This is a genomic window from Pedobacter sp. AC190 (genome assembly GCF_979258025.1).
In genome coordinates this window covers 2998919-3229604 of record NZ_OZ409824.1, presented here as the reverse complement: position 1 = coordinate 3229604, position 230686 = coordinate 2998919, and the positions used below count along the sequence as shown (strand labels likewise).

Sequence of the window (230686 nt, the reverse complement as noted above, 5' to 3'; positions counted from 1 at the left end):
ATTCGGGCGAAAAAGCATTAAAAGCCCTTGATATATTTCCTCCAACAATCACCATATCTGATTTATATTTTTTAATTATCGGGATTAGAAATTGTGCTAAATTGTAACCAAACTCCATAAATACACGAGTTGCATTATGATCTGTTGCGGTTAATGCAGTTAATTCTTTTACACCAGCTACCTCATTACCACTTAACTGACTATATCGACCAACAAACCAGCGTGTAGAAAGATAATCTTCGGCTATACCGTTCATAAATTCAGAGTTCCATAAATCTGCATCTTTAGCCACACCACCAACGCAATAAGACGAGCCCAAACCAGTACCTAATGTTAAACCGAGTACATTTGCGTTTCCTCTCGCCGCTCCACCAAAAACTTCGCCTTGCAAAAAGCCAGCAGCATCATTTATAAAATGGATATTTTCGGTATCTACATTCAATCTTTTAGATAATTCTTCTTTAATATTTACACCATAAAGTGTGTTAAACTTGTCTTGATCCTTTATTAATGAAATGCCCTTTTCATAATCGAAAGGGCCTGGCATTGCAATACCTATTAATTTTGTTGTGCTGGTTGATTTTTTGAAAGCTTTATTTATTACTTCACACCATGCCGATAAAATAACTTCCTTACTTTCCCGAGAATCTACGGCACTTCGCTTTAATGTATCTTGAATAATTGTTCTTGTTTCCAAATCTATTAGTGCGGCCGTAATATGCGAACCACCTATATCTACACCTAATGCAACAGGTTTTTCCATTGTCTATATTCTATATCTATCTTAAATTAATACCTGTAGTTTTTATTTATCAACTGATAAACAAAGACATTTTTATTCTATTTGCTAAAGAAAATGATATATTTTCTTTTCTAATTTTAATAATCAACTTTTAATTAACCTGCTTAATAAAGCATAATTAATTCTAATTCTTTACTCCCCATTTATCGGCTAATAATTTAATAAAATAGCCTCCCACTACGCTTCTGGCTTGAAAACCAACTTTAAGGCCAGTTGTAGTTTCGTGCCAATCATTCAGCGGTACCCTGCTTTCTGTTTCTGTAGCAAACTTATAAACAGGCTTGATAAATCTCTTGAAATCTGCCTGATTATCGGCCAAAGTTGCTGTCCAAATTATCCAATCAGATTTTGTGTAGGTTTTGCGACTATCTAAAGGAAGACCAAAGGTATTTTGCTTGGTTAGGTAATAATCTATTTCCTTTTTATAAACTGCTTCAGGAAATAATTTCAACCCTAATAACTTATTCCAAATCAGGTTATATTTCTGGCTCCAGGTATTTTTATCGTTAAAAGTTAAAGCGTAATGGTCGCCATCATCGGCCATTTGCTGCCATTTTTTAGCCATATCCAAAGCAATTGTTCTGTACTTTTCCGCCTCTTGGGTTTTACCCAATTGCTGAGCCATTTGAGCATAAGCACCCAAAGCCACAATTGCTTTAACTGATAAGTTTGCATTACGGGCTAAATGACCGGCAAAATCATCGGTGCACAACTGATTCGCAGGATCGAAACCTTCTTTAGATAAGTAATCGGCCCATACCGATAGGGTAGCCCAATGTTTTTGAGCATATTTTGCGTTACCCTGTGCTTTAGCAATTGCAGCAGTTAAAATAACCATGTTACCTGCTTCTTCAACAGGCATATCTTCACCATAAGTTTGGCCGTTTGCAAACGGATAGGTTCCTAAATCGTGGGCTGGATAAGGTTTTTTCCATTTTCCACTTTCGGAATAATAAAAAATACCGTTTAGCATACCTGTAAGTAATTCAGGGTTATACAATAAATATTCTGGTGCCGATGGATAGGTTACATCAACCGTGTTGATAAAGCCACCGCTAAAATTTTCTTTCGACAGAAATAAAATATCGCCATTTGGTGCATATACAATTTTGTGTGCAGCAATACTTTGGCGATAAGCTAATTCGCAAAGTTTTGCATATTCTTTACCACCCGCCTTTTCTGCATCAGCATAAAGTTGCAGATTAAAATCATTGCATTTTGCCATTATTGTTTTGTAGTCCTGATCAGCAATTGCTAATTGGTCTTCAAAATGGCCACCTGGTTTTCTCCATATTGGCAAAAGTTGCTCTCCAAAGTACTCAACCGATTTAAGATCATTGTAGCCAATCATTAAATATTTTTCAACCTTGTTTTGGGTAATTGTTCCAAAAGGGATAATACTGCTTAAATTTAGTTCTTTTGCACGTGAAACTTCCTTTGAGGCAGGATATTTACCACTTAAAAAACTGTTTAAACTTTCGGCCTGTTTATTAATGTATTGCGTTGCCTTAAATTTTTCAGGAACGGCAACATACATATAGCCCCAATCTATTCTTAAATCATCGGCTTTCTTTTGTAAAACAGGTTGTTCTACGGTTCCCGCTTGCAGAATTGAAAGATTTTTAACCGTATTTTTTTTAGCCATTACCGCCTGATCTGGCGTGTTAACTGCTATATTGGTTGATGCACTAAAATACAAGTCGACTTTGTGTGTTTTTGTACTGCTAGATTTTACAGCATAGCTGATATAGCTAATTGGTCTTGCAGTTAAAGCGATATCATTTAATAAAAGTGGTGAAGTAAAAGTAACTTCCAGATTAACCCCACCGCAATCAAAATTATATTTAGTTGCGGTTGCTTCTACCCTTACATTTGTTTGTTTTGCTAAGGCGATAGTAGATTTTTGAGGGATTTCTTCAACAATTCCTGCATCAAGATATCTGCCACCAGCGTTATTTTTAACATGGATGGTTAATAAATTTTCACCTGTTTTTAAGGCGCCTTCTTCAATTGGGATATAAATAAATTCGTGTACCCAGCCTTCCTTTTGATAGAGCTTCTTTCCGTTTAATGATACATCAACATCATCGTCGTGGTTAAGCTTTAAATATTTTTTTCCCGCTGTTAATTTCGTGATAGAGAATTTTCTTCTGTAATATAAATCGTTTGTTGTCCATTTGGTTTTAGCCGATTTATCATCGCCAAAGGGAGCAGTTCCTTTTTGCCAGGAAGAATCATCAAATGCGATTTCATTCCATTTGTCGGCTTGCTTTAAAAATGAATACTTTGCCGGGTAATTTACTTCATCGGCAGCTGGTAGAATGGTTTTATATTCTTTTGATTCGGCGCCTAAAAAGCGGTAAAACTTGCCATCAACTTTTAGCACACCTGATAAGGATTGATTTTTGCCCGTCCAGTGCTTGGTAACAGATTGATTTAGTTCGTTACTAACAGACCAAATACTAAAATAAGTATCATGAGTAATTAAGGGATATGCCGGAGCTTTATCCTGAGCATTTAACTTTATAAAAGAAAACACGCAAAACACAGATAATAAAAAATATTTTCTCATAATATAGTATTTGACTGGTTAGTTTTTCAGGGAATTGGTAAAGCTATAAATCTGCTGTAGTTATACTTTAAAAAGCATTTATGTTTGTTTTTTCATCTAAATAACCTGCTTGAAAAAGCACGACTAGTAAAACGTTTTACTAAATTCAATATTAATAAAAAAACGACATTTTAGCATATTCACTAGTGTAATATGTGAGTTACAATAGATATACTTTTTGATAATTTGTTTAACAAAAAAAAAGGTGCTCTAACGAGCACCTTTAATATTGATTGCTAACTAGTAGCCTGGGTTTTGTTTAAGATTTTCGTTTAGTGTTCTTTGTACTAAAGGAATTGGAAAAGTATTCCTGAAAGCAGCGGATGGTGTATGATCCCACCAGGTTGCTGTAGTAAATTTACCAAAACGAATTAGATCATCACGTCTGAAACCTTCAAAAACAAATTCGCGTCCTCTTTCATTTAAAAGTTCATCCATTGTTAAAGTAGCAGGCGTGTATGCATTTGCAGCCCAGTCAGCAGTAGAGAAAGCACGCATTTTGCAATCGTTAATTAACTTAACAGCCTCGGCAGTTGCAACACCATTATTTTTACGCATGATGGCTTCTGCTTTAGCAAAATAAATCCAAGTTAAACGATACAAATTCCAATCGTTACAGTTATAGTTTAAATCTATTGCTACTGGCGAACCATTTACAATACCAGCTACATTGTTACCTAATTTGTATTTATTGAAACGAACACCACTATTCTCTTCACCTTCACTCATATTTGAGACAGTTGAATTTACTTTAGCACGACGAATTTCATCTACAAAGTTAATTTGTGAACCATCGTACTCATTACCCCCACTAGCAAGAGCAGGCTGACCATTATCAAAGCGAACCTGAGGTCCAAACGATAGCCATGTTGTTTTACGTAAATCGGAATTATTATATTTAGTATAGTTACCTGGAACCATAACTACACCATTGTTTCCATTTCTAGATCCGCCATAAATACGATCCTGTTGAAAGTGGAAAAATTCTCCTGTCCACGAAGGTTGCGAGTTCGCTATTCTAAATTCGTAAGCAATAGAGAAAATTACTTCCTTAGATAAATCATTAGTGGATTTAAACTGATCAGTAATGTTAACATCAAGAGCCATTGTACCATTCTGGCCGCCAGCTTCGCTATTAATCAATTTATTCGCCGCAGCAATACAATCGTCCCAGCGTGCGGTGCCGGTCCAAACTTCAGCATTTAAATATAATTCAACTAACATAGCGTAACCGCCAGCCTGAGACATACGACCGATCATATTTCTAGAAAGCTTAGGAGCCTTATCAATATTATCTTTGATTTCTTTCTCTATAAAAGCAAAAACTTCAGCACGAGGTTTTGTTTCAGGTTTAGCAGGTATACCCACTTGAGTTACAACTGGTATATTACCAAAAAGATCCATTAGTTTAAGATAGTGATACGCTCTTAAAAGTTTAAGTTCAGCAATATAACCATCCTTATCTACCTGTGTTATTCCCATTTGGGCTAGCGTACGTTTTTCTAAATTCTCGATAGGATCATTACAAAATCCAACACCACCAAACATTAATGACCAGGCGTTATTTAAAGGACCATCATCAACTAACCAGGTATGATAATGTAAACGTTTCCATTTACCACCATCCTCACCATGACGCCCTTTGGTAGGCCAGGCTAATTGATCACCCGAAAGTTCTGAGGGTCTCCACCAGCCATCTTGGCCAGAAGGTGTTGCCCATGCATTAGCGTGAGTATATGGTCTTAAAACTGCAGATAAAACCTCATTTTTATTGTTATAGTAGTTATCTGAAACTAATGAGCTATAGATATTTTCGTCTAACTTGGTACATCCATTAAATAAAATAGGTGATGTAATAAGTAATGACAATATAATTTTTTTTAAATTTTTCATCTCTCTTTAAATATTAAAATCCAAAATTAACACCGAAAACGAATTGTCTGGTAGTCGGGTAAGGGCTTCTTGTATCAATACCAAGACTACGTCCGTTAATTTCCTGCCCTAATCCAGTGTCCTGAACTAAATCTGGGTCATTTCCAGAATAACCTGTCAATAATGCAAGATTTTGTCCTACTGCATAAACACGTAAACTGCGGAAAGCTTTATCTTTAAATTTAAAAGTATAACCTAAAGTTACCTCATCAAGCTTCAAGAAACTCCCTTTTTCCAAATAGTAATCAGAATACATATATGTATCATTCACTTCTGAATATTTAGTAAAGGCACTATTTAATAAATTACCTTGTGTACCATACTTGTTTCCGTACGATAAGGCTACTGTGTTCAAAATGTCAAAATCTAGCTTACTTCTTAAGAAAATTCTTAAATCAAATTGCTTGTAAGTAAAAGAGTTACCTAGAGATAAATAATATTTTGGAATCGCATTTCCTAACAGCTGAAGATCTGTTTGATCGCGGAAAGGGGAAGTATTTATTTGAGCATTAGGAACTGCCTGACCCGCACGATTAGTAAATAACCACTTACCATCTGGTGTAAAACCAGCAAAACGCTTGCCCCAGAATTCACCAATATTGCGTCCTTCGTATGTACGATATGCGTTACCAAGAGCACCAGCTCCTCCGATGCTTCCAAATTCTTTCATATCTCGCTTGTACTCATCGTTCGAATAGGTATCCAGTTTGTTATCTATAGTACTGCCTGCAAAATCTATATTCCAGCTAAAATCTTTTCTTTTTATTGCTTCATAATTCAAAGTCAATTCTAAACCTTTTGCAGAGATTGTTCCAACATTTGTATAAATAGTACTTTGAACAAATGGCGGTTGTGGCGAAGTATAAGTATCAAGTAAATCAATAATATTACGTTTAAAGACATCGATTGAACCACTAAGTTTGTTGTTAAACATCGAAAAATCTAAACCTAAATTATATTCACGTTTGCGTTCCCATCTTAAGTTAGGATTCGGATTACGCGATGGACCATAAGTTTGCAACCACTCTCCATTAGGGAAAGGATAAAGATTTCCTGTGCCTAATGTTACTAATGAAGCATAATTAGCAAATCCAGAGTTACCCGTTTCACCATAACCTGCTCTAATTTTTAAGAAATTAAGCCATTTGGCACTTTCCATAAACTTCTCACGGGTAATTTCCCATGATCCTGAAATTGCGGGAAAACTTGCCCACTTGTTGTTAGCACCAAATCTTGAAGAGCCTTCTCTTCTTAGTACTGCCTCAAAGTTAACTTTACCATCAAACGTGTAGTGTACACGACCAAACAATGCAATTAGGGTATTATCGTTCTTGTTACTAGCTAAGCCAACTCTGTTAACAGTAATTGGCACACTTCCTAAATTGTTTTCTTCGAAAATATCATTAGTATAACCTCTATTGTTTGCGCTGAATTCCTCGTTAACTTCGTAGCGATAAGAATAACCTATCATACCTGTTAAACGGTGCTTTTCATTTATCGATTTTGAATATTCAATCGTTGGTTCAAAATTGAAATTCTCTTCTAATCTGGTTCCTTTATAAGCGTACCCGCCGTTTGGAGCATCGCCATTCTCTACAGAGTTCTGACTACCTAAAGAACGATATTGATTATCAACATACTGGTTTCTTTGGTATGCAACGAAAGTTGATGCTTTTAATCCCTTAAAAATATCGATATCGATCTTACCATCTACAGAATAAGTTTGTTGACTTCTCTTATTCGTCTCCTGTGCTAAACGAGCGACTTCGTTTGTGATATTTCTTGTAAATAAATAAGACCCATCTGGATTGTAATAAGATTCGGTAGGGTTTTTTGTTAAAACATTTTCCCAACCGCTACCACCTAAAAGATTAGCCTTGTTAATATTTGATGCTACGTTAAATGCTGCTGTTACACGATCTTTAAAACCTTTTTGCACCAAGCTCATTCTAAACTGATATTGTTCGCGGCTATTTTCCTTAGCAAAACCATCAAATTTATTATAGGTAAATGAACCACGATACGTAGAATTCTCACCCCCACCAGCAACCGATAAATTGTGGTAATTTGTTAGATTATCTTTATTGATGATGTCGTCGAAATAATTAAAATCGCCGCCATAATCCTTTGCCGTATATTGTCCACTGGCAAGTTTTTCTCTAAACTGCGTAGCGTTCATAAAATCAGGGCGCTCATACAAAGTTTCGTGCTTTACATAACCATTGTAATTAAATTGAGATGGGCCTTTACGTCCTTTTTTTGTTGTTACCAAAATAACACCTGCGTTAGCTCTTGTACCATAAATTGCAGCAGCCGAACCATCTTTAAGTACAGAGAATGATTCGATATCATCCTGCTGCAAAAGATCAAGATTACCACCAGGAATTCCATCGATAACAATCAGCGGAGTTGATGTTCCTGAAATTGAGGTTACACCACGAAGTTGAATGGCTACACCAGAGTTAGGATTCGAGCTATTTCTCGAAATCTGTAAACCCGCCACCTTACCTTGCAATAAGTCAAGTGCGTTTCTAGCACCACTTTGTCTGAATTGAGAGGTATCTACCTTAGTAATTGCAGATGTTAACTCTCGTTGGCTACGTGTTCCATAACCAACTACCACCACATCATTTAATTTAGTATCAGAAGATTCCTGCAATTTGATACTTAAAGAACTTTGATTACTAATTGTAATGTTTTGGGTCTGATAACCGATGTAAGTAATGCGAATAACATCAGCTGGGTTTGCTTCTATGCTAAATTTACCATCGGCATCGGTAATAGCAGATTTACCCGAATTTTGGTTTTTAATACCAACACCAGGTACAGGCTGATTTTTTTCATCTAGCACAGTTCCTGTAATAATTTTTTGCGTTTGAACTTGCTGCCATAGCTTGTTCGTATTCAAGAATCCGTTCGCTCCTTCCCACTCTGAATTCATTGAAAACGCAGGGCCATTCAGCAACATGATTGCAGCAGATAGCCCCGTAATTTTGAGTAAATTAATTTTCATTAGCGGTTTTGTTAAATTTTAAATTGATTAGTTATGTTGTATTCCTGTTATGTTATTCTTTCTTATCTGATGTCTGATTCATCATTAGAATTTGAGCATTTAATGGTATGCGTGCGTGTTCTAAACTTTATATGTTGGATTAAATATTTTGATATCAATAAAAAAGAGCAGGTAAATCTGCCACGGTAGAATATGTTATAGTTAACATAGAGCTAAGGCTCTTAGAAATTCTCATAAATACTATTGGTTACAGTAAATCGTTTTACTACGCCAATGATAAAGATTTTAAACGAGTAGTAAATCGATTTAGTTGTAAAAACTATGTTACAACCTTAAAAATTCATTAAATCTTAATTTCTGATAATAAGCTTGGCGGGAATAATTACCTCTTGGATAGGTAATTTAGTTTTAGAAGCCAATTGATTTAGAATCAATTTAATAACGGTCTCTGCTATTTCTTCTAAAGGCTGTTGAACGGTAGAAATTCCTGGAGTATGCAGCTCAAATGCTTCATGGTCATCGTATGCGATTACTGAAAAGTCATCCCCGATTTGTTTATTGATTTGTTTAAGCGCTTTTAGCCCACTAATGGCTAAATAATTTGTAGCGAACAATACTGCATCTACTTTTTTAGTGCTTAATAACTGTTTAATCTGGCTGATGGTTTCTGCTTCATCCTGATTGAAGTGAATTTTTAAAACGAAATCTTCATTATACGGTAAACCATAATCTAATAAAGCTTTTTTGTAGCCTTCATAACGCTCGGTAATTTGTAGTACATCGACATTTGTGGTTACCAATGCGATATTCTTTCTACCATTCTGCACAAAATTTTCTATAGATTGATAGGATGCACTGAAATGATTTGCCCCAACATAGTTAGCTACAACATCAGGTAAATTTCTATCAAACAGAATAACAGGTTTCTCGTCGTTTATTAAATCCTGAATATCGGTTTCCAAGCCTTTAACTGGGGAAATAATATATGCGTCAACTTTTCTAGACTTGAACATATTTATTAATTCCTGCGCTTTCGCTATATTATTTTCTGTACTCGAATAGATAATTTTGTAACCTCGTTTATAGGCTTTATCTTCTATAAGTCGTGCAATTTTCGAGAAAAAGGAGTTCGAAATATCTTCTACAATTAAACCAATAATATTGGTGTTACCAGTTCTTAAACTCCTGGCGATTTGGTTGGGTTTATAACCGCTTTCCTCTATAATTTTTTCTACCTTTTCTATAACGGCTTCGCTAATAGATTTTTCTTTCGCTTTTCCATTAATAATAAAAGAAACAGTAGTTATTGATACATTTGCTTTCTGTGCAATATCTTTTATAGAAAGGGCTTTCATGAATAAGATTGATTTTAGTTATCAACCAAAACTAATTAAAAAAAAGAAATTATCAGTATTCCTGATTTCTGTGCATTTTCAAAGAGATTAATCGACTTAAAACTTACTGCTTTGAGTATTTAACAATAAGCTTCGCCGTTTTTTCTGATGCTCCTGGTGTTCCCATCAAATCTATTAAACGATCATAATCGGATAACATTTTTTTTCTACCTTCTCCATTAACGATGAGATTGAGTTCTTCATTTATTTTGAGTGGATTACAGTCTTCCTGAATAAGCTCGGTTACTATTTTTTTATTTACGATTAAATTAACGAGCGATATAAATTTAATCTTCACCAACATTCTTGCAATTGCAATTGAAATTGTACCTCCTTTATAAACCACAACCTGCGGTACTTTAAATAAAGCGGTTTCTAAAGTAGCCGTTCCTGAAGCAACAATTGCTGCGTGCGCATTATGCAAAAGGTTGTAGGTATTATTAAATAAAAGTTTAACTTTTTTAGAACCCGTAAATTGTTGATAATAGCTTTCGGTAAAAGTTGGTGCCGCAGCAATTGCAAATTCGTAATCAGGATAGTTTTCTGTTACACTTAACATAACTGGTAACAACCGCTCTATCTCCTGTTTTCTGCTTCCAGGTAATAAGGCTATAATTTTTTTATCGCTTAACTGGTGCTTATTTCTAAAATTATCCTCAGGTTTAAATTGAGCAATTTCATCGAGGAGCGGATTGCCAACGTAATCTACTTTCATACCCCACTCTCTATAAAAATCTACTTCGAATGGTAAAATGCAAAACATATGATCTACATTTTTTTTAATTTTTAAAACCCGTTTTTGGTTCCAGGCCCAAACTTTTGGAGAAATATAATAGCAAACTTTTATTCCCTTGGCTTTTGCAAATTCTGCAATTTTTAAATTAAATCCAGGAAAATCAATTAAAACCAAAACATCTGGTTTCCAGGCAAGAATATCAGCCTTGCAGGCTTTAAGGTTTTTAAAAATGGTACGCAGGTTTAAAAGCACTTCGGTAAAACCCATAAAAGCCATCTCGGCATAATGTTTAACCAGTTCGCCACCTTCGTTCTGCATTTTATCGCCACCAAAATACCTAAAAACAGGATTATCATCCTCTCCCTTTATCGCCTTCATTAAATTGGCTCCGTGTAAATCTCCTGATGCCTCGCCAGCTACTAAGTAGTATTTCATATTAATGATGGATGATATTAGATATATGATGGACAAGGGATAAACAGCACGAAAAATGGAACTTGATTTTAGGTCTGAATTCAGGATTGTGCATTTTACATTTAACTTTTTCCAATTTAAAAAACCTTATAAGCAAAAAACACAAATGCACATATAAACGTTGCTGACAGTATTCCACGGCCTATATTTTCTTTGTTATGCTTGAAGAAGTATTGCATTAAATATGCGTTAACCGCTATTCCTCCAATATATAACAAATCGGCTTTCGATAAATAAGCAATATGATTTATAATATACCAAGCAACAGCGCAAAGTAAAGCTGGTATTAATAAACCTATGCCTAAACCTATCCAAACCGAGTTATTCAGCTTATTTAATTGATTATTCATTTTGATATTAACCAAGGTTTAAGCCATCTGGTGCTGAAACTTTACTGGGTTTAGCATCAGTTTTTGATTGCTTTGAGTCTTCAAAATTCCAGCTGTTTAAAGTTTGTATAGCATGATGAGCCGTTAAATCGAATTGAACTGGAACTATTGAAACATAGCCATGTTCTAAAGCCCAAACATCCGTATCTTCTCCATGATCGAAATTTTCGAATACACCTGTTAACCAATAATACGGGCGGTTGTACGGATCTTTTCTTTCATCAAATTCTTCCATCCATTTTGCATTGGCTTGTCGGCAAATTTTTATCCCCTTTAAATTATCTCCTTTCGGGAAATTAACATTTAACAGGGTGCCTTCTGGTAAACCGTTTGCTAAAACCTGTTCGCAAATATTTTTAATAAACTTTTTTGTATGACTGAAATCAGCATCTGCGGCAAAATCATCTAAAGAAAATCCGATTGAAGGAATTTTTTCAATTGCCCCTTCAACCGCAGCCGACATTGTACCCGAGTAAAGTACATTTATGGAATTATTTAATCCGTGATTTATTCCTGAAACACATAAATCTGGCTTTTTACCCTTAAATATTTTATTAACGGCGATTTTAACACAATCTACAGGTGTACCGCTACATTTGTACATTTCGACACCAGGGTATAAATCGACCTTATCAAAGCGAATCGGTTTGCCGATGGTTATGGCATGCCCCATTCCGCTTTGCGGACTATCTGGTGCTACCACAACTACATTACCAATTTCCTGCATAACTTCCATCAGGTTTTTAATTCCTGCAGCTGTTATACCATCATCATTTACAACTAAAATATTGGGTTTTGTACTTTGCTTTGTCATTCGGTAAAAATACAGAATATTAAATTTAAGGTGCAATAATCCTAAATTTTATATGCTGAAAAATCCTTCATCCCTATTTTTTTAGTTCTCAAATTAAAAAAGCATTTCATTCGATAGTAGAAACAATATATATTTGAATAATTAACTTATTTAACATTATTCAGTATCACATCCAAGTTCCTTTTAATACTGAATTACACCTATAAACCAAAATCAAATAAATGAAAATCAAACTATTAACTCTAGCTTGTTTTCTGCTTACAGGTTCGCTGGTTAAAGCGCAAACCTATAAATGGGAAACGGGTACTTCAGGTGGTTATACGTACAAATATGTAACCAACGATCCATCATCGACCCGTTTTTATACCCTTAAAAATGGATTGACAGTTATCCTATCTCCAAATAATAAGGAGCCAAATGTTCAATTCAGAATGAGCGTAAGGGCGGGTAGCAATACCGATCCGAAAAACGCGACTGGTTTAGCACATTATTTAGAACATCTTTTGTTTAAGGGCACTGATAAATTCGGAACCGCAGACTGGGCAAAAGAAAAACCTTATTTGGATAAAATTGATGCGCTTTACGAAAAGTATAACAAAACAACTGATGCCGCTCAACGTAAAGAAATTTATAAAGAAATTGATAAAACATCAGGAGAAGCTTCAAACTATTCCATCGCAAATGAATACGACAAAATGATGTCGGGCATTGGTGGTAATTCATCTAACGCACATACCTGGTACGAAGAAACCGTTTACAATGAAGATTTCCCATCGAATGCTGTAGATAAATTTCTAGCGATTCAGGGTGAGCGTTTCCGCAAGCCTATCTTCCGTATTTTTCATACTGAATTAGAAGCGGTTTACGAAGAAAAAAACCGTGGTTTAGATAGCGATCCTAACAAGTTGGATGAAGCCATGATGGAGTTGTTATTTCCAGTTCATAATTATGGTCAGCAAACAACTATTGGTACTATTGAGCATTTAAAAAATCCTTCTTTAGTCGAAATTAGAAACTACTATAACAAATACTACGTACCAAATAACATGGCTGCCGTTTTCACAGGTGATTTTAATCCTGATGAAATGATTAAAAAAGTGGATAAAACCTTTAGTTATATGGTTGCAAAACCTGTAACGCTTTACAACCCTGCTCCAGAAAAACCGTTAACTAAAATCCAAAAGGTTGAAGTTAATGGCCCAAGTGCAGAAATGGTAGAAATTTATTACCGTGGTTATGCCGAAAACACGCCAAACAGCACTATGCTTAATTTAATTAAAAGCATTTTATTTAATGGCAAGGCTGGTTTAATTGATATTAACTTAAATAAGCAACAAAAAACACAACGATCAAGCGCAAGCTACCAGCAAATGAAAGATTATGGTGTTTTTAATTTATCAGCACAACCACGTCAGGGACAAAGTTTAGAGCAAGCCTCTAAATTATTGTTAGAGCAGGTTGACCTTTTAAAAGCTGGTAAATTTGATGATGAATTGTTAAAAGCAATTGTTGCGAATTTAAAATTAAGTTTCTTACAAGCATTTGACAGCAATAACAACAGAGCTGAAAACTTATCGAATGAATTTATTTTAAATCGCGGGACAAAGTGGGATAAAAGTTTAAGTGAAATTAATGACGCTTCGAAAATTACAAAAGCGCAGGTTGTTGCATTTGCCAATACCTTTTTTAAAGATAATTATGTAATTGGCTTTAAGCACAAGGGTGAAGATAAAAACACAATTAAGGTTGAGAAACCAACCATTACACCAATAAATGCCAATGGCAACTTAGCATCTACTTTTGTAAAAAGTATTTTAGAGGCTCCTGTTAAACCAATGGAACCAAAGTTCTTAGATTATAAAAAGGATATTGTAATGGGCAAGGTTGGCATTGCTGAAGTATTGACAACTAAAAACAGCGATAACTCCATCTTCAGAATGAGCTACAGATTTAATCATGGTGCCAATAACTATAAATTATTGCCTTATGCAGCGAGTTATTTGCCATTTTTAAGTACAGATAAATATAGTGCTGAAGACATTAGTAAAGCTTTTTATAACATTGCTTGTACTTATAGTTTAAATGTTGGTACAGAAACGACAAGCATTAACATAAGTGGTTTACAAGAGAATTTCGATAAAGCTGTAAGTTTGGTAGAGCACATTTTTGCTAATGTAAAACCTAATGAAAAAGCTTTAGCAGATTTGAAAAATACCATTTTAAAAAGCAGAGAAAACAATAAACTAAATAAAGGCCAAATTATGGTTGGTTTAACTTCTTATGCACAGTATGGTAGTTTAAATCCTTACAATAATGTACTTTCTAACGATGATGTTAAGAACATGAAAGCTGAAGATTTAATCTATCTTTTGAAAAACTTAAGCAATTATGAACATGTAATTACTTATTATGGACCAAAAGATGTAAACGCTTTTACTGCTGACATTAAAAAAGAACATGCTTTAGCTAAAGAATTTACCCCAGCTGCTCCTGCAAAAGTTTACACTTACACTGTTCAGGATAGTAACCGTGTTTATTTCGCAAACTATGATATGGTTCAATCGGAAATTCGCTGGTTAAGAAATACTGGTTTATATAACAAAACCGACCGACCAAATATCGAAGTATTTAACAACTATTTTGGTGGTGGTATGGGTTCAATTGTTTTCCAAACCATTAGAGAGTCCAAAGCTTTAGCTTATTCAACTTACGCTACTTATCAATCGCCAGATAAAGCAGACAAACAATACAGTATGATTGCTTATGTTGGTAGCCAGGCCGATAAAATGACCGATGCGGTTAATGGAATGAATGAATTGCTAAATGTTTTGCCACAAAGTGATAAATCTTTTGATGGTGCAAAAGCTAATGTTTTAACTTATCTGGAATCAAACAGAGTAACCAAAGATGGTATTTTCAGCTATTATTTTGCAGATAAAAAATTGGGTTACGATTATGATTCGAGAGTTGACTTATACAAAGGTTTAAAGCCCATTACTTTCGATAATATTAAAGGATTTCACGATCAAAAGGTTGCGAACAAACCTTATTCTTATTTAATTGTGGCTTCTGATAAAAAAGTGAAATTAGAAGATATGCAGAAGTTTGGAAATGTTACAACTTTAACATTAGAGCAGATTTTCGGCTATTAGAATTTAATAAACCAAATTATAAAAAATGCGTTCCGGTAAATCGGGATGCATTTTTTATTTTAATATAAATAAGTTATTTATTTTGATAATCGATTACGATACCATTTGCAAGTAAATGATGATTTGCGTTTGTTATTTTGCTTTTAGCTGGTGTTTCGACAATTAAAACAGAGTTGTTATTGTTAACGGTTAATTTAATTGTAGCAGATACATTTTTAGCAATGAATTTTTGGGCAACAGCATCGTACAAATCAACCCGTTCGGTGCCTTTAATTTTATAATTAATGGTTTTATTCAAATTGTAAGGATTGTAAATCAGATAAGTTGGGTAAGCCTTATTTTTATAAAAGTCTGTTGCTAAAACATCTAATTTCAAAACACCTTCAATATTTGTTTTTTCTACAATGGCACCAAAAATACCTACGTGTCCACTACCATAAACACTAAACTGAGAAACATCTGGGTTTTTTCCAGGTACCCACTTTGGTCCATCACCCTGTGCTACGGGACCTTTTTTATCCATGTAAAGTGTATCAAACGTAGATGTTTTCGCAAAGCCTTCGTAGGCAATAACACCTTTTGTTACAGCAGCGAATTGCGGAATTGTTTGTCGGTTTGCTGGCATGTATTGCGGATAAAAAAAACGGGAGGCGTTAACCGCATTTAGCATCCATTTCCCTATTGCATTAGCGTAAGCAGGATCATATCTAACGGTAGGAACCAAAGGCCATGCCGCATCAAAGGTATTCATCAAAAATCCATATCCACCGTGATCTACCGTACTGCCAACCACCCCAGAAATGTCATATCCATTCCATTTACCAGTTAATACGCCCCATCCTTCCCGGCAAACAGCGGTGCCATCGAATGTCCAGCCTAAAAGTTTTTGAACATCAAAGTTGGTTCCTTGTTCTACATTCATTCTAGCTGCCAGATAAGCGCCAAAAGGCATCAGTAATTCGTAAGTTGGATTAATCTTATTACTTTCCAAGGCGGTCATTGCGTTAATTGCACCCTGCAAATAACGCTTATCGCCAAACTTTTTATAAGCGGCATACAAAACCCAGGCATGTCCAGCAGCAGCATCCTGTTGTGCACAAATCTGGTTTTTCATCGGCTTCATCTGTCCATAATCAAAGTAAGAATAATTGTAATTCCCGTTTAAAATAGAATCGGCTTTATAAAATTGCTCAGCAATGCTTTTTGCAATCCAATCGAAATCCTTTTCGTTAGGATATTGCTCACAAATTGCATAAAACAATACATTAGGGTACACATCATACCACCAATCTCTGCCATAACCACCACCTAAAAGTGCAACTTCTGGAGCCGTATTATTCATCATAATGTTCCATTTTGTATCACGGTTAAAATAGTTTTTCAGCATAGCTGGATAGTTCATTCCATTTTGTTTGCTTTTATCAATACCGATTAAGCTGGCGCCCATTACGGCACCCATGTTAGCCAGCGCTTCGTGAAACATTCCTTTATTATTTTTACCCTGTCTAACATCGCCAACAGCTGTATAAATACCCATTACCGGTTGATTAAAATTTTTATGGGTACTATCCATCCAAATCATTGGCCAATACTTGCCTTTAGCATTAAAATCGTAAATGGTTTTATCGAAATTTTGTGCCATCAATTTCCAATCGATGATTTTTAGGGGTTGAGGCAAATCGGCCATTTCATCTACCCTACTCAATCTGAGTTGTTTTATTTGCGCCTGAGCAATGCCAACGTTTAGTAATAATGTAAGTGCGAAAAGTATCTTAAATATAAATCTCATAAAATTTGGTTAAAGGTTTTTGTTCTATATTGTGGCCGACTATAAAGGTGCAATCACAACTGGCTCTTCATTACTTAAAATAGGCGCTTGCTCTGCATCTTCTAATTTACCTTGTTTTATAATGTCTTTTGCAACCCAATAAGAAGCTAGTTGCAAAATAGCCACTATAACAATGGCATAGCGCAATGCAATTTCAACCGAGAAGCAATAAGCTAAAATTAAAAAAGTACCCGCACCAGTTAAACGGCCAATATACAAACCTGCTTCATGATTTAAGATGTAAGCAAATTCGCTGCGTTTTTCTTTCTTGATTAAAATATCGATTACACTAAATTGGATAGGAAAGTAGGCCAAATCTAACAAAGGTTTGGCAAGTAATAAAAATAACATAAATAAGATTACACCAAAACTGCTGTATAAGATTCCGTTGATCACAGCGGCAATTGCAAAGAGCAATAAACCTGCACCAAAAACATACAATCTGTGTTTTGGAGATGTATTTCTGCCGATAATATACATAGCTATTGCAGCAATTATTGCCCCTATCGATTGAGCGGTACCTAATGCACCTTCTTTACCAACCAACAACATAATTAACATGGCTGGTGCGGTAACCAAAAACCCCTGAACAAGCCCTTTTAAAGTTGCCAACCTAAGTAGTTTATACCAATATGGATCGAACTTAAAATAAACGAATTTCTTTTCAGTTGGATTACCAAAGTTCCCTCTGAAACACATTATAGAGGCTAGAATGGTTACTACGAAAACTAAACCAGTTACAATTTTATAGGCCAAATGCGCATTTCCATCGGCCGCGTTAAATTCGATAAACCAGCCAATTAAAACTGGAATAACAACAGCAATAATTGTATAAAAGAATGTTTCCAATCCATAATAGTAATTGCGATTCTCATCGTTTGTTATTGCGAGTGCAAGAAAATCTCTGTTTGCCCAATAGAAACCGAACGACATGCCCATGATTAAACCAGCAATACCAATTCCAGTATTATCCAGTGTTGTTAACGACATCATAACCATCATCGAAACACCGCTTAACATCATCCCCAAAGAGTAAAGTGTTTTTATAGAAAACTTGCTAAGTAAATAGCCATTTAGGAAAAATGTAATGGGAATACCTGTGTAAATGGTAAGTTGATAAATAACAACTTTTGTTGGATCGTTAGAACTTCGCATTACATACGCGGCAACGAAAATATCGATAACTGGAAGTACAACGCTGTAAATTAAATTGGTTAGCGTTAATATTCTAAAATTATAGGATTGATTTTTGAAATGTGTAATTTCTGACTTTAGTTTATTCAGCATGGTTATATTTTAATTGAGATAAAATAGCTATGATAGAGAATTTTGCACCGCAAACAAATTCGTCTGCTGCTCCATAATAAATGGTTAGTTCATCGCCATTTATGATATGACCATTTGTAAAAACCACCTGACCAAAAAAGCCTGACAATTCATATTCGGCAACTGGTTTCATAATTGGTTCTTCCGTTTGCGCCAAAACTTTAGATGGATCATTCAAATCCATCAAAAATGCTCCTAAACAATATTGATGTTCTGCATTTGCGCCGTGATAAATTTCCAGCCAGCCTTTTTGTGTTTTTATAGGTGCAGCACCAGCTCCAACACGCTTGCTATCCCAATTATTTTTGCGGGTTTTAATGATGCATTTATGATTCCCCCAATGAATACCATCAGGTGATTCGGCCAACCAAATGTAATTACCGCCCAAATCGACACTGCTCGGGCGATGAAGCGTATAGAATTTCCCACTGATTTTTTCTTCGAAAACGGCACAATCCTTATTGTGTGGCGGAATAATCATTCCATGTTTTTCGAAAGTTTTCCAATCTTTGGTTGTTCGCATTCCTACGCCAACGCCATGCTCCGAAACAGCTGTAAAGGTTAGATAATAAGTATCTTCTATTAAAGCTACACGGCAATCCTCTATCCCAAAGGCCTCATCTGGTCCTTCGCCTTGCAGTAAAGGATAACCTTCAGGTTGATAAAAGTTAATTCCGTCATCGCTACAAACCAAACGTAAATGCGAGAGCGTGGTTAAATAATCGGCACCTTTATAATTGATTACCCGAGGATCGTCAGCTACCAAATCGGGATCATTTTCTTCGATTTCAATAATTTCAATTCCATCGCCTTTTAAAACTGGAAAGGAAATAATGCCTGTTTTTTGTTGAGGACGCTCGGCTACCCGAATAAGTAGCCAGGTTTTATTTTGAAAAGTAAAAACACCAGGATTTAGCAAACAGGCAATCTCCAAACCTGGTCTACTTGGAATTAAATCTTTTGGAGATAAAATTGGATTCTGAGAAAATCTTTTTGCGGTATCTGTCATAATATTAAGAAAATAGTTTTCCATTACCATTTAAAAAATGATTTGAAAAGTATGTATGAGAATATTTGCAGATAATCGTTGCTTGAGAATTAATCTTTACAAACAACGATTATCTAGCTATTAGTAACCTGGGTTTTGCTTTAAAGTTCCTGCAGATGCATCAACTTCACCTTGTGGAATAGGATACAAATAATGTTTATCCTGGAAGTTTTTCCCTTTAGCTGTCATTACTGATTTCGCCAATTTCCAACGTTTAAGATCAAGCATTCTTTGTGATTCAAAGCCTAATTCCACTCTTCGCTCGGAGATTAGCCAATCTTTAATCGTTGCTTTATCTGTTGATGATGCTCTATCGGCTAAAGTACCTGCTGGTGGTAAAGAACCAGTTGCACTTACACTGGTTCTGGCTCTTGCCCTAATTTGATTAATAATTGCAACGGCATCAGCGAATTGTCCCAACTCGTTTTGAGCCTCGGCTTTCCAAAGTAAAACATCAGCATATCTAATGTAGATTTTGTTATTTGCAGCATCATCGTTTCCTTTATTAGATCCATTTGTGCTACCTAATAACTTATTTACATTTTGATTTGGAACATCAACCGTGTACAATTTTCTGGGATCGTTTGCCTCAAAAGCATTTAAAAAATCTGTACTTGGTGCAAAGAAACCCCATCCTAATGGTGCACAAATTCCATTTCCTTTTAACGGATTCTGATTACTTTGATGATCGTAAACAAAAATATCTTCGTTTTCTGCAAATTCTTTAGCTTGGTTAAAGCTATCGAAGTAATTAGCGTTTAAGCTATAAAAACCTAAAGCTTGTAATTCATTTACATTTGTAACAACATCGGCCCATTTTTCTGTGTATAATGCTGCTTTAGCTAGTAGCGCAATAGCTGAACCTTTATTTGCTCTCCATTTTTCGGTAGCCGAACTATATTTGGCATTCGGTAATAAGCCTTTTGAAACGGTTAAATCAGCTTTAATTTTATCCCAAACTGCGTTTTTGTCTGCTTTCACAGCAACATCAAATGCTTCCTGATAAGTGCTTACAGGTTTAAGAATTAATGGAACATCTCCGAAATTGGTTACCAATGAAAAATAATAATAAGACCTTAGGAAATAAGCCTCGCCAAGAAGTTGATTTTTGCGAGCAGTTGTAATGCCTGTAATGGCTTCTATATCCGATTTAGTTAACAACTCAATAGCAATATTTAACCGCTTTATTCCTTCATAATCGTACTTCCATAAGCCATTTGGGCCACCATTAGTAGATGTAAAGGTGAAATTATTAACATCATCCATCCAGGGTTGGTCACCATCAGGATTCCATTTTTTCTCCATATCATCGGATGCAATATCCTGCATAACCAGGTCATTTTGAAAAACTAATCCTCCAGCCCAATCCCATTGTGCCAGAATATTTAAACGATTAGATAATAATTGATAACCCGAATTAACAGAGTTTTCTACTGTACCTAAAGTTGGTGTAGAATTGACCTGTTCTAGAGTTGTTAAACCTACAGCCTCTGTAGTAAGTTGCTTTTTGCAACCCGCCAACGTAATCAAAGAAAACATTAGGCATATAAATAATATTCTTTTCATAATACTTTTGCAAAAAAGATTTACAGATTAATTTTTAAACCAACGATAAAGGCTTTTGATTGTGGATAAGTCCCCTTATCTATTAAAGAAGTCGACTCTGGATCTAAACCTGTGTAGTTTGTTACCGTGAATAAGTTTTGACCAGATGCATATAACCTTACATTTTTTACACCAATTTTTTTCACATCGAACGTGTAGCCCACTTCAATATTTTTTAACCTTAAGTACGATGCATCTTCAACAAAAACACTCGATACATTACCGCCACCATTATTATTAAAGGTTAAACGAGGTAGCGTATTACTTGTTCCAGGGCCATTCCAGCTATCCAGAACAGAGGTCATCGAGTTAAACGGACGGCTATCGAAGTTGATAATCTGTTTTAAATCATTATATCGATCTACACCTTGTACTCCTTGAAGTAAGAACGAGAAATCGAATTTTTTAAATGATGACGAAAAAGCAAAACCGTAGGTTAATTTTGGGACTGGGTTACCAATAAAAGTTCTGTCATCCGCATTAATTTGTCCGTCACCGTTTAAATCTTTGAATTTAATATCACCAGGTAAAGCACCATTTGCATTTGAAAATAAATGACTGGTTACTTCGGCTGGAGTTTGGTAAATGCCATCGAACAACAAACCAAAATAGGAGTTTATAGGTTGGCCAACTGCTGTTCTGGTATGAGTCTGATCATCGTTTATGTTTTTAACAAACTCTTGTAGCTTATTAACCCGATTAGTTAAAGTAGCAATATTTGCATTAACATTGTATTTGAAGGCGTGATCTCGGTTTTGGAAGTTTAAACCAAATTCAAAGCCTTTATTGCTAACCTCGCCTGCATTAACATAGGTACGATCGATTACCCCAACCGAAACCGCTGGCAAACCAACAGTTAACAAGATATCATCTGTTTTTTTAATAAAATAATCGGCTGTAAATGAAAGTTTATTTTTTAGGATGCCTAAATCCAAGCCAAAGTTTGTTTGCGTTGTGGTTTCCCATTTAACATCAGGATTACCATATCTAACTACATTTACAATTCCTCCTGATTCTGAAACTAATGTTTGATAGGTGTTATTTGGAATTTCCTGATTACCTGCCTGGCCCCAGCTTCCTCTTAACTTTAGTTCAGAGATCCACTTAACGTCTTTCATAAAGCTTTCGTTAGAAACCATCCATCCTGCAGATGCAGATGGAAAATAACCCCATTTATTACTCGGGCCAAAACGAGAAGAACCATCGGCTCTTAATGTTGCCGTAGCAAAGTATTTGTTATCGAAATTGTAAGTACCACTTCCAAAAAACGAAACCAGTTTAAATTCGCTCGCCGAACCAGAATTGTAAATATTAGTTAAACTTCCATAATCTAAATACTGAAATCCTGAAGAGCTTTTATCAAAATTCTGTCGGCTACCACCAATTGCTGATGATTTACTTGAGATATTTTCTGCACCCAATAAGAAATTTACGTTATGCTTTTGAGCAAAAGTTTTTTGATAATTTAAGGTATTGGTAAAAGTAAAATTCATTACTTCACCCCTGTTTTCATCTAGGTTATTAGGTTTATTATTTCTACCTTTTCCTGGGTACAGTTCGTCGGGATTATTATCGTTATCATCGCCAAAATTCTGAGCGAAGTTTTTATTGTGAGAAAAACTGATATCTACACCAACACTTGATCTAAAAGTTAGTGATTTATCACTTAAAAAAGCATATTCGGCGTATATGTTACCAAAAGTTTGAAACGTTTTTCTCTTATCGTTGGTAAAATTAACAATAGCTATAGGGTTTGAACTGAATTCAAAGTTCTTATCCCAACCATTGTTATTACCCGTATAAAAAGGTAAATCGGTAAAAGGATTTGATGCAGAATAAGTAGGATCAGTTACGTTTTTATAAACTCCTAAAACTGGAGGACGGAGTAAAGCATGTCTAATTACACCAGGAACATCGCCACTTGATGACAGTTTATCTTGTTTGGCAAAGCTCAATTGAAGATTTGTTCCTACTTTAAAGCGATCGGTAACGTTTGCATTTACGTTCGATCTGAAATTGAAACGCTCATAACCATCGTGGTTTTGAACAACAATTCCATCTTGCTTATAATAACCTGTTGAAATAAGGTATTGAACATCATCAGATCCACCATTAACAGATGCCTGCAGATTTTTAGACTTGCCAGTTTCGAACAATTCATTCAACCAATCTGTATCGGCTAAATCAGTTCTACTTCTTGCTGCCTGATAAGGACTAATTGCACTGGCAGCATTCCCCAAGGTATTGTGCCAGGCTCTGTCTTTAACCGTTAAATATTGATCGGCGTTTAACATTTCGGGCAAATTTGTTGCCTGATGAAAACCAGCAAAATATTCTACATTAATATTAGCCTTGCCTTTTTTACCATTAACGGTGGTTATAATTACTACCCCGTTTGCCGCTCTTGAACCATAAATTGCACCTGCTGCTGCATCCTTTAAAACCGTCATCGATTTTACATCACTTTGATTTAAGAAGGAGATGTCGCGGGTTGGAACACCATCTACTACATAAAGAACATCATTGTTTCCCAATGTTCCCTCGCCTCTAATCCTAATTTTTATTCCATCACCTGGCGCACCTGTATTTGCAGCTACAAATACACCTGCAACCTGCCCTTGTAATGCTTGTGCAACATCAACAATTCTGGTTTTCTGTAAATCATTCATATCAACGGTAGCAACCGAGCCTGTAATAGATGCTTTCTTTTGAGAAGTATATCCTACTACCACAACATCATTTAAAGATTGCGACGAGGGCTTTAAAGAAATACTTAAACTTCCACCAGCTGGCGATAAGGTTGTGGCGTTATAGCCGATATAAGAAAATGTTAAAGTTTGAGCCGAACCTGGCTGAAGGGTTAATACATATACCCCACTTCCATCGGTAGAGGTTTTGTTTTGAGTATTGGTTTGCATTACTACTACTCCTGGCAAAGGCTGATTGGTTTCATCAGTAACTTTACCCGTAACCTTAGTTTGCGCATAACTTGTAAAACCCGTAACGGCTAGAAACAAGAAAACCAACGATGCGTAGATACGTCTGTTTTTTTTCATTTGATTTATATTTGATTAGTACTACAAATATAGACCTGGAAATGCGCAAGAAGAGTATACTATAATTACATTTTAGTTCACTATCATTACAAAAAGCAGTTTTGAGGTGGTTTTTAGTTAAATTATCTCAGTTGTTGCTGATGGCTCATGATACTTTTGCCGATACTCATTTGGCGCCAGATGATAGATTTTTTTAAACTCTCTAAAGAAATAAGATTTGTTGTTAAAACCAGTTAAATAGAAAATTTCGGAAACATTTAGTTTTGAGTTTTGCAGTAAAACCGCAGCATGTTTTAACCTTATTCTTTTTATAAATTCAGATGGAGTCATACCAGCTAAAGTTTTCAGTTTTCGGTACAATTGCATTTTACTAATGCACAAAATATCTTCTAATTTTGATGCATCTAAATCAGTTTCGGCTAAATTATCTTCCACCGCTTTTACTAAAGCATTTAAAAATTCTTTATCGCCTTGTTCTAAATCAACCTCAACAAATTGGTTATTAATATTCCGATCTTTAATTAAATGATTCATGCGGTTTCGGTAATCCAAAAGCTTACGCACCCTCATTTGTAAATAATTAATGTGGAAAGGTTTTGAAATATAAGCATCAGCACCTGTTTCGTAACCTTCGGTTTTATTTTCTTCTGTACCTTTTGCAGAAAGCATAATAAAAGGAATATGGCAGGTAGCAGGTGCTGTTTTAACATGTTTGCATAGCTCCAATCCATTCATATCAGGCATCATCACATCGCTTATGATGATATCTGGCGTATTATTTTTGAGGAATTTTAAAGCCGAAAGCCCATCTTCTGCTTCGTAAACATTGTATTGATCTTTTAAAATATTTTTGATCAGGAAACGTAAGGCAGCATCATCCTCTACGATAAGGATATTATATTCTGACTTTTTCTGCAAATCATCTATTAAGGCCGTTTTATTATTTTGTTCAGTAGATTCTGCAACTTCGTTTTGATATGGTTTTAAGATAGATTCGAATAAGTATGAAGGTGCAGAGGCGATCACCTCATTTTCTTTGCCCTCTATTACCTGTTTAAGTTTTAGTTTAAAGCTGAAAGTAATCCATTCTTTTTGTAGTGAAACATTAATAGCTCCATCCATTACCGAAATTAATTCTTTGGTAAAGGCTAAGCCAATGCCTGTACTAAACTTCTCAAACTGATTTTCTTCACCTACATGAAATTCGGTAAAGATATCTTCTAAATCCTGCTCTTTTAACTTGCAGCCCGAGTTAGTTACAATGGCTTCTAATATTTCAGTTTCTTGATTATAATTAACGGTTAAGATAATCTGCTGTGCTTTACCTGCATGTTTAAAAGCATTCGATAATAGGTTAAAAAGCACTTTCTCAAATTTATCCTTATCAATAAAACCAGCTATTCCATTTTGAATATTTCTAGTAAATTTCTGCCCTTGTTCTTCTGCCAGAGGTATAAATAACTGTGTTAAACTATTCAATAGCTTAGTAATGTCGAAATAATCGTCGTTTCGTTTTAAATAACCAGCCTCAGCTCTCCTAAACTCTAATAATTGTTGTACCAGGTAAGTTAATCTAGCCGTATGCTGATGTACAAGTGATAAAAAATAATTCTTATCGACAGGCTTATCCAGCATGTTACGCTTTTGCATAAAATGCTGTACCGAACCTAATATCAGGGTTAATGGGGTTTGAATTTCATGAGCAATATGAGTGAAAAAATTAATTCTCTGGCGATGTACCTCTTCGTCCTTTTGCCTAAATAAATATTCTCTTTCGAGTTTAAATTTCATCTCCAGTTTATTTTTTCTATAAAGGTGAAATGCGTAGCCACCGATAATTAATAAAAGTAGATAGAATGCATAAGCTGGATAAGTAAGCCAGAAATACTGTTTTACATGGAGTTTTAAAGCTGGGATATCTTTTGTCCAAACCCCTTCACCATTACTCCATCGAACCAGCAGGTCGTAATCGCCTGGCGGAATGTTATAATAAGCAATCTTGCCGTCAGTACCAGTATATCGCCAGTTTTGATCTAATCCTTTTAATTTATACGCAAACTCATTTTTTGCCGAATTGAAATAATTTAGTGCATTAAAAGAAAACTGAAAAAAGTTGCTTTTGCGTTCTAAATCGAAACTTTCTGCTTGTTGCTGCTTCGCTTTAATAATTAGATACTGATTGTTCTGAAATTCGCGACCACCTAATTGCAAATCAGAAATCAAAAGATTTGATTGCCTGCTATTTTCGGTAATATACTTAGGCATAAAATAATTAAAGCCATAAATACCTCCGAAAAGCAAGTAATTATTCTTCGTTTTAAAAACGGCTCCATCACTAAACTCATTACTTTGCAAACCATCGCTTTCCTGATAATTTGCAATCGTATTATTTGTTGGATTTAACTTGGCTAAACCTTTATTTGTACTTAACCAAATATTTCCCGAACCGTCTTCCTGAATGGCATGAATGGTATTATTTGGCAAGCCATTATCCATTGTTATTTTAATAAATTTTGGACTTTTCTTAAGCGATTCGGCATAATTTAAATAATTTAAGCCATAACTCGTACCAATCCATAAACGGTTTTGCTTATCGTAAAATAACGACAAAACATCACTATGTGATAAACTACCTTCATAGCCAAAAGCTTTGTATGTTTTAAATAATCCTGTTTTTTTGTTTAACACACTTAAACCACCATATCGGCAGGCAATCCACAACCGATCATCTTTCCCTTGAGCCAAAGCATAGATTATATCATTAACTGGTCCGTTTTTCTCAGTTGAAGACGAATAATATTGCTTAAAACTTTTTACAGAGATTGAAGCGTCGGTATTTCTTTGAAGCTTTAGGCGCACCAATCCAAAACCGCTTGTTCCCATCCAAACCGAGCTGTCTTTATCCTGAACAATAGTATAAACAGACTTAAAATCAGGGAGCTTTTCTGTTCCTTTAATATTTTTCCAATGTATGGTTTTAGCAGTTTTCTGATCGTAAACAGAAATTCCCTTTCCATCCGTACCAATATAAATGAGTTGGTCTTTTCCTCGCTCTATCGCAAATACTGAATTGTTTTCTAATCCAGTGCTTAAATCTATTTTCTTTGGTTTAGCGATTTCATTCTGCACTTTCCAAAAATTATCGAAAATTAATACGCCATTTCCTTTTGTGCCAACCCACAAATTGTTCCCTTCTTCGGCAAATGCCCGTATTGGCTTATTAATTACATTTCCATTGATCCGCGTTAGCAAGCCGAATAAATTTTCTTTCGGATAAATTTGAATCAAGCCATTACCATCGGTTCCCAGCCACAAAACCTGATCCCATCCTACCGTGAGTGCTGTAACTTTTAAATTTTCTAAAGGTTTAGTTTCTTTTTCAAGAAAAGAAGTTTGTTTAAAATCCTTATTGTAAACACTTATTCCTTGATTTTCCCACGCTACTATATAATTGGATTGATAGTAGGTAACTGTTTTAATTTTTTTTGACGCTATCGAAATTGGCTGGGTTTTAAAATCGGGGCCAATTTTATAATGAGTATCATTATTTGAGGTGTAAATAATCTGATTATTTGCAATAAAAAAATTATTTATTCCATGGCTTCCTTCGTAAATTTTAACAAAAGAAAGCTTATTAGAATTAGTTTTAGCGGCAATTAGTTGTCCTTTTTTGTTAAGGTACCAAAGAATATCTTCAGCAAAACACATTTTAACAATACGGTCTTCTGTTCTAAATCTCTGGTAGTATTCGAACGTATCTTTTTTAGTGTTATACTTACTTAACAGGCCTTCGGCAGAATAACAAAAAACATCTCCATTCGAATTTACAACGAGCTCGTATTCATTTTCTCTTACTTTTTGTGTTATCGTATTACGATAGAAGTAGCGATTGAATTTGCCCAGTCTTTTATTGTATCTAGAAATACCACCAACAGTATTTATCCAGATATTCCCATTATTATCCTCTTTTATCGATTGGATAACATTACTCCCAATGCTGTTCTCCGCTTTATCAATGTTATGATTGTAAACATTAAATTTAGATCCGTCGTAACGGTTTAATCCATCCCAGGTGCCAATCCAGAGTAATTGGTCTTTATCTTGAAGAATTGCATTTATTGAGCTATTAGATAAACCATTCTTATTATCGAGTTGGCGATAATAAAATGAGATACCTGGTTTAACATCTTCTACTCCTTTAGCTATAAAAGTGAAGAAACTAGTGTATAAAAACAGCAAGCTAAATGCCTTAATCATATCAAATTTAGGTTCAATTTCTCTATTTGGATAAAATAATTGAGGGATGTGCCTAAATCTAAATAAAATAATTGAGCTATAATTGGATAATTTACACCAAAACAAAACAGGCAACTATGATGTAGTTGCCTGTTTATAATTTAAAAATTTTCTATAATGAGTTAATCCATTTTACGAGCTCATCGCGACCTTTGCCAGTTTTCTGTTGAAGCTTGCCTAATAATTCATCATCCTTCCCTTCTTCGTGTTTTAAATCATCATCGGTTAAATCGCCGTAGGCTTGTTTTACTTTACCTTTTATTTCGTTCCATTTTCCTTTTAATTCTAACTTATCCATCTCTTTAATTATTTATATGTTTTGAATATTGATTTTGTATAATAGTAACAGCACAGCATGTTTATTGTTTAAATAATCGATAAAAAAGCATACTAACAGTAAAAACAACACGGCTATTGTTTATATTTTTGTTACATTAGGGTTATATTCAATTCAACCATTACTAACTAAAACCAACAATTTGATGAAAAAACTACTCTTGAGTTTCTTTTTATCCTTTTGCGTTATTGCATCTGTTTTTGCACAAGACAGAATAATTAGCGGAAAGGTAACTTCAGGCACTGGTGAGCCGCTCCCTGGAGTAAGTGTGTACGTGAAGGGTTCGCCCTCAACAGGTACACAAACAAATACAACTGGCGATTATAAATTAAGTGTTTCACAGAATGCCAAAGTATTGGTATTTACTTTTCTTGGTTTTAAAACTAATGAAATGCCAATTACAGGTTCATCTCTTAATGCAAATTTAGTCGAAGAAAACACAACATTATCTGATGTAGTTGTTGTAGGATTCGGAACGCAATCAAAGCGTGATTTAAAGGGTTCGCAGTCTTCCGTAAGCGCTAAAGATTTAGAAAACCTTCCGGTTACTTCATTCGAACAAGCTTTACAGGGAAAAGCAGCTGGTGTTAGTATTTCTGCACAAAACGGTAAACTTGGGCAAGGCATTACAGTACGCGTACGTGGTGCTGCGTCTGTAACGGCGGGTAGTGAGCCTCTTTATATTGTAGATGGAATTCCAATTACATCTGGAGATTTTTCAGGTACATCTGCGCCAACAAGCGCATTAGCAGATATTAATACTAATGATATTGAATCAATTGAAGTATTAAAAGATGCATCTGCATCAGCAATTTATGGTGCAAGGGCATCAAATGGTGTTGTTTTGATTACCACCAAACAAGGTAAGGTTGGGAAAAGTCAAATTAATTTCAGCGCATTAGGCGGCATAAGTACACCTTCTAATCATAGAGAATTTATGAATGCTGAACAGTATGTTCAAATTATTCGCAGAGCTGGTGAAGGTGCAGCTAATCAGGATTTTTTGAACGGAGATTATGCGACATTGGCCGATGCATTAGCAGATTATAAAACAATTGTTGAGAACAGATTAACCAGATACTCTGCTGGAAATACGGATTATCAAACTTACAAGGTTAATACCAATTGGGAAAGAGCTGGTTTTCAGGATAACCCGATAACACAGCAATATGATTTAAACGTAACTGGTGGCAACGAAAAAACCAAATTCTATATTGGAGGTCAGGCGTTAGATCAACAAGGTATAATTGTTGGAAATAGTTACAAACGTTATAGCGGAAGATTGAATCTAACGAACAAGGTAACCGATTTTCTGGAATTAGGTGTTAATTTAAACTTCTCAAACAGCATAAATAACAGATTATCAAACGATAACGCCTTTTCCAATCCAATTCAAGCCGTAGCTTTATCTCCAATAACTCCATTTATTGACCCGCGTTCGGGTCTAATTAGCGGAACTTTACCTGGAGCAGCATCGAATTATCCAGTTTACTATAATCCTTTTATTGGCATCGAAAATGCATCTTATCAGGCTACCGTTTACCGCACAATAGGTAAGGTTTTTGCAAATGTGAATATTGCCAAAGGATTGAAATTTACGTCGGAATTTTCAATTGATAACTTAAATCAAAATGAAGAAGCTTATTACGGTGCATTAACTTTTAGAAATACTGGGACCTCAAATGGAGATGGTGTTAATATCTCAACTTTTGTGATTAATGCCAACACCAACAATTTCTTTAGTTATAAAACTAATTTTGGTGAGAAAAGTTCTTTTGACGCCGTTTTAGGTACGAGTTATCAGAAATCTACCACTAAGTATAGTACTATTGAAGGACAGGATTTCCCAAGTGATTCTTATATAAAATTGGGAAGCGCAGCAACAAAGGTTACTGCCACAAGTAACGAAGGAGCATTCAGTTTCTTATCTTATTTCTTTAGAGCCAACTATAAATACAATAATAGATATTTAGTTGGGTTTAGCGTACGAGCAGATGGTTCGTCTCGTTTTGGAGCCAATCACAAATATGGTTACTTCCCAGCGGGTTCATTAGCATGGATTGCATCAGAAGAAGATTTCTTAAAAACCAACGAAACCATTAGCCTATTAAAAGTAAGAGCGAGTTACGGTTTAACAGGGAACGCTGAAATTGGAAATTATTCTGCCCGTGGTTTATTTAGTGGCACAGGTGCTTACGGTGGTTTAGCAGGCCAAACCCCATCGCAAATAGCCAATCCTGACTTAACCTGGGAAAAAACGACTCAGTTGGATTTAGGATTAGATTTTGGTATTCTAAAAAATAGAATTTCAGCAACATTTGATTATTACCAGAAAAAAACCACGGAATTACTACTAAATGTTCCAATTCCTCAAACTACAGGTTTTTCTACAAAAACTCAAAACTTAGGCAAGTTAACAAATACCGGCTATGAGTTAGGTATTAATACAGAAAACTTCGTTGGTGCATTTAAGTGGTCTACCGCTATAACAGCAGCAATTAATAACAACAAAATTACCGATTTAGGTGGGCAGGTTTTAAACACTAATGAAATAAATGCAGCTATTTCTGGCCAGCCAATTGGTGTTTTTTATCTACCAGAATACGCTGGCGTAAATCCTGCTAATGGAGATGCGATTTATTACAAAAATACTGTTCTTGAAGATGGCAATGTAGATAGAAGTACAACTAATGATATTAACGAAGCGCAGAGGATTTTTGCCGGCAATCCTAACCCGAAATACACATTTGGAATAAACAATTCATTCTCTTTCAAGAATTTTGACTTAGGAGTATTCTTACAAGGTGTTAGCGGAAATAAAATTTATAATTCAGGTGGTCCTTACATGAGCGCAAGTGCATCAAATGGTTATGACAACCAAACGGCTGATCAAATAGCTTACTGGAATAAACCAGGTGATATTACACAAGTTCCAGAACCTCGATTGGGTTACGGAAATGGCGTTGGAAACTCAACCCGATACCTGTCTGATGGCAAATACCTTCGCCTAAAAACGTTAACATTAGGCTACACATTTACACCAGAAGTGTTAAGCAAACTTAAATTGAGTAAATTAAGAATCTTTGCTACTGCACAGAATCTTGCCACAATTACAGGTTATAAAGGATGGGATCCTGAGGTTAATGCGGATTATCAATCAACAAACATCAATCAAGGTGTAGATTTTTACTCAGCTCCTCAACCAAGAGTAATATCTTTCGGTATAAATATTGGCTTGTAATTTAATAAAGAGAATAATTATGAAAAAGACATATATATACAAATTAATAATTGCTTCAACTTTATTGACTGCTGCATCATCATGCAAAAAAGCTTTAGAGATAAATCCAGTTGATACAATTGAACAAAGCAAAGCGCTTTTAACATCGAAAGATGTAGAAGTTGCCTTAGTGGGAACATATACTGCATTCGGCAGTAGAAATTTTTATGGTGGCCGTCCGTTTTTAATGGCTGACTTTTTAGCAAATACTGATGCAATACAATGGTTTGGAACTTATGAGGAACTAACTCAGGCCATAAACAAATCACTTTTAAAAACAAACTCTTATGTGAACAATGTTTGGGCTGCTGGTTATACCGCTATAAATGATGCAAATAATGTAATTGCCGCAATTAGTAAAGTAGATGCAGCAAAACAGAGCAGAGTTGAGGGTGAGGCGAAGTTTATTAGAGGCGCTTCTTATTTTGAACTGGTAAGATTATTTGGTAAGGCATACAATGATGGCAGCCCTACAACAAACCTTGGTGTGCCAATTGTTTTAACACCAACTACCGCAGTAACCGATGCTAGTTATATTACCAGAGCCACAGTTGCAGCAGTTTATACACAGGCTATAGCAGATTTAACTGATGCAGAAGCAAAATTACCAGCAACGAATGGCTTCTTTGCAACTAAATCTGCAGCTGCAGGTATGCTTGCAAGACTATATTTGCAAATGGGAAATTATGCAGCAGCAGCAGCAGCAGCCAACCGAGTAATTACTTCAAATAACTATTCTTTAAATGCGGCTTTTATAGATGCTTTTCCAGAAATGGGGTCTAGTCCTGGTGTTAATTCTTCTGAAGATATTTTTGCAACACAAGTTACTACTTTAACAGGTTTTAATGGATTTAACGAATTTTATGGTTCATCTACGTACGGAGGAAGAGGCGATGCCGTAATTTCACAAACCTGGATTAATAATACGTATGCAGCAAATGATGATCGAATTAATGCTTTTTATGACGATGGCGATCTCTTTACATCAAAGTATGCAAATGTTTACGGAAATGTACCTGTGATGAGATTATCTGAAATGTATTTAATACGAGCTGAATCAAATGTTCGGTTGGCACCTGCAGCACCAGTGGGCGGCAGAACTCCTTTACAAGATTTAGCCGTGGTAAGGAGCAGAGCAGGTTTAACCACTACAACGGCTACCTTAGCTAATATTTTAAACGAAAGAAAGTTAGAATTGGCTTTTGAAGGTTTCGCTCTTGATGATGCAAAGAGAACTCAAACAAATATTGGTTCTGTTGCCTGGAATGCAAACAATTTGATTTTTCCAATTCCTCAAAGAGAAATAGACGCAAACAAAAATTTAGTACAGAATGCTGGCTATAATTAGCCGAAGTATTCTAAAGACAAAAACGCCTCCCGAAAAAAGTTTCGGGAGGCGTTTTTTATTTGTGGAGAATTTTTATTTCAGTTTCTTAGCCGCCTCAATAATCTCTTCAACAACAGCTGGGTCTAACAAAGTAGAGGTATCGCCCAGGTTTGAAGTGTCACCCTCGGCAATTTTTCTTAAAATTCTACGCATAATTTTGCCTGAGCGTGTTTTAGGTAAACCTGTAACAAACAAAACTTTATCTGGCTTTGCTATAGCACCAATTACTCTTGTAACTGTTTGCAAAATGTCTTTTTTAGTCAAATCGACATCACCGTGCATTTCAGGGTATATTACAAAAGCATAAATACCTTGCCCCTTTACATCGTGCGGGTAACCTACAACCGCACTTTCTACCACTCCAGCATGCATGTTAATTGCGTTTTCAACTTCTGCCGTACCGATTCTATGTCCAGAAACATTTAATACGTCATCTACACGGCCTGTTATTCTGTAATATCCATCCTCATCACGTAAACAACCATCCCCAGTGAAATACATATTTTCGTAGGTTGCAAAATAAGTTTGCTTACAACGCTCATGATCACCATAAGTGGTACGCAACATACCTGGCCAAGGAAATTTGATACAAAGATTTCCACTTACCCCATTGCCAGTTATTTCATTACCATTTTCATCTACCAAAATCGGCTGAATGCCAGGTAAGGGCAAAGTAGCATAGCTTGGTTTAGTTGGCGTTACGGTTGCAATTGGCGAAATCATAATCCCACCAGTTTCCGTTTGCCACCAGGTATCTACAATAGGGGCTTTGCTGTGCCCAATCTTTTCATCGAACCAATGCCATGCTTCTTCATTAATAGGCTCCCCTACCGAACCCAAAACTCGAATTGAACTCAAATCTTTTCCTTTTAACGGATCTTCGCCAAAACTCATTAAAGAACGGATTGCTGTTGGCGCAGTGTACAAAGTATTAACTTTATGTTTTTCTACAATATCCCAAAAACGAGATGGACTTGGATAAGTTGGAACGCCTTCAAATAACACCGAAGTTGCTCCCTGCGAAAGTGGGCCATAAACGATATAAGAATGGCCAGTAATCCAACCAATATCTGCCGTACAGAAATAAACTTCACCTGGTTTGTAATTAAAAACATTAGAAAAAGTATAACCCGCATAAACCATGTAGCCACCGCAAGTGTGCACAACGCCTTTAGGTTTACCTGTAGAGCCAGAAGTATAAAGAATGAAAAGCATATCTTCTGCATCCATTTCTTCCGCCTCACAAATATCGTTAACGTGTTTTACTTCATCTTCCCACCAAACATCTCTTCCTTTTAACATAGAAACTGGCGTGCGAACGTGTGTTAAAACGATGCATTTTTCTACTGTCGGGCAGCCAATTAACGCGTCGTCAATTACATCTTTTAAAGGAATTTGTTTACTTCCACGGTATGCACCATCGGCGGTAATAACTAATTTACATTGCGAATCGTTAATTCTATCGGCAATAGATTTAGCAGAAAAACCACCAAAAATAACCGAATGAACTGCCCCAATCCTAGCACAAGCTAATACAGCAATAGCTAATTCTGGAACCATTGGCATGTAAATGCAAATACGATCGCCTTTTTTAGCACCATTCCTTTTCAACACGTTTGCAAAACGACAAACACGTTCGTGAAGCATTTTATAGGTATAGGTTACCGATTCTTCTTCTGGGTTATTCGGTTCCCAAATAATTGCGGGTTTATCGCCGTTTGTAGCTAAATGTCTGTCTAAACAATTTTCGGTGATATTTAATTTTGCACCTTCAAACCATTTAATATTGGGCTCTTCAAAATTCCAGGATAAGACTTTAAACCAAGGTTTACGCCACTGAAAATTTTGAGCTACCTCTCCCCAAAACTGCTCTGGGTTTTCTACACTTTTTTTATAATCTTCTTCGTATTGTTTAAAAGATGTAATTTGCATTGCTCGTTTATATATTTTGTTAGTATCGGCTAATTTAAGTAAATAATAATAAGCTGAAATGGTGAAATCGTATCAAAATCAATACTCCTCAACTATTTTAAAAATATCTAAAAATATTTAGCAACACGCTTGCTGTTTTCAATTATTATTCAGATATTTGCACACTCTTAAAAAAATTAAGCGGAAGATATTAACAACTATATTTACAAGTCATGTCAAGAGTTTGTGATTTAACAGGAAAAAAAGCAATGGTAGGTAATAACGTTTCTCACTCAAACGTTAAAACCAAACGCAAATTTTATCCTAACCTTCAACTTCAGAAATTTTACATTCCTGAGGAAAACCGTTGGATTACGTTGAAAGTTTCAACATCAGCGATTAAAACCATTAACAAAGTGGGTATTAGCGAAGCAATTAACCGTTTCGTAAAAAAAGGATTTTTGTAAAAAACATTAACTGTTGAGATTAACAGTTTACAATTTATATTAAAATGGCAAAAAAAGGTAACAGAGTTCAGGTTATTTTAGAATGTACTGAACATAAAGAAAGTGGCATGCCGGGTATGTCTAGATATATTTCTACCAAAAACCGTAAAAACACTACTGAGAGATTAGAATTAAAGAAATTCAATCCAGTGTTGAGAAAAGTAACCGTACATAAAGAGATAAAATAATTGAACGATAGTTTGATTGAATGAGTGAATTTTAAATTCTATCATTTCAACATTCTTTAACTCAATAATTAAAATTATAAGAACATGGCAAAGAAAGTAGTTGCAACCCTTAAAACAGGTACAGGTAAAGAATATTCGAAAGTAATTACAATGGTTAAATCACCAAAAACTGGTGCTTACTCATTCAAAGAACTTATCGTACACAACGACCACGTAAAAGATGCTATCGCATCTAAATAAGGTTAATATTTTTTAATATTGATAAAAATATTAAAGGCCGTTCCGTATTAACCGGAAGGGCTTTTTTTGTTATATAAAATTTTGATATGGGCTTATTCGATTTTTTCAAAAAGAAAGAAACTGCACCTGAGGCTCAGGAAGCTTTAGATAAAGGTTTAGAGAAAACTAAAGATGGTTTTTTTAGTAAAATAACCAAAGCTGTTGCAGGAAAATCTTCTGTTGATGATGAAGTTCTGGATAATTTGGAAGAAGTACTGGTAACTTCTGACGTTGGCGTTAGTACTACGCTTAAAATTATTAAACGAATTGAAGAACGTGTTTCGAAGGATAAATACCTGAATACATCAGAACTTAATTTTTTGCTTCGTGATGAGATTCAATTATTGCTATCAGAAAATAACAGTAACGATTTCCGCCAGTTCGAATATGGCGACCATAAACCTTATGTAATTATGGTGGTTGGTGTTAATGGTGTTGGTAAAACCACAACTATTGGCAAACTGGCCCATAAATTAAAAGAAGCAAATCTTAAAGTTGTTTTAGGTGCTGCCGATACATTTCGTGCCGCAGCTGTTGATCAGTTAAAACTTTGGGGTGAGCGTGTTGGTGTTCGGGTTGTAGCGCAGCCTATGGGTTCTGATCCAGCTTCTGTAGCATTCGATACTTTACAATCGGCAGTAGCTAATGGCGAAGATGTTGTAATTATAGATACAGCTGGTCGTTTACATAATAAAATAGGCTTGATGAACGAACTTGGTAAAATTAAACAGGTAATGCAAAAGGTTGTACCCAATGCTCCTCACGAAATTTTACTGGTTTTAGATGCATCTACAGGTCAGAATGCTTTTGAACAATGTAAACAATTTACCGAAGCGACAGATGTAAATGCTTTAGCCATTACCAAATTAGATGGAACAGCGAAAGGTGGTGTAGTTATCGGGATTTCAGATCAATTTAAAATACCAGTGAAATACATTGGCGTTGGAGAAAAAATAGGCGATTTACAGCTTTTTGACAAGAAAGAGTTTGTAAATAGTTTGTTTAAATAAAAGTAAGATTAAGTGTAAAAGATGAATACTAAAGTAGTAAGAAGTAAAACAGCTGTTAAACAACCTAAAATCAATGTAATTACATTAGGTTGCTCAAAAAATATTTACGATTCGGAAGTATTAATGGGCCAGTTACGTGGCAACAATCTAAATGTTGTTCACGAATCTGATAAAATGGGTAAAAACGATATTGTCGTGATTAATACCTGTGGTTTTATTGACAATGCGAAACAAGAATCTATCGATACCATACTTCAGTTTAGCGAGTTAAAAGAAGCTGGAAAAATTGGCAAGGTGGTTGTCACAGGCTGCTTATCTGAGCGCTACAAACCAGAATTAGAATCTGAAATTAAAAACGTTGATGCTTTTTTCGGCACCAATGACTTACAAAATATATTACATGAGTTGGGTGCAAATTATAAACATGAGCTTATTGGCGAGCGTTTACTAACTACACCATCTCACTTTGCTTATTTTAAAATTGCCGAAGGCTGCAACCGTCCTTGTTCTTTTTGTGCGATTCCGCTAATGCGTGGAAAACACTTGAGCAAACCAATGGAAGAATTGGTTAATGAAGCGAAGATTTTAGCTAAAAATGGCACAAAAGAACTTATTTTAATTGCCCAGGATTTAACTTATTACGGATTAGACCTTTATGGAGTTCGTAAATTAGATGAATTAATGCGTCGTTTATCTGATGTTCCAGGCATTGAATGGATTCGTTTACAGTACGCCTACCCTTCTGGTTTCCCGATGGAAATTTTAGATGCTATGAACGAACGCGACAACATTTGTAAATATCTGGATATGCCTTTACAGCACATTACAGATAATATGTTAAAATCGATGCGTCGTGGTACTACTAAACAAAAAACCATCGATTTGGTAAACCAGATTAGAGATAAAGTTCCAAATATTGCCATGCGTACAACGTTGATATGTGGTTACCCTGGCGAAACTGAACACGATTTCGAAGAAATGAAAGAATGGGTTGCAGAAACCAAATTCGACCGTTTAGGTTGCTTTACCTACTCGCACGAAGAAAAAACCCATGCACATACTTTAGTTGATGATATTGCTGATGAAGTAAAGCAACAACGTGTTGATGATATTATGGAAATTCAGCAAGGTATTTCATTTGATATTAACCAGGAAAAAGTTGGCAAAACTTTTAAGGTTTTAGTTGATAAGAAAGAAGGTGATTTCTTTGTTGGCAGAACCGAATTTGATTCGCCAGAAGTTGATAATGAAGTTTTAATTGATGCAACGACAGGTTATGCGGCTAATGGAAGTTTTGTTAATGTTAAAATAGACAGAGCTGAAGATTTCGATTTATACGGAATGATTGTATAGATCTTGAACATACAATATTAAATCCCATCAATTGTTTATTGGTGGGATTTTTTTTGCCCAAAAATCTTATATATTTATTAATTACAATCCCTAATTATAAATTAATGACCTCACCCGAAAAGAACAGCTATCGTTTTTACGAACTTGATACTGTAAGGTTTTTAGCCGCCCTAGCTGTATTATTTTACCACTATACATTTAGTACTGCTAGATTATTAGGAACTCCAGCATTCTCCATCGATAAAATATCAAGATATGGTTATCTTGGAGTGGATGCCTTTTTTATAATAAGTGGATATGTTGTGTTAATGTCTTCTATGCATAAGACTCCGAAATATTTTTTTATTTCCAGGTTGGTACGATTATACCCAGCCTATTTTATTTGTTGTATTACCACTTTTGTAATCCTATATTTTGGTAACATCTCGACACCAGAAATGCCTCAAGTAAGTGTAAAAATCTTAATTTACAATCTAACCATGCTTCAAGAGTTTTTAGGTAAAGTAAATTTAAATGGTATATTTTGGACGTTAACCTACGAACTAGGATTTTACGCTGTAATTTTAGTAATTGCAGCGCTTAAACTTTGGAAACATTTATTATTAGTAATTATCTTATGGCTTACTTACACCGCTATTATAAATTATGCTGAGGTCAATGCCTTTTCATTTTTTCTTATTCCAAAATATAGCTCATGTTTTATTGCGGGTATGTTATTCTATCTTTTAAGAATTAATTATGCAGAAAAGTGGAAGATTTATTTGTTAATCACCTTTTGTTTTTTGGTAAACACTAAAAATAATATTCAGATCACTAAGGAGATGAACAATTTTTATCATAATCCTGGCACAATGAGTAACATCATTGTATTATCTGTTTCCTTACTTTTTTACGTGTTCTTCTTATTATCAGCATCAAATAAACTGAACCAAAAGATTTTCAGATTTTTAGGAAAATTAGGTGTCTTAACCTATCCACTTTACTTAATGCATACATTTGGCGTGGGCATTTTTATGGGTTTAGCTGGTGTATTAAACAAATATATTTTACTACTGTTAGCAACATCAATTTCGATTGGTATTTCTTATTTAATATACAAATTTGTTGAGCAAAAATATAGTTATAGGTTTAAACTCTTATTGACCAAATTTTTGGGATAAAACAAAATCTTGTCAACAAACCTCCCTAACCAGGATTTCTGTTCGAAAAAATCTATTTCCTTATATTGTAGCGAATCAGTTAACCCACTCGTTTTAAGAAGATAACCAAAACTAAATTTATATGAAGAAATTTCTTGCTGCATTCCTTTTGATTTTTATCGTCAATTTAGGTTGCAAAAAAATGGATGTTGGAGGTGGTGGTCTATGCGCTTGTTCTATATTGCCTCAACCAATATTAAGCCTACTAATTAAGAACAGTGCTAATGCCGATTTGCTCAATTCAGCAACAACCGGGTATTTTGATAAAAGTAAAATTCAGTTCTATTACAAAGATGCCAACAATGTAATTAAACAACTTAATTTTGGAATTAGCCAACCTTTTACCTACGCCAGCGACTTAAAGGTTACCGATTATCAGTTGGTTTCTTACGAAATAGGAACGCTTGCTAAAAGCATCGACACTTTTTATTTAAAACTTGGTGATGGTATGGTTTATGAAGTTAAACTAAAAGTGAATAATACCATAATTGAAAAGTTGATGATCAACAATGTAGAATTATCTAAAGAATTTCCAGCCATTAACACATCACCAATTAACAGCATCTACACTTTTAAAATTTAAAAAAAACTATCACATAAAAAAAGTAGCCCGTATTGGGCTACTTTTTTTATGTGATACTAAACTTATTATTTCTTTTCAACTCGAGTTCTAATTTCGGTTGGTTTTAACCAAATTTTAGCTCCTTTTGAATTTACGTAATATTTTTCATTTTTAGCATTGATGTAAACATCCGAACCATCTGGAGCCATTTTACCTTTCCAGGTTTTATCGCCAACTTTAGATGTTCCTTTTACAGCAACTTCTGCAGTTTTATTACCTACAGATTTAGCCCCTTTATCAATCGCTTTTCCTGTATGTTGTAATGCTTTTCCAACTTCTGTTTTCTTTTTTTCTTGTGCGTTTACGCTTAGTGTTAAACCGCCAAATAATGCGAGTGTTAACATTCCTATTGCAAATTTATTTTTCATAACGGTTATATTTATTTAACGAATAACACACGTTAAAAGGTTTTGTTTTAACTATGAGCATTATCTGTTTTTTATAAACCTTATTGAAGCGGTATCTCCCGATTGAAGCATTTGTTTTTCCATTTCTATGGAGTGCTTAAGTATAGCACAGGCTTTTTTATCGGGAATAAAGCGAAAACAAGGACTGTTGCAACCGATGAAATACTGAAACTGATTTCCAAAAATTAATTTAACTTCTCGGCAAGCAATTTCATTTCGATTTGCGGCGAACGACCTTCGTACAAAATACGATGAACGGCCCTGCTAATCGGCATATCGACATCATAAGTTTGATTTTTAATATGCATACATTTTACAGCATAATAGCCCTCAGCAATCATATTCATTTCGAGTTGAGCAGATTTTACGGTATAGCCTTTGCCAATCATATTACCGAAAGTACGATTGCGGCTAAATTGAGAATATGCTGTTACAAGCAAATCGCCAAGATAGGCTGATTCTTTTATATCGCGGTTTATAGGGTGAACGGCATCTACAAATCGCTTAATTTCGCGAATGGCGTTACTAATTAAAACGGCCTGAAAGTTATCTCCGTAGCCAATACCATGACAAATACCACTTGCCACGGCATATATATTTTTTAAAACGGCTGCGTATTCGGTTCCAAAAATATCATCAGATACGTTGGTTTTGATATACCTTGTATTTAAAAAAGTCGCAAATGTTGATGCTGTATCGATATCAGTACAGGCAATTGTTAAATAGGAAAGTTTTTCTAAAGCAACTTCTTCTGCATGGCATGGTCCACTTAGCACTAAAATATCGTGGTAAGGAACCTGGTAAATTTCGTGCAGGAATTCGCCAATGATAAGATTGTCTTCAGGTACGATGCCTTTAATTGCAGAAATAATTTTTTTGCCTTTTAAATCACCAGGTTGAACACTTTCCAAAGTGTCTTTTAAAAAAGCCGCAGGAACGTTTAAAATGATATAATCTGCTGCATTTATAATGCAATTAATATCAGTTGATATATTATCTGGTTTTATTTTTAATTCTACAGAACTAAGATAGTTTGGATTATGTTTAAACTTTTTAATGTGTTCGATAGCTTCGCCATTACGCATCCACCAATAAATTTCTTTTTCTGTCAGATTATCTGATAGCATTTTTACAATGGCAGTAGCCCAGCTTCCGCCTCCAATCATTGCTATTTTTGGTACCATGTTTTATAAAAAATGTTAAAGGTAAAAGGTGCAAGATTTAGGTTTTAGCTACTGCCTTAAACCTAAATCTTACACCTTCACTAATGCAAGATACTATTTCTTGCGATTATTTATTAGCTACTTTTTAGCGTCTTTGCTAAACAATTGGTCTTTAGAGGTTTTTTCTACAATCATACCATCTTTAAGTTTATTTTGAATGGCAGAATACGGGCCAGTTACAATTTCTTGTCCAGCTTTAACACCTGATTTTACGATGATAAACTGATCGTTCTGAATACCAGTTGTAACCTCAACTTGCTTAACTTTTTTAGTAGCGCCATCAAAAACGTATACGAACTGTTTAACGGTTTTGTCTGCAAGTTTCGATTTTTGTTTGTCGTTATTCTCCTGATTATTTGCAGAAGCATCAGCAGGTTTATTTTTACTATCAGTAAATACCGATTGAATTGGAACTGATAAACCTTTTAATGATTCGCTTTCGATATCTACAGTTGCTGACATACCTGGGCGGAAAATAGATTGTTGTTTACCTGATAGTTCTTCTGTTATTCTAATTTTTACAGAGAAGTTAGTAACCTGATCTACCGAGGTAGAAGTTGTTGTACCAACAGCTGTAGAAGAACTTGCTATTTCCGTTACTTCGCCTCTGAATTTTTTATCAGAAAAAGCATCTACATCAATCGAAGCCTTATCGCCAACTTTAACTCGTGTTATATCGTTTTCATTAACATCGACATTAACCTCCATTGAAGATAAGTTTGAGATACGCATAATTTCTGTACCTGCCATTTGCGAGGTTCCTAAAATACGATCGCCTAATTCGATAGAAAGTTTCGAAACCACTCCATCTACTGGTGCATAAATTGTAGTTTTTGCAAGGTTTGCACCAGCTTCCTTTACGTTTGCACCTGTTTGCTCTAAAGTAAACTTAGCGCCTGTTACATTTTCTTTAGCGCTTGCTAATGTTGCTTTTGCAGTTAAATAAGCTGCTTTTGCTGCATCAAATTCTGATGCAGAGATTACTTTTTTGTTGAATAATTCTACATTACGTTTATAAGTAGCTTCTGAGTTTACAAAGTTTGCCTGGTTTTGAATTAACTGTTGCTGAGCAGCGGCAACACTTGCCTTTTGAGCATTAAATGAAGCAACGGTTCTTTCGTAACCCGATTGTAGCACATCTGGCCTAACCTTACAAAGTAACTGTCCAGCTTTTACAATATCGCCTTCTTTTACCTTAAGTTCTACCACCTCACCCGATACTTCAGAACTTAATTTTACTTCAGTTTCTGGTTGGATTTTACCACTCGCGGTAACCGTTTCTACAACAGTTCTATCCGATGCTTTTTCTACAGTAACTTTTTCGGTTTTATCGCCTCCGATAACACCTGCCAGTTTTAATCCGATAAGAACAACCAGGATAACACCAATGGTAATTAAAATGTGCTTCAGTTTCATAATATTTTATTGTATTTCGTTTGTTGGTTTATTAAAATGTAATCTGTTTACCCAAATAGTAGTCAATTACTTTTGCTCTAAATAATAAATCATATTTAGCCTGGATAAAATCTATTTCCGCTTTGTTTCTATTTGTTTGTGCTGTACTATAATCTAATGAGTTTACTAAACCTACATTATAACGCTGCTCTACTACATAAAAAGCATCTTTTTGAGCGTTAAATGCATTTTGAGTTGAGCCATAACGGCTTTCAGCTGCTTTTAAATCTGTGGTTGCCTGAAAAATAACTTTGTTCAAATTATTTTTTGCCAACTGCTCAGAAGTTAATGTATTCTGATAAGTAATTTTTGCTCTGCGAACACTCGATCGTGCCGTAAAACCATTAAAAATAGGAATCTGCAAACTCATTCCTATACTTTGCCCTAAACGTTGATCAATTTGATCTATAAAAGAAGATTGTGGATTTGCACCGTTATAATTAAACTGATAAGAATATGATGTATTTAAGCCCGCACCCAAGCTTAATGATGGAGCGTAAGCTCCCTTTGCAACATCAATAGCCTGTTTTGCTGCAAGAGAACGTAAAGTTGCCAGCTTAATATCTGGAAAAATGTTCAAAGCATTATTAAAAATTTCTTCGGGATTTGCTGCTGAAGTTGCTGCTTTAACATTATCAATTAAAGGTGCCTGAACAACAAATTTTTGATTTGGCTGCATTTCCATTAGCTGCCCTAATGTTAAGTAAGAAATAGATAAGGCATTTTGTGCATTTGTTAAGTTTAACTCAGCAGTTGCAACCTGAGATTTAGCTTGAGAAACATCTGCCAGTGTTTTATTCCCAGCATCTAGTAAAGCATTTTCTCTGACTAAAGTTTTATTAGCAATGTCTAATTGTTCTTTAGATGCTCTTTCTAAATCAGTATTATATAACACCTGTAGGTATGCTGTAACAACATTCAAAATTAAATCGTTTTTAACTTTGTCTACATTGCTTTTATCAGCTTCCAAAAGTGTTTTATTCTGTCTGATTCTATTTATTTTCGCAAAGCCCTGAAACAAATCCACATTGGTGCTTAAATTACCACTTGTATATAATGATGTTTGATTAGTAACCTGAAAAGTTGTTTGATCCAAACCACGGCCAAAGGTTAAATTCGGATTGATACTAGCGTTCAAATTTGGGTAAAGAGCATATTTAGACTGAGTTAAATTTTCATCGCTAATAGCTGCACTAAACTGGGCCTGTTTAATGGTAAGGTTATTTTTTAAGGTGTTATCAACGGCTTGCTGTATGGTTATTACTTCCTGAGCACTAACACTTTGACCTAAGCATAATGCTACTAATAATGCAGAACCAGTAAAAAACTTTGTTTGGGTAAACATCTTCATAATTTGTTTCAAATCTATATAAACAACTTTAATAATTTCAATCTATCCATGCAATTACTAACTTTGAGTAATGTACCTGGTCAAATCACCGCTTCTGCTTAAATGGTATTACCCATCATTATTATGGAATAAGCCTCGAAATGAAAAAGTTATTTATTTAACCTTTGACGACGGACCTATACCCAATGTTACAGATTTTGTATTAAAAACTTTAAAAGTCTTTAATGCTAAAGCGACTTTTTTTTGTATTGGTGATAATATTACTAAACATCCTGACGTTTTCGAACGTGTAAAAAACGGCGGTCATGCAATCGGAAACCACACTTTTAATCACCTTAAAGGATGGATAACCGATGATGAAACCTATATTCAAAATATCCTAAAGTGCCAGACTATTACACAAACAAATCTTTTTCGCCCACCATACGGAAGGATTAAAAAATCTCAAATTTCCAATCTCAAATCAAAAATATCAAATCTTGAAATTGTAATGTGGGATACGCTGAGCGGCGATTTTGATATCAATTTATCTCCAGAAAAATGTTATCAAAATGTGATCAAACATACCAGAAACGGTTCTATCATTGTTTTTCATGATAGTTTAAAAGCTTTTGACCGATTGGAATATTCATTACCACGTGTTTTAAAATATTTTTCTGAAAAAGGTTTCACTTTTTCAACATTATAGCGCTAAGCGATAGCTATGCCATTATGAATAATCATTGTTATTTATTTGCAAAGCGCAATTATTAAATGATTGACTACTAAAATGCGTTCATAACTGAACACAACTGTTCATTAATGAACAATATAAATCTATCAATCTTGCATAAAAAATTTATGCAAATAATAGATACCTGATATCTTTAAAGAACGATGAAAAACGGTAAAACTTTATCAATTTAGAACAATTCCAAATTACCTAATCGCCTAGCTAAATTATATTTAAAGGTTGTTTTTTGCTATTTTTGTTTTGGACAAAAAATTGATTTTTTTGTCCAAAAACCACAAATTAATGTGCTAAAACAGTATTTCTCTTGTGAAAAGCAGGTTTACATTTTGATGTACAACTTTTCACGGAAAACAAATAACCCAAGATGAGTATTTATAACGATTATATCCAGGAGATTGAAGACAGAAAAAATCAAGGTCTTCATCCTAAACCTATTGACGGAGCTGAATTATTAAGTGAAATTATAGCTCAAATCAAAAATGTAAATAATTTTAACAGAGAAGAAGCTGTTAATTTTTTCATATACAACACCTTACCTGGCACTACTGCTGCAGCGGGTGTAAAAGCACAGTTCTTAAAAGAAATTATATTAGGTGAAACTATTGTTGCAGAAATTACACCTGATTTTGCTTTTGAATTGTTATCACACATGAAGGGCGGACCTTCGATCAAAGTTTTATTAGACATCGCTTTAGCTGATAATGGCGACAAAGCTAAAAAAGCAGCAGATGTGCTAAAAACGCAAGTTTATTTGTACGATGCAGATACAGATCGTTTAAAAGATGCTTATAACAATGGCAATGCTATCGCTAAAGAAATATTAGAAAGCTATGCTAATGCAGAATTCTTCACCAAACTTCCTGAAGTAGCTGAAGAAATTAAAGTGGTAACTTTTATCGCTGGTATTGGCGATATTTCTACAGATTTATTGTCTCCAGGTAACCAGGCACACTCTCGTTCAGATCGTGAGTTGCATGGTAAATGTATGATTACGCCAGAGGCTCAAGAAGAAATACAGGCTTTGCAAGCACAACATCCTGATAAAAGCGTAATGTTAGTGGCTGAAAAAGGCACCATGGGTGTAGGTTCTTCGCGTATGTCGGGTGTAAATAACGTAGCACTTTGGACGGGTAAAAAATCAAGCACTTATATTCCATTTGTAAATATTGCTCCAATTGTTGGGGGTACTAATGGCATTTCTCCAATTTTCTTAACAACTGTTGATGTTACTGGCGGTATTGGTATCGACCTTAAAAATTGGGTTAAAAAAACTGATGAGAACGGTAACGTTATCCGTAACGAAAAAGATGAGCCAATTTTAGATCAGGTATATTCTATCGAAACGGGAACTGTTCTTACCATCAATACAAGAACCCAGAAATTGTATAACGGAGATCAAGAGCTAATTGACATTTCAAAAGCTTTGACACCACAAAAAATGGAATTTATCAAAGCTGGTGGTTCTTACGCTATCGTATTTGGTAAAAAAATACAAACTTTTGCGGCTAAAACTTTAGGTATCGAAGCACCGACGGTATTTGCACCAGCAAAAGAAGTATCTATCGAAGGCCAAGGTTTAACGGCTGCAGAAAAAATATTCAATAGAAATGCTGTTGGTTTAACAGCTGGTAAAGTTTTACATGCTGGTTCTGATGTTCGCGTTGAGGTAAACATCGTAGGTTCGCAAGATACTACTGGTTTAATGACAGCACAAGAATTAGAAGCAATGGCTGCTACAGTTATTTCTCCAATTGTTGATGGTGCTTATCAATCAGGCTGCCATACCGCATCGGTTTGGGATAAAAAAGCACAAGCAAACATTCCTAAATTGATGAAGTTTATGAATGACTTTGGCGTGATTACGGCTCGCGATCCTAAAGGTGAATATCATTCTATGACGGATGTTATTCATAAAGTATTGAATGATATTACAATTGATGAATGGGCAATCATCATCGGGGGTGACTCACACACGCGTATGTCTAAAGGTGTGGCTTTCGGTGCCGATTCGGGTACGGTAGCTTTAGCATTGGCAACTGGCGAGGCTTCTATGCCAATTCCTGAATCAGTAAAAGTTACGTTCAAAGGCGCAATGAAAGAACACATGGATTTCCGTGATGTTGTTCATGCTACACAATTGCAAATGCTGCAACAGTTCGATGGCGAAAACGTATTCCAAGGCCGCATTATCGAAGTGCATATCGGTACTTTATTAGCAGATCAAGCGTTTACTTTTACCGATTGGACGGCAGAGATGAAAGCAAAAGCTTCTATCTGTATTTCACAAGACGATACTTTGATCCAATCTTTAGAAATTGCTAAAAACCGTATTCAAATCATGATAGACAAAGGTATGGACAACCATAACCAAGTGCTTCAAGGATTGATTAACAAAGCAAATAAACGTATTGAGGAAATTAAAACGGGCATTAAGCCAGCTTTAATGCCAGATACAAATGCTAAATATTATGCAGAAGTAGTTATTGATTTGGATTTGATTGAAGAACCAATGATTGCAGACCCAGATGTGAATAATGCAGATGTTTCCAAACGTTACACTCACGATACCATCAGAGACTTGACTTTTTATGGTGGCGATAAAAAAGTAGATCTAGGCTTTGTAGGTTCTTGCATGGTACATAAAGATGACTTGAAAATCGTTGCTCAAATGCTGAAAAACGTAGAGGATAAAAACGGCACGGTAGAGTTTAAAGCACCTTTGGTTGTTGCCGCACCTACTTATAACATCATTGATGAATTAAAAGCAGAAGGCGATTGGGAATACTTACAAAAATACTCTGGATTTGAATTTAGTGATGCATTACCAAAAGCTGCAGCTCGTACAGAATATGAAAATATTATGTATTTGGAACGCCCAGGTTGCAACCTGTGTATGGGTAACCAGGAAAAGGCCGCCAAAGGAGATACTGTAATGGCTACTTCTACTCGTTTGTTCCAAGGACGTGTAGTAGAAGATAGAGATGGTAAAAAAGGAGAATCCTTATTAGCATCTACACCAGTGGTTGTTCTTTCTGCTATTTTAGGTCGTATTCCGAGCATCGAAGAATATAAAATCGCTGTAGAAGGCATTAACTTAACTAAGTTTACTCCTGTTTCTACAAAACTATAAAGAAACAAAAAAGCATTTATTTTGTTAATAAAGTACAAAGGTTATCCGATTCGGATAGCCTTTTTTATTTACACATAACTGAATAGAATGGTTTTAAATAACATAATTTGACAAATCTCAAAAACAAGTTTGTTTAAAATTGTTTAATTTAGTTAGTGTTGTTATTACAATAATTTTAAAATATAAAGTATGGCTTTTGATATAGACATGATTAAAAAGGTTTATGCAGACTTCGGCAGCCGCGTAGATGCAGCTCGTAAAATAGTAGGCAGACCTTTAACATTATCCGAAAAAATATTATACGCTCACCTTTGGGATGGTGATCCTAAAAAAGCGTTCTCTCGAGGAACAGATTATGTAGATTTCGCACCAGATCGCGTTGCAATGCAAGATGCAACTGCTCAGATGGCGCTTTTGCAGTTCATGCAAGCTGGCCGTCCGCAAGTGGCAGTGCCTTCAACAGTGCACTGCGATCACCTAATTACGGCTAAAGAAGGCGCTGCGATAGATTTACCACATGCCAGAACTGAAAGTGCCGAAGTTTTTGATTTCTTATCCTCAGTTTCAAACAAATATGGTATAGGTTTCTGGAAACCAGGTGCTGGTATTATTCACCAGGTAGTTTTAGAAAATTATGCATTCCCAGGCGGAATGATGATTGGAACCGACTCGCACACCGTAAATGCTGGTGGTTTAGGAATGGTTGCAATTGGTGTTGGAGGTGCCGATGCTTGCGATGTTATGGCTGGTTTACCTTGGGAACTTAAATTCCCTAAGCTAATTGGTGTAAAATTAACGGGCAAATTAAATGGCTGGACTGCCGCTAAAGACATTATTCTTAAAGTTGCAGGTATTTTGACTGTTAAAGGCGGTACTGGTGCCATTGTAGAATATTTTGGCGATGGCGCTGTTAATTTAAGTTGTACAGGAAAAGGTACCATTTGTAATATGGGAGCCGAAATTGGAGCAACGACATCTACTTTCGGTTACGATGAAAGTATGGAACGCTATTTACGTGCTACCGACAGAAACGAAGTTGCTGATGAAGCAAACAAAATTGCTTCTTATTTAACTGGTGATGATGAAGTTTACGCTAATCCTGAAACGTATTTTGATCAAGTAATCGAAATTAATCTTGATGAACTGGAACCCTATTTAAACGGCCCGTTTACGCCAGATTTAGCTACTCCTGTTTCGCAGATGAAAGTTGAAGCAGAGAAAAACGGCTGGCCTTTAAAAGTAGAATGGGGTTTAATTGGTTCATGTACCAATTCATCTTACGAAGATTTATCTAGAGCGGCTTCCATTGCAAATCAGGCAATTTCTAAAGGATTAAAAACAAAAGCAGATTTTGGTATCAACCCAGGATCGGAACAAGTTCGTTATACTGCAAATCGCGATGGTTATTTAAAAACTTTCGAAGATTTAAATGCAACAATCTTTACCAATGCTTGCGGGCCATGTATTGGCATGTGGGATAGAACAGGTGCAGAGAAAGCAGAAAAAAATACTATTGTACACTCATTCAACAGAAATTTTGCTAAACGTGCCGATGGTAATCCAAATACTTTTGCTTTCGTAGCATCGCCAGAAATGGTTGCAGCAATTGCAATTGCAGGAGATTTAGGTTTCAATCCATTAACCGATACATTAACTAACGATAAAGGCGAGCAGGTTAAATTAGATCCACCTACAGGGCATGAATTACCTCCGAAAGGTTATGCAGTTGAAGATGCAGGATTTCAAGCTCCAGCGGCAGATGGCTCTAATGTTCAGGTTTTGGTTTCACCAACTTCTCATCGCTTACAACTGTTAGATCCCTTTACACCTTGGGAAGGCACAGACTTAAAAGGCTTAAATCTTTTAATTAAAGCAAAAGGAAAATGCACAACAGATCATATTTCTATGGCTGGCCCGTGGTTAAAATTCCGTGGCCATTTAGATAATATTTCAAACAATATGTTAATCGGTGCAGTTAACTACTTTAACGATAAAACCGACAATGTTAAAAACGAATTAACTGGCGAATATGGTCCTGTTCCTGCAACGCAACGCGATTACAAAGCGGCAGGCATTGGATCGATTGTAGTTGGCGATGAAAACTATGGAGAAGGTTCATCTCGTGAACACGCAGCTATGGAACCCCGTCATTTGGGTGTTCGTGCGGTATTGGTAAAATCTTTCGCTCGTATTCACGAAACCAACCTTAAAAAACAAGGTATGCTAGGGTTAACATTCGCTAATAAAGATGATTACGATAAAATTCTTGAAGACGATAAAATCGATATCTTAGGCTTAACAGAATTTGCTCCAGATAAACCTTTAACATTGGTTTTACACCATGCAGATGGAACTAAAGAGCAATTTCCAGTTAACCACAGTTACAATGCTCAGCAAATTGAGTGGTTTGTTGCTGGTGGTGCATTAAATATTATTAGAAGAGATGCAGCTGCAAAAGCTGCTAGTTTATAGACAAAAAAAGGACTAAAAAAGATTCGCATAATTCATTATTCTAAACAAAAAATCCCATATCTGTATAAATTCAGAATGGGATTTTTTGTTAAAGAGAAATTGGTAAATTTAATTATGTACGAGTTCATAAACCCGTTGCATATAAGAAGCTTCTTCCATTTTTTCAAAAAACTCACGCCATTCTTCTCGAGTAAAAACCAAACTTATATCAGGAAAAGGTGTTGACAAGATTACAACTTCTTTGCCATCGGGCCTATTTTCTAAGTAGTTATCAAACTCAAGTCTTTCGGTCGCCTTGTAAAAAACATGAAACTGCTCGAAAGAAAAATTCATTAAAACACCCGATCTCCAAATGTTTAATATTTTACAATTAGTGCATTGTGCTATAGTTATATTTTCATTTTGAGCAAGAACAAGAGTTTTACACATAAATAAATTTTTTAATGTTATCTTAAATTGCGCCTGATTTACCCGCGTTCGTTTTACGCGGGCAAACAGGACTTACTAATCAACAAAAACTAACCAAAATATAATGTTGAGTGCTATTTCTAAACCACGATACAAATATACATTATTTAGATTAAGTCTAAATAAAAATATATAAATAATTTCAAAAAAAACAGTCTTATGTTTTATGCCTGCCTTTTTAAAACAGTGTTTTTTTTAATAGACAATTTTTGGTTTACCATTTTCACAGATTATAGATTTTGGAGCGATGATGATGCTACAAGCCGAAACTAAATTCCACTTTACATTAAAAGCTTTCTGTTTAGAGTTGTAATCAGTAACCTTCTGTAAAAATAATTTGGTATCAATATTTATTGAATAGAGCGCAAAACCAGTTGCACCACCGCATGATTTGGAGCCAATAGGAACGATTTTCCAATCTGTAGGATTATCACAACTTACCTGATCGGACATTGTTTGAATTTCTGCTCTAAGCATTTTCAGTTCTTGCTCGTCTTTTTCTTTCGAACTATAAAGATCTTCTTGCTTGCAAGCTGAGGTTAATAAAACTATGGATAAAAATAATGCGGAAAGGCTTTTTGTAAATAGTCTGGTTTTCATAATTATAAGATATAAATATAAAACGAGCCATAAAAAACAAACGCTACATTCTGTAATACTATATGTTCAGAAACTGCTGCCACCAATAACCCGAATCTTTAATGGTTCTCTGTTGGGTTTTAAAATCGTTGTAAACCAACCCAAAGCGGGCATTAAAACCTTCAGCCCACTCAAAATTATCCATTAAAGTCCAGGCCATATAACCAGTAACTGGCAAACCATCGTTTTTGGCTTTAAGTAACGCAGTTAAATATAATTGAAAGTAAGCTATACGTTCGGCATCATTCACTGTACCATCAATAATCTTATCATGATATGCAGCTCCATTTTCGGTTATAATAATATTTTTTACACCTGTGTAGGCCGCGAACTGCTTTATAATATTGTAAAAACTATCGGGATTAATTTCCCAACCCATTGCTGTATGCGGCTTTTTTCGACTTTTAGCTTTAACTTCCCAAGCCTGAATAACTGGGATAAAAGCATTGTATTTTACCGTTAGTGGAAAATAATTTTGCAGACCAATAAAATCAAAATCGAATTTATAACGATCGATATGTCGCCACGTTCCGTATTCTATTTGAAACTTCTCCAACAAATCCCAATCTGCAGTCGGAAAACCTAAGCCCAAAGTTGGTTCGATAAAAAGCCTGTTCATTAAACAATCTATCCTTTTTGCTGCAATAATATCGCTATCGCTTTGCGTGTTTGGCAGTATCTCAGAACAAGAGAATGTTGTACCAATATTTGCTTTACTAATTTCAGCACGTAAAATTTTACCGCCTTCAGCCTGGGCCAAAGCCGTATGATGAACGGCCGAAAAGAAATTGCTTAATCCTGTTCTGCCAGGTGCATGTACACCAAGCATATATCCTAAAGAAGTGAAACCAAAAGGTTCGTTAATGATAATCCAGTTTTTAACTTTATCACCAAACTCTAATGCACAAATACTTACAAAGGCATTAAACGCTGCGTTAATGCTAAAACTTGTCCAGCCGCCCTCATCTTCCAAAGCTTGTGGCAAATCCCAATGATATAAGGTAATATATGGTGTGATGCCATTTTCCAGGCATTCATCGATAACATTATGATAAAACCTAATGCCTTCTTGATTAATTTCTCCTTTTCCGTAAGGAAGAATTCTCGACCAGGCGATTGAAAATCTAAAAATTTTAAACCCCAAAACCTTAACCAAGGCAATATCTTCTCTATACCTATGGTAGAAATCGCAGGCAGCATTTATTTTATGGCCTTTTTTTATTTTTCCATTTTTGGCAGAAAACGTATCCCAGATGGATGGTCCTTTACCATACATATCGGATGTGCCTTCTATTTGGGCTGCTGCTGTTGCAACGCCCCACAAAAAATCTTCGCCAAAATCTGTAGATTTTATCATTCCATATTTTTAATTCTATAAATATGAGAAGTTAATGTTAACAGGTGATTAAATTCTAATTCACTAATCGAGGGTTAAACCAATCTCTTTTAATAATATTGCAGCATTAAAAGTTTCGCATGGGCCATTTTTCAGCTTGTAATCAAACATCATCTCTCCGTTATTAATTGTAATATCGAAATGATAGTTACGAAGTGTATTTTGATTCGTAAGCTTTAAATCAGCTAATTGCAAATCGTGCGTAGCAAAAAGTGCTGGTGTTTTTTCGGCAATAAGTTTTTCTACAAATACTTTCGAGCCTAAATACTTATCACGGCTATTTGTACCCCGAAGCATTTCATCTATTAAAACAAAAGTTTTTTTATCGTTTACTACATTGTCTAAAATCATTTTTAGTCGATTTAACTCCGCTTTAAAAGTAGATGTACTTTCGTTAAGCGAATCTTTTATCCGCATATAAGTATTTATAGAAAACACCGATAAACGCATCGCCTTAGCACAAACTGGGGCACCTGTATAAGCTAAAACCATGTTAATGCCCAAGGTGCGGAGAAAAGTACTTTTTCCCGCCATATTCGAACCCGTTACAATATCTACCGTTGGTAAATTTTCTACACTAAAATCGTTGGAGATTCTAATTTCTGGCGATATTAAAGGATGCCCAATTTGCGCTGCTTTTAAAGTAAAGGAATCTTCAACACTTGGAAAAACCCATTCCTGGTGATTATACGCAAGCGTTGCTAAAGAGATTAGTTCCTCGAAATCGCCCAAATGATTAAGGGCTGAAATTACATCTGTTGATGAAGATTGATGCCATTGATTTAAATTAACACAGCACCTTAAATCCCAAAGTAAAAGCGCATTTAAAACAACTCCAACTACAATGTTTAACCTGGAATCGAAATTTTGGATAATTTTAGACAGGCTTTTAATCTCTTTACTTACTGGCGTATTTGAGCCAATTAATGATAAAATATAACTATTCTTCCATTTGTGGTTTTCAGTCCAAAGTATGGCATCGGCATAGCCATTTAAAAGATTTGAACCTCCGCTAAAACTATAAAAAACCTTATTTATTTTTGAGCCTTGTAAAACATTCCATGCGATATTAATTAAACAATAAAGCGTAAGCACATTCCAAAAAATAGTATTTACAAACACCGCAGCAAGAATTATTAGGCAAGAAATGTAGGGCGTTAATGTTACATAAAATTTTAAAAACCTATTTCGAACAAAAGCTAGCTGGTTGCCAAGTTGCTGCTCCAATTGTATTTTAATCAATTCAATTTTCTCTACATCGTGCCCTTGTAGATTTGCTCTGAAATCGAAAGTATCGTCAATATTGCTTAAAATTTCTTTAACAGCCTCCTGTCGTTTTAAAATTGTTTCTGTCGATGCTTTTTCAGAAAGATTTTTTCCGAGCATCACTTTGCCGCTTTTGGTGTAACATCTGTTTATCAAAGAATATAAAGATGCATTGCCAAAAATATCTAAATCCGAACTATAAGGATGTGATTCTGATTCGAATTGAGTTCCATCATCATAACCGTTTTTAATATCATTCAATTGATTCCATTCATTTTGATAAACCCACAATAATTGCTTTTGATAATTAATCTCAAGATCTAACTTACTCTGCTTTTTAACTACAAATGCAAAAACAATAACTGGGATTATTAAGCCGATTTGAATCAGCATTCTCCAACCATCTTCAGCAGAATTTAAAAGTAAAACGAATAACAAAACCTCGGCAACGAACAAGCCAATACGCACTAAAGAAAGCTGATCAACCAGTTTTTTTCTTTTATTAATCTGGGCAGTAACTTCGTTAATTTTTATGCTGTAGGTAGATATTATTTGTGCTTGTGTTTTTAACATTATCTTTGAATTGAAAAATGATAAATATAGGTAAATATTAAATGAAGATTACCCTTATCGCCATTGGCAAAACAGAAGATAAATACTTAATTGAAGGCATTGATAAATATATTAACCGTCTAAAACACTATATAAACTTTAGTTTTTTGGCTATACCTGATGTTAAAAATGTTAAAAACTTATCAGAGGCACAACAGAAAGCAAAAGAGGCTGAGCTATTACACAAACAAATTAATAATGGCGATGTTGTTATTTTACTTGATGAAAAAGGGAAAAAGTATAGCTCAGTAGAATTCTCTAATTACCTTAACAAACAAATGGTTGGTAGTGTACAACATTTAATCTTTATCATCGGCGGACCATATGGTTTCGATGATACCATTTATAAAAGAGCAAATGGTTTGATATCTTTATCTGATATGACTTTTTCGCATCAAATGATTCGTTTGTTTTTTGTAGAGCAATTGTATCGCGGTTTCAGCATTTTAAAAGGCGAGCCCTATCATCATGCATAATATAGAAAATATAACGTTATCGGTTGATAAAATTAAATATCGTGTGGAATTGAATTAATAAAATCATCATTAAATAAAAAGCTATGATACTTGATAAATATAAACGACAATATAAATTTAAAAGCAGACAAAGCGGAGGCGACAAATATTTTTGGATTAGCATAATTGCATCTTCTCTAATTTGTGGCCTAATTTGGTACTTCTCTTAAATTTAAGCGCATAAAAAAACATCGAATAAATTCGATGTTTTTTTAACATTTTAAAGAAGCAATTAAACTCCTTTTTTACTTGTCATGCTTGCTTTTTTAGCAGGAGCAGATGTTTTAGTAGTTGCTTTCGCGTTTGAAGCTTTAGCACCTGTAGCTTTCTGTTTTTTATCTGCAGCAGCTTTTTCTTCAGATAATTTCACTTCAGCAGGTGTACCTTGTGTTTCTGGAGTATCTTCAGTAAACAATGGCAAATCTTTAATTAAGTTATACCAGCCAATAATTTTTTTCATGTCAGAAGCATAAACTTTGTCTTCATCATGTCCTGGCGCAACTTCATTAAAGTAAGCACGTAAAACCGAAGTATCAGCTTTAGTATCTGGAGTAGTTCCTTTAGCCGAAATTTTCGTAAAAACATCAACTAATTTAATTTCCTCATCTTCGCCGTAAACGGTAATATCTTCTAACGATGCAAGCTTAGTATTTGTGATGTTAGCCACAACTTTAAGTTTTTGTGCATCTAAACCTTCTAAAATATAACCTACTTTATTTTGTCCCACAAGTTTAAACAAACCTGGTCTGCCCGAAACGGCAACAATTCCTCTTAAATTCATATTTAATTTGTTAAGCGATTAGCGTTTAGGATAAAGCGTAAAAACGCCAGTCGCCTTACGCTCAACGCATTTTAATCTTCAATTATTTCGACAGTTAAAATTTTATCTCCCTGACGGATATCATCAACAAGATCAACATTTTCAACTGCTTTACCAAATACAGTGTGGTTACGATCTAAATGCGCAGTATTAGTTCTGCTGTGGCAAATAAAGAATTGCGAACCACCAGTATTACGACCTGCATGAGCCATTGATAACACACCACGATCGTGATATTGGTTTTCACCATCTAATTCACAATCGATTTTGTAACCAGGACCGCCAGTACCAGGCATACCAGAAGCACCATCTTTTGAATTAGGGCAACCTGTTTGAACCATAAAATTAGGAATTACACGGTGAAAAGTTACACCATCGTAAAAGCCTTCTTTTGCTAATTTTTTAAAGTTTGCAACTGCTTTCGGAGCATCTTGTTCAAAGAACTCAACAGTCATATCACCTTTTTCGGTTTTTATTATTGCTTTACTCATATCAATTTTTCTTTATTAAAAACATCCCAAAAATTTTAAAACTTTTATGGGAACCGCAAAAATAACAAAATTGTATAAATAGAACATCTTTAAAGATTTAAATATGTCATTATCTTCCTAAAAATATTAAGAAAACGAATGTTTGGGTAATTCTTCTTATTATTCAGCCCTGCCATTCGCTGTAGCCCTCGTAAAAAAAAACTCGGGGCTGCCGCTTTTGTCAGGTTTACGAACAAAGTTAAATGCACATAAAACATAAACTAGTCAAAAAAATAACAAAAAATTTATCCCTGCAAAATGTAGGTAATTCAAATCGATAACACGATTAAATTTTTGGAAACAGACTAAATGAAGTATTTTAGTGTTTTATGTAATTATGGCGACTAAAAAGAAGTATTACATTTTGATTTTCTGCTTGCTAACCAGCATTGGTGTAAAAGCATCATCCCTATTAATTTTTATGGATGAAGATCAAAAAAATCATTTAAAGGCCTACGGAATTGCATATTGGACAATAAGCAAACAAGTTGAAGTTGATTGGTTATTAAATTACCGAGGCGGAAGCTTTTTGATTAAATACAATAAAACCGTTGAAGACGAATGTAAAATAAGAGGTGTATCTTATGAAGTATTGGCCGATGGAAAAGTAACCAACTTACTAAACGAAATTAGTGATCCATCCGTTAATATGGAGATGGTGAAGCTCGAGAAAACGCCAAAAATTGCCGTTTATTCGCCTAAAAGCAAACTCCCCTGGGATGATGCCGTAACCTTGGTATTAACCTACGCAGAAATTCCTTATGATGTAATTTATGACGATGATATTTTACAAGATAAACTAAGCAAGTACGATTGGCTCCACTTACATCATGAAGACTTTACTGGTCAGTACGGGCGCTTTTGGTCATCTTTCAGGTATGCAACATGGTACCAGGAAGATGTTAAAAACCAGGAAGCCTTAGCCAAAAGAATGGGTTATAAAAAAGTTTCGCAAATGAAGCTGGATGTAGCCAAACACATAAAAGAGTATTGTGCTGGTGGTGGCTTTATGTTTGCCATGTGCTCTGGAACGGATAGTTTTGATATCGCCCTTGCAGCCGATGGCGTAGATATTTGCGCAGCCATGTTCGATGGTGATGCTGCTGATCCAAATGCACAATCGAAGCTTGATTACAGCAAATCGCTAGCTTTCCAAAATTTTAAACTCGACAACAACCCAATGAATTACGAATTTTCGGATATTGATGTAACCAATAACCGAGGTTTAAATGAATCGAACGACTATTTTACCTTATTCGATTTTTCTGCTAAATGGGATTTAGTTCCAACTATGCTTACGCAAAACCATGATAAAGTTATTAAAGGGTTTATGGGTCAAACAACTGCTTTTAAAAAAAGTCTGATTAAAACAAGCGTTACCGTATTAGGTGAAAACAAAGGCGCAGCAGAAGTTAGATACCTGCATGGAGAAATTGGTAAAGGTCAGTTTACTTTTTATGGCGGCCACGATCCAGAGGATTACCAACACGCTGTTGGCGACCCACCAACCGATTTAAATTTACATCCAAATTCTGCAGGTTATCGGCTAATCTTAAATAATGTTCTTTTTCCAGCAGCAAAAAAGAAACCCCAGAAAACTTAACCCCCATTTTTTATTTTTCAGCTAAAAGCTAAATAATTCCTGTTAACTATACAGAATTAAGGAATCAAAAGAAGCATTTATACCAAGAAAGAAACTTACTCAAAGAGCCGCAAAACATACTGTACATCAATAAATTAGCAATCGAAATGTAACACACTTGATACTTTGGCATAGCTTTTGGAATGAGAGGTTTAATTAATTCAGGATTTACCTGGAAATACTTAAACGAAAAATCTTTTACCTAAAAAGAAAATATTATGAAAAAGTTACTATTAAGTGCAGGAGTTTTATTGTTGGCAACAGGTGCATTCGCACAAACAACCATGAGTGGCAACTCTGCAAGATTCGGATTAAAAGCAGGTGTTAACCTTTCTAGTTACAGTGGTACTGGTGCTTTAGATCGTGATTACAAAAATAATGTTGGTTATAACGTTACTGCATTTGGCGATTTCGGAGTTGGAAATAACTTCTTCATTCAGCCGGGCGTTTCGTTACAAAACAAAGGTGCAAAATTAGAAAGCACAGGAACAGCAGCTGGAACAACTGTAACGGGAACATTTAAACAAGATGTTATGGCTATCGAAGTGCCAATTAATGCTGTAGTAAGAATCCCAACGGGCGATGCTGGTGCATTCCAAATTAGTGCAGGGCCATACGTTGGTTTCAATATTTCTGGTAAAAACAAATACACAGGAACCTATACAAATGGTGCTGTTGCAGGCTCATCGTTTACCGATAGAGATATAGAATTTGGTAGTACAACTAGCGATGATTTAAGCAGCATTGATTTTGGAGCTAACTTTGGATTGGCATACCGCTTAAATAGTGGAGTATCAATCGGAGCAAATTATGGTTTAGGTATATCTAATTTAGTACCTAAAGATTCGAGAACTAATGATGATAAATTAAGAAACCGTGTATTAGGTTTTACAATCGGTTATTCATTGTAGAAAAACGATTTAAATAACAAAAGCCTGTTTTGAATATTCAAAACAGGCTTTTTTATTAATCGTAAAAATTCCAGGTTACGCCAAATTTAAGTAAGGCGTCGGGCATCGGATATCGATTTACCGTATAATATCCCGTTGAGGATAAACCTTGATTCGCATAATCATATTTCACAAAAATATTTGCCCGTTTTAAGTTAGCTTTCAAGAATACATCAACTACTGGCGTAGATTTAAATACAGTTGCATCTCCTACAAAAAACTGCGATACAGCAGGCGAATAAGAATAGTTAGCATAAGATGTATTGTACCTTACATCAAAGCCAATATTAGTTTTTAAAACTTTAAAAATGTTTAAATCAACATAAAAACTATTACAGGTATAAAACTCAGGCGTTCTTAAAATACTTTCATTATCCGTTTTTTGGTAAGCTAAATAATTTTCAATTGTAAATTTACCCAGCTTCCATTTCTTAGAAACATCTAAACGAATTAAACTAATATCAGAGGTTTCCTGATATGGTTTTATATTATAATCCTTAATTAATGTACTACCTGTTCCAAAATATAGATAGTTGCTAGTTAGAAAATATTTAGCACCCGCCTGCAAACCCAGTTTATCATTTATATACTCAAAAGATAGGTTAGCAACCTTAGTGTTTTTTAAATCGGAATTAGTCCAGAAGAAATGGTTACCGTTGTAAAAACTAAAAATTTCTGAAGGAGATTGATTTTGAAGATAAGCCCCTAACTCTATTCTTCCAATATCTTTGCCTAGGGCAATTCTACTTTTAGCTTCATACAGGAAATCGCCAGCATTTCTACCCTGAAAAATCTGTTGAACATCCAAATTGAAGTCGATATTACTGGTAAAACGATAACCTAATGCGCCAATAATGCTTAAATTTTGGAAACCAAATTTGCTGTTTTCGTAAGTATTACCATTTTTCCTTCTCCCAATCGTAGTATAGTTATAATAATCATGTCGGATCCCGGCATCCAACTTCAATTCATTTTTAATTACTGATGAATTTTTAGCCCTTAAAAAAAAACTGTAAACAAACTCATTTTTAATATGCTGAACATGTGTTGAATCGTTGGTAAAGGTAGGATCCAAAGCCAAATCACTAGCATCAGTAGGCCTAAGCGTCATTTTTGTAGTTTTATCTAAGGCTGTTGGAATAACACTGTTATCATCTAACTGATCTTTAGTAAAATCGTAACTATCATTATTGTATTCAATAGTGTAGGTAACTTTATTTGTTGGTAAAACCGAACTGTTTGTTTTAGAACTATCTATCCTGCCAACATAATAAGTTTGCTTTAAAAAAACTGTATTTTTTCGATACAAATTTCTGGCATTTGATAACCGAATGGCTTCAGCATCCCTCTGAATTTTTGAGTAGCCAGTATTAAAAATACTATCCGCACGAACAGAGCCATTTTCGTAAGCACGCATGGTATTAAAAATAGCAGAAGCCCACATGTTATACCTTTTACTAGGCGATTGATACCAGCTAAACAGGGCAATATTTAAATTATCTCCTCTCTGGCGGCTATAAAACCCTCTCGAATCCATTCTATTAAAGTTAAAGCCAGCATTCCAGTTTTTCTTAATATTCTGACTATGGATCCCTTTAAAAAATTGCTCCTTTTGCCCTGCACTTACTAAGTACAAACTTGTAAAAGGCGCTCTAGCCTGATAATAAATAATATCTTCGGGTGTTAAAGCATAATAATCTAAAGAATGATAACCTGGATCGAAACCAATTCTTTTAGAAGGCTCATATAATAATGGCCTTGCAACCTGCCCCATACTTCCAGTTGTAATTGTTGGGTGTTTAGGTTGCATTAAAGGGCTATAATTTTGAATATTAAAAGTAGATGTATCTAAGGGAATAAGCACAATACTGTCTTTACTTAAAGCCATCTTCGTGAATTTAATGTATTTAGCATTGTAAACAATAGAATCCTTTTCCCCCTCTTCTTTCTTGCGTAAAGAATCCAGCTCTTTATTATTACCCACACTCGTTTTTAAATCTTGAGCAAAAACATCGCTTATTCCAACGAATAAAGAAATTAAAAAGCAGAACAGAACAACTCTACGCATTTTATAATTCGGCAATTAATCTGGTTAAAATTTCAGTCATTTTAGGTTCTGCTTTTGCTGCAGCTTCTAAAATCTCGTCTAAATTGAAAGGCTGTAAATCTTCAGGAAAACCCTCATCAGTTAAAACTGAGATTGCAAAAACGGGTAAACCTGCGTGGTTTGCAACTATTACTTCTGGTACAGTGCTCATACCAACCGCATCGGCACCAATTAAACGTAAGTATTTATACTCTGCCTTTGTTTCTAAATTCGGACCAGAAACAGCTACATAAATACCTTTATGGCATTTTACATCAACATCTTTTGCAATATCTAAAGCTTTGGCAATAATACTTTTTTTATAGGGCTGACTCATATCTGGAAAACGAGAGCCTAACGAGCTTTCAATTATGCCTCGTAATGGATTATCGGGCTGAAGATTAATATGATCTTCAATAATCATCAAATCACCTTTCTTAAACTCAGGATTTAAAGACCCTGCAGCATTCGAAACAATTAAATTTTCGATACCTAAACCTTTCATTACGCGAACAGGAAATGTAATTTGCTGCATACTGTAACCTTCATAATAGTGCAAACGACCTTGCATGGCTACGATTTTCTTTCCGTTTAAAGTTCCAAAAATTAATTTGCCGCTATGAAACTCTAATGTTGATATTGGAAAATTTGGAATATTAGAGTACATCAATTGATGCTCTACTTCAATATCTTTAACCAAACCACCCAAACCAGTTCCTAAAATTATTCCTATTTCTGGTTTAAAGTTTTCAGTTTTACGTTTTATGTACTCAACGGTTTCTTCTATTGCTCTTAACATAGTTTAAAATAAGTTCGTCAAAGTTAATCTTATCTTCTTCAAATAAATCAACCTCGATAGGTAAATAATATACGGGTAAATTTACCAGTAAATCTTCAAATCCAGTAGCTCTTAAACGCTTGCTGTCCTTTTCTGTTGTGATTATGATTTTATCTTTTTTTATACCAGCCTCAAAAGTCGATTTAAGTTTCTTAATATCAACTTCTTTGAATGCGTAATGATCAGGAAATTCTAGGTGTTTAATGGTTTTAGAATATTTTTCGAGCTCATTAACCAAAGGTTCGGGGTTGGCAATCCCTGTTAAAAGAAAAACTTCACAATCTTTTATCGAATCTAAAATACGGCTTTCTGCCTTATACAAATGTTGTAGAAGGCCATATTTTAAATATGAATGTAAAACTGGCTGATTTCGGTTTGGCTGTAATTCGTTAACAGAAGCTTGTTGTGCTACGTGCAATAATGGAACTGGCGATTTAGTAACCAGCAACACATCCGCTCTTTTTCGCGATGAAAAAACATCTCTTAAATTTCCCGCTGGGAGCAAGAATTGTAAAGTGCCGAGTTTTTGAAACTCAAAGAGTAGAATATTAAAACCAGCTTTTACTGCCCTATGCTGAAAGGCATCATCAAGAATAATTAAATCATGATTTTCCTTTAATTTTTCGATGCCAGCTACCCGATCTTCGCAAACAGCAACTGTTATATTTTCAAATTTCTGATGATATTGCAACGGTTCATCGCCAATGGTTTCGGCAGTTGCAATATCATCAGCCAATATAAAACCTTTTGTTTTTCGGCCGTAGCCCCTACTCAAAATTGCAATTTTATAATCGGCTAATAAACGCACTAAATATTCGGTTGTTGGTGTTTTGCCCGAACCGCCGACCGCTAAATTACCTACACAAATTACAGGCAAATCGAATTTAACCGAGCGTATAACGCCCCAATCGTACAGCTTTTTGCGAATAACAATTGCCACACCATAAATTAAGGAGAACGGAAGCAGTAAAAAACGCAGATATTTAAGTAGCATAATTCGTGTTTTCAAAATTACTCATTATTTAAACAAGAAAAGCATTACGTTAAGCAATGCTTATTAAAGCAATTTCGTTCTTAAAAGTTTTTTGAAAAGCCAAAACAGTAACACCGATTAATGCTCGTCGGGCTTTGCGCTAAATCTTTTATCGCGAACGTTAGCATTATTAGTTTATCGAACTGCTGCAATAAAAGGATATCGCTGCAATCCCGTTTATTAAAACAATACAATGCAAGTATGCAGAAAGTCTTAAATTACGGTTAATCTGAACCAGGTTTTGTATGAGAAACAACAATCTAATCGTTCCCTCTTCCAACAAAACCACGCATATCACTTCCACTTGGGCTTTGGAAAATCTCTAAATCAAAATAGGGAACCGCAGCAAGTAAATGGTCGAAAATATCGGCAGCAACCTCTTCAAATTTCCTTAAACCTTTCTCCTTTGAGAACACGTAAATTTCTATAGGCAAACCATTTTCTGTTGCCTGTAACTGGCGAACCATAAAAGTTAAATCGGTGTTGATAAAAGGGTTACTTTCCAAATATTTTTCTGCGTAAACTCTAAAAGTACCAATGTTAGTCATGTGTTTTCCGTTAACAAGATTATTGGGATTGACAGCATTTTCAGCATTAAACTTAGCAATTTGCAATTGGGTTTCCTTTAAATAATCTTTCAGAAAATCGATGTTTTGCAAACGGGAAATGAGTTCTTCATCGCAAAATTTTATGCTCGAAATTTTAATATTGATATGTCGCTTAATTCGTCTACCCTCACTTTCTTCCATAGCACGCCAGTTTTTAAACGATTCGCTTACAATGGCATAGCTTGGCACAATGGTTACGGTTTTATCCCAGTTTCTAACTTTAATAGTAGTTAAATTAATTTCTGTAACCTCTCCATCTGCACCGTATTTTTCAACCGTAATCCAATCACCAACACGAACTAAATCTATTGCACTCATTTGTACAGAGGCTACAAAACCTAAAATCGGATCGCGGAAAACCAAGATAAAAACCGCCGTCACAGCCCCGAAACCACCAAAAATATATAAAGGATCTTTATCTAAAATAATTGATAAAATCAATACAAAACCAAGAATATAGATAATGATTTTAGCAACTTGCTTATAACTTCTTATTGGTTTGTCGGCATATTTTCGCGATGATTCCATGATGGAAACAAGTGCGTTAAGAAAAGCATTGATAGCAAACATGGTTGCCAAAACCACATAAATTTTAGAAATTATTAATGCATAAAAAAGCCAGTTCGTAAAATCAATAAAAATAAAAGGAACAGCATTATAAATTATGTATGCACCGAATATTAATGCAAAAGCTCTAAAAACTCTAAATTCGAAAAGCGCACTTTGCCAATTTGGTTTTGTTTTAGCACTTTTTACAGCAAAAATGAATACTTGCCTGGTTAAAAATATAGTTATAAAAAGGAAGAATGTTACACCAATTAATCCAATAAAAAAGTACGAATAAATTAATTCTGTACCCGAAAGATCTTTTTCAACAAGCCATGTTCTTAACTCATTGAATATATATTGAAAAGTAGGAATATTCATTAAGGCAATTTAGGTTTTATTGATTAGAAAATGAATGAGGCAATCAATCGCTGTTACGTAAAGCTTGTCGAAACAAATTTATTAAGTTCTGCCAGCACCAGTAAAGTTTTGGAGCAGCTGTTATTACGATATCGATCTTTCATCAATTGAAGCAATTTATTCTTTCTCTACCCAATTACCATCACCTTTAATAATATCAATCAGTTCATCCAAAGCAAAAGCGGTAGTTACATTTTTCTTCACGACTTCTTGCCCTCTGTAAAGGGTAATTTTATCAGGACCAGTTCCTACGTAACCATAATCGGCATCGGCCATTTCGCCAGGACCGTTTACAATGCAGCCCATAATTCCAATTTTTAAGCCTTTTAAATGATCGGTGCGAGAACGAATTAATTGGGTAGTTTCCTGTAAATCGAAAAGGGTTCTACCACAACTTGGACAAGAAATATATTCCGTCTTGCTTATTCTTGTTCTTGTTGCCTGTAAAATGCCAAAGCTTGTAGAATTAAGCAAAGCTAAATCTGCATTCCGAGCATCAATCCAGATACCATCTCCAAAACCGTCAGTAAATAAAGCGCCAAAATCGGTTGAAGCATAAAGTTGCAGATGATCTGCATCATATTCTTGGTAAGTCCTTTTAATGATTACTGGGACCTGGATATTTTTCTCTTGAAGCGCAACAAAAAACGCTCTTTGTTCAGCCATTCCATGGTTTGCAGATGTCTTCAACACAAAAACCACATTAATCAGTTGATGTAAAGATAAATGATTGAAATGCGTTGCATCAATTTCTACGAAGTTTAAATGCTCGTCCTTAACTACTGACTCATTAAACTCATCTAAAGAAAATAATGGGTGGCAATTATTTTTATCCTTTAAACCTAACCAGGTTTGATAATTGTACACTTGTTTTAAGTTCCCTGGGAAAGAGAATGATGGTAAATTATCGCCTAAGAAAGCTAAATCACAAGCTTGATCAGCTAAGTTATATTTATCTAATCCTGCACTGTAATTGTATCCAATCGAACTTAAAAAATATGGGTCTTTTAAGTTTTCTTTGGAAACATCAATCATTACCATTGGATGATGATGCCCGCCAATGTGTTGAACACTTTCTGTTGTTCTACGGGAATATTGGTATGGACTGTAAGTTGGTGATTGTCCTTCGACAAGCTCAGGATGACATACGACAGTATTGCTTTCAACTTTCAACTTTTGACTTTCAACTCTATTCACATATCGGTCGGCCAAAGCTTTGGCAACTGGAGCCTCAAATTCTGGGTCTTCGGTTAACGAAACGCGAATAGTATCACCTAAGCCATCTTCTAATAAAGTTCCAATTCCAACAGCCGATTTAATACGACCATCTTCTCCATCACCAGCTTCAGTTACTCCGAGATGCAAAGGATAGTTCATACCTTCCTTTACCATTGTTTCTACCAGTAAACGGTAAGCCTGAACCATTACTTGCGTATTACTGGCTTTCATTGAAATAACCAGATTATAATAATTTTCGGCCTCGCACATACGGATAAACTCCATTGCCGATTCTACCATTCCTCGTGGTGTATCGCCGTAATGGCTCATAATACGATCCGAGAGGGAACCATGATTTGTACCAATACGCATCGCTGTACCGTATTCTTTACAAATTTTAATAAGCGGAATAAACTTTTTATTGATTCTTTCTAATTCGGCTGTATAGGCTTCTTGTGTATATTCTAAATTTTCGAATTTCTTTTTATCAGCATAATTACCTGGATTTACGCGAACCTTTTCTACAATTCTAGCTGCCATTTCTGCTGCATTCGGCGTAAAATGGATATCTGCGATTAGGGGAACATTATATCCGCGGTAGCGTAATTCTTTTTTAATATTGGCTAAATTTTCGGCTTCTTTAATACTAGGCGCAGTAATACGAACATATTCGCAGCCAGATTCTATCATTCGGATGGTTTGCTCAACCGTTCCAATGGTATCCATGGTATCGGTGGTGGTCATCGATTGGATTCGAATTGGATTATGACCGCCCAAAGCGATATCACCAATATTTACTTCGCGGGTTAAAAACCTCGAATATTGCGTTAAACTGTTGCAATATCCACCACCTAAATCATGCTTTGCCAAAATATTTTCCATGCGATTGCAAAGATATAGATAGAATTTCGAATGAGAGAATTTTGTATGATAGAATGACTGAATGTTTACTAGCAACTTCCAGTCAATGATCTAAATTTAACCAGTTTTAAATTAACCTATCTTTTATAACTAAAGTATCGGCGGCGATATCATGCCAGCATTGGTTTTTCTTATTCAAAAAACTATAGAAATAGCCAAAAAAAACAGGGATTACAGAAAATATTTTAGCAAAATTTCTTCCTAAAGATTTACCAAGAGAAATTGGACTTCCTTCTAAATCGGTAACTTTTATATTTACCAAACGTTTTCCGATGGTAGCTTGTTTTTTAGTCGATTCGGCGATGCTTCCGTAAATTAACTTAACGAGGAAAATGGATGGCAATGGAATCAGGAAAGCCATAATCCGTAGATCTTTTCCTTCGACAAAAATAAAACTAAAAAGAATGATTGCGCAGAACACTAGAAAAATCAAGAAATGATCAATAACCGAAGCCAGCAGTCTTAAATCGAAAGAAGCAAAATATTGTGGTGCAGTTTTTTGATAACTAAAACCCAAAAGCTCACGCAATTCTGGAATTGCATGAGCTTCTTTATAATCGTCCATTCCTGGTTTCCGTATAAACGTATTTGGTTTAATGTTTAAATCATTAAGCTCAGAAAGGCTATATGGCCCTTGAGGTTTTCCGTTTATAACTACTGTATACAGATTAGGATTCATTTGATTTTATGATTTTAAGATTAGGGTTTTACAAGCTTTGATGATATAAGCCTTAAACCTTCAGCCTTTAAACCTTAAACCTTTTTAATATCTATCAACCTCAAAGCTACTCAATCCACCATCTAAATTAATAAAGATTTTTTTTGTAGATGTTTTATAATTCGAAGTTTGGTAAACGCCATCGCTAATTTTATCAAATCCAGAGAAATCTTTTGCCGATAAACCTGTTTTTGTTTTAATTATACAACCAGAGCCTTCAGGAATTTTTATTTTAACTTCGGCGACTCCGGATTTTACTATTACATCAGTAATTGGCAACAAATTTCCAATCTTGATATCCATAGATGCAGCGCCTCCATCGAAACGGAAAGTGCGAACTTTATAGTCTGCAAAGTCAAAATCGGCCTCTCCAGCACCTAGCTTCATGTTGATTGTCCATTCTGGTAATTTATTCAACCTGAAATCAACATCGTTACCACCATCACCAAAATTCCACTTATTCTTTTTATCACCCATTTTAAAATTTAAAACAGTTGTGCTGTCGGTGGTTTGCTTAGTTAAAGAGAAATTACCATGCTTTTTCTTAATGTCAGCATTAATTAATTCAGCAGTTTCACCATCAAGGTTAAAAGAAACCCCACCTCCAGAAATATTAAGAATGGTTTTTTTCGCACTATCTATTGCTACCAACGGCTCAGATAATTTCAACTGATTGAAAGCAGTATCATTGCTATCATTATCGTTGTCGTCGTTATCATCTATATTGATATCAACATCCTTTTTAAAATTATGTCCCCACCACGAGTTACGATCAGGTTCTTGCTGCCCTCTAAAGAAAAGAAAAGACAAGGTTACAACTAAAACAGCTATCGAAATTATACTGCCCGTTTGCGAATTGTTTTTATTAAAAAGAATATTTACACCCGCAATAACTAAAAACACAGGCCAGAAATGCCATACGTTACGCCAGTAAAAATCGATTACGCCAAAATTTTCGAGTAAGAGTACACCGCCAATGAAAAGCAGTAAAATACCCCAGATTAATCTATCTAGTTTCATAATATTTATACTTGAGGGTTATTAGGTGTTGAATTATTTTCGTCTTTTGGTATATGAGTTTCCTCAACAACCACTGCATCCGTTACAGTTTCGGCTTTAGGCTCGTTACCAGTTTGCTGGTTTTGAAAGGCCGCCCATTCATTTTTTCTTTTCGATTTCGCAATTATGCTAATACCTAAAACGATAAAGATAACTGGCCAGAAGTTTCTGAATCTGAACCAATCTGGAATGAAGTCCAATTCACGCATTAAAAAGAAACATCCGATTACAAGTAAAACTAATCCTCCAATTGTACGGCCAGTATCGTTTGGTTTATTTAGTTTACCAAAATTCGCTTGTGTTTCGAATGGTGTTTTCTGCGCATCGCTAACAGGCTGAGTCCAGTTTGTATTACCCGAACCTACTGGCCCTGCAAAGGGATCAGCATTTCCAAATGGTGGGGTATTTGGGTTATTTTTATTAAAGTAATCATTAAATTTCGAGAATTTTGCTGCTGGGTCATTATTAACCGGCACAATAATCCACATAATTATATAGGCTACCAAGCCACCTCCAGCCATAAATATGGCAGATAATGCAAACAATAATCTAACTATGGTTACCTCTACCTGCATATAATCTGCAAGCCCCGAAGCCACACCCGCAATCATCTTATCGTGTTCGTTTCTAAAAAGCTTCTTTTCCATAACGCTGTTCATTTTGTGTTTAAAAATCCAGCGGAGTAATTAGCACTTCATCAACATTTACCCCTTTACTTAAGTTTAAAATGGTAAATAGAGTTTCTGCAATATCTTCGGGTTGTACAAATTTTTCATCAGGAATCGTTGTTCCCTCCCAGGATGATGTTTTGGTTGAACCCGGCAAAAAAGCAGTTACTTTTACATTGTGTGGAGCTAACTCTTGCCGCAATACATGATTAAGACTTAACATCGCTGCTTTTGTTACACTATAACTTCCACCATTTTTTACGGGCGCCTTACTAGCCACCGAACAAATGTTAAATATGTGTCCACGCTGTTGTGAACGCATTTTTTTTCCATAAAACTTACTGATATAATAACCGGCATTTACATTTATATTTTGCTGTTTCTCAAAGGTTTCATCATCCTCATCGAGCATACTACCTGGTAAAAAAGCGCCAACGTTATTTACTAAAACATCAACGAAACCAAATTCATTCTCCGCTGTATTTAAAAATTTATAGACTTCTTCTTTAATGCCATAATCTACCGCATAAATTAAAATTGTTCTCCCAGTAACAAATAGTTCATCACGAAGTTTCTCGAGTTCTGGCTGATTTCGAGCTGTAAGTAGCAAATCGTAACCATTTTCCCACAGCTTAATCGCTATCGCTCTACCAATTCCTTTTGTTGCTCCGGTTATTACAGCCTTCATATCTTTATGGTTTAATTTTTGTAAGCAAAAAACCATATTTATATTTAAAACCACGAATATTTTTGTAATTAACAAAGGCCTACAACTTTTTTATCGTTTCTTTGTAGTATAATATATATTGAACATTTAAATTAAGCAACACATACGGAATGAATTTTACCAATTTCGGCAGGTATATACTGCTACTCAAATCAGTATTCAGAAAGCCGGAAAAACTGAAGATATATCTTAAAGAAATTGCCAAACAGATGGATTATGTTGGCGTTGGCTCGTTAGGGTTAATCGCTATTATTTCAACTTTTATTGGTGCGGTAATGACCTTGCAAATTGCTTTCCAGTTGGTAAGTGACTTTATTCCAAAAACAATTATTGGCTCTGTAAACCGAGATTCGAGTATTCTGGAACTAAGTCCAACCATTAGTGCAATTGTACTCGCTGGTAAAATTGGCTCAGCCATTTCGTCGGAAATTGGTTCTATGCGAGTTACCGAGCAAATTGATGCCCTTGAAATTATGGGTATTAATGCGCCAGGTTATTTAATTCTTCCAAAAATCATTTCAGGCATCACAATGGTACCGATGTTGGTTATCATTTCAATGTTCTTAAGCATTTCAGGTGGTTATATTGGTGGCTCGATTTCTGGAGCGGTTACACCTGCAGAATACATTCAAGGAATTACAACTGATTTCAATCCATATACAATTGTAGTGGCATTGGTTAAAGCATTTGTTTTTGGCTTCATTATCACCTCAGTTCCAGCTTACGAAGGATTTTATGTTCGCGGTGGAGCATTAGAAGTTTCTCAGGCAAGTACAAGAGCAGTTGTAATTAGCTGTATCTCTATTCTTGTTTGCGATTATTTAGTTACTCAATTGTTATTATAATGATCGAAGTTAAAGATATATACAAATCATTTTCTGGAAACGATGTTTTAAAAGGTATTTCAGGAAAATTTGAAGAAGGCGTTACTAATTTAATTATTGGAGGTTCAGGATCTGGTAAAACGACCTTATTAAAATGTATGGTTGGCTTACATCAGCCAGATTCGGGCTCTGTTCTTTACGATGGACGAGACTTTACTCCCATGACCTATGAACAACGTATTGAGGTTCGTAAAGAAATTGGAATGCTTTTCCAAGGATCGGCTTTGTTTGATAGTATGACTGTTGAGGATAATATTATGTTTCCTTTAAATATGTTTACCGATCAAACACGAGCAGAAAAAATGGAGCGTGTAAATTTCTGTTTAGAAAGGGTTAATTTGGCAGGGAAAAACAAGTTATTTCCAGCAGAGCTTTCTGGAGGAATGAAAAAGCGTGTAGGTATAGCCCGTGCAATTTCGATGAATCCAAAATATTTATTTTGTGATGAACCAAACTCGGGTTTAGATCCAAAAACATCTATCGTAATTGATGAATTGATTCAGGAATTAACTGAAGAATTTAAAACCACTACCATTGTAGTTACTCACGATATGAACTCCGTTATGGGTATTGGGGATTATATTCTTTTCTTACACGAAGGAAAAAAATTCTGGGAAGGTAGTAACAAAGAAATCGCACATACAGATATTAAAGAACTTAACGACTTCGTATTTGCCAGCCGCTTTATGAAAGCTGCCAAAGATAAGTTTTAACTTTAATCGTCATCGCGAGGCACAAGCAATCTAATTGAAAATAAACCAATTAAGATTACTTCGGATCTCGTAATGATGACTACATAAATTAACACATGATACAATTACTTGCCCCAACCCATTGGAAAGATTACGAACTAATTGATTGCGGGGATTTTGAAAAATTAGAACGTTTTGGAAATGTTATTTTAATCAGACCAGAGCCACAGGCCGTTTGGAAAAAAACATTATCAGAACAAGAATGGAAAAAAACAGCCAACATCACTTTTCGTGGTCGCTCTGCTACTTCTGGCGAATGGGTTAAAAAAAATCCTGCAACACCAGATAGATGGCATGTTGAATATAAAAACAATGAAGTTGCCATTAAACTTCGTTTAGGTTTAACTTCTTTTAAACACGTTGGTGTTTTTCCAGAACAAGCGGTAAACTGGGATTTTATTTCTTCATCAATTAAAAAATTTAAAACTCCACAACCGAAAGTATTAAACCTTTTTGCTTACACTGGCGCTGCATCTTTAATTGCAAATGCAGCTGGCGCAGAAACTACTCACGTAGATTCGATTAAACAGGTAGTAACGTGGGCAAACGAAAACCAGGAACTTTCGGGCTTAAAAAATACACGTTGGATGGTGGAAGATGCTTTAAAGTTTGTTAAAAAAGAACTCAAAAGAGGTAAGAAATATAACGGAATTATTCTTGACCCACCTGCCTACGGTCATGGCCCAAATGGCGAAAAGTGGAAGCTTGAAGACCATATTCAGGAAATGATGCAAGATGTGGTTCAGTTATTAGATGAGAAAGAACATTTCTTAATATTAAACACTTATTCTCTTGGATTTTCTTCTGTTATTGTAGAGAACTTAATTCGCACATCATACCCTAATGTTAAAAATTTAGAAACGGGCGAATTATATCTTCAGGCTACTGCAGGCATTAAACTTCCGTTAGGTGTTTTTGGTAAATTCTGCAATGTGTAAATGTTGATTACTTTATTTTGAACTCTCAGTTTTCCATCCTACTTTCATGCATAAACAGATTCGGAAAACCTGTCTAAACATTAAAAACCTATAACATATCTATGAAATTTCCTCAATTAGCGGGTACCTTAGTACTTGGTTTTGCCGCAATCAGCTTATTTGCCAACTGCAATTCAGATGGCAAAAGTGGTGGCGTTGGCAAAATGTTCTCATCAGACAGTACAAAAAAGAAAACAGATTCTACAGTAAATGTAATGAAGCCTGTTGATCCTAAATTATATGATTCTTTAGTTCGTAAATTAGCAAACGGCGATACAACAGGCAGATGGCCTGTGAAAAATCAGCCAGTTCCTTTAGCTGGTGCTATTTTACCATTTAAACGTATTGTTGTTTATTATGGCAACCTGCATTCTAAAAAAATGGGTGCTTTAGGCGAATATGCTCCAAAAGAAATGTGGCAACGTTTAAATGCTGAAGTTAAACGTTGGGAAAAAGCAGATCCATCTACACCAGTACAACCAGGTTTACACTACATTGCAGCGGTAGCTAGCGGAACTCCTGGCAGAGATAATAAATACATTAATCGTATGGCTAATTCGCAAATTGACTCGGTTTTAAAAATCGCGAAAATGCAGCCTAATACAATTGTGTTTTTAGATTTACAAGTTGCATTAAGCACCATAAAAGCAGAATTACCGCACATCGAAAAATATCTACAATTACCATACGTACATTTAGGAATCGACCCAGAATTTTCAATGAAAGATGGTTCTCTTCCAGGAAAAAGAATCGGTACTTATGATGCAGCTGATATTAATTACGTTACTGGCTATTTAGCTGATATGGTTAAAAAATATAACTTGCCTCCAAAAGTATTCGTTCTGCACCGTTTTACTAAAAAAATGGTAACCAATGCATCGAACATTAAGCTTCGTCCAGAAGTTCAGGTTGTAATGCACATGGATGGATGGGGTGAACCAGATTTAAAAATAGGAACTTACCGTCACTTTATACAAGGTGAACCTGTTCAGTTTACAGGCTTCAAATTATTTTACAAAAATGATTTAAAGAAAGAACCTAAACGTTTAATGACCCCTGAAGAGTTATTAAAACTTACTCCAAAACCGATTTACATTCAGTATCAATAATATTAAAGCCCATGATTAAAATCATGGGCTTTTTATATCTATTTAACCCTCCAACATCTATGAAATCTATTTTCTTCCTAATCGTTATTTCATTTTTTTCATTACGTGGCTTTTCTCAAGAGCTAAAGTCTTCCAAATCATTAGCCTCTGCGTTATCTTCATCGGCTAAAACTCATAAACCTGTGTTATTGGTAATCTTGCCACCAGGTATGGTAAATCCACCAGTTAATAGTAAAGCAAATTTTAAATCGGGATTGGATGAAAAAGATGTTTCAGATCTGGTGAATGAAAATTTCATAGTATATAAAACGATTATGACCGATACCAGCGTAAGATCAATTATGCGAATTGGAAACATCAACCGTTATCCTGCTTATATTTTTCTAAGAGAAAACAGCGAGATATTTTATAGCGAATTTGGAAATTCAACCGATAAAAATAAATATTTATCAATGGTTCAAAATGCGTTGACAGCTTATAAAGAAAAATCTATCTCTGAACTGGAAAAAGATGTAGAGATGAATAAAGGAAGCATCTCTCAGCTAAAAAAATTGATTGATGCCCGTCAAAAAATTGGAATAACCAATAATGCAGATTTGATTGAGCAGTACGTGAGCAACCTTACAATAGGTGATTTTAACAAGTATGAAAATGTGCTGTACATTTTGCAAGCGGGTCCTTATGTTGATGGCACTGCCTACAAGCTTGCCTACACAAACAGAAAACTCATAGATAGTTTATATAGAAACGAGTCGGCACAAAAAAGAATAGCGATTAACAGAGCAATTATTTCGAATACGATGAAGGCCGCTGTAAAAGATAAAAATGTTAATAGAGCCATGGCGGCGGCAAATTTTGAACGCTCTACTTGGTCTAGAGATTACAGAGCAGGAGAGAAATCTTACAATAACCAAATGCTTTGGTACTATTATACCGTGAAAGATACGGCAAGTTACTTTAGAACTGCAATGTATTTTTACGACAATCACTACATGAATATTAGTGCCGATAGTATTAAAAGGATTGAAAAGAAAAATCTAGATCGGAACCTAAAAAATTCATTTCCAGAAGATTTAGGAAAAAAAATCGTTTCAAAGGAAAAAATGGACAGCTTATTAAAATTGTCTGGAATGAAAAGTGTGACCAAATCTGTTGTTGGGGTGAGCTCTCCTGTATCAAACTATGCAAATGAATTAAATAATGCTGCATGGAATTTTTACCAAACGGGTACTAAAAACCTTAATTACTTAACAAAAGCTATGCTTTGGAGCAGGCGTTCGATTGAATTAAATCCAATTGGAGGCTATTATGACACTTTAGCACACTTGCTGTATAGGCTAGGTTACTTCGAAGAGGCAATTAAAACTCAGGAAGATGCAATAGAGAAATCTAAATTGCAAGGAATGAATCCCATTAACTTGCAAGCTGAATTAAAAAAAATGAAAGCAAGACAAATTTAGTGGCCTGCGAAATTGCAAAAAAAGCGCCTTGATATAAAATCGAGGCGCTTTCATTTTGGCTATTAACAATTAAACCATGTTTTCCATCGGTAGATGAATATTTTTAGTTCTCATTCTTCTTTAACCACTCCAATCTTCTTTGATCTGGTAAGTGCTTAACTTTAAAACTTTCAAATTTAGCTTTAAAGCCATTTCCATCAGGGCTTGCAGCCATTAACCCAACCATTACGGGCCTGTTATCCTGAAGATTTGCATTTCGCAACATTAGATAGGTTTTATCATCATAAGAATAAAATACTTCTACAGCATCCAATCTTCTAACAGCTTTTATCCATAAAAACGGTGGTGTTTTATCTAAGGTTGTTACGCTCCAGTCACTCGTTTTGTGGGTTACAACTGTACTCAGGTTGTATTTGCCATCAACAAATTCAATTCCTGTTTTAATATAGTTTTCATGATCAATACGAAGCATTAAACCCATCTGATCAAAACGTACTTTATAATCGCCAGTTATTTTCACTTTAACCTCAAATTCGCCGCCATAAGTCGAGTAATAAAATGGTGCATCATCAACGGTAAAACCATAATGCGAAATTCTCCAGTAATCGCTTTGCGGAGTTACATACATATTTAAAGCATTATCCTTTATCTCCCATTTTTCGGGCTCGTTAAACCATTGCATTTTTTCGAGACTTTGCGCAAAAGCCATTTGCACCATTGCCATTGCAAGGACGCTTAAAATAATTTTCTTCATTTGTGCTTAGAGCTAATAACCATATTTATATTTACAGCAACAAAGGTAAAATACTGCAAGCAGGCGGTCAATACTGATAAATAACCATATAATATGAATATTGTAGATACACTGAATGAAAAACTGCTTACACAGGTTTTTAAGGAAGAGGACGATAAAACCATAAGTTTGGCGCATTACCAATATATGGCTTTTATGTATGCGCAAATCGAAAACTCAATTGCGGTGCTCAGTGATATGAAGGCGAATAAGAGTTTTATTTACAATGGAAATGTGGCCAAGGTATTCGGGCTTTCAGAGCAGGATAATTCTTCAGAAATAAATTCGATATGGGAAGAAGAAATTTTCAATAGGATTCATCCTGATGATTTACTGGATAAACATTTACTCGAACTACAATTTTTTAATATGATTAAAAATATACCAACGGCAGCGCGGGCGAATTATCATGTAAGTAGCAGAATACGGATACGCAATAAAAGCAACGAATATATTTTTATTAAACATCGAATGTTTTATATATCCAGTTTGCCCAATGGAAGTTTGTGGTTGGCGCTTTGTTTATATAATTTTCTCGATGATGAATTTAACATTGATAAACCAGAGCGGCTAATTGTAAATTCAGCTACTGGAGAAATTATAAAGCCCGACAATCAAAAATCAATTAATATCTTAACAACTCGCGAAAAAGAAATCTTACAGCTTATTAGAAAAGGAAAAATGAGTAAAGAAATTGCAGATTTATTTGCAATAAGTATAAACACCGTAAACCGTCATCGCCAAAATATATTAGAAAAATTAAGGGTAAACAACTCTCACGAAGCTTGCCGAATCGCTGAAATTATGCACCTAATTTAAAAACATTTAGCTTTCAAAAGTGAGCAAAGCATGTTGACTTGCCGTGTGAATATCTCTCCAAACACGATTGATTTCAGAATCTTTTCTCGCTGCCTCTAAACCACAGTAGGGAAAAAGTGTATCGGCCGATTTTCTACAAGCATGTGCCAGTTTTCGGCTTATTAAACTTACTTCTGCAAGCTGTTCATTGTTTATAATTTGATTTGATAATAACTGCATCCAAGACTCATCGAAAGTTTTATAAAATTCCTCTTTTAACTGTTCGATTTCATCTTTACATCTATTAAGTTCGAATGTAAAAAAATCGATTTGTGTTTCTGTGTATCTTTTCAGGCCAGAGCGGCTAAAAAATGCTTCCTCAACCAATCGGATAAAATGATTAGCCATACCTAAACTATTCACGGCTAAAGTAGTTTCTGCAAGTTGTAAAAACGGATAATCAAACCCTTCATCTGCAACTTTAATATCGTTATTAATTTTAAAGGTTCGGTTTAATGGAACTTCCAGATTTTTAACCTCGAAAGCGTGACTACCAGTTGCAACTAAACCAAAATAAGACCAGCCAGCTAAAATTTCTACTTCATCCTTTTTTAGGATAAACGACATTACTTTTGGATTTCCATCCTGATCTAAAATATCAGAACCATCATCAGATTTAAGCAGGCAGTTTGCAGTAAAAATTGTTGCGTGTAGTGCCCCACTTGCGTATTTCCAATGTCCGTTAATTAAATAACCATGATTAGTTTTAAAAGCAATGCCACCAACGGCCCCACTTCCCGCGAAACAGACTTTTTTATCTGAAAAAATTTCTTCGGCTAATTCGGGGTTTAAAAAGCCTGCAAACCAGGCAGCACCTGCACAAAGCGTAATCGTCCAGCCTAAACTCCCATCGGCTTCCGCCAGTTCTTCCTCCAAACGCAAAATTTCGGGGAGTTTTTTACCTGCTCCACCATAAACCTCAGGCACGAAAAGTTTAAACCAGTTTTCCTGATAAGCTTGTTCTAAAATTTCGGGATGTAGTTGTCCCATTTCTTCAGAAAGCTGAGCAAATTCACTTACTTTATCTTGCCAGGTTTGCGTTAGTATGTTTTGCATAAATGTATTTTTTTAACAGGTAATCATCGAATCACGAAACAACTCATTTGATTTCTTATGCCTACCAATTAGATGTTTAAACTGTTCTTAGATTTCGTTTTCCAATAATTTTCTTCCAATCTATAAAACCAAAAATGGCAACCACAAATAAGAAAGTAGTTAAGCAAGCCATTAATGGCAATTTTTTATGGAATAGCAACGGGATAGCAACAAGGTTTGAAATATTAAGAAAAATCCAATTTTCGATTTTACGTTTAGCTAAAAGCCACATACCAGCCCACGCAGTAGAAGAAACAAATGCATCGAGCAAAGGTACATCAGAGTCAGTATGATTTCTCAATGCAAAATAGAACACAAAAAACCCGATAACAGAAATCAGAACGGCAATAGTTAGCTCTCGATTTGTACTCCAGGAAACCTGATTTTCGCCATCGAGTTTGCGTTTCTTCCAAATTATCCAGCCATAAACACTCATTACTAAGTAGTAAATACTTAGAAGCATTTCTGCATAAAGTTTAACGTTTAGTAGTAGAAACATACTTAATAAAATGGATACAATACCCGTTGGATATAACCAGATATTATTTTTTTTAGCTAGTAAAACTTCAGATACACCAAAGCCCACAGCCAGCCATTCTATTACTGAAGTGTGCAAAATTTGCTCTCGAAAGAGCCCGAACCATTCTTGAAAATTCATTTACAATAATTTCTGCCTTTGGGCATAATAAAAACATTGAAAACTGCTTTCAGGGCGAAACAGTATTGTAAACTTAACCTCTTCCCTACGTCGGCATTATCCGAATCAGGTGCATATCTTTTAGAAGTTCCAATAATCAAATATCAATTTCCAAACGTTTGAATATTGAATGTATTGGTCATCTTTCAAGACAATGGGTGTAATCTCAGCCGATTATTGACAAAAGAAATTGTCAGGAATCAGCACCCCTTTGAGTAAGGCAAATATAGTTTTTATAATGGAAAAACTATATTATGAAGAAAAAGAATAAAAATCTGCTGCAATACTGGCAAGTTTCGATTCCAAAATTCGATGTTGCTTTTTTATTATTGATAATTGAAAAAATCATTAATTTTAAAACCATGAGCAGCAAAATAATAATTGGTGTTACCGATTGCAGTAAATTCGAAATTTATCGCGATTGGGTTTTATCCTACGATGAAAGCGTTGAAGTAATACAACTAGGCTACAAATTGGATAATTTTGAGGAGATTAATCGTTGCCATGGTATTGTGCTTACTGGCGGAGAAGATGTTCATCCTCGTTTTTATAATAAACCAGAATACCATACATACTGCTATGAAGATGATATTGATGAGCAACGAGATGAATTCGAGTTTAAAATATTATCCTATACAGAAGAAAATAGTATCCCAGTTTTAGGTATTTGTAGAGGAATACAAGTTGGCAATGTTTTTTTCGGCGGAACTTTAATTCCAGACATAGCCAGCTGGGGTAAATTTGACCATTCTAAAATGCCCGATAAAAGCGATAGATACCATGAAATAATTGTTAATCCATCCTCGTGGTTAAATAGAATTGTAAATACCGATAGAGGATTAGTTAATAGCAATCATCATCAAAGTACCGACAGAGTTGGTAAAGGTCTGGTAGTAAGCGCCATCTCTCCTGATGGAGTTGCAGAAGCAATTGAACGCACACAGCCCGAAGGAAAATCCTTTCTGCTATTTGTACAATGGCATCCTGAACGATTGAAAGATAAACAAAGTCCGTTTAGCAAAAACCTACATAATGCTTTTATAAATTCGATAAGCAACGGCGATAAGAATTATTAATATTCACCCATACGCTCTATAAAAAAAATAGAATTTTGAAACGGGTAAAAACTATTGTTAGCTAGAAAAAGAATGGAAAACATAAGAGACAATAACCTCATAGATGGAGAAATTGCAGATTATCTGTTAACTGATGAAGGAATACTAATTTCTTACAGCAAAAGTATTTTACGCACCGTTGAAAACATTTCTGCCAATGTAGCCCTTGTTAAAAAAATTACAAATGGCAAAAAAGTGCCTCTTCTTATTTACTTAAAAAACTCGCCCATTCCAGATCAGAAAACCCGTAAATTTTCGACTGAAAAACTTCCTGAAATTTACACCGCAATGGCGATGGTTTCTAAACCGGGCTTGGCCCAATTTATTATGAAGATACTTTTCAAATTCCAAAACCCGCCTATTCCAATGCAATCATTTACTGATGATAAAAAAGCCATGGAATGGTTAAGAAGATTTTTGTAATTTATATCTATCAGGGAGTAATTACTACTCAAACTCATCAACTCTAAATCTTTTTTAATAAATTGCCAATTAATACTTTTTCAGTTAAACCACAGTTACATATTTAATGAAAAGAATATTCGTGATGCTATCGTGCTGCATTTTTGCAGTTAATACATATGCTCAATCCATCGTTTCAGAAACAGAAATCGGAGAATCTGAAAGTGCCATTTCGAAAACACCAATAGCCATCATTCCCGAACCTGTTTCATTAATGAAAAAAGCAGGAACTTTTATCTTACCAGAAAATGTAAGTATTCTGGCAAGCAAAAGTGGCGAATTAAAACAATCAATTGAGTTTTTATCGCAAAGAATAACAACGGCAACAGGGAAATTTGTAAGTACTCCAGCAAATGCTGCACATCCTACCATAAAACTAATACTGAACACAAGTGAAGATGTTCAGCTTGGTTTAGAAGGCTACAAATTAAATGTAAATCCTACACAAATTGTAATTACAGCCAATAAGCCTGCTGGTATATTTTGGGGTGTTCAGTCTTTAATTCAACTTTTCCCTGCCGAAATAGAAAGTAAAGAATTAGTAAAAAACATAAAGTGGATAGCACCATGCGTTGATGTAATTGATTATCCAAAATTGGGATGGAGAGGTTTAATGTTCGATGTAGCCCGTCACTTTTTCACCAAGCAAGAAGTAAAGCAATTTATTGATGATATGGTTCGCTATAAATTCAATTTATTACACTTACATCTTGCCGATGATGAGGGATGGAGAATTGAAATTAAAGGCTTACCAAAATTAACCGAGGTTGGTGCATGGAGTGTTCAAAAAGTAGGCACCTTTGGCGATTTTATACCACCTACGGCTGATGAACCTCGAACTTACGGTGGCTTTTACACGCAAGAAGACATCAAAGAATTGGTACAATATGCACAAGAACGCTTTGTAAATATTTTACCAGAAATTGATGTACCAGGCCACAGTTTAGCCATTATTGCCTCATATCCTGAATTATCCTGCACACCTGATGCAGTAAATTATAAAGTACGTTCGGGCGAAAAAATTATGGACTGGAGTCGTGGAGCACCACCAATTGCGCTGGTAGATAACACACTTTGTCCTGCAAACGAAAAAGTTTATGGCTTTTTAGATACTGTACTAACTCAAATTGCCCAGCTTTTCCCTTTCGAGTACATCCATATGGGTGGCGATGAGGCCTCGCATAATTTCTGGGAAAAGAATGATCAAATAAAAGCATTAATGCAACGTGAAGGCTTGAAAACCATCCCGCAAGTTCAGGCTTATTTTGAAAAACGTGTAGAGCAAATTGTAATATCAAAAGGTAAAAAATTTATGGGATGGGATGAAATACTCGAAGGAGGTGTTTCGCCAACCGCCGCAGTAATGAGTTGGAGAGGTATGAAATATGGTATCCAGGCAGCTAACGATAAACATAATGTTGTAATGAGCCCAACAGATTTTGCTTATTTGGATTATATGCAGGCCGATGTTATTACGGAACCAAGAGTTTATGCTTCTTTACGTTTAAATAAAGCTTATCAGTTTAACCCAGTTCCAGCAAGTGTTAATGCCAAATATGTTATCGGCGGACAAGCAAACCTGTGGACAGAGCAAATATTTAATTTCCGCCAGGTACAGTATATGGTTTGGCCTCGTGCTTTTGCCATTTCAGAATCCGTTTGGAGCCCAATAGAAAAGAAAAACTGGACTAATTTTGTTGAGCGTACAGAAGAACAATTTAAACGTTTAGATTTAGCTGAGGTAAAATATTCTCCAGCCATTTACGATCCAATTATATCTGTTAAACGCTCACCAGATAAGCAATTAATGATTGAGCTAACGCCAGAAATTGATGGATTGGATATTTACTACAGCTTTGACAACTCTACCCCCGATCGCTTTTACCCAAAATACACCAGCGCGTTAGTACCGCCAAAAGATGCTAGTATGTTGCGTATAATTACCTACAGAGGCAAACAACCGATTGGCCGATTAATTAGTTTACCAGTTGGTGATTTACAGAAAAGAGCAAAATAATGGGGCAAGAAATAGAACGCAAATTTTTAATCAATTTATCTGAATGGGAAAAACTTGACAAACCAGCAGGAAAACATTTCAGACAAGGTTATATTTTAACTGATCCCGAAAAAACGATTCGGGTTCGAAAAACTGAAACAGCAGGTTGGTTAACCATCAAGGGCATTTCTGTTGGGGCAACAAGGTTAGAGTATGAATACGAAATTCCGTTAAAAGAAGCCGAAGAACTGCTAGATAATTTTTCGGAAAATGAATTAGAAAAAATTCGACACGAAATTGTTCACGCCAATAAACTTTGGGAAGTTGATGTATTTTTAGGCGATAATGAAGGCTTAATCGTTGCAGAAATCGAACTTCTATCAGAAAATGAACCATTCGAAATACCCAATTGGATTACAGAAGAAGTAACCCACGAAAAAAAATACTACAACTCCAATTTAACAAAACATCCTTTTAAAGAATGGGAATAATAGTATCTTAGTTATTAAAAATCTAAAAATCCAGTATAAACTAAATCCCTAAAATGGAAAAACGCTACTCACTTTTTATCTTATCAATAATTGTAATTAACCTATGCCTCAGTGGCTGCAAAAAAAACAAAGAAAGTTATCAATTACAAAATGTTACTGGCCACGTTCAAAAAGGTCCATTTGTAAATGGCACATCGATTAGTATTTTCGATTTACAACAAGATCTTTCAGCAACAGGTAAATCTTTTAATGTTCAAATACTGGATAATAAAGGAACTTTTGAGTTAAATAACATGCCACTAACTTCGCAATATGCGAGTTTGCGTGCAGATGGTTTTTACTTTAACGAAATAACAGGACAGCAATCTATTGCCCAAATTACACTCTACGCATTAACGGATATCACCTCAAAAACTAATATCAATGTTAATATATTAACAACATTAGAAAAATCGCGAATTGAATATTTGGTTAAAAATGGTAAAGCATTTGGTGACGCCAAAGCACAGGCTCAAAAAGAAATCCTAGCCATTTTCAATATCACTAAAAACGATGTTAAAAGCTCTGAAAACATGGACATTTCGAGCTCAGGCGAAGATAATGCTATACTATTAGCAATCTCATCAATTATTCAGGGATATCGAACGGAAAGCGAAATGACAGAATTAATTTCAAATATTAGTTCTGATATAAGAGAAGATGGATTTTTAAATAGCAGTGCTACTTCTTCCGCGTTAATTAATCACGCCGTTAGTTTAGATACCTTATCGATAAAAGCGAATTTGAGCAAGCGTTATAGCGATCTTGGCACAAATGCAAGCATCCCAAACTTTGGTAAATACTTAACAAACTTTATAACTAAGTCTAATTTTATAATTACTAACACCGTTATCAATTATCCTGAAAATGGGTTATATGGGACAAATATTCTTGCCTTAAACAAAACTAATTACGTTTCGGGCTCTACTCCTCAGCAAAGCGGGTGGTTTGGATTTGCTGCATTAGCACCGAAAGGCTCAAAATTAACGATTAAAATTAGTGGGATTTCAGCTGTTACTGGAATGTCCGGATGGTCTTATGCGGTTTCATTCGTAGAAAATTGGGTGATACAACAATATAATAGCAGTAATATTACTCAAATATTCAGCATAAATGAATATGGTAAAGCTTCGAATTTAAGGATGATTTTTAACAAGGGAACTTATAAAATCGAATATTTCGAGTCCAATTCCACGACACCTACTCGCCAGAAAATTATTAATGTAGATCTATAATTTCTACACCTCAAATTACAAGTTTCTTGTTTTTACCTTTTGGTAGCGCAATAAAAAAGGTTCGCATTATACGCGAACCTTTCTTTTAAGATTTAACCATTTTTTCACTAACTAACTAATGTGAATAAAAAAACCTTTAAGTTTTATTTCGTTTAAAACTCATTTCATATATTAGTTGCTTCATAAATCGTCCCTTGATTAGTGAATTAAAAGTGTTAGCAATAGCACATTTATTTCAATTTGCTTTTAATAAAATCAATATAAAAGAGGATGAAAACAACTAAATTTTTAATGAGTGCGGTTATCGCAGCGACGCTATTCTTAGCCAGCTGTAAACCAAAGGATGCAGATATCCAGGCTGCAGTTCAGGCTAAAGAACCTGCAGGGATTACAGTTGTCGTTGCAAAAGGCGATGTTACGTTAACAGGTGAAGTAGCAGATGATGCTGCCAAAGCTAAGGCCGAAGAAATAGCCAAAGCCGAAAAGGGTGTTAAATCTGTTATTAACAGCTTAACAATTAAACCTGCACAAGCTCCTGTAGTTATTTCGGAAGACACAACATTAACTAAAAATGTTGCTGATGCTACCAAAGATTTCCCAACGGTAAAAACGGAAGTTAAAGATGGTGTGGTAATTCTTACAGGCGAAATTAAAAAAGCTTCGTTAATTACCTTAATGCAACATCTAAGTGCGTTAAAACCTAAGAAAATCGAAAATAAATTAACTGTAAAATAACCTGAACAATGGCACTACAAGACAAATATAAAGCATTAACCGATGCGGCAATTGCTGCAGGTATAACTGATTTAGCTGTACGCGAACATGATGGTATTTTATATGTTGATGGAACAGCAGCCGATGGCGCAACAAAAGATAATCTTTGGGAAATTTACAATCAAATCGACCCGAACTTTACCTCTGGTGATTTAGTTTTAAACGTAAACGTTGCTATTGATGTTGCGGTTACCCACGCAAAAGTTATTACCCAAAGCAGCAACTTAAACATTCGCAAAGGGCCAGGAACCGACCAGCCAATTGTTGGTAAGGCTGCACATAATGAAGTTATTACTCTCGTAAATCGCAGTAATGATTTATGGTGGTTAGTACGTACAAATGACGGCGAAGAGGGCTATTGCTACGCTCAATACCTAGAGCCACAAGCTTAATCTATTGCTAATTTAACAAATCCGCAGCCTTAAAACTGCGGATTTTTTTTGTTCTTTAAATTCAAGAAACCCGCGTTGTTAGAAACATGAATCTAGATTATATAGGAATATATTTGAACTTTTATTAAATTCGGCAACTGTTCAGGAAAACCAAACTATTTTATGAAAAATAATTTATCAGACCAAAGTCTCGAATTTTTAATAAAACAAAGAAATTTGTTAAAAGGCGTAGCAATAGGATTTGGCATCGTATTACTTTTAGCGTTTGGCATTTTTGCGTATGTAGCAATTGAGAAGAAAAATTTTGCACTACTTGCTATTTTTCCAGCCAGCATGATTACAATGCTTCCCATTCTTTTAAGATTTGGACAAATAAATAAAGAAATAAAATCAAGACAAACTAACTAGTGAATTCAAACGCTCCATTAGCCCACCATAACTGCTTAAACTGCAACAACGAAGTAATTGATAAATATTGCGAAAGCTGCGGACAGAAATCGACTACACATCGTTATTCTTTAATACATTTTATTGAACACGATTTCGTACATGGCGTTTGGCATGTAGATAAAGGCATTTTATATACCATTAAGGAGCTGTTCACCAGACCAGGACATAGCGTAAGAGAGTTTATTCAGGGTAAGAGAGCACGGCTCTTTAACTTTGTAACGCTGATCATGATTATTTTAACAGTTTCAACTCTCTTAGCACCTTATATACATATCCGTTTGACTGATATTATGCCAAAGAATATTCAGGCGACCATGGGTGAAATTGAAAAATTCAGTACCAAGTATCCAAAATTAATGGTGCTTATATTAATCCCTTTTTATTCTTTATTTAGCTTTGTATGGTTTAAAAAAGCAAAATTAAATTACAGCGAACACCTGGTTTTAAATTCCTACAAAACATCTGTAGAATTAATTATTGGATTGCTATTTTCTATATTAACAATTTTTTACACCAACCCCACAAGCTTGTTTATTATTTATTATGTTTTTGTGGGTTTAGGAGGAATGATTTATTCAGTTTGGTTTTACAGCCAATTCTTTTCACGATACGGCTATTCTAACAAGGCTGCAGTTTTCAGAGCAATTATGATTCCTGTATCCTATTTATTTCTTTCGGCATTTGTTGGATTTGCAATTGCCATTGTATCTAAGTTAATTAAATAACTATAATGAATCAAACTACCATTGACCTAAAGGACGGTAATCAATGCAAGGTGATTGCTGGAACGCATAAAGGCAAATCGGGAACGGTTAGAGATATCAACACCAGTAAAACTGGCCATATCACAATTACAGTTGAGCAAATCGACAGTGTGCGTTTTAAAACGCTTGCAAGAAATGTTGAGGTAATTGATTAAATGCCCATTCCTCGGTTGCAATCATAATTAATTTCATTCCAAATATTGTCTGTCTGAGCGAAGTCGAAGACTTTAACCTATCGGTTGCTATAGCACCGACCGAAACATAAATAGTATTACAGACTTCAGTATAATAAACCCGACAGAAACGATTTCAACTATCGGTTGGTATCTCACCGACCGAAACATAATTCGTTTTACAGACTTCGATACAATAAACGCGACAAAAACAGTTCCGATTTTTTAACTGTAAGTTGGTGCCTCACCGACCGAAATATAAATAGTACTACAAGCTTCGATACAATAAACCCGACAGAAACGGTTTTAACTATCGGTTGGTGTCTCACCGACCGAAACATAAATAGTATTACAGACTTCAGTATACTAAACCCGACAGAAACGATTCCGATTTTTCATCGGATAAGTGTATGGCGGGATTTTCGGAACCGATGGAAACCCGAACCCTGCTTTCCAAAAAAATAGACATCGTTTAAATTTTAGTTGATAAAACTGAGATGTAGAATTACACTAAGCTTTCTGATTTCGCAGAAAGCTCAGTATGTTCAGACTAAAGTCCCATTTCTTTTTTAAGGAACTTACCCGTTAAGCTAATCGGATTCTGGATTAAACCTTCTGGCGTGCCTTCAAACAAAATCCTGCCACCACCAGCGCCGCCTTCTTCACCCAAATCGATAACCCAATCGGCAACTTTAACCACATCTAAATTGTGCTCAATTACCAAAATGGTATTGCCTTTATCTACCAGTTCTTGTAGAACGCCCAGAAGCACATTTATATCTTCAAAATGCAGCCCTGTAGTTGGTTCATCTAAAATATAGAACGTTTTACCTGTATCCTTTTTCGAAAGTTCGGTAGCCAGCTTAACCCTTTGTGCTTCGCCGCCCGATAAGGTTACCGACGACTGCCCTAAAGTAATGTAGCCCAAACCAACATCTTTAAGCGTTTTGATTTTACGATAGATGATCGGAATGTGTTCAAAGTAAACACAAGCATCTTCGATACTCATATCCAAAACATCGCTGATTGATTTCCCACGATAACGAACTTCAAGTGTTTCACGGTTGTATCTTTTACCACCACATTCTTCGCAAGGCACTTGTACATCAGGAAGGAAGTTCATCTCAATAACCTTCATTCCCCCACCCTGACAAGTTTCGCAACGGCCACCTTTAACATTGAAAGAGAAGCGACCTGGTTTATAACCACGAATTTTAGCTTCAGGTAGTTGAACAAAAAGGTTTCTGATGTCAGAAAAAACACCTGTATATGTCGAAGGGTTTGAACGCGGTGTTCTGCCAATCGGCGCCTGGTCGATTTCAATTACCTTATCAATTTCTTTTAACCCCGAAATTTTCTCGTAAGGAAGCGGTGTTTTCTTTGCTCTGAAAAAATGGTGATTTAATATCGGATATAAGGTTTCGGTAATTAAACTCGATTTGCCACTCCCCGAAACACCAGTAACTGCGATAAATTTACCTAAAGGAAAATCGATCGAAACATCTTTTAAATTGTGTCCGCTCGCTTTAATTATCGATAATTTATGACCATTACCTTTACGCCTTGTTTTTGGCGTTTCGATACTTTTTTTACCATTTAAATATGCAGCCGTAAGCGTATTCGATTTCAGAATTTGCTTCGCCGTACCTTCAGCAACGATCTGTCCGCCATGAATACCAGCTCCAGGACCAACATCAATTACCCAATCAGCCTCCAAAATCATATCCTTATCGTGTTCTACCACCAAAACGGTGTTTCCTAAATCACGTAAGTTTTTCAAAGCATTAATTAAACGTTCGTTATCTCTTTGGTGCAAACCGATACTTGGCTCATCAAGAATATACATCACATTCATTAACTGCGAACCAATTTGCGTAGCCAAACGAATACGCTGTGCCTCGCCACCCGAAAGCGTTCTTGCCGTACGATCTAAAGTTAAATATGTTAAACCTACATCGGTTAAAAAACCAATACGGGCTTTAATCTCCTTTAAAATTTCTTTTGCAATTATATTTTGCCTGTCTGACAAACGCTCATCGACATTTTCGAACCATTTAAAGAGGTTGTTAATATCCATTGATGACAGCTCGAAAATATTCATGCCATCTACTTTAAAATGCAAACTTTCTTTCTTCAATCTTGCGCCATTACACTCTGGGCAGGTTTTCAGTTTGCGGAAAGTATCCATATCATCAACTGCAGATTCGCTTCTCTTTTCGTTCTGCTCTTCGAGCATTTTTATAATCCCATCGAAAGTGATGTTATAATTCTGAACATTCCATTTGTTGTATTCTACTTCAACCTTAATTAAATCGGGCGAACCGTTTAATATAATATTGATGATGTCATCGCTTAGCTTTTCGATTGGCGTTGACAAAGAGAAGTTATATTTTTTGGAAAGCGATTTTAAAACCTGAAACATCCAGGTATCGCGGTATTCGCCTAAGGGCGCTAAGCCACCATTTAAAATGCTCAGTTTTGGATTCGGCATAACCGATTCCTTATCCACTACAAAAATATAACCCAAGCCGTCGCAACGTTCGCAAGCGCCATAAGGCGAGTTAAACGAAAAACTGTTGGGCTGAGGTTCATCGTAAGAAATACCCGTAGTTGGGCACATTAAAAACTTACTAAAGTGTGCTACGTTATTATCCTTATCGCTAATTTTAATAACACCTTTACCCATTTTCATGGCCGTTTGTAAAGAATCTAAAAGACGTTTCTTATCTTTTTCATCAATAATTAAACGATCGATAACTACTTCTATATCGTGAATTTTATAACGATCGACTTGCATTTTAGCCGTTATGTCTTTGATTTCGCCATCTACACGCACCTTAACATAACCTTGCTTGCGGATTTGCTCAAAAAGCTCGCGGTAATGTCCTTTTCTTCCCTTAACTACTGGAGCAAGGATATTAACAGCAGCACCATCAAACTTTTTATAAATGTTTTGCAGAATCTGGTCTTCGCTCATGCGCTCCATTTTCTCGCCAGTGTTGTAAGAAAAAGCATCGGCAACACGGGCATAAAGCAAACGCATAAAATCATAAATCTCGGTAATGGTACCAACAGTAGAGCGTGGATTTTTGCTCGTTGTTTTTTGCTCAATGGCAATAACTGGACTTAAACCCGAAACCTTATCAACATCTGGGCGCTCCATACCGCCCATAAACTGGCGACTATAAGCACTAAATGTTTCCATATAGCGACGTTGTCCTTCTGCATAAATGGTATCGAAAGCCAATGATGATTTTCCGCTCCCACTCAATCCAGTAATTACGACCAGTTGATTTCGTGGGAAGCTAACATCAATATTTTTTAAATTATGTACCCTCGCACCATATACTTCTACATCTTTTTGCTCGCCGAGGTCGATAGATTTATTGCTCATATTTGTTGAAAAGTTGGGAAGAAACTTTGCCTTAAAAAAGACAGAATTTCAATCCGCAAAAATGCTAAAAATTTTATCAAAATGAAAGTGTAATCCAATCTGTATTAAGGATTAATTGTCATAATGTCGATGTCGGTTTCTAAGAAATCCAGACGATACTCCAAAACGCAAATAGCCATAATGGTCTTTAAAATAAATGTTGTAATTGTCTTCCCCATAATAGCCCGCAGCAGCCATTAAAAACACATTATTCATAAAAGGGAAACTATAATTAAAGGCAATTTCTGCGTTTAATCGTTTTTGAATATTGCCAATATTTTTTTCTGGGATTTTATTTATAGCGTAGCTGAATTCGGCATTCAATCGCCAGGTTTCTTTTTCTTCTTTACGGTTACCTTTAATTTTCGATTTCTTTTCAATTTCATCATACCGTCTTAGCGAGAAATTATACAACAATCTGGTAAAACCGAAACCATCATCGAGAACTGGCTCGTACCTGAACCATTTATGCCAAAGTAAACCCACACGATGGTTTAAAGAATAATAACTTTCATCTGCTCTTATTGGTGTAAAGTTCCCAAATCGATAAGAAAGTGTTAAGTAATTCGCATTGAAATTGCCCGTTCTGGTGTTAATACTACCGTCCTCATTCCTTGCCGATACATCTTGCCCATTAGAGTGATGTGCAAAAGCGAGTTCTGCATATTTATAATGTTCGGGGTTGGCATTAAGACGGGCATAGCCAGAAAAGCCCAAACGGTAACTTGGCGTACGTACACCTGCCGAAAACTCGTTACGTACACGAACCGTAAAATCGGGATTAATAGAAACTGCAACAGGCGATTTATAACTTCCCAGCAACATATATGTTGTAGTTAAGCGACCATTAATAACATATTTTGTGGGTGCTCCAATTTCGCCTCCTGGTGAAGTATAAGCCAAATCGGCGTTTTCTTTATATAATATCGTGAATGCTTTATTTGCAAATTCTCGCTTCCGAATCAGCGAATCCTGATCTGCAACCTGAGCAGAAACGAATAGTACAGCGCAATTAAAAAATAGTAGCGAGAGGAAATGTTTTTTCATTAACCAATAAACGTTGGTTATGGCATAACGGTTTTGTATTTTTAGAATTGATTTTACACAGACGATAATTAAGTTAAACATTTATATTCGTTTATAAATGTTTAAGAAATAATGTAGTTGCGTAAAGCTAGATGTTGGCAGTAATTTTAGAAACGACCCGAAATGAAAGTAACAAGACAAAATTTAATAGAACTTTGCGACAGTTTTTTAGAAAATAAAATTGACAAAACCGCAATTCAAAATTTTGCTTGGACTGCAATTAGCGATGATGATTTCGAATGGGACGAAGACGACATTATTTCAGACACAATTTTTGAATGGGATAACGAAGACATTAATTTTGAAATTAACAAAACAAATGTTTCACTTTGGAAAAAACGTTTATTGACTGAAAAAGACGATTTGCTAATTCATAATAATTGGAATGTACACATTGAAGCACAAAAAGAAATTTGCGAAAAAAGTAACTCAACTTGGAAACCAATCAATAAGAAATTAAATATCGGAGTTTCAACAAACCTTGAAAAAGACCCAATTAATGGACTAAGACATCCAGCAGAAAAAGGAACAACGGGTTGGTTTATTTGGACAGGCGAATATTCCGAAGCAGACGATTTTTTCCAACCAATATGTGCAGAACATTTGCTACAACAAAGACCAGAAATAATTAAGTATTTAGGACTTGACGTTGGATTTAGATTTTTATCTGACAGTAAAGGTTACGAAGATATTTGGTATGACGAAAAACTTAAAAACATATAAGAGCGAATAAAAAAACTACTGCCAACAAGGGTTTTGCAATAGTGGGGCGAAACTGCAAAGTTCAACGGCAATTCTTCGGTTCAACTTTTGTGCAAAATTGAAGATTTGTGCTTCGATTGCCCCACCATCGCAAAGCCCCGAAACGTTAGCAGAAAGCATAACGACCGACACCGTAAAAACAAACAAAACAATATAATGGAAAAAATACCTACAATCTTTGACAGAAATTGGGAGACCAATCGAAAAGTAAATGAGAAATTAGTTGTCGAACATTTTGACTTTGACAACTCTATTGCAACAGAAAAGTTAGACGGAACAAATGTTCGTGTGACAGTTAGAAACCACATTGTTGTTAGAGTAGAAAAACGTAGAAATCCTGACAAGATTCAAAAGGCGAAAGGAATAGTTGACCCTTGGTATGTGGACGCTGACGAAATGGATAAAGCAGACGGCTATATTTTTGACGCAGTTAATAACACAGACTTTACTTCTGTTCCAGACGGAGAATGGAGTGCAGAAGCATTAGGAGAAAAAATCCAAGGCAACCCTCTAAACCTTGTTGGACATATATTGTTTATATTCTCAATTCCTGAATGGTGCGAAAAAGTAAAATATGACAACGTGCCAACAGACTTTGAAGGTTTAAAAAAATGGCTTCCTGAACAAAAAACAAAGTTTGGGAACGACACAGGAATTGAAGGTATTGTTTGGCACAACTTGAAAACAGGAGAAATGTGTAAAATAAAAATTAAAGACTTTGACTTCAAAGGATAGAAGAATGCCATCTGCTAACAAGGGTTTTGCAATAGTGGGGCGAAACTGCAAAGTTCTTCGGTAGTTCTTCTGTTTAACTTTTGTGCAAAATTAAAGATTTGTGCTTCGATTGCCCCCGCCATCGCAAAGCCCCGAAACGTTGTACGCAATTTTAAAAAAAATCACGCCAAATATGGGAATAACAATTCACTTTGAAGGAAAACTTAAAGATGAGGAACATTACAATTTGCTTATAAAAAAAGTGATTGAATATTCTGAGTTTCACAATTGGACTTTTTTTGAATCCCAAAATGAATTAAAAAAATTAGAAAGAGTAAAAAACGAAGAAGATTGGGATTATGTAGGCGCAACAAAAGGCATTCAAGTACAACCACACGAAAATTCCGAACCTTTAATTTTTGAGTTTGATAAAGATTTGTACGTTCAAGAATATTGTAAAACTCAATTTTCAAATATTGAAACTCATATTAAAATTATTGATTTATTAAATGTTATCGAAAATTATTTTTCAAATCTTGAAATTTTTGATGAAGGCGAATATTGTGAAACAAAAAATGAGATTTTACTAAAAGAACATTGGGACAATTTTTTTAGTGCAATGGACGAAGCTATTGAAGAAAATAATAATTTGCAAGGACCGTTTAAATTGGAAAACGGTAGAATAATTGACTTGATGTGAAAAAAAACTGCGCACAACAACGGTTTTGCAATAGTGGCGCGAAACTGCAAAGTTCAACGGTATTTCTTCGGTTCAACTTTGTGCAAAATTGAAGATCCGTGCTTCGATTGCCCCACCATCGCAAAGCCCCGAAACGTTAGGCACCATACTAGTCGCCCTAACCCATAGCAAAATAAAGGCGGCTAATCAGACTGAACAACTAATCAATGAAAGACACGAATAATATGACTATAAAGATTAAAATGTCTAAACAGAATGGTGATAAAAGAGTCAATTTATACAGTTTGTTTTTAGGTATAATTTTGATGGCACTTTTAATCACATTATGCTTTACTACTACATTTTTCCTATGGTTTATAGAAGGTACTGACCTGCTCCTTTTAGTATTATGGATAGGAATTCCTTCAACATTAATATCGTGGTTTATGATCAAAAGAAGTTATTATAAAATAAGTTTCAACGATGAAAATGTAAGGCTACATAGTCTAATTCCTTTCGTCAGTAGGAACATCGAATATTCAGATATAATAAAAGTTTTTATAGATAATGCATCTAATAAAAGGAGAATAGAGACTATAAATGAGTTTTTTGAAATTAATAACGCAGATGTAGCTAGTTTAAGACTAATCTGTAATCAGAAACTATTGAAGATGACCGTGCATAACGTCGCCTAACAAAGGTTTTACAAAATTGGCGGAAAATTCATCTTCAACCTGTTATATTGCATAGGAATTAAACGTAACTGCCAACTTCGTAAAGCCTCGGGGCGTTATGTCCAATTATAAGACGACAGAATGCTAATTGAAAATAAAGGAATAAAGACAGGCACTTTTTACATACCCCCGTTCCACCTGAACGTGGGAGAAATCGTTGTTTTGTATTTATTCAATGGACAACATTTTAACGAGACAGAAATGTTTCTCAAAGACATTTTTTGTGGTAAGACAAAAGACGAAAATGTTATTGTGCATAAAAATTGACATTTGTGGAGCATTTTATTGAACCGAAACTAAGACGGCTTTTTTATCCAGTGACAGTTGGAGAATACTTAAAAAAGAATTCAAATATAGACAATCCATATGCGACAAAAATTTATGAAATTAATTGGATAAACGAAAAGACAAAAGTCAATACACTCGCTGGAAATCCAAGGCGATTGCTAAGTTTATACGCTACACTTTCAAAGACTGACAATATTATTTTTGACGTAGCCGGACAAGACCCAAAAGGAGCAGAAGAAACGTACGAAATAGTTAAAGACGTATTGAAAAAAGGTGGTTCAGCAATTTTACTCGACTGTTTTGAGGATATGAAAAACGACTGTACAAAATATATCGAACTACAATGGATGAAAGAATAACTGGGCATAACAGGCGTTTGGCAAAAAAGCGGGTTCAGTGCTTAAATGAAGCTTTTTGCTTCTTATCAAGTTTAGTGCTGGCAGACATTTTAGTGCTTCGAATTCCGCTTCTTCGCAAAGCCCCGAAACGTTGTGCGTCATATTACAGAAACACCATTGAGAATGGAACAAAAAGAATTTACAGATTATGTTATTTCAAAAATAGTTGCCGAATTTCCACAGCTTAAAGACTTCTGTACTGTTAAACCAAATGATATAATTGACATTGATTATAAAAGTAAAAAAGGGAATGTTACATTTTGGTTGACAACACAGGATAAAGAAATTACGATTGGATTTTCAGGTTTGACAGAATGCGACTGGCATACTCATATGAGTTTATTTGAAGCCAATTTACCAAACGAAGAAATAGAAGTCGCTATTAAATTTATGAAGAATTTATTTAGTGATAAATTGAACATTATTTATTCCAATTTTCGTGGTTATTTTCACATAGATAATGAAAATGAAACAAAAGTTGACGAACAAGAAAAAGGAGAAATTTTTGAAACTTTTAAATGGACAAATTTATAAATCTAGCAATGAGCGAAACGGACGAACTAATTTGTTGTTTTTGTGGAGAGAGTTTGTAAGCTCCCCTGTTTTTCAGACCATTCAAAAGTATAATTTTGTCCTCAAATTTCCTGCAATAGATCTATAGGAGATTTGAAGTTTAATGCCTGGTGTGGTCGATGGTAATTGTAATCCACCATCCATTCTTCCACTTTCTCCCTTACATCATCCAGGGAGTGAAATATGTAGGCATTTAACAATTCTCTTCTGATGCTCCCATTCAATCTTTCAATATATGCGTTCTGTGTTGGCTCTCCTGGCTGGATAAACACCAGTTCAACATTGTTTTCCTTTGCCCATTCATCGAGCTTATGCGAGATGAACTCCGGCCCATTATCCATTCTTATTTTTTTTGGAAGCCCCCTATATTGTTTTAGCTCATCCAAGGCTCTTATAACTCGCAATGCTGGAAGTGAATAATCTATCTCCATAGTAAGCATCTCTCTGTTGTAATCATCAGCGATGTTCAACAACCTAAATTTCCTTCCATTCCAAAGCGCATCACTCATAAAATCCATAGACCATACCTCATTCACCGTTTCTGGCACAAATAAGGGTTTTTTGACTCTTTCCGGCAGCCTCTTCTTTGCCCTGCGCCGGATATTAAGCCTCATTGAGGTATAAATCCTATAAATCTTTTTATGGTTCCATTTAAGCCCTTTTCGACGCAATCGGTAATAACACTGCCAGAAGCCTATGGAAAAGTGCTTTTCAACAAGAACTGAAAGCGCATCAACTACTTCACTGTCATCGCGTCGTTTATGTTGATAATAATGTTTGCTTCGGTTCAATCCAACGCATTTACAGGCCTGACGGTGGCTAATCCTTTTTACCATTTCATCCACTAGATCCCTTTTCTCGTCAGGCGTTAAAGCTTTTTTTCTACAGCCTCCTTGAAAACTTCATGCACGAGGCTAAGATTCGCATACATCTTCTTTAAACGTGCATTTTCTTCTTCCAGCGCCTTTAATTTCGATAGTTCTTTGACTTCCATTCCGCCATACCTTTGGCGCCATTTGTAAAAGGCTGCAGTGCTAATTCCTAATTCTCTGCAGAGATCATGAACGTTTTTGCCGCTTTCATGTTCCTTGATTGCTTTTACAATCTGGGATTCCGTAAACTTGATTCTTTTCATATTACCAATTAAAATTAATAGTTTTTCTAATAGCCTCGCTGCGCTCGGTCTAGAATTCTACTTTTAAATGGTCTGAATTTTGGGAAGTGCACATTTTTATCTTTTAAACAATCTATACAAATATCTTTTTGGAAGACAACAGAACCAACAGAAATGCAAGGAATATTTTCACATCCAGAGTGTTTTGACAAGACATTGCATATTTGTGTACCCAGAATTTTAATTGACGAAAATGAAGATGTATAAAAAATACGAACGCACAACAAGGGTTTACCTTCGGTGAGGGCTTCGCCGTTTGCAATAGTGGGGCGAAACTGCAAAGTTCAACGGCAGCTCTTCGGTTCAACTTTTGTACAAAATTCAAGATTTGTGCTTCGATTGCCGCCAAATCGCCAAGCCGTAAAAAGTTATATGCTATTTTAGAAAGACACTCCACAAACAATGACAGAAAACAATTTTGACATAAAAATATTAGACCTTCATTGGATAAAGGACGTTGACGACAGAACAGACCTTTGTGCACACGGACACGTTTTTGTAAAAATTGGAGACGAAGTTGTTGCAGACAAAGACAGTTTAGACGTAACATTAAGTGCAACAGCTTTGTACTTAATGCGGACATTAAAAGAAAATTATAAAAAAGACGACTATGCGAGTCAATTACTTCCTTGTTGCGGACACTTTATAATAGCAGAAGATGAAAATGACTTTGTAAATATTTGTGGTTGCCCAAGCGGAATTGATTGGACAATTATGCATACAGACGACAATAAAATTAAGCACTTAACTGAAAGCGGACAAGAAGCAACTATTGACAAAGACACTTATAAAAAAATAGTTCTGGACTTCGCAGACCAAGTTGAGAATTTTTATAAAACAAGTTTGCCAAAGACAATTCCAACAGACAACTTTGACAAAAAAGGATACTTGACATTTTGGAAAGAATGGCGACAACTAAGAGACGAATGGAAATAAAAACAACAGCTAACAGGGTTTACCTTCGGTGAGGGCTTCGCCGTTTGCAATAGTGGGGCGAAACTGCAAAGTTCAACGGTATTTCTTCGATTGAACTTTTGTGCAAAATTGAAGATTTGTGCTTCGATTGCCCCACCATCGCAAAGCCCCGAAACGTTATGCGCTATTTTAGAACGACGCACCCAAAAACAAAATGAACCGACACCAATATAGAAATTTAACAATAGAATTAATTGACGAACCGACTTACACGTTTAACTCGACCGACAATGAATTCATTTATTCAAAACATTACTTTGGCGACGGAGCGAAAGAATTTCCAACTTCTAAACACGGAATAAAAGTTTATCAAAATGACCAAATTATTGACAGCTGTATAATAATTGGTTCTGGTGGTGCAACAGTAATTCATCAAAATTCTTCGCTACTCAACAACGACCAATTATTGCTCTGCTGTTGCGACACAATATTTTGTTTGACACTTCCAAACCTCGAACTAAAATGGAAAATACAAGCTGACCAAGCAACTTGTTTTCAAATATTTAAGCAACAAGACGATTATATCATTCACGGAGAGTTACAAATTACAAAACTTGACAGAAACGGAAACAAAAAATGGGAATTTGGCGGTGCAGATATTTTTGTCAGTATAGACAACGAAGAAGAATTTAAAATTGAAAAAGACGGAATTTTACTTACAGACTTTTATAAAACAAAATATAAAATTGACTTTGATGGAAAACTAATTTGGAACACTTAAAACTAAAAAAAACTGAGCATTACAAGGGTTTACCTTCGGTGAGGGCTTCGCCGTTTGCAATAGTGGGGCGAAACTGCAAAGTTCAACGGCTGTTCTTCGATTGAACTTTTGTGCAAAATTGAAGATTTTCGCTTCGATTGCCCCACCATCGCAAAGCCCCGAAACGTTAGTGGTAAGTTTACAGACCCGCCTTTATACACGAACAACAACTTGACAAAATGAATATTAAATATGGGAATGATTGCTGAATATCTTATGGTTGACGAAGAGACTTTAAATTCTCTTATGGAATTAAATAACGAAGACTTGACTAACAAACTTTTTGAAATAGAAGAAAGCGGAAAGTTTGAATGTATGGACATTGACAAAGTTTGGGACGCACTTCATTGCTTTTTGACAGGAGTTTCTGCATCTGAACCTATTGAGGGCGACAAATTAAGCGAGGCTATTGTTGGTATTCACAACTTCAACATTGACGATGAAGATGCTGACTTTATTACCTGCACAGAAAATGAAGAATTGACAGAAATAATAACTGCAATTGAAAAAATCGAGCTTGACAAACTTGCAAGTAATTTCGACCCAAAAGCGTTGAAAAAAAATAAAGTATATCCAAAGGGAATTGAGCAGGACAGCAAGGAACAATTAATTGGAGAATTCAAACAAGCACTAACCGAAATTCTTGACTTTTATAAAAAAGCTGTATCGACAAAACATCACGTTATTGTAAGCATACTTTAAGCGGTTGACAGACAACACCTACCGCTAACAGTGGTTTGCCAAAATGGGGGCTGAAGAACAAAGGCTCAAGTTCAGTTTTTCAATTTATCTTTAGTATAAGGTTGGGCTGACGTACCCTGATTTCCCCCACTATCGCAAAGCCCCGAAACGTTATGTGCAATACAGGGCGCATACCCCTCATAGCGCAAAACCGTTCCAGTATTCATAAAAATGTCGGACAAATTGCCCGACACCTTAACTTAATTTTCTTTCTCCAACTCAATAATTAACTTTCCTTTCTTTTGGGTAATAATTACGTGGTCGTGGTGTTCAAACCCAGTTTTGCGTAGCCACTCTCCTTGCAATAATATTTGTGGGACAATTGACCTATTCCAAGTGGATTGCATATGCTTTGGCTGAATTTTTAGTCGCCTCATACCCTCAGGTAATTTTGGCTTTCTGGGTTCGCAAGCTCCGCATTTACAGGTTTTGTTTGGTTGTAGTTCTTAGACGATTTTAGGTTGCCGAACGGCAATCACATCATGATTTTTTGGACTTCGCATAGTCAATTCTTTTAAAAACCCAGGTCGCTGCGAAGTCCTTCGGAAAACCGAAAACATACAGTACTTTCAACTGCTCGCCTAGGATATTGTAAATAAAATAATAATCGTTGGATTTCCAACAAACTTCGCAACATAGAAATGAGAAAAGAAAATCCAATAGTCGGAGATTAACTGGATATAATCGTTTAATTTTACTTTTTTGTATAAAGAAAATGAGCAATCAATATAGAATACATTTAGAAGCATTTTTCACGACCTTATTGGATTACAGACACTCTACCAACAGACTGAATGCTGTACTTACTAAGGATGCGAAAGTTTACTCACAAGAAGGTGCTACATACCGAGCAGGATCTTCTTTGATTATAAGTGATTGGTCTGGCCCAACTGACAATGGCTGGGAAATCAACTTTCACACTAAAATAATGAAAGAAACATCCAAAGAGAATTATTCACAAGAAATTAGAGATATAATATCTCGCGAATGCTGTCTAATTTATTCTCAATCCTTTGAAGCACTAGAAAAATATCTTAAAGATTCTCTTTTTAATAAATCAACTAGCAATATTGATTTGAAGGAATATATAGGCTCCATGCTCAGGAAGAATGAATCATTAAACAGAGAAACAATGCCAGGCGGGGAGAAACTGTTTAATATATTAAAGAAAACTGGAGGAAAGGCTTTTGCCAATCAATCCAAAAAGAATAATTTAAATATTGGGTACAGTGAATTATGGATAGTTTTATCTGAAGTAAGACATTCAATTGTACATTCAAATTCCATTATAAAATTCACTAAAATAAACCGATCAAACCATCATTTAGGTATTTTTAACATGCTATTTGATTACTCCAAAATAGACAATGATTATATAAAAATACAACTTGAGTATAAAAAACTTGAGAAACTCATTAAGCGACTATCTGAGTTTGCTTTTCAGACATATAAAGCACTCTGCTTGGAAGAAAATCTTGAGTGGAATGTTTACGAATAGTTTATGCACATAACAGGAGGTTTTGCGAAATTGGCGGAAATTCAACCATAACCTGTTATATTGCATAGAAATTTAATGCAAGCCCAACAACTTCGGCAAGCCCCGGGGCGTTGGGTGCAATACTGGGCGCATACCTACAATACCTTTAAAACTCATCGACTAAATGATTCTCAAAAACAATGCCCTTCCCGGCTGGATAAAACGCCAGGCATCTCTAGGTCCAAACGTTGAAGTAGATGGTATTCAGAACGAGCAGAATGCCTATTGGTATTTATTAACAGTATGTTGCCCATTAATTTTTGAGAGCTATGCACTAATACTTCACCCTTTCTGGGCTGATTTAGAGCTAAGAGAAAACAAACTAACTAATAGCACAAAATCTCAAACGTTCGAAAAGAACTTAAAGCCAATTTCTTGGACAAAGTCGTTCGGAATATTTAACAAAGATTTCGACCTTAAAACATCCAATGAAATACAAGAAAAAATAAGATTAGAAATTGTGAATGATTGGCCATCTTACATCAACTTTCCAGAAGAGGGTGATTGTAGTGATGAACAGTTAGGGTTTGTAAGAAACCGGCTTATAGAAAGTTATGGGGACGTCGTAGCTAACTATTACTACTGTATTTTAAAGACAGGTAAATGGGAGGAAGATAAAATCTACAGTGGCAAGCTCTCTGAGCTGGAGCAGTTAAAAGATAATGATGGAGTACGAGATAACCCAACTGCTATTTTCCCTGACGATAAATCGTGGTGCTTAGTAACTGATTACGATTTGCCATTCACATACATCGGTGGTTCAGAAAAATTTATAACAAGCATTACTGACAACGAGTACCTAGATATTTATAGAATCTTTCCCGCGTTTATAGAAAAAGTATAAGCAATCGCCCTTCACCTAACAGGGGTTTTACAAAATTGGCGGAAATTCATCTTCAACCTGTTATATTGCATAGGAATTTAATCCGAGCCCACCATCGCCAAGCCCCGAAAACGTTATTGGCAATTTTAGAACGACACCTAAACAATCAAAGATTTGACAAATGAAATTTACATATTTAGCGGACTTGGAGCAGACGAAAGAGTTTTTCAAAAACTTGACTTTTCTGACTTCAAGACAACTTTTGTAAAATGGATTATTCCGAAAGACAAAGAAACTATCGAAAACTATTCGACACGGCTTCTTGCCCAAATCACGACAAAAAAACCGACACTAATTGGACTTTCGTTTGGTGGAATTATAGCGGTTGAAGTTGCAAAACAAATTGAGACTGAAAAAGTGATTTTAATTGCTTCTGCAAAAACTAAAATTGAAATTCCATATTATTATCGTTTCGCTGGACAACTTAGACTTCACAAACTTTTGCCGACACCACTTTTGAAAAGCTCAAACTTGTTTACAAACTGGTTTTTCGGGACAACTTCTACTTTTGACAAACAACTTTTAAAACAAATTCTTATTGACACTAACCCGATGTTTTTGAAATGGGCTATCGACAAAGTTGCAAGATGGACAAACCAAATTCAAATTAAAAATATCTTCCATATTCACGGAACAAGCGACCGAATTTTACCACTGAAATTTGTAAAATGCAACTTTACAATAAAAAATGGCGGACATTTAATGACACTTAATAAATCGGATGAATTGAACAATATTTTAAGACAACAAATTTGACGAACGAAAAAAACTGCGCATAACAAGGGATTGGCAAAATTTGATGGAAATTCATACAACCCTTTTACTGACGAGAGATGCAAAGTTCGTATAATCGCCACTATGCCTAACAAAGGTTTGGCAAAATCTGATGGAATTTATCTACACCGTTAATATCTTTCAGTAAATTTATCTCGATTTCACCAATCCTCTTAACCCCAGTACTATTTAAAATCAACTAAATGAAAACAACGTTTGGAATACTTTTTATATTAAGCTTATCGCTCCATCTAACTGCACAAAAAAAACCAACACCACAAGATAGCATCCAGGTATTCTACAATGAGCTTTTTTCTACATTAAAAAAGAATTACTTACATAAGAAAACGGTAAACTGGCCAGGTGTTGAAGCCGAAACCAGGCAAAACTTAACTCCGTACGATAACTTTAAAAATTCGCTAAATGAGATAAAACCATTGTTTGATAAAATCGGCGCCACACACTGCAATATTTACTATAAGAAAAATAAATACGCGGCCACAGGAAAAAAAATATCACTAGATGATTATTCTGAACAATGGAAAAAGAAATATGCAACTAAACCAGTTTTTGAAGCAAAAGTAATCAACGAAAAGTATGGCTACATTTTAATGCCAAACATCTTATTTTTTGATCTCAGCGCAGGTAACATCCACAAGATTGCACAACCTTTATACGATCAAATTGCGGCTATAAAAACCAAAAACAATCCCGAAGGTTGGATTATTGACCTGCGCTTTAATTCTGGCGGCAACGAAGCACCAATGCTTTTGGCACTGTATGATTTTCTTGGCGACAATGAGTTGTGGGGTTCGCTTGATGTAAATAAAAAACCAATCAGTAAATCTAAATTTAGTAAAGGTAAATATCAATATAATGGCAAAACTACAGCCTCCATCAATCCTAATGGAGTATTACTAGATCAAACTAAAGTTGCGGTAATTACAGGCATAACAACCGCGAGTTCAGGAGAAATTACCGCATTGGCATTTAAAGGCAGGCCTAACACTATTTTTATAGGCTCAAATACCTATGGCGCAACTACAGGAAATGTACCCTGGCCTTTACCTTTTGATATCATGATGGCTTTAACTACTTCGTACGACAGCGATCGAAACGGGAATTATTACGAACAGATTATTCCAGATATTCCAATTTCGAAAGGAGATAATTTTGATGATTTACTTTTAGATAAAAACATTCAGGAAGCGATAAAATTTATATCGAAAAAAGGATAAAATACTAAAGCTATGCCCGCAATTTCAGCTCCTTGAACTTTTAATCAAATTGTCGAGTTGAATTCTGCTTATCAATGGTGGCATTATTAAGAGCTATATATGTTTTTTCCTACAAGCTAAGCGTTGCTTTTAATAGGTTATCAATTCCTTTTTTTATCAACAAATATCGATCTAAAACCCAAATAGAAGAGATAATAATGTCCAAATAAAAAAAAATAAAAATAATTACATTTATTGTTGTCGCATATACTATATTTGCGACAACTAAAATAAATAGAATGAGAAAATTAGATTTTGTATCTCTTCAGGTTAGAGATTTAGAAGCATCAAAGTCCTTTTATACAGAAAAGCTAGGTTTTGAATTATCAGAAATGTCAAACCCTCAGGCCTGCGTTTTCAAGTACAACCAAGGCGAGGCAAGCTTTGCAATTCGTACCCCGCTCGAACCATTAGAAGATAAAGATTTGGGCACTGGTGTAGCGCTTTGGTTTGCTGTTAACGAAAATGTAGATGAACTAAAAGAGAAATACATTGCGAGTGGAATAACAACTGCTGGGCCGATATTAGAAACACCTTTCGGTAGAGCATTTCATGTAAAAGACATCGACGGCTATAAACTTACTTTTTTGGAAACAAAATAACACCCAAATTATGGAACGGGAACCAAAATACTGGATAATTGTAGCTTCAAAAGATCATGTAAAAACAGGAATCGCTGAAGGAATTGCACAAACCTGCCATGGCAAGATAGCACCATTAAAAAGAATGAAAAAGGGCGATTACGTAATTTATTATTCTGGAAAGCAAACTTTGAATAGGCCCGAGAAATGCCAGCAATTTACAGCGGTAGGAAATGTTATGGATGATGAAATTTACCAGATTCAGGTTTCGGAAAACTTTTGCCCTTCAAGGCGCAATATCGAATTTATGCCTGGTGTAGACGTTTCTATTCTACCTTTAATTAATGATTTAGATTTCATCCAAAATAAAAAAAGCTGGGGTTATCCATTTCGATTTGGTTTCTTTGAAATTAAACAACACGATTTCGATCTAATTTCATCACAAATGCTTCAACATCATCATGTCTAAAGAAATTGAATTTCATTTTAAAAGCCCAGGCGATAGCCCAGGTTATTTACTCGGCCAGGTAACCCTATTGTGGCAGCGCAAATTAAAAAAAGTATTGGATCCCTTAGATTTAACTCAAACGCAATTTGTATTGCTGGCAGCATTGGGTTGGTTGTCTAAAAAAAACGATATCGTTACCCAGGTTGATATTGCCAATCAAAGTAATAGCGACAGGATGATGGTATCAAAAGTTTTAAGAACCCTGGAAGAAAAAGGCTTTCTTTCAAGGCAGGAACATGACACAGATACCAGGGCAAAAACAATTAAACTAACCAGCAATGGCGAGCTTGTTTTGCAAAAGGCAATTATCGCAGTAGAAAACGCCGATTTAGTTTTTTTCGCAACTTTGAATACCAAACTTACTTCATTCAATAGCAATATGATGCAACTGATTAATCAAAATGCCGAGTAAAAGGATTTATTAAATTTATAATTAAAGCGGTTACCACTCTATAGTCGTTCCGTTTTCGGTTGGGTGGCCAGTGCAAACTAAAACCCTACCCCTTTCCAATTCATCATCGGTTAAAACTTCGTTATAATCCATACGAACATTCCCTTTTGTGCAGTTTGCAACGCAAGTGCTGCAAACACCACCTCTACAGCTATAAGGCAATTTGATTTTATTTTCGAGCGCAACATCTAAAATCCGTTTTGGCCACGGAATATCGAGATTATAGGTTTCGCCTTTAAAATTTAAGATAACCGAATAGGTATTCTGATCTACTACTTTTTCCGTACTATCGTCTTCATCAACTTCATCCTCGGGTAAAACAAAAGTTTCGCGTTTTATCTGTGTAATATCAAAGCCCATCCCTAATAAGGTAATCCGGCACAAATCCATATATATTACTGGTCCACAGGTATAAAATAGCGCATCATTTCTATCAAAAACCAAATGTTCTTTTAGCAGTTTATCAATGTAAAACTTGTTTAACCTCGCGGTCATTAAATTTTTGCTGTTACTAAAAATCCAGATTACTTTTAACCTATCGGGATATTTTGCCTGCCATTCGCTGATCTCCTTGTAAAATAAAGTATCTTCTAAAGAACGATTACTATAAATTAATGTGATTTTTGATCGCTGTTCCGTTACGAGCGCAGTTTTCATAATCGAAAATAAAGGCGTTATACCTACGCCCGCAGCGAAGAGAAAAACATCTCGTTCAAGATTTTCTTGAGGCAAATAAGTGAACAAGCCCTGAGGCTCCTGAGCAAAAAGAATATCACCCGCAGCAGTTTTGTGGTGTAATAACCTGGAAATCTCACCATTTTCTACCCGTTTCACAGTAATTGCCATTGGCTCATCAACATCAGGCGAACTATTAAAAGAATATGACCGCCTTATCTCACCATGTTTCCCCTGAAAAATTAGCGATATAAACTGACCAGCAAGGTATTTTGGATAATCACCTTCAACAGCTTTAAGCTGAATGGTAATATTATCGCCTGGCTGCGATGTTATTTTTTCTATTTGCAGTTTATACATATTGCAAAGAAAGGAATTTGAAAGGAAAGGAGAAAAACAAACAACGATAGACTAAAAACGAACAACTACCGTATAAAAGCATTAACCTGTTCCAATGGTAACCCTAGAAAATCACTTACATGATAAACAGTTACCACTTGATTTTTTTTAATACCGAAAGTATCACGGATTTGCTGAAATATGCGCTGACAAGTACGACCACTTTTTCCCGTGATTAATACTAAATCGGAAGCATATAGTGTAATTCTTTTCATTGTTTTTTTTGAGTTCTTTAGTTTAACCAAATTCAATAATCCAAAATTAAGCAGTAAATTCTTCTTTTTAAACGAATTACAAAGATTTAGCATACTGTTAAGCAGGGGTAAATACCCTATTGCCATTTTCGTAAAGCTTACCGAATCACCCTTGCCAATTTTAAAAAAATCACTAGTTAAGTCTAAATTTTGAAGTTTACCTAAGCTCATAAAAAACTGAACTCAAGTTAAAAAAACTTTCCTGTTACCTATTTTACATTTTTTTTTTTGCGGTTCTAAACGGTATACGGACGGCATACCGACGGTATACCGAGCGTGAAACGACGGTGTTTTAAACAAATAAAAACGACAAAAGCAGACAAATGTGAGTATTTACGCCAAAATGGTACAAATGCGTCAGGCAATTTTCTGGCTATGCTCACCTTTGAATTGTGGAAGCAATAAAGCAGCTACAGAAATAAATGTTTCACTAAAAATTAAAGAAGATGGCAAAGTCAGAAAACAACGAAGTAATGTTTGGCGCCAGAGGCAAAATTGGCAATCTGGTTGTATTTAAAAATTTCGGCGAAAATCAAACGGTTATCGCAAAGCGAAGAAAAAAGATTATTAACCCCAAGTACACGATTGAACGGGAAAGAACAAAAGAGAAATTTAGAGATGGGGTCGTTTATGCCAAAGGTGTGATCGCCAATGCGGATTTAACAGCAAGATATAAAAGGTTGGCCAAGCCTGGAATTTCAGTCTATAATCTGGCACTTGCCGATTTTTGCAAAGCCCCGCAAATTAAAGCGGTAGATATTTCCGAGTACAACGGATTGGTTGGTGATTATATTAGAGTAAGGGCTGTTGATAATTTTGGAGTTACAGCCGTTAAGGTTTCAATTTATTCTGCATCGGGCAACCTAATTGAATCTGGAACAGCAAATGTACAATCCAATAATCTGGATTGGCGATACAATTGCACCATTGTTAACCCAGATTTTAGCGGTGGTTACCTTCGTGCAGAAGCTTCCGATTTCCCTGGAAACCTAACGGTAGAGGATGTAGAGATAGATTAAATCTCACAAAAAAAGCGTTCCGAATAATCGGAACGCTTTACCAAATGCTCTGTTTTTTATTTACTATTCGGCATTATATGCCAATAACTCTTTCGGTTTTGCATAACCGTAGCGAACAGGATGTTCAATAATCTGTTTCATGGATATTACTTTATAAACATAACCACCTGTTTCGGTGTTAAGTTTCATTTTGTAATAATTGTCTTGATTTTGATTATTAATCTGTTTGCGCAAACGGCCATCGCCAACATTGTATGCCGCAGCAACCAATGTCCAGCTTTCTAAACCAACATACATTTCTTTAATGTATTTGCAAGCTGCAACGGTAGATTTACGCAAATTATAGCGATCATCAGTTCTTCCGTTAACTTTTAATCCGTAAGAACGTGCAGTACCAGGCATAAATTGCCAAACACCAGCTGCGCCTTTTGGAGAAACTCCGCCTTGCATACCCGATTCTACTAAAGCTAAATACTTAAAATCATCAGGAATTCCATAAGCGGCTAAAATTGGCTCAATAATCGGAAACCATTCGGCAGCTTTTCGCTGCAAACGATGGGTTTGCGTATTGCCATAGGTATGAGCTGCAAGGATTTTTTTCATTTTGCGTTCTACCCTTTTATCGCCTAATGGCAAGGTTTCTTCGGCAAAATTTAACTGAGCCATTAAAGATTTTGGTTCTTCCTCTGGTTTTTCAGTTGGGGGTATTGTAGTGTTTAATTTTTCTTCTTTTAAAAGACTTTTTTGTGCTAAGGGCATTTGGTAAGCGAACACTTTTGCCATAATAAATAGTGCTGCCACTACCGAAAATGGTACTATGTGTTTCTTTAACATCTTCCTCCTTTTTTTGGTGAACTTATAAAAAACGTTCGCAAAGGTAAAAAATAATAGTCAGACTACCAAGTAGTTACAGAAATAACCGTGAAAATCGACCCCTAAACCGCTTTAAACGTGGATTTTAAATTTTGATTTTCGAAGCTTTTTCCCTATTTTAGAGGCTATTTTTTGACAAAATTTTATCAGCTCTTCTGATTGTTAATTTCAGCTATTTTACATAAATTTGCAGCCCGCATTTTAGGTGCGGTTAAAAGCGTATCATGATAAATAAAAACAACAGGAACAGTCGGGATGACAAGTCCAAACCGGGAAGCCGAAAAACCGAAGGCAGAAGCAGTGCTGGTGGTTCTGACAGAAAAAGATCAGAAGACAAAGACAGTAAATTCAAAAAATCATCCGATTCAAATACTGGCTTCAGACCTAGAAGCAACGACGGTAAAGATTTCAAATCAAAATCATTCGGAGACAAAAAAGATTTCAAACCAAGAGGCGACAGAGATTTCAAATCGAAAGATGGAGAAGCTAAAGGCTTTAAATTCGGAGATCGTGAATTCAAATCAAAAGATTCAACTTCAAGAGGTAGCGAACGCGAGTTTAAACCAAGAGAAGGTGGCTCAAGAGATTATAAGCCAAGAACTGGCGATAGAGATTTCAAACCGAGAGAAGGTGGCTCGAGAGATTACAAACCAAGAACTGGCGATAGAGACTTCAAATCGAAAGATGGTGGTGCAAGAGATTACAAACCAAGAACAGGCGACAGAGACTTTAAATCAAAAGATGGTGGTGCAAGAGATTATAAACCAAGAGGAGAAGGCGATTTCAAATCTAAGGATGGAGATTCGAGAAATTTTAAACCGAGAACTGGCGACAGAGACTTCAAACCAAGAGAAGGTGGTTACAAAGATTTCAAATCAAGAGGCGGAAGAAATGACGACTTCAAACCTAGTGCAGGAAGCTCTAGAGATGTAAAACCTAGAGAGGGTGCAGATAGCAGACCGTTCAGGAAACGCGAAGAAATTAAGCCAAGAGATACAGAATTTAACCGCGAGGAAAGAACTGTAATTAAACAAGGTCGCAAAACTAATGAAGATAAAGGCTTAATTCGCCTAAACAGATATATTTCAAACGCTGGCATTTGCTCTCGTCGTAAGGCTGATGAGTTAATTGCAGCAGGTATTATTACCGTAAACGGCGAAGCGGTGACCGAATTAGGTCATAAAGTAGATCCAGCTAAAGATCAGGTTCGTTACAATGGCGAATTGCTTAAACGCGAAAAGAAAGTTTACGTATTATTAAATAAACCGAAAGATTATATTACAACTACCGACGATCCTCAGGAACGCCGTACTGTAATGCAATTGGTAGATAAAGCTAGTCGTGAGCGCATTTACCCAGTTGGTCGCTTAGATCGCAACACAACTGGCTTATTATTAATGACAAATGACGGTGATTTAGCAGATAAGTTATCGCACCCTAAAAACGGCATCACTAAAATCTACAATGTCGAATTAGATAAATCTTTATCACAAGGCGATTTAAACAAAATTCAGTTTGGTTTAGAACTTGAAGATGGTTTAATTAAGCCAGATAACATTTCGTATGTAGCTGGTGGTACTAAAAAAGAAGTTGGCATTCAGATTCACAGCGGAAAAAATCGCATTGTTCGTCGTATTTTCGAACATTTAGGTTATAACGTAGAAAAATTAGATCGTGTTGTTTATGGTAATTTAACCAAAAAAGATTTGCCTCGCGGAAGATGGCGCTATCTTGAAGAACATGAATTAATACAGATTAAACATCTTATTAAATAAATTATTAAAGGCAATCGAAAGATTGCCTTTTTTGTTAGGCGCAATTTTTGCCATATTTGTTATCAATCAAAATCACATCCATGAAAAAGTATAACCTTCTTTTATTACTTATGTCTTTATCTGTAATTGCTTTAGCACAATCTAATTATAACCTTTTAATTGGCACTTACACCAATACTGGAAAAAGTGAAGGCATTTATACTTATAATTTCAACACCATTAATGGTAACACCAAATTAAAACAAGTAACTAAAGATGTTGCCAACCCAAGCTTTTTAGTTCTTTCGCCCGATAAGAAGTTTGCTTACGCAGTTAATGAGACTGGGCCAACAAGTACCGTTAGTGCATTTAAGTATAATGCAGCTACAGGCGCATTTACCTTTTTAAATAAAGTAGATAGCGAAGGTGCCGATCCATGTTACCTAACAGCCGATAATGATAATGTAATTGTAGCAAATTATAGTGGTGGCAGCTTAGCTGTTTTTAAACGCAAGGCAAATGGTTCGCTATCAAATGCAGCATTGGTAATAAAACATACGGGTAAAAGCATCGATACTAAAGGCCGACAAGAAAGCGCCCATGTACACATGGTTAAATTTACGCCAGATAAGAAATTTTTAATTGTAAACGATCTGGGCGAAGACCGTGTATATACTTACAACTATAATCCGAAAAGCAAAGACAAGGTTTTAACCATTAAAAGTGTTTTAAAAACAAATCCTGGCACTGGCCCAAGGCACATTACTTTTAGTCCGAATGGCAAATTTGCATATTTAGCGCACGAATTTAATGGCAGCATAACAGCTTTTTATTATAACAACGGAACTTTAAACAAAATACAGGAGATTGGTACCGCCCCTAAAGATTTTGCAGGCAAAATTGACGGCGCAGACATTCATGTATCTGCTGATGGAAAATTTTTATACGAAACCAATCGTGGCGATGCTAATAGCATTTCGGTATTTTCTATTCTACCTACTGGGATCTTGAAATTTGTTGAAACGGTAAGCACCCTCGGTAAAGGACCCAGAAATTTCGCCATAGATCCAAGTGGCAAATTCTTGCTGGTCGCACATCAATACACCAATAATGTTGTTATTTTTAAACGCAATGCGATAACTGGCAAACTTACCGATAGCGGAAAAAGAATTGAAGTTGGCGCTCCTGTTTGTCTGGTATTTACAAAATAGTTTTACTTATGGAAAATTTTGATTGGACTAGCTTCACCCTAAAAATAGCGATAAAAACAGATTGTAAAACCATTTATAACGCCTGGACAAAAGCAAGCGAAATAGAAAAGTGGTTTTTAAGCGATGCAGAATTTTCTGACGAAAATAATGTTCTGCTAAGCAAAGAACAAAATGCTTTGAAAGGCGATAACTACAAATGGACCTGGTATTTGTATGATGATTTAGAAAACGGAAAAATTATGGAAGCAAATAATGTAGATTTTGTTCAATTTACGTTTGCTGGTAACTGTTTGGTTGATATAAAACTAAAAGAACAACACGAATATACAATTGTAGAACTTACGCAGAAAAACATCCCTACAGATGAAAACTCGAAAAGAAACATTCGCTTAGGTTGCCATAACGGCTGGAGTTTTTATCTAATTAACCTTAAATCTGTTTACGAAGGCGGTTTAGATTTAAGAAATAAAGACAACCGCTTTAAGCCAATGTTAAACAATTAATTAATTGTTCTTTAGGTAAAATGCTGTTTAAAAAGAATAATCGCAAAGACAAGCTTTCAATTTGGGTTGTTGTTATAACAATCCTGCTTAATCTGTGCGGGTTTTTAACACTTGTAAGTGCCAATACCTATTCAAATCACCATAAAGTTCAAACGGAGTTTTTCGAAAGCAGAAAAGCGGCGATAGCGATTAACGAAAACACTTTGGTTTCTGTTAAAAGAAACACATTTACAAAAACTAAAGATAACCTTTACAAACTTTTAACCTATAACAAGCTGATCAAAACGAAGCTTGTTAAATGTGGTTACAAAATTTCATTCTTAAAAATTCCACATACCTTTCAAAACAAAATAATTTCTTTTAGCGAGTCCAAATCAAATGAGCCGCCGTTTTTTCATTCGTAACTAACCGTTTTAAACGGAAATCTTAATAACCTGCATTTTTTTTTTGCAGATGGGATGTATAGATATGTATTGAAAAATGAGATATTTTAAAAGAACACTAAGGTTGGGTGGGCTGGTATTATTAATTATGCTTGCCTCAATTGGTTTAGGAGGCGGAGCTCCTATCCCAAGATTACCCCGAAAAGAAAACAAAATGGAAATTGGTACAGAGGTAAAGGATTCCAAAGAGGAAGTTTCCCATTCACAAAAAACAGAAATAAAATCTTAAATAAAAAAAGACCTGTTTATAGCAGGTCTTTTTATTTATTCTTATTGATCGAACTAAGCAGGTTCTGCAACCTTAGCTACATTACGATATGGATATGAACTACAAATATGGCGGCGTGCAAAACGTCCTGGCGAATCTGCGTTAACCAATTTAACATAAATGTTTTTTGGCACGTCAAAATATTCGTAAGCGCTGCCATCAAAAAACTGAATATTTAAAACAGATTGTTTGTATTCAAAATCTAAAATATTAGAATTTGTAATCGTTTCTGTATAAGTTTCGATATTTTGCTCACGGGTTTCTGGCGCAATGCTAACCAGGAAATGATAAGCCTCGATAATTTCTTTACTTCTCGCCTCTGCTGCTAATTTCTCTTCTTCTACCTGAAATTTATCAGGGTGGCATTCTTTCATCAACGTACGATAAACCGACTTAAGCGCTGCAAGCTCAGCCGTTTTGTCCACGTTCAAAAGCTTTCTGTAATCAACTATTTTTTTCATTTGGCGCAAAGGTACGATTTATAATGATTTGATTTTGAGAAAGTTTTGTTTTAACTAAGTATTTCTTTTCCAGCCATTTGAAAAAATATAATAATTTTTACCAAAAATGCTTTCTAAACCATTTAAACCAAAAAAGTCATCCGAATAACCGAGGGCACTGAAAAAGTCCCTTGTTAAAATGGGATAAAAGGAGTAGAGAACTAGTTTTTCTACTCCTTTTTTTGTATCTTAAAGGTGTATTATTATTGCTTTTAGATGCTTCTTCAACAACAAAAAATCCAGTTTAGCGAGTTTTCCAGGCTTTATGACCTGATTGTTCCCAAAGAGAACTTACTGCGCAAGATTAATGAGCTTATAGATTTTGGCTTTATATATGATGAGCTTTTGGATAGATACTGCACGGACAACGGGCGTAATGCTGAGAGTCCAGTACGCATGTTCAAATACCTACTTTTGAAAACCATATTCACCGTTTCAGATGTTGATGTCGTAGAGCGTTCCCGCTATGATATGTCCTTCAAATATTTCCTGGAGATGTCCCCAGAAGAAGATGTGATCAATTCAAGCTCATTGACCAAGTTCAGAAAGCTCCGCCTTAAGGATATGGATCTTTTAAACCTTCTAATTGGCAAAACTGTTTCCCTGGCCTTGGAAAAAGGCATTATTAAATCCAGGTCCATCATTGTCGATGCGACGCATTCACTTTCCAGATCCAATCCATATTCACCTATTGAAGTGCTCAGGCAACGCTCGAAACTGCTTCGAAAAGCAGTGTATCTAATGGATGATGACTTCAAGGGGCAGATGCCTGAGAAAAATGATTCAAATGATATCCTTAAAGAAATAGAATACTGCAAGGAGTTACAAAAACTTATCGAGTCTGATGAAGCATTAAGTGAAATCCCTGCTGTGAAAGAGAAGCTAAACCTCTTAAAGGAAACAGTGGAAGATACCCGGGAGAGTTATGTGATATCCAAAGATATGGATGCCAAGGTTGGTCATAAAACAGCTGACAGCAGTTTTTTTGGTTACAAAACTCATTTGGCAATGACAGAGGAACGTATCATAACGGCCGCTGTTGTTACCTCCGGGGAGAAAGGCGATGGTCCTGAGCTGCCAAAATTATTGAACCAGACACAGGCCAACGGAATGGAGGTTGATACTATCATAGGTGATGCAGCCTATGCCGGCAAGAACAACCTCAAGCTTAAGGATTTGAACGGAAATAAGATTAAGATCGTTGCCAGGATGAACCCTGCTATTACTCATGGTACTAGAAAAGAGGAAGAAAAGTTTGATTACAACAAAGACGCTGATATGTTCGTATGCCCTGCAGGGCACCTGGCCATGTATAAACGGGTGCAGGGCAAAAAGGTAGATAAGAGCAATCAGGTTATGACCTATTATTTCGATATCGAAAAATGCAAAGTATGCCCGCTAAAGGATGGCTGCTACAAAGCAGAAGCCAAAAGCAGGACGTACTCGGTTGCAATAAAACCAGATGAGCACAAAGAGCAGGAGATGTTCCAACAAAGCGAGTACTTCAGGGAAAAGTCAAAACACAGATATAAAATTGAGGCGAAAAATAGTGAATTGAAAAATGTGCATGGATATGACAGAGCAAATTCCTATGGCCTTGAAAACATGAGAATGCAAGGTGCACTTACGATATTCGTAGTAAATCTAAAAAGAATACTAAAATTCTAAAACGGGATCATTATTACCAAAAAAAACATGCCAAAAAGGGCTATAAAACACTGAAATTCCTCGAGAGAACTTGATGAATTGGAATCAGTAAAAAATATAAAAACACTCAAAAAACAAAAAGCGGATGGAGATCTTATGACCTACTCATCCGCTAATCTTTTTATAGACCATTTTGAGTCTACTTTTTCAGTGCCCTCGAATAACCAGATGACTTTTAACTAAAAAATAAATTCTTATTATTTTGCTTGCAAAGAGTTTTCGATCACTTCTTTATAAAAATCTACATAAGAAGGGAGTATTTTTTTCAAATCAAAATCCTGCGCCCTTGTAAATGCATTCTCTTTAAAATACTTCAGCGTTTCATCATTACTTAAAATAGTAATTGCCTTATTTGCCATATCTTCGATATCGCCAACATCGCACATATAACCACAAAAATCATCAATATTTAATTCAGGCAAGCCCCCTGCATTCGAGGTAATCGCCGGCACCTTGCAAGCCATAGCTTCCAATGCAGCCAAACCAAAGCTTTCCGATTCAGAAGGCATCAAAAACAAATCAGAAACCGAAAGAATTTCTTCAACAGCATCTTGCTTGCCTAAAAAGCGAACATGGTCGCTAATGCCCAAAGTTCGGCAAAGCTGTTCGTCATATACCCGCTCAGGCCCATCACCTACCATTAACAGTTTCGATGGAATTACCGCCTGTACTTTCTCAAAAATGCGAATCACATCGGCGGTACGTTTAACCTTACGGAAGTTAGAAGTATGAATTAAAATACGTTCGTTGTTTGGCGCAATTGCTTTCTTAAAATGATCTTTAGCCTGTAAACTAAAGCGGCTAAAATCTATAAAATTAGGAATTACCTTAATATCCTTCGTAATTTCAAAATGGCGGTAAGTATCCTCTTTTAAATCCTGCGAAACCGTTGTAACCCCATCGCTCTGATTGATCGAGAAGGTAACCACAGGCTTATAAGTTGGGTCTTTACCAACCAAAGTAATATCGGTACCGTGTAGCGTGGTAACAACGGGAATATGAATACCGTAACTAGCCAAAATTTGTTTGGCCATAAACGCCGCCGAAGCATGCGGAATAGCATAATGAACGTGTAAAACATCCAGCTGCTCGAAACGAACAACATCTACCAGCTTACTTGCCAAAGCCGATTCGTATGGTGCATAATCGAACAAAGGATAATCCCTCACCGAAACCTCATGGTAAAACAAGTTTGCCGAAAAGAAATCGAGCCTTGCTGGCTGGCTATATGTTATAAAGTGAACCTGGTGACCTTCATTAGCAAGCGCCTTGCCAAGCTCTGTTGCAACTACTCCACTACCGCCGAAAGTGGGGTAGCAAACAATTCCTATCTTCATTATAAATGTATTGTTGTTATCGCAAATGTAGCCAGTTTTAATCTATAATGCGTGTCGGTTTATTGCAATAAAAAACATCAAATTTGAGTACGCTGCCTTAAATTTTTAGTTTGTTATACCGAGGCTATCAAAGCAGGGTGACTCTTCATACATTTATTCTTTTTTTGAAAAGGAAAAGCAGCAATTTCAATTAGCGTCAGTCCCGTTTTTCGCTTCAAATCCTCATACCCCGCTCAGCCCTACCTTCATTGCGGGTTTTCCGCTACAACCGGGTTTATTAAACTTACTAACTAGCTTTTTATTTGGGTTCCAGCAAACCAGTCAGATTTTATTAATCGAAATAACAGAAATTTAAAACCGTGCTTTTATTAAAAGAGAAACATCAGGTCAACAATTATTTTATTTCAATATATTAGTTCTATAATCATCAATATGTTATCCGTTTTTACAATTACCTACATCATCTGGATTTTATCAGAAATCGTATTAAACAGACTTCTGCGTTCAAAATCTACAGATAAACAAAATGCAGATCAGCACTCCCTTATCATTATCTGGATAACGGTTGTTATCGCTATTTTCCTTGCGGGGTACATTGCAACAAAATATTATCTGCCCATTCACGAAAACCAACTGATTCGTTATATAGGTTTAGCTTTAATTATTACAGGCGTAATATTCAGATTAATTATCGTTAAATCCTTAGGAAAATACTTCACGGTTGATGTTACCATAAAAAAAGATCATAAGCTAAAAAAAGACGGTTTTTACAGCTTTCTACGACATCCATCCTATTTTGCATCATTAATATCCTTTATCGGGTTTGGGTTAAGCCTTAACAATTGGGTTTCACTTAGCCTCGTTACCTTAGCCGCACTAACTTCATTTATATACCGCATTAAAATTGAAGAGAAAGTTTTAATAGCTTATTTCGGTGCAGAATACATTGCTTATCAAAAAACAACCAAAGGCATTATACCTTTTATATATTGAAACCTGCTCAATACTAAGCCAGTAATACGATCTTTTTAAAGTGCAGTTCTTCTTTGTAAAAATTAATAACCAGCCCAGCTTTAGGCTTGTTAAGAATTAATTGTTCAAACACTTTTAAATCATAATCATTAAGCCGATAAGGAACCGATTTTATTTCAACAATTATATTTTCTTTAATTACAAAATCTGCATAGAATTTATGCTGTAAAATAATGCCGTTAAAGTTGAATGCAAATTTTTTCTGGGCCTCATAGTCGAAGCCGTGATATTTCAATTTCGATTCAAAAGCCAATTTATATTCCGAATCGTGCAAGCCAAATCCTAAATCTCGATGAATTTGTTCGGCAATTTCGGTTAGGGTGAGGCATTCTTCTTTAAAAAGAAATTCTTCATCCTGATGGTTTTTAGCCATATTAAAGAAAAGTGAGGGCGTAATAAATCACGCAAATGAGAGCGCGTAATTTTAAACTATTAAATAATATTTTATTTGTAAGTGTAAACTATTTTAGGGCTTTTGTAACCCAGCTTACGTTCTTCGCTTTGAATTTGCGAACGAATGTCTTCAACGCTCGAAATTTGCTTATTAAAACGTTCTAAAGCCTTAAGTGCACTTTCAGCATCGGCTTTCGATTTTTTAGATAGCTTTTCCATTGCTTTTAAATCTAGAGAAGAACCTGAAACCGTTTTGGCACTATGATTACTAACGCGCTCGGCTGATGTTTTTGAATTTCCATTAGCTTCTAACAACTTTAATCTAAGTTTTTCTACTTCAGTTTCTTCTTTTGATTCGGCAATTTTCAATTCTAAAAGCTTAATACTAGCTTTAAGTACGTCAATTCTGTTTGTTAAAATACCAACTGAATCTTTTGAAACTTTCGGCGTGTAAGTTTGCGCATTTACGAACGAGGAAATTACAAGCGCAAAAAGGAAGAATAATATTTTTTTCATAGTAGCATGTTTGGTTAACATAATCCAATATGCATGCCCAAACAAAAAAACCACTGCAAACTAATACAGAGCGGTTTGCAATCTAAAGAAAAAATTAATTGATGAATTTCGAGAAAAAAGCTCCCCGCTGGAAAATGAACTATTTCAGCTTTTTCATTTCGTCCTTTATAACCAGGAGCAATTCGTTAGGCCTTTGAGTACCAATAAAATACTCCAAGCCATCACGATCGGTTAACACAACGGCGTCTTTACCCGAAGAGTAGAAACGAATGGTTCCTTTTGTATGTAAATTATAAACAGGATTGTTAAAGTAATAGCGACTGTAGATTGCCTTTTTAACCTCGACAACACTATTTAAGTCAATCTTTACTCTTTTGGTTGTCCAAAGTCCATCCAAAATTAAACTTCCGTTATCTACAACAATTTTATATTGAATTAAAAAAAGTAACAGCATCGAAACACCAATAATTCCGAAACCAACAACCAAAAACAAATCTTGTGTATTATCTCGATCGCGTTCGTAAACATAAGCTGCAAAACAAAATGCAGCCATAATCAACCTAATGAAAATGCGAACATAATCTCTGCCGATGTATTGTTTTTCGATATATGCGTATCTGCTTTCCACTTAATTTATTTTGAGTTCGAATATAGTAACTTTTTTTGTTGACTTTAATATTTTGTAACGGTTATCCTGTCGCATTCCTGCAATCCAAATAACTTCTCCATTTCCATTAACCAAAATCGGAATATTACTTTTTAAATGCAAAGGCACTTTTTCATCAATAAAGAAATCGCTTATTTTCTTTAAGGTTTGCATTCCAAAGGGAATAAATCGGTCGCCATTTTGCCAATTCCTTATAATTAAAGGAAACAACAAAATATCAGCATCAATAAAAACCTTGTTCTTGCTTACTTCAAATTTTACATCTCCAGAAAAGCTAAGTTCAAATTGATTCCCGTTAAATTCAAACGAACTTTCGTTCGAATGAATAACCCGATGCTCATTTTCTGTAGAAATTATTGTGCTAATAATTAAATCATCGCGATTAATAGTCGCCTGGTGGCTTTGACTTAAAAATTTCACTCCGCTTTGCTTATCTAATGCACTTATAATTTCCGCAACTACAGGCTCAACAAAACCATAAGGCTTCAGCAATTCGTATAGGAGTAATTTCTGCGGCTTCAGAGCTTTTATACCCTCAATTGAAATGTAAATTCCATCGGGTTTATTTAAAAGCAGTTTTGTTTTAAGCTCCTCAACTTGCAAATTCAGAAACGTTTCTATTTCTGCAAAACGATTAATATTTTCGGCGAATGTATGTTCCAGATTAGGATTTATTTGTTGCAAATGGGGAATAACATCTAAACGAAGTTTATTTCGAAGATAATTTTTGCTCGCATTCGAACTGTCTTCAACAAAGTTGATGTTTTCGTGATCAACAAAATGATTGATTTCTTCGCGACTTAAAAAAAGTAATGGCCTGATTAATTTATTTCGTTTAGGCAAAATACCATGTAGTCCGCTAATTCCTGTTCCTCTCACCAAATTAATCAAAACAGTTTCTACCGAATCGTTTTGGTGTTGCGCTAAAGCAATAAAATCATAGCCTTCTTTTACCCTGATTTCTTCAAACCAATTATAGCGCAAATCTCTTGCGGCCATCTGTGTCGAAATTTTATTTTCAGTCGCATATTTTTTTGTATCAAAATGCGTTACATAAAAAGGCAGATTTAAAGAAAGAGCAAGCACTTTTACAAAGTTTTCATCGCGTTGAGCTTCATCGGCCCTTAAATTAAAATTGCAATGCGCTACACCTACATCAACACCAATAGCTTTAAAAAGATGCAACATTAGTACCGAATCTTTACCCCCGCTAACGGCTAATAGAATTCTGTTATCCTTTTTAAACAGCTCCTGTTGTTCAATAAAATCCTGAAATTGTTTTAAAGGTAACATCCATCAAAAATATTTAATTTTAACCAGTTTCCAACGTTCGGAACAAAAAACTAACTTTGTAGAGTGCAAAAAACATTTATCTTTCTTTTTTTCCTGATTTGCCCCGTATTCTTATTCGGTCAGCAAAAGGGCTCTATCATTAAAATCATTAGCTCTTCTCAAGTTACTGGAGATAGGAAAAAGAGTGTTTCTTATATAAAAAACCCTGTTTTCCAGCAGGATAATGCAACATTAAGTTGCGATAGTGCGGTTCTTTATACCGAAAGAAACTATTTTGAAGCCTATAAAAATGTACACATACAGCAGTTAACAACCGATATTTATTCGGATGAGCTGCAATATGATGGGAATAAAAAGCAAGCGCATTTAACGGGTAATGTTCAGATGAAGGACCCTAAATCGCTTTTAACAACCAACGTTTTAGATTATAATACGGCAAGCAAAATTGGAACCTATACTACTGGTGGCAAAATTCAAACCCAGGATGTAACCCTTACAAGCAAAAACGGTTATTATTTTAGTAATAGCAGCGATTCTTATTTCAGGTATAATGTTGTGGTGGTTACGCCTCAAAGCACGATTAAGTCGGATACCATGCGCTACAACCTCGATAGTAAATGGACTTATTTTTATGGCCCTACCAACATTAAGGGTAAAGATGATAATTTATATACCGAAAATGGTGCTTATAATACTTTAAGCGAGGATGCTTATTTTGGAAAGAAGAACTTATATAGCCAGGGTACAAAATCATTAAAGGGCGATAGCTTATATTATTTTGGCAAAGTTGGTTATGGTAAAGCGGTAAAAAACATTGTTTTTACCGACAAAAAAGATGGCACCAAAATGTTCGGAGATTTAGGCTATTATTACAAAATAGATCAGCGAACACTGGTAACGAAAAATGCTTTTGTAGACTTTATTTCGGGCGATTCGGTAACGGTTAAAAACAAAAAAATACCCGATACCTTACGCTTGGGCGCCGACACACTCGAAACCCAAATGGTTTTACAAAAAACCTTAAAGCTTATTCCTAAAATTTCGGTTAAGGCAGATAATCAGATTGGCGAAGATGAAGATGAAACCGAAAAGCCAGTTAAAGCAAAACCAGAAGCAAAAGCAGCACCAACAGCAACGGTCAGTACTAAACCACCCGTAAAAAGTGGCAAAGAACCTAAAAGCAAGAAGGACAAAAAGAATTCTGAGAAATCAGATGGTTTACCTGATAACATTCCAGATAGTTTAAAACTTAAGGCAGATTCTGTTGCTAAAAACCTGCTAAAAACAGATAGCCTGCAGAAAATCCTTTTAGCAAAAAAAGTTACCGACTCGGTTGCCAAAACTATGCTGAAAGCTAAAGACAGCTTACAAAAAAAGAAAACTGCAATTACTGATGTATTAAAGAAGACACCAAAACCTGGCGTAGATAGTATTTCAAAACAGCTAAATAACAAGGGAATAAGGGACACCTTAAATAAAACGGTTTCAAACTTAAAAGCAGGCGTTGTAAAACCCGATTCGGTGTTTAACCCCGCCGATACCGTAACTACCCGTGTGATCAGAGCTTATCACAATGTGAAAATTTTCAAAAGTAATATTCAGGCTAAAACGGACAGTTTGTTTTACACTTCGGCTGATTCGACTTTACGTTGTTACGGGAACCCAATTATATGGTCAGAAGGCTCTCAGGTTATTGGCGATACCATTTATGTTCAGTTTAAACAGAATAAGCTAAATAACCTGCAGGCTTTTAAAAATGCTTTTTTGGTTAATACACCCGCAGATTCATTAAGGTTTAATCAGATTAAAGGTCGGTTTATGACGGGCTTTTTTGCCGAGGGTAAGTTAAAAACCTTATTTGTGGATGGTAATGCAGAGAGTATTTATTATACTCAGGATGACAGCACGAAGGTTTACAAGGAAATGAACCAGACTTTAAGTAGTCGGATAAAATTCATTTTTAAAAATAACGACATCGAACATATTGTTTATGTAAATAATATTGAGGGCGCACTTAATCCAGAAAATAAAGTAGAAAAAGATAATGTGCTTAAAGGATTTTCTTGGAAACCGAAAGAAAGACCAAAATCTAAAAAAGAAGCTATTGGTGCATCGGGGAAAGCCAAGGTAAAACCTAAAACTGTGCCTGCTAAAACTGCTATATCAACTGCAAAAACAACCAATTTAAAACCTGCAGCAGTTAAGGCGGCGGATCAAAAACCTGCAACTCCTAAAGTTGTTTCAAAAACAGATTCACTTCCAAATTTTGGAATTAAGCCTATTTTACCTAAGAAAGATTCTGTTAAGGTTGAAAAAATTCCGACTAAGCAATAGATTAAATTTACAAATCGGGTTTCTCCATCATCGAAACGATTAGCAAAGAGCCTTTTATTGCCGAAAAACTTACAAAACCAAGTTTACTTACATTGGTTCAGTAATTCCGCATATATCTATAGTTTACAGATTGAGACCAAATGAAAATACGCTGGAAATTGTTACTTTTTTGGATAACAGACAAAGTAAAAAGAAGAGTAATCGTTTCCTTTAAAAAAAAATTATCCTTTTAAAAACGCGATCATCTTTTGCAGTGCAATTGCCCTATGGCTAATTTTATTCTTTTCAGCCATTTCCATTTCGGCGAATGTAATCTGGTAACCGTCAGGTTGAAAAATCGGATCGTAACCAAAACCTTTTGCACCCGATAATTCTGTTCTTATAGTGCCATTGATTACGCCTTCAAATAAATAATTTTCGCCACCACGCATTAAGGAAATCACCGTTTTAAATCTGGCCTTTCGATTTTCTATGCCTTCTAGTTTATGCAAAACCAGTTTAATATTATCCAAAGGATCTCTGCTTCCAGCATATCGGGCAGAATAAACACCAGGTTCACTATTTAAAGCCTCAATTTCAAGGCCGCTATCATCAGCGAAGCAATCTAAATTGTAGTGCGCTACAACATAACTGCTTTTTAATGTTGCATTACCTTCAAAAGTATCAGCCGTTTCTGGGATGTCGGTAAAACAACCTATATCTTCCAGATTAAGCACTTCGTATTGGCCACTAAGGCTTAAACGAATCTCTTCTGTTTTATTTTTATTATTCGTTGCGAAAACAAGCTTTTTCATAAAAAATGTGAATGGTTCTGGAAATTTGACGATTATTTAATCTTCTGGAGATTTCCCCAAAGCGATTTCTTGGCTGACAAATCGCTATCTAAAGGATGAAGATTAGGCGCAAAAATTATCCTCGTTGTTTCATGAACAATAATTTCTCCTGCCCAGTTTAAATTAAGTTGTAAGTGGCTTGCCTCTACCCCAAACGAAAGCATAATTTGTGGTTTAAAAAATTGATGTAATTCCGCGTAAGTTGTTCCCTTATAATTAGCATAATTTAATAAGGCAAAATCGGGTGTAGCTAAATCAACTGCTTTTACAATTTTTCTAAGTAATTCTCTACCTTGTTCTGTGCTCACATCGTAAGTTGCATCGTTTACTAAAATCAATACCGATTTTTTATTTCCTCCTAAAAATTTAAATGCTTTAGGTTGTAAAGGTTCTTCCACAATAGGCAGAATTTCGCCTTTTTGCGCATAACTTCCTGATGGTGATAACGGTTTTTCGGCAGGAATTACGGTGTTTTCTACTACAACAACTGCTTCTTTTGCTTCAATCTTTGGAATAGAAACTGTTGCAGAAACCGCATCAGTAACAGCAGGAAGCACGATTTCAACAGATTTATCTTCAACAACGAAAACATCATCTGTAAAAAATAATCGTAAAGCATTCGCATTGTTGGTAACCTGACTTTCCATTCGTATTTTTGCAGTATAATAATTTCTGTTAAAATTAGTTAAATATCTTATAATAGCCCTGCTTATTGTTACTTTTATCCTTTAAAATTTATAGAATATTCTGTGTGAGAAAAGCATATTGCTTATTTGTTTTCAGTTTGTTATGTAGTTCAGCGTTTGCTCAAAACGTGGCCATAATTAACAGTAAACCTTTAAGTAGTAAGGAGTTTATGTGGGCTTATAAAAAAAGTCATAACGGAAACACACCTTCAGATTATAACGACTTACTGGCTTACCTAAACTTATACATTGATTTTAAATTAAAAGTATTGGATGCCCGTGAGATGGGTTTGGATAAAAATGCCACCTACCAGGAAGAAGTTAAAACTTATGAAAGTGCTTTAACTACGCATAAAAAAATAAGCAATTCGGGTAAAGACCATAATTATCTGGTAAATGAATATAAAGAAGGCGTTTTAATGTTTAACGTTTCTGAACAAAAAATTTGGGAAAAAGCACAGGAAGACGAGCAGGCAATTGACGATTTTTACAGAAAAAACAAAAAGAATTACAATAAAGAATTAAGTGAAATAAGAGGCGAAGTTATCGCCGATTATCAACAGAAACTGGAAGAAGATTGGTTAAAAAATCTTCGCGAAAAGTATCTGGTAAAGATTAATGAGAATGAAGTGAAAAAATTAGCGAAGTTATAAATCGCCTTCAATCCGCATTAATTAAACCATTAGTATTAAATTTGAAAATATAATAAATAGAATGAAGAAAGTTTTTTTAGCAGTAACCGCCTTACTGAGTTTGTTTTTAAATACTTACGCTCAACCAGGCAAGCATAATATTGATAAAGTTGCTGCTGTGGTAGGTAATAACATTGTTTTATTATCTGATTTAAATCAACAATATACGCAATACTTATATCAGGGGAATCAACCCAACCCAAGTATTAAGTGTATGATTTTACAACAAACATTAACCCAGAAATTATTGAAACAGCAAGCCGAAATCGATTCGGTTATGGTAGAAGATAATCAGGTTGATGATGAGGTTAACAGAAGAATGCGTTCGATGACTCAACGTGCAGGCGGACAAGAACGTTTGGAGCAATTTTTAAATAAATCATTATTGCAATATAAGGATGAAATGAGACCATCGATTAAGGATGAGTTAATTGCCCAAAAAATGCAATCGAAAATTACCGAACACATTAACGTTACACCAATGGAAGTTGAGAAATATTTCAAATCCTTAGGTGATTCTCTTCCAGAGTTTAATACAGAAGTTGAAATCGGTGAAATTGTTTTAAACCCAAAGCTAACTAAAGCAGAAAAAGAGCGGTTTCATGATAAAATTGAAGCATTACGTTTAAGAATTAAAGGTGGCGAGGATTTTGGTGCTTTAGCTAAAGCTTATTCAGAAGATCCAGGTTCGGTTAGTGATGGTGGCGATTTAGGTTTCTTCGACAGAAGTATGATGGCTAAAGAATTTACAGCATGGGCTTTTAAACTTAAAGCAGGCGAAATGTCGCCAGTGTTTGAAACGGAGTTTGGCTACCATATTTTGCAGGTAATCGAGCGTAGAGGTGAACAAGTTCATGCCCGTCACATCTTAATTATGCCAAAAAGTACACAGGCGAGTTTAGATAGAACAAAAATTCATGCAGATAGTATTTACAACAACATTATCGCTAAAAAATTAACTTTTGCAGCTGGTGCAAATTTGTATTCGGATAATAAAGAAACTAAGTATAACGGCGGTATGATGCTTAATGCAGAAAACGTACAGGCACGAACCACATTTATTCCAATTGATAAATTAGATCCATCTGTATTTTTAGTTATTGATACAATGAAAGTTGGCGGTGTTTCTAAGCCCGATTTATTTACGGCTGCTGATGGTAAGCAAGGTTATCGTATTTTATATTTAAAATCTAAAATACCACCACACAAAGCAAATTTAGCACAGGATTTTCCAAAAATTAAGGAGGCCGCACAAAGCGACAAAACAAATCGTACCTTAAGCGAATGGTTTGAGAAACGTCGTGAAAGTACTTTCATTAAAATTGATGATGAATTTCAAGATTGCGACCAGTTAAAAATCTGGACTAAAAAGAATACCGAAACTAAATAACGCCAATGCAGTATAAGAACGAAGTAGAAGCTGTAGATGCTCTTCACCAATCATTTAATAACATTAAAGCTGAAATCAGCAAGGTTGTAATTGGTCAGGACGACATTATAAAATCTGTTTTAATCGCCATATTTAGCAACGGACATTGTTTGTTGGTTGGCGTACCTGGATTAGCAAAAACTTTACTTGTACAAACAGTAGCATCGGTTTTAGACCTCGATTTCAATAGAATTCAATTTACACCCGATTTAATGCCGAGCGATATTATCGGCGCAGAGATATTAGGAGAAGACAGGCACTTTAAATTTATTAAAGGGCCTGTTTTTTCAAATATAATTCTTGCCGATGAAATTAACCGTACACCACCAAAAACTCAGGCTGCTTTATTAGAAGCCATGCAAGAGAAATCGGTTACCGCTGCAGGGCAAACCCATACTTTACCGAAGCCATTTTTTGTACTGGCCACTCAAAACCCTATTGAACAGGAAGGCACCTACCCGCTTCCTGAGGCGCAATTGGATCGTTTTATGTTTAACATCCAGTTAAATTATCCAGCTTTTGCTGATGAGTTAACAATTGTTAAAAACACTACGAGTAATAAAGCCATTCAGCTTCAAAAAATCATCCATGCAGATGATATTCAATATTTCCAGAAGTTAATTCGTGATATTCCGGTAACGGATAACGTTTTAGAATATGCGGTAAAACTTGCCGCTAAAACCCGTCCGAATAGCGAATTTGCAACTGATGCAATTAATAAGTACATCAGTTGGGGCGCTGGTCCGCGTGCCTCGCAGTTTTTAGTTTTAGGCGCAAAATGTCACGCTGCAATTTCAGGTAAATATGCGCCCGATATCGAGGATGTACAAGCTGTTGCAGAACCAATCCTGCGCCACCGTATTGTGCGTAATTACCGTGCCGAAGCTGAAGGCTTATCTATCGAAAAAATTATTAAAGATTTGTTGTGAAACTGAAATAGTAAGTTAATATGTTAAGATACTCTTTAATCATATTAATTTTCTTGTGCTTCAAAAACGGGTATGGCCAATCAGAAGAAATTTATAGATTAACTTTTTCTGATAAATCAAATTTCAAAATTACTACGGCTTTAGGCAATAAGCAACCTTCAAAAATTTATATCATTAACACAACTGAACCGTTTTATTCTAAAAGATTTTGGTTGGATGGAATTAATTTAAAATCAGCAAAAGTTCTTCATGAAATAAAAGACGATGAACATCATCCATATCACAATGTATATTTGTTCAAGGATGAAAAACTAAATTCTAAATTTTCTGATGAGGAGAAAAAATATCTGAGCGCCAAGGCAAAATTGACAAAACCAAAGAAAATTAATTTAAAAGGTACAAATTACTCAACGATCAAATTGTCATCAGAAATAAAGACTTTTTATTTTAAAACATCTGAACCAATTTTCAGCAATGATAGACAATATGCATTCATTAATTTCACCGCATTTAGTTCTAAAAGCAAAAACGAAGAGAACTATTTTTCAGATACATGTGTGATTTATAAGCGAACGAATGGTAAAGGCTGGAAAAAATCGGGCATAGTAGATCGTCGGATTCTTTAGATAAATAAATTCAAATCTTTATAATTTAAACTTTGTTGCTATCTTTACCAGACAATTACAAAGCATAAATCTTAAATCAAAAATATTCGATATGTCAGCTCACGACTCACACGCACCAGTTCAAGAAACAAAAGGTATTTGGGCATTGCCATTAACCGCATGGATTATTGTATTAATTCTTTGCGTTGCATTTACCAGACCAATTTTCAATCACGAAGAACCTAAGTCATCTCACGAAAAAACTGAAGCACCTGCACATCATGAGAAAGCAGAAACTGCTGAGCCGCATCATTAAGATAAAATAACATGACATAAAAAAAAGCGCTGATTTACATCAGCGCTTTTTTTATGCTTTTAAAGCTATTGAATCTGGCTGATTAAATTCGGATAATCCGTAATTACGCCATCAACACCTAAATCCATAAAATATTTAATATCCTTAATTGTATTTACCGTCCACGGGATTATTTTAATGCCCATTGCATGGCAGCGATCAACCAGTCCTTTTCCAACTAAAATAGAATATGGGCTATAAATGGTAGGTTTAAACCCAAGCTTCTCAATATAAGTTTCAAAAGGTTCTTTTTCATCAATAAGTAAAGAAGTTTGAATCTTAGGATATTTTTCGTGTAAGTATTGCAAAGTTCTCATATCGAAAGATTCGATAATAACCCTTTTTGCAAGTTTCTTATTGTTAATTACATCCATAATCAAATCGACAAATTCTGCCGGCTCTGGATGAAATTCATTATCGCCGTTTTTAATTGTTTTCGTTTCGATACTATAAACAGGCTTGGCCAGCTTATTTTCCTTTACATACTGCTCAACAGCATCAATGGTTTCAGAAAGTAAAGGCTTGGAAGCTTTATATTTCATTTGCCCAGGAAAACGATTATGCACTTTACTTCCAACATCAAACTTCCTTATTTCATCATAATTCATTTTATAAATATTGAAGTTCTTTTGATCTTTTAAGGTAATTGCCTTCCCATTTGGCTGTAAAGAAATTTCGTTATTAAAATAAGGTTCCTGCGATAAAACAACTTGCTTATCTTTCGAAATTACTGCATCCATTTCCAATGTATGCACACCTAAATCCAATGCTTTTAACATGCCTTTAATTGTGTTTTCGGGCATAATGCCACGAGCACCAGCTTTTCCCTGTACATCGAATTTTTGCTTTTGTGCAAATACATTTAAGAACAATAGCGTAAAGAGCGGTAAAAGAAATGATTTTTTATACATGAAACTTGTTTTAGGAATAAACGTAAAATTAGGGATTTACTTATAAAAAAAGGGCTTTCTTTTTACGGAGAGCCCTTTTCAACATTCACATTAAAATATTATCTTTCTGCGGGTACAAAGGCCTGAACAATTAAATTCCAGCTTGCATCGGCAGCTTTTTCGTAAACAAATACATAGTTAAAACTTTCGCGTAAATCTGCTTTATAATCTACAGTTGCAACACCATAGGTATAAGCAAAATCACTCCCCGCTGCTTTATCAACACCTGTCGTTTTTAAATTGATTTTACCGATCATACCGTTTAAAAAAGAAAGCACTTTTCCTTTTCCTTCAATGGCTTCGTTGCCAGGGAAAAGCAAACGGGCATCATTAGTTAAAAACCCACCAAAAGCACCAATACCATGTGTTTTAAGGAAGGTATTAAGTGTTTTTTCGGTAGTAAGAATAACATCCTTACCTGCCTTTATTTCTTTTTCATTGATAAAAGTTTTCGGTGCAATGCGTTCTTTAGGCTCAACAAATCTATCTGCAATTTTAGCAAGAGGCTTATTACTTTCAGTTCCTAAATCGATAGCAAGTTTCCACTTACCACCTTCAGCCTTCCAAATAGAAAGGTATTGACCATATTTTTTATCGGTTTTACCAACCTGATAAGTTCCGGTTGTAAAACCCCAATCGCCACTTTTTGAAACCTTAGCTAAATTTGGTTCCCAACTTACTTCGTTCATGCCTTTAGTTTGCGCACCATAAAAAGTTTTTGCATTAACAGGGTTAGGCCTGAAAACCAATGTATTTGCCGAAGAATATTCCAGATACGAATCCTTGTCACCGATTTTAGCAATCGATTTTTCGAATTCATTTTCAGCATTTACAAGTGATTTTGTGGTTCCATCGCTTTTCTGCGCAAAAGCACTTAAAGTTAAAGCAACCGCTATTGTGGTTGAGAATAGTTGTTTCATTTGTGTTTTAATAAGGTATGACGAATATAAAAGTTTCTTTGAAGTGTGTTTGTAAAAGTAATTAACAATTGAACATTTTACTTTTCGCGATAGATGGTTTCGAGAACCGTTTGCCCAGTCGCCTTTAAAGTATTTTTATCAATGTTAGCTAAATTATCTAACTGCGTATGCCAGTTGATGTAAAAACCGCTGTTATCGTTGTAGTGAATAATGTCAATCGATGGAACACCTGCTTTGTTCATCCAGAAATGATCATCAACCAATTTACCACTTTGAATACTTACAAAATATGATGAGTAACCAATTTCGCTACCGATGTTCCAAACTTTACTTACAACATCTGGTGCGGCCTGACGAGAAATTTCGTCTTGAGTAAACTGAGCGCTTCCGCCCCCTACCATATCGAGGTTAATACCATATAATGCTTTATAGCCAGTAGATATTGCATTTTTTGCCCAAAACTGAGAACCTAAACACCAGGTCGTTTCATCAGGTGTTTCATCATTTGCTTTACCATAATCTTCTAAATCCCATAAAGCAAAATCGACACCAACATTTGGCTGTTTTTGCTGAATTTGGCGAGCCATTTCTAAAATTACCGCAACACCACTTCCACCATCATTTGCTGCATCAAAAGCTTTTGTATGGTTTGCAGGGTCTGTATCCTGATCCGAAAACGGGCGAGCATCCCAGTGGGCACTAATCAAAACTCTTTCTTTTTTCTCAGGACTAAAAGATGCCATAATATTTTTCAACTGATAGCTTTTACCGTCGTAGGTAGTTGTTTTCTCCCCTTGAATTTTAACATCAGCACCGAAAGATTTTAGCTTGGCAACCAAATAATCGGCACATTTTTGATGAGCCGTAGTGCCTGGAATTCTTGGTCCGAAATCTACTTGTGCTTTGGTATAGGCAAAAGCAGAATCGGCATTAAATTCTGGCGAAACCAATTTTATTTCTTGTACTGTGGTTTCTTCTGTTGCTTTTTTATCGTTCTTACAGGCCTGAAATCCGATAATTGCAATTAAAGGCAGTATTAAAAGTTTTTTATTCATTTTATTAATTTCCTATAAATTATAGAATTCTGCGCCCTGCTATAAACATTATGCTTCCCCTTCGAAGGGGGAATGAGCTACTACTAAAATTAAAATCGCAATAAGAAACGTAGTTCTAAACTATGCTTTACTCCAGGTTGTACCCTCTTTACCATCTTTGAGCTGAATACCCAATTCCTGTAAACCAATTCTAATTTTATCAGATGTAGCGTAATCTTTGTTTTCTTTAGCTTCTTTACGCAATTCGATAACCATATCTAAAACGCTGTTTAATTCTAAATTGTCTGATTCTTCATCTTTTAAACCTAAAATATCGAAAACGAAATCGTTTATCAAAGCCTTTAATTTCTCCAGTTCATCGGCCGAAATTTTTGCTTTATTATCGTAAACAGTGTTAATAATTCTTACCGCTTCAAACAACTCTGCAATTAAAACAGGACTATTAAAATCATCATTCATTGCATTTATACAGTTTTCCTTTAATGCATCGATATCAAATTCATTTTGCTCAGAAACTGATAATTTATCCAATAAATTAACCGCAGCCATTAACCTGCGAAAACCTTTTTCCGATGCATCAAGTGCATCGTTAGAGAAATCTAAAGTACTGCGATAATGCGCCTGCATCATGAAAAACTTAACCGTCATCGGACTATAACCCTTTTTCAAAAGCGGGTGGTCGCCTGTAAATAACTGTAAAGGAAGAAATCCGTTACCAGCTGATTTAGACATGCGGGTTCCATTCACGGTTAGCATATTGGTGTGCATCCAAAAACGAGCAGGCTGGTGGCGACTGCAAGCCTCAGACTGGGCAATTTCGTTGGTATGATGCGTTGCGGCTAGATCCATACCACCACCATGAATGTCAAATTCGGCACCTAAATATTTAGCACTCATTGCAGAACATTCTATATGCCAGCCTGGAAACCCCATTCCCCAGGGCGATTGCCATTGCATCAAAGTTTCAGGCTTTGCCTTAATCCATAATGCAAAATCCAGTCTACCGCGTTTTTCATCCTGTCCACCCAGTTCGCGGGTGTTGTTCAGCATATCTTCGAGGTTACGATTGGTTAAAATGGTGTAATTGTATTCTTTGCTATATTTTTCTACATCGAAATAAACATTGCCCCCAATTTCGTAGGCATAGCCATTTTCGATGATTACTTTAATCATTTCAATTTGCTCAATAATATGCCCTGTAGCGGTTGGCTCGATGCTTGGCGGCAAGGTATTAAACATGCGCATTACATCATGGAAACCTAATGTGTATTTCTGCACAATTTCCATTGGCTCTAATTGCTCCAGCTTTGCTCTTTTTGCAAATTTGTCATCACCCTCATCGCGATCGCCTTCCAAATGCCCGGCATCGGTAATATTACGTACATATCGAACCTTATATCCAGCGTATTTTAAATACCTGAAAATTAAATCGAACGACATAAATGTGCGGCAATTACCTAAATGCACATCGCTGTAAACAGTAGGACCGCAAACATACATCCCAACATTGGGCGCATTTAAAGGTTGAAAGAGTTCTTTTTTACGAGTAAGCGTATTGTAAAGCTGTAAGCCAGTATTCATATTGCAAATGTAATATTTACCATCGGAAAGTTCGGAGTTGGTTAATTGTTTAATTGCTCAAAACAATTAATTGACAATTTACAAATCAAATACGCTTTATTTTAATCGAAAAGCAATACCTGTATTTCAGTTAAAGCTTGTTCCTGCTTTTCATTGCAAGCCGCCCCCTCATAAAACCTGCGAAGTAATCAAGCAAACCATAAAAATTAATAATTGTGCTTAAATTGGGGTGCGGGCTTTCCATTGCAATCAGGTTTATAAACAAAAAATTCTGCCGAACACAAAAATGCTCATGCAAAAAACTCCATTAGAGATTTTGCCTGAGCATAAATTATTGCCTTTAAAACTTATTTAAGTTTTGCCTTAAAAATCTTTTCCAGTTTTTCCAGTTTCGGCAAAATCACTAATCTACAATATGGTGCATCAGCATTGTTTTTATAATAATTTTGATGATAACTTTCGGCAACATAAAACGGCTTTACAGGTTCGATCGCTGTTACTACTTTCTTGCCATAAGCGTTCGCAGCGTTTAACTCTGCCTTGTATTTATCTGCCAACTCTTTTTGTTCTGGTGTATGGTAAAAAATTACCGAACGGTACTGGGTTCCGCTATCTGCACCTTGACGGTTTAAAGTTGTTGGATCGTGGCTTTTCCAAAAAACCTCCAATAAATCTTTATAAGTAATTTGCATTGGGTTATAGGTAATCTCTAAAACTTCGGCATGACCAGTTAAGCCCGTGCAAACTTCTTCATAGGTTGGATTTGCAATTTTGCCGCCTTCATAACCCGATTTTACGGAAACTACACCTTTCAATTTTTGAAATATAGCCTCAGTACACCAAAAGCAACCCATTCCAAATGTTGCCTTTTCCGTTTTCTTTCCTTGCGCATTGGCCTGGTTTAAGGCCAACACCGATAATAAGATTAAAATTATTTTTTTCATGTTGTGTGTGTGTGATTTTTAAGAATACTGCAGCTAAAGCTATTAACATTCTCCTTACTATATTACGAAATAAAATGACTTAAAGTTTCTCAATAATTAATAATGGATTTTGTGTGACAAAGCGATATTTTGTGGATTTTGCATTCAATGTTAATAACTTAAAACACTGATAATTAAATTAATAAAGTCATAATCACAAGCCTCCAAACACTTATTAACAATTCTTTTTTAAATTCGTAGAACATTAAAATAAAAAATTATGTCTACACCCTATATTCCATGTTTAGATTTAGGTTCATACATCAATGGAACTGAAGAAGAACGCAAAAAGTTTTCTGATGAGCTTGGAAGAGCTTTTAACGATTCTGGTTTTGTAACCATTACTAACCATGGCTTAAGTCAGGAATTGATTGATAAACTTTACACAAACATTCAGTCGGCATTTGCTTTACCAGTAGAAACTAAAAGAAAATACGAAAAACCTGAACTTGCAGGTCAGCGTGGTTACACCAGCGCTGGTAAGGAAACCGCTAAAGGTGCTAAAACGCCTGATTTGAAAGAGTTTTGGCAAATCGGACAGGAAGTTACCGATGGTGATCCAGTTAAAAATGAATACCCAGATAATGAAATCCTAGAAGAATTACCTGATTTTAATAAAGTTACAGGCGATACATACAAAAAACTGGAAGAGAATGGAACACATCTTTTACGTGCCATTGCTACTTATTTAGAATTACCAATTGATTATTTCGACAAGCATGTACATAACGGAAATTCGATATTAAGAGGTATCCATTACTTCCCGATTGAAAACCCTGAAGTTATCCCTGATGACGCTGTTCGTGCAGGCGCACACGAAGACATCAACTTAATTACTTTATTAATTGGTGCTAGTGCCGATGGACTTGAAGTATTAACCCGCAGCAATGAATGGTTACCAATAAAAGCACATCACACGGATATTGTAGTAAATGTTGGCGATATGTTGCAACGTTTAACCAATAATAAATTAAAATCGACTACACACAGAGTGGTAAATCCACCTCGTGAGTTAATGAAGACCTCTCGTTTTTCGGTACCATTTTTCCTGCATCCGCGTAGCGATATGGATTTAACGAGTTTACCATCTACAATCGATGCAGAACATCCTAAAGCTTACAGCGATATGACTGCAGGTGAATATTTGGATGAAAGATTAAGAGAAATTGGATTAAAGAAATAAAAGCTTGAATAAGTTGAAAGTATAATGTTAAAAGCATCAGCAAAAGTTGATGCTTTTTTTTGTCCATACAAAAAAGCTGATGATTTAACATTATTTTTATTTTCGAACATTAAATTTACTACATGAAAAAAAAATATCTATTAGCCCTCTTATTATTTATTGGAATTAATTCTGTTTTCGCTCAAACTAAAAGTATCGAAGATTTGTACTGGGATTATACAATGGTTAGGATGGCGCCAGCAAAGCGAGCAGAAGCGAGCAGAAGCGATTGATTTAGGCTTATCGCTACTAAACAGAAAAGCCGAACTAAAGACAAAACAAATTTCTAACGTTACTTATCATTTAGGCAGACTTTACGAGGAAAGCAATCAAATGGATAAAGCCGTTCCGTACTACGAAAGCAGCATTAAGTTAACGCCAGGCTATTACGTACCCTATTTGGCTTTGGGCAGTTTTTATGCTAAAGATTGCAAGGAAATGGTTGCAAAAATGAATCAGGCGGCCAGCGCTAACGACGCTGCATTGCACAGCAAAATACTCGAAGACTATAAAAAATTAGCCTTTAAAACGGTTGCCTATTTGGAAAAATCTTATGCCTGCGATCCTGATGAAACAACTAAAGGTATAATAACTTATTTGTATCAGACATCCAAAAATACAGAAGCCATTAAAAGTTTCGACGCCAGAATTAAGCAACTCGAGCAAGGATGCATCACCCTGCTTGATGACGAATAAATAAAGATCTTATTGCGAGGAGGGGGTGGCAGCTTCGATAACCTAGAAGAACCCCTAAAATAGCACAGCCTTTTAGGGTCCTACCAGTGTTCAACTCCATATCAAGTCCATGTCAAGTCCATGTTTTGCGGTAAAAACACGGACTTGTTTTGGATTAAACTAAAATTTAGTGCGGCGATGGTAAGGCGCAGCTATACATAAGCCAAGACTAGGCAAGCCTTAAGCAGTGCTGATTACTTTTTGGACTCATCAATTGCCTTATTTACTACATCCTGTATGCGACCTCTAATTTTTAAATCAGAGAGCTTATTGCTTACCGATGGATTAACTCGGTTCGAAAGGAAAACATAAACCAAACCACGAGATGGATCAACCCAAATACAGGTTCCTGTGTAGCCCGTGTGCCCATAGGTTTGTGCTGATGCCAAATCAGATGGGTAATGTTTGGTGGTATCCGGATCCCAACGATCGAAACCTAAACCACGGCGGCTCACAGCTGATTGCTTAGAGGTAAACATATCTACCGTAGACGCTTTGAAATACTCTTCTCCACCGTAAGTACCACGATTTAAAAGCATTTGATAAATTATAGCTAAATCGTTAGCGCTCGAAAATAAGCCAGCATGGCCAGATACTCCGCCTGCCAGGGCCGCACCCTGATCGTGCACATAACCGACTAACAATGTTTTTCTGAAATACTTATCATCTTCCGTTGGAATAATCTGCTCAGGCTTGAAGCGATTTCTAGGTAAAAACCCTGCGGTTTGCATACCTAAAGGTTTGTAGAAATTTTCGTAAGCATACTGATTTAAAGGCTCCTCGCTAATGTGCTCAACAATATCTTTCATCACATACATACTGATATCGCTGTAAATATATTGCCCACGAGTCTTAATCGGCGAATTAAGCATTTTAGGCCACATAAAATCTTTAAAAAAGCCTTTTTTGATGTAATAGTTATCGGCAACCTTGGTTGGAAAAGCCGCAGAAGAATCTCTGCTGTAATCTCCTGTTTTTACATAATCATGAAATGGAATGTATGGTATAAATCCTGCCTGATGCAACATGACTTCACGAACCTGAATGTTATTCATTGGCGTGGTACGGGCTTTTGGAATATATGCGCCGATATTGGTATCCAGCTTCAATTTGTTTTCTTCGAAAAGGCGCATAACGGAAGGCGTGGTAGCCGTTACTTTGGTAACCGAAGCCAAATCAAAAATATCAGTAACCTTATCTGGCAAAGTAGAATCATAAGTATGGGTTCCGTAAGCTTTATTAAAAATCACCTTACCATCTTTTGCAACTAAAACCACTAAACCTGGGGTCGCTTTTTGACTAATGGCTTCTGCCGCAATCCCATCAATTTCCTTAAAACTATTTGAATTTAAACCTGCATCTTCAGGTACTGTATATTTCAACCTTGTTGCCGAAGTTGTAAAACCAGAGCCAATGGTATATTTTGCAGAATAAGCTGTTGTTAGTTTATTTGTAGCCGCTATACCACCAAAAATATACTGTGGCACAATTGCTGCAGCATCGATAGAATTCTGGGCAGTCCAAACAATCGGGGTATTTAAAACATCAAAAGATTTTAAACCCGTACCATTTCCAAAAAAAGAAACGATAACTGTTTTGTTTTTACTAAGGCTGTTTATGAAGTTGATGTATTTTGCCTTATTTATATTCTCATCATCAATAGCAATTAAAATCGTATTAAAATACTTCAACTCATCCTCTAAATCATTCAGATTTACGCTGTCTTTATAAGAATCGGCGGAGAATGAGGTGATTTTATCGTACTTATTAGCCAAGCTATCGAAAACCGAGCTATAGGCAAAGCTTAAACTTACTGATGCAATATTTTTTTTATCGAGTTGTTTTAGTGGTACGATTGCATCCTGATTATTTAATAAAACAGTGGTTTTTGATATTGTATTGGCAATGGAAAGTTTCTTTTCATTTGCTGCATGATCTTGCGCACAAGCCATCAAACATAAAACATTAAGGAAACAAGCCGCAGCCAGAATGATTAATCTACTTCGCTTCATATACTTTTTCTCCGTTCAAATAGGTTTTTAAAACTTTGGTTTTTAATATGTTTTGTGGTGATGATTTTAAAATATCGTTATCTAAGATTACAAAATCGGCAAGTTTTCCTTTTTCCAAGCTTCCCTTTTCATTTTCTTCGAAGTTAGCTTTTGCCGCCCAAATGGTCATGCCTTTTAATGCTTCTTCTGGCGTTAGGGCATTTTCTACCTGAAAACCACCTTTAGGAAATCCTTTTGCATCTTCTCTAACCGTTGCTGCATAAAACGTTAATAATGGATTAATGTTTTCTACTGGAAAATCAGTCCCTAATGGAATCCATCCGTTTTGTTTTAGTAATTGCTTGTAAGCGTAAGCACCTTTTAATCTTTCGGCACCCAATCTTTGTCCTGCCCAATACATATCTGAGGTTGCATGTGTAGGCTGCACTGATGGAACAATACTCGCCTGACCAAATAAGTCAAAATCATTTGCATTAACAACCTGGGCGTGTTCAATTCTCCAGCGTTTATCGTTTTTGCCCTTTAAAATTTTATTATAGATTTTCAGCATAACCCGATTGGCCGAATCGCCAATTGCATGTGTACACATTTGAAAATTATGTTCTGCAATTTTTATTGCAACTTCTTCAAAATGCTTTTGGTCGCTTAACAAGAAACCTGTTTTCTCTGGCACATCGGTATAAGGCTTTAACAAACAAGCCCCACGAGAGCCTAAAGCACCATCAGCATAAACCTTAAAAGCCCGAACATTTAACCGATCGGTTTTAATGGCACCACGTTTAAAAAGGTAATCGTAGTTTTGAGGTGCATCAGAAAGCATTACATATAAACGCATTTTAAGTTTGCTTTCTTTTTGTAGTTTCTCAATAAAATCTACAGCCTGAAAAGGCAAACCACAATCATCTATAGTAGTTAAGCCTGCAGCAAAACAATTCTTCTGTGCATCCATAAAGATCTTTTCTGCCAACTTTGCATCAGGTTCTGGAATTTTACTTTCTACCAGCCCTACTGCATTATCAATTAAAACACCAGTAAGTTTTCCGTTTTGGGTAAGCATATCGCCACCTGTTAACTGCTGTGCATTTTTAATTCCAGCATCATCAAAGGCTTTTTGATTGGCAATAGCGGCATGGCCATCAATACGCGTTAAAAAAACGGGGCGACCTGGAAAAAGTGCGGTTAACTTTTCATTTGTCGGAAAAGCTTTATCTTCCCAATCATTTTGATCCCAACCATTGCCGATTAACCAACCGTTGGGGTGTGTTTTGGCAAAATCGGCTAAGCGTTGAAGCACCTCCGCCCAAGATTTTGTTTCACGTAAATCGGCGGTTTGCAGGCTTTGTCCGTACCCGTAAAAATGTGCGTGTGCATCAATAAAACCTGGATATACCGTTTTGCCTTCTGCATTAATTTCTTCAGTTCCTTTGAATTGTTTCTTAATCTCATCGCTTGTACCAACCGCCAGTATCTTACCATCTTTTACAGCTAAAGCCTGAACCGTATCGAAAGTAGAATTAACGGTGTAAACCCTGGCATTGTAAACGATTAAGTCGGCCTGCTCTTTTTTGCTACACGATGAGAAAAAAGCCAATGCAACTAGTGCGTAGAGAAATGATTTCATGAAGATAAAGATAGAAAAAATGTAAGCAGAAGTGTTTGTAAATTAAATGTTAGCTAACCATAAAAATGCAACCCTTGAAACAGATTGCTTCGTACCTCGCAATGACGAACAAGAAATAGCGCCATATCAGTTTATGGCTTTTAATTACAGTCATTTATCTGTTGAGTTTTAAACAAAACACATTCATTAAGCTTATTTTGCATAATTTAGCGAATTCACATTGCCATATTACATGACTGATATTATTCACCTGTTACCCGATGCTGTTGCCAATCAAATTGCTGCTGGAGAAGTTGTTCAAAGACCTGCCTCTGCGGTAAAGGAATTACTAGAAAATTCTATTGATGCTGGTGCAGATAAAATCCAACTGGTTATTAAAGACGCGGGTAAAGCACTAATTCAGATCGTTGATAATGGTTGTGGCATGAGCGTTACCGATGCCAGAATGTGTTTTGAACGCCATGCAACATCCAAAGTAAAAAAGGCCGAAGACTTATTTGCCATTCGAACAATGGGTTTTCGTGGTGAAGCTATGGCTTCTATCGCCGCAATTTCGCAGGTTGAAATGAAAACCCGCAGGCATGAAGATGAAATTGGCACCTGTATAACCATTGAAGGTGCGCAAGTTACTGCTCAAGAGCCTGTAGCGACCTCGCCAGGCACTCAAATTTCAATCAAGAATTTATTTTTTAATACGCCAGCCCGAAGAAATTTCTTAAAAAGCAATCCAGTAGAAATGCGCCATATTCTTGATGAATTTCAAAGAGTTGCATTGGCTCATCCTGCCGTTTTTTTTAGTTTACATCACGATGGAACGGAAATTTTTAACCTTCCAAAAGGAAATTTAAAACAACGTATTGTTCATCTATTCGGTAACAACTACAACGAGCGTTTAGTTCCGGTTGAAGAAGATACAACTATTATTAATCTTAAAGGATATATTGGAAAGCCAGCTTTCGCCAAGAAAACCAGAGGAGAACAGTTCTTTTTTGTAAACAACAGATTTATTAAAGACCCCTACCTCAATCATGCAGTAAGTTCCGCTTTTGAAGAGTTGTTGCCTGATGACAGTTATCCGCTTTATGTATTATTTATAGAAATAGATCCTTCAAAAATTGATGTCAACGTTCATCCAACGAAAACAGAAATTAAATATCTGGATGAAAAATCCATTTATGCCATTCTTAAATCTGCTGTAAAACGCTCAATTGGCAGATACAATATTTCGCCAACTTTAGATTTTGATCAGGAAACAGGTTTCAGCAATATGATTTCGCCAAAAGCGGTAGAAGATATTGTACCGCCCAGCATAAATTTCAATCCAGATTTTAATCCTTTTGCTACCGAAACAACTTCCGTTTCAGGCTATGCCTCATCACCAAGAAATTACGATGCAAAACCAAGCGCAAAAAACTGGGGTTCGTTATATGAAATTACCGAACAGCCTGTTGTAGAGCAGACTTCATTTTATGCAGATGATGCTATTTTAGAAACCAAGCAAAAACAATATATGCAATTGCATAATCGTTATATGGTTTCTCAAATCAAATCGGGTTTAATGGTTATCGATCAGCAAATGGCGCACGAACGCATCCTTTACGAACGTTTTCTCGTACATCTTGATGATAGAAAAGGCGCTTCGCAACAAAGTTTATTTCCACAAACCATAACGCTTAATGCCAACGATTTTGAATTGGCTAAAAGCTTGCTCGATGATATTAAAAGCTTAGGTTTTGATGTTCGCGAGTTTGGGAAAAACACATTGGTTGTAGAAGGTATTCCTGTCGATTTAGGAAGTTCAAACATTAACGAAACTCAATTGTTTGAACAGCTTATTGAAGGTTTTAAAAACACACAGCAAGAATTAAAGTTAACGAAACGCGATCGCCTGGCTCGAAGCCTGGCTAAAAATAGTGCAATAAAAGCAGGAACAACTTTAGGGCAAGAAGAAATGAATACATTGATTGATGAGCTTTTCGCATGTAAAACCCCTAACTTTAGCACCAGTGGAAAACCAATTATCCAAACGATTACATTAGCTGAACTGGATAAAAAATTTGAAAAGTAATTGGAAGCTGAAGGAAGAAACAGAAAGCGTAGCAGGTATCAAGCATCAAAACCAGAGTGAAAAGCTGAAAGAAGTTAATGAAAAACCCAAAAGCAATAGAATAATAAATAAATGAATAACATACATATACCGCCTGTTGTAAAAAACCTTTTAATTATTAATATTTTATTTTTTGCAGCTACCTGGTTTTTTCAACAGAAAGGAATCCGTTTAGATAATATACTTGCGGTTTATTATTTCGACTCTCCAAATTTTAGATTTTGGCAACCGCTAAGTTACATGTTTATGCATGGAGGATTTGCCCACATATTCTTTAATATGTTTGCTTTATATTCTTTTGGAAGCTTGTTAGAAACGAGATGGGGGCCTAAAAAATTCATTATTTTTTATCTGATTACTGGATTGGGGGCTTTAGCCTTGCAATGGGCGGTACAAGCTTTTGAAGTTCACCAGTTAATCGGACAGTTTACTTTATTTGAGGGTTGGCAAACAAAAATTACAAGTCAGGCACAGGCAAATACGCTCGGCTCCATTTATTATGGAGGCATGTTAGGTGCCTCGGGTGCTATATTTGGCTTATTGGTTGCCTTCGGTATGTTGTATCCAAATGCCGAATTGTATATTATGTTTATCCCCGTTCCAGTTAAAGCAAAATACATTATCCCCGTTTATATTTTAATAGAATTATCTCTTGGGGTTGCTCAGTTTGAAGGCGATTCAATTGCCCATTATGCCCACTTAGGCGGTGCATTAATTGGCTTTATTTTAGTTAAAATATGGAAGGATAAACAAACAACATTCTACACTTACTATGAATAACAATATTTTTAAAGATTTAAGTTCTAAAGTATTCCGTTCGGGTAATCCGTTGTTTCTGTATATCGGGATAAATACCATAATCTTTCTTTTAACTGCCGTAATTGCTGTATTTGCTTTTTTAACCCGAAGCAATATCGATGTTTATGAATTTGTAAGAAACTATTTAGGTTTACCTGCAGACTTTAAGCAAACTGCCAGAGCGATTTTACACCGTTTTTACCTACATGTTTTTTCACGATGGATTTTTCCATTTCTTTTTTAACATGCTGGGTTTATTTTGGTTTGGGCAAATTTTTATGAACTTTTTAAAGAGCCGCCAATTCCACTTCGTGTTTATTGCTGGCGGGTTAGCAGGTGCTTTATTTTTTATTGCAGGTTTAAACCTATTCCCTGCATTTTCAGATAACCTTGGCGGAATTACTGTTATTGGCGCTTCTGGTGCTGTAATGGCTATTATTGTTGCAACGGCAACCCTTGTACCGAACTATGCTATTTTCTTAATGTTTTTAGGAGAAGTAAAAATAAAATACTTAGCCATTGCTTATTTCGTTTTAGATATTCTTGCACTTGGCTCTATAAATGCAGGCGGAAGCTTTGCGCATATAGGTGGTGCAGTTTTAGGTTTTGTATTTATTAAGAGCTTACAAGGTGGTCGCGACTGGAGTAAAATTTTCGAAAAAAAATCAAAACTAAGGGTTGTAAAAAATGAGCAACCAATTAAAAAGCCTACTTTTAAGGGCGTTTCGCAAACAGAGATTGATGAGATTTTAGATAAGATATCTACATCAGGCTATGATAAGTTATCCGCAACTGAAAAAGAAAAATTGTTTAAAGCTAGTAAAGATTAAATGCCAAAGCCTAAATCAAAATATACTTTTTTTGATAAAATATTTTTGCCCTTAACCATTGTTGCGGCAGTTTGTTTGCTATTGGGAACCATTGCAGGTGGGGTTGATCCACGTACAAATATTTTATTTGCGTACTTCGCCTTAGCCTATCCCTACTCCCTGCTAATTAACATTTTCTTTTCAATTTGGTGGGCGTTAAGAAAAAGATGGGCTTTCGTTATTGTTATTGTTTGTTTAGTTGGCATAGGATATAAAACCTTACATGCAACTTTTGGCTTTGGTGGTATTGAAGGCGAAAGCCAAAAAACCGAAGGCTCTATTAGAATGATGACCTACAATGTGCACAGCTTTAAACTTTTCGGAGAAAACAACACCATCCCAGCAAAAGAAAAAATGTTGAAGGTGGTTAAAGACCAAAACCCAGATATTATTTGTTTTCAAGAATTTTATACCAGAAAAAAAGGCCAGTTTAATACCATTGATAGTTTAAAAAGATTGTTAAAAACCGACTATTATTATTTTCAACCTGCAGAAGAAAACGATTATGATGCTTTCGGTTTAGCCATATTTTCTAAATATCCGATTAAAGAAAAAGGTAAAATTATTTTTGATGCCGCTGGCGATAATATGAGTATTTACGCCGATTTAGATATCAGCGGAAAACCTTTAAGGATTTTTAATGTACACTTTCAATCGATCAGCTTTAAACCACAAGACTATCAGTTTCTTGATCAGTTAACTCAAAAAACAAGAGGTAAGCTGTATGCATCGAAAAGAATTTTAGTCATGCTAAAACGAGCATTTATTAAAAGAAGTGAACAAGTTGATATTATGAAAAAAGAGATGGCAAAATGCAGTACGCCATATCTTATTGCCGGCGATTTTAATGATACGCCAGCATCATACGCTGTTAATCAAATTACCAAGGGCTTAAACAATACTTTTACCGAAAAAGGCTCGGGGTTTGGCAAAACATATAACGGTAAGTTCCCTAATTTTCAAATCGATTATATTGCAACAACAAAAGATTTAGAAGTTATAAATTATCTAATCCCAAAGGCAAAGCTGTCCGATCACTTTCCTGTTAGGGCGGATTTGAAGTTTAAAGATTTTTAAATTCATTACTATCCTTTGTGATAGCAGGCCGCTTTCTTACCATACATCAACAATCGACTTTAATATATTTCAGATATTTGTTTCATTAATTGAAATAAAAAATATCCGAAAATATGAGTTTATTAGAAGCTTTAAACTGGCGTTATGCCGTTAAGAAAATGAATGGTCAACCTGTTGAACAAGAAAAGGTAGATCAAATTGTTGCTGCTGCACATTTGGCCCCAACTTCATCAGGTTTGCAACCATTTAAAGTTATTGTGGTTACTAATCAAGAATTAAAAGAGAAAATTGCTCCAATTGCATTCAATCAATCTCAAGTTATAGATTCATCTCACTTATTGGTTTTCGCAGCGTTCGAAAATTATACAGAAGAAGGCATTGATGCCGTTTTTACCCGCATGAATAGCGAACGTGGCTTACCAGAAACAGGTACAGATGCTTACAAAGCTCAACTAAAAGGTATGGTTTTATCTAGAACTGCAGAAGAAAACTTCAACCATGCGGCTCGTCAGGCTTATATTGGTTTTGGTGCTGCAATTGCACAAGCTGCCTTATTAAAAGTAGATTCTACACCAATGGAAGGATTTAATGGTCCTGCACTTGATGAATTATTAGGACTTAACAAACAAGGTTTACGTAGTGTAACCTTATTGCCTTTAGGCCATCGTGATGAAGCGAATGACTGGTTAGCAAACCTTAAAAAAGTACGTACACCTTTAGAAGAATTTGTTATCGAATACAAATAAAAAATTCAGCAGATAAAGTATAATCGATTACCTGTTCTATTAAGTTAGAACAGGTTTTTTTATGTAAAAAAATGTTAAACACAATCACAAACTATGCGCTCTATTTATAATTAGATATATTTACCGTCTTAGTAATTAATTTCCTGTTCATGAAGATTTTTAGACTTTCATTAATATTAGTTTCATTTTTATCCATATTAAACTTTTCTGCATCGGCACAAACAGATACAGTAAGCATTAACACTATAATTAGTAAAACAAACAAGGTTTTGAACGATTATCCTGCAGAGAAAGTTTATCTCCATTTCGATAAACCTTATTATGCAGTTGCAGATACTGTATGGTTTAAGGTTTACCTTACCGAAAATCAAAACTTTCTATCTGGCATTAGTAAAATCGTTTATGTTGATGTGATAAACCAACGTGATTCGTTAATTCAAACCTTAAAATTACAGGTAAACGGCGGTACGGCAGAAGGTAATATTCCATTATCAATGGATCATTATAAACAAGGCAATTATCATTTCAGAGCCTACACCATGTGGATGCTAAACTCTAATGACCCTGCGTATTTTAATAAAACTTTTTACATTGGAGAAGCCATTGACAAAGAATTAAAAACTCATATCAGTTATAAAAACTCATCAACCGATAAGCAAGAGAAAATTGATGCCCGTGTTCAATTTAAAGACGCAAACAATAAACCATACGCCAATAAGAACGTAAACTGGCAAGTTATTACGAGTTATACCGTTATTGCCAAAGGAAGGGGCACAACGGACCCTAATGGTTTTCTTACCATTAGTATGACTGCCAACCAAAAAGCTGAATATCAATTACAAAAAGGCGAGCTGATTACCAGTATCAATACAAGCGAAAAAGACATTATTAACAGCACCTTTCAACTTAAAAATGCCATTATCAATAAAGATTTTCAGTTCTTCCCCGAAGGCGGAAATTTAGTTGCAGGCTTAGCAAATAAAGTTGCATTTAAAGGCGTTAAAAGTGATGGTTTGGGCATCAATGCAAAAGGTACAGTTAGCGATAGTGATGGAAAGCAAGTTGCAACATTTAGTGCTCAACGTTTAGGTATGGGTAGCTTCATGTTAACGCCCGAGGCTGGTAAAACCTATAAAGCATCGATAACATTTGCAGATGGTTCAACGCAATCAGCTAATCTTCCAGCTGCTGTAGAATCTGGCATTTCGATCGTTATTGATAATACAGATGCAGAAAATGTAGCTATTAAAATTGCCTCTAACGATGCTTTCTTCGAAAAAAACAAGGGCAAAAAATTCTATTTAATTGCGCAAAGTAAAGGTGTCATCTGTTATGGTGCGCAAACAATCTTAGCAAATAAAGAGTATAACACAACAGTACAAAAAAACAAATTCCCCTTAGGTATTGCTCAGTTTACCTTGTTTAACGAAAGTGGTAAGCCCTTAAGCGAGCGTATCGTTTTTGTACAGCACAATAATAATTTAGCCCTGGCTTTAACCAGTCCTGTTGCAACCTATGGCAGCAAGAAAAAAGTAAAGATAAATTTAAACGCAAAAAAGGATGGCTTACCTGTTGAAGGGACTTTTTCTGTATCGGTGATCGACGAAACCAAGGTACCTTTTAATGAAGATGGCGCTTCGACAATTTTAACAGGCTTGCTTTTAAATAGTGATGTTAAGGGATATATAGAAAGACCTAATTATTATTTCACGCCAGGCGATGCAAAGAAAGCCGCTGATTTAGATGTGCTTTTATTGACTCAGGGGTATAGAAATTATTCTTACACGGACATTATTCAGGATAAAAAGCCTACAATAAATTTCCTTCCTGAACAAGGCATTGAGTTTTCGGGAATTTTAAGAATGAGTAATGGTATTCCAGTTAGAAAGGGCGCATTACTTTTAACTATTCCTGATAAAAGAATTAACATGGAAGGTACAACCGACCCTGTTGGAAATTTTAAATTCTCGAATCTGGTTTTTACCGACTCGTCTAAAGTAACCATTACCGCAAAATACAATGTCAACTATAAGAATATGACTTTGAGTTTGAATGGCGCTCCAACGCCATCTGTAAGTAGAAATTTTAGCGCTGCTGATGAAGTATTAAACATTGACAGTACACTTACAACCTATCTTGATAATAGCAAAAAACAATATTCTTACTTACACACGCTTAAGGAAGTAACCGTTAAAGGAGCTGCAGTACCTAAGGTGAGCCATAAAGACTACCCTGCTTTGACTGGCCTAAGCCAAATGGCTGATCACGAAATTTCTGGAGATAGGTTAACAGGCTGTTCTTTAATTATTAGCTGTTTGCAAACCATGGCTATGGGAACCACCTTTATTGATAATAATTTTTATGTAACCAGAGATTATAACCAGGGTAAAAAAATACCAATGGGAATTTTTATAAATGGGATGATGATGGATGTTAATCAATTAAATACCATTGATGCAAACAATATTGAATCTGTAGAAGTGTTTTTAAGAGATGAACTTGGATTAGTTAACCGAAATAATAACATTAATGGTGTAATTGTAATTAATCAGAAAAAAGCACCTAAAGGAACTAAAATATCAAAATCTGAGTTAATGGATATGCTTCCTAAATATTACGAGTTAACCTTTACCCCACAAGGCTACAGTAAAGCAAGGCAATTTTATATGCCAAAATACGATGTTCCAGCAAATTTAAACCGTAATGATTTACGCACCACAATTTATTGGAACCCGCAGGTTATAACCGATAATACAGGTTCAGCTTCCTTCGATTTTTTCAATGCCGACGGTAAAGGTCAATATAAAGTAGTGGTAGAGGGTATTGATGCTAACGGGAATATTGGTCGGTCAGTTTTCAGATATACTGTAAAATAATAGGCAACAAAATAAAGCGTTTGTATTAAAATTATTTTGTCATTCTGAGCTTGTCGAAGCACCTTTTAAATTATTATTGAGGCATTTCGACAGGCTCAATGTGGCAAGTTTTTCTAACTAGATAAATAATAAAGCCTCTATTTTCCTATACCTGATGCGGCAAGGCTTCGCCCTTCAAACCTGCAATAACGTTTTTAGCCACAAGGTTAGCCATTGCACTTCTGGTTTCTTCTGTTGCCGAACCAATGTGAGGCAACACCGCAACGCTTTCCATATTTAATAATGGATTATCTGCCTTCATAGGTTCTGGATTGGTAACATCCAAACCTGCACCCCAAATTATTTTCTCTTCCAAAGCTTTAATTAAATCGACTTCATTATGAATGCCGCCTCGTGCTGTGTTAATAAAGATGGCATTTGATTTCATCTGTTTAAAACTTTGTAAGTCGAATTTATCCTTTGTTTCGGGTGTTAAAGCAGTATGTACGGAAAGAACATCGCTTTGAGCAAGTAATTCCCCGTAAGAAACATACCTTGCACCTATTTCTTTTTCTGCTTCGGTATTTCGATTTCTGTTGTGGTAAATTACCTGCATTTGATAAGCACCAATACACTTCTTCGCCATTTCCAGACCGATCTTGCCCATTCCAAAAACCCCTAAAGTTTTACCATTTAGCTCAATGCCCAGTTCTGGCGTTGGCTCGTAGTTTTGCCAATCGCCTTTTATAATTTTTTTATGCAAATAAAAAGCCTTTCGCGATACGGCGAGCATTAACAAAAAAGCGGTATCGGCAGTTGCCCCGCTTAAAACACCTGGTGTATTTCCTATCGGGATATTTAATTTCTTAGCTTCTGCAACATCAACATTATCGAAACCGACAGAATGCAAACCAATTACTTTTAGGTGGCTACAAGCATTTAAAAAAGCTGCATCTATTTTATTGGGACCAACGCTAACCAATGCATCAAAATCCTGGCAAGTAGCGATCAATTCATCAGCTGTAATTTGTCTTGGTTCAGTCCACTTTGTTATGGATATATTATTTTCTTCTAATAACTTGAGGCCGCTTTCGGCTATGTTGCCGCTTATAAAAACTTTCATCTAGAGATAACAGGTAAGGTTTAACTATGTTTCGTTAAGGTACAACTATGCTTAATCTTTGATTCGTTTGAGCACTAAAATAACCCAAGGCACCGTTCGAAATATTAGAAGTAGGATTGGCTGGTGTTGTTCCCTGGTTTGGACCCCTACCCGATTGCTGACTTAAAGCGTACCAGTAGTTAAAAATATTAGCATCGATACAGTGCATATCTACAGCTACCTTATCGCCAGTTACCAATCCCTCATCATCGTCGTCATTTTTCGAGTAGAACAACTGCAAACGCAAATTATTTCCGTTGGTTAACCGATCATTATTTACATAAACCCGATCCGATTGAAGATCGTTAACATACATATTGAAATGATAATAGTTAGTTTCTCCTGCTGGATCCAATACATAAGCTGCAATTGTTTTCCTTTCATTATTAAAAAAAGTATTTACAACAACACCAATCGAATCTAACCGAACGGCAGTTGGCATTTTAGAAATTGCAGTGTATGTTTTCCCTTCAACTACTGCCTTCATGGTATAAGTTACCCCTGCTATGCCACGCATTCGTAAAGCATATATCCCAGCAGCACTTTCTGTAAAATTATAGTTGTTACCTCTCGAATCGCTTACAGAAACTACAGCTCCAGAAACAGCTGGAAAAATGCTCTGGTCATCGTAAGAAACAGATTTACTTATTTTTATTACCTGATCTCCAATTTGATTGGTGATAACCCCCTCAATAACCAGTTGCGGTTCGGCATTGTTGGTATCAATTTCTATAATTTTCTTACACGATGTAAAGAGCAAACACGCAAGCGAGCACAATATTATGAGTTTCTTCATCTTTTAAAATTTAAAATTCCAGGTTACCGATGGGATCAAACCGAACAAGGAGGTTTGCTCTGCAACTGTTTTGTTTGGATTATTGGGATCGTTAATAAATTCGATTGAATAAGGATTTTTTCTGGCCAAAGCATTGTAAACTCCAAAATTCCAGCTCGATTGAAATCTACCCGTTTTTTTCCCTTCTAATGTAGCACTTAAATCCAAACGCATATTATAAGGCATTCTACCTGCATTTCTTTCTGTGTAATAATAAACTGTTTGGTTATTAATTCTGTATTTACCTGCTGGAAAAGTTACCGCATTACCTGTGCTGTAAATAAAACTCGAAGAGAAAGTCCAGCGTTTGTTTAAATTGTAAATACCCACCACCGAAATATCGTGTGTTCTATCTTGCCTTGCAGGGAAATAATTTCCGTTGTTAAGCGCTGCAAATTTTCGTTCTGTGCGTGATAAGGTATAACCAACCCAGCCGTTAAGTTTGCCAAATTTCTTTTTGAAAAATAATTCCAAACCATAGGCTCTGCCTGTACCGTAAAGCAGTTCTGATTCTACATTGGAATTTGCCAGCAACTGTGCTGCATTTTTATAATCGATTTGATTTTGTAACCATTTGTAATAAACCTCGCCTGAGAATTCATAGTTATTTTCCTGAAAATTTTTGAAATAACCCAGCGCTACCTGATCCGCAATTTCGGGTTTAATGTTATTGCTGCTCAAAACATATTGATCGGTTGGCGAGCTTGATGTCGCATTTGTTAAAATATGGATATTCTGGGTGTTGCGGTTATAAGATGCTTTTACAGAGTTTTCATCATTAAAAAGATAGCTTAGAGAGAAACGAGGCTCAAGATTGAGGTAATTTTTGTAAAACCGCCCGTTTTCTGCCCTATCTGTAGCTGTAATATTTCCCGCAGCATCATAAGTACTAAAATTACCTGGGCCAAGCAAAGAAAATGCAGCCAATCTAACACCATAAAGGAAATTAAGCTTTTCAGTAACTGCCCATTCATCAGAAACATACGCGGCTGTTTCCAGTCCGTATCTTTTTTCTTGCGTTAAAGGGTTAACCTGCGATTCCTGGCTTGTTGTAATGTCGATAGGTGAAATACGGTGATGTGTTGCATTTAAACCAAAACGAAGTGTATGCTTATTACTGAAATATTGGAAATCTTGCTTCAAATTAAAATCGCGAACTAATGAAGTTGCTTTAAAATTTGTAACATCATTTAACAATTGAACGGTGTAATTGTAGTTGTTATAAATTAGTGAGGTATTAGAAAAAAGTCTATCGTTAAAAATGTGATTTAAACGCAAAGTGGTGGTTACGTTTCCCCAGTTATTTTCAAATAAATCCTTAACGCCAATATTATCTTTACCAAAATACCCAGAGAGATAGATGGTATTTTTGTCATCAATTTTGTAGTTTGCTTTTGCGTTAATATCGTAGAAATTCAAGGTACTTCCATTTATGGCCGAATCGGGCGAAAGCCTTAAAAATAAATCGATATACGTTCTACGAAAACTTACCATAAAAGAGCCTCTGTCTTTAACGATCGGTCCTTCGGCTTTAAGTCTTGATGCAATTAATCCAATTCCACCCTGAAATTTAAATTCTTTGTTATTCCCATCGTCCATTTTAACATCTAAAACAGATGATAAACGACCTCCGTACTGTGCTGGCATTCCACCTTTGTACAAGCTAACATCCTTAATCGCATCAGCATTAAATGTAGAAAAGAAGCCCAATAAATGCGAAGAATTGTAAACAACAGCTTCATCCAAAAGAATTAAATTCTGATCAGCAGCACCGCCACGCACATAAAAACCTGTATTTCCTTCGCCGCCTGATTTAACACCTGGCAATAACTGAATGGTTTTTAACACATCCTTTTCGCCCAAAAGAACAGGTATTGAGTTTAGTGATTTCATATCAACCCTTTCCAGTCCCATTTGTGCACTTTTTACGTTCTCGTTTTTCCGATTTTTTGCGCTTACCGTAACCTCTGCCAAATCGTTTGCCGTTCCTAGTTCCTGATTAAGTTTGGTATCCTTATTTAAACTAATATTTTTTGTAACGGGAAGATAGCCAGCATAGCTGATTACGACAGTATAATCGCCTTCAGACTGCGTTAAAGCATAATAGCCATACGCATTTGTAAGTGTACCTACCGAAGTTTTACCAGATAATTTTACTGTTGCACCGATTAAGGTTTCGCCAGTTGCTGCATCGCGAACCGTGCCACTTAAATTGAATTTACTTTGAGCTAAAACGACCTGGCTAGATAAAAAGAAAAGCAATAGAGATAAGCAAAATTTTAGGGGCATAGTGGCTAGATCTTTTAAATTATTGAAGCCAAATGTACGAAATACAAGTTCTTTTATATTAGACTGCGAAGCTTTTAACAGGATTGATACTTTAACGAAAACTATTTAGCTGGGTAAATACCGATGTGGTGCGAACGCAATAAATAAGGATTAACATTTTTATTACCAGCCGTTTGAAATGAAATTAGTTTGGACGCCTGCATTGGCATATGGCAATCGATACAATTGGTTTTTAAAACACCTTTTGCCAAGGTAGCGGCAGTATGCTTTTGAGTTTGATGACAACTTATGCAACGTTGAGAATAAATGGCCATATTACCCTTAATACTTTCGTGAGAATTATGGCAAGACTGACAGGTCATTTCGCTTTTTTGGTAACATAGCGTACCTTGAAGCATTGCTGTTTGATTACCATGAACATCGGGGTTGGCGCCTCCAAAAGAGACGAAATCCTGTGAATAAAAATCAGCAAGCTTATCGCCTGGCTGGAAATTAAAAACAGACTGAACAGTTGTAAGCGTATTTCCAGAATGACAAACGCCACATGCATCCATTTTTTGCTTGCGGCTTAGTGTATTGTAAATGGTTATAAATTTTGCCTTTTTTTCTTTCGGGTTTTCTAAATGAAAAACTGCGTGTTGTTTTCCCGGCCCGTGGCAACGCTCACAATCTATTCCATAAATCAGCGAACCTTTTTCCATTTCTTCATCCATGGCTAATGCCGAAACCTGTTTTACGCTCGTTTTAACAAAAGAACTGTGGCATTCCAGGCACCTACTGGTAACCTGCCGATCGAAGTACATTGCATTTTTAGGGAAACCCGGGCTATTTGCCCAGGTTTTTATTTCAGAGAAATGAGAAAGCGGTAATTGAAACAATTTTTTGTCTTTCCAATAGGCATAAGTAAAAGCCTTTTCGCCAGAACCAAAGGCTACATCAAATCTTTGGGCTCTTTTTTCCTTTCCATTAACATAAGCAACCTGATAAATTCCGCTATCTCGTTTTTCAACCTTGATTTTCATAATCTGGTTAAAAGCAAAAGAATTCGAATCGTTTGCCAGCAGCTTTAATAAATTCTTATTAACAACAGGACTAGAGGTTAGGCCATGTGAATTGTGAGCAAATGACTCACCTATGCTGGTGTGACACTTAACACAAGTAGCCGCACCCGTATAATTTTCGCCTCTTATATCGGCTGGTATTTTATCTGCAATACTCATACACCTGGAAAGGGCAACAATTACTACAGCGATAATACCGATAATTAGAAATATGCGTTTATAGCCTTTTAACACCTAAAGTTTTGTTAGTTATTTTACGAATTGAATATAACTAAAATTATAACCTCCTGTATCGGCAATAATTTTTATTACTTGTTTACCTGCATTTAAGGCTATATTTTTCACTTCGAATGGAATAAACTTTTTTGCTCCACCAGAATTAGGTACAGCAATATCTTTAGCTACAACTTTACCATTTACAGCAATAGATATTTTTCCATCGCCTTGCGCTGAAGCGGTATTTAATTTTAAGGTATAATTTCCCTTTTTTGCCACTTGTGTGGTGTACTGTAGCCATTCTCCGCTTTCGATATTGGAAACATAATACTTTTCGTATTTTGTAGAATCCATTTGTATATCTACGCCATCGTTTCTATACATGCGTCCACGATTTCCAGCCGTTCTTTTATTTGTAGCAACATGATAATCGGCCACATCTAGATCGAAATAAGCCTGGTTATTTTTACCTAAATCGTAATCGACAGCATAAATTATCGAACCCTCTTTTACCAGGTTTGCTTTAAATGGCTTGGTTTCATCGCTGTGTGGCTGGCGAATCATTGCATCGATTACATCTTTATGGATAATTGTATTTTCCAATCTGGTGTGAACAGCAAGCTCCATTAAACCGCTGTACACATTACTTTCTTTAGGTTTATTTCCACCATTATTCATGTAATTTACTACGCTATTATAATTTAAGTTAGATTTTATCTCAATTGGATTATTAAAACCAATCTTTTTTAATGGCCACCAAGCCCAACCAATATTGTTTTTTTCGAAAAGGCTAATGGCATCCGTAAACCAGGTATTTGAATTTTCGCCTGTTTCACCTACCCAGATAGGTGCGTTTTGCTCCTCTCTGGTTTTAATCATGTGTGCAATAGAAGCCTGGTCGTTATAGTTCCAGTATTTATGAAAACTTATAGCCATATTATTATCCCAAAGCGGGAAAACGCCGTTGTAATTATTTCCCCATCCATTTCCTTCGATAATAATCATGTGTTTTTGGTCGACGGCACGAATGGCTTTTGTTATATCAACCATTAGTTTTTTTAATGGTGCATTAATCTTTTCCTGTGTTCCGTTTTTATCTGCTGTCGGATTAGAGAAACCATAATTCGGCTCGTTAATAATGTCGTAGGCTCCAATCCATTCTTCGTTCTTATAGCGTTCTGCCAGCTTTGCCCAAAGTGCAATTGTTTTTTGCTGATTAGCTTCACTTTCCCAAAGCATTGGTTTTGATGCATCCCGATCTGAAATATTGGTATCATTTCCTTGTCCGCCTGGCGCTGCATGTAAATCTAAAATCAAATACATTTTATTGGCCTTGCACCAGGCAAGCAAACTATCTGTTAAAGCAAATCCCCTATCCAGCCATGTATTTTGGCCAGCAACAGATTCTTTCTCTATTGGTAAAGTATATAAATTATAATGCATTGGTAAACGAACCGAATTAAAGCCCCATGCCTTGAGCGAATCGATATCTATTTTTCGGGTGTGGTTATTTAACCATGCATCATAAAATTCTTGAGTTTGCCTGGCTCCCATTAGATCTTCCAAACGCTCGCGGATTTTATATTGCTGGCCATCTTTGTTAATTTTAAGCATGTAGCCTTCCTGCAACATCCAGCCTCCTAAACCAAATCCGCGGAGCAAAACATTTTCTCCCTTTGCGTTAACAATTTTCTTTCCTTCGGCCTTTAAAAAACCCTGAGCATAACTATTAAAACCAAACGCAATAAGGCTAATAATAAATAATAATGATTTACTTTTTTGAACCAGGAATGATGGATTAAAGATTCTTTTAAACATAATAAATAGATTTTCGGTTAAGGTTTTAGGCTGTATAATGCTGAGCGTGTGGTTATAAAAAGTGTACTTCCATCTTTACCGCCAAACGAAATTGTGGTTGGCCTTTCGGGTACATTAATTTGCTTAATTTGTTTTCCTGTTTTATCGAAAACATAGATTTCTCCATCGGCGATGTAAAGGTTTCCATCTTTATCTAAGCAAGAATTAAATTCTCCCTTTTCGGCAAAATATACCAAGTTTGATAAATAGCCTTTATTGTCGACCTGAAGACTGACTGTTCGTTTGTCATACTCATCGGTTGCATACATTATTTTATTTGGGAAGCCTTCTACAAGCGCATTAGATCTTGCTAAATCGTACACTATCGGGATAATTGTTTCGCCATCTTCGGCTACAAACATTTCAGTTGGTTTGTTAAGACTAACCGTATTAAAATCGTGCGAATCTCGCCAGCGATTAGCAGGATAAAGCGCTTTATGGATTTTATTTACGGCGCCCATTGGTGCTGTTTTTAACAGTTTTATGGTTTTTTCTGCCTGATCAGGATTAATGGAATAAACCCAAACGCCAAAGCCAGAATTTCCCCAGCCGCTAAACGATGTCCCATCAGCATCGGCTGGAAGTGGAAAAGTTTCGGGTTTACCGTTTACCATATACCCAGGCGTAGGGTAATACTTGAATAAAACCAATAAATTATCTTGCTTATCAACGCCTAAAGAAAGCGGCTCGAATGGGAAATCGGCAACTAAGCTTAAAGCATTCGTTTCAACTGACCATTTGTAAACTCTTCTCATTCTAGATTCGCTGAAGTAAATGTTCCCTTTGCTATCCTTAGTTATTCCATCGGCAAATTCAAATCCCTTCACCAAAAGCTTTGCCTGCAATGACTCTGCTTTTTTATTTCCCGTTGCATTTCCACTAATATATAGCCTTGTAAACTCCCAGGGTCTAACTTCAATACCTGTATTTATATCGTATAACGGCAAAGTTGCCGAATATTTGGTTTGTGCATAATTATGAACATTCAAAAATTCGATGTTCTTCGAACTCCAGGTTCTAATGCCTGTTGGCGATGGGGTGTTAACTCGGATAACCCTAAACATATAAAAGTTGGCAAAAAGCATATTTTCACAGCTTTCTACTTCCATTGGTAATACGTCTGAGCTTTCTCTACTTTCTTCTTCAAGCTGCATCGCATATACTTTCCAATTTGCTACGCGATTAAATCGAACCTCGTTTCTTACGTGGTGTTCGATAGACATGGCATAAATGCTTGATGGAGTTTTGGTATCAGATACATAAATGCCAGATGTAGAAAATGTATTTGCCGTCCAGATATTTTTAAAAACGCCACCGCCACCATCGGTAATCCATAAGCTCCAGTATTGCGAATCCCAAGCACTGTCTTTGCCCTGCAAAATTCTACTTGGCTGTCTGTTTCCTGCCTGATTTGCATTTCGTGGTTGTTGCGGGCCAGGAGTCATAGAACCATGTCCACCAATAAACTTCACATCGTTCATGTAAGATTTACGTCCCGCCATCCATTTACACGCCACGGCAATGGTATTGTAAATCCCTGTGTTTAAACCGATCCCCGTTAAAATATTTGCACCTTCTTTTGGTGCCTCGAGCAGTGCTTTTGGTGGCCCAAAACCGCCGAAAGCCTGCGTGTTATCGGCCAGCATAAATTGCGTTGCAATTGGACTTAAACCGATAAGAGCGGTATTTTTTTTGAGCTTTATCGTTTCAGAAACCTTATACCAACCTTGTGGCACATAAATATTAGGGTATTTATCAATTGCATCCTGAATAATTTTGGTATCATCCGTTTCTCCATCTCCTTTTGCACCTAACGTTTTTAAATTTACCCATGTTTTTATTTCAGGAAAATCGGGAATATCTTTAGGGGCTGGTTTAGGAAATATATTAAGTGGCTGAAAACTTTGAGTTGTTTTATAAACGGCATCTTGTCCTAAATCGTCGATTTGCAAGCCATAAACAAAGTTTTTTACTTTATAAATTTTAGCAATGCCATTTGTTTGGGTTTTACTCATTCTATAAGAAACCAACACGGGCACATTTTTACAATCTACGTTCCGAAGTACAATCCCATTGAATGCATTATTCTCATTACTGGTGATTATTGCCGGGCCAGAAACATTTTCAAACTGACTATCTTCTATGTATATCTTTTCAAAATAATTAGAATCGACATCGATTACGCGAGGTACGTTTTTAACATTCATCCTCACAATTGTTAAACCAGCTTCACGGGTTTTTATAGCAGCCTTACGTTGTCCTTCAAAATAAGTATCAATCATCATAAACTGCCAACCTGGAGAAGCCTTTGTTGTATAAATTCCGTATTCTCCTCCAAAAAAACGAACATCTTCCATTTCGTTGCCAACCTCAAACAAACCTGCTTTTCCGTTTCCTGCGTTAACATCAACATGAGCAATAAAACTATGCTGAGCATAATGCGTCCGCAGGGCTACAGCTTCAGGATTGCCATCTTCAATTTTAATATCACAATTTGAGAAAGCACTATAAAATGTACCTGGATTTGCATCGCGAATCGGTTGCCCGTTCTGCACAATTGAACCCGTAAACCAGAACATATATTTTGCGTTACCTTTATCAGATGGTACAGGTTCTTGAAAGCCTGGTGATTTTTTAGCAAGGATAAATAGTGGCCGGTTATTACCATATCCAATTAAACGTATTGAGTTTGGAATGTAAATGGTTTTACTTATCAGATATTTTCCTTCGGGGATAAAAAGAATTCCGAAATTATTTTTGGTTTTAACACCATTTATTGCCGCTTGTAATTCGTCTGACACATCAGTTTTACCATCAGCAGTAATTTTGAAATTTGCTGGTGTAAAATAAGTAGCATTTGGGTCATCGAGCTTTTGTTTATAAAAAGATTTACTTTTTATGGGATCGGCCTTAACGAAAGTAATTGCTACAAAAACACAAAGGATTATGATTAAATACTTTTTCATTACCATTATCTTATTTTTAACTTTTACCAGATGTAAGTACCTACTGAGCCTTTATCCAAAGTTGCAGATACCATTTTTCCATTAAAACTGATATTGAAATTTGTGGCTTCTTTGCCTGTGTTGGCTACAATTAATACCTTTTTTCCTTCAGGAGTTTTAAAGGCTACGTTTGATAAATCGGGCAACTCATTAGAAGCAATTCTAACGGAGCCTGGACGAACAAATTTTGATGCGTGCGCTATAGAGTAGTATGCAAGATTTCTGCTTACATTATCTTTATCAATGGTAACTGCACCCTGGCAGGTTGGGCAACCACCTCTATCGGTAAATGGTTTATTCTCAGGATCGGCAGCTAAATTCCACTCTAAAACATTTCTGCTCCAGTTGCGTGTAGCTCCAATAATTAAGCGCCTAACGGGCCCTGTAATGTTTATTGTTGCGGCATTTGGTCTTTCTACAACCATTTGCTCGGTGAAATAAATATTCTTATCTGGATGGGCATCACGAACATCACTTAAAGCTTCTATTTTACCACCGTAAAGATGAAAAGCAGAACCATCGATGTATTTTCTTGCTTCCTTATCGTTCAGAATTGTGATGGGATAATCCGGGCGATCGGCATTATGATCGTAGATAATTATTTTGGTTTTGATGCCTGATTTTTCGAACGCAGGACCAAGATTTTTTTTAACAAAAATTGCCTGATCAGGTGCTACCATTAACAGGCTTGGATTATTACCAGGATGCAGAGGCTCATTCTGAACGGTTATCGCATCAATTGTAATTCCCTCCTTTTTCATTTCCTGAACGTATTTAACCAAATACTTTGCGTAAGCATCGTAATACTCGGGTTTTAACATACCTCCCCGGGCATCATAAGTTGTCTTCATCCATAATGGGGGAGACCATGGCGAACCCAAAACCTTAATTTTAGGATTTATAGCAAGGATCTCCTTCATTACTGGGATTACATCAACTTTATCAAGCCCTAAATCAAATTTAGCCTGGTTTAAATCTGTCTGTCCTTCAGGTAAATCGTTATAAGAGAATACTTTTTCGTTCAAATCTGATGCACCAACGCTTAATCTTATATAGCTTACACCAATATTATTTCCATCGGTTGCAAATAACTCTTTAAGCAAAGCAGCTCTCGCAGGTGCCGACATCTGGATAATGTGCTGTGCGCTTCCACCCGTTAAGCTGTAACCAAAGCCATCAATTGGCTGGTAAGTTTCCTTTTCATTTATTAAAATAGTAGGGTTGCTGTTTTTAATTGTCGAGAATTTGAGTGCATCGTTTTGTTTTGCAAAAAGTACAGAACGATCGGCTTTGGTAAGCCATAAAGATGCATCGGTTTGGGCAATGGATTGTACTGTAGAGAAGCTTAATGTAAGAGCAAAGCAATAGCTCATCGTCTTTAATTTCATAATGACAACAGGTTAGTAAGTAGAAGATTTAGGGTAATTTCAGAAGCTATGAGCCTTGCTTCGGTATTTTACAGTTTTGCAATATCTCTTGCAAAATTTAAAAGCGTAAAAGGGGGCAGGTAAAAAACCCCACCCCCTTAAATATTTTATTTAGTACCGCCGTACTCTTTGTTTTGAAGTATTTTAGTATTATTTAACTCTGCCTGCGGAATAGGAAAGATTTCATTTTTGTTTGCAGTGAAACCTTTGTATGCCAATACCGTTGCAGCCTTACCCCAACGAACTAAATCTGGAAAACGGTGACCTTCACCTGCAAGTTCCAACCTTCTTTCCTTCATTATATTATCCATGGTTACAGCTACTGGATTTAAGCCAACACGAGCTCTAACTGCATTTAGCAATAAGTAAGCACGACTACCAGGACCTACGGCACCACCGCTTTGCAAGATAGATTCTGCTTCAAGCATATAAGTATCTGCAAGTCTGATTTCGTATGAGTTTTGAGGGAAGTTTAACTCGGTTTGTCCTGTAGGCGCTTTATCAGCAACTCTGCCTATGGTTTTTTCTAAGAAGTAACCACTGTTTTGGTATCCTTTTTCGTATGTAGCAATACCATTTTTTTCAAGACTATCTAAATTGGCAACAGTTGCTTTATTACGTGGATCGAAGTGAATAAAATCGAAGAATTCTTTAGTAAAAACTAAGAAACTATAACCCGAGTAATAGTCAGGTGCACTGGCTAACACTGGTTTGTATCCACGAGGACCAACAATAATATTTAACAAGTTACCTTCAGAAGCTCCAGCATCGCCCCAACCACCGTTAGAAGCATTTGAGTGAACAATTTCCAAAATCGATTCGGTATTGAATTTATTGTTCACTTTAAACAAATCGCCAAAGTTTGTAAGTAATTTGTAGCCATAAGTTGCGTTTGCCTGTCCTGGAGTAGTTCCGTTTACCAGCGCAAATTGTTCAGCAGCCTGAGCATATTTTGCCTGTTGTAAATAAACTTTACCCAATACAGCCTGCGCTGCACCTTTAGTAAGGCGACCGCCTTCACTTGCCCCTTGCACGGTATTAGGAAGGCTTGGAATGGCTTCGGTTAAATCTTTCTCAATTAAGGCATAAACATCTGCAGGTGCTACTTGTAACACATCATAAATCTGTTTTGGATCTACTTCTGAGGTTAGTAATGGAATGTTTTTAAAGAAACGAACCAAATCAAAATAGAATATGGCACGTAAAGCTTTAGCCTCACCTGTATATCTTGCTTTTAACGTCGCATCCATACTAATGCCACCAATTTTCGACAAGAATACGTTTGCACGGAAAATACCTGCATATCCTTTATTCCAAAGATAACCCTGTGGACCAGTTTGCGAATTTAAGGTAAAGGTATTTACAACCTGAAGGTCGTTAATATCTGATGGACCACCACCACCTGCAACCTGATCGTCAGATGCGGCATCCATAATGGCAACTTTGTCATAAAGTCCACCACTTTGGAAACCAAATCTATCATAAATGGATACTAAAGCAGCAAATGCATCTTGGGGAGTTTTGTAATAATTATCTAAAAGAACCCGTTCCTGAGGATTAATCTCCAAATATTTTTTACAGCCTCCAAATAGTTGCATTCCAGCCAGGATTACAACTAAATAAGTTATTTTTCTTTTCATTTTAATTAATTAAAAATTAGCATTTATACCAAAAACGAACGAACGAGCTTGTGGATATACACCACGATCGACACCAAATACGTTACCACTGTTATTAGAACCTAACTCTGGATCGTAACCACTATAACCAGTTATTGTGAATAAATTTTCAGACAAGGCATATACACGGAATTTTTGAAGACCTATTTTGCTTGTTACTGATTTCGGAAGTGTATAACCGATTTGGAAAGTTCTTAATCTGAAATAATCTCCTTTTTCTAAATACAATGAAGAGAATTTAGTTAAGTTTTTATTTGGATCAGCATCCGTTAATCTAGGCTGAGTACTTGAAGGGTTTGATGGCGTCCAACGATCTAATCTGGAAGTTGAATAATTCGCGTTCGGAATATCTAATCTTCTCAATCCCTGGAAAATCACATTACCTGCAACACCACTACCAAAGGCAGTTAAATCCCAGCTTTTGTAAGTTAAATTAATTGTTAAACCATAAGTGAAGTTAGGCAGGCCATTTCCGATAAAATCTCTATCATTTGCATCGATAGCATTATCACCGTTTAAGTTGGCAAATTTAATGTCGCCAGGTTTTGCTAAGGGTTGCAAAGGTTGTCCGTTAGGACCAACATAAGCATTAATTTCTGCCTGAGACTGGAAAATACCTTGATTTACGTAGCCGAAGAACTCATTATATGAATGTCCGATTTGAGTACGTGTTATGGTACCAAGAGTTTGGAAACTCGCCTGGCTATCGTCGATAAAGTTGATACCTGGGCTTAATTTATCAATCGTGTTTTTAATAAATGAACCATTACCGCTTACGTTTAAGCCAAACTGACCAATTTGTTTACGGTATGATAATTCAAACTCAAAACCTTTGTTTGACATATCTGCAATGTTAGCTGCAGGGCTACCACTACCAACATAACCTGGTACTGGTGGATTTTGAAGAATACCCACTGTTTTCTTTTTGTATATATCAGCGGTTAAGGTAACGTTTTTGAAGATTGTTGCATCGATACCGATGTTGCTTGATCTTGTTTCTTCCCACTTCAAATCAGGGTTGGCAGAAGCATTCGGGCTATAACCAATGTTAACAACGTTTGCATTACCAAAAGTGTAGTTTCTACCGCTACCAACTGTAGGAACGTAAGCAAAGTCACCAATACCATCATTACCGGTAACACCGTAACTTCCACGAATTTTTAAGAAATTAACAATGTCGTTTTGCGGGAAGAAATCCTCTTTGGTTGGTACCCATCCAATTTGTGCTGACGGGAAATAACCGTATTTATTGTTTGCACCAAATCTTGATGAACCATCACGTCTGATTAAGGCAGAGAACAAATATTTCTCTTTGTAGTCATAAGTTAATCTAGAAAACAGCGAGAAGATTTTGTGATCTGTACCCTCGCTACCATCTGATGTTCTACTTGCTGCAACTGGTTTAAATCTCATAGATGCAGAATAAAAATCTGTTGCTGGTACATCAAAAAAGGTTGTACTCACGCTACGGCTAAATCCATCGCTATAAGAACCTTGTCCTAGTAACAAGCTTAAATTATGATTACCTAAAGATTTTGTGTAAGACAATGTATTTTCAAGATTGTACGTAATTACATAATTTATGTTTCTTGAAAACTGTGTTCTGCTATTTGAAGTAGATGAGTTTAAATAATAGATCGGGTTAAAACCATCACCACCATAAAAAGCCAGTTTAGAACCCAAAGTTGAACGGAAACGTAAACCTTTAATTGGCTCGGCTTCTAAAAATCCGTTACCCACGATATTATGATCCCAGCTATAATTTCCGATTTGTCTTTTAATACTTGCTAGAGGGTTGCTGATCTCTTGTGCAACTCTTGTTGAAATACCATAAGGGAAACCGTTAGCATCTCTGAAAACAGGTTGATTGCTGTAAGGTGGCGCATTGTAAACCGTTGGATCGGTGATAATTGCAGGCGTTAATGGATCTAAGTTAATTGCAGAACTTAAAGGCCCACCAAATTCGCTATTGGTGTTTCCAATTCCATTGGTAATTGAATGGCTATAACCTAAGTTTTCGCCAATGGTTAACCATTTATAAAGCTTGTGTGTAGAGTTAATACGGATGTTCGCTCTGTTAAATTTAGAAACCTCTGTAGAAACGATACCATCGATTTTAAAATAACCGAACGATAAGAAAAATGTAGATTTCTCGCTACCTCCGCTTAAACTAACTTCGTGGTTCTGACGGGCAGCACTATTGTTAAAAATTAACGATTGCCAATCCGTTCCTTCACCAAGTGATGCGGCATTTGGATAAGGCAAAACAGGTGTTGTTCCAGTGTAATCATTTAAGTAAGATTCGTTTCTTAAGGTAGCATATTGTGTTGCATTTAAAAGATCTAATTTCCTTGCAGCACGAGCTTCGCCATAATATCCGTTATACGTTAAATTTAAATTTCCGGCTTTACCTTTTTTAGTTGTTACAATAATTACACCTGATGCTGCACGAGTTCCATAGATTGCAGCAGATGCACCATCTTTTAAAACTTCAATGGATTCGATATCGGATTGATTTAAATAACCGATACCACCGTTATCTACCACAACTCCATCAATAACCCAAAGCGGATCATTTTTGCCTCCGAATGATGTGAAACCCCTTAGCCTTACCGTTGAAGCAGAGCCTGGCTGACCAGACTGAGCCGCAATTGTTAATCCTGAAGTTCTTCCTTGTAATGCTTGTTCTAAACGAGTTGTTGTTGGTTGATTTTCTAAATCAGCCGCTTTAACGCTTGAAATTGCACCAGTTACAACACTTTTCTTTTGTGTACCGTAACCTACCACAACTACATCGCTTAAATCTTTAGAATCTGTTGCCAGCGAAACTGTAATTTTTCCGCCTGCCGGAACTGTAACTGTTTGTGGAGCCATTCCTAATAAACTAACAGTAAGTTTAGCGCCTACCGCTGCCTGAATAGAAAATACACCATTTGGATCTGTAGAGGCGGCTCGGGATGTGCCTTCAACTCTGATTGTAACACCTGGAAGCGGGGTTCCATCTTTCTGATCTGTTACCTTTCCTGTAACGGCAATATCTTGGGCAAATAATGCCAGCGGAAATGCCATGATACAGTAAATGAAGAATACGAATGTAAATCTTCCTCTCATAGAAAATAATTTTAAGTTAATATTTGGTTAGTTTGAGTTTGGGTTTGGTGCCACAACTCAATTCAAATCTATGTACGGGATTTAATATTGTGTAATTTTCTTGTGCTACACAAACCCTACAAAGCTTAATTTTCTATTGATAAGACCCTACTTTAAGCACTACATAAGCACTACTACACAAATACAAGTAACTGATTATCAATTATTTAATATTTAAAGAAAAACTCGTATGAAAATTGTTAAAAAAGGTTAAATTATGACGTTTTCTGCCTTGAAATCTCGATTAAAAACTCGTACAGATTGGTTTCTGGCTTTAACTGAAGTTTCTTTCTCAACCTGTAACGGCCTACTTCGACAGCCTTTATGGTAACATTCATTAGTTGCGCCATTTCCTTTGAAGATAAGTTCATACATAAGTAGGCGCAAAACTTCAAATCGTTCTGACTTAAATCGGGATAAAGGTCTTTCAGCTTATTAAAGAAAGCAGTATTAACATGGTTAAAGTGTACGCTCAAATGATCCAGTTCCTGATCTTTTTTCTCTACATCTTTAATTAACCGGATAAGATGTCTGAAACTTGGGGAGTTTTCGTTGAGCGTATCATCGTGATTTTTGATCACAGAAGAAATTACTTCTTTAATTTTGGCTAAGACCTTTCCACGCTGAACCAAATGCATGGTCATGGTAGAAAGTTCCTTGTTTTTATAATTAACATCGGCCTCCAGCTTTTCATTTTGTAAACGTACAATCTCCTTCTCGCTTCTATCAATTTCCAACTGGTGGAGATAGCTCATGCGCTCTTGTTCCTTTATGTGCTTCTTTTTTTGCCACGTGATTAACATTCTTAAAAGCAAGGCAAAAATTACCAGGTACACAAGCCTCATCCACATGGTGTTATACCAGGCGGGTAGAATTACAAAACTATAACTTACGATTTCTGATTCGTTGCCAACATCGGTTCGGGCCTTAATATTAAACTTATATTGCCCGGCAGACAAGTTGGTATAATCCTTCTCACTTTTACCATTCCAGGCAGACCATCCATCATCAAAACCAACCAGCTGATAACTAAATTTTGTGTTTTTTTCGTGCTCAAATAAAGTAGAGGAGAATTCGAAGTGAATGGAGTTTAACGCATTTTTATATTCTGGAATTTTCGATAAGTTCTGCCTGGCAATCATTTGCCCATTCTTCACAAAATAGCCGCCAAATACCGTGCTATCTTTCGGTCCGAGTAGTTTAATGTTACCAATTACAACAGTTGGTTTTGCTATATTATCTAAATATTTATTGTAATTAATATGATAAGCCCCTTTGTTGGCGCCTATAAAAACGTTTTCATCATCAAGCGTATAAATAGACTCAAATCCTCCAACTATCTTTCCATCTAACTCTGGCAAATAGAAAACACTAAAAGCATTTGAACCAGAAGGTTTGTGAAAATCGATAATACCAACTTTTTTATTGCTTACGAACCAAACATTTCCATTATTATCTTCCTTTAAATACTGAATCGAGATGCCATTTAAAACCGTTCCAAACATTTTAAATCGAGTAAACTTATTTTGTACTTGATTATATTCGTATAATCCGTCTATTGTTGCAATAACAACATGGTTTTTTATATGGTAAACGTAATTGTATAACCGATTTGGAAGGCCGTTTTTATCGGTAAATAATGTTGTTTTGGTTACTTTTTTCTTATCGGGCGATAATTCTATTTTATAAACTCCATGGTACGGATGAGAGGCCCAAATGTTATCGTTATTATCCACAACGATAAATCTTAAGGTTTCGGAAATCCCCTCAATTTTACCTTCGCTTATAAATTTACCATTTGCAAAGCTTATTTTCTGCAGGCCTAAATAAGTGCCAGAGAGAATATTCTTAGCTGGAAAAACATTTTCTAATGGCTGAAACATCCAGGTACCGGGAAGTGAGTAAATTGGTGTAGCTACATTTCCATTAATAACCGACGCACCATCTTCATGCGCCATTATTAATTGATTATTAATCTCATCTAAGCCCCAAACTTGTCCTTTTGTATTCTTTACCTCTTCAAAGCCCGATATAGATAAACTTAAATCCTTAGCGCTTGTATTAATTTTCGTTGTATAAAGTCCGTTGGAGGTGCCTATATAAACATTCTGGTTTATTTTTCTGAAAGCATAGCTGGTAATTTGCTTATTCCGATCGGGAGAAATACTTTTTATGGCGCTGTTAATTGCGACGTAAGCAATTCCATCATCCAAAGCCAGCCACATGTTTTTATCATGATCTAATAAAATACCACGAACATTATTATTTTGCAGCCCTTCGCGGTAGTTGTACTTTTGCACCAGATCGCCTTGTTTATTCATCAAATAAACGCCTCCAGAGGTGGTTCCAGCGGCATAAAGGTTTTTGTTAATCCGACTTGCAAAGAAAATTCTATCGTTAAAGAATACATTATCGAGCTTAGTTTTTAAGGTACTTAGCTGGTTGTTGTAGAGCAGAAAAAATCCCTTTTTTAATGTAGATACCAACAAGGTATCGCCATTGTAGTTAGAAATTGATGTTATGGAAGATTTTTTTAAAACATCATCACTACAAACGGGCTTCCATACCTCTTTATCGTAAACAAATAAGCCAACATTTTTTGCCTGAGCGTAAACTTTATTATTCGCCTTACCTAAAAAAGACCAGGTTTCTGCTGGTTTATAGGTTTTCATAGCGCCATCCTTATAATGAAGCATTACGTTTATGGAGCGAAAAAAGACTTCATCATTTAAAATGGAAATATCCCAGATATCGGCGATTTTTCGAAGATTTTCGGGAAGAAGATTAAGTAAGGACGTGTATTTTAAAATACCACGACTATCAGGAAAGAAATAACCGATTTCATCTTGTGCACCTATATATATCCTGTTTTTAGAATCGATACCGATTGAACGTACAGAAGTAAAATTTGGTAATCGGTAAATGTTCCAAAACTGTCCGTTGAAGGTGAGTAAACCCTCATTGTTTCCAAAATAAAGAATGCCATTTTTATCCTGCTGAACATCCCAGTTTTGCATTCCTCCATTGTATTGTTCGTTATTATAATTTACAACTTGCGGAATCCCCAGTAAATCCTGGGCATAGGTGATACAGGAAAAAGAAAAAAAAGTAATAAAAAGCAGAAATTTCTTCATGGTTAGAAAGGAAGGATTTTACACAATAATAAATATATAAAATTTAATTTTCTAACCTTCGGTTTTAGGTAGCTCTTATTTGAGTAAATGAGGCTTAACTGCTTTTCTCCAAATGGCATAACCTACTGCGTTCATGTGGAGCATATCACCCACGTAAAGTTCGGTTCTTCCAGCTCCATCTTTGAGCATCGAAGGAAAAATATCTACAAATACTGTGTTTTTTTCTGTAGAAAGAAATTTCTTAATCAAGGCATTAGCACCGATAACCTTATTCCGAAACTTATCGCGACTTGGACTAGGTTTTATAGAAATGTAAACAATTGGAACGGTTGGCAACTTAGCTCTTATTGCTTTATAAAGTGTAATTGTTCTATTCAAAACGGTATCGGCATTCACTTTATCATCAACTACATCATTTTCTCCTACATAAAGTACAATCTGACGTGGATTATATGGGAAAACAATATCATTTAAATAACGGGTAATATCATTAATAACTGCACCACCAATTCCTCTGTTTAACGCATTATACTTTGCAAAAACCTGTGTTAAATCATCCCATTTCCTGATAGAAGAGCTCCCAACAAATAATACAGGGTTTACTGGTGGTTTAAACATTTGATCGTACTTCTTAATCGTTTGCACATCATCGTAAAAAGCTGGCTTATTTTGAGCGTGCGATACAGAAATAAAAAATATTACGAGTGCAATCAGAGAAAAGTATTTTTTCATTTTAGGTCAATTAATATTCCACAAGGTTACAAACAAATTTGAAAATACAGCAGCATTTATCAGGCATTTAGATGTAATTAATGTGTTGCTTTTACGTTATATACCACTCTATATTAAGCCGTAATGGAAAATAAGCCTGTTTTACCCCTTAAAAAAAAAGGTAAAAATACCCGCCGATAGGTATTTTAAATTATTTAATTTTGGGGCATTCTTCTAATCAAATGAAAAAAATATTAATTGCATTGTTTTTTTGTGGCATTTTAACCTCTGGTTGCAAAAAGAAAATATGCGGTGTAATTTCAGCTATAAGTACCGAATCCTCTCCAGCGGACGGACAGCCTATATATAAAGTTTATTTAGAGACGGGCGAAGTTGTACCGATGAAATCGAAAGGGAGTTACCAGGTTGGAGAAGCTTATTGCAATGATTAATTTTATTAATTTTCTGTAGTGACCCCTCAGGGGTTCGAACCCTGGACCCACAGATTAAGAGTCTGTTGCTCTACCAACTGAGCTAAGGAGTCAAAATATTTATACTCAAATATAAATTAAAAAAGCTGATGTAACCTCATTACATCAGCCTCATAATCAATACGAAAGAAAAAGGATTGTGCTAAAGCAATGCTTTTTTGTTTTGTAGGGTTATAATATCTATAAGTTCTTAGAGTAATATTAAGTGACGCGCGTCAGCAAATGTTACACATGGATTTTACATTCCCAAGAATTGTTACTTCAGACAATCTTAAAACAAGAAGTTACATCGTCTTCTATTTCAAAGGGCAGCGTATTAGAGAATACACAGGCGATAGCATTGAATTAGATGTCAAGCCGAATAGAGCCAAATCAATTAAAGAACGATATCAACTTTTAAAGCGGCTAGAATATGAACTGACGAAAGCGCTAGAAAATAAAACATACCTCAATAAATCAAAGAGTTTCACCCCTCTTACAACAATTGAACAGAATTATATATCGACAAAAGATCATCTTGATAATGCTTTGAATAAGAAGGTTAAGTCTAATATAAATAGAAAGTACAAGGTGAACTTGAGAACGATACATGAGCAATTTAAAGCATTTTTGACGAATGACGAGCTTTGTGGCAAAATCGAAGATATTACCTCAACAAGAATAGACGAATTCTTATCAAACTACTCTTCCTCGGGAACATACTATATGAACAAACGGAGAGATTTAGGAGTGTTATTTTCCACTATAAACAAACAACTAAAATACAAAACGACGGTAGTTCAGGATAGTGATAAAATGAGATCATACGCAAAACTTCATAAGATATATGAGACTGGCCAACTCAATCCAATTTTAAATTATTTGAAGGACACACACAAAAATTTGTACTTGTGCTGCTTAATAACTTACTCAACATTTTTACGCCCTCATCATGAAGTTCGAAATCTAAAATTGAGCCATATTAAAAATGACTGTAGAGAAATTCATTTATCAGGAGAGGAGAATAAGGGTAAAAAGATTAGAATAGTTTATATACCAGACTATCTTAGGAACGAGCTTCTGCCTATAATCAAAGACCTAAATATAAATGACAGCATTTTTACCAGAACCACCGAAATACCAAATGAATACTATTTTAGCACTTCATGGACTAGAATTTTTAAAAAAATGTTTGAGAAAGGTTTAATTGAAAAAAACCAAACGATATACTCTTTCAGACATACAGCTGCTGTTCAGGTTTATAATAAAACTAAAGACCTTCACATATTGCAGCAACTACTTGGACACTCTGACATGATTGTTACCTTAAAATATTTAAGAGGGCTAGCGGCTATTAAAAATGAAGATCTTAAAGATGTGATGCCAACTTTATAATTATCGACGCTAAATTGAAATAGCGAAGTGGCAAAATTAAACTTCGCTATTTCTATTAATATCCAAATTCTAAACCTTCCCCTTAAAATAAGGAATTAAACTAAATTCTGGATATTCTCAAAACTTCTGCCCTCATAAATATTCAGGTAAATATTTCTTCAATATCTTAGTCGAGATAAATTCTCAATCTAATGGTATTTAAAAAACTTTATCCTGATCTAAATAAAATAAAAAGCTACATATGGGAAGGACAAATCCCAGAGCATAAAAAGCGAGGCTATGTTCAGCTTGAACTTGTAATAAGTGAAGAACAGTATGATAGCTACACCAATGGCTTGAAAGAAATATTTGTCAAATATAATTTAGTTGAACATACAGAAGAATTACTGTTTGTTATTTTTAAAGAGGATGAGATTTTAGGCGAAAAGCTAATCGATGATATGCTTAGACATCAACATATTGAGAACGCAATTGATGTTTCAAATTTCTTTTTAGCTTATAAGACTGCACAGGATAACCCTCTATTTCAAATTGGAGTCAAAGTCAATACAGGTACAGCAAACAGACCAAATTCTAAAAACTACTTTATTAAAAATGAAGAGATATCTAAATGGATGTGTCAGACGCTTACTGATGCTATTGAAAAGGGAAATTATCCAGGTGGTATTTTTGGGGAGGTCTGGGAAGAATCAATTGTTGGCCTCAATATAACTGGAAAACAACCCCCACTTAGAATAGAAAACTTGAGAGCGGGTTCAAATTTGAAAGCCAAAAGCTACAATGTTTTAACCAATAAAAGGTACGTTGAGTTTTGCCAGAACCTACAATTTTTTCTTGCACTTCATACACATCTCAAAACTCCAGATGGGGTAAAAATGACCGATGCTTTGGCAAATTTTATGTTTGATGTTTTAGCAACTCTAGAACATCTGAATACAGAGAAAATAGATTCAGAACCTAAAGACTACATTAACACGATTATTCGAAATTACAAATCTTAAACTACTGATTATAAAGGAAATAAAAACACAGAAAACTCTCGAATTTCTATTTCCCTACACCTTTCCACGTCCAACTACTTTTGTTCAACAATCAGGCAATTAAGCATGATTATAAAACAAAATAGATGGAAAATAATATCACAATTCAAGCCCAATATGAGGCAAACAAAGTAAATGGAAGAAGCAGCTTTTGCCCAAGAGAAGGTTTCTATCAAATCGTTTCAGTTTACAAAGGAATTTGTTTAGGTAAGCCTGCTGAAATGGCTAATTGCAAATGGAAAAAATCAGTTGGCGACATTTATACAATAGATGTTTTTACTATTCAACTTGAATCTTTTAAAACTGGAGATAATCCATTAGATACAAAAAACATCATTGGTCAAGAAATTAAAATTAACTCTGCTATCTGGGATTCATTAATCCGAACTTTCACTTTAACTTGGGAATGTCGTTCCGCCTTCATTGCACAGATTGAACATATCAATGCGTGTGTGAAACTAAATGCTTTCGATTTAAATCTTGATACTTCTAAAGATATCGATATTTTAATTGAAGAAGCTAAGGAAAAAAAAGGAGGATACTAAGATGGAAAGAGTAAATGTAGCCCTTCGAACAAAGTATCTAACCGACACAGAGATGTTCAAAACTGAAACGCCTAGCAATTACATAATATTTAAGAAATTATGCGGTACTGGCGCAACACACGGAGAAGCGTTGATCTATAAACGTCACTCTATAATTATCGTTCCTAACACACCTGTTCTCAAAGGTAAAAAAGAAGCCAAATTGACAAATGGGGAACTAAAATACCCTAACATCCTCGTAGTTTACGAGGGTGTTTCACAGGAAGATGTTACAAAATATCTAGATGGATGTGTGGATTACAAGAAAATATTATGCACACCAGAAGCCTATATTTCGAAGGTAAAGCCTGCTATTGAAGACCATATTTCTTTCGATCTGTTCAATGATTTCTTCATGTTACTAGATGAATGCGATAAAATTATTAAAGACGCAGATTTTAGATATAACTTGGTAATACCAGTAAATGATTTTTTTAATTTTAAAAAGAAGTCAATGATCTCGGCAACTGCTATTGTTCCATCCGATAAACGGTTCGAACTGAATGGCTTCAAAAGATTATACGTTAAGCCGAAATTTAAGTTTAAACAAAAAATTAATTTAATTGACACAAACAATATTATCTCGGCATTAAAGCAAGAACTTGATAAATCGGGAGATGACAAAGTGTTCATCTTTTTAAATAGTGTTGAATTAATACAAGCAATTATTGAAATTTTGGAAATTCAATCGAGTAGCAAAGTTTTTTGTGCCGAAAAAAGCAAGGTAAAATTAGTCGACAGTAATTTCGAAAATGTCAGCACTGAATTAGGCGATTTTACCAAGTACAACTTTTTAACATGCAAGTTTTACAATGCTGTGGATATTGATGAATTGTCCAAAAAACCAAGAGTCATAATGATTACCGATATTCTGAGAAAAGCATTTTCAATGTTAGACCCATACTCAGACTGCATTCAGATAGTTGGTCGATTTAGACAAGGCGTTAAAAGCATAGTACACATATCTAACTTTGCCGCAGGGATAGAGTGGAAAGAACAACATAGGGCAATATCATTTTTGAAAGATAGTCACGATACATATAAATCTTTCGAGGAAATGAGAGATAGTTCAAACAAAGAAGGCTCTATAGTAACATTGGAACAAGCGATGAAAGGGTCATTTATACATTCATATATTGCTGAAAGTGGCGAACTAGACTCTTATTTAGTTGATGGCTACCTTATGGATCAACAAATAACCAGTTACTATCCGTACATGAATAAACTTAATCAAGCATATTTGAGAAGTAATTTTTTCAAACCAACTATAGAATCCAAACCGTTCAATGTTACTGACCAACAAATAATTGCAACAAAGCTGAAAACTACAGCTAATGAGCACCTTAAAAACATTGCAGAAATACTTTACGCAAATGATGCCCAGTTGGAAGAAGGAACAATCAGATATGATTTTGGAAGGTCAAATCAAATCATTGGTGAGCAGTATCCTGATATCTTTAAATATTATACTATACTTGGATTCGAGAAACTGGTAGAGTTGCAATTCAATAAGTCTGAGATAAAAAAGCAGTGTGCTAAAAAAGAAAAGGAAGATAATCGATTCAATCCTAATTTAATTACTAAAATCCAAGCATTATTTAATATAGATGACGCACCATCCGAAATGCTAATATGTTCTCAATTTCAACTCATATATAACGATTTTGGGATTGAAGAAAAAGCGAGACCAAGTCACATAAAACGATACTATGACGCGAGAAGAACCTCAAATCAGCATGGTTTAAAAATCTGGAAAATCAAAGGTTTTATTTCTTTTTAAGTCATATCCAATTTTTTCATGAAATCCTTTATTTAAGACCCTTCTATATTTTTTGGATATACACTTTTAGCACTAATATTATTGGTGCTTTTAGTGATTATAAACCCTCATAAAAGTAAAGGTGACGCCAAAAAAAATATGTGAAAAAAATTTCAAGTCTGATTTAAAGACACCCCCAGTATAGAATATCACCCCCTTCCTTTTATTTGAGGAAAACTCTTCTCCCTGAATCTTTATGAGGGCAAAACTTCCAATGAACTTATTTCTGACAATTAAACAGGAGTACTGGTTCTACACCACAATTTTTCTGGCAATACAAATACAACTCCTTTTCAGTTGTTTTTAATATACTATAGCAGTATAGCCCCAAGGAAAAAACATTCCTCAAATACATTCCAAAATCAACGTACCACGACAATAAATCGTGGTTTTTTTATGCCTAAAAACTTGAGAACAGCCTGTTTACAAGCCATTAAAATGCAAATCAATAATTATTCACTTATAAATTCTTTAAAAATGAAAACAAAAACTAGAAATCAAACGAAAACCAAATTGGTACTAATCAATGCTGAATTACAGCAAAACAATGATGCAGTAGAAAAAGCCTATACTGCAATTACAAAAGAAGCTTCTGAATTATTAAGAAAATTTGAACTTGCTAAATACAGAACTCATTTATCTGTTGAGCATTGTAAAGATCCACAAAACACCAACTTAGTGAGAGAGTTTATAAGCTATTTCTGGAACGTTACCCTTAGTAATAGTAAGGAGGGAAAATCTTACATCTTTATTTCAATAGATGAAAATGGTCTTGAAAAGTTTGGTAGCGGTTTAACTAATTTGTTGTTACGAAGTGCTTTTAAAATAACTGATTCAACAAATACTGAATTTGATATTCAATATGCAATGAGGGTAAATTACATGCCAATGGATATTCATAATTTCTTTTACAGAAGAATAGTTGAAGGAGAAACCGATTTGGTAAGCATTTACACCGTTGAACAACAACCATCTTAAAAAATAAGATACAGCAATGTGCTTTATTTAATCTTGCTTGCTATATTTGAGAAAATTGAAATTATAGAAGAAAAGCGGAAAAAGTAAAATATTATATAAGCGTTAACTAAAGTTCTTGTAACAGAGGAAACCTAGGAAATTTTCAAAGCACAAACAAGGACAGTTAGAGTAACGTCTCATGCAAATAAGCGTGGGGCGATGCCTATCTGTTTGTGCGGGTTCTCCTAGGTACCTCTCATTTCAGATTAAGGTTATCGTTCCCACGCTTATTTCGTTTATAGAAAATTGGTAGGGACATAAATTGCTTTACGGTTTACCGTAAAAATTAATATGTAATTAATAACAACTTTGAGGCAAGTCCCTCCTCATCGAATTAATAATACCGAATTGGGGCAATCGGACAATTTAAAATCAGATGAAAAAAGTTCTAATTCTAATGCTCTCAGTATCCACACTGATCGTAGCTTCATGCAAAAAAAGTGTTGTTGATGATCCACAACCCGAACCCACCAAAAATGAAATCACAATTAATGGAACAGCTTATTCAACAGTAAAGATTGGCAATCAAACATGGACAACTGTAAACTACAATGGTGGTGGTGGAGTAAACTACAATGATGGCGCAAATGATCCAACATTAGGAAAACTTTACTCTTGGCCAGAAGTAAAAGCACTTACCAATTTACCTACTGGATGGAGATTGCCAACAGAAGCTGATGTAAAAATTTTAATGGCAAACGTAGGGACTAAAGTTGATGGAACTGATACTTATAATGATGCAGATGCTTCCAAAAAACTTATGTCTACAACAGGATGGAACAATACATCATTTGCAGGAACAAACACAACAGGATTAAATTTAAAAGCGACTGGCTACTTATTTATTAGTCAGTCTGGCATTAAAAGTTATTCTGACAAAGGCGTACTCGCTTCATTTTGGACTTCAACAACAATTCAGTCAGGATCAAACCCCTATCCATTACTTTTTGAGGTTTCAACAAACAGCTATGATAGTAAAGACCAACCTGCCGGTTTAAGAGGGATGATTTATAATACTACTGCTAATGGTGATGGGATAACAACATTACAAACCGAAAAGAGGTCAATTCGTTTTGTAAAGGACAATTAAAATTAAATTTATGTCAGAAATATTATCGGAAGAGAATTGCTTCTTATTCCCAGAGCTAAAATTCCCCAGTAATTTATCATGCTCAAAAATTTTTAATATGATTTTTCAAGATGGCTACAGTTTTAATCAAATTGAAGATTATGCAAATTATAATTCAAAAACCACGCAAACATATCAAGACCCCAACCTACGCTCTTTAATTCAATATAATCTAAAAACTGATAATTGGGGTCCTTTAGAAGTGGCGTTACTTGGCATCTCAAAAATACCCGAAATTGATTTCACAATTGCCTTTGGTTGTAGAGATAATAATCAACTAAATCTGATTTTAGCTTTTTTATATTCACATCCTAATATTTCCATTTACAATGAGGAGGAGGGCAATCATATATTTCTTTTTCAAAATAATAAAACGAACCTTTTGAACAAGCTTGTTATGATTAACGTACAAAAGGATAGGACTCAGTCAATAAAAGTTGGATTAACCTTAAAAGCATAATAACAAATCACATCCTAATTCCCTCCCTCTCTCATTTAGTGGCTTACAGCGAGAAAGGGAGGGTTTAGTCTTTATGTGGTGCTATGGATTCTATACTGCATTTTTATGAGGGGGCAATGCTTTACTTTTCTGTCAGTGGTTCTTAGCAAAAGTCTGTGGGATAAGGTAGGAAGATCGGTATTCGGCAAGACTAAGCTCACGAAAAACAAACACGCCATCATTTCATTCTGTCATGGTTTTTCTTTTGAGCAAGCGGTTGCCTCATGAATGCTTTCTCTATCTTCATCTAGGATTTGCTTCGCTTCATCCTGGATAAATCTAATCGCATTCCACTTTTCAGCTCACCTGCGTAATCGAAAATGCTTTACGACTGTCAGGATATTTATTCAAATATCTTGCCACTCGCTTGTGTTAAAACATAGATCGAACCTCATTGCTACGCAATTACCAGTTCTCACACATTTTCTCAGTTCGCAGGCGGTGAGCCAACAACTCAAACATAGATTACATAAAATGTAGAGTTTTACCAATTCATCGTACTTCTAAATCTCTATGAAAATTTAGAAAGTTTAGAAAGAATTAGTATGTTCGCCGTACAGGTCTTTCCATTCCTAATTTAATCAACGCTCACTACTGACTTTGGAAACAATTTATGAAAAAAGAATTTTTCGGTTTTTATGAAGCCTCATTCGAGGAAACTGATAATGCATGGAATTCTGCCATTATCATATTTGATGCTAACGCATTATTGAACCTTTATAGATATTCTGAATCTACACGTAACGATTTTTTATCCGTTATAGATAAAATTAAAGACAAATTATATATGCCATATCAAGTTGGTCTTGAATACCAATCTAATAGGATAAATGTAATTGAGAGCTTGAAGAACTCGTATTCCTCTCTTAGTTCATCTATTGATGAAATTGTTTCTAAGAATTTTAGTAATATTTTGAACCAATTCTCCAGACACCCTTCTATTGAAATTGAAAGCTTAAAAAAGATTGCTGATGATTTTGGAAACAAACTGAAATCTGAGTTACAGGAACAACAGAAACAACATCCTAATTTTAGTAAAAGCGATGATATACGAGACAAATTAACCATAATTTATGACGAGAAAGTTGGTAAAGAAATATCAAATGAAGATTTAGATAAGATTTATAAAGAAGGTAAAGAGAGGTATGATAAATCTATCCCTCCTGGGTACAAAGACCTGGAAACGAAAAAGAAAAAAGGCGATAGACATATTTATGGTGATTTAATCATTTGGAAAGAAATGATTAACTATTCAAAGCAAAATAAAAAACAAATAATTTTCGTAACGGATGATAGAAAGGAAGATTGGTGGAAAATTGAAAATGGTAAAACCATTGGTCCGCGAGAAGAGTTAATCAAAGAATTTTATGATTTGACTGGCTATAGAATTTTAATTTATAACGCTGATAGTTTTCTTCATTTTGCAAAACAGCGTAAACTAGTGGAGGAAGTTAAAGAGGAGTCAATATCGGAAATTGAGGAAGTAAGAAAATCTGACGAAACATTTTTAAAAATTACCGACCTTATAAATAAAGATTATTATAAAAATAATGGTATTTATCATGCTGACAGATCTCATATGTTATCAGATTATCTCGTAAGCAATAATGAAACTGTTAGCGCTTATATCCAAGGCAATTTATCGTCTTACGCTAATAACTTTTTAATAACAGATGATAATAATCTCGTAACCATGGTTAATCCCAACATATCACCTTACACTAATAACTTCTTAAGAACAGATGATAATAATCTCGTAACCATGGTTAATCCCAGCATATCATCTTACGCTAGTAATATCTTAAGAACAGATGATAATAATCTCGTAAGCATGGTTAATCCCAGCATATCATCTTACGCTAGTAATATCTTAAGAACAGATGATAATAATCTCGTAAGCATGGTTAATCCCAGCATATCATCTTACGCTAGTAATATCTTAAGAACAGATGATAATAATCTCGTAAACGTAGTTAAACCTAAACTAAAAGAAGAAAAAGCAACTGAAGTTACAAAAACAGAAACAACTGTTCAAAAAAAGCCTCGTAAGCAAATAACAAAATCAAAAAACAAGGAGATATAATTTATTCAAACAAAACTAACCTTTCCCCTCAACACATTTCAAGAAATTCCGGCATAAACGCACCACCTAACTCATAACCCATTTATTCCGTTGCTTCTTGATTTAGTTGAGTTGAAAGTTTGCTCAAGTACCATAATTAATTAAATATTTATGGTACAGAAAACATTAAAAGTAGCTGAGGTACAAGTAAGCTACAAGCCAGATTACAAAGCATCTGAAAGGCCTAAAATCTCTTCATCTAAGCAAGCTTATGAGTTGCTAATGGAACAATGGGACTTAGGCAAAATAGAGTTCTTAGAACAGAGTAAAATGATTCTGTTGAACAGACAAAATAGAGTTCTAGGTTTAGTTGACATTTCAACTGGTGGTGTAAGTGGAACTATTATTGATCCTAAAATCATATTTTCCATCGCATTAAAAGCTAATGCATCAGCTATAATTTTATGCCACAACCATCCAAGTGGAAATATACAACCAAGCCAATCTGATATTAAATTAACAAATCAGTTAAAAGAAGGTGGTAAGTTATTAGAGATTTTGGTTTGGGATCATTTAATAATTACCAATGAAAATTACTACAGTTTTGCTGATGATGGTATGATGTAAAATTTATTAGCCTGGGTTAAACACCCAGGCTAATATTATATTTTGCTGAAGATGAACTGAACCTTGTAAAAATGGGCGAGCATTCTTTCCTTAAAAAGGCAAATCTAAACACATTTCAATGAAATTTAATATATTGCAATGGCAAACATAATCTAAATTAATCAACATAAAAACTGACACTCCTTAAAAATCATGACGCTCTCGAATATTTTAAAAAACCAAACTTTAAAACAAAACTTCTCTGAATTACTGGTAATTTCAAAATTATTAAGAAGTGCAATCATCCTAGATGAAGTATCTTTAAATAATTATAGTTTTGGTTACCCATTGAGTAAATACGGCGAGAAAAGATTTCGACAACTACAGAAAAAATACTCTCTAGAAAGTGATGGGCTAGTTTACCTAACCTTTCTTATGGATCTCTACGACAAAGAATGTTATTTTAACCTTCAGGAGATTGAAATCTCGAAAATTATTTCGGACGTGTCCAAAATAATTGTTAGTGAAGAAATAAAATTTATTTGGAATCATGGTAGAGATCTCTATGATAGATATTTCGACGAATTTCATGATCAGGAACTATCGTTAACTTTTACTGAAACTAAAAAATTACTAGAAAAGCAGCTTAAGGGAGTTTTTCAAATTGACGACATAATCATCAGCCCTTATGGATTAATGAAAAGCAAACAAGAACGAATGGCTGTGCCAAGTTTAGAGCTACACCTTTGGCACTGTTCAGACCCATCGTGTCCGACATTTCATATAGCAAAACTGAACAATGACAGTGAGAGTCTATTATCTGAGATGTTAGATTCCTTGTACGATTTTAATATCAACGATATTACTATGGATATCAGAGGGTTCATTAAGGAAACTGATAAAGAAACGTATTACAATCCCAATAATCAAAGAGATTTAATTGATTTATTGGCAAACTCATTTGGTTTAGAGGAGCATAAGCTGATTTTAAATACACTTATTACAGATTTTGGTATTCGGGCTAGCTTTCCAAAATCTATTATGAAAGGTTCTGCTACTGAAATTTTGAAAAAGATCAATAAATCTGAGTGTTTAAGTCTGATAATGCTTGAAACTGATGAAGTCATTATAAATACTATAGAAAGATTATTGGAACAAGAATCCATTATTATTCCAAATACAGAAATTCGAGAATCTCACGTTGCAAAAGATTATGGCTTTTACGACGCATTTTTACAATGTAGTACCCTTGGTGTCAGAACAAACTTTCGTACCAGAGGAATGGCTGTCAATAGGTTGAAAAAACTAATAAAGGACGTGAATTTTGAGTCTCCTTATAGGGAACAGTTAGAATGGAATCTTCGCGACTTTGACAATCAAATGGGTATCGATGCAGCTTTAAACGGATACTTAGCTATTAAAACGCCCATTCTTGCTATTAAAGAAACTATTTTCACCGGAAGAGTGCAACTTGAAAAAGCCTTTAAGAATCTATTTGGACACTTTGAGATTCCAAAAGACAGTATGAGTGAAGAAAAACTAATAAACAAGATTGCATGGAAACTTGGATTCAATATTAACATATTTCCACTGTATTTAAGTAGCTTATATGAAAACCTTTCAATTTTTGAAGCCGATGTCTTGGAATCAAACAAATACAATGAATTGGACAAAGCAAGAATAAGAAGCAGCGGTGTCAATTTATTTGTTTCAGTTGAAGATACATTACAACAAGCTTTGTCTTACATCACTTGGGCATTGCTATCTGACCATTATCTAGATACAAAATTTTCATACACATACGATGATGCCAGGGATTTCATGGTCGAAACTTTAGATAATTTTGAGTATACAAGCGGTGAATTCTTGAAACTCGACAAATCTGGTAAAAATACCTTGTTTCCCTTGATCACGGGTTTGTTATCACTTTCAAAAATGTGTGATTTGTTATTATCTGAACAAGAAAAATATGTCCGACCCAAATCAGAGTTTCCAGAATATTATGAAAATGCGCCATTGAATTTTTTTCCATTTGAACATAAAAAACTGCTATTCGATATAAAACCATCGGAACTAAAAGCTCTGATGAACTGCATCAAAGGTATCGTGTCAGAATTTGGTAGAGGAAAGGTTTTAGAAACTAGAAACAAGCTTCAACACAAAAGAGATGATTTCCCAAATCAGAGGGAACTTTTGGCAACAATCTCATCATTACAAATAATATATTCTACACTAGAAGATCAAGGAATCTATCCAGATGTACACCTTTTTGAAAAATCAATTACGGATGAATTTAATAGAACAGAGATCATTTTAAGTAATTATAAAAAGAAGCAAAAAAAATTCTACTTCAATCCTGCGCTTGATGGAGCAAATATGCCAAGTGTCTTAAAGCCAAATATTATTTTAAATAATATTTCAGTTGGCAATAGCGGACATCCGTTAGCATTCAAATACAGTGAAAAGTCTGCCTATCAAAATTATTGGAAAAATTTTCCGAGGAAGAAAATCGCAAAAGAAAATAAAGCATCATAAATTTTTTAAATAGTTGAAGCACAATATTTTTTTTATGATCTTATTTGAATGCTTCGATGAAATTGGATTCCTCTGGTATATTTTGTAGTTTAATATCCAGAATTAAAAACCTTCTCTTAATATGGAAATTGATTAAATTTTTAGATAATAGATGAAAGAAAATATCATAAAAATATCGGCAAACGTTGATGAAATTAACTTGTACACATCTTTAGGAGAAGCTTTAATTAAGACTCAAGTAGTTGAACAAGCTTTGAGTCATTCAATTACACTTAAAATGAATCCTAAAGAAACAAAAGAACGAGCTGACGGATTTTTAAAACGACAACAGCGATATACTTTAGGTCAGGCTATCAAAATTGCAAACGAAGAGAAGCTATATAATTTATCATTACAAGAAGAGCTAAATGCTTTTTTAGAGCAAAGGAATTGGTTGGTTCACAAAGTTATCTGTGGAAGCGAAGAGGATTTTAATGCCGGAATTATAAAAAATGAACTGCTTGCTAAAATCCATTCTATATCTGACAAGGCTGCAATTATTCACCGTGGGATAGAAAATGATTTATTAGATTTTTGCTCTTCCAAAGGAAAGGATATGCCAGAACTTAGAGCGATATTAGATTTGCAAGACAACGGCATTAGAGTGCGAAAGTAATAATTGATGATGAATTTTTCTAACCACCTGACCACTCAAAAAGATTATCTTAAGCACGCTATAGTTTAATTATGCTAAACTGTACTGGTTACTACTAACTGAGGCTCTAAACTAAGCATATATTTAAGTTTCATAGGGCATTTAAATGGTAAACACAAATGAAAAAATTGATAAAAATTGATTGGACAAAGAGCAAACCAGCTCTATCAAAAAAACTGAATGTTTTTGGTAGCCTTTTGCTTTTCTTGTCATTCACAATACAAATGTTTATGTACAATACGTGGGATGAAAAAACAAAACAATTTGATCAAGCAAATAGAGACTTTTCAGAAATGACAAGAACATCATTGGAATACCAAAATTTATATCTTGGACTACAAAGCCAAGATAGCTTAACAAAGCACCGATATCAACCTGGTTTTATTCAAGCGGCTGCGGAAAAATACAGAATGGGTAAGATTATTTCATCTAATGTCGAATTATTAAGAAATCAAGAAGAAGAAAAAAAGTTTGTGGATAATACAAATGCGTTATCAGCATCCATTCAACAAGTGACCGACTTAAATACACTATATGCTTTCGTACAAACGGCGGATATAAAAATTCCAGAAAATCGACAACTAAAAATTCAATGGATGGATAAAATGACCACTAAAAAGAAAACAGCATCATTCTTTTTTTTAGCTTTTCAGATTTTAGGCTCGATTATGTTAGTACTAGGTTTTAGATATCAAAATTAAATCTGTGATAAGAGTTTGGTAGGCAATTAGATTTGACATAAAATCAGCAAATGATCACAGGCATTCAAATCAAACCTAATAGAAGAACAAGTAAGAATTTTCATAACAGCATCGGGCAAAAAGCCAGTCCAATGGTCAATGGATGTTGCCTCGCATAAAGTTAGATGCTGGTTAACATTTTTGTACTTTCAAATCCATTTATTCGCCAAGCGCAAGAACATCAGCTGCAATAATACGAACGACGTCCATCAAATGAGCAAATACTATAACATTAATGGCATTGCAACAACCAATCAAACTAATGAATCGGTAGTTTATGAATGGAACAACAATTTCTCAATCAAATCTGACGACAATACGGGTGAAATTGACGTTAAACTAATCACCTTAACTTACAAAGTTGCCGATAAGCTATTTGGCAGCATCCAAAATCTTTATACTTTACCACTAAATTCCGCACACTCTTATGCAGGAATTGATGCAGAAATCAAAGTTTCGAAACAAGAGTTTGAAAAGTGGGTTAACTCTGAGAAATCAGAACTGACTCATAAAATACTTTTCTATTATGACTTTCAAACGCTTGTCGGTTCATTACAAAATCTAGTACAAGAATCAAGACTTCTATTCTGTAACTTCTTTAAGATATTAAATGAGAATTCCTTTATGTTTGGTGAAAAACCTTTGCAACCAGACATTGTTATGTTTGCTTCAGGACAATTGGTAACGAATATTTTTTCTACAATCAATCACTTATTTATAAATCTGGCAAGTCAACTTGATTTTATTACTAAAATTTCTTTAGAACTTGAGAATTTGCCGAGAGATTTTATAGAATATCCAAGACTAAAATCAAATGGAATACTCTATGGTGACTTAAAAAAGATTAAAGCCATAACTTTTGACAATACTCTTTTCGACAGAACTGAGGACTTGAAATTGATTATTAGCTTAAGAAATGAATTAGTTCACAATGCTTCCTTTGAAAACATTCCTAAGGTATATCAAGTATTTGAAGACAATGTGATGGTTGAAAAATTCATCTTTATTCCAGATACAACAAACGGTAACTTTGATACGTTTAAAAATAGAAACAGATTTTTTAGCAACGAAATAAAACTTAATGAAGAATTGCCCAAACTCGTAACAGATTTTTGGAAAAAAATGGAGATGACAATTGACAAACTGAAGTAATACTTGCGCTAGTAAAGTATTGCTAGAAGTCAAGAGATACTGTAAATATGAGGATTAAAGAAGGATAGATAATCGGTTCGTGAAGAGATGTAAAGGCCATCTGAGTTTTATCAGGTTAAAAATTTATAGAATCTAGAATATCCAAAACTCAAACTCGCCCCTTTAATAAAGAAATAAGAATAATTTCTGGATAATAGTTGAATTAAACTCTGGTAAAAAATCTCCAAACCTTCAACAGTATTCAATCATACAAAAATGAATCTTCAACCGCTACTTTTAAAAGGGGGAAATTTGCAAATAAAAAATCTCATAGTTTGACGCGCGTCAGTTTGCGCGTCACTTAGCCAAAATCATGTGTAAAATTAGTAACTTTAGAACGATAAATAAATTTTAGTTAAACCAGCGCAATCATGAAAAATTGCTCTAATGACTTAAAAACGATATTCTATATATTTAAGTAATTTTTGAGTTTACCCAATGCCCAAGTTAAGAGTCTGTTGCTCTACCAACTGAGCTAAGGAGTCAAAATATTTATACTCAAATATAAATTAAAAAAGGTGATGTAATTAAACATCGACCAGGGAACAAGTTACACAATAATTCAATTATAGCATATCAAAGAATTCTACAATGGAATTTCAGTCCATACAGGTAAACTTAAGTGTTGTGCGCCAAAATTGCGCCATTTATGAGGGGTGATGCTTTGCTTTTCTTTCAGTGGCTTTTAGCGAAAGACAGTGGGTTAAGGTAGGAAGATCGGTATTCAGCAAGACTAAGCTCATTAAAAACAAGTGCGCCATCATTTCATTCTGTCATGGTTTTTCTTTTGAGCAAGCAGTTGCTTCATAAAAGCTTTTTCTATACTTATCTAGGATTTCACTTATTTCAATCCTGGATAAATCTAATCTTTTCAATTTTCAGCTCACCTGCGTAATCGAAAATGCTTCACGACTGTCATGATATTAATTAAATATCTCGTCAGTCGCTTGTGTTAAAAATACAGATCGAACCTCATTGCTTCGCAATTACCAGTTCTCACACATTTTCTCAGTTCGCAGGCGGTGAGCAAAATTATATTCCATTTCTAATTAATATTTAAAGCCCTATCTTTAGCTTATAACTCCCTCATATGTCAAAGTATTTTATGTTTGCCTTTATCCTTTTCTTGGTGTTAATCTCAAAATCAATTTGTAATGCTCAAGAGCTTCTGCCGTTTCGCCAAGACTCTCTCTGGGGATTTCGTGATGAGGCTGGAGAAACTAAGATATTTCCTCAATATAAATATATAACAAAGTTTAGTGGCAAATATGCTATTGTAAGCGATGGTCGACTGCTTGGAGCAATTGATAAAGCCAATACATTAATTATTCCAATTCAACATGAGTATTTAACCGGCTTGGGGACGGATGATTTCCTGTTTGGCGATAAATCAAAGTACTTCGCTGAGTATAAGATTGGTGTAATCCATAAAGATAATTCAGTAATCATTCCTAAAGCGTACAGCTACATCCGTAAAACCAATGGATTATATACAGTAACAAAGAATTTGGATAGGGTAATTGGTAAAAGTTCGATGGGCGATTTACGTTCAGTTAAGACGCTACACGGTCTAATTGATAATGATGGGAAGATTATAATCCCTTGTGAATATAGTTATTTGCTATGGGCAAATGATAAGCTTTTAGTCTTGACGAAAGATGATAAAAATGGGCATCAAGCATTATTTAACAGAAAAGGCAAGCAACTCACTGGCTTCGAATATAAGGTTATTGGAGATTTCAAAGAAGGTGTTGCTAAAGCCAGAATAGGGAACAAATATGGTTTCATTTATCCCAATGGAAAATTAGCTATTCCAGTTAAGTTCCAGTATTGCGAAGATTTTATTGGTGGTTATGCAATAATACGAGAAGGAGATAATTGGGGCGCTATAGATAAGCGTGGCAATATGGTTATCAAACTAAATACAGACTACAAATCTGTGGTTGAGTACCTAAAAAATAAATATGGAAGAATGCAGGTTATTGAAGAACCTAAAGTTGACATATGATTAGGTTTTTTACTAGTGTTCCCGTTGCCTCGTGTTTATTATATAAACATAGCGTTGCATACGCATGTTGGTACGCATTTTCAATCAACTAAGGGCCTCATATCGTACTTCATCTTAAAGTTTACAACTGCTGTATCGCCTTTCTTTAGTTTCAAATTTCTGGTATATATATGATGATATCCAATCCAAGCTGCTTTTAACTTTTGGGAGCATCCAGTAATATCTAGAGTATAATTGCCATCCTTATCTGTCGAAGTCTGCTTTAGTTTATCAATGGTCGAGATTACAACGACAGGCATAGCTAATCCTGTATCTTCATCTATAACCTGACCAGTGACAACGATTCTCTCAGCATTACTGCTTAAAACGCTTTTGGTATACTTTAGCGGCTTGCAGCTAATTACTACTGATGCAACTAGTATTAACGCAATCTTGCTTTTAAGGTTTTTAATCATGGTTTTTGTACAATCTACAATATACCGCTTTTATCGAATATCAGGTCATTTTAGGCTGAATACTGATTATTTAAACATTGATCGAATCCAATTGCTTTGCAACTGCTGATTCTCATACATTTTCTCAGTTCGCAGCGGTGAACAAAACATCAATTTAACTTTTAATCTACTTTATTAATGCTTACTTTGTGATTAAATAAACGTCTTTTGAAGTACTTAAGCGTAATTAAAACAAACTGGATACATCTAGTTGGATTTTATATTTCAATCTATAGAGGTCTTATAATATTTAGGTTATTGGGAATGCAACGATACTCATCTGAGAGTTGGAAAAGTACCTTGTTCTTAAATTTACTTACGATTTAAATAAAGAAATAATTTCAAAATTTCTAAATATCGACACTTATAATGATGAGTTAACACAATCATCAATTAAAAACTATGACACTAAAGCACCTAAGTTCGAAACCAAATTTTTCAAACTATGCTAATTATCGCCTGATAATATAGCATTAATTAAAGAGTTGGATCAAATATTTTGTGTTATTATAATCAATCATTACAGAAATTTAAGCTTTAATCTGCCGAAGCGTCCAGGAACTTCCGCCATAAACGCTTAACCCCTTCACACACCCAATTTATTAGTTTGCTTCTTTGCTTAGATTCAATTAAAGCTTCTATATATTCCATAATTACTTCAAATCAATATGGTACAGAATCAAACTGCATTTAAAGTGGCTGAAGTTGAAATAAGCTACAAATCAAATTACAACATTACTGAATGTCCACAAATTAAGTTCACAAGGTCAACATTGGGGAATGGGAAGTTTAACATTTACACTCAAACATAAATTAAGAATGGCTGATATAAGTTCATTACATCAGCCACATAATCAATTAAAAAAATTATTTACTACCTAAAACAGCACTTATCCCATCTGTAAACTTCTTTAATTTTATAAATCCTGTCATTGAGCTGTTTCGCTTATCGAGCTGAATTTGTAATGCCCCTTCGGTAGCCTTCATTCTAAACTCTTCCCCTTTTAATAAACTTACTTTTGTATCGATATTCTGATCCATCGGTAATTCATTTTTTAGCTCTCGGGCAATATATTTTTCTAGTTCGTCCGTTTTACTTACTGGATAAACGGCATTGTAAGTATATTCTGTTTCGGTATCTTTAACTCTGATACTTAAATTAGAATCGTTGCGTTTGCAACCAAGTGTTACTCCTATTACCAGAAGCACAAAGGTGTAAATTATCTTTTTCATTGTTTTTGAGTTTATTGGTTCAATAGTAAATAGTTCGCTAGTCAATCTTTGCAATCTGACTATTTGAAATTGATTAGCAGTTTATTGAGAATTTAAATACTAAACTACCCTCCTGCTCTTCCTTTAATATCATCGGTAGCGGTATTTCTCGATCTTGCAGATTTTACATTTTGATTTCCGAAGCCATAACTGATACTGAAATTAGCTCTTCTACTGGTATATCGATTGGTAACCTGAAGATTTACATTTTGATATTCTAAAGCACCTTTCCAATAGTTGGTTAAAAGAATATCATCCATATTTAAACGCAATTTTAACTTTTTATTGAGCAAACTTTTCTGAATACCAGCGTTTAATGCGTATTGTGCAATTGTTGTTTGCTCTACACCCGATACTTTTGGCGAACTATACCAGAAACTGACTTCGACTGTAAAGTTTTGCGGTAGAATAAAGGTTTGATTGGTGTTAAAATTATAAGCCACTTTCGAAGCACGAAAAGCCGCACCTTCTAAATTCCCATCTTCAAATTTGTTGTAATAAATACTTGCATTATTTTGCATATTCCACCATTTTGCAACCTTAACCGGGAAATAAACTCCAGCCGAATAATTTTGAGCACGGCCTAAATTTTGTCTAATTACGCTAACAATTCTAGTTACTTCATCCTGTTGACTAATTTGAGTAATCATATCGCGGGTATCGGCATAATTTAAAGAAAATGATACTTGTTTGTAACCGTATGATACTTCGAAATTATCGGTGAATTGTGGTTTCAAATAAGGATTTCCCTGATCAACAGCATACGGATCCATATAAAATGAAAAGGGATTAAGCTGCTGATAATTTGGGCGATCTACCCTGCGACTGTAGGAATAACGGATATTGTTATTTTCGTTAAGTTTCTGATTAACAAAAACAGTAGGGAAAAGCGACAAATAATTACGATCGACTTCTTTATTGCTGGTTATTGAATTACCATTTGAGTGTGTGTGTTCTGCTCTTAAACCTAACTGTACTTGCCACACCTTCCATTCTTTAGAGAAATTACCATAAATCGCATTAATGTTCTCCTTATAAATAAAATTGTTCGATTTGTTTGCGTCGTTTTGCCAGCTGCCTGATAAAAACTGTTCTGATATGAAATCGTTATTGGTAACGACATAACTGCTTTTTAAACCAGTTTCGAACTTCATCGTTTTATTAATCGGTAGGGTAAAATCGGTTTTCGCAGCAAAAATATCAATGTTTGCATCGGTATTATTTCGTAGCAAAGTGGTATTGGTTTGTTGCCCGCCCTGATTTAAATACCTGGCATTAAATTGCTCATCCTTCTTATTGTTGAAGTTAGAGTAATCAACATCGAAAGAAATATTTTTGCCTGTTTTATCAAAATCGTGTTTAATATTGAAGTTTGCGGTAAGGTTGTTAGCTGGCGAATTAGAATAAGCATCCTGAAGTACAGAATTTGAACTTGCCACATTTGATTGAACTTCATTAATCAATGTATTGCTAAAATTATTAAGTTTTGTTTTAACGGTATTCGCATCAATCATCACTCCAAAAACTGTTTTTTCAGAAGCATAATAATCGGCTCCCATCTTGCCCTGAAAACCTACACCTTTGTTTTTACGATCAAAATCCTGAGTAAAAGAGCTTGCCAAACCATTAGCGAAAGTTGTTCTCGTAAGAAAGGTATTATTAAAACTAGCTTTTCTAGCTACCGTACCATTTCCAAAGATATTCCATTTACCTTCTCTATGATTTAAGTTCAGGTTTAAGCCTGCCCGAGCCAAATCTGTGGGCGAATCGGGCATAATGCCTTGTCCACCGTTTAGCGATAATGTTCCATTTGTACCGTAAGCCTTATTTCTTTTCAATTTAATATTGATAATGCCCGCATTCCCTGCGGCATCGTATTTTGACGAAGGGTTTGTAATCAACTCAATTGTAGCAATCTGGTCGCTACTCATGTTACTAAGCAAAGTGGTAATATCCGCTCCCGATAGGAAATTCGTTTTCCCATCAATCATTACCGTTACACCCGATTTATTATTCAGCTTAATTTGCTCGCTTTGGCGGTCGATTTGTACGCCTGGTGCCTTTTCTAAAACCTCCAAGGCCGTACTTCCAGATGATACAATGCTATTCTCGACGTTTAAAACCGTTTTATCTATTTGATGTTCGACATATGGTTTACGACCTTGAACACTTACTTCTTTAAGTTGCTTTGCTTCGCCATTTAAAATAATTGATGGTAATTTTAAATCTCCTGTTAAAGCAAAGCTTTCGGTTTTTTTGGTTTTATGTCCCATCATCGAAACAGACAGACGATAATTACCCTCTTTTAACTGGTCGAAAATAAATTCTCCATCTACATTGGTAGAACCGCTTTTTACTATCGTTGTATCAGGAGAATTTAAAACTTTTACCACGGCAAAGGCCAGTGCTTGTCCTTTTTCATCAACAACTTTCCCCGAAAGTTTGCTGTTTTTTTGGGCAAAGGAAGCCCCACATGCGATTAAGCATGCAATTAGCGTAAGTAATGTTTTCATGGTTTCTTTTCTTTTTAAATCATCCCGACTTTAGCTTAGCGCCAATTAGCAGCACAAAGAAGTCTTTTAACGTAGCGTTAACACCAAAAGATTTCTCTGCCCTGGCCGAAATAACAAGTTATTGGTTGTCTTGATTTTCTTCAATGTTAATACCTAATTCTTGTTTAACTTCTCTAATCCTGTTTGATACAGAATCCTGATAAACCGAATCAACGGGTTTCTGTTTCTGCAGCACTTTTAAATCAGATAGTTCCTGTTCAAGTTTTTGCTTTTTTACAGCTTCTTCTTTTAATTGAGCAACGCATCTTAACCCATCTTCAGTCATAATCCAGGTACTGTAATCATTGGAGTCGTTTTCTTTATCGGCACAATCCCAGGTTCCATAATTGTTAATGTAACGGTAAGAATCTTCTTTGATAATCACTTTTGTTCCAACAGGTATTTCCAGATTGATCCATACTTCCTGATTTCTCCAGATACTTCCTTTTCTTAACTGAAAGCGTGGATTAAATATTAACGATGATTCTTTAGCGGTATAGGTATAACTTATATTTTGAGCGTTCTGTAAAGCACTTTGAAAGGTTTTTCCCTGCGATTCGAATTTCTGAACCAATCTGGTTACACCTGTTTCGCTTTTGATAATATTAATCCGAACGTTATTTGGCGATACGAAAGGTCCGTCTTCAAAATCATCAATCACAATCTTGTTTCTTTGGTTTCCATCAATGTGGTACGCAACACTATCTTCCTTACTGAAATATTTGCTTCTATCAATATCGATTATGTAAGTTGGCAAAGTTTTCAATTCGGTTGTTTCTGTTAATTCGGCATGTTGTTTAAATTCTGACGAAATTTTTGCAGCCTGATAACCAACCGTTGCAGCACCAGCTAACCAAATAATTAACAAAGCGAACGAAAGTGTTTTGTTTATAGCTTGTTTACTAAAAGCAACACGAATAGAGAAAAGTACCAGAGCTAATATCGGTATGAAACACACAATAAAGGCGCTGAATAAAATTACACCACGATTGCCTTCATTAATGATGGAGAAAGGAAAGAATTCATAAATGCTGGCATCCCAGAAACCCTGAAAGGCAGCTGTACCAATAATTAAAGCCAGTAAAAACAGTACCCCAAAAACGACAATAAAAATTGCAATTATTTTGAAAATGACTTTACCTGTTCCAGCCATAAAGCGACCTAACCATTCGAAAAACTCACCAACAAAGTTTCCAAATTTGGTTATTAATGGTTGTGCATGTTTGTTTACTTCGGTTAAGCGTTCTTTAACGGCCAATAACTCTTCGTCTAAATTCTTTTGAAAACCTTGAAGATTTGCTGGCTCGCCTTTCATTTCCATTTTCTCGATGCGCGATTTTGCTTTTGGCATAATAATCCAAAGCAAGGCATAAACCAGTAACCCCGAGCCGCCTATAAAGACAGATAAAATGGCTGCTATCCTAATCCAACGTGCCTCAAAATTTAAGTAGTGTGCAATACCCGCACAAACGCCCGCAATTACGCGTTCATCCATATCACGGTATAATTTCTTATCGGTAATTTGATATTGGTATGCGGTGTTCACAACAGGCTCTTCCTCTCCCTCTTCTACCGTATCAAAATCCTGTACCCTACCCATTTGAGCAATTACAAAATTAACATTGGCAGTATCTACAACTTGTTTTTTCTGCTCTTCCAGCTGCTCAAAAAGCAATTCGGCAATACGATTTTCTATATCAGTTACAATTTCCAAATCATCTGCATGATTGGCAAAATGTTGTTTCACCTCGTTTAAATAAGCCTTTAAAAGCTCGTAGGCACTTTCCTCAATATGTATTATGGTGTTGCCTATATTTATGATGATGGTCTTTTCCATTTCTTTGCGGTTATAAATAATTTATGAATTGGCTCCTTTTTGTGAAATACCCACAGCATAAGCCAGCTCCTGCCAGGTTTGATCTAATTGAGATAAAATGCCCCTACCATCTTCGGTAAGTGTATAATATTTACGGGGAGGGCCCGAGGTAGATTCTACCCAGTTGTAGCTTAACAAACCGTTGTTTTTAAGCCTGGTTAATAATGGATATAATGTGCCCTCAACCACCAAAAGTTTTGCCGACCTTAATTCAGCAATAATATCTGAGGCGTAAATTTCTCCTCTTGCGATGATTGATAAAACACAATATTCCAGAATTCCCTTCCGCATTTGCGTTTGCGTATTTTCTGCTATCATAAAACAAAGATATATGTTTTATACAATACTATGTATTACATAGTACTAAAATAATTTCAAATAATACTATAAAATACTGATAATCAATTAAATAATTTTAATGAAAAAATTTAATGAAAGAAAATAATCGAATAAATTGATGTTTTTTTGAGTTTTTAGGAAAGCAGAGCCAGTGAATTTTCGGTCAATTCAGCCCCGCTAATGCTTCAATCTTTTTTCAATTTCGGTAATTGCTGATCGAAAGTTTTACAAGAAAAAAGGATTTTCGCGTATATCGGGTTTAGAAAATTTGGCCAGTAAAATAAACCTGGGTTGATAAAAAAAAGAGCAAGATTTGAACAATATTGTCTCTTCAAGCCAACAAAGTTTTACTACACAATATTCAATTTAAATTAATTGTTCCTTGCAAAAAACAAATAACTACAAACGCGATAGATTTAATATATTTTCATAATTTTGCAGCTCTATAACTTTTTTCATGAAAAAATCTATTGCCAGCATTGTTGCAGAGGCAAACCAAAGTGGCGAAGGAACCTTAAAAAGAACCTTAGGACCAATCAATTTAATTTTAATAGGCGTTGGATTAACCCTTGGCGCTGGCTTATTCTCTATAACAGGTTTGGCAGCTGCTAATCATTCTGGCCCTGCAGTAACACTTTCCTTTGTTATTGCAGCATTAGGTTGCGGTTTTGCAGCCTTGTGTTATGCGGAATTTGCTTCGATGATTCCTGTTGCGGGTAGTGCATATACTTATTCTTATGCTACAATGGGCGAGCTTTTCGCCTGGATTATTGGCTGGGATTTGGTGTTAGAATATTCTGTTGGTTGCGCAACCGTTGCCATCAGCTGGTCGCAATATTTAACGAGGTTTTTGGCTAGTTTAGGTATTTACCTTCCTCCGCAATTAACCTTATCCCCCTTCGAAACCGCTAAACTTGCCGACGGAACTACCGTAAATGGAATTGTAAATATTCCAGCTGCGTTGGTGGTGGTTTTAATGACCGCAATTTTAATACGTGGCACAAAAGGATCGGCTATTGTTAATGGTATTATTGTATTTTTAAAAGTTGGCGTTGTGTTGCTTTTCATTGCGTTAGGCTGGCAATATATAGATCCTGCAAATTATCACCCATATATTCCTCAAAATACTGGCGAGTTTGGCCATTTTGGCTGGAGTGGTGTTCTACGTGGTGCGGGCTTGGTATTTTTTGTATTCATTGGTTTCGATGCTGTTGCAGCATCTGCCCAGGAAACTAAAAACCCCGCAAGAGATTTACCAATCGGTATTATTGGTTCTTTGGTTGTTTGTACAGTTTTATTTGGTTTATTCGGCCATGTTATGACAGGCTTGGCTAATTATAAAGAATTTGCAAATAGTGGTGCTCCAGTAGCAATCGCAATCGAAAAAACACCATACGCCTGGTTAAGTCAGGCAATTATTTTAGCCATATTAATTGGCTATACATCAGTAATTCTAATCGATTTAATGGCGCAATCCAGAATGTTTTATTCGATAAGCAAGGATGGCTTATTGCCGAAAATGTTTTCAGATGTACATTCGAAATTTAAAACGCCCTATAAATCGAATATTATTCTTTGCTTATTTATTGGTTTATTTGCAGCATTTGTACCCATGAATGTTGTAGGCGAAATGACAAGCATCGGTACATTACTTGCCTTTTTAATGGTTTGTGTAGGCATTCTGATTCTGAGAAAAACCGATCCTGATGCAAAGCGTCCTTTCAAGGTTCCTTTAGTACCATTAATCCCGATTTTAGGAATTATTACTTGTGTTGTAATGATGGTTTTCCTCCCATGGGAAACCTGGTTGAGACTTGCAGTTTGGCTAATAATTGGTTTAGCAATTTATTTTTGGTACGGTAAAAAGAACAGTAAGCTAAGTTTAAACTCAAAACAGAATAACGACTCAACAAGCTTATAACCAACCACATAAAAACCCATCTGTGTAATTTTCAGTACATACTGATTATCAAATAGATGGGTTTAAACCTTATTTACAACTAGATAAATATCAATTATTTAACATAAAAATATAAGTTATCCACAATTTAACATCTTGCTACTTTTTTGGCTTGGGATTTGCCTTGGTTTTATCAACCTATAAAACATTTCCCTATGATTATTAAATTAGACACCTCCGTTTTTAGAATCGCAAGACCTAGAACAGAAACCAAAGAAAAAACAATTGTTCCCTTAACTAAAGCACAATGGATTAAGGCTGATAGAATTGTTATTATCTCCATGTTTATTGCAACTATTGCAGGTGCAATACTTTTTTAATCAGTTGCTCAATCAAAAATCTTCCGAAATCATTGCCCTATTCATCATAACAGCAGCCATTGTACCTGATGCTGTTACTACTGATAGACCTCTGGCTGGTGAAATACAATCGCCTGCAGCATAAATACCTTTAGCTGTTGTTTCGTATTGCTCATTAATTACGATTAAACCACTGTCGTTAAGTTCATAATTTAAGTCGATGTACAATTCAGCATGTTGTTTCATTTCTGGCCTTGCATAAACGGCTTTCAATGGCAAATGCTTTCCACTTTTAAAAATTACCTTTTGTAATAACCCCTTATGGTGTTGAAATTCCAGGATTCCATCATCAATTATGTTAATCGATTTTGATTGCAGTTTTTCTCTTTGTTCATCGTTAAATTGCGAAATACCGTTGGTCAATACGGTTAAATCTTTATTCCAATGATACAGATTTTTAGCCATTTCAAAAGCCATGTCTCCATTCATCATTAACCCAATGTTCTCATCCCGAACTTCATAACCGTGGCAATACGGACAATGAATAACTGAAATTGCCCAACAATCGGCAAAGCCTTTTATATCTGGCATTACATCTTTTAAACCTGTTGCAATCAGAACTTTTCTTGAGGTAAATTTTTCTCCATTTTCCGTTTCAATTAATACACCATTTTCTAAATGCTTTGCAGAGATAACAAAATCATTTAAAAATTCAACCGTTGGATATTTTAGAACCTCAGCTTTTGCCTTTGCTGCGATATTTGAAGGCACATCGCCATCATGAGTTAGAAAGTTATGCGAATGTGGCGTTTGAGCGTTACAAGGCTTGCCTGAATCAATAATTAGCACCTTTCGCATCGAACGACTTAGAGCCAATCCAGCTGATAAACCTGCGTAGCTACCGCCAATAATAATTACATCGAAATCCATAATCGTATCTTTTGATACAAAATTATAAATTCAATCTACAAACGCAATATAGTTGCATTAAATATTTGTCATATTATTTTTAATAAACACACAAGCTTTAATAAAAGCCGCATAGTAGAATCGCTCTTCAACTATTTGATATTGTTCTGCTACGAAATAAGGCTTTACATCGATTAGGTTTGTGGCCTCTACTATGCCTAACATTTTAAAAAACACGTACATTGATTTTAAAACAAGCCACTTCCACCATTTGCCTTTATTCGTATTTAAGGAGAAATCGACCAGTAACCATTTGCCATTTTGTTTTAAAAGGTTATTTAGTTTTGAAAACACAACTTCTATTCTTTGTTCAGAAAAGTTATCAAATAAAAAGGGTGTTAGGATGACATCAAAAATTAGGTTGGTTTCAAAATCTTCAATACCAATATTTACAAACTCAACTTCATTACCTCCGTAGTTTCGGGCCCTAGAAAGTGCCAGCATTTTTGCAGAAATTTCTACGTAGATAATTTTAATACCTGATGGATGCAGCTTAGCAATTTCTTCTAAAATCCACCCTGTACCACCACCAACAATTAAGACAGAACTATCCTCAGGGATGTTATGTAACTGATTGATTTGCGCATTAACCTGCGATTTAAAAAACACCAATCGACTTAAGGTATCATACTGATTGGCTATTTTATCGTAGTTGTTGATCAAATTTTTAGGATTAAAAAATTAAGATTTTGCTTGTACCGAATTAAAATTCACAGAAAGTTATTTCACAAATTGCATACCTATTATTCCGCAAATCGCTTTAAATAATATCAAGCCATCGATCACCATTAAATAATATAGGATGTTTTTTCTTTTATGCATAGAATAGGCAATATAAATGGTAAAAATGAATGGTAGTACATTGAAAAAAACCTGCCAAATACCAAAGCCTTTAAAATAGGCAAAAACACCAAGCGAGGCCAATCCGATTACTAATAATGGAATCAGAACATTGAAAATTGTTCGTCGTAACCCATAACGCACTACAAAAGTTCTCAAGTGTTTATTCGCATCCGTCGGGTAATCTTTGATATCGAAAATAATGGCATTGACTGTACAAAACATCCAGTTTTTAATAAACAACCAAGTCCACAAAACTGAATCGTGGTAACCAATTCCTGTTTCAATTTTGAGCATTATTAAAGGCAAAACATTTGCACAGCAAGCCCAAACGAAACCAATAACAAATGCCTTAAACCAACCCGTGTTTCTTAAATTAAATTTAAGGAATGATTTGGGGAGCAAACCATAATATAGCCCTCCTGCAATAACGATCACGATAATCGCAATCCAATAGCTTAATGGCAATTCTAAAATATTGCGAAAGTTTTGATACAATAAATTTACCGCAAGCAGCATACAAACAACGAAGAGAATAGTCTGGCTCCAGTTTATAAATTGCTTGTGCTTAAAATACCACTGGTTTCTTGGATTGGTTGCCGAAGGTGCTACGGAAACCTTATTGTACGCATACGTGTAGTAAATTGTTGGGGCTAGAAATAATAAAAGGAAATAATTAATTGAATTATAAGGCAGGCGCAGTTGTTGTGTAGCCTCGAGCGTTAAGGCAACGGCTAAAATCCCAACAAAGTAATTTCCAAAGAAAATAAACCGAATAATTTTATTCAACATTTAGGGTAAATTATTTTCTGATTGCCAATTTCGGATATTAAACCGAATATATGCCTAGAAGTTTATATTTTAAAAATCAGCGCATAAAAAAAGCCTCTCATTTTAAAATGAAAGGCTTGATGTGGGAAATGAGGGGTTCGAACCCCCGACCCCCTCGGTGTAAACGAGGTGCTCTGAACCAGCTGAGCTAATTTCCCATTTGGGTATTGTATTAAAATCTTCTCAAATCCTTGAAAAGTGTGTGGGAAATGAGGGGTTCGAACCCCCGACCCCCTCGGTGTAAACGAGGTGCTCTGAACCAGCTGAGCTAATTTCCCTTTCCTTTTGGGAATGCAAATATAGTGCTATATTATTGTTTCGCAAATCTTTTTTATTTTTTTTCAGCTTAGTAATGTTTCTAAGATTTTATGGGATTGAACTTCGCCAAAGGAGGCTGTATGTAAGGTATAGAAAACCAATATCTTATCTAACAAAAATCGCCTTTGGGTGTTACTCATTTTTATTTCAGAAATTTTTTCAAGCGTTGTATTAAATAAATAAATAAAGCTTAATGCGTCTTCTAGCTGAAGATAATTTGCATGAATAGGCACTCTGGAAACAAATGCTCCTTCTTGTAAATCGAAATAAATTTGGTCTGTTCTTCTTTTTTCGTTTGGTGAAAAACCTAAAAAACGGGTTAATTTTAAGAGGAAAGATAAATGAAAGTTCGGATTAATTTCCTCACTCTCATCAAACCAGGCTATTGAATTAAAAATGTAGTCAAATAAACTTTCATCGGCCGATTGCTGACGTATGCTTTTATAAAGCACTTCATTAAGAAAAATTACAATACTTGTTTTAACTATATCGTAAGGAATAGTTTTGAAAACAGGCGTTTGCCTAACTTCTGAAACCCGTTGAATACTTGTATTTGCTTTGTGATAAACCACCATATCCAATAGATGCAGCGATTGAAGCATATTCATCTTAATCTTCGCTTTAGGCTTTTTCACACCGTTAATTAGATAAGATTGCATACCGAATTTATCAGTTAAAACCTGAACAATTACACTGCTTTCGCTGTAATTTGTAGTTTTTAAAACAATACCTCTAACCTTGTGCAACATTCGATTAAAACAATTTTTTCAAAAGTATGTTATTTGTGCAAATTTAATTGCGCAAAAAGTCATTCTGATTTATAAATAAGATTAGTTTTGCCGTTATCATTATAATTTAAAACTAGACTACACATGTGGGTAAAGCTATCGAGGTTTATTCTTCAGAACCGTATTGCTATAATCGTTTTCTTCGTACTCGGCACTGTTTTTATGGCCTATCAAGCCAAAAACGTAAAACTTTCTTACACAGGAAGTAAAATCTTACCTGTTACCGATAGTGCTTTTATTAAATATAATAATTTCAAAAAAACTTTTGGTGAAGATGGAAGTGTGATGGTTGTTGGCATACAATCGCCCGATATTTTCAAAAAAGAAATCTACAACCAGTGGGTTCAGCTTTCTAACGACATCCAGAAGTTAAAAGGCATAAAAGCAGTTTTATCATCTGGTAGAATTTTTCAGTTAGAGAAAGATACTGTCGAACAGAAATTTGTATTAAAAGCGATTCCTGGAGGCTTGATAAAATCGGATGCAGAAATGGATTCGATAAAAAGCATATTGTTTAACACGCCATTTTTTGAAGGCTTAGTTTACAATAAGCAAAATGCTACCTTAATGGCTATAACTTTTGATACTAAAATTTTAAATACCGCCCAACGTAATCCTATTTTAAAAGAAATTGAGGCAAAGGCAAAAGCATTTCAAGAGAAAACCAAAATACAGGTTCACATTTCGGGCCTGCCTTATATACGCACTGCGGTAAGTAAATTGGTAAGCAACGAGTTTGTATTATTCCTGGGCTTATCAATTCTTGTTTCAGCACTCATTTTACTAATATTCTTCAAAAAGTTTTATGCGGTTTTCTTCCCGATTTTAGTGGTGATCATGGGTGTAATCTGGAGTATTGGAACTTTAGTTTTATTTGGATTTGAGTTAACCATATTGACAGGATTGATACCACCGCTTATTGTAATTATCGGCATTCCTAATAGTATATTGCTTTTAAATAAGTATCAAAATGAATTAAGAAAGGATGGAGATAAACAGCGTGCTTTAAGCGTAACAATTGAGCGAATTGCCATTACTACCTTAATAGCTAACATAACCGCAGCCATTGGCTTCGGCGTTTTATACTTTACGGGAAGTGAATTATTAATGCAATTCGGTAGTGTTGCATCTATTAATGTAATGATTACTTGGTTAATGTGCTTATGTTTAATTCCTATTATTTTCAGCTACTTACCTGCTCCAAAACTAAAAGCGCAAACTCATGTTGAAGAGGGATTTTTACACAAACTATTGGTTAAAACAGATAAGTTGGTTCAACAAAAAAGCAGCTTAATTTATATTGGAACAATCGTTATTTCTATTATCGCCTTTATTGGCGTTATGAAAATTAATGTAAATGGTTATGTGGTTGATGACTTACCTAAAAATTCTGAAATTCTAACGGATTTAAAATTCTTTGAAAAGAACTTTGAAGGGATTTTGCCTTTAGAAGTAAGTGTTGACACAAAGAAAAAAAATGGCGTTTTTAATCTTACCAATTTGAAAAGAATGGAAAAAATGGAAAAGATGATTTCTGCTTATCCAGAGTTTTCGCGTTCGATTTCGGTTAATATGGGCTTGAAATATGCTACACAAGCTTTCTATAACAACGATTCTACTTTTTTCCGTTTACCAGATAACATGGAAAAAAACTTTATCCTGGCCTATATAGCAAGTGGTGGAAAAGGCAATGCAAGTTTGTTAACCAACTTTGTGAGTAAAGGCAATCAAAGTACTAGAATTAGCTTCCAGATGGCAGATGTTGGCTCAAAACGCTTAGATGCAATAATGGCTGAACTTAAACCACGCATCGATAGTATTTTACCTCCAGATAAATTTGATGTAGAGTTAACGGGCTCTAGTGTAATCTTTTCGAAAGGAACTGATTATATGCTGAAACATTTATTCGAAAGTATTGGCTTAGCAATTGTTTTGATTTCTCTGTTACGTTTAGCGCAGTTTAAAAGCTTAGGTATCATGTTTATCTCTCTGTTACCAAACATTGTTCCTTTAATTATTACAGCTGGAATTATGGGTTATTTCGATATTTCATTAAAACCATCTACCATTTTAATTTTCACCATTGCTTTTGGTTTGGCCTCCGATCAAACCATATATTTCTTAACTCGTTATCAGCAGGAATTGAATTTAACTAATTTTACTGTCCCTAAGGTTATTACTGATACAATTACAGAAACGGGCGTGAGCATGACCCATATTGCCTTAATTCTATTCTTTGGTTTTGGAATTTTCACTGCTTCTACCTTCGGTGGAACAGTTGTTTTGGGTCTCCTTCTTTCAATTACGCTATTCGTGGCACTAGTTTTCAATTTAACATTACTGCCTGCTTTGGTTTTGTGGTTAGATAAAAAGAAAGTTAGAAAATTTGTTTCTGCAGAAGATACAGCTAAGCACTTAAAAGAATTTGATCATTAATAAGTTAAGCCGTTCTAGATTCGCAACCATAAAAATTTAAAGGGATAATTACTTCGAGCTTAAATTAAACTTATGTTCTTAGATGTGAATTATTTCAAACATTAAGGAATTAAGAAAATTAAGGCTTCCAGCTTAAATTAAACTAATAATTCTTAGATGGTAAAGAATATATTAACCATTAAGGAATTAAGAAAATTAAGGCTTCCAGATTAAATTAAACTTATGTTTCTTGATGGTAAAAATACCTTAAATATTAAGAAAATATAAAGCCACAAGCTTAGATGAGCGTTGTATACTTAGATGGTGAAAAAAATATATTAACCATTAAGGAATTAATAAAAGTAAGGCTTCCAGATTAAATTAAACTTATGTTTCTTGATGGTAAAAATACCTTAAATATTAAGAAAATATAAAGCCACAAGCTTAGATGAGCGTTGTATACTTAGATGGTTAAAAAAATATATTAACCGTTAAGGAATTAATAAAAGTAAGGCTTCCAGATTAAATTAAACTTATAATTCTTAGATGGTGAATTATTAACCATTAAGGAATTAAGAAAATTAAGGCTTCCAGCTTAAATTAAACTAATAATTCTTAGATGGTAAAAGAATATCTTAACCATTAAGGAATTAAGAAAATATAAGGTTATCAGCGTAAATAAACCTTGCAATTCTTATATGGTAAAAATATCTTACCGTTAAGGAATTAAGAAATATAAGCTATCAGATTAACCGTATGTTTCTCCTATGTTTACAAAGGCTTAAATTTGTGAATATAATTGAAGGAGGATGAGAGCACATGGATGTCTAAATAGCTTTTTAGCATATTGTAACTAAGAACTTGCCTCATCCTTTTCTATCTTTTCGAGTTTGAACAGAATGTAAGGAACCATGCTTCATGATATCCAGAATATCCAACCAGGAGAGAAAACGAAGAGAGATTCATCAATTACATTATAAGATAAAAGATGAAAAAAGTATTAAAACAAGTATTGGGCATAGATGTAGCCCAGAAAGAATTAGTGGTAACCTTAGGTAGAACACTGGAAGATTTCACTATCGAGCTTTATGCCCATAAGGTTTTTAAGAATAGTGATTCGGGGATCAGATCACTATTGGAATGGGTTAAAAAACATACGGATAATACGATAAATATTCGTTACGTAATGGAGGCCACAGGCGTTTACCACCAGAAAATTGCCTATCATCTGGCAGAAAATGACTATGAAGTAAGTATTATTCTGCCAAATAAGATAAGCAACTATATGCGCACATTAGAGAACAAGACCATCACTGATAAAACTTGTTCAGAAGCTATAGCCCAGTTTGGATTAGAGCGTAAGTTAGATAATTGGCAAAGGCCAAAGGCGGTATATAGAAATCTTCAACAACTATCACGAGAGCGTGATCAAATTGTATCAGAAAGATCCATGGTTAAAAATCAGTTGCATGCAGAAAGTTCTGAAGCATATCCCTACCAGAAAAGTATAGAGCGGCTACAGGACAGAATATTTTTTTTGAATAAACAGGAAAAAGAAATCAAGCAAGATATCAAAGAGATTGTTAGCGAAAATAAAGATTTGGAGCAAGAAGTGCGGATTATGAGCTCAATACCGGGTGTTGGAGAATTGACAGCAATAATAGTTCTGGCAGAAACTAACGGATTTGAATTGATACGGAGTAAAAAACAGCTTACCAGCTACGCAGGCCTTGATGTAAAAGAAAAACAATCCGGTACATCAGTAAAAGGAAAGCCAAAGATATCTAAGAAAGGAAATCGAAGTTTAAGAAAGGCAATGTACCTGCCGGCATTAAGTGCTGTTAAATGGGACGAAAGATTTAAGGCAATATATGCCAGAATTGTGGGTAGAAATGGAATAAAAATGAAAGGGTTAGTCGCAGTACAAAGAAAATTATTAGAAATGATGTATATATTATTTAAAAATAAAAATACATATGATACCCATTATCTTGAAAAAGAGAATAGCGTACAGATACAAGATCAGTACGCTATTACAGGCTAGTTCTGGACTGCCTAGAAAACAAAATTAATAAAATATTATTTGGAAATCAACACAGAATCTTAGATGGTGAAAAATTATTTGTGCGCTACCTTCTTCGGGAAAACCAGCGATGCCACTACACTAATTACCAGAATACTTAGAATAACAATTAACGAATGTTCTGTGGTAAAACCCCATTTCTCCAAGTAATCGTGGGCAAGCATTTTAACTCCAATAAATGCTAATAAAAAGGCTAAGCCTGTTTTCAGATAATGAAATTTATGGATAATATTTACCAGTAGAAAGAACATAGAACGCAGTCCCATAATCGCAAAAATATTCGAAAAGAAAACAATATATGGATCTTTGGTTACGGCAAAAATTGCTGGAATAGAATCGACAGCGAAAAGCAAATCGGTAAATTCTACAATTAAAAGCACCAGGAATAATGGGGTAACGAATGTTTTGTGATTAATTTTTACAAAGAAATTTTTACCCTCATACTTTGGGTGAATGGCAAATATTTTCGAGGCCCATTTTACCACAGGGTGATTTTGAGGATCTATTTTGTCGTCTTCTTCTTTACTGAAAAACATTCTAACTCCTGTAAATACTAAGAAGGCGCCAAAAACATAAAGTATCCAGGCGAACTTTGTTATTAATGCTGCCCCAATGAAAATGAATATAAAACGCATAATAATTGCGCCCAAAATACCCCAAAACAATACTCGGTGATAATATTTCTCCTCTACCGCAAAAGCCGTAAAAATTAAAACGATTACGAAAATATTATCTACAGAAAGTGCATATTCTATCACATAACCAGTCAGGAATTCTAGTCCAAGATTTTGCCTGTAGATGGCCAAACTACCGTCAAAATCATCAGGAATAAGCTTTATTCGATGTTGGTGTTTGGCTACAATCTCCTTTAGGTGTGCAAAATCTGTTATTCCATGTAATTGGTGACCTTCAGTAAGCAAAATAAAGTAAAATCCGATTGCAAGCACAATCATAATTAAACTCATTATTCCAGCCTGTTTTAAGCTTACAACATGTTCCTTCCGACTAAAAAGACCTAAATCTAAAGCCAGGATAAGCACAATAAATAGAAGAAAGCCTATGCTAAAAAGTAACTCGTTGCTCATTTATTTTTTACGTTCAGTTGTGTATAATACAAGTTGTTCTAAGCCAGTTCTTGCTTCACCAGTTTCAAACTCGTGTAAAATATCAAAAGCTTCCTTTTGGTATTCCTGCATTTTCTGATTGGCATAGTAAACACCTTCTTTAGCGTTTACAAAATCTATAATCTGTTGAATTTTAACTGGGTCATCCTGATGATTCTTTACCAAATTAATAATCTGCTTACGCTCTGCTTTTTCTGCCTTATTTAAAGCGTAAATTAAAGGCAAAGTAACTTTCTTCTCCTTAATATCGATACCAAGCGGTTTACCAACATCGTCAGTTCCAAAATCGAAAGTATCATCTTTAATTTGAAAAGCAATACCAACCTTTTCGCCAAACAACCGCATTTTCTCTATAGTAGCATCATCGGCACCAGCCGAAGCCGCACCTGCAGCGCAACACGAAGCAATTAAAGAAGCTGTTTTCTGCCGGATTACGTCGAAATATAAATCTTCCGAAATATCCATTTTTCTAACCTTTTCAATTTGCAACAATTCGCCCTCGCTCATTTGTTTTACCGCTTCCGATACAATTTGTAACAAACGATGTTCGTTATTGTTTACAGATAGCAATAAACCTTTTGCTAAAAGATAATCGCCAACTAAAACAGCAATTTTATTCTTCCATAAAGCATTTATTGAGAAAAATCCGCGACGCTCGTAGGCATTATCCACCACATCATCATGCACCAACGTTGCGGTGTGTAAAAGTTCTACCAAAGCAGCACCACGATGTGTCGATTCGGTAATTCCACCGCAAAGTTTTGCGGCAAAAAACACAAACATGGGGCGCATTTGCTTGCCCTTTTGTTTTACAATGTAGTGCGTAATCCTATCTAGCAACGGCGCATCGCTGTGCATAGATTCTTTAAAGGTTTTTTCAAACGCTTTAATATCGGCTGCTATAGGTTTTTTTATCTGTTCAATTCCCGGCATTAAGTCGAAAAATTTTGAATGCAAACTTAAGCTAATTTCCCATAAAAAGATAATGTATATTGCTAATAATAAGGATTTGGAAAGCTAAGGAACTACAAATTACATTCTTCAGTCCTGCGCTTCACTTTACTTCTCCCGATTAAACCTGTAAAAGTTCGAAAGCTTCAATTCAATTCATTAGGGCAGATGTTAAAAATCGGGAGTCGTGCTCGTTCCGCTCAGGTTTATAAACATAAGTTTATGCAATCCAAACCGAAAATGCAGATTTTCAAATCCATTGCAGGTTTCAGTTATTCATTAAATATTTTACCTTTAGTTAGATTAAAAAGCAGTTAAATGTCCCAAAAACTAGAAGTCTGGCAAAGAGGCCCATCGCCCGAATTTATAACTGTATTGCAACCTATTGCTCACGCATTATTGCAAGCCAGAGAAGAAATTAATGAATACATGCAGCACTTCCCTGTAGAATTACTATGGTTACGCCCGGCAAACATGGCATCTGTAGGTTTCCATCTTCAGCATTTAAGCGGTGTACTTGATAGAGTTTTCAGTTATGCAAGAGCAGAAAAACTCACAGATGTTCAATTCGAACAACTATATGAAGAAGGGAAGGATTCTACTGAAGGTTATAGTATAAATGCATTGGTTGAAAGATTTAATAAACAGGTAGATTTAGCATTACAGCAACTCAAATACACTGACGAAGCGACTTTGGGCGATTATCGTGGCGTTGGAAGAGCAGGTTTACCATCAACAGTTATTGGCTTACTATTTCATGCTGCAGAACATACCATGCGCCATGTTGGGCAATTGATGGTTACCGCAGCAGTTGTAAAAGAGAAGCATTAAAAATCAATTATCCAGATGAAAAAACGTTATAAAGTTCTGCTCGGATTATCTGCAATTTTGGTTGCGGCTTATTTTGCTGGACCAAAGCCTAAAAAACCATTATATCTGGCCACACCAGTAAAAGTTCCCGAACTAAAAGAACTTGAAAAATATGTAGCCGAGATTGAAAGCAAGCATAAAATTAAGCCTGGCAACGAGGCAGAAATTATTTGGGCAGATTCTACACACCAGCAAACCGAATATGTAGTTGTTTATCTACATGGTTTCTCGGCTTCGAAAACAGAAGGCAACCCAGTGCATTTAAATTTGGCAAAGAAATTAAAAGCAAACTTATACCTCGCCCGCCTTGCAGATCATGGCATAGATACCATTGCACCAATGCAATATTTTACAGCCGATAGACTTTGGGAAACCAGTAAACAAGCTTATGCCATTGGAAAAAAATTAGGTAAAAAAGTAATTTTGGTTGGCACTTCTACTGGTGGAACCGTAGCCTTAAAACTTGCAGCAACTTATCCACAAATCAACAGCCTAATCTTACTATCGCCAAATGTTGCAATAAATGATAAAAATGCCTGGATGCTTAACGACCCATGGGGTTTGCAAATAGCCAGAAAGGTGCTTGGCAGCGATGAACGAACGGTTGATGGAAGAACGCTGGAATACAAAAAATACTGGTACACCAACTACAGAATCGAATCGTTAGTAGAGTTACAAGAATTTGTAGAAACCACGATGACTAAAAGCGTTTTCGAAAAAGTAAAGCAACCTGTATTAATGCTCTATTATTATAAAAACGAAACCGAACAGGATCCTGTTGTGCGTGTTGATGCCATGTTAAAAATGTTTGATGAGCTTGGAACACCAATCGAATTAAAAAAGAAAATAGCCATTCCAAATGCTGGAAATCATGTATTGGGTTCTTACTTGACTTCGAAAGATTTACCAAGTGTAGAAACAGCCATTGAAAATTTTGCGGGTAATGTTTTGAAAGTGCCAATAAAGTAATATGTTTTTCAAAAGCACAAAGAGCACCTATTTTATTGTTATCGTGTTATTTGCGGTTTTTGGACTGTTATTGATGTCTTTTTATCAGCTTTTTGCTAGAAATGATTTCATGGTAATAATTCCATTTCAGCTAATAATGTTGGGCTTGCATTATTCTCTTAGTTTGGATTTATTTTAAAACCTATTACCAGCTTACTTCTGAATATGTATTGTACAGAACAGGCCCTATTGCTGGAAAAATAAAAATAGATCGCATTTCTGAGATTATAACTGGAAAGATTGCTTTTGCAAATTTTAAACCCACAACAGGTATTAATGGATTAATTTTGAAATATAAGCGTTGGGATGAGATTTACATTTCACCCGAAAACAAGGACAAATTTATAGAAGAGCTATTAAAACTGAATAAAAATATTTTGATTACCGATTTAAGTAAGAAAGTTTAAACAACAATATTCCCTATAATTATTTCAGCATGAACCCTCGAATTTTCGATAAAAAGCTTGTGCGTATCTAAACCACCGCAAACTACACCAGCCAGATACAAACCTTTAACATTTGTTTCCATGGTTTCTTCATTGTAAACTGGGCACAGGCTTTCGGGCAAATCGATTCCAAATTTACGAAGCATAGAAAAATCGGGTTGATAACCCGTCATAGCAATTACAAAATCGTTGGCAATGGTTTTTAAACCTTCAGGTGTTTTTATATCAACTTCATTCTCTCTAATTTCTACTAATTCAGAATTGAAAAGAGCTGCAACTTCACCTTCTTTAATTCGATTTTGAATATCAGGACGAACCCAATATTTTACATGCGGACCAAGCTCTCCACTACGCACAACCATAGTTACATTTGCACCTTTACGGTAAGTTTCGAGTGCAGCATCTACACCAGAATTATTTGCTCCAACCACAACTACATTTTGAAATGCATATAAGTGCGGGTCTTTATAATAATGCGTAACTTTAGGTAAGTCTTCACCAGGTATATTCATTAATAATGGGACATCGTAAAAGCCAGTTGAAACAATTACATTATTTGCCGTATAATTTGTTTTTGATGTATGAATTTCAAAAACTTCATCATCATTTTTAACTACCTGCTTTACTGTTTCAAAAAGATGAATATTCAAATCGAACTTCTCAGCAACACGACGATAGTATTCAACTGCTTCGTTTCTATTTGGTTTAGGATTAATCGTTACAAAAGGCACACCACCAATCTCCAGCTTTTGAGAAGTGGAGAAGAAAGTCATGAAAACGGGGTAATTAAATAAACTATTTACGAGCGCACCTTTCTCTACAATTACGTAACTTAAGTTAGCCTTTTTTGCTTCAATAGCACAAGCCATACCAATTGGACCAGCGCCAATAATAAGGATATCGTAATGATTTTGAGTTTGTGACATATTGTTTTGTTTACCAGCTTAGACTTTTAAATTAACAGGTGAACATTGATTAGTTTAATATAACTCCCTCTAAAAGATCTTGGAGGGTGAAACCCAACTTGATTAGCCTTTCATTGCTTTACTAGGGCAAGCAAAATCTGTTCTTTTTAAGTTTGTATTTTTTATAGCGCCATAACCTCCTGCAACATCGATTACGCTTTCTACCCCACGAGATTTTAAAATCGAAGCTGCAATCATAGATCGATATCCGCCAGCACAATGAATATAATAAGTAGATTTATTATCGATCTCATTCGTCCAATCGTTTATAAAGTCTAGAGGACGACTTAGGGTAAACTCTAGATGTTCGGATTCATACTCGCCAGGCTTACGCACATCAAGCGCTATAATTTCACCCGAATTTGAAGCAATTTCAAATTCATCTGCAGAAATAGATTCAATGGTATCAATTTCTTTTCCAGCTTCCGTCCATCTTTCAAAACCACCATCCAGATATCCAATTGTACTATCGTAACCAACACGAGTTAAGCGTGTAATGGTTTCTTCTTCTTTGCCTTCATCGGTAATTAATAAAATCGGCTGCTGCAAATCGGTAATTAATGCACCAACCCAAGGCGCAAACTGCCCGTTTAAACCAATATTTATAGCATTTGGAATAAATCCCTTAGCAAAAACCTGTGGGTCGCGTGTGTCTAACATTATGGCTCCTGTTTGGTTAGCCAAATCTTCAAAAGCCTGAGGCGTTAAAGGATTTAATCCTTTTTCGTAAACGTCATCAATACTTTCTACTCCACCTTTGTTAATCGCTGCATTTTTTGCAAAATACTGTGGCGGAGGCATAATACCATCCGTAACTTCTTCAATAAATTGCGCTTTAGTTGTTGCCTTTAAGGCGTAGTTAACTTGTTTCTGATGACCTAAAGAATCAAAAGTTTCTTTACTCATGCTTTTGCCGCAAGCCGAACCAGCACCATGCGCTGGGTAAACAATTACATCATCGGCCAAAGGTTTAATTTTTTCATTTAACGAGTCGAAAAGCATTCCTGCCAAATCTTCCATTGTTAAATTGCCTTTTTGTGCTAAATCTGGCCGACCTACGTCACCAATAAAAAGTGTATCGCCACTGAAAATGCAATGATCTTTTCCATTTTCATCAGTTAACAAATAAGTTGTAGATTCTAGCGTATGGCCAGGCGTATGCAAAGCCGTGATTGTAATATTTCCGATTTGAAATTGCTCGCCATCTTTGGCTACATAAGACTTGAATTCAGTTTTCGCAGTAGGACCGTAAATAATTTCGGCACCAGATTTTTCGGCTAGATCTACATGCCCTGAAACGAAATCAGCATGAAAGTGAGTTTCAAAAATATATTTAATGGTTGCACCAGCTTTTTCTGCTTTCTTTAAATAAGTTCCAACCTCTCTCAGCGGATCAATAATTGCAGCTTCGCCATTACTTTCAATGTAATATGCAGCTTCTGCTAAACAACCCGTATATATTTGTTCTATTTTCATGTTATCTCCTTTCCGTCATGCTGAAATAAATTCAGTAAGACGACTATGCTTATCGACAAAAATAGAGCTTATTACTTATAACCGAAATGATGAGGGTCATAATTGCAGAAGTTTTACTTAATTAGTTAATTCGCCACGCAAAGATTGTTCCATTAACTTCTTACTTTCATCGATCGGTAAACCTAAACCCATTACAAACATAAGTTTGGTTACTGTTGCTTCGAAAGTTAAATCGAAACCACTTAAAATACCCATTTGCTGTAATTCACGGCTTGTTTCGTACCTGCCTAACTGAACAGAGCCTTTCTTACATTGAGAAATATCGACAATAATCTTATTGTTATCTAACGCATGTTGCAAGCTATCTAAAAACCATTGTGCCGTTGTAGTGTTCCCCGAGCCAAAAGTTTCGAGAATAATGGCATCTACTTTAGATTCAGTTATGGCTTGTACTGCCTGTAATGTAATTCCAGGATATAGTTTTAAAACTCCAATATTAGAATTAAAATTAGTGCGCAAAATTAACTTTTCTGTAGGCGCATTTAAAATATAATTACTGTGAAACTGTAGATGAACGCCTGCTTCTGCTAACAAAGGGTAGTTTGGAGAACGAAAGGCCTCAAATTTTTCTATATTATATTTTATAGAGCGATTACCTCTAAATAACTGAGCATCGAAATAAATACAAACCTCGGGCACTAAAGCTTTGCCATTCTCTTTGGTTGCGGCTATTTCCAACGCAGTAATTAAATTTTCCTTTGCATCTGTTCTAATTTCGCCTATTGGTAATTGAGAGCCTGTTAAAACTACGGGCTTGCTCAGGTTTTCTAACATAAAACTTAAAGCAGAGGCCGTAAAAGCCATTGTATCTGAGCCATGAAGAATTACAAATCCATCGTATAAATCATAATTTGCATGAATAAGTTCGGCCAATGTTTTCCAAATTTCGGGATCCATGTTGGATGAATCCAAAACTGGACTAAAAGAATGAACATCCAAATGATAATTTAAACGATTTAATTCAGGAACATTTTCTTTAATCTGTTCAAAATTAAAGGGAATTAACATTCCGTTATCTGGGTCGTTTATCATACCGATAGTTCCACCAGTATAAATTATAAGAATTTTGTTCATTTGGTTTGGTAAGGGTTGCTCACCGCAAAGAAAGCAAAAAATTACAAATGATTAGATAATATTTATAAAATCATAATAAACAATCTCATAAATCAATTATTATTAACAATAACGTAATTTATAATCGCTTTATTTACCAATAACGTAAAATAATCTATATTTTTTAAACCCCGAAAATTTTCTTTGAATTTTCGGTTGTTACATTCGCAATCTCTTCAACTGTGCAACCATAAATATCGGCAAGTTTTTGCGCTACGTAAATCAAATAGCTGCTTTCGTTAGGCTTTCCTCTAAAAGGAACAGGCGCTAAATAGGGTGAATCGGTTTCTAAAACTAAATCAGCCAAAGGAATTTGAGCTAAAACAGCATCTAACCCCGATTTTTTGTAGGTTACGACTCCTCCAATACCCAAATAGAAATTCAAATCTATGGCTTGCTTTGCCTGTTGTTCGTTTCCTGTAAAACAATGAAAAATACCTCTAAGTTTTTCATCCCGCTCACTTTCTAAAACTTCAAAAACTTCATTAAAGGCTTCTCTGCAATGAATAACTATTGGTAAGCCCATTGTTTTGGCCCAGTTTATTTGCGTGCGGAAAGCGTCTTGCTGAATTCCCAACGTCGTATTATCCCAATATAAATCAATACCAATTTCACCGATTGCATAAATTTTTCTATCCGATATGCTTTTGTAAATTGTATTCAATTGAGCAATGTAATCTTCCTTAACATCGCATGGATGCAAACCCGCCATAGCAAAACAATTTTCAGGATATTTGCTTACCAAATCATCAATCATTGCAATTGATTTTACATCTACATTGGGCAAGAATAAACGATTTACATTATTCTCAAAACAGCGTTCCATTAACTGGGCTTGTTTTTCTGCATCTTGCTCGTAATATAAATGCGTGTGTGTATCGGTAAAAATCATGGTGCAAAGTTAAGGATTAAGCCGAAAGCGAAAAACTCAAAATTAAAAGTTAAAGTTTAGCAAAAAGAAAAGCCCTGAGATCTTAAAAATCTCAGGGCTTTCTATATAATTAATGTTTTATTATTGAGCTGGAGTTGCTTGAACTGGAGGCAATGTAACTGGAGCACCTACTGGTCCTTTTTTAATTGCTTTAATTTCAATATCAAAAACTAATGGAGTAAATGGATTAATTGGACCACCACCATTTTCGCCGTAACCTAATTTAGAAGGGATAATGATTTTGATTTTACCACCAACACCGATTAATTGAACACCTTCAATAAAACCTGGAGCTAACTGACCTAAAACTAACGGACGAGCTGCGTATTGAGCCATTGGAGAGTAAAGACCTGCTTCTTTCGCAATTTTCTCGTCAGATGTATCAAATACATTGATTTTACCGTTACCTTTTTTATTAGTAAACTGACCTGTGTAATCAACAAGAGCTGTATCAGTTAAAGCTGCTCTTTCAGCATTACCTGGTTTTTCAATAATGTACTGCAAACCTGAAGCTGTTGATTTAACTTCTAATTTATTATCATCAATGTATTTTTTGATTTTAGCATTTTCACCTGCTTTGTTTTTAGCAATTAATGCTTTGTATTCTGTTTCAAAGAAATCTCTTTTCTTTTTCTCGAAAGTAGAATCAGCTTCGTTAGCTACTTTATGCAAAACTTTCTCAATTTTAACCGTGAAAGTTGCATAGTTGCTTTTTAAACCAGCTGGTTTTGGTTGACCAGAATATTTAGCCATTGAATCTAAATTCAATTTGAATGATGCGCTATCACCTTCACCTAACATTTTTAAAGCCGCAACTAAATCGCCTTTAAACATCGATTTGTTAATTGGGAAAAACGCAGGACGTTCGTTATCGTAAGTATTTACTAAAGTAGAATCTGCATTAGTAGTACCTTCAACAGTTTGAATACCATTTAATTTAACGAAATCGCCTTCTTTAATTTTTTCTTTGCCTTCGTCATTTAAGATTTTGTACTGCAAATCGCCTTCGCCTTTTTTGTAGTTGTTACAAGCAGCTAAACCTAACGTTGCTGCAAACAGAATAATAATTCCTTTTTTCATTATTGATTTGATTGTTTTTTTCTTTGTTATGAAGCTTGCTACGCAGGTTTCAATATTGATTTGATTGTTTTTTTCTTTGTTATGAAGCTTGCTACGCAGGTTTCAATATTGATTTGATTGTTTTTAATTACTATCAGGCTTGATGCCTGTTTATTTTTATTATACTATTAATTGACTTTTATAAGCTGGCAAAATTGATTTAAACTCTTCAATAACCTCAGTTAACGATTTATCGGAAGCACCACCAGCTGCGTTTCTATGCCCACCGCCATTGAAATACTTTTTACAAATTTCATTAGCAGGGAAATCTCCAGTTGATCGTAAAGATAGCTTAACCTTATCTGTTCTTTCGATAATTAATGCGGCCAAACGGATTCCATTAATAGATAAAGCATAATTTACCACACCTTCTGTATCGCCTGTTGCACTGTGGTATTTTGCAAGCTCCTCTTTAGTAACGGTAATAATTGCGGTATTGTATTCGTGAAAAACCTCTAATTTGTTGGATAAGCAATAGCCTAAGAAACGTAAACGGTCTTCACTGGCATTATCGTAAACCAATTGATGAATCTTCCAATGTTCAGCACCTGCATCAATTAAATTTGCCGCTATGCGATAAACATTAGAGGTTGCTAAAGGAAAACGGAATGACGCTGAATCGGTCATTATGCCAGTATATAAACAAGATGCAACATCTTTATTTATGCCTTTTTCATCTTCTAATTGATTAACAATAAAATCGTAAACCAATTGGGCAGCAGCACAAGCATTAATATCCCAGTGGCGGTAATCATCAAAATCTTCAGGATCGAGGTGATGATCAATCATCACTTTCTTTGCAGAAGCTGCTCTTACCAACTCGCCTAATTCGTTAATGCGACTTAAAGTATTAAAATCCAAACAGAAAATTAATACGGCCTCATCTACAAGCTTTTCGGCCTTTTCTCTTTCTTCAGTAAAAATTACTACATCTGCGTTATTAGGCATCCAATGTAAAAATGTTGGATAATCTGTCGGTGTAACCACTTTAACGTGATGACCTTTTTGAATCAGATAACTGTACAAACCCAAAGATGAACCCATTGCATCGCCATCAGGCTTATGATGCGTAGTAATTACAATTTTCTGTGGCGTAGCCAGTAAAGATTTTAGTTGTGTTAATGTAAGCATAATTTTGCGCTGCAAAGCTAAGTAAATTTAGTATTAGTTACATTGTAATTTAATGCTTTAATTAGGTAACATATTAAGAACACATAAGCACTAATATTGTTATAGTTGTAATTTTTAATAGATGAGTTAATTAAACATTTTTCTTTCATCAATTAAAATGTACTTTTGCACAAAATTTGATATCAAAGCACAATGAGCACGAACAGAACTTTCACCATGATTAAGCCAGATGCAGTAGCAAACGGCCACATTGGATCTATTTTAAACGACATTACAAATGCAGGTTTTAAAATCATTGCATTAAAATATACTAAGCTAACTGAAGAAACTGCTGGTCAGTTTTACGCAGTTCACGCTGAGCGTCCTTTCTACAAAGATTTAGTTGGCTTCATGTCATCAGGACCAATCGTTGCGGCTATCTTAGAAAAAGATAACGCTATCGAAGATTTCAGAAAATTAATCGGTGCTACTAATCCAGCTGAGGCTGCAGAAGGCACAATCCGTCAGAAATATGCTAAATCAATCGACGCTAACGCGGTTCATGGTTCAGATTCTGATGAAAATGCAGAAATTGAAGGTAACTTCTTCTTCAAAGCTGACGAGCGTTTCTAAAACCTCATCACCCAAAAAAACACAATTTAAAACCTCGAATATTCGGGGTTTTATTGTTTTATAAGTTTTGTATCTTTCGCACTTTAAAAACAATTATTAACAAATGAAAAAAGTTTTCTTTACGATATTAATTTCAGGTATCGCTGTTGCATCTTTTGCACAAACTAAAAAACCCATAGCTAAAAAACCAGCTACAACAGCAAAACCTGTAGCCGCTCCCATTGCTTTAAAATCTTCGTTAGATTCTGCAAGCTATGCTTTCGGAACATCAATTGGAGCAAGTTTAAAAACAACTGGTCTTTCTACCTTAAATTACGATATTCTACTTAAAGGATTAAAAGATGCTTTTACTGGTGGCAAATTAATTTTGGATCAGCAACAAGCGCAGGAATGTATTAGCAATATTTTAACCAGTGCTAACAAAAGCAAGTTTACAGGCCAAATTGCCGAAGGAAAAACTTTTTTAGAGCAAAACAAGAAACGTGCTGGTGTACAAACTACAGCAAGTGGATTACAATATGAAGTTTTAACTGCAGGAACAGGCGTTAAACCAACTGCAACAGATTCAGTATTAGTAAACTATAAAGGCACTTTATTAAGTGGCAAACAATTCGACAGTTCTTACGACCGAGGCGAACCAATTACATTTACTTTAAATCAGGTTATTAAAGGATGGACAGAAGGTGTGCAACTTATGCCAGCAGGTTCCAAATATAAATTCTTTGTGCCTTATACTTTAGCTTATGGAGAACGCGGTTACGGACCCGATATTCCGCCTTACAGTACTTTAATTTTTGAGATTGAATTATTAAAAGTTAACGGTAAATAAGCTTAAGTAAAACTTTATTTCTTTTCTGATGTTAGCTATTACAAAATTAACATCATTATGAAAAGAGCAATCCCTTTAGCACTAATTGCATTAATATGCAGCACCCTTAGCAGTTGTGAACTTGTAGGAGGTATATTTAAAGCTGGCGTTTGGTCAGGCGTTATAGTTGTAGTAGTTGTAGTTGCGCTACTAATCTGGATACTGGCAAAAGTATTTGGTGGCGGAAGTAAAGGGTAAATACTTTACTTAGCCGTAAAATTAAAGCTTGAAGGTTAAAAAAGCCTTCAAGCTTTTTTTATAAAAATACCATTTCGGTTATTACCTGGCTGCCAGCATGTGCATTCAGTTTTTGAATTATACCGTCTCTAACTAAAACCAATTCATTTTTAATTACCGAAGATTCTATCCTGATAAATAACTTTTTATCGTGAATGTAAATTTGCTTGGTACGATTGGCAATTGCGGTGCCCATTATTTCTGGCCAAATGGCAAGAATAGAAGTTTCGTCGAATTTACGGCGCAAACGATACACATCGAGCATTTTGCTGACTGCATCTTTCATGGTTAAATCATTAGGTTTACGCATTTTGTATTTGTCCGTTATCTACTTCAAACAAAGTTACATCAACTTCTATCTTTTTAAAAATTGATTTTACCCGCTCTATTCCAGTATCAGTAATAAATATTTGTCCAAAATCGTGATGAGAAACCATTTGCATAAGCTTCTGAACACGGTCATCATCAAGCTTATCAAAAATATCATCGAGCAAAAGCAAAGGTTTGAATCCTTTATTTTTAGCCAGGTAAGCATATTGAGCTAATTTTAATGCAATTAAAAAAGATTTCTGCTGGCCTTGTGAACCAAACTTTTTTAAAGGCATTTGGCTAATTACAAAAGCAAGCTCATCTTTATGTATGCCAGTTGTTGTTCTTTCTAAAACCCTATCCTTTTCAACCGATTTTTGAAGAAGATCTTCAAAAGACGTTTCGCTTAACTGAGATTGGTAGTTTAATTCAACCGTTTCTTTATTATCGGTAAGGTAGGCATAATACTGGTTAAAGAGCGGAATAAATTCATCCATAAAAGCTTTTCGCGTAGCAAAAATTTTGTTGCCAGCAAAAACCAACTGCTCATTAAAAATCTCGAGCAAAGTTGGATCGTACTTTCTGGTAATAGCTATTTGCTTAAGTAAAGCATTTCGGTTAGCCAGAATTCGGTTATAGGTAATCAACTGATCCAGATAATGAGAATCGGTTTGCGAAATCACGTTATCAATAAATTTCCTACGCTCTTCGCTCCCTTCCATAATTAAATTCACATCGTAAGGCGAAACCATTACAACAGGAAATAAACCAATATGATCAGCCAATTTATCGTATTCCTTCTTATTTCGTTTAAATTGCTTTTTTTGATTTCGTTTTACACCACAGCTTATTTTTTCATTTTTACTGCTCCGATCAAAATCGCCCTGAATCATAAAAACATCTTCATTCGTTTTAATCTGCTGACTATCAATCGGATTAAAATAACTTTTACAAAGGCAGAGGTAATGAATTGCATCGAGCATATTGGTTTTGCCAGAGCCATTATTACCCGTAAAAACGTTTACAGTTTCAGAAAAGCTGATTCCTGCATCGCTATAGTTTTTAAAATTGAGAAGGGTAATGTTTTTTAACCACATAAATATTGCGCAATTTACCTAATTTTTACCCTTCAAGTATTCAATGTTAAAAATTAAAGCTTACATTCATCGCAAGGAAAATTATATGGTAGCGCAAAAAATGTTAGAAGGAAATGTTCTTTGGTCATACGACTATGAGCTAAACGAAGAAAAAAGATATGGATGGTTAAAAAAAATTAGTGGAATATTTTCTTTTTTAAAGCCCATGCACAATCACGAAGGTAACATTTTACTAGCTTCAAATGGTCTTTTCATTACAGGCGATGAACATCTAGAACTTCCACTTACACACATTGAAGAAGTTTATATGGGCTTTGATGATGTATTTCCAGCATCATCTGTAAAAAACTTTGGCGCATTTTGGCAACCCATCCGTATTAAGTCTTTTATAAGCAACTCCGAAAGTCAAACCATTTACCTTATTATAAACTACAGCGGTCTTTTCAGCGATAATAAAACCTGGTTTAACACCCTAATTAGTTTATTGCGGTAACGAAAACACAATATCCTTTATTTCTAGCACTTAAATAACTACAGTTTAATCAAATACTTCAAAATAAAGGTTGATACTTTGATTGAAAAACGTATTTTTGCAATCTTAAATTTTTTAAACAAACATGTCTACAACAGATAACCAGACAACTCAACCTATTAGAAAAGGTTCTTTTTTACAGGAAAACAATAAAAGCTTGCTATTTATAGCTGGTGCTGTAATCGTTTTAATTGGTGTGTACTTTTGGTACCAAAACGTTTACTTAAAAGATCGTGCACAAGAAGCTGCAAGCAAAATGTTTAAGGCAGAGCAATTAATTGGTGTAGATTCTTTATCTAACAAAGCAATTAAAGGCGAAGGTGGTTACCCAGGTTTAGAGCAAATTGCTAAAGATTACGATAACACTAAATCAGCTAACTTAGCTAACCTTTACTTAGGTGGTATTTATTTACGTAAAGGTGAGTATAAACAAGCTGTTGAAGCATTAAGCAAATATACCGCAACAGGTAGCCCAGTAGCAGATCCATTAGCTTTAGGCTTATTAGGCGATGCTTACAGCGAATTAAAAGACTACAAACAAGCTTCTACTTATTACAAGAAAGCAGCAGATAAAGCAAGTAAATTTACTTCGCCAATGTTTTTAAAGAAATTAGGCTTAGTAAACGAAAACCTTAAAGATTTTAAAGGTGCTGTTGATGCTTACACGAAAATTAAAACACAATACCCTGAAAGCCAGGAAGCTCAATTAGTTGATGCTTACATTGCAAGGGCTGAAGAACAAGTTAAATAAATCATTAACTAAATCATATTAAAGACTATCGAAAGATGGTCTTTTTTTTTGCCTTTATATTTTTAAGGTTGCTTTATTTTTTTCTGAAAATTAATGGTATTGATGCTTTTGGCTTATGCAGCCCCGCTAATCGCTACAAGTCCTCGCTTCGCTGTGGGCTTTACGCTAATATCGGGTTTAGGCACATTGGCTTGTACAAAAAGCGCTCGAACCTACTGTAAAATAGACCTGATTGGAGTGGGCACGAAGCCGATTTTTTATCGGCGCAGTAAAACGTAAAGCAGGATTACTGGAACCGAAAAGCACAGAAACCTGCTCTACTAAAAATTATAAGGTATGTTATGCAAATCAACCGCCTTTTATTTGTTAAAAGCCGTCATGGTATGTGCTGGCCCAATTGTTACATAGCTCTTTATTAAATCGACACTTTTATCGATAAGAGCTGGCAACTCTAATTGTTCATTTTTATCAAACAAGCCTAAAACAAAATCAACCTGGCGGCCTTTAGGGTAATCGCTTCCGATGCCAAAGCGTAAACGAGCGTAATTTTGCCCGCCACAAACCTCTTCAATACTTTTTAAGCCGTTATGCCCTGCGCTACTTCCCTGTAGTTTTAAGCGAAGTTTACCTAAAGGCAAGGCTAAGTCATCTACAATAACCAAAACGTTTTCTGGAGCTATTTTAAGCTCTTTCATCCAATAGTTTACAGCTTTACCACTCAGGTTCATAAATGTGGTTGGTTTGATCACATGAAGCTTCTTTCCTTTAAAACCTACTTCAGCATAATAGGCCAAACGGATGTTATCGAAACTGCCACCTAAACCTTTAACCAGTTCATCGGCAATATCAAAACCTATGTTATGGCGTGTGTGCGCATAATCTGGTCCGATATTTCCTAAGCCAACTATTAGATATTTCATAGGCGCAAATGTAAAAGCTTAAAGCTAAAAGACCAAAGATAAATGGAAGATAGGTAACGGGGAATAGACAATAGGGAATGAATCTTCAGGATTAGCTGATGAGAGATGGGTTACGGAAAGCAAAATAAATTACATTAATACTGAAATCCTAAAAAATACAGCATAAAAAAACGGCCCGAATAAATTCGAGCCGTTCTCTGTAAAATCAAGAAAGCTTGATTATTTTTTACCTTTAGCAGCTTCAGTTTCTGCTTGTTTTAATGCTCTAGACATTGCAACTGAAACGATAGTATCTTCAGGAGTGTTAGTAATAACATAATTTGTTCCTTTTAAATCGCGAACGCGGAACAAGCTACCTACTTCTAATTTCTCTAAACTTACTTCTACGTTTTGAGGCATATCAGCAGGTAAAGATTTAACACGAAGTTTACGTAATTTTTGGATTAATTTACCACCCATTTTAACACCTGGAGAAGTTCCTGTTAATTTTACAGGGATTTCCATAACGATTTCTTTTTCTTCGAATAACTGAAGAAAATCGATGTGCATTAACACATCAGTTAATGGATGAAACTGAGTATCTTTTACGATAGCTTTAGTTTTAGTTCCGTTAACTTCAATTTCTACGAAGTTTACTTCTGGTGTATAAATTACATCTCTTAAGTCAGCAATTACAACAGCTAAATGTTGTTGTTCTTTACCACCATACAATACCGCTGGAACTTTACCTTCGTAACGAAGTTCCTTGGCATCGCGTTTCCCTACGTTCTCTCTTGGAGAACCGCTAATTGCGATTGTTTTCATTTTTATTTTATTTATTATTAGTATTTAAATAGTTAGTATCGAGTATTAAAATCTAAATTTTAAACTTTTACCGCCTACTTTTTTCTTTATTCTTATTAATTGTGAATATCGCTTTGTTATTCACTATAAGCTTTTAACTTAATTATACTCTAAACAAGTCGCTAATCGAACCGTGTTCATTTACATTAGCAATTGCTCTTGCAAATAAACTGGCTGTACTCAACACTCTAATTTTCGGACTTTCCGTTCTTAATGGAATGGTATCCGTAACAATTAGTTCAGTTAAAACCGAGTTTTCTACTGTTTCAATTGCTTTGCCCGATAAAACGGCATGTGTACAAACTGCTCTAACACTTGCAGCACCATTCTCCATAATTAAAGCCGCAGCTTTTGATAAGGTTCCTGCTGTATCGCAAATATCGTCAATTAACACAACATCCTGCCCAGTAACATCTCCAATAATCGACATAGATTCGATTTCGTTGGCACGTTTACGGCGTTTATCGCAAATAATAACTTCTGCATTAAAAAACTTAGCAAAAGTACGAGCTCTGTAAGAACCGCCCATATCTGGCGACGCTATTGTTAAATTTTTTAAGCCTAAGCTTTTAATGTAAGGAACAAATATTACAGAGCCATCTAAGTGATCTACTGGAATATCAAAAAAACCTTGTATTTGAGCTGCATGCAAATCCATCGTCATAATACGGTGAATACCTGCAGATTTTAATAAATTGGCAACTAACTTAGCCCCAATAGCTACACGTGGTTTATCCTTTCTATCCTGACGAGCTAAACCATAGTACGGAACAACTGCCGTAATGTAATGTGCCGATGCTCTTTTTGCTGCGTCAACCATTAACAAAAGTTCCATTAAGTTATCGCTTGGCTGACAAGTAGATTGGATTAAAAAAACATCACAACCGCGGATTGATTCGTCGAATGAAGGCTGAAATTCGCCATCGCTGAATTTGTGGATAGTAACTTCGCCAAGTGGCTTGCCGTAACTTTCGGCAATTTTTACTGATAACCCTCTTGAACCTGTTCCGGAAAATAATTTTACCGGGTTAAACTGCAATGGCATGGTCCGTGTGTAGTTTACGGTTTAAAAAAAATCGGATCATGTAATTTTTAAATACACGATCCGATGCTAAATTTTGTTGTCCGACCTGGATTCGAACCAAGACAAACAGTACCAAAAACTGTCGTACTACCCTTATACTATCGGACAAACTACTTATCGAGGATATATCCCCGATTGGGAATGCAAATGTAGGAAGCATATTTTAAATATGCAAGAGCGATTTAAAAAAAAATTAAAATTTATTTCATTGACTAAAATTTCTAAAAAAATCTTTTCATCCTATGCAACATTCCTTTTTTAAATCCGACTTTATAGGTTAAACCTATAACCCTTTTACTATCAATCAATAACCGAACTATGACGTACTCCAGAATTAACACAATTACTGGTTGGCTGTGTTTTTTTACCGCTGCTGTAACCTACATTTTAACTTTAGATCGATCTGCAAGTTTTTGGGATTGCGGCGAATTTATTGCTTCAGCTTTCCGTTTAGAAGTCGTTCATCAACCTGGAGCACCCCTAGTTTCGATGATTCAAAGATTATTTTCTACCCTCGCTTTTGGAGATTTAACTAAGGTTGCTTACTTCATGAACATAGCTTCGGCTATGGCAAGTGCGGCAACTATCCTATTTCTTTTCTGGACCATAACGGCATTAGCAAAACGAACTTTAGTAAAACAGGAAGAAGAAATCAATTCTTCGAAAATTATAACCATTATTGGCGCAGGGCTTGTTGGCGCCCTGGCTTACGCATTTTCGGATAGCTTTTGGTTTTCGGCAGTAGAGGCCGAAGTGTATGCAATGTCTTCTTTATGTACGGCAATTGCATTGTGGGGGATTTTAAAATGGGAATCGCAAGCCGATAAGCCGCGAGCTGACAGATGGCTTGCATTTGTTGCCTACATTATTGGCTTATCTATAGGTGTTCACTTGTTAAACCTACTCGTTATACCAGCTGTTATTTTCGTTTATTATTTCAGGAGAACACCAAAACCAACAAACAAAGGCATTATCAAAACATTTGCGGTTTCGATTCTAATACTGGCTTTTGTACAGTTCGGAATTATCCAGTATATGGTTTCAACGGCTGCCTTTTTCGATCTGTTTTTTGTAAACACTTTAGGCTTAGGTTTTGGAACGGGAGTTTTACTCTTTGCAATTTTACTAATCTCAGCCCTTACGCTTGCGATTAGATACTCCATAAAAAGAAATAAAAAAGTATTAAATCTGGCATTAGTTTCTACCACTCTATTAATATTCGGCTACAGCTCGTTTGCCCTTCTGATTATCAGAGCACAAGCCAAGCCTAACCTAAACAACACAAATCCAGAAAATGCCTTTACATTTTTAAATTACGTTAATCGGGCACAATATGGCGACAGACCATTGCTTTATGGCGAAAACTATAATTCAGAGAAAATAGATCTTAAAGAAACTGGAAAACTTTACAGAAAAGGTTCAGAAAAATATGAATCTGCTGGCACGAACTCTAAATACGTTTTTGATAAAAACACTTTCATCCCTAGAATGTATAGTGATAAACCTGAGCACATCAAGTTTTACAAAAGCTGGATGGGTTTTGATGACGAGCATAAATTGTCGCTTGCCGATAACTTGAAATATATGTTTTCGTTTCAGGCAGGCCACATGTATATGCGTTATTTTATGTGGAATTTTGTTGGTCGTCAAAACAATCAAGATGGGCAATTAGGTGAAAACGGAGGTGGTTGGCTAAGTGGTGTAAAACCTATTGATGCAATAAGACTGGGTGATCAAAAGAATTTACCTCCATCAATAGTAGACAATAAAGCTTATAACCGATTTTTCTTTCTCCCATTAATTTTGGGTTTAATTGGTGCTGTTTGGCATTTCAAACGCAACCAGAAACATGCAGGGGTAATTGCATTACTATTTTTCTTTACAGGTGTTGCCATTGTACTTTACCTAAATTCAGTTCCTATCGAACCTAGAGAAAGAGATTATGCCTATGTAGGTTCGTTTTATGCTTTTGCAATTTGGATTGGCTTAAGCGTAATTGGGCTAAAAGAATGGCTTTTTAAGAAATTAACACCCGCCAAAGCTGCTGTATTTGCTTCCTCAATTGGTTTATTGGCGGCGCCAGTTATTATGGCTACTCAAGGCTGGGACGACCACAATCGTTCGGAAAGCTATCTAGCAAGAGACATTTCGGTAAACTACCTAAAATCATGCGCTCCAAATGCAATTTTATTCACTTATGGAGATAATGATACTTTTCCAGTTTGGTATGCACAAGAAGTAGAAAACGTTCGTCCTGATGTAAGGGTTGTAAATTTAAGTTTGGTTAATTTCGATTGGGCAATTGATGGAATGAGAAAAAAGCAAAACGAATCTGCTCCATTACCCGTTTCTATGAAACCCAATCAATACGCCGCAGGAACGAGAGAAGTCATGTACTATCAGGATTTTAAAATTGCACAAAGTATTGAACTAAAAGATATTATGGAGGTTTTACTATCAGATAACGATGCTGATAAAATAACACTTCAAGATGGGTCAAAATCCAATGTTTTGCCGACAAAGAACTTCAAATTAACCATTAATCCTAAAGAGGTTGTAGATACAGGAACTGTGCCAGTTGAAGATGCAGGTAAAATTGCCAATACAATGGAATGGACTTATGACAGTAACTACATCACTAAAGGCACTTTAGCGGTACTTGATATTTTAGCCAATAATGATTGGAAAAGGCCAATCTACTTTACTAATGCTATGCCAGATGAGCAATACATCGGCTTAAAAAAGTATTTATACTCTGAAGGATTAAACTTGAGATTACTTCCCTTAAAACCAGCTACGGCTAAAGAGGAAATATTTGAACAGGTAAATGTGAAACCATTTTATAATAATATTATGAACAATTATAAATGGGGAAATATTAAATATGCTAATCACCTCGACAGGCAATCGGCTGATGATGTTACCATGTTTACCAATATGTTTAACGGCTTAATTGGCGGATTAATTAGCGAAGGAAAAATAGCGGAGAGTAAAAATGTAATTGATAAATACTATGCAGTTATGCCAGATAAGTTTTACAGCATGCGACAAATTATGAGTTCATTCTATTTCACAGAAAATCTTTATCGCTTAAACGATCTTAATCGTGCGAATGCTTTTATCAACAAATCTGCTGATTACATGAACAAAGAGTTAACGCATTTGGCAGCAGTTTCTGAAAGTAAAAACCAGCTATCATCAGAAAGAGAAATTCAGGTTTACATGACTTATTTAGGTCAGATGGTAAAGCTTACTCAGGCATATAAACAAACAGAGCTAAGCAATAAGCTCGAAAAACAGTATAATCAGTTTATGACAAGGTTTACGCCTTTTCTAGGTAGCTAAGGCTGTTCTCCTTGTTAAATCAAAACCCGTGAATACTATTATTGCATAGCATTTTACGGGTTTTATTGTTTATTTACAAAGCCCTACTTAACACTTTATATCACGCACAAAATTTTAAACCGTTAAAAAGTGTAAAAACAATGGGAGATTTTCCTCATTTATCGACTATATTAATTAATTTCGGCAGCATTTTTATGTGCGAAACATTTAATTTATCATTATCAAATACCAATGAATTATTCAAAAGTTAATAATATTACTGGCTGGATTTGCTTTTTTATTGCAACGCTAACTTACGTTCTAACCTTAGAGCCTTCTGTAAGTTTTTGGGATTGCGGCGAATTTATCGCTTCTGCACTTAAAATGCAGGTTGTTCACCAACCAGGTGCTCCCTTATTCTTAATGCTACAAAGATTTTTCTCTGTATTTGCTTTAGGCGATGTTACCAAAGTTGCCTATTGGATGAATATTGGTTCGGCAATTTCTAGTGGTGCTACTATCCTATTCTTATTCTGGACAATTACAGCTTTAGCTAAAAAAACTTTAGTAAAAGCAGATGAGGTAATAACTTCTGGCCAATTAATTAGTATTATGGGCGCTGGTGCCGTTGGTGCTTTAGCTTATACATTTTCAGATAGTTTCTGGTTCTCGGCTGTAGAGTCTGAAGTTTATGCGCAATCATCATTATTTACTGCAATTGTTTTTTGGGGTATCTTAAAATGGGAAGCTCATGCAGATGAACCAAGAGCAGATAGATGGTTATTGTTTATAGCGTATATAATGGGTTTATCAATTGGTATCCACCTTTTAAACTTATTAACGATTCCTGCAATTGCATTTATCTATTATTTCAAAAAATCAGAGAAAGTTACCACTTCAGGTATTTTTAAAACCCTTTTAGCAGGTATATTAATTTTAGGTGTAATTCAGTATGGTATTATCCAATATCTGGTTTCATTTGGCGCCTATTTCGATTTATTCTTTGTAAACACTTTAGGCTTAGGTTTTGGAACAGGTGTATTGTTTTTCGCTGTTTTAGTTATTGGCTTGCTGGTTATGGGTATCCGTTATTCAATTAAACACCAAAAGAAACTTTTAAACTTGGGTTTAATTTCTACCGTTTTAATCATTTTCGGTTATGCTTCTTTCTCTATGATTATTATTAGAGCTAAGGCTGACCCGAATTTAAATAACAGCGCTCCAAAAGACGCTTTTTCTTTCTTAAGCTACTTAAACCGTGAGCAATATGGCGATAGACCATTAGTTTTTGGGCCGAATTATAACTCTGAAAGAGTTGGTGTAGAACAAGGAAAAACCATCTGGAGAAAAGGTGCTGAAAAATATGAAGTAGCTGGTAAGAAAAGTGACTATCAATATAGCGATAATACTTTTTTACCGCGTATGTATAGCGACGACCAAAAACATGCTGAGTTTTATAAAGAATGGATGCACCTTGATGAAAGTAAAAAACCAAATACTGTTGATAATATTGGTTTCTTATTCAGCTATCAAATTGGCTATATGTACTTACGTTATTTCGGATGGAACTTTGTGGGTCGCCAAAACGACGAGCAAGGTCAGGGAAGCGGATTTGAAGGTACATCATTAAGTGGCGTTAAACCAATTGATGCAATCTGGCATGGTAACCAAAGCAATTTACCGCCTTCAACTGTTGATAATAAAGCATATAACAGATTCTTTTTCTTACCATTAATTATTGGCTTAATGGGTGCAATCTGGCACTTTGGCCGTAATCAGAAAGATGCGGGTGTTGTTGGCTTATTATTTTTCTTTACAGGTATTGCTATTGTTTTATACCTAAATCAAAAACCTTTAGAACCTCGTGAACGTGATTACGCTTATGTTGGCTCATTCTATGCCTTTTCGATATGGATAGGTCTTGGTGTTTTAGCGATAAAAGAATGGCTGTTTAAAAAGCTTACACCTGCAACTGGCGCAATGGGAGCTACAATTATAGGCTTATTGGCAGCGCCAGTAATAATGGCTCAGCAAGGATGGGATGATCATGATCGTTCTACCAAAATGGTGGCACATGATATTGCTTTAGATTATCTTCAATCTTGTGCTCCAAATGCAATTTTATTCACCTATGGTGATAACGATACTTATCCCCTTTGGTATATTCAGGAAGTAGAAAAGGTTCGTCCTGATGTGCGTATTGTAAACCTAAGTTTATTTGATACCGATTGGTACATCAACGGGATGAAACAGAAACAGAACGATTCTGAACCGCTCCCAATTTCGATGAAAGAATCGCAATTTGTGCAGGGCGAACGTGATGTAATGCCATACGACGATTACAAAATTGCTGGTAGTGTAGAAATTAAAAACGTTGTAGATTTATTGTTATCAGATAATCCTGATGATAAAGTAGCTATGCAAGATGGCACTAAATCGAACTTCTTGCCAACTAAAAACTTCAAGCTAACCATCAATCCACAAGAGGTGATTAGCACAGGCACTGTTGCAGCTGCCGATGCTGATAAAATTACACCTGCAATGGAATGGAAATTTAACAAAGGTTATGTAACCAAAGGTACTTTAGCCATGTTAGATATTCTTGCACACAATAACTGGAAAAGACCTATTTATTTCGCTTCTACTGTTCCATCTGATCAATATAACGGATTAGGTAGCTATTTATACAGCGAAGGTTTAGCTTTGCGCTTATTGCCGTTGAAAGCGGATACTACTGCCAGCGATGAAAGAGAAGAGTTACTGAACACACCTGTATTGTATAAAAATGTAATGGAGAAATTTAAATGGGGCAATATGAAAACTGCCAAATATTTAGATCCACAATCATCAGATGATACATTCATTTTTACAAATCTATTTAGCAGCTTAACAGGTAGCTTGATTAAAGAGGGTAAAACGGAAGAAGCTAAGAAAGTTGTAGATAAATATTTTGATGTAATGCCAGATAAATTCTTCGGTATTCGTACAGTTGTGGTTAAGTACTACATGGCAGAAAACTTATATAAACTTGGCGAAACAGAAAAAGCAAATGCGATTTTACTTAAATCAGGCGATTATATCCAAAAAGAATTAACCTATTTAGCTGATATTTCTGGTTCGAAAGGCAGTTTAACAGGAACTCAAAATGTTCAAACAGGACTTTACTACTTAGATCGAATGATTAAAACGGCTAAAGCTGTTGGTCAAACAAAGGTTAGCACACAACTGGAGAAACAATTTGCAGGATTAGAAGCAAGGTTTTCACCTTATTTCGGTCAGCAACCTGGCCAGTAAACACAATTTACAATTCAAAAAAAGGCAGCTAAATTAATTTTTAGCTGCCTTTTTCTTGCAAAGAATTATCCATTTGCTACCGAAAGTAATGGTTAAGTTCTAGTTAAACAATCTCGGTAAACCCAGCTTTATTTCGGTCATCTTAATGATTAATAAGCTGAGATAATCTGTAACCAACTAAATCTAATAATTAAAAGCATAAAAAAATCCTGCGAGACAAGTCAGGCAGGATTTCAGTTATAATTAGTTAATGATTATTCGTTCACAACACCCATCGCACAGAATTTATCAATTCTTTGTTCGATAAGTTTATCGGTTTTTAATTTACTTAAAGAAGCTAAATCCTTAAGAATATAGTCTTTTAAAGTTTGTCCCATTAATTCAGGGTCTTGGTGTGCACCACCTAATGGCTCTGGAATAATACCGTCGATTAATTTATTACCGAACATATCATCAGAAGTCAATTTCAAGCATTCTGCAGCCTTTTCTTTAAAATCCCAGCTTCTCCATAAAATAGAAGAACAAGATTCTGGAGAGATAACGGAATACCATGTATGCTCTAACATATAAACTCTATCACCAATACCAATACCTAAGGCACCGCCCGAAGCTCCTTCACCAACAACTACGCAGATAATTGGCACACGTAAAACCGACATTTCAAGTAAATTGCGGGCAATTGCTTCACCTTGACCACGCTCTTCTGCTTCTAGCCCTGGGTAAGCACCCATTGTATCAATAAAAGAAATTACTGGTTTATTAAATTTTTCAGCTAAACGCATTAAGCGTAAAGCTTTACGGTAACCTTCGGGGTTGGCCATACCAAAATTGCGAAACTGACGCTCTTTAGTATTTTTACCCTTTTGATGACCGATAACCATTACGGTTTGGCCGTTAATAGTTGCAAAACCACCGATAATTGCTTTATCGTCTTTTACTGTTCTATCTCCATGTAACTCAATAAAATCATCACAAATCATGCTGATGTAATCAAGCGTTTGTGGTCGATCTGGATGGCGGCTCATTTGAACCTTATTCCAGCCAGTTAAATTTTTATATAAGTTTTGGGTAGTTTCATCTAATTTACCATCAAGCTCGTCTAACGTGGCAGACATATCTACCTTAGTTTTTTCGGCAACTTGTTTAACCTTTTCTATCTGCTGAACTAAATCGGCAATAGGTTTTTCAAAATCGAATGATGTTTTTATCTGCTGCATAATTGGGTTACAAAAATAAGCAATTATTTTTAGTTTGCAGTTAACAGTTTTTTTTTGCCAATATTTTTGATTCCGATAAATGAAATGTATAACTCAAAACTCACACAATCTTTATTGTTGGCCACGCTCTTCTCTATTCATAATTATAATAATCATGCATTAATAATAGCGAACAATTTCTTGCAAACAGATGATTATTTTCGATGATTTTCTGCTTTCCTTTGCGACATAATTTAAACATCATGGTTAATTACAGCGAAATTTTCAACGAGCAAGGAATGGATTATCAAACCTACCGTACTTTGATCGATCAACTTCTTTTAGAGGGGAAAGCAACGGGCGATGTATCTTATGATTTGCACTACACTAAAATGAATGTGCAAAGGATGAGCCGCGTTGATAAGACTGTTAACTTAATTGATGAATTAACATCAACTATCGATGCTCTTAAAGAGGATTATAAGTTTTTAGTAATTACTGAAGGCTGGTGTGGCGATGCTGCTCAAATTGTTCCAGTATTTAATAAAATTGCAACTGCCTCTTTAGGTAAAATTGATTTAAGATTTGTTCTTCGCGATAAAAACCTGCCTTTAATTGATGCGCATTTAACGAATGGTGGCAGAGCAATTCCTGTTCTTTTAGTTTTAAATGAAACTGCCGATAAAGTTTTAGTTAGTTGGGCACCAAGACCACAGGTTTTGCAAGAACTTTTAAAAGAGTGGAGAAAAGAAACTTCTGATATGACCATCTTATCCGAAAAACTTCACAGCTGGTATGCTAAAGATAAAACGCAAAGTACACAAGCAGAATTAAATAAACTTTTAAAAAGCTTAGTTGCCTAACGAGCTTGCTGCGGGCCAGTAATCGGAAGCTGTGGTTAAAAGTGAGAAAGTGGCATTTGGTAAAAAGAAAGGCATTCTTTCCGTTTGCTCAGATTTATCATCATGACCATACGCTGCTATTGAATCAAAA

General features: G+C 35.4%; 193 protein-coding genes and 3 tRNA genes (1 of these 196 only partly in view). 99 read left to right on the top strand and 97 right to left on the bottom strand.

Annotation, left to right across the window (positions count from 1 at the left end):
- The 8 genes from ACZZZI_RS14160 to surE all read right to left on the bottom strand — a co-directional run.
- Window positions 1–763, bottom strand: partial view of an ROK family protein gene (locus ACZZZI_RS14160; protein ID WP_463489753.1) — the 5' portion only. Its footprint begins 152 nt before the window's first position; the window shows 763 of its 915 coding nt (coding positions 1–763); it begins with the start codon at window positions 761–763; the stop codon falls past the left edge of the window.
- 163 nt (window positions 764–926) lie between these two features.
- Window positions 927–3374, bottom strand: a complete 2448-nt coding sequence (locus ACZZZI_RS14155; RefSeq protein WP_463489752.1) for a glutaminase family protein — start codon at window positions 3372–3374, stop codon at window positions 927–929.
- A 279-nt stretch (window positions 3375–3653) separates the two neighbouring features.
- The gene (locus tag ACZZZI_RS14150; RefSeq protein ID WP_316756456.1) at window positions 3654–5306 is read right to left on the bottom strand and encodes a RagB/SusD family nutrient uptake outer membrane protein; all 1653 of its coding nucleotides are present in this window, start codon (window positions 5304–5306) and stop codon (window positions 3654–3656) included.
- Window positions 5307–5319: 13 nt separating this feature from the next.
- The gene (locus ACZZZI_RS14145) at window positions 5320–8358 is read right to left on the bottom strand and encodes a SusC/RagA family TonB-linked outer membrane protein (RefSeq protein WP_316756454.1); all 3039 of its coding nucleotides are present in this window, start codon (window positions 8356–8358) and stop codon (window positions 5320–5322) included.
- Between the two features lie 350 nt (window positions 8359–8708).
- Entirely contained in the window at window positions 8709–9713 is a 1005-nt protein-coding gene (locus ACZZZI_RS14140; protein WP_463489751.1) for a LacI family DNA-binding transcriptional regulator, read from the bottom strand.
- A 103-nt stretch (window positions 9714–9816) separates the two neighbouring features.
- Window positions 9817–10923, bottom strand: coding sequence for a lipid-A-disaccharide synthase (gene lpxB / locus ACZZZI_RS14135; protein ID WP_463489750.1), 1107 nt, complete (start codon window positions 10921–10923; stop codon window positions 9817–9819).
- Window positions 10924–11039: 116 nt separating this feature from the next.
- Window positions 11040–11312: a stationary phase survival protein SurE gene (locus tag ACZZZI_RS14130; RefSeq protein WP_344767051.1), complete on the bottom strand. Its 273-nt coding sequence runs from the start codon at window positions 11310–11312 to the stop codon at window positions 11040–11042.
- Between the two features lie 7 nt (window positions 11313–11319).
- A complete protein-coding gene (surE, locus tag ACZZZI_RS14125; RefSeq protein WP_463489749.1) occupies window positions 11320–12165 on the bottom strand; it encodes a 5'/3'-nucleotidase SurE in 846 nt (281 codons plus the stop codon).
- A 221-nt stretch (window positions 12166–12386) separates the two neighbouring features.
- Here surE and ACZZZI_RS14120 point away from each other — a divergent pair, with 221 nt between their 5' ends.
- The gene (locus ACZZZI_RS14120) at window positions 12387–15317 is read left to right on the top strand and encodes a M16 family metallopeptidase (protein WP_463489748.1); all 2931 of its coding nucleotides are present in this window, start codon (window positions 12387–12389) and stop codon (window positions 15315–15317) included.
- Between the two features lie 73 nt (window positions 15318–15390).
- Here ACZZZI_RS14120 and ACZZZI_RS14115 read toward each other — a convergent pair whose 3' ends face one another.
- The 7 genes from ACZZZI_RS14115 to ACZZZI_RS14085 all read right to left on the bottom strand — a co-directional run bounded on the left by ACZZZI_RS14115 (window position 15391) and on the right by ACZZZI_RS14085 (window position 28774).
- Window positions 15391–17106, bottom strand: coding sequence for a hypothetical protein (locus ACZZZI_RS14115; protein ID WP_463489747.1), 1716 nt, complete (start codon window positions 17104–17106; stop codon window positions 15391–15393).
- A 39-nt stretch (window positions 17107–17145) separates the two neighbouring features.
- Window positions 17146–18432, bottom strand: coding sequence for an MFS transporter (locus tag ACZZZI_RS14110; RefSeq protein WP_316756438.1), 1287 nt, complete (start codon window positions 18430–18432; stop codon window positions 17146–17148).
- Window positions 18422–19480, bottom strand: a complete 1059-nt coding sequence (locus ACZZZI_RS14105; protein ID WP_463491801.1) for a glycoside hydrolase family 130 protein — start codon at window positions 19478–19480, stop codon at window positions 18422–18424. The genes ACZZZI_RS14110 and ACZZZI_RS14105 overlap by 11 nt, the downstream gene beginning before the upstream one ends.
- A gap of 120 nt (window positions 19481–19600) precedes the next feature.
- Window positions 19601–21085: a RagB/SusD family nutrient uptake outer membrane protein gene (locus ACZZZI_RS14100; RefSeq protein ID WP_316756436.1), complete on the bottom strand. Its 1485-nt coding sequence runs from the start codon at window positions 21083–21085 to the stop codon at window positions 19601–19603.
- Window positions 21086–21105: 20 nt separating this feature from the next.
- Window positions 21106–24180: a SusC/RagA family TonB-linked outer membrane protein gene (locus tag ACZZZI_RS14095; protein WP_463489746.1), complete on the bottom strand. Its 3075-nt coding sequence runs from the start codon at window positions 24178–24180 to the stop codon at window positions 21106–21108.
- Window positions 24181–24297: 117 nt separating this feature from the next.
- On the bottom strand, window positions 24298–28437 hold the full coding sequence (locus ACZZZI_RS14090) for a hybrid sensor histidine kinase/response regulator transcription factor (protein WP_463489745.1): 4140 nt from the start codon (window positions 28435–28437) through the stop codon (window positions 24298–24300).
- A gap of 151 nt (window positions 28438–28588) precedes the next feature.
- Window positions 28589–28774, bottom strand: coding sequence for a CsbD family protein (locus tag ACZZZI_RS14085; protein WP_372816899.1), 186 nt, complete (start codon window positions 28772–28774; stop codon window positions 28589–28591).
- Between the two features lie 184 nt (window positions 28775–28958).
- Here ACZZZI_RS14085 and ACZZZI_RS14080 point away from each other — a divergent pair, with 184 nt between their 5' ends.
- Both ACZZZI_RS14080 and ACZZZI_RS14075 read left to right on the top strand, forming a co-directional pair.
- On the top strand, window positions 28959–32054 hold the full coding sequence (locus tag ACZZZI_RS14080) for a SusC/RagA family TonB-linked outer membrane protein (RefSeq protein WP_463489744.1): 3096 nt from the start codon (window positions 28959–28961) through the stop codon (window positions 32052–32054).
- A gap of 19 nt (window positions 32055–32073) precedes the next feature.
- Window positions 32074–33441, top strand: coding sequence for a RagB/SusD family nutrient uptake outer membrane protein (locus tag ACZZZI_RS14075; RefSeq protein WP_463489743.1), 1368 nt, complete (start codon window positions 32074–32076; stop codon window positions 33439–33441).
- 72 nt (window positions 33442–33513) lie between these two features.
- Here ACZZZI_RS14075 and acs read toward each other — a convergent pair whose 3' ends face one another.
- A complete protein-coding gene (gene acs, locus ACZZZI_RS14070) occupies window positions 33514–35412 on the bottom strand; it encodes an acetate--CoA ligase (RefSeq protein WP_463489742.1) in 1899 nt (632 codons plus the stop codon).
- Between the two features lie 212 nt (window positions 35413–35624).
- On the opposite strand from acs, the gene rpmB reads away from it, so the two are divergent.
- The 7 genes from rpmB to ACZZZI_RS14035 all read left to right on the top strand — a co-directional run bounded on the left by rpmB (window position 35625) and on the right by ACZZZI_RS14035 (window position 40509).
- A complete protein-coding gene (rpmB, locus tag ACZZZI_RS14065; RefSeq protein ID WP_025145121.1) occupies window positions 35625–35858 on the top strand; it encodes a 50S ribosomal protein L28 in 234 nt (77 codons plus the stop codon).
- Window positions 35859–35902: 44 nt separating this feature from the next.
- Window positions 35903–36085, top strand: coding sequence for a 50S ribosomal protein L33 (rpmG, locus tag ACZZZI_RS14060; RefSeq protein ID WP_010599807.1), 183 nt, complete (start codon window positions 35903–35905; stop codon window positions 36083–36085).
- A gap of 84 nt (window positions 36086–36169) precedes the next feature.
- Window positions 36170–36325, top strand: coding sequence for a DUF4295 domain-containing protein (locus ACZZZI_RS14055; RefSeq protein WP_010599808.1), 156 nt, complete (start codon window positions 36170–36172; stop codon window positions 36323–36325).
- Window positions 36326–36411: 86 nt separating this feature from the next.
- Window positions 36412–37374, top strand: coding sequence for a signal recognition particle-docking protein FtsY (gene ftsY, locus ACZZZI_RS14050; RefSeq protein ID WP_316756418.1), 963 nt, complete (start codon window positions 36412–36414; stop codon window positions 37372–37374).
- A 21-nt stretch (window positions 37375–37395) separates the two neighbouring features.
- Window positions 37396–38727: a 30S ribosomal protein S12 methylthiotransferase RimO gene (gene rimO / locus ACZZZI_RS14045; RefSeq protein ID WP_316756416.1), complete on the top strand. Its 1332-nt coding sequence runs from the start codon at window positions 37396–37398 to the stop codon at window positions 38725–38727.
- 104 nt (window positions 38728–38831) lie between these two features.
- Entirely contained in the window at window positions 38832–39887 is a 1056-nt protein-coding gene (locus tag ACZZZI_RS14040; protein ID WP_463489741.1) for an acyltransferase family protein, read from the top strand.
- A 121-nt stretch (window positions 39888–40008) separates the two neighbouring features.
- Window positions 40009–40509, top strand: coding sequence for a hypothetical protein (locus ACZZZI_RS14035; protein WP_463489740.1), 501 nt, complete (start codon window positions 40009–40011; stop codon window positions 40507–40509).
- Window positions 40510–40574: 65 nt separating this feature from the next.
- Here the strand turns inward: ACZZZI_RS14035 and ACZZZI_RS14030 are convergent, their stop codons facing one another.
- The 4 genes from ACZZZI_RS14030 to ACZZZI_RS14015 all read right to left on the bottom strand — a co-directional run bounded on the left by ACZZZI_RS14030 (window position 40575) and on the right by ACZZZI_RS14015 (window position 44978).
- Complete coding sequence (locus tag ACZZZI_RS14030) at window positions 40575–40916, bottom strand: hypothetical protein (RefSeq protein WP_316756411.1); 342 nt, start codon at window positions 40914–40916, stop codon at window positions 40575–40577.
- A 224-nt stretch (window positions 40917–41140) separates the two neighbouring features.
- On the bottom strand, window positions 41141–42139 hold the full coding sequence (locus ACZZZI_RS14025) for an NAD(P)H-dependent glycerol-3-phosphate dehydrogenase (RefSeq protein WP_463489739.1): 999 nt from the start codon (window positions 42137–42139) through the stop codon (window positions 41141–41143).
- A gap of 117 nt (window positions 42140–42256) precedes the next feature.
- Entirely contained in the window at window positions 42257–43594 is a 1338-nt protein-coding gene (locus ACZZZI_RS14020; RefSeq protein ID WP_424056360.1) for an efflux RND transporter periplasmic adaptor subunit, read from the bottom strand.
- Window positions 43595–43625: 31 nt separating this feature from the next.
- Window positions 43626–44978: a TolC family protein gene (locus ACZZZI_RS14015; protein ID WP_463489738.1), complete on the bottom strand. Its 1353-nt coding sequence runs from the start codon at window positions 44976–44978 to the stop codon at window positions 43626–43628.
- Window positions 44979–45054: 76 nt separating this feature from the next.
- Here ACZZZI_RS14015 and ACZZZI_RS14010 point away from each other — a divergent pair, with 76 nt between their 5' ends.
- From ACZZZI_RS14010 to ACZZZI_RS14000, 3 genes are all read left to right on the top strand, one after another.
- Window positions 45055–45672, top strand: a complete 618-nt coding sequence (locus ACZZZI_RS14010) for a polysaccharide deacetylase family protein (protein WP_316756404.1) — start codon at window positions 45055–45057, stop codon at window positions 45670–45672.
- 409 nt (window positions 45673–46081) lie between these two features.
- A complete protein-coding gene (locus ACZZZI_RS14005; protein WP_463489737.1) occupies window positions 46082–48847 on the top strand; it encodes a bifunctional aconitate hydratase 2/2-methylisocitrate dehydratase in 2766 nt (921 codons plus the stop codon).
- A gap of 189 nt (window positions 48848–49036) precedes the next feature.
- Window positions 49037–51319 carry an aconitate hydratase gene (locus ACZZZI_RS14000; RefSeq protein WP_463489736.1) on the top strand — a complete coding sequence of 761 codons (2283 nt, stop codon included), beginning with the start codon at window positions 49037–49039 and terminating at the stop codon, window positions 51317–51319.
- 108 nt (window positions 51320–51427) lie between these two features.
- Here ACZZZI_RS14000 and ACZZZI_RS13995 read toward each other — a convergent pair whose 3' ends face one another.
- From ACZZZI_RS13995 to ACZZZI_RS13980, 4 genes are all read right to left on the bottom strand, one after another.
- Entirely contained in the window at window positions 51428–51748 is a 321-nt protein-coding gene (locus ACZZZI_RS13995) for a hypothetical protein (protein WP_316756400.1), read from the bottom strand.
- A gap of 234 nt (window positions 51749–51982) precedes the next feature.
- The gene (locus tag ACZZZI_RS13990; protein ID WP_344767013.1) at window positions 51983–52387 is read right to left on the bottom strand and encodes a hypothetical protein; all 405 of its coding nucleotides are present in this window, start codon (window positions 52385–52387) and stop codon (window positions 51983–51985) included.
- Window positions 52388–52445: 58 nt separating this feature from the next.
- On the bottom strand, window positions 52446–53783 hold the full coding sequence (locus ACZZZI_RS13985) for a GH1 family beta-glucosidase (RefSeq protein ID WP_463489735.1): 1338 nt from the start codon (window positions 53781–53783) through the stop codon (window positions 52446–52448).
- 63 nt (window positions 53784–53846) lie between these two features.
- Window positions 53847–55661, bottom strand: coding sequence for a MutS-related protein (locus ACZZZI_RS13980; RefSeq protein ID WP_344767009.1), 1815 nt, complete (start codon window positions 55659–55661; stop codon window positions 53847–53849).
- 41 nt (window positions 55662–55702) lie between these two features.
- Here ACZZZI_RS13980 and rlmH point away from each other — a divergent pair, with 41 nt between their 5' ends.
- A complete protein-coding gene (gene rlmH, locus ACZZZI_RS13975) occupies window positions 55703–56176 on the top strand; it encodes a 23S rRNA (pseudouridine(1915)-N(3))-methyltransferase RlmH (RefSeq protein ID WP_316756392.1) in 474 nt (157 codons plus the stop codon).
- 271 nt (window positions 56177–56447) lie between these two features.
- Here rlmH and ACZZZI_RS13970 read toward each other — a convergent pair whose 3' ends face one another.
- A complete protein-coding gene (locus tag ACZZZI_RS13970) occupies window positions 56448–56996 on the bottom strand; it encodes a DUF5606 family protein (protein WP_316756390.1) in 549 nt (182 codons plus the stop codon).
- A gap of 71 nt (window positions 56997–57067) precedes the next feature.
- Window positions 57068–57526 (bottom strand): peptidylprolyl isomerase, encoded by a 459-nt coding sequence (locus ACZZZI_RS13965; RefSeq protein WP_316756388.1) that lies wholly within the window; start codon window positions 57524–57526, stop codon window positions 57068–57070.
- Between the two features lie 460 nt (window positions 57527–57986).
- Here ACZZZI_RS13965 and ACZZZI_RS13960 point away from each other — a divergent pair, with 460 nt between their 5' ends.
- Together ACZZZI_RS13960 and ACZZZI_RS13955 are read left to right on the top strand one after the other, a co-directional pair.
- Window positions 57987–59168 carry an asparagine synthetase B gene (locus ACZZZI_RS13960; RefSeq protein ID WP_316756386.1) on the top strand — a complete coding sequence of 394 codons (1182 nt, stop codon included), beginning with the start codon at window positions 57987–57989 and terminating at the stop codon, window positions 59166–59168.
- 257 nt (window positions 59169–59425) lie between these two features.
- Entirely contained in the window at window positions 59426–60118 is a 693-nt protein-coding gene (locus ACZZZI_RS13955; protein ID WP_344767005.1) for a porin family protein, read from the top strand.
- 55 nt (window positions 60119–60173) lie between these two features.
- Here the strand turns inward: ACZZZI_RS13955 and ACZZZI_RS13950 are convergent, their stop codons facing one another.
- From ACZZZI_RS13950 to ACZZZI_RS13910, 9 genes are all read right to left on the bottom strand, one after another.
- The gene (locus ACZZZI_RS13950; RefSeq protein ID WP_463489734.1) at window positions 60174–62225 is read right to left on the bottom strand and encodes a putative porin; all 2052 of its coding nucleotides are present in this window, start codon (window positions 62223–62225) and stop codon (window positions 60174–60176) included.
- A 1-nt stretch (window position 62226) separates the two neighbouring features.
- Entirely contained in the window at window positions 62227–63042 is an 816-nt protein-coding gene (locus ACZZZI_RS13945; RefSeq protein WP_463489733.1) for a purine-nucleoside phosphorylase, read from the bottom strand.
- A complete protein-coding gene (lpxK, locus tag ACZZZI_RS13940; RefSeq protein WP_463489732.1) occupies window positions 63014–64075 on the bottom strand; it encodes a tetraacyldisaccharide 4'-kinase in 1062 nt (353 codons plus the stop codon). Before lpxK ends, ACZZZI_RS13945 begins: the two co-directional genes overlap by 29 nt.
- Window positions 64076–64374: 299 nt before the next feature.
- On the bottom strand, window positions 64375–65649 hold the full coding sequence (locus ACZZZI_RS13935; protein WP_316756376.1) for a mechanosensitive ion channel family protein: 1275 nt from the start codon (window positions 65647–65649) through the stop codon (window positions 64375–64377).
- Window positions 65650–65805: 156 nt separating this feature from the next.
- Entirely contained in the window at window positions 65806–67788 is a 1983-nt protein-coding gene (ispG, locus tag ACZZZI_RS13930) for a (E)-4-hydroxy-3-methylbut-2-enyl-diphosphate synthase (protein ID WP_463489731.1), read from the bottom strand.
- Between the two features lie 106 nt (window positions 67789–67894).
- A complete protein-coding gene (locus ACZZZI_RS13925; protein ID WP_463489730.1) occupies window positions 67895–68506 on the bottom strand; it encodes an RDD family protein in 612 nt (203 codons plus the stop codon).
- 84 nt (window positions 68507–68590) lie between these two features.
- The gene (locus ACZZZI_RS13920; protein WP_463489729.1) at window positions 68591–69565 is read right to left on the bottom strand and encodes a LiaF transmembrane domain-containing protein; all 975 of its coding nucleotides are present in this window, start codon (window positions 69563–69565) and stop codon (window positions 68591–68593) included.
- A 5-nt stretch (window positions 69566–69570) separates the two neighbouring features.
- Entirely contained in the window at window positions 69571–70251 is a 681-nt protein-coding gene (locus ACZZZI_RS13915; protein WP_344766986.1) for a PspC domain-containing protein, read from the bottom strand.
- Between the two features lie 19 nt (window positions 70252–70270).
- Window positions 70271–70960 carry an SDR family oxidoreductase gene (locus ACZZZI_RS13910; protein WP_344766985.1) on the bottom strand — a complete coding sequence of 230 codons (690 nt, stop codon included), beginning with the start codon at window positions 70958–70960 and terminating at the stop codon, window positions 70271–70273.
- A 149-nt stretch (window positions 70961–71109) separates the two neighbouring features.
- Between ACZZZI_RS13910 and ACZZZI_RS13905 the strand changes: the two genes are divergently transcribed.
- The 5 genes from ACZZZI_RS13905 to ACZZZI_RS13885 all read left to right on the top strand — a co-directional run bounded on the left by ACZZZI_RS13905 (window position 71110) and on the right by ACZZZI_RS13885 (window position 76181).
- Entirely contained in the window at window positions 71110–71844 is a 735-nt protein-coding gene (locus ACZZZI_RS13905; RefSeq protein ID WP_132403625.1) for an MlaE family ABC transporter permease, read from the top strand.
- Window positions 71844–72596 carry an ABC transporter ATP-binding protein gene (locus ACZZZI_RS13900; RefSeq protein ID WP_316756359.1) on the top strand — a complete coding sequence of 251 codons (753 nt, stop codon included), beginning with the start codon at window positions 71844–71846 and terminating at the stop codon, window positions 72594–72596. The genes ACZZZI_RS13905 and ACZZZI_RS13900 overlap by 1 nt, the downstream gene beginning before the upstream one ends.
- A 95-nt stretch (window positions 72597–72691) precedes the next feature.
- On the top strand, window positions 72692–73573 hold the full coding sequence (locus tag ACZZZI_RS13895) for a class I SAM-dependent methyltransferase (RefSeq protein ID WP_316756356.1): 882 nt from the start codon (window positions 72692–72694) through the stop codon (window positions 73571–73573).
- Between the two features lie 101 nt (window positions 73574–73674).
- Window positions 73675–74721 (top strand): hypothetical protein, encoded by a 1047-nt coding sequence (locus ACZZZI_RS13890; protein WP_316756354.1) that lies wholly within the window; start codon window positions 73675–73677, stop codon window positions 74719–74721.
- A gap of 11 nt (window positions 74722–74732) precedes the next feature.
- Window positions 74733–76181: a hypothetical protein gene (locus ACZZZI_RS13885; RefSeq protein ID WP_463489728.1), complete on the top strand. Its 1449-nt coding sequence runs from the start codon at window positions 74733–74735 to the stop codon at window positions 76179–76181.
- A 103-nt stretch (window positions 76182–76284) separates the two neighbouring features.
- Here the strand turns inward: ACZZZI_RS13885 and ACZZZI_RS13880 are convergent, their stop codons facing one another.
- Window positions 76285–76935, bottom strand: coding sequence for a DUF1349 domain-containing protein (locus ACZZZI_RS13880; RefSeq protein ID WP_463489727.1), 651 nt, complete (start codon window positions 76933–76935; stop codon window positions 76285–76287).
- Between the two features lie 93 nt (window positions 76936–77028).
- Here ACZZZI_RS13880 and ACZZZI_RS13875 point away from each other — a divergent pair, with 93 nt between their 5' ends.
- The gene (locus tag ACZZZI_RS13875; protein ID WP_463489726.1) at window positions 77029–77793 is read left to right on the top strand and encodes a response regulator transcription factor; all 765 of its coding nucleotides are present in this window, start codon (window positions 77029–77031) and stop codon (window positions 77791–77793) included.
- Window positions 77794–77799: 6 nt separating this feature from the next.
- Here the strand turns inward: ACZZZI_RS13875 and ACZZZI_RS13870 are convergent, their stop codons facing one another.
- Entirely contained in the window at window positions 77800–78888 is a 1089-nt protein-coding gene (locus ACZZZI_RS13870; protein ID WP_463489725.1) for an acyl-CoA dehydrogenase family protein, read from the bottom strand.
- Between the two features lie 76 nt (window positions 78889–78964).
- Window positions 78965–79585 (bottom strand): nicotinamide riboside transporter PnuC, encoded by a 621-nt coding sequence (gene pnuC, locus ACZZZI_RS13865; RefSeq protein WP_316756344.1) that lies wholly within the window; start codon window positions 79583–79585, stop codon window positions 78965–78967.
- Between the two features lie 293 nt (window positions 79586–79878).
- Between pnuC and ACZZZI_RS13860 the strand changes: the two genes are divergently transcribed.
- From ACZZZI_RS13860 to ACZZZI_RS13815, 10 genes are all read left to right on the top strand, one after another.
- On the top strand, window positions 79879–80700 hold the full coding sequence (locus tag ACZZZI_RS13860; RefSeq protein WP_463489724.1) for a gamma-glutamyl-gamma-aminobutyrate hydrolase family protein: 822 nt from the start codon (window positions 79879–79881) through the stop codon (window positions 80698–80700).
- Between the two features lie 72 nt (window positions 80701–80772).
- Entirely contained in the window at window positions 80773–81162 is a 390-nt protein-coding gene (locus ACZZZI_RS13855) for a DUF7793 family protein (protein WP_316756339.1), read from the top strand.
- A 106-nt stretch (window positions 81163–81268) separates the two neighbouring features.
- On the top strand, window positions 81269–83218 hold the full coding sequence (locus ACZZZI_RS13850; protein ID WP_463489723.1) for a beta-N-acetylhexosaminidase: 1950 nt from the start codon (window positions 81269–81271) through the stop codon (window positions 83216–83218).
- Entirely contained in the window at window positions 83218–83688 is a 471-nt protein-coding gene (locus ACZZZI_RS13845) for a CYTH domain-containing protein (RefSeq protein WP_316756335.1), read from the top strand. The genes ACZZZI_RS13850 and ACZZZI_RS13845 overlap by 1 nt, the downstream gene beginning before the upstream one ends.
- A 53-nt stretch (window positions 83689–83741) precedes the next feature.
- The gene (locus ACZZZI_RS13840) at window positions 83742–84962 is read left to right on the top strand and encodes a hypothetical protein (RefSeq protein WP_316756333.1); all 1221 of its coding nucleotides are present in this window, start codon (window positions 83742–83744) and stop codon (window positions 84960–84962) included.
- A 270-nt stretch (window positions 84963–85232) separates the two neighbouring features.
- Window positions 85233–85697: a BON domain-containing protein gene (locus tag ACZZZI_RS13835; RefSeq protein ID WP_316756331.1), complete on the top strand. Its 465-nt coding sequence runs from the start codon at window positions 85233–85235 to the stop codon at window positions 85695–85697.
- An 8-nt stretch (window positions 85698–85705) separates the two neighbouring features.
- A complete protein-coding gene (locus tag ACZZZI_RS13830; RefSeq protein WP_316756329.1) occupies window positions 85706–86128 on the top strand; it encodes an SH3 domain-containing protein in 423 nt (140 codons plus the stop codon).
- Between the two features lie 162 nt (window positions 86129–86290).
- Entirely contained in the window at window positions 86291–86536 is a 246-nt protein-coding gene (locus ACZZZI_RS13825) for a hypothetical protein (protein ID WP_316756327.1), read from the top strand.
- On the top strand, window positions 86536–87303 hold the full coding sequence (locus ACZZZI_RS13820; RefSeq protein WP_463489722.1) for a DUF3667 domain-containing protein: 768 nt from the start codon (window positions 86536–86538) through the stop codon (window positions 87301–87303). Before ACZZZI_RS13825 ends, ACZZZI_RS13820 begins: the two co-directional genes overlap by 1 nt.
- Window positions 87304–87308: 5 nt before the next feature.
- Complete coding sequence (locus ACZZZI_RS13815; protein WP_463489721.1) at window positions 87309–87497, top strand: KOW motif-containing protein; 189 nt, start codon at window positions 87309–87311, stop codon at window positions 87495–87497.
- Window positions 87498–88065: 568 nt separating this feature from the next.
- Here ACZZZI_RS13815 and uvrA read toward each other — a convergent pair.
- Window positions 88066–90909, bottom strand: a complete 2844-nt coding sequence (gene uvrA, locus ACZZZI_RS13810; RefSeq protein WP_424058181.1) for an excinuclease ABC subunit UvrA — start codon at window positions 90907–90909, stop codon at window positions 88066–88068.
- 111 nt (window positions 90910–91020) lie between these two features.
- A complete protein-coding gene (locus ACZZZI_RS13805; RefSeq protein ID WP_463489720.1) occupies window positions 91021–92076 on the bottom strand; it encodes a hypothetical protein in 1056 nt (351 codons plus the stop codon).
- An 81-nt stretch (window positions 92077–92157) separates the two neighbouring features.
- Between ACZZZI_RS13805 and ACZZZI_RS13800 the strand changes: the two genes are divergently transcribed.
- The 5 genes from ACZZZI_RS13800 (at window position 92158) to ACZZZI_RS13780 (ending at window position 96143) form a co-directional block, all read left to right on the top strand.
- Window positions 92158–92757: an immunity protein Imm33 domain-containing protein gene (locus ACZZZI_RS13800; protein WP_463489719.1), complete on the top strand. Its 600-nt coding sequence runs from the start codon at window positions 92158–92160 to the stop codon at window positions 92755–92757.
- A gap of 195 nt (window positions 92758–92952) precedes the next feature.
- Window positions 92953–93531 (top strand): hypothetical protein, encoded by a 579-nt coding sequence (locus tag ACZZZI_RS13795; RefSeq protein WP_463489718.1) that lies wholly within the window; start codon window positions 92953–92955, stop codon window positions 93529–93531.
- 172 nt (window positions 93532–93703) lie between these two features.
- Window positions 93704–94210 carry a hypothetical protein gene (locus tag ACZZZI_RS13790; protein WP_463489717.1) on the top strand — a complete coding sequence of 169 codons (507 nt, stop codon included), beginning with the start codon at window positions 93704–93706 and terminating at the stop codon, window positions 94208–94210.
- Window positions 94211–95195: 985 nt separating this feature from the next.
- Window positions 95196–95570, top strand: a complete 375-nt coding sequence (locus ACZZZI_RS13785; protein ID WP_463489716.1) for a hypothetical protein — start codon at window positions 95196–95198, stop codon at window positions 95568–95570.
- A 162-nt stretch (window positions 95571–95732) separates the two neighbouring features.
- Window positions 95733–96143 carry a hypothetical protein gene (locus ACZZZI_RS13780; RefSeq protein ID WP_463489715.1) on the top strand — a complete coding sequence of 137 codons (411 nt, stop codon included), beginning with the start codon at window positions 95733–95735 and terminating at the stop codon, window positions 96141–96143.
- Window positions 96144–96244: 101 nt separating this feature from the next.
- Here the strand turns inward: ACZZZI_RS13780 and ACZZZI_RS13775 are convergent.
- A protein-coding gene (locus ACZZZI_RS13775; protein ID WP_463489714.1) for an IS3 family transposase occupies window positions 96245–97317 on the bottom strand; the annotation gives its coding sequence in 2 pieces (ribosomal slippage) (window positions 96245–97056 and window positions 97056–97317; 1074 coding nt in all).
- A gap of 441 nt (window positions 97318–97758) precedes the next feature.
- On the opposite strand from ACZZZI_RS13775, the gene ACZZZI_RS13770 reads away from it, so the two are divergent.
- The 3 genes from ACZZZI_RS13770 to ACZZZI_RS13760 all read left to right on the top strand — a co-directional run bounded on the left by ACZZZI_RS13770 (window position 97759) and on the right by ACZZZI_RS13760 (window position 99793).
- The gene (locus ACZZZI_RS13770; protein WP_316756301.1) at window positions 97759–98292 is read left to right on the top strand and encodes a hypothetical protein; all 534 of its coding nucleotides are present in this window, start codon (window positions 97759–97761) and stop codon (window positions 98290–98292) included.
- A gap of 193 nt (window positions 98293–98485) precedes the next feature.
- Entirely contained in the window at window positions 98486–99052 is a 567-nt protein-coding gene (locus ACZZZI_RS13765; protein WP_463489713.1) for a hypothetical protein, read from the top strand.
- A 231-nt stretch (window positions 99053–99283) separates the two neighbouring features.
- On the top strand, window positions 99284–99793 hold the full coding sequence (locus tag ACZZZI_RS13760) for a YfbM family protein (RefSeq protein ID WP_463489712.1): 510 nt from the start codon (window positions 99284–99286) through the stop codon (window positions 99791–99793).
- A gap of 239 nt (window positions 99794–100032) precedes the next feature.
- Here the strand turns inward: ACZZZI_RS13760 and ACZZZI_RS13755 are convergent, their stop codons facing one another.
- A complete protein-coding gene (locus ACZZZI_RS13755; protein ID WP_463489711.1) occupies window positions 100033–100179 on the bottom strand; it encodes a SymE family type I addiction module toxin in 147 nt (48 codons plus the stop codon).
- A gap of 368 nt (window positions 100180–100547) precedes the next feature.
- On the opposite strand from ACZZZI_RS13755, the gene ACZZZI_RS13750 reads away from it, so the two are divergent.
- From ACZZZI_RS13750 to ACZZZI_RS13720, 7 genes are all read left to right on the top strand, one after another.
- Entirely contained in the window at window positions 100548–101330 is a 783-nt protein-coding gene (locus tag ACZZZI_RS13750) for a hypothetical protein (RefSeq protein WP_463489710.1), read from the top strand.
- Between the two features lie 163 nt (window positions 101331–101493).
- Window positions 101494–102213, top strand: coding sequence for a hypothetical protein (locus tag ACZZZI_RS13745; protein WP_463489709.1), 720 nt, complete (start codon window positions 101494–101496; stop codon window positions 102211–102213).
- A gap of 153 nt (window positions 102214–102366) precedes the next feature.
- Window positions 102367–103008: an alpha/beta hydrolase gene (locus ACZZZI_RS13740; protein ID WP_463489708.1), complete on the top strand. Its 642-nt coding sequence runs from the start codon at window positions 102367–102369 to the stop codon at window positions 103006–103008.
- Window positions 103009–103229: 221 nt separating this feature from the next.
- Window positions 103230–104264 (top strand): S41 family peptidase, encoded by a 1035-nt coding sequence (locus ACZZZI_RS13735; RefSeq protein WP_463489707.1) that lies wholly within the window; start codon window positions 103230–103232, stop codon window positions 104262–104264.
- A gap of 278 nt (window positions 104265–104542) precedes the next feature.
- Complete coding sequence (locus tag ACZZZI_RS13730) at window positions 104543–104905, top strand: VOC family protein (protein ID WP_316756289.1); 363 nt, start codon at window positions 104543–104545, stop codon at window positions 104903–104905.
- A 10-nt stretch (window positions 104906–104915) separates the two neighbouring features.
- On the top strand, window positions 104916–105353 hold the full coding sequence (locus ACZZZI_RS13725) for an EVE domain-containing protein (RefSeq protein WP_463489706.1): 438 nt from the start codon (window positions 104916–104918) through the stop codon (window positions 105351–105353).
- Window positions 105346–105804 (top strand): MarR family winged helix-turn-helix transcriptional regulator, encoded by a 459-nt coding sequence (locus ACZZZI_RS13720; protein ID WP_463489705.1) that lies wholly within the window; start codon window positions 105346–105348, stop codon window positions 105802–105804. Before ACZZZI_RS13725 ends, ACZZZI_RS13720 begins: the two co-directional genes overlap by 8 nt.
- A 30-nt stretch (window positions 105805–105834) precedes the next feature.
- On the opposite strand, the gene ACZZZI_RS13715 is transcribed toward ACZZZI_RS13720, so the two are convergent.
- Together ACZZZI_RS13715 and ACZZZI_RS13710 are read right to left on the bottom strand one after the other, a co-directional pair.
- Window positions 105835–106878, bottom strand: coding sequence for a 2Fe-2S iron-sulfur cluster-binding protein (locus tag ACZZZI_RS13715; protein WP_463489704.1), 1044 nt, complete (start codon window positions 106876–106878; stop codon window positions 105835–105837).
- Between the two features lie 65 nt (window positions 106879–106943).
- Complete coding sequence (locus tag ACZZZI_RS13710) at window positions 106944–107342, bottom strand: hypothetical protein (protein WP_463489703.1); 399 nt, start codon at window positions 107340–107342, stop codon at window positions 106944–106946.
- A gap of 275 nt (window positions 107343–107617) precedes the next feature.
- On the opposite strand from ACZZZI_RS13710, the gene ACZZZI_RS13705 reads away from it, so the two are divergent.
- Complete coding sequence (locus ACZZZI_RS13705; RefSeq protein WP_463489702.1) at window positions 107618–108190, top strand: hypothetical protein; 573 nt, start codon at window positions 107618–107620, stop codon at window positions 108188–108190.
- A gap of 63 nt (window positions 108191–108253) precedes the next feature.
- Here the strand turns inward: ACZZZI_RS13705 and ACZZZI_RS13700 are convergent, their stop codons facing one another.
- On the bottom strand, window positions 108254–109024 hold the full coding sequence (locus tag ACZZZI_RS13700; protein WP_316756278.1) for a lytic transglycosylase domain-containing protein: 771 nt from the start codon (window positions 109022–109024) through the stop codon (window positions 108254–108256).
- Window positions 109025–109287: 263 nt separating this feature from the next.
- On the opposite strand from ACZZZI_RS13700, the gene ACZZZI_RS13695 reads away from it, so the two are divergent.
- The 4 genes from ACZZZI_RS13695 to ACZZZI_RS13680 all read left to right on the top strand — a co-directional run bounded on the left by ACZZZI_RS13695 (window position 109288) and on the right by ACZZZI_RS13680 (window position 113203).
- On the top strand, window positions 109288–110838 hold the full coding sequence (locus ACZZZI_RS13695; protein ID WP_463489701.1) for a pseudouridine synthase: 1551 nt from the start codon (window positions 109288–109290) through the stop codon (window positions 110836–110838).
- Window positions 110839–110918: 80 nt separating this feature from the next.
- On the top strand, window positions 110919–112028 hold the full coding sequence (locus ACZZZI_RS13690) for a lactonase family protein (protein WP_316756274.1): 1110 nt from the start codon (window positions 110919–110921) through the stop codon (window positions 112026–112028).
- A gap of 8 nt (window positions 112029–112036) precedes the next feature.
- The gene (locus tag ACZZZI_RS13685) at window positions 112037–112531 is read left to right on the top strand and encodes an SRPBCC family protein (RefSeq protein ID WP_463489700.1); all 495 of its coding nucleotides are present in this window, start codon (window positions 112037–112039) and stop codon (window positions 112529–112531) included.
- Window positions 112532–113011: 480 nt separating this feature from the next.
- On the top strand, window positions 113012–113203 hold the full coding sequence (locus tag ACZZZI_RS13680; RefSeq protein WP_463489699.1) for a hypothetical protein: 192 nt from the start codon (window positions 113012–113014) through the stop codon (window positions 113201–113203).
- Between the two features lie 53 nt (window positions 113204–113256).
- Here ACZZZI_RS13680 and ACZZZI_RS13675 read toward each other — a convergent pair whose 3' ends face one another.
- Window positions 113257–113703 carry a KTSC domain-containing protein gene (locus ACZZZI_RS13675; RefSeq protein ID WP_316756270.1) on the bottom strand — a complete coding sequence of 149 codons (447 nt, stop codon included), beginning with the start codon at window positions 113701–113703 and terminating at the stop codon, window positions 113257–113259.
- A 255-nt stretch (window positions 113704–113958) separates the two neighbouring features.
- Between ACZZZI_RS13675 and ACZZZI_RS13670 the strand changes: the two genes are divergently transcribed.
- Entirely contained in the window at window positions 113959–115410 is a 1452-nt protein-coding gene (locus ACZZZI_RS13670; RefSeq protein WP_463489149.1) for an IS1182 family transposase, read from the top strand.
- A 236-nt stretch (window positions 115411–115646) separates the two neighbouring features.
- Here ACZZZI_RS13670 and bshA read toward each other — a convergent pair whose 3' ends face one another.
- Window positions 115647–116786: an N-acetyl-alpha-D-glucosaminyl L-malate synthase BshA gene (gene bshA / locus ACZZZI_RS13665; RefSeq protein WP_316756268.1), complete on the bottom strand. Its 1140-nt coding sequence runs from the start codon at window positions 116784–116786 to the stop codon at window positions 115647–115649.
- Window positions 116787–117218: 432 nt separating this feature from the next.
- On the opposite strand from bshA, the gene ACZZZI_RS13660 reads away from it, so the two are divergent.
- Window positions 117219–117779 carry a methyltransferase family protein gene (locus ACZZZI_RS13660; protein WP_424056920.1) on the top strand — a complete coding sequence of 187 codons (561 nt, stop codon included), beginning with the start codon at window positions 117219–117221 and terminating at the stop codon, window positions 117777–117779.
- Window positions 117780–117792: 13 nt separating this feature from the next.
- On the opposite strand, the gene ACZZZI_RS13655 is transcribed toward ACZZZI_RS13660, so the two are convergent.
- From ACZZZI_RS13655 to tilS, 4 genes are all read right to left on the bottom strand, one after another.
- Window positions 117793–118191: a GxxExxY protein gene (locus ACZZZI_RS13655; protein WP_463489698.1), complete on the bottom strand. Its 399-nt coding sequence runs from the start codon at window positions 118189–118191 to the stop codon at window positions 117793–117795.
- A 71-nt stretch (window positions 118192–118262) separates the two neighbouring features.
- Window positions 118263–118727 (bottom strand): hypothetical protein, encoded by a 465-nt coding sequence (locus tag ACZZZI_RS13650; RefSeq protein WP_463489697.1) that lies wholly within the window; start codon window positions 118725–118727, stop codon window positions 118263–118265.
- 139 nt (window positions 118728–118866) lie between these two features.
- Entirely contained in the window at window positions 118867–119355 is a 489-nt protein-coding gene (locus ACZZZI_RS13645; protein WP_316756263.1) for a hypothetical protein, read from the bottom strand.
- Entirely contained in the window at window positions 119356–120687 is a 1332-nt protein-coding gene (gene tilS, locus ACZZZI_RS13640) for a tRNA lysidine(34) synthetase TilS (protein WP_463489696.1), read from the bottom strand.
- A 63-nt stretch (window positions 120688–120750) separates the two neighbouring features.
- Between tilS and ACZZZI_RS13635 the strand changes: the two genes are divergently transcribed.
- On the top strand, window positions 120751–123021 hold the full coding sequence (locus tag ACZZZI_RS13635; protein WP_463489695.1) for an OstA-like protein: 2271 nt from the start codon (window positions 120751–120753) through the stop codon (window positions 123019–123021).
- Window positions 123022–123242: 221 nt separating this feature from the next.
- Here ACZZZI_RS13635 and rdgB read toward each other — a convergent pair whose 3' ends face one another.
- Entirely contained in the window at window positions 123243–123815 is a 573-nt protein-coding gene (rdgB, locus tag ACZZZI_RS13630; RefSeq protein ID WP_344766906.1) for an RdgB/HAM1 family non-canonical purine NTP pyrophosphatase, read from the bottom strand.
- 32 nt (window positions 123816–123847) lie between these two features.
- Window positions 123848–124501 carry a hypothetical protein gene (locus ACZZZI_RS13625; protein WP_463489694.1) on the bottom strand — a complete coding sequence of 218 codons (654 nt, stop codon included), beginning with the start codon at window positions 124499–124501 and terminating at the stop codon, window positions 123848–123850.
- 167 nt (window positions 124502–124668) lie between these two features.
- Between ACZZZI_RS13625 and ACZZZI_RS13620 the strand changes: the two genes are divergently transcribed.
- From ACZZZI_RS13620 to ACZZZI_RS13600, 5 genes are all read left to right on the top strand, one after another.
- Window positions 124669–125193 carry a hypothetical protein gene (locus ACZZZI_RS13620; protein ID WP_316756252.1) on the top strand — a complete coding sequence of 175 codons (525 nt, stop codon included), beginning with the start codon at window positions 124669–124671 and terminating at the stop codon, window positions 125191–125193.
- Between the two features lie 61 nt (window positions 125194–125254).
- Entirely contained in the window at window positions 125255–126622 is a 1368-nt protein-coding gene (locus tag ACZZZI_RS13615; RefSeq protein WP_316756250.1) for a peptidylprolyl isomerase, read from the top strand.
- A 5-nt stretch (window positions 126623–126627) separates the two neighbouring features.
- Complete coding sequence (locus ACZZZI_RS13610; protein WP_316756248.1) at window positions 126628–127590, top strand: AAA family ATPase; 963 nt, start codon at window positions 126628–126630, stop codon at window positions 127588–127590.
- 212 nt (window positions 127591–127802) lie between these two features.
- A complete protein-coding gene (locus ACZZZI_RS13605) occupies window positions 127803–128216 on the top strand; it encodes a hypothetical protein (RefSeq protein WP_463489693.1) in 414 nt (137 codons plus the stop codon).
- Window positions 128217–128307: 91 nt separating this feature from the next.
- Window positions 128308–128511: a hypothetical protein gene (locus ACZZZI_RS13600; RefSeq protein WP_316756244.1), complete on the top strand. Its 204-nt coding sequence runs from the start codon at window positions 128308–128310 to the stop codon at window positions 128509–128511.
- A gap of 65 nt (window positions 128512–128576) precedes the next feature.
- Here ACZZZI_RS13600 and ACZZZI_RS13595 read toward each other — a convergent pair whose 3' ends face one another.
- From ACZZZI_RS13595 to msrA, 5 genes are all read right to left on the bottom strand, one after another.
- Window positions 128577–129461, bottom strand: a complete 885-nt coding sequence (locus ACZZZI_RS13595; RefSeq protein ID WP_463489692.1) for a glycerophosphodiester phosphodiesterase family protein — start codon at window positions 129459–129461, stop codon at window positions 128577–128579.
- A 98-nt stretch (window positions 129462–129559) separates the two neighbouring features.
- Entirely contained in the window at window positions 129560–130420 is an 861-nt protein-coding gene (locus ACZZZI_RS13590) for a nuclear transport factor 2 family protein (protein ID WP_316756240.1), read from the bottom strand.
- Between the two features lie 77 nt (window positions 130421–130497).
- On the bottom strand, window positions 130498–131475 hold the full coding sequence (locus tag ACZZZI_RS13585) for a M28 family peptidase (protein WP_463489691.1): 978 nt from the start codon (window positions 131473–131475) through the stop codon (window positions 130498–130500).
- Window positions 131476–131595: 120 nt separating this feature from the next.
- The gene (gene cysS, locus ACZZZI_RS13580) at window positions 131596–133056 is read right to left on the bottom strand and encodes a cysteine--tRNA ligase (protein ID WP_463489690.1); all 1461 of its coding nucleotides are present in this window, start codon (window positions 133054–133056) and stop codon (window positions 131596–131598) included.
- 347 nt (window positions 133057–133403) lie between these two features.
- A complete protein-coding gene (gene msrA / locus ACZZZI_RS13575) occupies window positions 133404–134000 on the bottom strand; it encodes a peptide-methionine (S)-S-oxide reductase MsrA (RefSeq protein ID WP_316756234.1) in 597 nt (198 codons plus the stop codon).
- 259 nt (window positions 134001–134259) lie between these two features.
- Between msrA and ACZZZI_RS13570 the strand changes: the two genes are divergently transcribed.
- A complete protein-coding gene (locus tag ACZZZI_RS13570) occupies window positions 134260–135222 on the top strand; it encodes an isopenicillin N synthase family dioxygenase (protein ID WP_316756232.1) in 963 nt (320 codons plus the stop codon).
- 159 nt (window positions 135223–135381) lie between these two features.
- Window positions 135382–135957 (top strand): tetratricopeptide repeat protein, encoded by a 576-nt coding sequence (locus ACZZZI_RS13565; RefSeq protein WP_463489689.1) that lies wholly within the window; start codon window positions 135382–135384, stop codon window positions 135955–135957.
- A 233-nt stretch (window positions 135958–136190) separates the two neighbouring features.
- Here ACZZZI_RS13565 and ACZZZI_RS13560 read toward each other — a convergent pair whose 3' ends face one another.
- Window positions 136191–138008: a serine hydrolase domain-containing protein gene (locus tag ACZZZI_RS13560; RefSeq protein ID WP_463489688.1), complete on the bottom strand. Its 1818-nt coding sequence runs from the start codon at window positions 138006–138008 to the stop codon at window positions 136191–136193.
- Window positions 137995–139629: an amidohydrolase gene (locus ACZZZI_RS13555; protein ID WP_463489687.1), complete on the bottom strand. Its 1635-nt coding sequence runs from the start codon at window positions 139627–139629 to the stop codon at window positions 137995–137997. Before ACZZZI_RS13555 ends, ACZZZI_RS13560 begins: the two co-directional genes overlap by 14 nt.
- A gap of 232 nt (window positions 139630–139861) precedes the next feature.
- On the opposite strand from ACZZZI_RS13555, the gene mutL reads away from it, so the two are divergent.
- From mutL to ACZZZI_RS13520, 7 genes are all read left to right on the top strand, one after another.
- Entirely contained in the window at window positions 139862–141697 is a 1836-nt protein-coding gene (gene mutL, locus ACZZZI_RS13550) for a DNA mismatch repair endonuclease MutL (RefSeq protein ID WP_463489686.1), read from the top strand.
- Between the two features lie 111 nt (window positions 141698–141808).
- Window positions 141809–142516: a rhomboid family intramembrane serine protease gene (locus ACZZZI_RS13545; RefSeq protein WP_316756221.1), complete on the top strand. Its 708-nt coding sequence runs from the start codon at window positions 141809–141811 to the stop codon at window positions 142514–142516.
- The gene (locus ACZZZI_RS13540; RefSeq protein ID WP_463489685.1) at window positions 142509–142778 is read left to right on the top strand and encodes a hypothetical protein; all 270 of its coding nucleotides are present in this window, start codon (window positions 142509–142511) and stop codon (window positions 142776–142778) included. Before ACZZZI_RS13545 ends, ACZZZI_RS13540 begins: the two co-directional genes overlap by 8 nt.
- Window positions 142741–143364 (top strand): rhomboid family intramembrane serine protease, encoded by a 624-nt coding sequence (locus ACZZZI_RS13535; protein ID WP_463489684.1) that lies wholly within the window; start codon window positions 142741–142743, stop codon window positions 143362–143364. The genes ACZZZI_RS13540 and ACZZZI_RS13535 overlap by 38 nt, the downstream gene beginning before the upstream one ends.
- Window positions 143365–144480 carry an endonuclease/exonuclease/phosphatase family protein gene (locus tag ACZZZI_RS13530; RefSeq protein ID WP_344766866.1) on the top strand — a complete coding sequence of 372 codons (1116 nt, stop codon included), beginning with the start codon at window positions 143365–143367 and terminating at the stop codon, window positions 144478–144480. It abuts the gene before it with no gap.
- A gap of 113 nt (window positions 144481–144593) precedes the next feature.
- A complete protein-coding gene (locus tag ACZZZI_RS13525; protein WP_344766863.1) occupies window positions 144594–145226 on the top strand; it encodes a nitroreductase family protein in 633 nt (210 codons plus the stop codon).
- Between the two features lie 149 nt (window positions 145227–145375).
- Window positions 145376–148102 (top strand): Ig-like domain-containing protein, encoded by a 2727-nt coding sequence (locus ACZZZI_RS13520; RefSeq protein WP_463489683.1) that lies wholly within the window; start codon window positions 145376–145378, stop codon window positions 148100–148102.
- A 145-nt stretch (window positions 148103–148247) separates the two neighbouring features.
- Here the strand turns inward: ACZZZI_RS13520 and ACZZZI_RS13515 are convergent, their stop codons facing one another.
- The 11 genes from ACZZZI_RS13515 to ACZZZI_RS13465 all read right to left on the bottom strand — a co-directional run bounded on the left by ACZZZI_RS13515 (window position 148248) and on the right by ACZZZI_RS13465 (window position 168628).
- Window positions 148248–149204 (bottom strand): 2-hydroxyacid dehydrogenase, encoded by a 957-nt coding sequence (locus ACZZZI_RS13515; protein ID WP_463489682.1) that lies wholly within the window; start codon window positions 149202–149204, stop codon window positions 148248–148250.
- Window positions 149205–149238: 34 nt separating this feature from the next.
- Complete coding sequence (locus ACZZZI_RS13510; protein ID WP_463489681.1) at window positions 149239–150039, bottom strand: DUF4249 domain-containing protein; 801 nt, start codon at window positions 150037–150039, stop codon at window positions 149239–149241.
- A 3-nt stretch (window positions 150040–150042) separates the two neighbouring features.
- A complete protein-coding gene (locus ACZZZI_RS13505; protein ID WP_463489680.1) occupies window positions 150043–152367 on the bottom strand; it encodes a TonB-dependent receptor in 2325 nt (774 codons plus the stop codon).
- A gap of 101 nt (window positions 152368–152468) precedes the next feature.
- Window positions 152469–153662, bottom strand: coding sequence for a multiheme c-type cytochrome (locus ACZZZI_RS13500; RefSeq protein WP_424057457.1), 1194 nt, complete (start codon window positions 153660–153662; stop codon window positions 152469–152471).
- A gap of 15 nt (window positions 153663–153677) precedes the next feature.
- Window positions 153678–155462: a cellulase family glycosylhydrolase gene (locus tag ACZZZI_RS13495; protein ID WP_463489679.1), complete on the bottom strand. Its 1785-nt coding sequence runs from the start codon at window positions 155460–155462 to the stop codon at window positions 153678–153680.
- Between the two features lie 17 nt (window positions 155463–155479).
- A complete protein-coding gene (locus tag ACZZZI_RS13490) occupies window positions 155480–158467 on the bottom strand; it encodes a glycosyl hydrolase family 28-related protein (protein WP_463489678.1) in 2988 nt (995 codons plus the stop codon).
- Window positions 158468–158490: 23 nt separating this feature from the next.
- Window positions 158491–159894: a glycoside hydrolase family 30 protein gene (locus ACZZZI_RS13485; RefSeq protein ID WP_463489677.1), complete on the bottom strand. Its 1404-nt coding sequence runs from the start codon at window positions 159892–159894 to the stop codon at window positions 158491–158493.
- Window positions 159895–160040: 146 nt separating this feature from the next.
- The gene (locus tag ACZZZI_RS13480) at window positions 160041–161573 is read right to left on the bottom strand and encodes a RagB/SusD family nutrient uptake outer membrane protein (RefSeq protein ID WP_463489676.1); all 1533 of its coding nucleotides are present in this window, start codon (window positions 161571–161573) and stop codon (window positions 160041–160043) included.
- A gap of 9 nt (window positions 161574–161582) precedes the next feature.
- The gene (locus ACZZZI_RS13475) at window positions 161583–164723 is read right to left on the bottom strand and encodes a SusC/RagA family TonB-linked outer membrane protein (protein WP_463489675.1); all 3141 of its coding nucleotides are present in this window, start codon (window positions 164721–164723) and stop codon (window positions 161583–161585) included.
- A gap of 254 nt (window positions 164724–164977) precedes the next feature.
- On the bottom strand, window positions 164978–167896 hold the full coding sequence (locus tag ACZZZI_RS13470) for a ligand-binding sensor domain-containing protein (RefSeq protein WP_463489674.1): 2919 nt from the start codon (window positions 167894–167896) through the stop codon (window positions 164978–164980).
- A gap of 75 nt (window positions 167897–167971) precedes the next feature.
- On the bottom strand, window positions 167972–168628 hold the full coding sequence (locus ACZZZI_RS13465) for a GDSL-type esterase/lipase family protein (protein ID WP_463489673.1): 657 nt from the start codon (window positions 168626–168628) through the stop codon (window positions 167972–167974).
- A gap of 221 nt (window positions 168629–168849) precedes the next feature.
- On the opposite strand from ACZZZI_RS13465, the gene ACZZZI_RS13460 reads away from it, so the two are divergent.
- A complete protein-coding gene (locus ACZZZI_RS13460; RefSeq protein ID WP_316756173.1) occupies window positions 168850–169059 on the top strand; it encodes a hypothetical protein in 210 nt (69 codons plus the stop codon).
- 19 nt (window positions 169060–169078) lie between these two features.
- On the opposite strand, the gene ACZZZI_RS13455 is transcribed toward ACZZZI_RS13460, so the two are convergent.
- A tRNA-Lys gene (locus ACZZZI_RS13455) sits at window positions 169079–169151 on the bottom strand.
- A gap of 178 nt (window positions 169152–169329) precedes the next feature.
- Here ACZZZI_RS13455 and ACZZZI_RS13450 point away from each other — a divergent pair.
- The 14 genes from ACZZZI_RS13450 to ACZZZI_RS13385 all read left to right on the top strand — a co-directional run bounded on the left by ACZZZI_RS13450 (window position 169330) and on the right by ACZZZI_RS13385 (window position 186396).
- A complete protein-coding gene (locus ACZZZI_RS13450; RefSeq protein WP_463489672.1) occupies window positions 169330–170472 on the top strand; it encodes a tyrosine-type recombinase/integrase in 1143 nt (380 codons plus the stop codon).
- A 191-nt stretch (window positions 170473–170663) separates the two neighbouring features.
- A complete protein-coding gene (locus ACZZZI_RS13445) occupies window positions 170664–171473 on the top strand; it encodes a hypothetical protein (RefSeq protein WP_463489671.1) in 810 nt (269 codons plus the stop codon).
- 125 nt (window positions 171474–171598) lie between these two features.
- Window positions 171599–172057, top strand: coding sequence for a hypothetical protein (locus tag ACZZZI_RS13440; RefSeq protein WP_463489670.1), 459 nt, complete (start codon window positions 171599–171601; stop codon window positions 172055–172057).
- Window position 172058: 1 nt separating this feature from the next.
- Entirely contained in the window at window positions 172059–173876 is a 1818-nt protein-coding gene (locus ACZZZI_RS13435; RefSeq protein ID WP_463489669.1) for a hypothetical protein, read from the top strand.
- Window positions 173877–174392: 516 nt separating this feature from the next.
- Window positions 174393–174893 carry a hypothetical protein gene (locus tag ACZZZI_RS13430; protein WP_463489668.1) on the top strand — a complete coding sequence of 167 codons (501 nt, stop codon included), beginning with the start codon at window positions 174393–174395 and terminating at the stop codon, window positions 174891–174893.
- A gap of 415 nt (window positions 174894–175308) precedes the next feature.
- Complete coding sequence (locus ACZZZI_RS13425; RefSeq protein ID WP_463489667.1) at window positions 175309–176022, top strand: FISUMP domain-containing protein; 714 nt, start codon at window positions 175309–175311, stop codon at window positions 176020–176022.
- A 10-nt stretch (window positions 176023–176032) separates the two neighbouring features.
- A complete protein-coding gene (locus ACZZZI_RS13420) occupies window positions 176033–176521 on the top strand; it encodes a hypothetical protein (RefSeq protein ID WP_463489666.1) in 489 nt (162 codons plus the stop codon).
- 652 nt (window positions 176522–177173) lie between these two features.
- The gene (locus ACZZZI_RS13415) at window positions 177174–178643 is read left to right on the top strand and encodes a PIN domain-containing protein (RefSeq protein WP_463489665.1); all 1470 of its coding nucleotides are present in this window, start codon (window positions 177174–177176) and stop codon (window positions 178641–178643) included.
- A gap of 150 nt (window positions 178644–178793) precedes the next feature.
- The gene (locus ACZZZI_RS13410; RefSeq protein WP_463489664.1) at window positions 178794–179249 is read left to right on the top strand and encodes a JAB domain-containing protein; all 456 of its coding nucleotides are present in this window, start codon (window positions 178794–178796) and stop codon (window positions 179247–179249) included.
- Between the two features lie 192 nt (window positions 179250–179441).
- Window positions 179442–181763, top strand: coding sequence for a hypothetical protein (locus ACZZZI_RS13405; protein WP_463489663.1), 2322 nt, complete (start codon window positions 179442–179444; stop codon window positions 181761–181763).
- 151 nt (window positions 181764–181914) lie between these two features.
- Window positions 181915–182418 (top strand): hypothetical protein, encoded by a 504-nt coding sequence (locus ACZZZI_RS13400; protein ID WP_463489662.1) that lies wholly within the window; start codon window positions 181915–181917, stop codon window positions 182416–182418.
- A 158-nt stretch (window positions 182419–182576) separates the two neighbouring features.
- Window positions 182577–183158, top strand: a complete 582-nt coding sequence (locus tag ACZZZI_RS13395) for a hypothetical protein (RefSeq protein WP_463489661.1) — start codon at window positions 182577–182579, stop codon at window positions 183156–183158.
- A gap of 252 nt (window positions 183159–183410) precedes the next feature.
- Entirely contained in the window at window positions 183411–184349 is a 939-nt protein-coding gene (locus ACZZZI_RS13390; RefSeq protein WP_463489660.1) for a hypothetical protein, read from the top strand.
- A gap of 1129 nt (window positions 184350–185478) precedes the next feature.
- On the top strand, window positions 185479–186396 hold the full coding sequence (locus ACZZZI_RS13385; RefSeq protein WP_463489659.1) for a WG repeat-containing protein: 918 nt from the start codon (window positions 185479–185481) through the stop codon (window positions 186394–186396).
- 80 nt (window positions 186397–186476) lie between these two features.
- Here the strand turns inward: ACZZZI_RS13385 and ACZZZI_RS13380 are convergent, their stop codons facing one another.
- From ACZZZI_RS13380 to ACZZZI_RS13360, 5 genes are all read right to left on the bottom strand, one after another.
- Complete coding sequence (locus tag ACZZZI_RS13380) at window positions 186477–186851, bottom strand: carboxypeptidase-like regulatory domain-containing protein (protein WP_463489658.1); 375 nt, start codon at window positions 186849–186851, stop codon at window positions 186477–186479.
- 906 nt (window positions 186852–187757) lie between these two features.
- On the bottom strand, window positions 187758–188123 hold the full coding sequence (locus tag ACZZZI_RS13375; RefSeq protein ID WP_463489657.1) for a hypothetical protein: 366 nt from the start codon (window positions 188121–188123) through the stop codon (window positions 187758–187760).
- 104 nt (window positions 188124–188227) lie between these two features.
- A complete protein-coding gene (locus ACZZZI_RS13370) occupies window positions 188228–190675 on the bottom strand; it encodes a TonB-dependent receptor domain-containing protein (RefSeq protein WP_463489656.1) in 2448 nt (815 codons plus the stop codon).
- Window positions 190676–190793: 118 nt separating this feature from the next.
- Window positions 190794–192551: a PspC domain-containing protein gene (locus ACZZZI_RS13365; RefSeq protein ID WP_463489655.1), complete on the bottom strand. Its 1758-nt coding sequence runs from the start codon at window positions 192549–192551 to the stop codon at window positions 190794–190796.
- 21 nt (window positions 192552–192572) lie between these two features.
- On the bottom strand, window positions 192573–192908 hold the full coding sequence (locus ACZZZI_RS13360; RefSeq protein ID WP_316756162.1) for a PadR family transcriptional regulator: 336 nt from the start codon (window positions 192906–192908) through the stop codon (window positions 192573–192575).
- Between the two features lie 478 nt (window positions 192909–193386).
- Here ACZZZI_RS13360 and ACZZZI_RS13355 point away from each other — a divergent pair, with 478 nt between their 5' ends.
- A complete protein-coding gene (locus tag ACZZZI_RS13355) occupies window positions 193387–194850 on the top strand; it encodes an amino acid permease (protein ID WP_316756159.1) in 1464 nt (487 codons plus the stop codon).
- Window positions 194851–195044: 194 nt separating this feature from the next.
- Window positions 195045–195209, top strand: a complete 165-nt coding sequence (locus ACZZZI_RS13350) for a hypothetical protein (protein ID WP_463489654.1) — start codon at window positions 195045–195047, stop codon at window positions 195207–195209.
- 12 nt (window positions 195210–195221) lie between these two features.
- Here the strand turns inward: ACZZZI_RS13350 and ACZZZI_RS13345 are convergent, their stop codons facing one another.
- From ACZZZI_RS13345 to recO, 6 genes are all read right to left on the bottom strand, one after another.
- Window positions 195222–196118 (bottom strand): NAD(P)/FAD-dependent oxidoreductase, encoded by an 897-nt coding sequence (locus ACZZZI_RS13345; protein ID WP_463489653.1) that lies wholly within the window; start codon window positions 196116–196118, stop codon window positions 195222–195224.
- A 57-nt stretch (window positions 196119–196175) separates the two neighbouring features.
- Entirely contained in the window at window positions 196176–196820 is a 645-nt protein-coding gene (locus ACZZZI_RS13340; protein ID WP_463489652.1) for a class I SAM-dependent methyltransferase, read from the bottom strand.
- 57 nt (window positions 196821–196877) lie between these two features.
- Entirely contained in the window at window positions 196878–197789 is a 912-nt protein-coding gene (locus ACZZZI_RS13335; RefSeq protein WP_463489651.1) for a UbiA prenyltransferase family protein, read from the bottom strand.
- Between the two features lie 122 nt (window positions 197790–197911).
- Window positions 197912–197986 (bottom strand) — tRNA-Val (locus ACZZZI_RS13330).
- A 45-nt stretch (window positions 197987–198031) separates the two neighbouring features.
- Window positions 198032–198106: transfer RNA gene (locus ACZZZI_RS13325), tRNA-Val, on the bottom strand.
- A 63-nt stretch (window positions 198107–198169) separates the two neighbouring features.
- Window positions 198170–198895 carry a DNA repair protein RecO gene (gene recO, locus ACZZZI_RS13320; protein WP_424059605.1) on the bottom strand — a complete coding sequence of 242 codons (726 nt, stop codon included), beginning with the start codon at window positions 198893–198895 and terminating at the stop codon, window positions 198170–198172.
- Window positions 198896–199018: 123 nt separating this feature from the next.
- Between recO and ACZZZI_RS13315 the strand changes: the two genes are divergently transcribed.
- Window positions 199019–201370, top strand: coding sequence for an efflux RND transporter permease subunit (locus ACZZZI_RS13315; protein WP_463489650.1), 2352 nt, complete (start codon window positions 199019–199021; stop codon window positions 201368–201370).
- A 967-nt stretch (window positions 201371–202337) separates the two neighbouring features.
- Entirely contained in the window at window positions 202338–203393 is a 1056-nt protein-coding gene (locus tag ACZZZI_RS13310; RefSeq protein WP_463488481.1) for an IS110 family transposase, read from the top strand.
- 74 nt (window positions 203394–203467) lie between these two features.
- Here ACZZZI_RS13310 and ACZZZI_RS13305 read toward each other — a convergent pair whose 3' ends face one another.
- Together ACZZZI_RS13305 and ACZZZI_RS13300 are read right to left on the bottom strand one after the other, a co-directional pair.
- Window positions 203468–204517 carry a TerC/Alx family metal homeostasis membrane protein gene (locus ACZZZI_RS13305; protein WP_316756145.1) on the bottom strand — a complete coding sequence of 350 codons (1050 nt, stop codon included), beginning with the start codon at window positions 204515–204517 and terminating at the stop codon, window positions 203468–203470.
- Window positions 204518–205489, bottom strand: coding sequence for a polyprenyl synthetase family protein (locus tag ACZZZI_RS13300; protein ID WP_316756143.1), 972 nt, complete (start codon window positions 205487–205489; stop codon window positions 204518–204520).
- Window positions 205490–205825: 336 nt separating this feature from the next.
- On the opposite strand from ACZZZI_RS13300, the gene ACZZZI_RS13295 reads away from it, so the two are divergent.
- From ACZZZI_RS13295 to ACZZZI_RS13285, 3 genes are all read left to right on the top strand, one after another.
- Entirely contained in the window at window positions 205826–206338 is a 513-nt protein-coding gene (locus ACZZZI_RS13295) for a DinB family protein (RefSeq protein WP_424058414.1), read from the top strand.
- A gap of 15 nt (window positions 206339–206353) precedes the next feature.
- A complete protein-coding gene (locus tag ACZZZI_RS13290; RefSeq protein ID WP_463489649.1) occupies window positions 206354–207346 on the top strand; it encodes an alpha/beta hydrolase in 993 nt (330 codons plus the stop codon).
- Window positions 207347–207495: 149 nt separating this feature from the next.
- The gene (locus ACZZZI_RS13285; protein ID WP_463491798.1) at window positions 207496–207792 is read left to right on the top strand and encodes a PH domain-containing protein; all 297 of its coding nucleotides are present in this window, start codon (window positions 207496–207498) and stop codon (window positions 207790–207792) included.
- On the opposite strand, the gene ACZZZI_RS13280 is transcribed toward ACZZZI_RS13285, so the two are convergent.
- The 6 genes from ACZZZI_RS13280 to ACZZZI_RS13255 form a co-directional block, all read right to left on the bottom strand.
- Complete coding sequence (locus ACZZZI_RS13280; protein WP_463489648.1) at window positions 207789–208757, bottom strand: YpdA family putative bacillithiol disulfide reductase; 969 nt, start codon at window positions 208755–208757, stop codon at window positions 207789–207791. The two genes, ACZZZI_RS13285 and ACZZZI_RS13280, sit on opposite strands and share 4 nt — an antisense overlap.
- Window positions 208758–208859: 102 nt before the next feature.
- Window positions 208860–210272: an MBL fold metallo-hydrolase gene (locus ACZZZI_RS13275; RefSeq protein ID WP_463489647.1), complete on the bottom strand. Its 1413-nt coding sequence runs from the start codon at window positions 210270–210272 to the stop codon at window positions 208860–208862.
- A 117-nt stretch (window positions 210273–210389) separates the two neighbouring features.
- A complete protein-coding gene (locus tag ACZZZI_RS13270) occupies window positions 210390–211406 on the bottom strand; it encodes an asparaginase (RefSeq protein ID WP_463489646.1) in 1017 nt (338 codons plus the stop codon).
- Between the two features lie 163 nt (window positions 211407–211569).
- Window positions 211570–212337, bottom strand: a complete 768-nt coding sequence (locus tag ACZZZI_RS13265) for a TatD family hydrolase (protein WP_463489645.1) — start codon at window positions 212335–212337, stop codon at window positions 211570–211572.
- A gap of 120 nt (window positions 212338–212457) precedes the next feature.
- Entirely contained in the window at window positions 212458–213456 is a 999-nt protein-coding gene (locus ACZZZI_RS13260) for an FKBP-type peptidyl-prolyl cis-trans isomerase (protein WP_316756127.1), read from the bottom strand.
- Window positions 213457–213615: 159 nt separating this feature from the next.
- Window positions 213616–214626 carry a DHH family phosphoesterase gene (locus tag ACZZZI_RS13255; RefSeq protein ID WP_316756125.1) on the bottom strand — a complete coding sequence of 337 codons (1011 nt, stop codon included), beginning with the start codon at window positions 214624–214626 and terminating at the stop codon, window positions 213616–213618.
- 192 nt (window positions 214627–214818) lie between these two features.
- On the opposite strand from ACZZZI_RS13255, the gene ACZZZI_RS13250 reads away from it, so the two are divergent.
- From ACZZZI_RS13250 to ACZZZI_RS13240, 3 genes are all read left to right on the top strand, one after another.
- Window positions 214819–215238 (top strand): nucleoside-diphosphate kinase, encoded by a 420-nt coding sequence (locus ACZZZI_RS13250; RefSeq protein WP_188416819.1) that lies wholly within the window; start codon window positions 214819–214821, stop codon window positions 215236–215238.
- A 103-nt stretch (window positions 215239–215341) separates the two neighbouring features.
- Window positions 215342–216067, top strand: coding sequence for an FKBP-type peptidyl-prolyl cis-trans isomerase (locus ACZZZI_RS13245; RefSeq protein ID WP_344766792.1), 726 nt, complete (start codon window positions 215342–215344; stop codon window positions 216065–216067).
- A gap of 57 nt (window positions 216068–216124) precedes the next feature.
- Window positions 216125–216304: a hypothetical protein gene (locus tag ACZZZI_RS13240; RefSeq protein ID WP_316756121.1), complete on the top strand. Its 180-nt coding sequence runs from the start codon at window positions 216125–216127 to the stop codon at window positions 216302–216304.
- Between the two features lie 58 nt (window positions 216305–216362).
- Here ACZZZI_RS13240 and ACZZZI_RS13235 read toward each other — a convergent pair whose 3' ends face one another.
- Together ACZZZI_RS13235 and recF are read right to left on the bottom strand one after the other, a co-directional pair.
- Window positions 216363–216653 carry a DciA family protein gene (locus tag ACZZZI_RS13235; protein ID WP_316756118.1) on the bottom strand — a complete coding sequence of 97 codons (291 nt, stop codon included), beginning with the start codon at window positions 216651–216653 and terminating at the stop codon, window positions 216363–216365.
- Window positions 216646–217749, bottom strand: coding sequence for a DNA replication/repair protein RecF (gene recF / locus ACZZZI_RS13230; protein WP_463489644.1), 1104 nt, complete (start codon window positions 217747–217749; stop codon window positions 216646–216648). Before recF ends, ACZZZI_RS13235 begins: the two co-directional genes overlap by 8 nt.
- Window positions 217750–217792: 43 nt before the next feature.
- Here recF and ACZZZI_RS13225 point away from each other — a divergent pair, with 43 nt between their 5' ends.
- Window positions 217793–218242 (top strand): hypothetical protein, encoded by a 450-nt coding sequence (locus tag ACZZZI_RS13225; RefSeq protein WP_316756113.1) that lies wholly within the window; start codon window positions 217793–217795, stop codon window positions 218240–218242.
- A 124-nt stretch (window positions 218243–218366) separates the two neighbouring features.
- Window positions 218367–219032 (top strand): tetratricopeptide repeat protein, encoded by a 666-nt coding sequence (locus tag ACZZZI_RS13220; RefSeq protein ID WP_316756111.1) that lies wholly within the window; start codon window positions 218367–218369, stop codon window positions 219030–219032.
- Between the two features lie 359 nt (window positions 219033–219391).
- Here the strand turns inward: ACZZZI_RS13220 and pth are convergent, their stop codons facing one another.
- The 3 genes from pth to ACZZZI_RS13205 all read right to left on the bottom strand — a co-directional run bounded on the left by pth (window position 219392) and on the right by ACZZZI_RS13205 (window position 221840).
- The gene (gene pth, locus ACZZZI_RS13215; protein ID WP_316756109.1) at window positions 219392–219952 is read right to left on the bottom strand and encodes an aminoacyl-tRNA hydrolase; all 561 of its coding nucleotides are present in this window, start codon (window positions 219950–219952) and stop codon (window positions 219392–219394) included.
- A 219-nt stretch (window positions 219953–220171) separates the two neighbouring features.
- Window positions 220172–220756, bottom strand: coding sequence for a 50S ribosomal protein L25/general stress protein Ctc (locus ACZZZI_RS13210; protein ID WP_316756107.1), 585 nt, complete (start codon window positions 220754–220756; stop codon window positions 220172–220174).
- 142 nt (window positions 220757–220898) lie between these two features.
- Window positions 220899–221840 carry a ribose-phosphate pyrophosphokinase gene (locus tag ACZZZI_RS13205; RefSeq protein WP_316756105.1) on the bottom strand — a complete coding sequence of 314 codons (942 nt, stop codon included), beginning with the start codon at window positions 221838–221840 and terminating at the stop codon, window positions 220899–220901.
- Between the two features lie 357 nt (window positions 221841–222197).
- Here ACZZZI_RS13205 and ACZZZI_RS13200 point away from each other — a divergent pair, with 357 nt between their 5' ends.
- Both ACZZZI_RS13200 and ACZZZI_RS13195 read left to right on the top strand, forming a co-directional pair.
- Complete coding sequence (locus ACZZZI_RS13200; RefSeq protein WP_463489643.1) at window positions 222198–225224, top strand: glycosyltransferase family 117 protein; 3027 nt, start codon at window positions 222198–222200, stop codon at window positions 225222–225224.
- Window positions 225225–225455: 231 nt separating this feature from the next.
- Complete coding sequence (locus ACZZZI_RS13195) at window positions 225456–228497, top strand: glycosyltransferase family 117 protein (protein ID WP_463489642.1); 3042 nt, start codon at window positions 225456–225458, stop codon at window positions 228495–228497.
- 254 nt (window positions 228498–228751) lie between these two features.
- Here the strand turns inward: ACZZZI_RS13195 and ACZZZI_RS13190 are convergent, their stop codons facing one another.
- On the bottom strand, window positions 228752–229714 hold the full coding sequence (locus ACZZZI_RS13190; protein ID WP_316756099.1) for an acetyl-CoA carboxylase carboxyltransferase subunit alpha: 963 nt from the start codon (window positions 229712–229714) through the stop codon (window positions 228752–228754).
- Window positions 229715–229956: 242 nt separating this feature from the next.
- Between ACZZZI_RS13190 and ACZZZI_RS13185 the strand changes: the two genes are divergently transcribed.
- Window positions 229957–230556: a thioredoxin family protein gene (locus ACZZZI_RS13185; RefSeq protein ID WP_463489641.1), complete on the top strand. Its 600-nt coding sequence runs from the start codon at window positions 229957–229959 to the stop codon at window positions 230554–230556.
- The last annotated feature ends 130 nt before the right edge of the window (window positions 230557–230686 follow it).

Bases quoted from the DNA above. Each gene is read 5' to 3' on its own strand.
- ACZZZI_RS14155 (WP_463489752.1), bottom strand. From the start codon at position 3,374: ATGAGAAAATATTTTTTATTATCTGTGTTTTGCGTGTTTTCTTTTATA.
- ACZZZI_RS14150 (WP_316756456.1), bottom strand. From the start codon at position 5,306: ATGAAAAATTTAAAAAAAATTATATTGTCATTACTTATTACATCACCT.
- ACZZZI_RS14145 (WP_316756454.1), bottom strand. From the start codon at position 8,358: ATGAAAATTAATTTACTCAAAATTACGGGGCTATCTGCTGCAATCATG.
- ACZZZI_RS14140 (WP_463489751.1), bottom strand. From the start codon at position 9,713: ATGAAAGCCCTTTCTATAAAAGATATTGCACAGAAAGCAAATGTATCA.
- lpxB (WP_463489750.1), bottom strand. From the start codon at position 10,923: ATGAAATACTACTTAGTAGCTGGCGAGGCATCAGGAGATTTACACGGA.
- ACZZZI_RS14130 (WP_344767051.1), bottom strand. From the start codon at position 11,312: ATGAATAATCAATTAAATAAGCTGAATAACTCGGTTTGGATAGGTTTA.
- surE (WP_463489749.1), bottom strand. From the start codon at position 12,165: ATGACAAAGCAAAGTACAAAACCCAATATTTTAGTTGTAAATGATGAT.
- ACZZZI_RS14120 (WP_463489748.1), top strand. From the start codon at position 12,387: ATGAAAATCAAACTATTAACTCTAGCTTGTTTTCTGCTTACAGGTTCG.
- ACZZZI_RS14115 (WP_463489747.1), bottom strand. From the start codon at position 17,106: ATGAGATTTATATTTAAGATACTTTTCGCACTTACATTATTACTAAAC.
- ACZZZI_RS14110 (WP_316756438.1), bottom strand. From the start codon at position 18,432: ATGCTGAATAAACTAAAGTCAGAAATTACACATTTCAAAAATCAATCC.
- ACZZZI_RS14105 (WP_463491801.1), bottom strand. From the start codon at position 19,480: ATGACAGATACCGCAAAAAGATTTTCTCAGAATCCAATTTTATCTCCA.
- ACZZZI_RS14100 (WP_316756436.1), bottom strand. From the start codon at position 21,085: ATGAAAAGAATATTATTTATATGCCTAATGTTTTCTTTGATTACGTTG.
- ACZZZI_RS14095 (WP_463489746.1), bottom strand. From the start codon at position 24,180: ATGAAAAAAAACAGACGTATCTACGCATCGTTGGTTTTCTTGTTTCTA.
- ACZZZI_RS14090 (WP_463489745.1), bottom strand. From the start codon at position 28,437: ATGATTAAGGCATTTAGCTTGCTGTTTTTATACACTAGTTTCTTCACT.
- ACZZZI_RS14085 (WP_372816899.1), bottom strand. From the start codon at position 28,774: ATGGATAAGTTAGAATTAAAAGGAAAATGGAACGAAATAAAAGGTAAA.
- ACZZZI_RS14080 (WP_463489744.1), top strand. From the start codon at position 28,959: ATGAAAAAACTACTCTTGAGTTTCTTTTTATCCTTTTGCGTTATTGCA.
- ACZZZI_RS14075 (WP_463489743.1), top strand. From the start codon at position 32,074: ATGAAAAAGACATATATATACAAATTAATAATTGCTTCAACTTTATTG.
- acs (WP_463489742.1), bottom strand. From the start codon at position 35,412: ATGCAAATTACATCTTTTAAACAATACGAAGAAGATTATAAAAAAAGT.
- rpmB (WP_025145121.1), top strand. From the start codon at position 35,625: ATGTCAAGAGTTTGTGATTTAACAGGAAAAAAAGCAATGGTAGGTAAT.
- rpmG (WP_010599807.1), top strand. From the start codon at position 35,903: ATGGCAAAAAAAGGTAACAGAGTTCAGGTTATTTTAGAATGTACTGAA.
- ACZZZI_RS14055 (WP_010599808.1), top strand. From the start codon at position 36,170: ATGGCAAAGAAAGTAGTTGCAACCCTTAAAACAGGTACAGGTAAAGAA.
- ftsY (WP_316756418.1), top strand. From the start codon at position 36,412: ATGGGCTTATTCGATTTTTTCAAAAAGAAAGAAACTGCACCTGAGGCT.
- rimO (WP_316756416.1), top strand. From the start codon at position 37,396: ATGAATACTAAAGTAGTAAGAAGTAAAACAGCTGTTAAACAACCTAAA.
- ACZZZI_RS14040 (WP_463489741.1), top strand. From the start codon at position 38,832: ATGACCTCACCCGAAAAGAACAGCTATCGTTTTTACGAACTTGATACT.
- ACZZZI_RS14035 (WP_463489740.1), top strand. From the start codon at position 40,009: ATGAAGAAATTTCTTGCTGCATTCCTTTTGATTTTTATCGTCAATTTA.
- ACZZZI_RS14030 (WP_316756411.1), bottom strand. From the start codon at position 40,916: ATGAAAAATAAATTTGCAATAGGAATGTTAACACTCGCATTATTTGGC.
- ACZZZI_RS14025 (WP_463489739.1), bottom strand. From the start codon at position 42,139: ATGGTACCAAAAATAGCAATGATTGGAGGCGGAAGCTGGGCTACTGCC.
- ACZZZI_RS14020 (WP_424056360.1), bottom strand. From the start codon at position 43,594: ATGAAACTGAAGCACATTTTAATTACCATTGGTGTTATCCTGGTTGTT.
- ACZZZI_RS14015 (WP_463489738.1), bottom strand. From the start codon at position 44,978: ATGTTTACCCAAACAAAGTTTTTTACTGGTTCTGCATTATTAGTAGCA.
- ACZZZI_RS14010 (WP_316756404.1), top strand. From the start codon at position 45,055: ATGTACCTGGTCAAATCACCGCTTCTGCTTAAATGGTATTACCCATCA.
- ACZZZI_RS14005 (WP_463489737.1), top strand. From the start codon at position 46,082: ATGAGTATTTATAACGATTATATCCAGGAGATTGAAGACAGAAAAAAT.
- ACZZZI_RS14000 (WP_463489736.1), top strand. From the start codon at position 49,037: ATGGCTTTTGATATAGACATGATTAAAAAGGTTTATGCAGACTTCGGC.
- ACZZZI_RS13995 (WP_316756400.1), bottom strand. From the start codon at position 51,748: ATGTGTAAAACTCTTGTTCTTGCTCAAAATGAAAATATAACTATAGCA.
- ACZZZI_RS13990 (WP_344767013.1), bottom strand. From the start codon at position 52,387: ATGAAAACCAGACTATTTACAAAAAGCCTTTCCGCATTATTTTTATCC.
- ACZZZI_RS13985 (WP_463489735.1), bottom strand. From the start codon at position 53,783: ATGATAAAATCTACAGATTTTGGCGAAGATTTTTTGTGGGGCGTTGCA.
- ACZZZI_RS13980 (WP_344767009.1), bottom strand. From the start codon at position 55,661: ATGTTAAAAACACAAGCACAAATAATATCTACCTACAGCATAAAAATT.
- rlmH (WP_316756392.1), top strand. From the start codon at position 55,703: ATGAAGATTACCCTTATCGCCATTGGCAAAACAGAAGATAAATACTTA.
- ACZZZI_RS13970 (WP_316756390.1), bottom strand. From the start codon at position 56,996: ATGAATTTAAGAGGAATTGTTGCCGTTTCGGGCAGACCAGGTTTGTTT.
- ACZZZI_RS13965 (WP_316756388.1), bottom strand. From the start codon at position 57,526: ATGAGTAAAGCAATAATAAAAACCGAAAAAGGTGATATGACTGTTGAG.
- ACZZZI_RS13960 (WP_316756386.1), top strand. From the start codon at position 57,987: ATGGATGAAGATCAAAAAAATCATTTAAAGGCCTACGGAATTGCATAT.
- ACZZZI_RS13955 (WP_344767005.1), top strand. From the start codon at position 59,426: ATGAAAAAGTTACTATTAAGTGCAGGAGTTTTATTGTTGGCAACAGGT.
- ACZZZI_RS13950 (WP_463489734.1), bottom strand. From the start codon at position 62,225: ATGCGTAGAGTTGTTCTGTTCTGCTTTTTAATTTCTTTATTCGTTGGA.
- ACZZZI_RS13945 (WP_463489733.1), bottom strand. From the start codon at position 63,042: ATGTTAAGAGCAATAGAAGAAACCGTTGAGTACATAAAACGTAAAACT.
- lpxK (WP_463489732.1), bottom strand. From the start codon at position 64,075: ATGCTACTTAAATATCTGCGTTTTTTACTGCTTCCGTTCTCCTTAATT.
- ACZZZI_RS13935 (WP_316756376.1), bottom strand. From the start codon at position 65,649: ATGAATATTCCTACTTTTCAATATATATTCAATGAGTTAAGAACATGG.
- ispG (WP_463489731.1), bottom strand. From the start codon at position 67,788: ATGGAAAATATTTTGGCAAAGCATGATTTAGGTGGTGGATATTGCAAC.
- ACZZZI_RS13925 (WP_463489730.1), bottom strand. From the start codon at position 68,506: ATGAATCCTAATCTGTATACAGTAGTTATAAACGGAAAACCTCAAGGG.
- ACZZZI_RS13920 (WP_463489729.1), bottom strand. From the start codon at position 69,565: ATGAAACTAGATAGATTAATCTGGGGTATTTTACTGCTTTTCATTGGC.
- ACZZZI_RS13915 (WP_344766986.1), bottom strand. From the start codon at position 70,251: ATGGAAAAGAAGCTTTTTAGAAACGAACACGATAAGATGATTGCGGGT.
- ACZZZI_RS13910 (WP_344766985.1), bottom strand. From the start codon at position 70,960: ATGAAGGCTGTAATAACCGGAGCAACAAAAGGAATTGGTAGAGCGATA.
- ACZZZI_RS13905 (WP_132403625.1), top strand. From the start codon at position 71,110: ATGAATTTTACCAATTTCGGCAGGTATATACTGCTACTCAAATCAGTA.
- ACZZZI_RS13900 (WP_316756359.1), top strand. From the start codon at position 71,844: ATGATCGAAGTTAAAGATATATACAAATCATTTTCTGGAAACGATGTT.
- ACZZZI_RS13895 (WP_316756356.1), top strand. From the start codon at position 72,692: ATGATACAATTACTTGCCCCAACCCATTGGAAAGATTACGAACTAATT.
- ACZZZI_RS13890 (WP_316756354.1), top strand. From the start codon at position 73,675: ATGAAATTTCCTCAATTAGCGGGTACCTTAGTACTTGGTTTTGCCGCA.
- ACZZZI_RS13885 (WP_463489728.1), top strand. From the start codon at position 74,733: ATGATTAAAATCATGGGCTTTTTATATCTATTTAACCCTCCAACATCT.
- ACZZZI_RS13880 (WP_463489727.1), bottom strand. From the start codon at position 76,935: ATGAAGAAAATTATTTTAAGCGTCCTTGCAATGGCAATGGTGCAAATG.
- ACZZZI_RS13875 (WP_463489726.1), top strand. From the start codon at position 77,029: ATGAATATTGTAGATACACTGAATGAAAAACTGCTTACACAGGTTTTT.
- ACZZZI_RS13870 (WP_463489725.1), bottom strand. From the start codon at position 78,888: ATGCAAAACATACTAACGCAAACCTGGCAAGATAAAGTAAGTGAATTT.
- pnuC (WP_316756344.1), bottom strand. From the start codon at position 79,585: ATGAATTTTCAAGAATGGTTCGGGCTCTTTCGAGAGCAAATTTTGCAC.
- ACZZZI_RS13860 (WP_463489724.1), top strand. From the start codon at position 79,879: ATGAAGAAAAAGAATAAAAATCTGCTGCAATACTGGCAAGTTTCGATT.
- ACZZZI_RS13855 (WP_316756339.1), top strand. From the start codon at position 80,773: ATGGAAAACATAAGAGACAATAACCTCATAGATGGAGAAATTGCAGAT.
- ACZZZI_RS13850 (WP_463489723.1), top strand. From the start codon at position 81,269: ATGAAAAGAATATTCGTGATGCTATCGTGCTGCATTTTTGCAGTTAAT.
- ACZZZI_RS13845 (WP_316756335.1), top strand. From the start codon at position 83,218: ATGGGGCAAGAAATAGAACGCAAATTTTTAATCAATTTATCTGAATGG.
- ACZZZI_RS13840 (WP_316756333.1), top strand. From the start codon at position 83,742: ATGGAAAAACGCTACTCACTTTTTATCTTATCAATAATTGTAATTAAC.
- ACZZZI_RS13835 (WP_316756331.1), top strand. From the start codon at position 85,233: ATGAAAACAACTAAATTTTTAATGAGTGCGGTTATCGCAGCGACGCTA.
- ACZZZI_RS13830 (WP_316756329.1), top strand. From the start codon at position 85,706: ATGGCACTACAAGACAAATATAAAGCATTAACCGATGCGGCAATTGCT.
- ACZZZI_RS13825 (WP_316756327.1), top strand. From the start codon at position 86,291: ATGAAAAATAATTTATCAGACCAAAGTCTCGAATTTTTAATAAAACAA.
- ACZZZI_RS13815 (WP_463489721.1), top strand. From the start codon at position 87,309: ATGAATCAAACTACCATTGACCTAAAGGACGGTAATCAATGCAAGGTG.
- uvrA (WP_424058181.1), bottom strand. From the start codon at position 90,909: ATGAGCAATAAATCTATCGACCTCGGCGAGCAAAAAGATGTAGAAGTA.
- ACZZZI_RS13805 (WP_463489720.1), bottom strand. From the start codon at position 92,076: ATGTTTAACTTAATTATCGTCTGTGTAAAATCAATTCTAAAAATACAA.
- ACZZZI_RS13800 (WP_463489719.1), top strand. From the start codon at position 92,158: ATGAAAGTAACAAGACAAAATTTAATAGAACTTTGCGACAGTTTTTTA.
- ACZZZI_RS13795 (WP_463489718.1), top strand. From the start codon at position 92,953: ATGGAAAAAATACCTACAATCTTTGACAGAAATTGGGAGACCAATCGA.
- ACZZZI_RS13790 (WP_463489717.1), top strand. From the start codon at position 93,704: ATGGGAATAACAATTCACTTTGAAGGAAAACTTAAAGATGAGGAACAT.
- ACZZZI_RS13780 (WP_463489715.1), top strand. From the start codon at position 95,733: ATGGAACAAAAAGAATTTACAGATTATGTTATTTCAAAAATAGTTGCC.
- ACZZZI_RS13770 (WP_316756301.1), top strand. From the start codon at position 97,759: ATGACAGAAAACAATTTTGACATAAAAATATTAGACCTTCATTGGATA.
- ACZZZI_RS13765 (WP_463489713.1), top strand. From the start codon at position 98,486: ATGAACCGACACCAATATAGAAATTTAACAATAGAATTAATTGACGAA.
- ACZZZI_RS13760 (WP_463489712.1), top strand. From the start codon at position 99,284: ATGGGAATGATTGCTGAATATCTTATGGTTGACGAAGAGACTTTAAAT.
- ACZZZI_RS13755 (WP_463489711.1), bottom strand. From the start codon at position 100,179: ATGCAATCCACTTGGAATAGGTCAATTGTCCCACAAATATTATTGCAA.
- ACZZZI_RS13750 (WP_463489710.1), top strand. From the start codon at position 100,548: ATGAGCAATCAATATAGAATACATTTAGAAGCATTTTTCACGACCTTA.
- ACZZZI_RS13745 (WP_463489709.1), top strand. From the start codon at position 101,494: ATGATTCTCAAAAACAATGCCCTTCCCGGCTGGATAAAACGCCAGGCA.
- ACZZZI_RS13735 (WP_463489707.1), top strand. From the start codon at position 103,230: ATGAAAACAACGTTTGGAATACTTTTTATATTAAGCTTATCGCTCCAT.
- ACZZZI_RS13730 (WP_316756289.1), top strand. From the start codon at position 104,543: ATGAGAAAATTAGATTTTGTATCTCTTCAGGTTAGAGATTTAGAAGCA.
- ACZZZI_RS13725 (WP_463489706.1), top strand. From the start codon at position 104,916: ATGGAACGGGAACCAAAATACTGGATAATTGTAGCTTCAAAAGATCAT.
- ACZZZI_RS13720 (WP_463489705.1), top strand. From the start codon at position 105,346: ATGTCTAAAGAAATTGAATTTCATTTTAAAAGCCCAGGCGATAGCCCA.
- ACZZZI_RS13715 (WP_463489704.1), bottom strand. From the start codon at position 106,878: ATGTATAAACTGCAAATAGAAAAAATAACATCGCAGCCAGGCGATAAT.
- ACZZZI_RS13710 (WP_463489703.1), bottom strand. From the start codon at position 107,342: ATGAGCTTAGGTAAACTTCAAAATTTAGACTTAACTAGTGATTTTTTT.
- ACZZZI_RS13705 (WP_463489702.1), top strand. From the start codon at position 107,618: ATGGCAAAGTCAGAAAACAACGAAGTAATGTTTGGCGCCAGAGGCAAA.
- ACZZZI_RS13700 (WP_316756278.1), bottom strand. From the start codon at position 109,024: ATGTTAAAGAAACACATAGTACCATTTTCGGTAGTGGCAGCACTATTT.
- ACZZZI_RS13695 (WP_463489701.1), top strand. From the start codon at position 109,288: ATGATAAATAAAAACAACAGGAACAGTCGGGATGACAAGTCCAAACCG.
- ACZZZI_RS13690 (WP_316756274.1), top strand. From the start codon at position 110,919: ATGAAAAAGTATAACCTTCTTTTATTACTTATGTCTTTATCTGTAATT.
- ACZZZI_RS13685 (WP_463489700.1), top strand. From the start codon at position 112,037: ATGGAAAATTTTGATTGGACTAGCTTCACCCTAAAAATAGCGATAAAA.
- ACZZZI_RS13680 (WP_463489699.1), top strand. From the start codon at position 113,012: ATGAGATATTTTAAAAGAACACTAAGGTTGGGTGGGCTGGTATTATTA.
- ACZZZI_RS13675 (WP_316756270.1), bottom strand. From the start codon at position 113,703: ATGAAAAAAATAGTTGATTACAGAAAGCTTTTGAACGTGGACAAAACG.
- ACZZZI_RS13670 (WP_463489149.1), top strand. From the start codon at position 113,959: ATGCTTCTTCAACAACAAAAAATCCAGTTTAGCGAGTTTTCCAGGCTT.
- bshA (WP_316756268.1), bottom strand. From the start codon at position 116,786: ATGAAGATAGGAATTGTTTGCTACCCCACTTTCGGCGGTAGTGGAGTA.
- ACZZZI_RS13660 (WP_424056920.1), top strand. From the start codon at position 117,219: ATGTTATCCGTTTTTACAATTACCTACATCATCTGGATTTTATCAGAA.
- ACZZZI_RS13655 (WP_463489698.1), bottom strand. From the start codon at position 118,191: ATGGCTAAAAACCATCAGGATGAAGAATTTCTTTTTAAAGAAGAATGC.
- ACZZZI_RS13650 (WP_463489697.1), bottom strand. From the start codon at position 118,727: ATGAAAAAAATATTATTCTTCCTTTTTGCGCTTGTAATTTCCTCGTTC.
- tilS (WP_463489696.1), bottom strand. From the start codon at position 120,687: ATGTTACCTTTAAAACAATTTCAGGATTTTATTGAACAACAGGAGCTG.
- rdgB (WP_344766906.1), bottom strand. From the start codon at position 123,815: ATGAAAAAGCTTGTTTTCGCAACGAATAATAAAAATAAAACAGAAGAG.
- ACZZZI_RS13625 (WP_463489694.1), bottom strand. From the start codon at position 124,501: ATGGAAAGTCAGGTTACCAACAATGCGAATGCTTTACGATTATTTTTT.
- ACZZZI_RS13615 (WP_316756250.1), top strand. From the start codon at position 125,255: ATGAAGAAAGTTTTTTTAGCAGTAACCGCCTTACTGAGTTTGTTTTTA.
- ACZZZI_RS13610 (WP_316756248.1), top strand. From the start codon at position 126,628: ATGCAGTATAAGAACGAAGTAGAAGCTGTAGATGCTCTTCACCAATCA.
- ACZZZI_RS13600 (WP_316756244.1), top strand. From the start codon at position 128,308: ATGTCAGCTCACGACTCACACGCACCAGTTCAAGAAACAAAAGGTATT.
- ACZZZI_RS13595 (WP_463489692.1), bottom strand. From the start codon at position 129,461: ATGTATAAAAAATCATTTCTTTTACCGCTCTTTACGCTATTGTTCTTA.
- ACZZZI_RS13590 (WP_316756240.1), bottom strand. From the start codon at position 130,420: ATGAAACAACTATTCTCAACCACAATAGCGGTTGCTTTAACTTTAAGT.
- ACZZZI_RS13585 (WP_463489691.1), bottom strand. From the start codon at position 131,475: ATGAATAAAAAACTTTTAATACTGCCTTTAATTGCAATTATCGGATTT.
- cysS (WP_463489690.1), bottom strand. From the start codon at position 133,056: ATGAATACTGGCTTACAGCTTTACAATACGCTTACTCGTAAAAAAGAA.
- msrA (WP_316756234.1), bottom strand. From the start codon at position 134,000: ATGAAAAAAATAATTTTAATCTTATTATCGGTGTTGGCCTTAAACCAG.
- ACZZZI_RS13570 (WP_316756232.1), top strand. From the start codon at position 134,260: ATGTCTACACCCTATATTCCATGTTTAGATTTAGGTTCATACATCAAT.
- ACZZZI_RS13560 (WP_463489688.1), bottom strand. From the start codon at position 138,008: ATGAAGCGAAGTAGATTAATCATTCTGGCTGCGGCTTGTTTCCTTAAT.
- ACZZZI_RS13555 (WP_463489687.1), bottom strand. From the start codon at position 139,629: ATGAAATCATTTCTCTACGCACTAGTTGCATTGGCTTTTTTCTCATCG.
- mutL (WP_463489686.1), top strand. From the start codon at position 139,862: ATGACTGATATTATTCACCTGTTACCCGATGCTGTTGCCAATCAAATT.
- ACZZZI_RS13545 (WP_316756221.1), top strand. From the start codon at position 141,809: ATGAATAACATACATATACCGCCTGTTGTAAAAAACCTTTTAATTATT.
- ACZZZI_RS13540 (WP_463489685.1), top strand. From the start codon at position 142,509: ATGAATAACAATATTTTTAAAGATTTAAGTTCTAAAGTATTCCGTTCG.
- ACZZZI_RS13535 (WP_463489684.1), top strand. From the start codon at position 142,741: ATGTTTTTTCACGATGGATTTTTCCATTTCTTTTTTAACATGCTGGGT.
- ACZZZI_RS13530 (WP_344766866.1), top strand. From the start codon at position 143,365: ATGCCAAAGCCTAAATCAAAATATACTTTTTTTGATAAAATATTTTTG.
- ACZZZI_RS13525 (WP_344766863.1), top strand. From the start codon at position 144,594: ATGAGTTTATTAGAAGCTTTAAACTGGCGTTATGCCGTTAAGAAAATG.
- ACZZZI_RS13520 (WP_463489683.1), top strand. From the start codon at position 145,376: ATGAAGATTTTTAGACTTTCATTAATATTAGTTTCATTTTTATCCATA.
- ACZZZI_RS13515 (WP_463489682.1), bottom strand. From the start codon at position 149,204: ATGAAAGTTTTTATAAGCGGCAACATAGCCGAAAGCGGCCTCAAGTTA.
- ACZZZI_RS13510 (WP_463489681.1), bottom strand. From the start codon at position 150,039: ATGAAGAAACTCATAATATTGTGCTCGCTTGCGTGTTTGCTCTTTACA.
- ACZZZI_RS13505 (WP_463489680.1), bottom strand. From the start codon at position 152,367: ATGCCCCTAAAATTTTGCTTATCTCTATTGCTTTTCTTTTTATCTAGC.
- ACZZZI_RS13495 (WP_463489679.1), bottom strand. From the start codon at position 155,462: ATGTTTAAAAGAATCTTTAATCCATCATTCCTGGTTCAAAAAAGTAAA.
- ACZZZI_RS13490 (WP_463489678.1), bottom strand. From the start codon at position 158,467: ATGAAAAAGTATTTAATCATAATCCTTTGTGTTTTTGTAGCAATTACT.
- ACZZZI_RS13485 (WP_463489677.1), bottom strand. From the start codon at position 159,894: ATGAAATTAAAGACGATGAGCTATTGCTTTGCTCTTACATTAAGCTTC.
- ACZZZI_RS13480 (WP_463489676.1), bottom strand. From the start codon at position 161,573: ATGAAAAGAAAAATAACTTATTTAGTTGTAATCCTGGCTGGAATGCAA.
- ACZZZI_RS13475 (WP_463489675.1), bottom strand. From the start codon at position 164,723: ATGAGAGGAAGATTTACATTCGTATTCTTCATTTACTGTATCATGGCA.
- ACZZZI_RS13470 (WP_463489674.1), bottom strand. From the start codon at position 167,896: ATGAAGAAATTTCTGCTTTTTATTACTTTTTTTTCTTTTTCCTGTATC.
- ACZZZI_RS13465 (WP_463489673.1), bottom strand. From the start codon at position 168,628: ATGAAAAAATACTTTTCTCTGATTGCACTCGTAATATTTTTTATTTCT.
- ACZZZI_RS13460 (WP_316756173.1), top strand. From the start codon at position 168,850: ATGAAAAAAATATTAATTGCATTGTTTTTTTGTGGCATTTTAACCTCT.
- ACZZZI_RS13450 (WP_463489672.1), top strand. From the start codon at position 169,330: ATGGATTTTACATTCCCAAGAATTGTTACTTCAGACAATCTTAAAACA.
- ACZZZI_RS13445 (WP_463489671.1), top strand. From the start codon at position 170,664: ATGGTATTTAAAAAACTTTATCCTGATCTAAATAAAATAAAAAGCTAC.
- ACZZZI_RS13440 (WP_463489670.1), top strand. From the start codon at position 171,599: ATGGAAAATAATATCACAATTCAAGCCCAATATGAGGCAAACAAAGTA.
- ACZZZI_RS13435 (WP_463489669.1), top strand. From the start codon at position 172,059: ATGGAAAGAGTAAATGTAGCCCTTCGAACAAAGTATCTAACCGACACA.
- ACZZZI_RS13430 (WP_463489668.1), top strand. From the start codon at position 174,393: ATGAAAACAAAAACTAGAAATCAAACGAAAACCAAATTGGTACTAATC.
- ACZZZI_RS13425 (WP_463489667.1), top strand. From the start codon at position 175,309: ATGAAAAAAGTTCTAATTCTAATGCTCTCAGTATCCACACTGATCGTA.
- ACZZZI_RS13420 (WP_463489666.1), top strand. From the start codon at position 176,033: ATGTCAGAAATATTATCGGAAGAGAATTGCTTCTTATTCCCAGAGCTA.
- ACZZZI_RS13415 (WP_463489665.1), top strand. From the start codon at position 177,174: ATGAAAAAAGAATTTTTCGGTTTTTATGAAGCCTCATTCGAGGAAACT.
- ACZZZI_RS13410 (WP_463489664.1), top strand. From the start codon at position 178,794: ATGGTACAGAAAACATTAAAAGTAGCTGAGGTACAAGTAAGCTACAAG.
- ACZZZI_RS13405 (WP_463489663.1), top strand. From the start codon at position 179,442: ATGACGCTCTCGAATATTTTAAAAAACCAAACTTTAAAACAAAACTTC.
- ACZZZI_RS13400 (WP_463489662.1), top strand. From the start codon at position 181,915: ATGAAAGAAAATATCATAAAAATATCGGCAAACGTTGATGAAATTAAC.
- ACZZZI_RS13395 (WP_463489661.1), top strand. From the start codon at position 182,577: ATGAAAAAATTGATAAAAATTGATTGGACAAAGAGCAAACCAGCTCTA.
- ACZZZI_RS13390 (WP_463489660.1), top strand. From the start codon at position 183,411: ATGAGCAAATACTATAACATTAATGGCATTGCAACAACCAATCAAACT.
- ACZZZI_RS13385 (WP_463489659.1), top strand. From the start codon at position 185,479: ATGTCAAAGTATTTTATGTTTGCCTTTATCCTTTTCTTGGTGTTAATC.
- ACZZZI_RS13380 (WP_463489658.1), bottom strand. From the start codon at position 186,851: ATGATTAAAAACCTTAAAAGCAAGATTGCGTTAATACTAGTTGCATCA.
- ACZZZI_RS13375 (WP_463489657.1), bottom strand. From the start codon at position 188,123: ATGAAAAAGATAATTTACACCTTTGTGCTTCTGGTAATAGGAGTAACA.
- ACZZZI_RS13370 (WP_463489656.1), bottom strand. From the start codon at position 190,675: ATGAAAACATTACTTACGCTAATTGCATGCTTAATCGCATGTGGGGCT.
- ACZZZI_RS13365 (WP_463489655.1), bottom strand. From the start codon at position 192,551: ATGGAAAAGACCATCATCATAAATATAGGCAACACCATAATACATATT.
- ACZZZI_RS13360 (WP_316756162.1), bottom strand. From the start codon at position 192,908: ATGATAGCAGAAAATACGCAAACGCAAATGCGGAAGGGAATTCTGGAA.
- ACZZZI_RS13355 (WP_316756159.1), top strand. From the start codon at position 193,387: ATGAAAAAATCTATTGCCAGCATTGTTGCAGAGGCAAACCAAAGTGGC.
- ACZZZI_RS13350 (WP_463489654.1), top strand. From the start codon at position 195,045: ATGATTATTAAATTAGACACCTCCGTTTTTAGAATCGCAAGACCTAGA.
- ACZZZI_RS13345 (WP_463489653.1), bottom strand. From the start codon at position 196,118: ATGGATTTCGATGTAATTATTATTGGCGGTAGCTACGCAGGTTTATCA.
- ACZZZI_RS13335 (WP_463489651.1), bottom strand. From the start codon at position 197,789: ATGTTGAATAAAATTATTCGGTTTATTTTCTTTGGAAATTACTTTGTT.
- recO (WP_424059605.1), bottom strand. From the start codon at position 198,895: ATGTTGCACAAGGTTAGAGGTATTGTTTTAAAAACTACAAATTACAGC.
- ACZZZI_RS13315 (WP_463489650.1), top strand. From the start codon at position 199,019: ATGTGGGTAAAGCTATCGAGGTTTATTCTTCAGAACCGTATTGCTATA.
- ACZZZI_RS13310 (WP_463488481.1), top strand. From the start codon at position 202,338: ATGAAAAAAGTATTAAAACAAGTATTGGGCATAGATGTAGCCCAGAAA.
- ACZZZI_RS13305 (WP_316756145.1), bottom strand. From the start codon at position 204,517: ATGAGCAACGAGTTACTTTTTAGCATAGGCTTTCTTCTATTTATTGTG.
- ACZZZI_RS13300 (WP_316756143.1), bottom strand. From the start codon at position 205,489: ATGCCGGGAATTGAACAGATAAAAAAACCTATAGCAGCCGATATTAAA.
- ACZZZI_RS13295 (WP_424058414.1), top strand. From the start codon at position 205,826: ATGTCCCAAAAACTAGAAGTCTGGCAAAGAGGCCCATCGCCCGAATTT.
- ACZZZI_RS13290 (WP_463489649.1), top strand. From the start codon at position 206,354: ATGAAAAAACGTTATAAAGTTCTGCTCGGATTATCTGCAATTTTGGTT.
- ACZZZI_RS13280 (WP_463489648.1), bottom strand. From the start codon at position 208,757: ATGTCACAAACTCAAAATCATTACGATATCCTTATTATTGGCGCTGGT.
- ACZZZI_RS13275 (WP_463489647.1), bottom strand. From the start codon at position 210,272: ATGAAAATAGAACAAATATATACGGGTTGTTTAGCAGAAGCTGCATAT.
- ACZZZI_RS13270 (WP_463489646.1), bottom strand. From the start codon at position 211,406: ATGAACAAAATTCTTATAATTTATACTGGTGGAACTATCGGTATGATA.
- ACZZZI_RS13265 (WP_463489645.1), bottom strand. From the start codon at position 212,337: ATGATTTTTACCGATACACACACGCATTTATATTACGAGCAAGATGCA.
- ACZZZI_RS13260 (WP_316756127.1), bottom strand. From the start codon at position 213,456: ATGAAAAAAGGAATTATTATTCTGTTTGCAGCAACGTTAGGTTTAGCT.
- ACZZZI_RS13255 (WP_316756125.1), bottom strand. From the start codon at position 214,626: ATGCTTACATTAACACAACTAAAATCTTTACTGGCTACGCCACAGAAA.
- ACZZZI_RS13250 (WP_188416819.1), top strand. From the start codon at position 214,819: ATGAGCACGAACAGAACTTTCACCATGATTAAGCCAGATGCAGTAGCA.
- ACZZZI_RS13245 (WP_344766792.1), top strand. From the start codon at position 215,342: ATGAAAAAAGTTTTCTTTACGATATTAATTTCAGGTATCGCTGTTGCA.
- ACZZZI_RS13240 (WP_316756121.1), top strand. From the start codon at position 216,125: ATGAAAAGAGCAATCCCTTTAGCACTAATTGCATTAATATGCAGCACC.
- ACZZZI_RS13235 (WP_316756118.1), bottom strand. From the start codon at position 216,653: ATGCGTAAACCTAATGATTTAACCATGAAAGATGCAGTCAGCAAAATG.
- recF (WP_463489644.1), bottom strand. From the start codon at position 217,749: ATGTGGTTAAAAAACATTACCCTTCTCAATTTTAAAAACTATAGCGAT.
- ACZZZI_RS13225 (WP_316756113.1), top strand. From the start codon at position 217,793: ATGTTAAAAATTAAAGCTTACATTCATCGCAAGGAAAATTATATGGTA.
- ACZZZI_RS13220 (WP_316756111.1), top strand. From the start codon at position 218,367: ATGTCTACAACAGATAACCAGACAACTCAACCTATTAGAAAAGGTTCT.
- pth (WP_316756109.1), bottom strand. From the start codon at position 219,952: ATGAAATATCTAATAGTTGGCTTAGGAAATATCGGACCAGATTATGCG.
- ACZZZI_RS13210 (WP_316756107.1), bottom strand. From the start codon at position 220,756: ATGAAAACAATCGCAATTAGCGGTTCTCCAAGAGAGAACGTAGGGAAA.
- ACZZZI_RS13205 (WP_316756105.1), bottom strand. From the start codon at position 221,840: ATGCCATTGCAGTTTAACCCGGTAAAATTATTTTCCGGAACAGGTTCA.
- ACZZZI_RS13200 (WP_463489643.1), top strand. From the start codon at position 222,198: ATGACGTACTCCAGAATTAACACAATTACTGGTTGGCTGTGTTTTTTT.
- ACZZZI_RS13195 (WP_463489642.1), top strand. From the start codon at position 225,456: ATGAATTATTCAAAAGTTAATAATATTACTGGCTGGATTTGCTTTTTT.
- ACZZZI_RS13190 (WP_316756099.1), bottom strand. From the start codon at position 229,714: ATGCAGCAGATAAAAACATCATTCGATTTTGAAAAACCTATTGCCGAT.
- ACZZZI_RS13185 (WP_463489641.1), top strand. From the start codon at position 229,957: ATGGTTAATTACAGCGAAATTTTCAACGAGCAAGGAATGGATTATCAA.